The 230686-nt window shown below is 37.1% G+C and carries 220 protein-coding genes, 1 tRNA gene and 2 pseudogenes (2 of these 223 cut by a window edge); 138 read left to right on the top strand and 85 right to left on the bottom strand.

What is annotated here, in order from left to right; all coding sequences use genetic code 11:
* The 7 genes from rpsF to dnaA all read right to left on the bottom strand — a co-directional run.
* Positions 1-62 carry the start of a 30S ribosomal protein S6 gene (rpsF, locus tag ACYT32_RS01900; RefSeq protein WP_395266037.1) on the bottom strand. Its footprint begins 235 nt before the window's first position, so 62 of the gene's 297 nt are visible here — the first part of the coding sequence; its start codon is at positions 60-62; its stop codon lies beyond the left edge, outside the window.
* Between the two features lie 205 nt (positions 63-267).
* Entirely contained in the window at positions 268-2817 is a 2550-nt protein-coding gene (gene gyrA, locus ACYT32_RS01895; RefSeq protein ID WP_395266038.1) for a DNA gyrase subunit A, read from the bottom strand.
* A 16-nt stretch (positions 2818-2833) separates the two neighbouring features.
* Positions 2834-4783 (bottom strand): DNA topoisomerase (ATP-hydrolyzing) subunit B, encoded by a 1950-nt coding sequence (gene gyrB, locus ACYT32_RS01890; RefSeq protein WP_395266039.1) that lies wholly within the window; start codon positions 4781-4783, stop codon positions 2834-2836.
* Complete coding sequence (recF, locus tag ACYT32_RS01885; RefSeq protein WP_395266040.1) at positions 4783-5904, bottom strand: DNA replication/repair protein RecF; 1122 nt, start codon at positions 5902-5904, stop codon at positions 4783-4785. Before recF ends, gyrB begins: the two co-directional genes overlap by 1 nt.
* The gene (yaaA, locus tag ACYT32_RS01880) at positions 5905-6114 is read right to left on the bottom strand and encodes a S4 domain-containing protein YaaA (protein ID WP_395266041.1); all 210 of its coding nucleotides are present in this window, start codon (positions 6112-6114) and stop codon (positions 5905-5907) included. It abuts the gene before it with no gap.
* 241 nt (positions 6115-6355) lie between these two features.
* Positions 6356-7492 carry a DNA polymerase III subunit beta gene (gene dnaN / locus ACYT32_RS01875; protein WP_395266042.1) on the bottom strand — a complete coding sequence of 379 codons (1137 nt, stop codon included), beginning with the start codon at positions 7490-7492 and terminating at the stop codon, positions 6356-6358.
* A 158-nt stretch (positions 7493-7650) separates the two neighbouring features.
* On the bottom strand, positions 7651-9027 hold the full coding sequence (gene dnaA / locus ACYT32_RS01870; protein ID WP_395266043.1) for a chromosomal replication initiator protein DnaA: 1377 nt from the start codon (positions 9025-9027) through the stop codon (positions 7651-7653).
* 495 nt (positions 9028-9522) lie between these two features.
* On the opposite strand from dnaA, the gene rpmH reads away from it, so the two are divergent.
* The 8 genes from rpmH (at position 9523) to ACYT32_RS01830 (ending at position 19621) form a co-directional block, all read left to right on the top strand.
* Entirely contained in the window at positions 9523-9663 is a 141-nt protein-coding gene (rpmH, locus tag ACYT32_RS01865; protein ID WP_010625561.1) for a 50S ribosomal protein L34, read from the top strand.
* Positions 9664-9729: 66 nt separating this feature from the next.
* Positions 9730-10071: a ribonuclease P protein component gene (gene rnpA / locus ACYT32_RS01860; RefSeq protein WP_395266044.1), complete on the top strand. Its 342-nt coding sequence runs from the start codon at positions 9730-9732 to the stop codon at positions 10069-10071.
* Between the two features lie 34 nt (positions 10072-10105).
* The gene (gene yidC, locus ACYT32_RS01855) at positions 10106-10948 is read left to right on the top strand and encodes a membrane protein insertase YidC (RefSeq protein ID WP_395266045.1); all 843 of its coding nucleotides are present in this window, start codon (positions 10106-10108) and stop codon (positions 10946-10948) included.
* Positions 10949-11092: 144 nt separating this feature from the next.
* Positions 11093-12481 carry a tRNA uridine-5-carboxymethylaminomethyl(34) synthesis GTPase MnmE gene (gene mnmE, locus ACYT32_RS01850; RefSeq protein ID WP_395266046.1) on the top strand — a complete coding sequence of 463 codons (1389 nt, stop codon included), beginning with the start codon at positions 11093-11095 and terminating at the stop codon, positions 12479-12481.
* 14 nt (positions 12482-12495) lie between these two features.
* A complete protein-coding gene (gene mnmG / locus ACYT32_RS01845; protein ID WP_395266047.1) occupies positions 12496-14400 on the top strand; it encodes a tRNA uridine-5-carboxymethylaminomethyl(34) synthesis enzyme MnmG in 1905 nt (634 codons plus the stop codon).
* Positions 14401-14580: 180 nt separating this feature from the next.
* The gene (locus ACYT32_RS01840; protein WP_395266048.1) at positions 14581-17115 is read left to right on the top strand and encodes an excinuclease ABC subunit UvrA; all 2535 of its coding nucleotides are present in this window, start codon (positions 14581-14583) and stop codon (positions 17113-17115) included.
* 16 nt (positions 17116-17131) lie between these two features.
* A complete protein-coding gene (locus tag ACYT32_RS01835) occupies positions 17132-18043 on the top strand; it encodes a Gfo/Idh/MocA family protein (protein WP_395266049.1) in 912 nt (303 codons plus the stop codon).
* A 402-nt stretch (positions 18044-18445) separates the two neighbouring features.
* Positions 18446-19621, top strand: a complete 1176-nt coding sequence (locus ACYT32_RS01830; protein ID WP_461793348.1) for a chloride channel protein — start codon at positions 18446-18448, stop codon at positions 19619-19621.
* Positions 19622-19669: 48 nt separating this feature from the next.
* Here ACYT32_RS01830 and ACYT32_RS01825 read toward each other — a convergent pair whose 3' ends face one another.
* Together ACYT32_RS01825 and ACYT32_RS01820 are read right to left on the bottom strand one after the other, a co-directional pair.
* Positions 19670-21040, bottom strand: a complete 1371-nt coding sequence (locus ACYT32_RS01825) for an amino acid permease (protein ID WP_395266051.1) — start codon at positions 21038-21040, stop codon at positions 19670-19672.
* Positions 21041-21254: 214 nt separating this feature from the next.
* Complete coding sequence (locus ACYT32_RS01820; protein WP_395266052.1) at positions 21255-21959, bottom strand: glucosamine-6-phosphate deaminase; 705 nt, start codon at positions 21957-21959, stop codon at positions 21255-21257.
* Positions 21960-22140: 181 nt separating this feature from the next.
* Between ACYT32_RS01820 and ACYT32_RS01815 the strand changes: the two genes are divergently transcribed.
* The gene (locus tag ACYT32_RS01815; RefSeq protein ID WP_395266053.1) at positions 22141-22989 is read left to right on the top strand and encodes an alpha/beta fold hydrolase; all 849 of its coding nucleotides are present in this window, start codon (positions 22141-22143) and stop codon (positions 22987-22989) included.
* A 13-nt stretch (positions 22990-23002) separates the two neighbouring features.
* Here ACYT32_RS01815 and ACYT32_RS01810 read toward each other — a convergent pair whose 3' ends face one another.
* Positions 23003-23548 carry a hypothetical protein gene (locus ACYT32_RS01810; protein WP_395266054.1) on the bottom strand — a complete coding sequence of 182 codons (546 nt, stop codon included), beginning with the start codon at positions 23546-23548 and terminating at the stop codon, positions 23003-23005.
* Between the two features lie 218 nt (positions 23549-23766).
* Between ACYT32_RS01810 and ACYT32_RS01805 the strand changes: the two genes are divergently transcribed.
* A complete protein-coding gene (locus ACYT32_RS01805; RefSeq protein WP_395266055.1) occupies positions 23767-24324 on the top strand; it encodes a cysteine hydrolase family protein in 558 nt (185 codons plus the stop codon).
* A 12-nt stretch (positions 24325-24336) separates the two neighbouring features.
* On the top strand, positions 24337-24696 hold the full coding sequence (locus ACYT32_RS01800) for a DUF6483 family protein (protein WP_395266056.1): 360 nt from the start codon (positions 24337-24339) through the stop codon (positions 24694-24696).
* Positions 24697-24840: 144 nt separating this feature from the next.
* On the opposite strand, the gene ACYT32_RS01795 is transcribed toward ACYT32_RS01800, so the two are convergent.
* A complete protein-coding gene (locus ACYT32_RS01795; protein WP_395266058.1) occupies positions 24841-26868 on the bottom strand; it encodes a KUP/HAK/KT family potassium transporter in 2028 nt (675 codons plus the stop codon).
* A gap of 182 nt (positions 26869-27050) precedes the next feature.
* On the opposite strand from ACYT32_RS01795, the gene ACYT32_RS01790 reads away from it, so the two are divergent.
* Complete coding sequence (locus ACYT32_RS01790; protein ID WP_395266059.1) at positions 27051-28226, top strand: ammonium transporter; 1176 nt, start codon at positions 27051-27053, stop codon at positions 28224-28226.
* Positions 28227-28246: 20 nt separating this feature from the next.
* Here ACYT32_RS01790 and ACYT32_RS01785 read toward each other — a convergent pair whose 3' ends face one another.
* The 6 genes from ACYT32_RS01785 to ACYT32_RS01760 form a co-directional block, all read right to left on the bottom strand.
* Complete coding sequence (locus ACYT32_RS01785) at positions 28247-29020, bottom strand: DUF1003 domain-containing protein (protein WP_395266060.1); 774 nt, start codon at positions 29018-29020, stop codon at positions 28247-28249.
* Between the two features lie 254 nt (positions 29021-29274).
* Positions 29275-30462: an NAD(P)/FAD-dependent oxidoreductase gene (locus ACYT32_RS01780; protein ID WP_395266061.1), complete on the bottom strand. Its 1188-nt coding sequence runs from the start codon at positions 30460-30462 to the stop codon at positions 29275-29277.
* Positions 30463-30544: 82 nt separating this feature from the next.
* Positions 30545-31693 carry a cation:proton antiporter gene (locus tag ACYT32_RS01775; protein ID WP_395266062.1) on the bottom strand — a complete coding sequence of 383 codons (1149 nt, stop codon included), beginning with the start codon at positions 31691-31693 and terminating at the stop codon, positions 30545-30547.
* A gap of 9 nt (positions 31694-31702) precedes the next feature.
* Positions 31703-32290, bottom strand: coding sequence for a TetR/AcrR family transcriptional regulator (locus tag ACYT32_RS01770; RefSeq protein WP_395266063.1), 588 nt, complete (start codon positions 32288-32290; stop codon positions 31703-31705).
* A 129-nt stretch (positions 32291-32419) separates the two neighbouring features.
* The gene (locus ACYT32_RS01765) at positions 32420-33352 is read right to left on the bottom strand and encodes a glycosyltransferase family 2 protein (RefSeq protein WP_395266065.1); all 933 of its coding nucleotides are present in this window, start codon (positions 33350-33352) and stop codon (positions 32420-32422) included.
* A gap of 60 nt (positions 33353-33412) precedes the next feature.
* Positions 33413-35329: a coiled-coil domain-containing protein gene (locus tag ACYT32_RS01760; protein ID WP_395266066.1), complete on the bottom strand. Its 1917-nt coding sequence runs from the start codon at positions 35327-35329 to the stop codon at positions 33413-33415.
* A gap of 124 nt (positions 35330-35453) precedes the next feature.
* Between ACYT32_RS01760 and ACYT32_RS01755 the strand changes: the two genes are divergently transcribed.
* Positions 35454-36659 (top strand): acetate/propionate family kinase, encoded by a 1206-nt coding sequence (locus ACYT32_RS01755; RefSeq protein WP_395266067.1) that lies wholly within the window; start codon positions 35454-35456, stop codon positions 36657-36659.
* On the opposite strand, the gene ACYT32_RS01750 is transcribed toward ACYT32_RS01755, so the two are convergent.
* Positions 36649-37563 carry a 1,4-dihydroxy-2-naphthoate polyprenyltransferase gene (locus ACYT32_RS01750; protein WP_395266068.1) on the bottom strand — a complete coding sequence of 305 codons (915 nt, stop codon included), beginning with the start codon at positions 37561-37563 and terminating at the stop codon, positions 36649-36651. The genes ACYT32_RS01755 and ACYT32_RS01750 overlap by 11 nt on opposite strands.
* Before the next feature lie 87 nt (positions 37564-37650).
* Here ACYT32_RS01750 and ACYT32_RS01745 point away from each other — a divergent pair, with 87 nt between their 5' ends.
* Positions 37651-38622, top strand: a complete 972-nt coding sequence (locus ACYT32_RS01745; RefSeq protein ID WP_395266069.1) for a polyprenyl synthetase family protein — start codon at positions 37651-37653, stop codon at positions 38620-38622.
* 328 nt (positions 38623-38950) lie between these two features.
* Here the strand turns inward: ACYT32_RS01745 and cydC are convergent, their stop codons facing one another.
* The 6 genes from cydC to thiD form a co-directional block, all read right to left on the bottom strand.
* Positions 38951-40690 carry a thiol reductant ABC exporter subunit CydC gene (cydC, locus tag ACYT32_RS01740; RefSeq protein WP_395266070.1) on the bottom strand — a complete coding sequence of 580 codons (1740 nt, stop codon included), beginning with the start codon at positions 40688-40690 and terminating at the stop codon, positions 38951-38953.
* Complete coding sequence (cydD, locus tag ACYT32_RS01735) at positions 40687-42417, bottom strand: thiol reductant ABC exporter subunit CydD (protein WP_395266071.1); 1731 nt, start codon at positions 42415-42417, stop codon at positions 40687-40689. Before cydD ends, cydC begins: the two co-directional genes overlap by 4 nt.
* The gene (gene cydB, locus ACYT32_RS01730; protein ID WP_395266072.1) at positions 42417-43430 is read right to left on the bottom strand and encodes a cytochrome d ubiquinol oxidase subunit II; all 1014 of its coding nucleotides are present in this window, start codon (positions 43428-43430) and stop codon (positions 42417-42419) included. The genes cydD and cydB overlap by 1 nt, the downstream gene beginning before the upstream one ends.
* Positions 43427-44869: a cytochrome ubiquinol oxidase subunit I gene (locus ACYT32_RS01725; RefSeq protein WP_395266073.1), complete on the bottom strand. Its 1443-nt coding sequence runs from the start codon at positions 44867-44869 to the stop codon at positions 43427-43429. Before ACYT32_RS01725 ends, cydB begins: the two co-directional genes overlap by 4 nt.
* A 348-nt stretch (positions 44870-45217) precedes the next feature.
* Positions 45218-46183 (bottom strand): hypothetical protein, encoded by a 966-nt coding sequence (locus tag ACYT32_RS01720; RefSeq protein WP_395266074.1) that lies wholly within the window; start codon positions 46181-46183, stop codon positions 45218-45220.
* 28 nt (positions 46184-46211) lie between these two features.
* Positions 46212-47024, bottom strand: coding sequence for a bifunctional hydroxymethylpyrimidine kinase/phosphomethylpyrimidine kinase (thiD, locus tag ACYT32_RS01715; RefSeq protein WP_395266127.1), 813 nt, complete (start codon positions 47022-47024; stop codon positions 46212-46214).
* A 132-nt stretch (positions 47025-47156) separates the two neighbouring features.
* Here thiD and ACYT32_RS01710 point away from each other — a divergent pair, with 132 nt between their 5' ends.
* On the top strand, positions 47157-47915 hold the full coding sequence (locus tag ACYT32_RS01710) for a MerR family transcriptional regulator (RefSeq protein ID WP_395266075.1): 759 nt from the start codon (positions 47157-47159) through the stop codon (positions 47913-47915).
* A gap of 17 nt (positions 47916-47932) precedes the next feature.
* A complete protein-coding gene (locus tag ACYT32_RS01705) occupies positions 47933-48460 on the top strand; it encodes a GNAT family N-acetyltransferase (RefSeq protein WP_395266076.1) in 528 nt (175 codons plus the stop codon).
* 114 nt (positions 48461-48574) lie between these two features.
* On the opposite strand, the gene ACYT32_RS01700 is transcribed toward ACYT32_RS01705, so the two are convergent.
* On the bottom strand, positions 48575-49291 hold the full coding sequence (locus ACYT32_RS01700) for a DUF975 family protein (protein WP_395266077.1): 717 nt from the start codon (positions 49289-49291) through the stop codon (positions 48575-48577).
* A 129-nt stretch (positions 49292-49420) separates the two neighbouring features.
* Between ACYT32_RS01700 and proC the strand changes: the two genes are divergently transcribed.
* From proC to ACYT32_RS01670, 6 genes are all read left to right on the top strand, one after another.
* The gene (proC, locus tag ACYT32_RS01695; RefSeq protein ID WP_395266078.1) at positions 49421-50188 is read left to right on the top strand and encodes a pyrroline-5-carboxylate reductase; all 768 of its coding nucleotides are present in this window, start codon (positions 49421-49423) and stop codon (positions 50186-50188) included.
* 164 nt (positions 50189-50352) lie between these two features.
* A complete protein-coding gene (locus tag ACYT32_RS01690; RefSeq protein ID WP_395266079.1) occupies positions 50353-50955 on the top strand; it encodes an ECF transporter S component in 603 nt (200 codons plus the stop codon).
* 81 nt (positions 50956-51036) lie between these two features.
* Positions 51037-52221 (top strand): acetate/propionate family kinase, encoded by a 1185-nt coding sequence (locus ACYT32_RS01685; protein ID WP_395266080.1) that lies wholly within the window; start codon positions 51037-51039, stop codon positions 52219-52221.
* 239 nt (positions 52222-52460) lie between these two features.
* Positions 52461-53273, top strand: coding sequence for a TrmB family transcriptional regulator (locus ACYT32_RS01680; RefSeq protein WP_395266081.1), 813 nt, complete (start codon positions 52461-52463; stop codon positions 53271-53273).
* A gap of 11 nt (positions 53274-53284) precedes the next feature.
* The gene (locus ACYT32_RS01675; RefSeq protein ID WP_395266082.1) at positions 53285-54169 is read left to right on the top strand and encodes a sulfite exporter TauE/SafE family protein; all 885 of its coding nucleotides are present in this window, start codon (positions 53285-53287) and stop codon (positions 54167-54169) included.
* Positions 54166-55158: an ornithine cyclodeaminase family protein gene (locus ACYT32_RS01670; protein WP_395266083.1), complete on the top strand. Its 993-nt coding sequence runs from the start codon at positions 54166-54168 to the stop codon at positions 55156-55158. Before ACYT32_RS01675 ends, ACYT32_RS01670 begins: the two co-directional genes overlap by 4 nt.
* Before the next feature lie 186 nt (positions 55159-55344).
* Here the strand turns inward: ACYT32_RS01670 and ACYT32_RS01665 are convergent, their stop codons facing one another.
* The gene (locus ACYT32_RS01665) at positions 55345-56016 is read right to left on the bottom strand and encodes a type 1 glutamine amidotransferase (protein ID WP_395266084.1); all 672 of its coding nucleotides are present in this window, start codon (positions 56014-56016) and stop codon (positions 55345-55347) included.
* A 59-nt stretch (positions 56017-56075) separates the two neighbouring features.
* Between ACYT32_RS01665 and ACYT32_RS01660 the strand changes: the two genes are divergently transcribed.
* Complete coding sequence (locus ACYT32_RS01660; protein ID WP_461793347.1) at positions 56076-57398, top strand: C1 family peptidase; 1323 nt, start codon at positions 56076-56078, stop codon at positions 57396-57398.
* An 81-nt stretch (positions 57399-57479) separates the two neighbouring features.
* Here the strand turns inward: ACYT32_RS01660 and ACYT32_RS01655 are convergent, their stop codons facing one another.
* On the bottom strand, positions 57480-58133 hold the full coding sequence (locus ACYT32_RS01655; RefSeq protein WP_395266086.1) for an EAL domain-containing protein: 654 nt from the start codon (positions 58131-58133) through the stop codon (positions 57480-57482).
* A 168-nt stretch (positions 58134-58301) separates the two neighbouring features.
* Here ACYT32_RS01655 and ACYT32_RS01650 point away from each other — a divergent pair, with 168 nt between their 5' ends.
* Both ACYT32_RS01650 and ACYT32_RS01645 read left to right on the top strand, forming a co-directional pair.
* A complete protein-coding gene (locus ACYT32_RS01650) occupies positions 58302-59027 on the top strand; it encodes a MerR family transcriptional regulator (RefSeq protein WP_395266087.1) in 726 nt (241 codons plus the stop codon).
* A gap of 38 nt (positions 59028-59065) precedes the next feature.
* Complete coding sequence (locus tag ACYT32_RS01645; RefSeq protein ID WP_395266088.1) at positions 59066-59515, top strand: CopY/TcrY family copper transport repressor; 450 nt, start codon at positions 59066-59068, stop codon at positions 59513-59515.
* A 157-nt stretch (positions 59516-59672) separates the two neighbouring features.
* Here the strand turns inward: ACYT32_RS01645 and ACYT32_RS01640 are convergent, their stop codons facing one another.
* Entirely contained in the window at positions 59673-60104 is a 432-nt protein-coding gene (locus tag ACYT32_RS01640; RefSeq protein WP_395266089.1) for a GNAT family N-acetyltransferase, read from the bottom strand.
* 165 nt (positions 60105-60269) lie between these two features.
* On the opposite strand from ACYT32_RS01640, the gene rsmG reads away from it, so the two are divergent.
* The 8 genes from rsmG (at position 60270) to ACYT32_RS01600 (ending at position 66741) form a co-directional block, all read left to right on the top strand.
* Positions 60270-60995, top strand: a complete 726-nt coding sequence (gene rsmG / locus ACYT32_RS01635) for a 16S rRNA (guanine(527)-N(7))-methyltransferase RsmG (RefSeq protein ID WP_395266090.1) — start codon at positions 60270-60272, stop codon at positions 60993-60995.
* 129 nt (positions 60996-61124) lie between these two features.
* Positions 61125-61901 carry a ParA family protein gene (locus ACYT32_RS01630; RefSeq protein WP_395266091.1) on the top strand — a complete coding sequence of 259 codons (777 nt, stop codon included), beginning with the start codon at positions 61125-61127 and terminating at the stop codon, positions 61899-61901.
* On the top strand, positions 61882-62751 hold the full coding sequence (locus ACYT32_RS01625; RefSeq protein ID WP_395266092.1) for a ParB/RepB/Spo0J family partition protein: 870 nt from the start codon (positions 61882-61884) through the stop codon (positions 62749-62751). Before ACYT32_RS01630 ends, ACYT32_RS01625 begins: the two co-directional genes overlap by 20 nt.
* Before the next feature lie 9 nt (positions 62752-62760).
* The gene (locus ACYT32_RS01620) at positions 62761-63024 is read left to right on the top strand and encodes a DUF951 domain-containing protein (RefSeq protein WP_395266093.1); all 264 of its coding nucleotides are present in this window, start codon (positions 62761-62763) and stop codon (positions 63022-63024) included.
* A 3-nt stretch (positions 63025-63027) separates the two neighbouring features.
* On the top strand, positions 63028-64131 hold the full coding sequence (gene ychF / locus ACYT32_RS01615) for a redox-regulated ATPase YchF (RefSeq protein ID WP_395266094.1): 1104 nt from the start codon (positions 63028-63030) through the stop codon (positions 64129-64131).
* A 15-nt stretch (positions 64132-64146) separates the two neighbouring features.
* Positions 64147-64899, top strand: a complete 753-nt coding sequence (locus tag ACYT32_RS01610; RefSeq protein WP_395266096.1) for a DUF1129 family protein — start codon at positions 64147-64149, stop codon at positions 64897-64899.
* A gap of 149 nt (positions 64900-65048) precedes the next feature.
* Positions 65049-65651 (top strand): TMEM175 family protein, encoded by a 603-nt coding sequence (locus ACYT32_RS01605; protein ID WP_395266097.1) that lies wholly within the window; start codon positions 65049-65051, stop codon positions 65649-65651.
* Between the two features lie 436 nt (positions 65652-66087).
* A complete protein-coding gene (locus tag ACYT32_RS01600; protein ID WP_395266098.1) occupies positions 66088-66741 on the top strand; it encodes an NAD(P)H-binding protein in 654 nt (217 codons plus the stop codon).
* 116 nt (positions 66742-66857) lie between these two features.
* Here the strand turns inward: ACYT32_RS01600 and ACYT32_RS01595 are convergent, their stop codons facing one another.
* Complete coding sequence (locus ACYT32_RS01595; RefSeq protein WP_395266099.1) at positions 66858-67184, bottom strand: iron chaperone; 327 nt, start codon at positions 67182-67184, stop codon at positions 66858-66860.
* Positions 67185-67382 (bottom strand): hypothetical protein, encoded by a 198-nt coding sequence (locus ACYT32_RS01590; RefSeq protein WP_461793346.1) that lies wholly within the window; start codon positions 67380-67382, stop codon positions 67185-67187.
* Between the two features lie 105 nt (positions 67383-67487).
* On the opposite strand from ACYT32_RS01590, the gene ACYT32_RS01585 reads away from it, so the two are divergent.
* From ACYT32_RS01585 to ACYT32_RS01540, 10 genes are all read left to right on the top strand, one after another.
* Positions 67488-68174 (top strand): response regulator transcription factor, encoded by a 687-nt coding sequence (locus tag ACYT32_RS01585; protein WP_395266101.1) that lies wholly within the window; start codon positions 67488-67490, stop codon positions 68172-68174.
* A gap of 2 nt (positions 68175-68176) precedes the next feature.
* Positions 68177-69265 carry a sensor histidine kinase gene (locus tag ACYT32_RS01580; protein WP_395266102.1) on the top strand — a complete coding sequence of 363 codons (1089 nt, stop codon included), beginning with the start codon at positions 68177-68179 and terminating at the stop codon, positions 69263-69265.
* A 30-nt stretch (positions 69266-69295) separates the two neighbouring features.
* On the top strand, positions 69296-70531 hold the full coding sequence (locus ACYT32_RS01575) for a D-alanyl-D-alanine carboxypeptidase family protein (RefSeq protein ID WP_395266103.1): 1236 nt from the start codon (positions 69296-69298) through the stop codon (positions 70529-70531).
* 12 nt (positions 70532-70543) lie between these two features.
* Positions 70544-72073 carry a UDP-N-acetylmuramoyl-L-alanyl-D-glutamate--2,6-diaminopimelate ligase gene (locus tag ACYT32_RS01570; RefSeq protein ID WP_395266104.1) on the top strand — a complete coding sequence of 510 codons (1530 nt, stop codon included), beginning with the start codon at positions 70544-70546 and terminating at the stop codon, positions 72071-72073.
* 6 nt (positions 72074-72079) lie between these two features.
* The gene (locus ACYT32_RS01565) at positions 72080-72817 is read left to right on the top strand and encodes an aspartate/glutamate racemase family protein (protein WP_395266105.1); all 738 of its coding nucleotides are present in this window, start codon (positions 72080-72082) and stop codon (positions 72815-72817) included.
* Between the two features lie 73 nt (positions 72818-72890).
* Positions 72891-73442, top strand: a complete 552-nt coding sequence (locus tag ACYT32_RS01560; protein ID WP_395266106.1) for a hypothetical protein — start codon at positions 72891-72893, stop codon at positions 73440-73442.
* A gap of 854 nt (positions 73443-74296) precedes the next feature.
* Positions 74297-75175: a metal ABC transporter solute-binding protein, Zn/Mn family gene (locus ACYT32_RS01555; protein ID WP_395266107.1), complete on the top strand. Its 879-nt coding sequence runs from the start codon at positions 74297-74299 to the stop codon at positions 75173-75175.
* Between the two features lie 2 nt (positions 75176-75177).
* The gene (locus tag ACYT32_RS01550) at positions 75178-75843 is read left to right on the top strand and encodes a metal ABC transporter ATP-binding protein (protein WP_395266108.1); all 666 of its coding nucleotides are present in this window, start codon (positions 75178-75180) and stop codon (positions 75841-75843) included.
* Between the two features lie 21 nt (positions 75844-75864).
* Positions 75865-76644, top strand: coding sequence for a metal ABC transporter permease (locus tag ACYT32_RS01545; protein ID WP_395266128.1), 780 nt, complete (start codon positions 75865-75867; stop codon positions 76642-76644).
* Between the two features lie 12 nt (positions 76645-76656).
* The gene (locus ACYT32_RS01540) at positions 76657-77067 is read left to right on the top strand and encodes a GtrA family protein (protein ID WP_395266109.1); all 411 of its coding nucleotides are present in this window, start codon (positions 76657-76659) and stop codon (positions 77065-77067) included.
* 224 nt (positions 77068-77291) lie between these two features.
* Here ACYT32_RS01540 and ACYT32_RS01535 read toward each other — a convergent pair whose 3' ends face one another.
* The 6 genes from ACYT32_RS01535 to ACYT32_RS01510 all read right to left on the bottom strand — a co-directional run bounded on the left by ACYT32_RS01535 (position 77292) and on the right by ACYT32_RS01510 (position 81994).
* A complete protein-coding gene (locus ACYT32_RS01535) occupies positions 77292-77807 on the bottom strand; it encodes a VTT domain-containing protein (protein WP_395266110.1) in 516 nt (171 codons plus the stop codon).
* A gap of 100 nt (positions 77808-77907) precedes the next feature.
* On the bottom strand, positions 77908-78780 hold the full coding sequence (gene scrK, locus ACYT32_RS01530) for a fructokinase ScrK (protein WP_395266111.1): 873 nt from the start codon (positions 78778-78780) through the stop codon (positions 77908-77910).
* Between the two features lie 214 nt (positions 78781-78994).
* A complete protein-coding gene (locus tag ACYT32_RS01525) occupies positions 78995-79471 on the bottom strand; it encodes a nucleoside deaminase (protein WP_395266112.1) in 477 nt (158 codons plus the stop codon).
* A 101-nt stretch (positions 79472-79572) separates the two neighbouring features.
* A complete protein-coding gene (locus ACYT32_RS01520; protein WP_395266113.1) occupies positions 79573-81189 on the bottom strand; it encodes a putative polysaccharide biosynthesis protein in 1617 nt (538 codons plus the stop codon).
* A 31-nt stretch (positions 81190-81220) separates the two neighbouring features.
* Complete coding sequence (locus tag ACYT32_RS01515) at positions 81221-81592, bottom strand: DUF1304 domain-containing protein (RefSeq protein ID WP_395266129.1); 372 nt, start codon at positions 81590-81592, stop codon at positions 81221-81223.
* Positions 81593-81685: 93 nt separating this feature from the next.
* Positions 81686-81994 carry a nucleoside triphosphate pyrophosphohydrolase gene (locus ACYT32_RS01510; RefSeq protein ID WP_395266115.1) on the bottom strand — a complete coding sequence of 103 codons (309 nt, stop codon included), beginning with the start codon at positions 81992-81994 and terminating at the stop codon, positions 81686-81688.
* A 146-nt stretch (positions 81995-82140) separates the two neighbouring features.
* Between ACYT32_RS01510 and ACYT32_RS01505 the strand changes: the two genes are divergently transcribed.
* Together ACYT32_RS01505 and guaB are read left to right on the top strand one after the other, a co-directional pair.
* On the top strand, positions 82141-82494 hold the full coding sequence (locus ACYT32_RS01505) for a hypothetical protein (RefSeq protein ID WP_461793345.1): 354 nt from the start codon (positions 82141-82143) through the stop codon (positions 82492-82494).
* A 129-nt stretch (positions 82495-82623) separates the two neighbouring features.
* The gene (gene guaB / locus ACYT32_RS01500; protein WP_395266117.1) at positions 82624-84102 is read left to right on the top strand and encodes an IMP dehydrogenase; all 1479 of its coding nucleotides are present in this window, start codon (positions 82624-82626) and stop codon (positions 84100-84102) included.
* 80 nt (positions 84103-84182) lie between these two features.
* Here the strand turns inward: guaB and ACYT32_RS01495 are convergent, their stop codons facing one another.
* Complete coding sequence (locus ACYT32_RS01495) at positions 84183-85571, bottom strand: amino acid permease (RefSeq protein WP_395266118.1); 1389 nt, start codon at positions 85569-85571, stop codon at positions 84183-84185.
* Positions 85572-85693: 122 nt separating this feature from the next.
* Between ACYT32_RS01495 and ACYT32_RS01490 the strand changes: the two genes are divergently transcribed.
* Positions 85694-86866, top strand: coding sequence for a MalY/PatB family protein (locus ACYT32_RS01490; RefSeq protein WP_395266119.1), 1173 nt, complete (start codon positions 85694-85696; stop codon positions 86864-86866).
* Between the two features lie 81 nt (positions 86867-86947).
* Here the strand turns inward: ACYT32_RS01490 and ACYT32_RS01485 are convergent, their stop codons facing one another.
* Positions 86948-87886: an AEC family transporter gene (locus tag ACYT32_RS01485; protein WP_395266120.1), complete on the bottom strand. Its 939-nt coding sequence runs from the start codon at positions 87884-87886 to the stop codon at positions 86948-86950.
* A 211-nt stretch (positions 87887-88097) separates the two neighbouring features.
* On the opposite strand from ACYT32_RS01485, the gene ACYT32_RS01480 reads away from it, so the two are divergent.
* Both ACYT32_RS01480 and ACYT32_RS01475 read left to right on the top strand, forming a co-directional pair.
* Positions 88098-89513, top strand: a complete 1416-nt coding sequence (locus tag ACYT32_RS01480; RefSeq protein ID WP_395266121.1) for an NAD-dependent succinate-semialdehyde dehydrogenase — start codon at positions 88098-88100, stop codon at positions 89511-89513.
* A 72-nt stretch (positions 89514-89585) separates the two neighbouring features.
* On the top strand, positions 89586-90233 hold the full coding sequence (locus ACYT32_RS01475; protein WP_395266122.1) for a nitroreductase family protein: 648 nt from the start codon (positions 89586-89588) through the stop codon (positions 90231-90233).
* A gap of 88 nt (positions 90234-90321) precedes the next feature.
* On the opposite strand, the gene ACYT32_RS01470 is transcribed toward ACYT32_RS01475, so the two are convergent.
* Positions 90322-91722, bottom strand: coding sequence for an amino acid permease (locus tag ACYT32_RS01470; RefSeq protein WP_395266124.1), 1401 nt, complete (start codon positions 91720-91722; stop codon positions 90322-90324).
* A gap of 342 nt (positions 91723-92064) precedes the next feature.
* Here ACYT32_RS01470 and ACYT32_RS01465 point away from each other — a divergent pair, with 342 nt between their 5' ends.
* From ACYT32_RS01465 to ACYT32_RS01410, 12 genes are all read left to right on the top strand, one after another.
* Positions 92065-92961, top strand: coding sequence for a helix-turn-helix domain-containing protein (locus ACYT32_RS01465; RefSeq protein ID WP_395266125.1), 897 nt, complete (start codon positions 92065-92067; stop codon positions 92959-92961).
* Positions 92962-93099: 138 nt separating this feature from the next.
* Complete coding sequence (locus ACYT32_RS01460) at positions 93100-93957, top strand: IS982-like element ISLhe1 family transposase (protein WP_395266469.1); 858 nt, start codon at positions 93100-93102, stop codon at positions 93955-93957.
* Between the two features lie 298 nt (positions 93958-94255).
* Entirely contained in the window at positions 94256-95092 is an 837-nt protein-coding gene (locus tag ACYT32_RS01455) for a PRD domain-containing protein (RefSeq protein WP_395264162.1), read from the top strand.
* 75 nt (positions 95093-95167) lie between these two features.
* Positions 95168-95944: a carbohydrate deacetylase gene (locus ACYT32_RS01450; RefSeq protein WP_395264161.1), complete on the top strand. Its 777-nt coding sequence runs from the start codon at positions 95168-95170 to the stop codon at positions 95942-95944.
* Positions 95945-95956: 12 nt separating this feature from the next.
* The gene (locus ACYT32_RS01445) at positions 95957-97375 is read left to right on the top strand and encodes a PTS transporter subunit EIIC (RefSeq protein WP_395264160.1); all 1419 of its coding nucleotides are present in this window, start codon (positions 95957-95959) and stop codon (positions 97373-97375) included.
* A gap of 11 nt (positions 97376-97386) precedes the next feature.
* Positions 97387-97839: a PTS sugar transporter subunit IIA gene (locus ACYT32_RS01440; RefSeq protein ID WP_395264159.1), complete on the top strand. Its 453-nt coding sequence runs from the start codon at positions 97387-97389 to the stop codon at positions 97837-97839.
* Between the two features lie 25 nt (positions 97840-97864).
* On the top strand, positions 97865-99220 hold the full coding sequence (locus ACYT32_RS01435) for a family 4 glycosyl hydrolase (RefSeq protein WP_395264158.1): 1356 nt from the start codon (positions 97865-97867) through the stop codon (positions 99218-99220).
* A gap of 90 nt (positions 99221-99310) precedes the next feature.
* Positions 99311-100483 (top strand): GNAT family N-acetyltransferase, encoded by a 1173-nt coding sequence (locus ACYT32_RS01430; RefSeq protein ID WP_395264157.1) that lies wholly within the window; start codon positions 99311-99313, stop codon positions 100481-100483.
* A 169-nt stretch (positions 100484-100652) separates the two neighbouring features.
* On the top strand, positions 100653-101000 hold the full coding sequence (locus ACYT32_RS01425) for a metal-sulfur cluster assembly factor (RefSeq protein ID WP_395264156.1): 348 nt from the start codon (positions 100653-100655) through the stop codon (positions 100998-101000).
* Entirely contained in the window at positions 100984-101226 is a 243-nt protein-coding gene (locus ACYT32_RS01420) for a DUF1858 domain-containing protein (protein ID WP_395264155.1), read from the top strand. The genes ACYT32_RS01425 and ACYT32_RS01420 overlap by 17 nt, the downstream gene beginning before the upstream one ends.
* Positions 101210-102583 carry a DUF438 domain-containing protein gene (locus ACYT32_RS01415; protein WP_395264154.1) on the top strand — a complete coding sequence of 458 codons (1374 nt, stop codon included), beginning with the start codon at positions 101210-101212 and terminating at the stop codon, positions 102581-102583. The genes ACYT32_RS01420 and ACYT32_RS01415 overlap by 17 nt, the downstream gene beginning before the upstream one ends.
* A gap of 80 nt (positions 102584-102663) precedes the next feature.
* Positions 102664-103782 carry an SLAP domain-containing protein gene (locus tag ACYT32_RS01410; RefSeq protein ID WP_395264153.1) on the top strand — a complete coding sequence of 373 codons (1119 nt, stop codon included), beginning with the start codon at positions 102664-102666 and terminating at the stop codon, positions 103780-103782.
* Positions 103783-103842: 60 nt separating this feature from the next.
* Here the strand turns inward: ACYT32_RS01410 and ACYT32_RS01405 are convergent, their stop codons facing one another.
* The 4 genes from ACYT32_RS01405 to trpX form a co-directional block, all read right to left on the bottom strand.
* Complete coding sequence (locus ACYT32_RS01405; RefSeq protein ID WP_461793344.1) at positions 103843-105342, bottom strand: peptide ABC transporter substrate-binding protein; 1500 nt, start codon at positions 105340-105342, stop codon at positions 103843-103845.
* 183 nt (positions 105343-105525) lie between these two features.
* The gene (locus ACYT32_RS01400; protein WP_395264151.1) at positions 105526-106275 is read right to left on the bottom strand and encodes an ABC transporter ATP-binding protein; all 750 of its coding nucleotides are present in this window, start codon (positions 106273-106275) and stop codon (positions 105526-105528) included.
* Positions 106272-107162, bottom strand: coding sequence for an ABC transporter permease (locus ACYT32_RS01395; protein WP_395264150.1), 891 nt, complete (start codon positions 107160-107162; stop codon positions 106272-106274). Before ACYT32_RS01395 ends, ACYT32_RS01400 begins: the two co-directional genes overlap by 4 nt.
* A complete protein-coding gene (gene trpX / locus ACYT32_RS01390; protein ID WP_395264149.1) occupies positions 107159-108166 on the bottom strand; it encodes a tryptophan ABC transporter substrate-binding protein in 1008 nt (335 codons plus the stop codon). Before trpX ends, ACYT32_RS01395 begins: the two co-directional genes overlap by 4 nt.
* A 380-nt stretch (positions 108167-108546) precedes the next feature.
* Here trpX and ACYT32_RS01385 point away from each other — a divergent pair, with 380 nt between their 5' ends.
* The 9 genes and pseudogenes from ACYT32_RS01385 (at position 108547) to ACYT32_RS01345 (ending at position 118050) form a co-directional block, all read left to right on the top strand.
* Entirely contained in the window at positions 108547-109623 is a 1077-nt protein-coding gene (locus tag ACYT32_RS01385; RefSeq protein ID WP_395264148.1) for a YibE/F family protein, read from the top strand.
* Complete coding sequence (locus tag ACYT32_RS01380) at positions 109624-110382, top strand: YibE/F family protein (RefSeq protein ID WP_395264147.1); 759 nt, start codon at positions 109624-109626, stop codon at positions 110380-110382. It begins immediately after the preceding gene.
* A 91-nt stretch (positions 110383-110473) separates the two neighbouring features.
* A pseudogene (locus ACYT32_RS01375) lies at positions 110474-112147 on the top strand (glycoside hydrolase family 13 protein).
* A gap of 346 nt (positions 112148-112493) precedes the next feature.
* Complete coding sequence (locus ACYT32_RS01370; protein WP_395264146.1) at positions 112494-113447, top strand: N(4)-(beta-N-acetylglucosaminyl)-L-asparaginase; 954 nt, start codon at positions 112494-112496, stop codon at positions 113445-113447.
* A 13-nt stretch (positions 113448-113460) separates the two neighbouring features.
* Positions 113461-114183, top strand: coding sequence for a GntR family transcriptional regulator, LSA1692 subfamily (locus ACYT32_RS01365; protein ID WP_395264145.1), 723 nt, complete (start codon positions 113461-113463; stop codon positions 114181-114183).
* A gap of 16 nt (positions 114184-114199) precedes the next feature.
* On the top strand, positions 114200-114724 hold the full coding sequence (locus ACYT32_RS01360) for a GrdB-related putative oxidoreductase (protein WP_395264144.1): 525 nt from the start codon (positions 114200-114202) through the stop codon (positions 114722-114724).
* Positions 114725-114739: 15 nt separating this feature from the next.
* Entirely contained in the window at positions 114740-116056 is a 1317-nt protein-coding gene (locus ACYT32_RS01355; RefSeq protein ID WP_395264143.1) for a PTS sugar transporter subunit IIC, read from the top strand.
* Between the two features lie 14 nt (positions 116057-116070).
* On the top strand, positions 116071-117384 hold the full coding sequence (locus ACYT32_RS01350) for a Sapep family Mn(2+)-dependent dipeptidase (protein ID WP_395264142.1): 1314 nt from the start codon (positions 116071-116073) through the stop codon (positions 117382-117384).
* A gap of 228 nt (positions 117385-117612) precedes the next feature.
* Entirely contained in the window at positions 117613-118050 is a 438-nt protein-coding gene (locus ACYT32_RS01345; RefSeq protein ID WP_395264141.1) for a hypothetical protein, read from the top strand.
* Between the two features lie 56 nt (positions 118051-118106).
* Here ACYT32_RS01345 and ACYT32_RS01340 read toward each other — a convergent pair whose 3' ends face one another.
* A complete protein-coding gene (locus tag ACYT32_RS01340; protein WP_395264140.1) occupies positions 118107-118862 on the bottom strand; it encodes an IclR family transcriptional regulator in 756 nt (251 codons plus the stop codon).
* 161 nt (positions 118863-119023) lie between these two features.
* On the opposite strand from ACYT32_RS01340, the gene kduD reads away from it, so the two are divergent.
* The 5 genes from kduD to ACYT32_RS01315 all read left to right on the top strand — a co-directional run bounded on the left by kduD (position 119024) and on the right by ACYT32_RS01315 (position 123972).
* Positions 119024-119851, top strand: coding sequence for a 2-dehydro-3-deoxy-D-gluconate 5-dehydrogenase KduD (gene kduD, locus ACYT32_RS01335; RefSeq protein WP_395264139.1), 828 nt, complete (start codon positions 119024-119026; stop codon positions 119849-119851).
* A 40-nt stretch (positions 119852-119891) separates the two neighbouring features.
* On the top strand, positions 119892-121229 hold the full coding sequence (locus ACYT32_RS01330; protein WP_395264138.1) for a PTS galactitol transporter subunit IIC: 1338 nt from the start codon (positions 119892-119894) through the stop codon (positions 121227-121229).
* Between the two features lie 63 nt (positions 121230-121292).
* Complete coding sequence (locus ACYT32_RS01325) at positions 121293-122249, top strand: sugar kinase (RefSeq protein ID WP_395264172.1); 957 nt, start codon at positions 121293-121295, stop codon at positions 122247-122249.
* The gene (locus tag ACYT32_RS01320; RefSeq protein WP_395264137.1) at positions 122250-122915 is read left to right on the top strand and encodes a bifunctional 2-keto-4-hydroxyglutarate aldolase/2-keto-3-deoxy-6-phosphogluconate aldolase; all 666 of its coding nucleotides are present in this window, start codon (positions 122250-122252) and stop codon (positions 122913-122915) included.
* 37 nt (positions 122916-122952) lie between these two features.
* Positions 122953-123972: a sugar kinase gene (locus ACYT32_RS01315; protein ID WP_395264136.1), complete on the top strand. Its 1020-nt coding sequence runs from the start codon at positions 122953-122955 to the stop codon at positions 123970-123972.
* 53 nt (positions 123973-124025) lie between these two features.
* Here the strand turns inward: ACYT32_RS01315 and ACYT32_RS01310 are convergent, their stop codons facing one another.
* From ACYT32_RS01310 to ACYT32_RS01275, 8 genes are all read right to left on the bottom strand, one after another.
* A complete protein-coding gene (locus ACYT32_RS01310; protein ID WP_395264135.1) occupies positions 124026-124667 on the bottom strand; it encodes an FMN-dependent NADH-azoreductase in 642 nt (213 codons plus the stop codon).
* Between the two features lie 68 nt (positions 124668-124735).
* The gene (locus ACYT32_RS01305) at positions 124736-125596 is read right to left on the bottom strand and encodes an NFACT RNA binding domain-containing protein (protein WP_395264134.1); all 861 of its coding nucleotides are present in this window, start codon (positions 125594-125596) and stop codon (positions 124736-124738) included.
* A gap of 87 nt (positions 125597-125683) precedes the next feature.
* Positions 125684-126115 (bottom strand): Asp23/Gls24 family envelope stress response protein, encoded by a 432-nt coding sequence (locus ACYT32_RS01300; protein WP_395264133.1) that lies wholly within the window; start codon positions 126113-126115, stop codon positions 125684-125686.
* A gap of 15 nt (positions 126116-126130) precedes the next feature.
* Positions 126131-126547: an Asp23/Gls24 family envelope stress response protein gene (locus ACYT32_RS01295; protein ID WP_395264132.1), complete on the bottom strand. Its 417-nt coding sequence runs from the start codon at positions 126545-126547 to the stop codon at positions 126131-126133.
* A 3-nt stretch (positions 126548-126550) separates the two neighbouring features.
* Positions 126551-126745: a hypothetical protein gene (locus tag ACYT32_RS01290; protein WP_395264131.1), complete on the bottom strand. Its 195-nt coding sequence runs from the start codon at positions 126743-126745 to the stop codon at positions 126551-126553.
* A 10-nt stretch (positions 126746-126755) separates the two neighbouring features.
* On the bottom strand, positions 126756-127307 hold the full coding sequence (amaP, locus tag ACYT32_RS01285; protein ID WP_395264130.1) for an alkaline shock response membrane anchor protein AmaP: 552 nt from the start codon (positions 127305-127307) through the stop codon (positions 126756-126758).
* Positions 127308-127317: 10 nt separating this feature from the next.
* A complete protein-coding gene (locus ACYT32_RS01280) occupies positions 127318-127575 on the bottom strand; it encodes a GlsB/YeaQ/YmgE family stress response membrane protein (protein WP_395264129.1) in 258 nt (85 codons plus the stop codon).
* A 182-nt stretch (positions 127576-127757) separates the two neighbouring features.
* Positions 127758-128678, bottom strand: coding sequence for an aldo/keto reductase (locus ACYT32_RS01275; protein ID WP_395264128.1), 921 nt, complete (start codon positions 128676-128678; stop codon positions 127758-127760).
* A 204-nt stretch (positions 128679-128882) separates the two neighbouring features.
* Here ACYT32_RS01275 and ACYT32_RS01270 point away from each other — a divergent pair, with 204 nt between their 5' ends.
* The 11 genes from ACYT32_RS01270 to ACYT32_RS01220 all read left to right on the top strand — a co-directional run bounded on the left by ACYT32_RS01270 (position 128883) and on the right by ACYT32_RS01220 (position 140724).
* Positions 128883-129782 (top strand): alpha/beta hydrolase, encoded by a 900-nt coding sequence (locus ACYT32_RS01270; RefSeq protein ID WP_395264127.1) that lies wholly within the window; start codon positions 128883-128885, stop codon positions 129780-129782.
* Positions 129783-129800: 18 nt separating this feature from the next.
* Positions 129801-131231 carry a PTS transporter subunit EIIC gene (locus ACYT32_RS01265; protein ID WP_395264126.1) on the top strand — a complete coding sequence of 477 codons (1431 nt, stop codon included), beginning with the start codon at positions 129801-129803 and terminating at the stop codon, positions 131229-131231.
* A gap of 10 nt (positions 131232-131241) precedes the next feature.
* Entirely contained in the window at positions 131242-132303 is a 1062-nt protein-coding gene (locus ACYT32_RS01260) for a MupG family TIM beta-alpha barrel fold protein (RefSeq protein ID WP_395264125.1), read from the top strand.
* Positions 132304-132308: 5 nt separating this feature from the next.
* Positions 132309-133202, top strand: a complete 894-nt coding sequence (gene murQ / locus ACYT32_RS01255; protein WP_395264124.1) for an N-acetylmuramic acid 6-phosphate etherase — start codon at positions 132309-132311, stop codon at positions 133200-133202.
* Between the two features lie 148 nt (positions 133203-133350).
* Positions 133351-134046, top strand: a complete 696-nt coding sequence (locus ACYT32_RS01250) for a GntR family transcriptional regulator (protein ID WP_395264123.1) — start codon at positions 133351-133353, stop codon at positions 134044-134046.
* 73 nt (positions 134047-134119) lie between these two features.
* Positions 134120-135397, top strand: a complete 1278-nt coding sequence (locus tag ACYT32_RS01245) for a PTS sugar transporter subunit IIC (RefSeq protein ID WP_395264122.1) — start codon at positions 134120-134122, stop codon at positions 135395-135397.
* 280 nt (positions 135398-135677) lie between these two features.
* Positions 135678-136775 (top strand): DUF871 domain-containing protein, encoded by a 1098-nt coding sequence (locus tag ACYT32_RS01240; RefSeq protein WP_395264121.1) that lies wholly within the window; start codon positions 135678-135680, stop codon positions 136773-136775.
* Entirely contained in the window at positions 136772-137884 is a 1113-nt protein-coding gene (locus tag ACYT32_RS01235; RefSeq protein ID WP_395264120.1) for an amidohydrolase/deacetylase family metallohydrolase, read from the top strand. Before ACYT32_RS01240 ends, ACYT32_RS01235 begins: the two co-directional genes overlap by 4 nt.
* Position 137885: 1 nt before the next feature.
* Positions 137886-138989, top strand: a complete 1104-nt coding sequence (locus tag ACYT32_RS01230; protein WP_395264119.1) for a DgaE family pyridoxal phosphate-dependent ammonia lyase — start codon at positions 137886-137888, stop codon at positions 138987-138989.
* Positions 138986-139720: a 2-dehydro-3-deoxy-phosphogluconate aldolase gene (dagF, locus tag ACYT32_RS01225; protein ID WP_395264118.1), complete on the top strand. Its 735-nt coding sequence runs from the start codon at positions 138986-138988 to the stop codon at positions 139718-139720. Before ACYT32_RS01230 ends, dagF begins: the two co-directional genes overlap by 4 nt.
* Before the next feature lie 11 nt (positions 139721-139731).
* The gene (locus ACYT32_RS01220; RefSeq protein WP_395264117.1) at positions 139732-140724 is read left to right on the top strand and encodes a sugar kinase; all 993 of its coding nucleotides are present in this window, start codon (positions 139732-139734) and stop codon (positions 140722-140724) included.
* A 23-nt stretch (positions 140725-140747) separates the two neighbouring features.
* On the opposite strand, the gene ACYT32_RS01215 is transcribed toward ACYT32_RS01220, so the two are convergent.
* Positions 140748-142526: a glycerophosphoryl diester phosphodiesterase membrane domain-containing protein gene (locus tag ACYT32_RS01215; RefSeq protein WP_395264116.1), complete on the bottom strand. Its 1779-nt coding sequence runs from the start codon at positions 142524-142526 to the stop codon at positions 140748-140750.
* Positions 142527-142706: 180 nt separating this feature from the next.
* On the opposite strand from ACYT32_RS01215, the gene ACYT32_RS01210 reads away from it, so the two are divergent.
* Genes ACYT32_RS01210 through ACYT32_RS01200 form a run of 3 tightly spaced genes read left to right on the top strand, consistent with a single transcriptional unit; the run spans position 142707 to position 145200 of the window.
* A complete protein-coding gene (locus tag ACYT32_RS01210; protein WP_395264115.1) occupies positions 142707-143453 on the top strand; it encodes an ABC transporter ATP-binding protein in 747 nt (248 codons plus the stop codon).
* A complete protein-coding gene (locus ACYT32_RS01205; RefSeq protein WP_395264114.1) occupies positions 143428-144537 on the top strand; it encodes an ABC transporter permease in 1110 nt (369 codons plus the stop codon). Before ACYT32_RS01210 ends, ACYT32_RS01205 begins: the two co-directional genes overlap by 26 nt.
* Before the next feature lie 15 nt (positions 144538-144552).
* Positions 144553-145200: a TetR/AcrR family transcriptional regulator gene (locus ACYT32_RS01200; protein ID WP_395264113.1), complete on the top strand. Its 648-nt coding sequence runs from the start codon at positions 144553-144555 to the stop codon at positions 145198-145200.
* Between the two features lie 5 nt (positions 145201-145205).
* Here ACYT32_RS01200 and ACYT32_RS01195 read toward each other — a convergent pair whose 3' ends face one another.
* On the bottom strand, positions 145206-146354 hold the full coding sequence (locus ACYT32_RS01195) for an ArgE/DapE family deacylase (RefSeq protein WP_395264112.1): 1149 nt from the start codon (positions 146352-146354) through the stop codon (positions 145206-145208).
* Positions 146355-146484: 130 nt separating this feature from the next.
* Here ACYT32_RS01195 and ACYT32_RS01190 point away from each other — a divergent pair, with 130 nt between their 5' ends.
* The 3 genes from ACYT32_RS01190 (at position 146485) to ACYT32_RS01180 (ending at position 149558) form a co-directional block, all read left to right on the top strand.
* Positions 146485-147129, top strand: a complete 645-nt coding sequence (locus ACYT32_RS01190) for a pentapeptide repeat-containing protein (protein ID WP_395264111.1) — start codon at positions 146485-146487, stop codon at positions 147127-147129.
* 102 nt (positions 147130-147231) lie between these two features.
* Positions 147232-147603 carry a cupredoxin domain-containing protein gene (locus ACYT32_RS01185; protein ID WP_395264110.1) on the top strand — a complete coding sequence of 124 codons (372 nt, stop codon included), beginning with the start codon at positions 147232-147234 and terminating at the stop codon, positions 147601-147603.
* A 29-nt stretch (positions 147604-147632) separates the two neighbouring features.
* Positions 147633-149558: a copper-translocating P-type ATPase gene (locus ACYT32_RS01180; RefSeq protein ID WP_395264109.1), complete on the top strand. Its 1926-nt coding sequence runs from the start codon at positions 147633-147635 to the stop codon at positions 149556-149558.
* A 90-nt stretch (positions 149559-149648) separates the two neighbouring features.
* Here ACYT32_RS01180 and ACYT32_RS01175 read toward each other — a convergent pair whose 3' ends face one another.
* Positions 149649-150155, bottom strand: coding sequence for a GtrA family protein (locus ACYT32_RS01175; RefSeq protein ID WP_395264108.1), 507 nt, complete (start codon positions 150153-150155; stop codon positions 149649-149651).
* Positions 150156-150430: 275 nt separating this feature from the next.
* Between ACYT32_RS01175 and ACYT32_RS01170 the strand changes: the two genes are divergently transcribed.
* From ACYT32_RS01170 to dltD, 3 genes are all read left to right on the top strand, one after another.
* Entirely contained in the window at positions 150431-152014 is a 1584-nt protein-coding gene (locus tag ACYT32_RS01170; RefSeq protein WP_395264107.1) for a cation:proton antiporter, read from the top strand.
* A gap of 189 nt (positions 152015-152203) precedes the next feature.
* Positions 152204-153415, top strand: coding sequence for a D-alanyl-lipoteichoic acid biosynthesis protein DltB (dltB, locus tag ACYT32_RS01165; RefSeq protein ID WP_395264106.1), 1212 nt, complete (start codon positions 152204-152206; stop codon positions 153413-153415).
* 9 nt (positions 153416-153424) lie between these two features.
* Positions 153425-154687, top strand: coding sequence for a D-alanyl-lipoteichoic acid biosynthesis protein DltD (dltD, locus tag ACYT32_RS01160; RefSeq protein ID WP_395264105.1), 1263 nt, complete (start codon positions 153425-153427; stop codon positions 154685-154687).
* A gap of 46 nt (positions 154688-154733) precedes the next feature.
* Here dltD and ACYT32_RS01155 read toward each other — a convergent pair whose 3' ends face one another.
* Positions 154734-155015 carry a DUF1905 domain-containing protein gene (locus tag ACYT32_RS01155; RefSeq protein WP_395264104.1) on the bottom strand — a complete coding sequence of 94 codons (282 nt, stop codon included), beginning with the start codon at positions 155013-155015 and terminating at the stop codon, positions 154734-154736.
* Positions 155016-155124: 109 nt separating this feature from the next.
* Here ACYT32_RS01155 and ACYT32_RS01150 point away from each other — a divergent pair, with 109 nt between their 5' ends.
* Together ACYT32_RS01150 and ACYT32_RS01145 are read left to right on the top strand one after the other, a co-directional pair.
* Positions 155125-155664, top strand: a complete 540-nt coding sequence (locus ACYT32_RS01150) for a 5-formyltetrahydrofolate cyclo-ligase (RefSeq protein WP_461793343.1) — start codon at positions 155125-155127, stop codon at positions 155662-155664.
* Positions 155665-155771: 107 nt separating this feature from the next.
* Positions 155772-155948, top strand: a complete 177-nt coding sequence (locus ACYT32_RS01145) for a hypothetical protein (protein ID WP_461793342.1) — start codon at positions 155772-155774, stop codon at positions 155946-155948.
* A gap of 367 nt (positions 155949-156315) precedes the next feature.
* Here ACYT32_RS01145 and ACYT32_RS01140 read toward each other — a convergent pair whose 3' ends face one another.
* Positions 156316-156744 (bottom strand): transposase, encoded by a 429-nt coding sequence (locus ACYT32_RS01140; protein ID WP_395264101.1) that lies wholly within the window; start codon positions 156742-156744, stop codon positions 156316-156318.
* A 360-nt stretch (positions 156745-157104) separates the two neighbouring features.
* Positions 157105-157177 (bottom strand) — tRNA-Lys (locus ACYT32_RS01135).
* Positions 157178-157355: 178 nt separating this feature from the next.
* Between ACYT32_RS01135 and yycF the strand changes: the two genes are divergently transcribed.
* The 8 genes from yycF to ACYT32_RS01095 all read left to right on the top strand — a co-directional run bounded on the left by yycF (position 157356) and on the right by ACYT32_RS01095 (position 166765).
* The gene (gene yycF / locus ACYT32_RS01130; RefSeq protein WP_395264100.1) at positions 157356-158057 is read left to right on the top strand and encodes a response regulator YycF; all 702 of its coding nucleotides are present in this window, start codon (positions 157356-157358) and stop codon (positions 158055-158057) included.
* A gap of 137 nt (positions 158058-158194) precedes the next feature.
* Positions 158195-160093 carry a cell wall metabolism sensor histidine kinase WalK gene (walK, locus tag ACYT32_RS01125; RefSeq protein ID WP_395264099.1) on the top strand — a complete coding sequence of 633 codons (1899 nt, stop codon included), beginning with the start codon at positions 158195-158197 and terminating at the stop codon, positions 160091-160093.
* The gene (locus tag ACYT32_RS01120) at positions 160083-161408 is read left to right on the top strand and encodes a YycH family regulatory protein (protein WP_395264098.1); all 1326 of its coding nucleotides are present in this window, start codon (positions 160083-160085) and stop codon (positions 161406-161408) included. The genes walK and ACYT32_RS01120 overlap by 11 nt, the downstream gene beginning before the upstream one ends.
* Positions 161409-162221 (top strand): two-component system regulatory protein YycI, encoded by an 813-nt coding sequence (locus ACYT32_RS01115; RefSeq protein WP_395264097.1) that lies wholly within the window; start codon positions 161409-161411, stop codon positions 162219-162221.
* On the top strand, positions 162202-163017 hold the full coding sequence (locus tag ACYT32_RS01110) for an MBL fold metallo-hydrolase (RefSeq protein WP_395264171.1): 816 nt from the start codon (positions 162202-162204) through the stop codon (positions 163015-163017). The genes ACYT32_RS01115 and ACYT32_RS01110 overlap by 20 nt, the downstream gene beginning before the upstream one ends.
* A gap of 89 nt (positions 163018-163106) precedes the next feature.
* Positions 163107-164480: a S1C family serine protease gene (locus ACYT32_RS01105; RefSeq protein WP_395264096.1), complete on the top strand. Its 1374-nt coding sequence runs from the start codon at positions 163107-163109 to the stop codon at positions 164478-164480.
* A gap of 392 nt (positions 164481-164872) precedes the next feature.
* Positions 164873-165352 (top strand): 23S rRNA (pseudouridine(1915)-N(3))-methyltransferase RlmH, encoded by a 480-nt coding sequence (gene rlmH, locus ACYT32_RS01100; RefSeq protein WP_395264095.1) that lies wholly within the window; start codon positions 164873-164875, stop codon positions 165350-165352.
* A 108-nt stretch (positions 165353-165460) separates the two neighbouring features.
* Positions 165461-166765 carry an SLAP domain-containing protein gene (locus tag ACYT32_RS01095; protein WP_395264094.1) on the top strand — a complete coding sequence of 435 codons (1305 nt, stop codon included), beginning with the start codon at positions 165461-165463 and terminating at the stop codon, positions 166763-166765.
* A gap of 145 nt (positions 166766-166910) precedes the next feature.
* On the opposite strand, the gene ACYT32_RS01090 is transcribed toward ACYT32_RS01095, so the two are convergent.
* Both ACYT32_RS01090 and ACYT32_RS01085 read right to left on the bottom strand, forming a co-directional pair.
* Positions 166911-167849, bottom strand: a complete 939-nt coding sequence (locus ACYT32_RS01090; protein WP_395264093.1) for a nucleoside hydrolase — start codon at positions 167847-167849, stop codon at positions 166911-166913.
* A 12-nt stretch (positions 167850-167861) separates the two neighbouring features.
* Positions 167862-168284: a MarR family winged helix-turn-helix transcriptional regulator gene (locus ACYT32_RS01085; RefSeq protein ID WP_395264092.1), complete on the bottom strand. Its 423-nt coding sequence runs from the start codon at positions 168282-168284 to the stop codon at positions 167862-167864.
* A 268-nt stretch (positions 168285-168552) separates the two neighbouring features.
* Here ACYT32_RS01085 and ACYT32_RS01080 point away from each other — a divergent pair, with 268 nt between their 5' ends.
* The 10 genes and pseudogenes from ACYT32_RS01080 (at position 168553) to ACYT32_RS01035 (ending at position 180599) form a co-directional block, all read left to right on the top strand.
* Positions 168553-169197: an NAD(P)H-binding protein gene (locus ACYT32_RS01080; RefSeq protein ID WP_395264091.1), complete on the top strand. Its 645-nt coding sequence runs from the start codon at positions 168553-168555 to the stop codon at positions 169195-169197.
* A 329-nt stretch (positions 169198-169526) separates the two neighbouring features.
* Positions 169527-170930: a PTS sugar transporter subunit IIC gene (locus ACYT32_RS01075; protein WP_395264090.1), complete on the top strand. Its 1404-nt coding sequence runs from the start codon at positions 169527-169529 to the stop codon at positions 170928-170930.
* Between the two features lie 27 nt (positions 170931-170957).
* Complete coding sequence (locus ACYT32_RS01070; protein ID WP_395264089.1) at positions 170958-171887, top strand: DUF7916 family protein; 930 nt, start codon at positions 170958-170960, stop codon at positions 171885-171887.
* Positions 171888-172067: 180 nt separating this feature from the next.
* Positions 172068-172523: a PTS sugar transporter subunit IIA gene (locus tag ACYT32_RS01065; protein ID WP_395264088.1), complete on the top strand. Its 456-nt coding sequence runs from the start codon at positions 172068-172070 to the stop codon at positions 172521-172523.
* On the top strand, positions 172523-172837 hold the full coding sequence (locus ACYT32_RS01060; protein ID WP_395264170.1) for a PTS fructose transporter subunit IIB: 315 nt from the start codon (positions 172523-172525) through the stop codon (positions 172835-172837). Before ACYT32_RS01065 ends, ACYT32_RS01060 begins: the two co-directional genes overlap by 1 nt.
* 3 nt (positions 172838-172840) lie before the next feature.
* Positions 172841-173941 (top strand): PTS fructose transporter subunit IIC, encoded by a 1101-nt coding sequence (locus ACYT32_RS01055; protein WP_395264087.1) that lies wholly within the window; start codon positions 172841-172843, stop codon positions 173939-173941.
* A gap of 29 nt (positions 173942-173970) precedes the next feature.
* Positions 173971-176640: pseudogene (locus ACYT32_RS01050) on the top strand (glycoside hydrolase family 38 N-terminal domain-containing protein).
* 80 nt (positions 176641-176720) lie between these two features.
* Positions 176721-178676 (top strand): BglG family transcription antiterminator, encoded by a 1956-nt coding sequence (locus tag ACYT32_RS01045; RefSeq protein WP_395264086.1) that lies wholly within the window; start codon positions 176721-176723, stop codon positions 178674-178676.
* 130 nt (positions 178677-178806) lie between these two features.
* Entirely contained in the window at positions 178807-180276 is a 1470-nt protein-coding gene (locus tag ACYT32_RS01040) for an MFS transporter (protein WP_395264085.1), read from the top strand.
* Positions 180277-180464: 188 nt separating this feature from the next.
* Positions 180465-180599 (top strand): hypothetical protein, encoded by a 135-nt coding sequence (locus ACYT32_RS01035; RefSeq protein ID WP_395264084.1) that lies wholly within the window; start codon positions 180465-180467, stop codon positions 180597-180599.
* Between the two features lie 69 nt (positions 180600-180668).
* Here ACYT32_RS01035 and ACYT32_RS01030 read toward each other — a convergent pair whose 3' ends face one another.
* The 10 genes from ACYT32_RS01030 to ACYT32_RS00985 all read right to left on the bottom strand — a co-directional run bounded on the left by ACYT32_RS01030 (position 180669) and on the right by ACYT32_RS00985 (position 192645).
* Positions 180669-181793 carry a 5-methyltetrahydropteroyltriglutamate--homocysteine S-methyltransferase gene (locus ACYT32_RS01030; protein ID WP_395264083.1) on the bottom strand — a complete coding sequence of 375 codons (1125 nt, stop codon included), beginning with the start codon at positions 181791-181793 and terminating at the stop codon, positions 180669-180671.
* A gap of 425 nt (positions 181794-182218) precedes the next feature.
* A complete protein-coding gene (locus ACYT32_RS01025; RefSeq protein WP_395264082.1) occupies positions 182219-182593 on the bottom strand; it encodes a hypothetical protein in 375 nt (124 codons plus the stop codon).
* Positions 182594-182677: 84 nt separating this feature from the next.
* Positions 182678-183286 (bottom strand): YncE family protein, encoded by a 609-nt coding sequence (locus ACYT32_RS01020; protein ID WP_395264081.1) that lies wholly within the window; start codon positions 183284-183286, stop codon positions 182678-182680.
* 67 nt (positions 183287-183353) lie between these two features.
* Positions 183354-184721, bottom strand: a complete 1368-nt coding sequence (locus tag ACYT32_RS01015) for a DHA2 family efflux MFS transporter permease subunit (protein ID WP_395264080.1) — start codon at positions 184719-184721, stop codon at positions 183354-183356.
* A gap of 183 nt (positions 184722-184904) precedes the next feature.
* The gene (locus ACYT32_RS01010) at positions 184905-185288 is read right to left on the bottom strand and encodes a YxeA family protein (RefSeq protein WP_395264079.1); all 384 of its coding nucleotides are present in this window, start codon (positions 185286-185288) and stop codon (positions 184905-184907) included.
* 248 nt (positions 185289-185536) lie between these two features.
* Complete coding sequence (locus ACYT32_RS01005) at positions 185537-188083, bottom strand: hypothetical protein (RefSeq protein ID WP_395264078.1); 2547 nt, start codon at positions 188081-188083, stop codon at positions 185537-185539.
* Between the two features lie 277 nt (positions 188084-188360).
* Positions 188361-189365, bottom strand: coding sequence for a D-2-hydroxyacid dehydrogenase (locus tag ACYT32_RS01000; protein ID WP_395264077.1), 1005 nt, complete (start codon positions 189363-189365; stop codon positions 188361-188363).
* 126 nt (positions 189366-189491) lie between these two features.
* Positions 189492-190412: a DMT family transporter gene (locus tag ACYT32_RS00995; RefSeq protein WP_395264076.1), complete on the bottom strand. Its 921-nt coding sequence runs from the start codon at positions 190410-190412 to the stop codon at positions 189492-189494.
* Positions 190413-190586: 174 nt separating this feature from the next.
* Positions 190587-191054 (bottom strand): transcription elongation factor GreA, encoded by a 468-nt coding sequence (greA, locus tag ACYT32_RS00990; RefSeq protein WP_395264074.1) that lies wholly within the window; start codon positions 191052-191054, stop codon positions 190587-190589.
* Between the two features lie 154 nt (positions 191055-191208).
* Positions 191209-192645 (bottom strand): C69 family dipeptidase, encoded by a 1437-nt coding sequence (locus ACYT32_RS00985; protein WP_395264073.1) that lies wholly within the window; start codon positions 192643-192645, stop codon positions 191209-191211.
* A 126-nt stretch (positions 192646-192771) separates the two neighbouring features.
* On the opposite strand from ACYT32_RS00985, the gene ACYT32_RS00980 reads away from it, so the two are divergent.
* The 6 genes from ACYT32_RS00980 to ACYT32_RS00955 all read left to right on the top strand — a co-directional run bounded on the left by ACYT32_RS00980 (position 192772) and on the right by ACYT32_RS00955 (position 198562).
* The gene (locus ACYT32_RS00980) at positions 192772-194064 is read left to right on the top strand and encodes a nucleobase:cation symporter-2 family protein (protein ID WP_395264072.1); all 1293 of its coding nucleotides are present in this window, start codon (positions 192772-192774) and stop codon (positions 194062-194064) included.
* A gap of 122 nt (positions 194065-194186) precedes the next feature.
* Positions 194187-194966: an FAD:protein FMN transferase gene (locus ACYT32_RS00975; protein WP_395264071.1), complete on the top strand. Its 780-nt coding sequence runs from the start codon at positions 194187-194189 to the stop codon at positions 194964-194966.
* A 118-nt stretch (positions 194967-195084) separates the two neighbouring features.
* The gene (locus tag ACYT32_RS00970; protein WP_395264070.1) at positions 195085-195564 is read left to right on the top strand and encodes an FMN-binding protein; all 480 of its coding nucleotides are present in this window, start codon (positions 195085-195087) and stop codon (positions 195562-195564) included.
* A 14-nt stretch (positions 195565-195578) separates the two neighbouring features.
* Positions 195579-196379 (top strand): FAD:protein FMN transferase, encoded by an 801-nt coding sequence (locus tag ACYT32_RS00965; protein ID WP_395264069.1) that lies wholly within the window; start codon positions 195579-195581, stop codon positions 196377-196379.
* Positions 196357-197646 carry an FAD-binding oxidoreductase gene (locus ACYT32_RS00960; protein ID WP_395264068.1) on the top strand — a complete coding sequence of 430 codons (1290 nt, stop codon included), beginning with the start codon at positions 196357-196359 and terminating at the stop codon, positions 197644-197646. The genes ACYT32_RS00965 and ACYT32_RS00960 overlap by 23 nt, the downstream gene beginning before the upstream one ends.
* A 136-nt stretch (positions 197647-197782) precedes the next feature.
* A complete protein-coding gene (locus ACYT32_RS00955; RefSeq protein ID WP_395264067.1) occupies positions 197783-198562 on the top strand; it encodes a hypothetical protein in 780 nt (259 codons plus the stop codon).
* Between the two features lie 69 nt (positions 198563-198631).
* On the opposite strand, the gene ACYT32_RS00950 is transcribed toward ACYT32_RS00955, so the two are convergent.
* The gene (locus tag ACYT32_RS00950; protein ID WP_395264066.1) at positions 198632-199534 is read right to left on the bottom strand and encodes an aldo/keto reductase; all 903 of its coding nucleotides are present in this window, start codon (positions 199532-199534) and stop codon (positions 198632-198634) included.
* A 142-nt stretch (positions 199535-199676) separates the two neighbouring features.
* Here ACYT32_RS00950 and ACYT32_RS00945 point away from each other — a divergent pair, with 142 nt between their 5' ends.
* Positions 199677-201554 (top strand): fructose-bisphosphatase class III, encoded by a 1878-nt coding sequence (locus ACYT32_RS00945; protein ID WP_395264065.1) that lies wholly within the window; start codon positions 199677-199679, stop codon positions 201552-201554.
* Positions 201555-201574: 20 nt separating this feature from the next.
* Here ACYT32_RS00945 and ACYT32_RS00940 read toward each other — a convergent pair whose 3' ends face one another.
* A complete protein-coding gene (locus ACYT32_RS00940) occupies positions 201575-202909 on the bottom strand; it encodes a uracil-xanthine permease family protein (protein ID WP_395264064.1) in 1335 nt (444 codons plus the stop codon).
* 209 nt (positions 202910-203118) lie between these two features.
* On the opposite strand from ACYT32_RS00940, the gene ACYT32_RS00935 reads away from it, so the two are divergent.
* The 3 genes from ACYT32_RS00935 to ACYT32_RS00925 all read left to right on the top strand — a co-directional run bounded on the left by ACYT32_RS00935 (position 203119) and on the right by ACYT32_RS00925 (position 205634).
* On the top strand, positions 203119-203727 hold the full coding sequence (locus tag ACYT32_RS00935; RefSeq protein ID WP_395264063.1) for a histidine phosphatase family protein: 609 nt from the start codon (positions 203119-203121) through the stop codon (positions 203725-203727).
* A 9-nt stretch (positions 203728-203736) separates the two neighbouring features.
* Positions 203737-204444: a bifunctional demethylmenaquinone methyltransferase/2-methoxy-6-polyprenyl-1,4-benzoquinol methylase UbiE gene (gene ubiE / locus ACYT32_RS00930; RefSeq protein WP_395264169.1), complete on the top strand. Its 708-nt coding sequence runs from the start codon at positions 203737-203739 to the stop codon at positions 204442-204444.
* Between the two features lie 239 nt (positions 204445-204683).
* Positions 204684-205634, top strand: coding sequence for a LacI family DNA-binding transcriptional regulator (locus tag ACYT32_RS00925; RefSeq protein WP_395264062.1), 951 nt, complete (start codon positions 204684-204686; stop codon positions 205632-205634).
* Between the two features lie 585 nt (positions 205635-206219).
* Here the strand turns inward: ACYT32_RS00925 and ACYT32_RS00920 are convergent.
* On the bottom strand, positions 206220-206657 hold the full coding sequence (locus ACYT32_RS00920) for an Hsp20/alpha crystallin family protein (protein WP_395264060.1): 438 nt from the start codon (positions 206655-206657) through the stop codon (positions 206220-206222).
* Between the two features lie 165 nt (positions 206658-206822).
* On the opposite strand from ACYT32_RS00920, the gene ACYT32_RS00915 reads away from it, so the two are divergent.
* From ACYT32_RS00915 to ACYT32_RS00905, 3 genes are all read left to right on the top strand, one after another.
* Positions 206823-207182: a DUF488 domain-containing protein gene (locus ACYT32_RS00915; RefSeq protein WP_395264059.1), complete on the top strand. Its 360-nt coding sequence runs from the start codon at positions 206823-206825 to the stop codon at positions 207180-207182.
* Between the two features lie 27 nt (positions 207183-207209).
* A complete protein-coding gene (locus ACYT32_RS00910; RefSeq protein ID WP_395264058.1) occupies positions 207210-208058 on the top strand; it encodes a helix-turn-helix transcriptional regulator in 849 nt (282 codons plus the stop codon).
* 253 nt (positions 208059-208311) lie between these two features.
* On the top strand, positions 208312-209715 hold the full coding sequence (locus ACYT32_RS00905; protein ID WP_395264057.1) for an APC family permease: 1404 nt from the start codon (positions 208312-208314) through the stop codon (positions 209713-209715).
* Positions 209716-209727: 12 nt separating this feature from the next.
* Here ACYT32_RS00905 and ACYT32_RS00900 read toward each other — a convergent pair whose 3' ends face one another.
* Positions 209728-210501 carry a TerC family protein gene (locus ACYT32_RS00900; RefSeq protein ID WP_395264056.1) on the bottom strand — a complete coding sequence of 258 codons (774 nt, stop codon included), beginning with the start codon at positions 210499-210501 and terminating at the stop codon, positions 209728-209730.
* A 96-nt stretch (positions 210502-210597) separates the two neighbouring features.
* Positions 210598-211962, bottom strand: coding sequence for an aminotransferase-like domain-containing protein (locus tag ACYT32_RS00895; RefSeq protein ID WP_395264055.1), 1365 nt, complete (start codon positions 211960-211962; stop codon positions 210598-210600).
* Positions 211963-212086: 124 nt separating this feature from the next.
* On the opposite strand from ACYT32_RS00895, the gene pdxS reads away from it, so the two are divergent.
* Both pdxS and pdxT read left to right on the top strand, forming a co-directional pair.
* Positions 212087-212974 (top strand): pyridoxal 5'-phosphate synthase lyase subunit PdxS, encoded by an 888-nt coding sequence (gene pdxS, locus ACYT32_RS00890; RefSeq protein ID WP_395264054.1) that lies wholly within the window; start codon positions 212087-212089, stop codon positions 212972-212974.
* Between the two features lie 12 nt (positions 212975-212986).
* Positions 212987-213538, top strand: a complete 552-nt coding sequence (pdxT, locus tag ACYT32_RS00885) for a pyridoxal 5'-phosphate synthase glutaminase subunit PdxT (protein WP_395264053.1) — start codon at positions 212987-212989, stop codon at positions 213536-213538.
* 74 nt (positions 213539-213612) lie between these two features.
* Here pdxT and ACYT32_RS00880 read toward each other — a convergent pair whose 3' ends face one another.
* On the bottom strand, positions 213613-215004 hold the full coding sequence (locus tag ACYT32_RS00880) for an Nramp family divalent metal transporter (protein WP_395264052.1): 1392 nt from the start codon (positions 215002-215004) through the stop codon (positions 213613-213615).
* Between the two features lie 258 nt (positions 215005-215262).
* On the opposite strand from ACYT32_RS00880, the gene ACYT32_RS00875 reads away from it, so the two are divergent.
* The gene (locus ACYT32_RS00875) at positions 215263-215730 is read left to right on the top strand and encodes a hypothetical protein (protein ID WP_395264051.1); all 468 of its coding nucleotides are present in this window, start codon (positions 215263-215265) and stop codon (positions 215728-215730) included.
* A 185-nt stretch (positions 215731-215915) separates the two neighbouring features.
* On the opposite strand, the gene ACYT32_RS00870 is transcribed toward ACYT32_RS00875, so the two are convergent.
* Both ACYT32_RS00870 and ACYT32_RS00865 read right to left on the bottom strand, forming a co-directional pair.
* Positions 215916-216206, bottom strand: coding sequence for a bacteriocin immunity protein (locus ACYT32_RS00870; protein ID WP_395264050.1), 291 nt, complete (start codon positions 216204-216206; stop codon positions 215916-215918).
* Positions 216169-216453 carry a hypothetical protein gene (locus tag ACYT32_RS00865; RefSeq protein ID WP_395264049.1) on the bottom strand — a complete coding sequence of 95 codons (285 nt, stop codon included), beginning with the start codon at positions 216451-216453 and terminating at the stop codon, positions 216169-216171. Before ACYT32_RS00865 ends, ACYT32_RS00870 begins: the two co-directional genes overlap by 38 nt.
* Before the next feature lie 538 nt (positions 216454-216991).
* Here ACYT32_RS00865 and ACYT32_RS00860 point away from each other — a divergent pair.
* The 4 genes from ACYT32_RS00860 (at position 216992) to ACYT32_RS00845 (ending at position 219306) form a co-directional block, all read left to right on the top strand.
* A complete protein-coding gene (locus ACYT32_RS00860) occupies positions 216992-217444 on the top strand; it encodes a hypothetical protein (RefSeq protein ID WP_461793341.1) in 453 nt (150 codons plus the stop codon).
* Complete coding sequence (locus tag ACYT32_RS00855; RefSeq protein WP_395264047.1) at positions 217392-217829, top strand: hypothetical protein; 438 nt, start codon at positions 217392-217394, stop codon at positions 217827-217829. Before ACYT32_RS00860 ends, ACYT32_RS00855 begins: the two co-directional genes overlap by 53 nt.
* Before the next feature lie 68 nt (positions 217830-217897).
* On the top strand, positions 217898-218617 hold the full coding sequence (locus ACYT32_RS00850; protein WP_395264046.1) for a hypothetical protein: 720 nt from the start codon (positions 217898-217900) through the stop codon (positions 218615-218617).
* Between the two features lie 14 nt (positions 218618-218631).
* Positions 218632-219306: an ATP-binding cassette domain-containing protein gene (locus tag ACYT32_RS00845; protein WP_395264045.1), complete on the top strand. Its 675-nt coding sequence runs from the start codon at positions 218632-218634 to the stop codon at positions 219304-219306.
* 676 nt (positions 219307-219982) lie between these two features.
* On the opposite strand, the gene ACYT32_RS00840 is transcribed toward ACYT32_RS00845, so the two are convergent.
* Positions 219983-221425, bottom strand: a complete 1443-nt coding sequence (locus ACYT32_RS00840) for an APC family permease (protein WP_395264043.1) — start codon at positions 221423-221425, stop codon at positions 219983-219985.
* Positions 221426-221667: 242 nt separating this feature from the next.
* On the opposite strand from ACYT32_RS00840, the gene ACYT32_RS00835 reads away from it, so the two are divergent.
* Both ACYT32_RS00835 and ACYT32_RS00830 read left to right on the top strand, forming a co-directional pair.
* Positions 221668-223776 carry a putative ornithine decarboxylase gene (locus ACYT32_RS00835; RefSeq protein ID WP_395264042.1) on the top strand — a complete coding sequence of 703 codons (2109 nt, stop codon included), beginning with the start codon at positions 221668-221670 and terminating at the stop codon, positions 223774-223776.
* Complete coding sequence (locus ACYT32_RS00830) at positions 223773-225038, top strand: methionine gamma-lyase family protein (RefSeq protein ID WP_395264041.1); 1266 nt, start codon at positions 223773-223775, stop codon at positions 225036-225038. Before ACYT32_RS00835 ends, ACYT32_RS00830 begins: the two co-directional genes overlap by 4 nt.
* 52 nt (positions 225039-225090) lie before the next feature.
* On the opposite strand, the gene ACYT32_RS00825 is transcribed toward ACYT32_RS00830, so the two are convergent.
* Together ACYT32_RS00825 and ACYT32_RS00820 are read right to left on the bottom strand one after the other, a co-directional pair.
* The gene (locus ACYT32_RS00825) at positions 225091-226707 is read right to left on the bottom strand and encodes an ABC transporter permease (protein ID WP_395264040.1); all 1617 of its coding nucleotides are present in this window, start codon (positions 226705-226707) and stop codon (positions 225091-225093) included.
* Entirely contained in the window at positions 226697-227617 is a 921-nt protein-coding gene (locus tag ACYT32_RS00820; protein ID WP_395264039.1) for an ABC transporter ATP-binding protein, read from the bottom strand. Before ACYT32_RS00820 ends, ACYT32_RS00825 begins: the two co-directional genes overlap by 11 nt.
* Positions 227618-227810: 193 nt before the next feature.
* Between ACYT32_RS00820 and ACYT32_RS00815 the strand changes: the two genes are divergently transcribed.
* The gene (locus ACYT32_RS00815) at positions 227811-228416 is read left to right on the top strand and encodes a TetR/AcrR family transcriptional regulator (protein WP_395264038.1); all 606 of its coding nucleotides are present in this window, start codon (positions 227811-227813) and stop codon (positions 228414-228416) included.
* 23 nt (positions 228417-228439) lie between these two features.
* On the opposite strand, the gene ACYT32_RS00810 is transcribed toward ACYT32_RS00815, so the two are convergent.
* Complete coding sequence (locus ACYT32_RS00810; RefSeq protein ID WP_395264037.1) at positions 228440-229066, bottom strand: endonuclease III domain-containing protein; 627 nt, start codon at positions 229064-229066, stop codon at positions 228440-228442.
* A 146-nt stretch (positions 229067-229212) separates the two neighbouring features.
* Between ACYT32_RS00810 and ACYT32_RS00805 the strand changes: the two genes are divergently transcribed.
* Positions 229213-229479, top strand: a complete 267-nt coding sequence (locus ACYT32_RS00805) for a hypothetical protein (protein ID WP_395264036.1) — start codon at positions 229213-229215, stop codon at positions 229477-229479.
* Positions 229480-229537: 58 nt separating this feature from the next.
* Here ACYT32_RS00805 and pcp read toward each other — a convergent pair whose 3' ends face one another.
* The 3 genes from pcp to ACYT32_RS00790 all read right to left on the bottom strand — a co-directional run.
* Positions 229538-230137 carry a pyroglutamyl-peptidase I gene (pcp, locus tag ACYT32_RS00800; RefSeq protein WP_395264035.1) on the bottom strand — a complete coding sequence of 200 codons (600 nt, stop codon included), beginning with the start codon at positions 230135-230137 and terminating at the stop codon, positions 229538-229540.
* Positions 230138-230241: 104 nt separating this feature from the next.
* Positions 230242-230571, bottom strand: coding sequence for a ribonuclease G (locus ACYT32_RS00795; RefSeq protein ID WP_395264034.1), 330 nt, complete (start codon positions 230569-230571; stop codon positions 230242-230244).
* A 65-nt stretch (positions 230572-230636) separates the two neighbouring features.
* Positions 230637-230686 carry the 3' end of a sulfite exporter TauE/SafE family protein gene (locus ACYT32_RS00790; protein WP_395264033.1) on the bottom strand. It continues 685 nt past the right edge of the window, so the window shows 50 of its 735 coding nt (coding positions 686-735); its start codon lies beyond the right edge, outside the window — the gene reads right to left on this strand; the stop codon is at positions 230637-230639.

Here is a 230686-nt window from a genome sequence, read left to right as displayed (position 1 = left end):
TTTGCGTCTTCTTCCATATCAGGTTTAATGATATATGTGATTTCGTAATGTGCTTCAGCCATGACTGTACACCTCCTTATGGTCTAATGGTTCTTTCATTAGGAAAGAACAAGGAGCATAAATTAACTACATTTTATACTCACGAAGTATAAGTTTATCATAAGTCCCGTTCAATTACTAGAATTTTTTACAATAAAAAAATCGCTTCTGCCTGACACGCAACCCTTCTTGGGCCACATATCCAAACTACGCAGAAACGATTATTTTTTACTCGTCATCTGATGTTGAATCATCATCATTTGTATCAGTAGAATCATCTGTCGATTCATCACTGACATCATTTGTTGGAACATCACTGTCATTGTCGTCGGAAGCTGCATCGTCTGCATCATCTTCGTGAGCAATTTTAGCCATAGTTGAAACGATCGAATCATCATCGACCTTAATCAATCTAACACCTAATGTTGCTCGGCCAGTTTGTGAAACGCTTTGGACATCAAAACGAATCATTACACCTTTGTCAGTGATCAGCATGATATCTTCATCACCGTTAACAACTGTTAAACCAGCAATTGGTCCATTCTTTTCAGTGACATTGGCAGTCTTGATACCTTTACCACCACGACCTTTAACTGGATATTCAGATGTCGCAGTCCGTTTTCCATAACCGTTCTCAGAGATCGTCAAAACTTCTTGATCTGCTGCAGCGATTGAAGAGCCAACTACGTAATCATCTTCACGTAACTTGATACCACGTACACCAGAAGCGGTTCTTCCCATTGGACGAACGTCACTTTCCTTAAAGGTTACGGCATATCCCTTGTGGGTTCCGATGATAATGACCTTGCTGCCATCAGTTAAGAAGGCGTTATTCAATTCATCTTCATCCCGCAAAGTAATGGCTCTCAAGCCAGAGTGTCTAATATTGGCGAAGTCATTGACTGGAGTCCGTTTAACCGTTCCATATTTCGTCACAAAGAACAAATATGAGTTATCAGGATCAACGTCTTTGTCAACATTGATCACAGTCTCGATCTTCTCACCTTTTTCGATGTTCAAAAGATTGATAACTGGGATTCCCTTGGCTGTTCGTCCATATTCAGGGACTTCATAGCCTTTGATCCGGTAAACTTTACCCGCATTAGTAAAGAACAAGAGACGATCATGAGTCGATGTATAGATCATCTGTTCGATGAAGTCATCATCATGAATGCCCATCCCTTGAATACCACGGCCACCACGATTTTGAACTCTAAATTCGTCGGCGGAGAGACGCTTGATATAGCCATTGTGGGTCAAAACGATCAAGACATTTTCTTCTTCGATCAAGTCTTCATCTTCGATATTGGCAACTTCACTAGCACGAATTTCAGTTCTTCGAGAATCGCCGAATTTATCTTGAATTTCAAGCAATTCGTCGTAAATGATCTTATCGACACGTTCAGGTTTAGCCAAAATATCTTCATAATCAGCAATTTTTACTAACAATTCTTGATATTCTGATTCAACTTTTTCACGTTCCAAACCAGTCAAACGAACTAAACGCATATCCAAGATAGCTTGTGATTGTTTGTCGGATAATTTAAATTTATCCATCAAAGTTTGTTTAGCGATTGCCGAAGTTTGTGAACCACGGATGATACTGATAATTTCATCAATATGGTCCAAAGCAATTCTCAATCCTTCCAGGATATGAGCACGAGCTTTGGCACGTTTCAATTCAAATTCAGTTCTTCTACGGATAACAACTTCTTGATGTTTCAAGTATTCGATCAAAATACCTTTGAGTGAGAATACTCTTGGCGTCTTCCCTACGATAGCAACCATGTTGATACCATAAGAAATCTGTAGTTGTGTTAACTTGTACAAATTATTCAAGACGACGGAAGCACTCATATCACGACGAATATCGATTACGATCCGCATACCTTCACGGTCTGATTCATCGTTAAGATCAGTAATTCCTTCAAGCTTTTTATCCCGAGCTAGTTCTGCAATTCTCTCAACTAACTTGGCTTTGTTGACCATATATGGCAACTCAGTCACGATAATTTGCTCAGCCCCACTCTTCTTCGTCACGACATCAACTTTTGCCCGAAGAATAATCGTTCCTTTACCAGTTTCATAAGCCTTTCTGATTCCAGAACGACCCATGATGATACCACCAGTTGGGAAATCAGGACCGGGAATAACTTTCATCAAGTCAGCTACTGTTGCCTCTTTATTACGCATCAAGATATGCAAAGCATCGATAACTTCTTTTAAGTTATGTGAAGGAATATTAGTAGTCATACCAACCGCAATACCAGTTGCACCGTTCACTAACAAGTTAGGGAAACGAGCTGGCAATACCATTGGCTCTTTTTCTTCACCATCGTAGTTAGGAACTAGATCAACAGTATCTTTGTTGATATCACGCAACATTTCAACTGCCATTTTACTCATACGAGCTTCGGTATAACGCATAGCAGCAGGTGGATCACCATCAATTGATCCAAAGTTTCCGTGTCCATCAACTAATGGATAACGGTAACTAAAATCTTGCGCCATTCTAACCATTGATTCATAAATTGCTGAATCCCCATGGGGGTGATATTTACCCATAATATCACCAACGAAACGGGCACTCTTCTTGTATGGTTTGTCAGGTGTAACACCTAACTCATTCATACCGTAAAGGATACGACGATGAACGGGTTTTAGGCCATCACGGACATCTGGTAACGCACGTGACACGATAACACTAGCAGCGTAATCAACGAAGGAATTCTTCATGACTTCTGTCAGGTTAACATTTTCTATTCTATGATCTGCCATTAAATTGTCATCCTCCCTAATAGTCTACTTCTGCATAACGTGCATTTTCTTCAATGAATTCTCGTCTAGGTTCAACTTTATCACCCATCAACATTGAGAAAATCTTGTTAGCCTCAATTGCATCATCAAGATTAACTCGATCTAATCTTCTCTTTTCAGGGTCCATTGTTGTCTCCCACAATTGATCTGCATCCATTTCACCAAGACCCTTGTAACGTTGGATCTTTGGTTCTGGTTTTGGTGGCAATTGTTCAACGAAGTCATCCTTTTCTTTATCGGTATCAAAGTATCTCATCATCTTACCTTGACGAACTTGATACAAAGGTGGCTTAGCGATATAGACATAGCCTGCATCAACGACCGGACGCATATATCTGTAAAGTAGCGTTAACAATAAAGTTCTGATATGGGCACCATCGACATCGGCATCGGTCATGATAATAACCTTGTGATAACGGGCTTTAGAAATATCAAAGTCTTCACCAAAGCCAGTTCCCATAGCAGTGAATAAAGTTCTAATTTCTTCATTTGCCAAGATCTTGTCCATTGAAGCTTTTTCAACGTTTAGGATCTTACCACGGATAGGCAAAATAGCCTGAGTTAAACGAGAACGACCAGTCTTAGCAGAACCACCGGCAGAATCACCCTCGACGATAAATAATTCAGAAATTTCAGGATCTTTGCTGGAGTTATCAGCTAACTTACCAGGCAAATTACTGATTTCCAAACCGTTTTGTTTTCTAGTTACTTCACGAGCTCTCTTAGCAGCTAAACGAGCTTTCGTAGCTAATGAACCTTTTTCAACGATCTTTTTAGCGACGTTAGGATTTTCCATCAAGAACTTCATAAAGTGTTCACTGAAGAGTCGATCAGTAATCGTTCTAGCATCACTATTACCAAGCTTAGTCTTGGTTTGACCTTCGAATTGTGGATCTGGATGCTTGACTGAAACGACTGCTGTCATCCCTTCACGGACATCCTCACCAGACAATTTTTCATTATCTTTTAGTAGTTTATTTTTATGAGCGTAATCATTGATCACACGTGTCAAAGCTGTCTTAAAACCAACTTCGTGTGTTCCACCTTCGTATGTATGGATATTATTAGCGAAAGTCATCAAATTCGTATGGTATTCGTCGGTATATTGCAAAGCAACTTCAACGGTAATTCCATCTTGAACGCCTTCGACATAAATTGGATCTTCGAAGAGGACTTCTTTTTCTTTATCCATGAACTCAACGTAGCTCTTGATTCCACCTTCATAGTGGAAGACGAGTTTTTCAGCTGTCTCAGCTCTCTTATCAGTAAAGGTTAGTTTCAAACCTTTGTTCAAGAAAGCCAATTCACGAATTCTAGTTGTCAAAACCTTGTCATCATAAACGGTTGTTTCAGTAAAGATGTCTGGATCTGGCACAAAGTGAACACGGGTTCCATGTTCAAATTCATCCGCATCGCCTAGCACGTGCATAGCATGGTTGACTTTACCACGTTTAAAATCAATGCCGTAACGTTTGCCGGCACGAACAACTTCAACATCCAATTCGCTACTCAAAGCGTTAACTACCGAGGCACCAACACCATGCAGACCACCGGAAACTTTGTATCCGCCACCGCCGAATTTACCACCAGCGTGCAAAATTGTATAAACCGTTTCAAGCGCAGGTTTACCAGTTTTCTTTTGAATATCAACTGGAATACCACGTCCATCATCGGTAACAGTAATGGAGTTATCTGGTTCAACAGTAACTTCGATTTTTGTAGCGAAACCAGCTAAAGCTTCATCAATACCATTATCAATAATTTCCCAAACTAGATGGTGTAAACCTTGTTTACTAGTTGAGCCGATATACATACCGGGACGTTTACGAACAGCCTCTAGTCCTTCAAGAACTTGAATTTGACTCGCGTCATATTCTTCGACTTTTTCTTCTTTCTTTTCCAGTTCAGCTTTTCTGTCTTCAGCCATTAAATCTCCTCCTGTTGAACTTTGCCATTTTTAATATTGAGAATATTAGGATCTTTTACCAATTCTGGATCAACATCATCAATCGAGGTTGTAGTTATGAAAGTTTGAATGCCCTCTTTGATCGAGGATAATAAATGCGTCTGACGCTTATGATCTAATTCTGATAAAACGTCATCTAGCAATAAGATGGGGTAATCCCCCACTTGATCCTTGATCAACTCAACTTCCGCCAACTTCAAACTCAAGGCCACTGAACGTTGCTGGCCTTGTGATCCAAAATCTTGAACATTCTTACCATTGACCATGAATTTAATGTCATCACGATGAGGTCCATAAAGCGTCACGCCCCGTTGGATCTCTTTTTGATAATTTTGCTTGAAATTTTCTTTGAAAATATCATAAATATTTTCAAGGCTTTTTCCTTCAGTTTTGAAAAAAGTATTGTAAACAATTTCTAGTTTTTCATGGTCTTCTGTAATATTGGCATGAATTTTTTCAATGTGGTCTTGCAATTTTTGTAAAAATTGTAAGCGTGAAAAAACTACTTCAGCACAAAAGGCCGCAAATTGGTCCGACAAAACGTCTAAATAGACCAAATCGTTGGCCTGATGATGTTGAAGTTTTTTTAAATAGGCATTTCGCTGTTTTAAAACTGAGCGAAATTGACTCATCGTCTTCAAATACTGCGACGACATTTGGCCAAATTCCATATCGATGAACTTGCGTCGAATGCCTGGATTGCCTTTAACAATTGATAAATCTTCTGGCGAAAAAAGAACAACATTTAAATTACCAATGTAACTGGATAATTTACGTTGTTCTAAATTATTCAATTTGGCTTTTTTACCAGATTTGCTAATGACTAAATCCAATTTTAGACGACTCGAATTATCTTTGATCACGGTACCGGAGATTCTGGCGAAATCACTACCCCATTTGATTAAATCCTTGTCATTCGATGTTCGATGGCTTCTCGTTAAAGCTAAGAAATACATAGCCTCTAATAAATTGGTCTTGCCTTGAGCATTTTCACCCAAAAATACGTTTATCGCTGGTGAGAAATTGACCTCTAAAGATTCATAGTTACGGTAATTCTGAAGTTTTAATTCTTTAACAAACATTTATTCAATTTCAAAAGTTTGTTCACCGACAACTACGACATCCCCAGAACGCAACTTTTTACCACGACGATCCTCGGGACTGCCATTAAGCAGCACTGAATTTTCACGTAAGAACCACTTGGCTTGACCGCCTGTTTCAATCACTCCAGTTTCCTTTAGCAATTGACCTAAAGTAATAAATTCAGTTTCTAGCTTAAATTTTTCAGACATTGTTAACACCCTATTTATTAGATTTATCCATTAATGACATACTAATATTATAGTTGTTTTAACATTAAAAGACAACTTAGAACTAAATATCAGCCGTTTAGAGCAATTTTTTAAATAATAAGTATCCACCCACTAAAATACCGTTAAAAAAGTTTCTACGCTAAATTACGGCTTTTAAACTGATATTGGCAAAAAAAATAGATTGAACCGAAAAGTTCAACCTATTCTGGAAATTTTTTCATTAAAATGTTCTAACCGGTGTGATGAGTTGGACAAAATTGTCACGATCTTCAACTGGTCTGAGCGTAAATGGATGCAATGGTGAAGTAAAACTCATTTCGATCGTCGTATTGCTGCCGAATGATCTTAAAGCATCTTTGAGATAATCCGGGTTGAAGGAAATTTCTAAGTCATCGCCTTCAAGATTATCAAAATCTAATACTTCCTCCACAGTTCCGACTTCTGGAGAATTGCCATATAAAGTAGCTTTTTTATCCACAGCCTTGATTTCCAATTTGATGAAATTGTTGCGACTTTCATGAGAAAGCAAGGAAGCACGTTCTACTGATGCCAAAAGATTAGATGAATCAAAGGTCAATTTTGTATTCGAATCGTCAGGGATCAAACGGTCTGTTTCTGGATAACGGCCGTCAAGCAAACGAGAATAAAAACGAATGTTGTCAAAACTGAATAGTACTTGGTTTTCAGAAATCGACATTGAAATTTCTTTAACCGTATCGCTGATTGTACGAACTAATTCAGTCAAACTCTTTCCGGGAATGATCAAGTTGTAATCTTCATCACTCGTAATATTGATCTTTCTTTGTGAAAGACGGTGACTATCAGTTGCCACAGCAGTTAGCCCTTCGTTACTGATCAAGAAGTTGACACCAGTTAGTACCGGACGACTTTCTTGAGTAGAGACGGCAATAACAGTTTGATTGACCACCTCTTTGAATACATCTGTGGGAAGACTTAATTGATTATCAGTCTCAACATCTGGTAAATGTGGGTAGTTTATTGCATCTAAACCATTGATAGTAAATTCTGAAACACCTGACTTGATTAAAGTCTGGTTATTGCTGAGAACTTCAAGTTCAAAATTGTCGCCAGGAAGTTTTTTAATGATTTCGTTAAAGAACCGTGCTGGTAAAACAATTGAACCGGTACTTTCGATCTTTAGGTCATTGTCAGAATCGTTTTTATCAATAAAGGCGGTAATTGAAATATCAGAATTACTACCTGTAATTGTCAAACCTGATTCTGAAAGATCTAATTTCATTCCGGTCAAAATAGGAATAGTTGTTTTGGTCGAAATTGCTCTTTGAACATTGCTTGTTTGGTTAATAAATTTAGTTCGATCAATAGAAAATTTCATAGGTAACTCCCTTTTTTAATTAATTAATATAAAGATAGAAGTAGTAGTAGGTACTGTTAAAACTGTGGAAAACTATTCCAAGTAAAGTCAGGACTTAAAAAATGCATGTTATTAACAGCTGTGGATAACTTTGGGAAAAGTCAAAATTTATCAACATGTTAATTTCTCAAGTCATCTTTCAGTTCGTTGACGGAACGTTTCAAATCGTCATCTTTAATGAGCAATTCAGATATTTTGTCGCAAGAATGCATCACCGTCGTATGATCTTTGCCGCCGAACTCCATCCCTATTTGTGGCAAGGACTTGTCAGTTAACTCCCGTGATAAGTACATGGCGATTTGCCTTGGTACCACGATGGTTTTGACACGTTTCTTCCCTTTTAGGTCTTGGATAGTGACATGATAATACTTAGCGACTTTGTTTTGGATCTTGGCGATGGAAATACCATTTTTATCATTGGAAAGTTTATAGATTTTTAACGCATCAGCGGCTACAGACTTAGTGATATCAGTATTTTTAGTCGTCGAATAAGCTTGAACGCGGATCAAAGCCCCTTCAAGTTCTCGAACATTAGTATCGATTTGGGCCGCAATATAAGACAGAGTGTCATCAGGAATTTCAAGGTGTTCAGCCTTAGCTTTATTGCGTAAGATGGCTATTCTAGTTTCCAAATCTGGTGCAGTAATATCTGCTGAAAGTCCTTGCGTAAAGCGAGAGACTAAGCGTTGCTGCAACTTGGGAATTTCGTTTGGCAACCGATCTGAAGTCATGACGATCTGTTTACCATTCTCATAAAGTTCATTAAATGTATGGAAGAACTCTTCTTGAGTTCCCTCTTTTTCGGCAAAAAATTGAATATCATCTATTAATAGTAGATCAACGTTTCGGTATTCTTGACGGAAGTCGTCTTGAGTACGCATTTGAATAGAATTGATAAAATCATTTGCGAAGGTTTCACTAGTGACATATTTTACTTTTGCCATCGGATCGAGCTTGATCATTTGATGACCGATTGCTTGCATCAAGTGAGTCTTACCTAAACCAACGCCACCGTAGATAAAGAGCGGATTGTATACTCCACCGGGATCTTCGGCTGCTGCTAAAGCTGCGGCGTGTGCCATTTGATTGCCGCTACCAACGATAAATGAAGAAAAAGTATATTTTGGATTTAAATGTGAATTATGAAAGACGTGTTTTGGTTGCGCCGTTTCATTAGTAGTTTCAACTTGAGGGGCAACAGTTTGCTCCTCTTTTTTTGCGCTGTCTTCATCATTTTCGATGATTGGATTCAATTCAGTTCCATTTAGTTCATATGAATAGATAGCAATTTTTTCAGTATAATTTCTTTCCCAGTAATCTTTGTGCAATTTCGTGGGAACAGAAATATAGATGTTATTGCCTTCAATGTATAAGGGATTGGCACTTTCAACCCAAGTTGAATAACTGACGGAGGTTAATTGAGAACGTAACTTATTAGTAAAGTAGTCCCAAAATTCAGTAAGTTTTGGATCCGTTGAATTATTTATATTTTGCAATTATTTCCCCCCAATCTATGGTTGTGGATAATTTTTTCCCTAAAATGACAGAGTATAGTCTATCATTATATAAAATAGTTTTCCACAGAACACACGTTTAAATTTAGAAGAAATAACAACAGGTATTTTAGATATTCACATCTTTGTGGAAAATAACCACCTCTTTTAATTATCAACATAGTTATCCACAATTATCGAGAGTTAAAAGTGCCTATTTACAGGTGTTACAAAGAAAAAACAAGAAATTAACAAACTCTGTGGAAAACTAAAACACAGCAAAATAATTTGTTGGAAAACTTTGTTTATAGTCTTGTGGAAAAAAATGTTTGTTAAAACCGTCCACAAATTATCCACAATGGAAATTGCGAAAAAAGTCAATAAAAAACTTCCCTTTATAGGAAATTAGTTATTTAAAAAATTGTCGGAACATGATATTATAGTTAAGCAATTGTCTGAAGAAGTGAATATTAATATAAAGATTCAGGAGGTTTACTGATGACTACAAAGAGAACATTTCAACCAAAGAAGCGTCACCGTGAACGCGTCCATGGTTTCATGAAACGAATGAGTACAAGTAATGGTCGCAAGGTTCTAGCAAGACGTCGCAAAAAGGGTCGTAAAGTATTATCAGCTTAGTTTTGAAGGATCACTGAATAATTGGTGGTCTTTTTTTATTACAAAACGAGAGTAGACTGGTGACATATGAGAAAAAGTTATCGCATAAAAAAAGAAAATGAATTTCAAAATGTCTATTCCAATGGAAAATCCGTTGCAAATAAAAATTTTGTCCTATATACGCTTCCTAAAGAAGGACAAAAACATTTTCGAGTCGGGATTTCAGTCGGGAAGAAAGTTTCACATACAGCAGTCGGACGTAATCGTATCAAACGTTATGTTCGGCAATCGCTCTTAGAGTTGAAGCCAGAAATTCCAACAGAATTGGATTTTTTGATTATTGCCAGAAAACCGGCAGTAGATTTAGATATGTTTGAATCTAAGAAAAATATTGTACATTTATTGAAATTAGGTAAAGTATTAAGTTAGGGTACAAAATATTAATTAACTAATAGGTGTAAAAGTGAATAAAAAAAGCTTAAAGAAATACGTAGGTATCGCACTGTTACTTAGTGTTGTCTTGGTTCTAGCTGGATGTTCCAACCTTAACGAACCGATCACAAGTAACAGTACAGGATTTTGGGATCACTATATTCTATATAGTTTTTCGCAATTCATCCTTTGGTTAGCTTCATTAGTTGGCAATAGTTATGGTTGGGCTATCATCATCTTCACACTGATCATTAGAGTCATTTTGTTGCCACTAAATTGGTATCAAATTAGAAGTATGAATAAACAGATGAAGATCCAGCCGCAAATGCAAGCTCTTCAAAAGAAATATTCGGCTAAAGATGTTGATACACAACAGAAATTACGTGAAGAAACGCAAAAGCTCTATAGTGAAGCAGGAGTCAATCCAGTAGCTGGTTGTTTGCCACTGGTTGTTCAATTGCCAGTTATGTTTGCTTTGTATCAGGCAATTTATAAGACCACACAATTGCGTGATGGTACATTCTTGTGGATGCAATTAGGTAAGGCTGATCCATACTACATTATGGCGATCTTAGCTGCTGTATTTACTTTCTTAAGTACATACATTTCCAGCTATTCGCAACCAACACAAAATGCGACAACTAAGATTATGACTTGGGTAATGCCAATCTTTATCTTCGTGCCAGCATTGACTTTCCCATCAGCTATTACAATTTACTGGGTAATTACAAATGCGTTCCAAGTACTTCAGACATTGGCTTTCCAAAACCCATTCAAGTATCGTCGTGAAAGACTTGAAGCCCAAGAGGCAGAGAAAGAAAAACAACGTCGTCTTAGAAAAGCTAAGAAACGTGTATATAAGAACCGTAAATAATTGACAATTTCTAAAAATGCCGTTAAGATGTTTTAGAAATTATTCATATATTTTATATAGAAAAGTAGTCAAGGTGCTTTTCCGTCATTTGCCGACGGATTATGCACTTTTTTTATGCTCAAAAAATAAGAAAGGATGCTTATTATGCCAAGTTCAGTGACTGAATATGATACTATCGCTGCTATCTCAACTCCTCCTGGGGAAGGAGCTATTTCGATCGTTCGTCTCTCTGGAGATCAAGCGCTAACGGTTGCGATGAAAATTTTTAAGGGTCGTGATTTGACAAAAGTTGCTAGTCACACGATCAATTATGGCCACATCATAGATCCCAGCACCAAGACCTTAGTTGATGAAGTAATGGTCTCAGTAATGCGGGCTCCAAAGACTTTTACCCGCGAAGATGTTGTTGAAATAAATACCCACGGGGGTATAGTTGCAACCAATAAAGTACTGCAATTGCTGCTTGGATACGGCGCAAGAATGGCCGAACCAGGTGAGTTCACTAAGAGAGCTTTTTTAAATGGTCGAATTGACTTAACGCAAGCAGAATCAGTGATGGATCTTATCAGAGCGAAGACTGATAAAGCCATGCAAGTGGCCGTTAATCAATTGGATGGTAATTTACATCATTTGATTGCTAATTTGCGTCAAGAGATCTTAGATTCGTTAGCCCAAGTGGAAGTTAACATTGATTATCCTGAGTATGATACGGACCAAATGACGACTAATTTATTGTTAGAAAAAGCTAAGATGGTTAGTTCTAAAATCGATAGTTTATTGAAAACAGCCGAAAGTGGCGAAATTTTGCAGCATGGTCTAGCAACGGCAATTGTCGGTAAGCCTAACGTAGGAAAATCAAGTTTATTGAATCGACTGTTAGACGAAGATAAGGCTATCGTGACTGATGTTGCAGGAACAACTCGGGATGTGGTTGAACAATATGTCAACATCGATGGCGTACCTTTGAAGTTGATCGATACGGCTGGTATTCGTGAGACCGATGATAAAGTTGAGAAAATCGGGGTTGAACGTTCAAAAAAGGCGTTGAATGGTGCCGATTTAGTAATTTTAGTTTTGGATTCTAGCCGTCAACTTGAAAGTGAAGACCTTGAACTATTAGATGCTACAGCGGATAAACGTCGAATCGTGATTTTCAATAAGAATGATTTGATGCCAGTTATTACGCCTAATTCAGTTGTACAACTGAAAGCTGACGATATTATTTTGCAAACTTCTGCAATAAATAACGCTGGGATCGAAACTATCAAACAGACGATCGGTAAGATCTTTAATGCTGGAATTGAAGATAACAGCAGCAATGTCATTATTACTTCTGCTCGTCAGGCGGGATTGCTCAGAAAGGCCAAAAATAGCTTGAATGACGTTATTTCTGGAATTGAAGCAGGAATGCCTATCGACCTAGTACAAATCGATATGACGGCTTGCTGGGACACTCTGGGAGAGATTACCGGTGAAAGTTATCCGGATGAACTGATTACACAATTATTCTCGCAATTTTGTTTAGGAAAATAGATTAGGTGAAAAAAATGGAAATTAAGGAATTTGATTCAGAAACTTATGACGTTATCGTCGTAGGTGCTGGCCATGCTGGTTCAGAAGCCGCTTTGGCCGCAGCCCGTATGGGTGAAAAGACTTTGCTTGTAACGATCAACTTGGATATGGTGGCTTTCATGCCATGTAATCCATCAGTTGGTGGTCCTGCTAAAGGTATCGTTGTTCGAGAGATCGATGCTTTAGGTGGCGAAATGGGCCGTAATATTGATAAGACTTATATTCAAATGAGAATGTTGAATACTGGTAAAGGTCCAGCTGTTCGGGCTTTGAGAGCTCAAGCTGATAAAAATATGTATCACCGCATGATGAAAGACGTTTTGGAAAATGAGCCTAATTTGACGCTTCGTCAAGGGATGGCAGAAAAATTGATCGTTGAAGATGGCGTCTGCAAAGGTATCGTTACAGCGACTGGAGCTAGATATCACGCTAAGTCAGTTGTTCTAACAGCTGGTACTTCTTCACGAGGTAAGATCATTATTGGTGAGTTGATGTATTCATCTGGTCCCAACAACAGTATTCCTTCAATCAAACTGTCCGAAGACTTGGAAAAGCACGGTTTTAAATTAACTCGCTTTAAGACTGGTACACCACCACGTGTGAATAAGAATACGATCAATTTTGATGAAACAATCGAACAACCTGGTGATAAAGAACCAAATCATTTCTCATTTGAGACCCCCGATTCAAGTTATCTTCAAAAGCAAATTTCTTGTTGGATGACATATACGAATGCCGATACTCACAAGATTATTCGTGAGAACCTTGACCGTGCACCAATGTTTTCTGGTGTGATCAAGGGTGTGGGACCAAGATATTGTCCTTCAATCGAAGATAAGATCGTTCGCTTCGCAGATAAGCCAAGACATCAGATCTTCCTCGAACCAGAAGGTCGTGACACTCAAGAGTATTATGTTGGTGACTTTTCAACTTCGATGCCAGAAGAGGTACAGTTGAAGATGTTGCACTCAGTGGCTGGTTTGGAAAATGCCAAATTGATGCGTCCTGGTTATGCCATTGAGTACGATGTAATCGAACCATGGCAATTGAAATTGAATTTGGAAACTAAAGTCGTTAAGAATCTCTTCACAGCCGGTCAGATGAATGGTACATCTGGTTATGAAGAAGCTGCTGGTCAAGGAATCATGGCGGGTATCAATGCAGCGCTACGTGCTCAAGGCAAAGATCCTTTCATTTTGCGTCGTGACGAAGCATATATCGGTGTTTTGATCGATGATTTAGTAACTAAAGGAACGAATGAACCATACCGTCTCTTGACAAGTCGAGCTGAATATCGTTTGATTTTGCGTCATGATAATGCTGATTTACGCTTGACTGATTACGGTTATCAGTTAGGATTGATCAACGACAAGCGTTATAACGCCTTTGAAATTAAACGCAGCACGATTGAAAAGGAACTTGACCGTCTTTCAAGAAAGATGATTACTCCTAAGATGGCCTTGCCATTCCTCAAGGAACATGACTTGAAGCCATTGAAAGATGGTATTTTGGCAGATCATTTCTTGAGAAGACCAGAAGTTCACTATCAAGATATTATCGACATGGTTGGGGAAGCTGATTATCCAGTTGATAATCGAGTCGCTGAACAAGTGGAAATTGCTACCAAGTATGATGGTTATATCAAGAAGGAACAGATGCGGATCGACCGTCTTAAGAAGATGGAATCCAAGAAGATCCCTGATCGAATCGACTATACTAAGATTGACAGTTTAGCTACCGAAGCAGTTCAAAAGTTAAGCAAGATCAATCCGCAGACAATTGCTCAAGCAAGCCGTATCAGTGGAGTTAATCCAGCTGACATCGGTATTTTGAGCGTTTATATTGAACAAGGTAAAATCGCTAAAGTACCTGCTAAATAATATTTTTAGAACTCAAATGACCTTACATTTGAGTTCTTTTTTTGACATTTTAATTATCGAATGATAAACAAAAGAACTATCGTCATGTTTTATCGTTATAGCGTTACAGACGATAAACCTTATTTTTCTAAGAAGTTAAGGACAATGTTATAATCAGTGCAACGGATGAAGGGAGCAATTATGACAATTAGACACAAGAATTATATTCCAGATAATATTGAGATTACTGGAGCCAATGCTAATAACTTGAAAGATCTTAACGTCAAAATCCCATTAAATTCTTTTGTAGCTATTACCGGTGTTTCCGGTTCAGGAAAGTCTTCCTTAGCAATGGATACGATTTATTCTGAAGGTGCCCGTAAATATCTCAATGCATTATCGACTTATACGAGACGACGGATCACTCAAGTTGGCCGTTCCGATGTGAAGGATATCAAGAATTTACCATCAACAATTGCATTACGGCAAAGACCAGTCGTTCCCAGTGTTCGTTCAACTGTTGGTACAATGACTGAAAGTTTGAATATTTTACGATTGATGTTTTCTCGTTTAGCCTCAGTCCTTTGTCCGAATGGACATCGACTTGATCCGACGCTGAAAATTTCCCAATTAATGGATCTGCCAACTTCTGATGAGGCTATGGGACAGCTAACTTGTCCGGTTTGTGGCGTCAAATTCAGGATTTTTGGGGCGGAGGATTTTGCCTTTAACTCTGACGGTGCTTGCCCAACTTGCCAAGGAACCGGTTTTCTCAAAGAAATTGAGTTAGATAAAATCATTCCTGACCGATCTTTAACAATTGATCAAGGAGCTGTTTTATCATGGAATTTACCTGGTCGAACCTTACAAAAAGAGGTCATTAAAGAACTAGGTGTTAGAACCGATGTGCCATTTCAAGATTTAACTAAGAAAGAGCAAGATATTGTTATCAATGGACCAGAACAACGCAAAGAGATTTTGGTACCAACGAAGACCGGTCGCTCTTTTAGATTAAATGCGCTCTATGAAAATGCCATCGCGGCTGTGAAGAATAGTCTTAAAAGCACTAAAAATGAGAATACTTTGACTAGATTGGAAAGATTTTATTCCGAAAAGATTTGTCCAGATTGCCATGGTAGCCGGTTTAATCCCAAATTGTTTACGAATCAGTTAGTCGGGAAAAATATTGCCGAAGTATCGAATTTTACGATTTCTCAATTACAAGATTTTTGCAAAGAAATTATGAAATGGCTCCCTCATGATATGCAAGCTTTAGGCAAAAATTTAACCAATGAATTATTGGAATTGTTAGCACCAATCGTTGATTTAGGTTTGAATTATTTAGCTATTTCACGAGCAGGTAATTCTTTATCAACTGGAGAATTGCAACGAATTCAATTAGCTAGAACGATTCGCAATCAGATGACTGGTGTCTTGTATGTGCTTGATGAACCAAGCGTGGGTTTACATCCTGCCAATGTCACTGGTCTGATCAAAATTTTGCGAGAATTGGTCCAATTAGGTAACTCGTTGATCGTGGTCGACCATGATACTAGTATTATTGCTGCCGCCGACTATGTAATTGAAATTGGTCCTGATTCAGGAAAAGATGGCGGTAGAGTCATCAGTCAAGGAACGGTCAAGGAGATTGAAGCAAATCAGCAATCGGTAATTCAGCCATATTTGACTGGGACGGCTCAAATAATCAAACATCCTGTCCAAAAACCATTTCAAAAGGGTACTCTCCAAGTCGAAATTGGAGACCGTTATAATATTCATGGGATGACAGCTAAGTTTAGTAAAGAGTCACTCAATGTCGTTTCGGGGATGTCTGGGTCTGGGAAAACCACTTTGATATTTGAAAGTTTGGTACCAGCGCTAAACAATCAGTTGACCGGTGATAAGTTACCAAGTTATGTCAAAAGCGTCGACCCAGCTGGAATCAAAAATATCGTCAAGGTCGATTCTGTACCGATTGGCAAGAATGTTCGTTCAACAGTCGGTACTTATACCAAGACTTTGGATCAATTAAGAAAGATTTTTGCCCAGACACCAGCAGCAAAAGCTAAAAAGTACACGGCTACTTACTTCTCATACAATAATAAACAAGGTGCTTGTCCTAATTGCGGTGGCACTGGTGTTATCACTTTGGATATTCAATATTTGCCCGACATGGTTCAAACATGTCCCGTCTGTCATGGCAATCGCTATAAACAAGATATTTTGAATATTACTTGGCATGGGAAAAATATTGCTGAAATTCTTGATATGTCGGTGCGCGAAGCTAGAGACTTTTTTGAAGATGTACCTAGCATTAAAAATACCTTAGATGTCTTGATCAATATTGGCTTAAGTTATCTCAAATTAGGCGAAAGCACTCCAACTTTATCTGGTGGGGAAGCACAACGTCTGAAATTAGTTACCTACATGAAGCGCAGTCAGAAGAATCAATTGTTCATTTTTGATGAGCCCAGCGTCGGATTACATCCGAAAGATGTTGGCGTATTACTAGGTGTCTTTAACAAACTTTTGAAAAAACATGCGACCATCATTGTGATTGAGCATGACTTAGATATTATTGCCAATGCCGACTATATTACTGATTTAGGTCCTGAGGGTGGAGTTAACGGTGGTAAAATCGTCGCTACTGGTTCACCCAAAGAGGTGGCTAATAATCCTGCTAGTTTGACTGGTAAATATCTAAAAGCACATTTACAACTATTTAATGAAGATTAATTTTGAGGTGAAAAAAATGGAAAAAATTGGTGTGATCGGTTTAGGAAATATTGCTCAAAAGGCATATTTACCCGTTATGGCAACGTTGCAAGATCAATTTGAATGGCATCTGACAACTCGTAACGAGGCTAAAGGTAAAATGCTCGAACAAAAATATGGATTCAAGCATTTTCATCAAACCTTAGATCAGCTGATTGCACAAAAGCCACTGGCGGTTTTTGTACATACTCCGACCGAAACACACTATCAAATCATCAAACGATTGCTTAGTTCAGGAATAAATGTGTACGTTGATAAGCCAATTTCAGAAGATCTACATGAAGTGGAAGCTCTGTACCAGTTAGCAGCTAAAAAACAACTCCTCTTAACTTGTGGGTTCAATCGTCGTTTTGCGCCTTTTAATCAGGAATTGAAAAAAATCACTGATAAAAGAACAATCGTCTCAGAAAAAATTCGAGAACAAGCAGTCCAATCGACGAAATTTGCTATTTTTGACTTGATGATTCACTCTATCGACACGGCGGTATATTTATTGGACGAAAAGATTCAGCACGTTAGTAATTTCTTAGTGACTAAAGATGGTAATTTGGAACAGGGCTATATCACTTTGCAAACGGCTAAGAGTCAGGCTCAAATAATCACTAATATGGCGGGTGGTAGCAATCTTGAACTATCGACGGTTCAGGGAGTTAATACCCGTCAAGTAGTTACTAACCTTAATTTATTACAGACTTATCAAACAGGGATGATTACACAAACAGCACGTCCTGATTGGGAAAATACTTTAGTAACTCGGGGATTTGATCCGATTATTCGGGCCTTTTTAACTGCTGTGACCACAGGAGCTGACAATCCAGTTAGTCCAGAATCAGCAATTTTGAGTCATAAACTATGCACAGAGTTGAGTGATTCAATTCAAAATGATTAACCCAGTCCTCCTACCATATCTTGGGGCGAACAAGTGTCTTTATACAAGATGTTCCATGTGAAACATCTTTTGCTAATACTTACAGCGACAAGGGCTTTGACACTTGAACATGTGAAAACGAATACGGAAATTAAAAAATATTGACTTATAAGTACCTCCATGCGATACTACGTGACGGTGCCAAACCGAGGTAAGGGTAAATGGTTGGCGTGTATGCGTTTGGAAAATCATTGCACCTTACCACGAGGATCTGCAGATGTGCAGGTCCTTTTTTTGTTCCCAAATTAAAGCCTAAGTTGATTTATTGTTGAGAAATTTCGCAAGTAACTAGATGTCTCTTAACAATCAGTTTATAATTTTTCAATATACAACTGAGAGGTGATACAAATTAAGAGATTGGCAATGTTTGGCTATGGCCTATACTTAAGTGCTGTTATCGGTGTTATAGCAGCAGCCTTTTTGATTTTAGAGGGCTTACTTTCGGATCTAATTTGGACAGATAGCAACCACATTTTCCAGACGATATTAATAATCATTGGCAGTGGATTTTTGTACTTTTTACTCAGCCATTGGCCAAATCTTCCTAAAACGGCTCATGATTCTTTAATAGAATTGAAACAGAGACGTACGATTGATTATCAGGATGTCTTTTTAAATTTATTAGTCACCTTGGTAGTCTTAGTATTTGGTGCTGGTGTCGGTCCAGAGGCGGCTTTATTGAGTGCCATAATCTCACTGTCGATTTGGCAAGCGGATAATTTACGTTATCTTTATTTTCAATATGATGAGTTGAAGGATTTGCCAAAGACAGATGTATTTAAACGACTCTTTAATCCTTTTAAGTATCGACAAAGCTATGATGAAAAATTAGCTCCGAAACAGCCGAAGTTGATCAAGCAAAAAAAGCTACTCTACGTTGTTTTTGCCATCAATGGAGTTTTAGCTTTTGGCTTATTGCTGCGGCAAACGGATCAGCCTTCCTTTATTACTAAGCTAGGTCAATCGCACTGGCAAATTGAACAATTATGGATCGTGCCGGTTTTGATGATTGTGATTGCAATTTTTGGCAAGCTGATCAAAGTGATATATCAAATATTGGTCAAGCAATTGCAGCGGTTAGAGATTTCTCTGACAGTCAAGATTTTTATCGGGATGCTCGGTATCATTCTTGTTTCATATCTTGCTCCTGACTTATTGTTCTCGGGCCAACACAGTCTGCATCTCTTGACAGGAGCTTGGTCAAAGGAAACGCCAGAATTTTTGTTAACAATGGCTTTATTGAAACTGATTTTTTTAGCCTGGTGCTTGAACTTAAACTGGCGTGGGGGAGACATCTTTCCGATTACTTTTGCAGCAATGACGTTGGGATTTGCGGTCGCTAAAATCGTACCCCAGTTTGATATGTTGTTGGTAACAGCAGTAGTGGCAACAACGTTGATGAGTGTTCTCTTATCGCCACTAGTCAGTGGAATCTTCTTGTTATTTTTCTTTCCCATTACTCTTAGTCCCATCATTATTGGTGTGGCCTTAATAATGTACTTTTTATCAAAATTAAAAAAATATCAAATAACCCGCTAAATTCTTCAACTAGGATTTAGCGGGTTATTTGGTATTTGAGTTCACTGATCAGTTCTTTCGATAGCCATAAGCAAAGTAAACTACTACGCCAATGGCGAACCAAGCGAGGAAAGTGATCCAAGAATTGATGCTGACTTGGGTCATTAAGATCAGACATAAAATGACGGAAATGACTGGTAAAACTGGATAAAAGGGAACTTTAAATTCACTTTTCGGAACGTCTAAACGATGACGTAGTTTGATGATACCAGCGGCAACGAAAGTGAAGGAGACTAAGGTACCGATGTTAACCAAACTAGTCAGTTCTTTTAACGAAACGAAGCCACCTAGTAAAACTGCTAAAAGAGTGATCATATTCAAGGAAATGATGGGCATTTTAGCTTTTTGATCAATTTTTCCAAAAGCTTCGGGAATCATTTTGTCCCGACCTAAGGCGTAGATCAGTCTTGAGCCACCGTAGACTGTGTTGAGCATCATGGTAAACATTCCTGCCAAGGCACCAATATTGATTAGGAAGGCAATTTTGCCTAATTTAACGTAATTTAAAGCAAAGACTACGGGGTCAGCTACGTTTAAATGCTTGTAATTGACCATTCCGGTCAAAACTGCTGAAAGGATCACGTATAAAATGGCACAGATCGCCAGGGAGATCATAATACTGATAGGAATGTTCTTCTGGGGATTTTTGACTTCAGGGGCTGAAGAGGGAATGACGTCAAAACCTAGATAAGCAAAGAAAACTAAAGCAGCTCCTTTGACGACACCAAATCTACCCATAGGAAAGTAGGGATGGTAGTTTGCAGGCTTGATGTAAAAAATACCCACGACAATAAAAGTTAACACGACGGCAATTTTCACGAAAACCATCACCGTATTCATTTTGGTAGAAGCTTGAATGCCTCGACGCAATAAAAGATAAATCAACACTAAAACGATAATAGCAGGAAGATTGATAAATGAACCGTTACTGGGTTCAAATGGGCCGATAATGGCCTTAGGAAGCACCAAGCCGAAGCTTTTCATCAGACTCACAAAGTAGGCCGAGAAACCAGAAGAGACGGCAGAAACGCCCAGAACGTATTCTAGACATAATGCCCAGCCAATCAACCAGCCAGGGAACTGGCCAAAAATAATGCTGCCATAAGAATAAGTACTACCAGCTACGGGAAAGGTTGATGACAATTCGGCGAAGCACATGGCAGTTAAGATACAGACAATAGCCGCTAGAATAAAGGAAATAGTAATCCCTGGTCCAGCAGTTCCATAAGAGACGATACCAGGTAAGATAAAGATACCCGTTCCGATAATGGCGCCGATTCCCATCGAAATGAGATTTCCACGGGTCAGAACTTTTTCAAAATGAGAATCGCCGGCCATAAATTCTTTATAGTCGGACTTTTTAAACAATTTTTCTTTCATAATTAAATTAACCACCTAAATACAACCTACTTAGATTACATGTCTTTAAAAGTTGTTGTCAACCAAAAATATTAACTAAGAAAAAGGCAGTCAATTTTGAAAAAATGATTCCAAAAATACCCCTGATTCCAAACTCGAATCAGGGGTATCTAATATTTGATCATGATAATTAGGAGACGAATGAGTCATTCAATCTCCCAAGAATTAAGTGCAATTATTTTAATTTTGAAGCAGCTGCATCATCTAAGATGATAGTTACGTCAGGATGGTTTTGCAAAGCACTGGCTGGACAATCTTCAGTCACAGGTCCGTCAACTGTAGCAGCAATGGCGTCAGCTTTATTTTCACCGTAAGCTAACAAGATAATCTTCTTAGCTTTCATGATTGAACCAATACCCATTGAGTAAGCAAAACGTGGAACGTCTTTTTCGTCTTCGAAGAAACGAGTATTTGCTTCGATAGTAGATTCTGTCAAACCAACTTTTCTAGTCTTACCATCAAATGGTGAGCCAGGTTCGTTGAAACCAATGTGACCATTTCTACCGATACCAAGAATTTGCAAGTCGATAGGATTTTCCTCAATGATCTTATCGTAAGCAGCTGTAGCAGCTTGAGCATCAGGATTTGAGCCATCAGGAACATATGAATTCTTGAAAGGCTTCTTGCTGAAGAGGTGTTCATTCATGAAGTAGTGGTAACTTTGTTCGTTGTCTGGTTGTAAGCCAACGTATTCATCCAAGTTAACTGATGTCATATTGGAGAAATCGAGGTCACTAGCAGTCATTTCGTTATAAAGAGTAATAGGGCTGCTTCCAGTTGCTAATCCTAAAACTTTGGCACCATTTTCGATGTCATTTTTAACAAGCTTAAAAGCTTCTTTACCGCCCATTTGGGTATCTTTAACTTTAATTATGTTCATTATATAAATCTCCCATCTCTATATTTCTGGTCTAGTCCAATCTAATGCATTTTAAGGAAATTGTCAATATAATACTGAGATTAAATAAAAATAGTTTAAAAATTGCCAGAATCAATGCAAAATCTTCACAAGTTAGGTATATTTTTAACTAAGAGTAAAAACTTAAAGAGGCAGAATAAATTTGGAAAAAATATTATCTACATCTGAAGGAAGCGTCAATACAAATATGATCGGACCATATGACAGCGACAGTATCATTGTGCTTGTCCCTGGTATCAATGGATCGATTGATTATTTTAATGAAATCATTCCCTTTTTAAAGAAAAAATATCAAACAATCGTCGCCTTGGATCTTTTGGGACAGGGCAAATCTTCCAATGCCAAAAACGACCATTATACGATCGATACCCAAGCTTGGAACTTGTTGGAGGCAATGGCACGTGCTAAAGTAGCTAACAAGTTAGTGATCTTTGGTTACGGAGTCGGTGGTCTGATTGCCGTAAATATGGCTGAAATGCGTGGCTTTACAGTCAATAAGTTGATTTTATTGAACACGCCCGCAACAGATAAATATGCTGACATGGATGCTCATTCGGCAGTAGCTAACATTCCACTCTTTGGTAAATTGGCTAAGTCCCCCGTTAAAGCAGGACTATACTTTGCCAAAGACTTTGATCGTTCAGCCTTGAAAGATCCTAAGATCGTGGACAAAGCAGCCAATGCCGTTGATCATAAAGTAGCTAAGAAATTGCAGAAGATGGCTTTGGATTATTTAGGTGAAAAGCCATTGAACAAACGCCTTAGAAGTTTCAACATTCCAACGCTTGCTTTGTTTGGCGAAGATGATCAGATTTTGACGGAAAAGGGTATCAAAGATGCCAAAGCAACAATTGGTCGAGTGCCTGATTTACAAATGGAAGATATTAAGGGCGCCGGTCATTTGGCAATGATTGAGAAACCAGCTGAAGTGGCTGAGAAAATAATTCATTTTGACGAAACTACAGAGAAGAAAACCGAAGCAATCAATTAAAATATGACAGCCGTCAGGCTGCCATATTTTTGTCTTGAATGATTTTTACAGGTTGAATTAAAAACTTGTTTTTTTGAGAACTAGCGATAGGGATGTATTTATCGCCATCTTTGTAGACGAATTGAATCACATCGTAATTATTGTGAAGCTTTTTAGCCTGATCGGAGATGATCTTTTGAATCGAGTAGATATAGAGTTTTTGGTCATCATTGGCTTGATTATTTTGGACAGCTTCATAAGTGGTTTTGAGATACTTCTGCGTCTGAGTATCGGTTAATTTGACTATGATGACGGTGTGAGGATATTTACTAGTTTTATCGTTGATATTATGTTCTTCTTTGATGGTTACGATGGAACCATTTTGATTAAATTTTTGGTCAAGATTCTTTTTGATATTCTTGTATTCAACTTTAGGATGGCTAGTTGCTTGATTATTCTGGACTACTTTACTAGGTGTTCTAAGAGTAAAAAATGATAATAGCCCAGCAAAAATAACTACGATGATAAGTGCAATACTTAGATAGACTTTATTGATCGAATTACGCTGTTTTTTGTGCATTAGTAAGAACTCCTAACCAGCCAAATATGCCTTGATTATAACATGGTGAAATGTGATACAGCTTAGACTACAGGATAAATAGGTAGTCGATTCGTCTCTACGTATAAATTACGATATAAAAATTAAAATAAATTCAATATGCAGATTGATTGACTAAAACTGTCATTCTCGGAATACTTTCATTATAACCAAATAACTAGAAGAAAGTGGGAAATGCTATGTCTTCACATCAAGCGTTATTGATTATCGACTATACGAATGATTTTGTGGCCGACCAGGGAGCCTTAACTTGCGGGAAGCCAGGTCAAGCTATCGAAAAAAGTATTTTAGATTTAGCTGCCAAAATGTATCAAGATGGAGATCGAGTTTGGTTTCCGACTGACGTCCACAAGGCGAATGATCCATATCATCCCGAGACGAAATTATTTCCGATCCATAACGTGCGGGGAACTTGGGGAAGAGAACTGTTTGGAGGTCTGAAGGATTGGTACGACGGTCATAATGATGGTGAGCAAGTCAAACTATTCGATAAGACTAGATACAGTGCTTTTGCTGGAACTGATCTCGATTTACGCTTACGGGAACGAAAAGTTGATACTTTGCATTTAGTTGGTGTCTGTACGGATATTTGTGTACTTCATACGGCTGTCGATGCGTACAATCTAAATTATCAATTAGTTATCCATGAATCGGGCGTAGCGTCATTTAATCAGGCAGGGCATGAATGGGCATTGGATCATTTCAAAAATTGTTTAGGAGCCAAAATAGTCGACTAGGAGATGTTTTTCATGGAAGATGAAAATGATTGGATCATGAGACAGATCAATTCCTTTGCCAGAGGACTAGGGGCCACTTTATCTAAAGGCAAAGCTGAGGAAATTGAAGTTGTCTTTCCCCAAAAAGAAGCAGAAAAATTACCTCATCAGACTGAGATTGAAAAGTTGTTAGATGAAAAACAGTACGCTAAAGCGGCTCACCGAATATTGCAATTACAATATGGATTATCCGAGACAAACTTTGTAAAATTAGGTACGTGGTTCTATTCAAAATTGAGTGGAAAAGAGCTGCGGGGTAATAGTCAAATAACGGCTGAGAGTTTGACTGTTGGTTTAAAAAAGATTGAGAAATTCGATGAAAATATCTACTAAGAATAATTCTATTAACAAAAGCTTTATTGATTTTTAAAACACCACCATAAATGTTAGATTGTCTAACATTCATGGTGGTGTTTTCTTTATAAGAATCAATATAAACCCGTGAGGAATGATCCAGAAGTAGAGGAGTGTTTTACTTTAGCGGTGAATTTTTGGGCGAGTATTACAAATCTCTTTTTCCGTTAAATATTGATCGAAGTGACTTCCTAAGAACAAAGGAACTTTTTCTTCAACAACGTCGCTAAATTCCAAACCGAACCAAAGGGCAGGAGAAATAGTGAGGTTTTGTAGCAAGAGACGTCCACCAATCAAGAAACGGTCGAGTCCCCGCATGTATTCTTGGGCGCCTAAATCCTGGAACTGTTGATTTTGAATGACGAACTTGAAAGAGCCTACGTGTCGATCTTTGACCATTGAGTAAGTAGGTGTTTGGTCATCAATAATATGTTGATCTAATAAGCTAGTGATGATCTGTCTAATGTAAATATTCACATGTTGTGATTTTTTGAAACCGAGATTCAAGGTAACGTCAACGACGTTTCTTGTTCCCATCATATCAACGCTGTAGTTGCATTCGTAAGGGGCACTAGTTTGATTGACAGTGATGAACCAGTAAACTTTAGCCCGTTTCGGATCTTGATCCAAAATCGAATAAATGATCGATCTTTTCAAGGTATGATTAGGGCCCATCTTCAACATGTAGACTAAATTGGTCGAGTAAGTGGGGATATTTTCATCTTGACTGAGTTTTTCTAGTTGAGGGATGAAATCAGTCAAATGAACATTTTCACTCTCAGCCATATAAGCATCACGGCGCTTGTTTCCAAAGTACCAGACGACCATAATCAATAGAATTGCGGCTGTGATGATGATCGTTACGTAACCGCCATGAACAAATTTTATGATGCTGGAGACGAAGAAGAGGCCTTCCAAAGCAAAAAAGAGGACCAAGAAAAAGTTGGCAAACAAACGATGCTTCTTCATGATCAAGAACTGATGCAGAAGAATGGTTGTCATTAGCATTGTCATCGTGATGGCCAAACCATAGGCTGCCTCCATGTGTTCGGATGTACCAAAGCCCCAGACGATACTGACCGTGATCAGACAAAGAATCCAATTCACTGCCTCAATATAAAGTTGACTCTGTAGTTTGCCGGGGAATTTAACTTTAAGCATTGGCAAGATCTTTAGACCGATTGCTTCTTGAACTAAAGTAAACGAGCCAGTTATTAGAGCTTGTGAGGCAATAATTGCTGCTAAAGTTGCGATGATAATGGCAAAAATTTTAAACTGCTCTGGTAACATTTGATAAAACGGATTGATACCCGTAACGTTATAACGACTGTCTTGATAATTAGAAATCACCCAGGCGGCCTGACCGAGATAATTAAGCATCAGCATTAAGTAGACGAAAGGCCAGGTAGCATAAATATTATGCTTTCCAACTTGTCCCATATCTGAATATAAAGCTTCAGCACCAGTAGTGGCTAGAAAAACACTGCCAAGGATGAAGATTCCAACCTTATTAACTGGACTGAATAAGACTTGGATAGCGTAAATTGGCGATAAGGCCTTGAGAACACTGAGATCGTTAGTCATATTAAGTAACCCAGCAATCCCAATAAAACTGAACCAGATGAACATGATTGGACCAAAGGAACGTCCAATTCGCTCTGTTCCAAACTTTTGAATAATAAAGATCGTTAACAAAATTATCGTGACAATGATCAAGACGATGTGTTGACTGTTAGAAAAAGTAAGATGACCAAAACTTTGGCCTTTGATACCTTCAATAGCAGAAGTTACCGTAACAGCAGGGGTCAAAGTTCCGTCGGCTAAAATGGCAGACCCACCGATTAAAGCGGGGATGATCAACCATTTTCCTTGTGAACGGACTAGAGCATAGAGGGCAAAGATACCACCCTCTTTTTTGTTATCAGCTTTCATAGCAATCAAAACATATTTGATCGTAGTGATAAGCATTAGAGTCCAGAAAATTAAAGAAACGCTGCCGATGATATACTCAGGTTTTGCGTCGGCCATCGTTCCAGCATCGTTTAAGATGGCGTTCATAACGTATAAAGGTGATGTACCGATATCACCATAGACGATACCCAGTGTTATCAGCATACCTAGAGCCGATAATGATGAATTTCTCTTTTTCATGCTTATCTCCTTTTTACCAATTCCTGGTGCTGTTTACACAGTTCTAATTATAGTTTTTTTGTTAAAATTTAAAAATTTATATGATTGGCATCCAAAACACATATTGGTATACATGAAAATGATTTAGTTATACAATACTGAAATTAAATAAAAAGACTATAAAAGAAAAGAATGTGATTGGTATGAATGTGGTATTTATGCTTCTTTCAGCAATATTGGTCTGGTTAATGGTTCCAGGAATTGCCGTGTTTTACAGCGGTTTTGTACCCCAAAGAGATGTCACGAGAATTTTATTTGATAGTTTTTTAATGTTCGGTCTGGCCGGTCTTTTATGGATCGTGATCGGTTTTCCAGTTTCATTTGAAGGTAACAGTTTAGGATTGATCGGCAATTTTAACCATTTATTTTTGTCAGGGATAGACTTATCGTCTGTCTATGGCACGACAAAATTGCCGACTTCTGTATATTTAATATTTCAGATGATGTTTGCTATCTTGACCCCAGCTCTTTTTTTAGGGGCAGTCGCTAGTCGAGTTAAAATCAAGTTTATCTTGTTGTTTGTTACCTTGTGGTCTTTGTTCATTTATTATCCACTAGCTCATATCGTTTGGTCTGCCAATGGTTTTTTAGCTCAATTGGGTGTCTTAGACTTCGCTGGTGGAACTGTTATTCATATTAATGCTGGCATCACAGCGATGATCTTGGCGATTACTTTGCGAGAACCTTACAAGTATCACAATGAACAGGTGCAAGGTAATCCTTTATGGATTTTAATGGGAACGGCTCTTTTGTGGGTCGGTTGGTATGGTTTCAATGCTGGTAGTGCTTTGAATATTGGCTTTCCAGCAATCAATGCTTTCTTCACCACCACGGTAGCAGCTTGCACAGCTTTGATGACTTGGATGGCTTTGGAACAAATTTTTAAAGGTCATGTCACACTCAGCGGTATTTGTACAGGTAGTATTTGTGGATTAGTAGGAATCACGCCTGGTACTGGATATGTAACGGTCTTCGGTTCAATTATCATTGGAATTATTTCAGCAGCCGGTAGTTTTTATTTCATGAATTATTTGAAATATCGGCTACATCTCAACGATTATTTAGATATTTTTGGTTGTCATGGTATCAGCGGAATTATCGGTTCGCTAGCAGTAGGATTATTTGCCACCAAGTCGGTTAATAACGCCGTTACAACTAATGGTTTATTTTATGGTGGTGGTTTAAAACAATTGGGAATGCAAACTTTCGGCGTTATATTTACTATTATCTATGTCTCAGTAATTAGCGTTGTCATCGTGCAAGTTTTGAAACGACTATTTAGAGAAGATGTCGGACTGCCCAATCTTAAAATAGCTTAAAAAAAGCTCTTTAATTTAAACTAGAGATTTTTTTGTTCACGTGTTGGGTGGCGAGTATTACGTTCACGTTTCTTTTCATCGCTAGCCTTGAGTGATTGGATTTCATTTTCGATCTCGCTGAGGACTTCAATTTGCATCTTCTGAATATCTAAGATGTGAGGCCATTTGACTTCATTCAGCTGATCCAATTTTTCGTGTAAGATCCGGATCTCCATTTCTGATTTCATATTGGTCTTGTAATCATTTTCTGAATCAAAACGGTCACGCTCGGCCTGTCGGTTCTGACTCATCATAATGATAGGAGCCTGTATTGCGGCCACACAGCTCAAGAATAAGTTCAGTAGTATAAATGGATACGGATCAAAATTAACGCCTAAGAAGTGTACGACATTGATCGTCATCCAAACTATTAGGATAATTAGAAAGGCGATAATAAATCCCCAACTACCACCAAATTTGGCTACTGCATCAGCTAGTCTTTGTCCAGTTGACCTTTTACCATAGACGGTATCATTGAGATTGGTGATGACATAAGTATCTTTGGCCATTTCTTTTTTGAGTTTGTCGCTCGTTGCTTGATCAGTTTTACGTTCTTGATCGATAACTGCCTGCATTTGATCGATTCTTAACTTCTGTAAATCCTTTAAGCAAATAAACGAGGACTGTTTCGCAAAACTATTAGTTTTGAGAATTTGTTCTCGCAATTGTCCACTGAGGTCTCTTAAGAAAAGCCCCTCCATGATCGTAAAATGTTTTCCGCAAATAATACAAATTTGATTCTTTTGGATTGCCATAATGCACCCCCTTGAATAAATACAGACTCAGTATAAAGGGGGGAAAAAATTAAAGCAAAAAAACCAACTTAAAGAATTTTCGATAATAGCAAGTGAGGTATGACTTTTTTAAATCTACCTCACCAACATGACTTAGATTTAAAATTTCCATAAAAAAAGTTCCAGTAGCTCAACCATTTTACAGGTTAAAGTCACTGGAACTTTTTTATGTGAAAAATAGGCATTTTAGCCTAGATTCAAGCTTATTAAATAGATTAAATTGTACCTTTTCTAATTGCTGTCTTGATACCAGCGATTTCCATAATTCCACGATCAGCGGAAAGATGTTTCAACAATGAAGCCATAGTTCCCTTGAACTTCAAGTTCTTGTCGGTAATTTCGGCAATACCATGATTTTGTCCAAGTGAAGCGACTGTACCTAGTGAGTGATAAGAGAATGGTTTGAGATCTTTACCATTCAAGGCAGCAGCGATATTAAAGGCTGCTCCAGCACCCTCAGCAGTAGCTAATTGGCCAGTTGTTGGGTAAGGACGTTCTTGACCCTTAGGAATAATTGCTGAATCATCACCGATAAAGTATGCTTCGGGGTGTTCTTCTAAGTTGAGGAATTCAGTTGTCATAACACGGTTTCTTCTAGCCTCAATGCCAGAATCGGAGATAACATCAGAACCGCTGACACCAACTGTCCAAAGAATCGTACTACCGGCAACACTCTTTTCCGTGTCGCCATCCATATAGACAACAGCCTTTGGTTCGATCTTTTTGATCTTAGCGCCAGTTAACAAGTTGATGCCATTCTTTTCTAGATAATCTACCGCATAGCTTGCCAAGTTTTCATCGAACATTGGTAAGATACGTGTGGCCATTTCTAGACAAGTAACCTTAATTTCAGGGACATCATACTTGGCCTTGAGGATTTTAACAGTGTCAACTAGTTCACCTAAGATTTCAACACCGGTGAAACCAGCACCACAGACGATGATCGACAGGTCGGCAGGATCTTGAGAATTCTTGTAGTTAGCGATATTTTCATTTATCTTTTTATAAATATTTTGAGCTGTTTCCATATCTTGAAGGATCAAGGCATTCTCGCTGGCACCTTCAAGTCCAAAGTCTTCTGAACGGAATCCTAAAGCGACGACGATATAATCATATGAAATGTCATCGTGATCAGAGAACTCAACTGTTTTGTTATCCAAATCTAACTTAGAAACAGTTGCTTTAATAAAGTTAACATTTGAAGGAAGAACTGAACGAACGTCAAAGCTTACTGCATCGGCGCGGTTAGTTCCTGCTGCAATAGTATGTAAAGCTATTTTTTCAACATGCTTTTCGTGTTGATCGATTAAATCGATTTGTGTGCCTGCTGGGGTTTCTTTAGCTAAATCACGAGCAGCTCTTAAACCGCCATAGCCAGCGCCTAATACTAATATATGTGCCATAATTAACCTTCTCCTTCTGTCTTAAAAATAGATGTTTACGGTACCATTATATATCGTTACTGCGTTTTGGAAAAATTATATGCTATAAAGGATTTCGAGAGATCGAATGCTTCAAGAAAAAAGGTGCAATGATCGTGATTAAAATGATACTGATAATGACAGCTGAGTAATATTCTTCTGATAACAACTTGACGCCATAGCCTACTTGGGCAACGATTAGTGCCATTTCACCTCGAGAGATCATTCCTGAACCGATAACGTAAGCGTCTTTAAAATTGAAACCTGAGATTCTGGCACCAAAACCAGCCCCAATTAGTTTACCGATGATACCTGTGATCGTGAATAAGGCAATCAGCCAAAAGTCATGTAAGAAACTGTTAAATTCCAAATTCAATCCGATACTGATGAAGAAAATGGGGATAAAGACTGCATAACCGATCAATTCGATATTGCGGCTGACTTGAGGGTCGTAATCGGCCGCGTTAGAAACGGCAATTCCAGCCACAAAAGCTCCAAGCACTGAATCCAGTTGAACTTTGTCGGCAAAAAATGCCAAAGCTAAACAGATCACTAAAGCAAAGATGGTTTTGGCGTGAGTAGCATCGATATAGTCAGCTAATTTCATTAATTCGGGAATGACCCATTTGTGTAGAATAACGATAATAATTCCAAAACCGACCCACATTGCTAGTAGTAACAGGATTTTTTTGAGCGAAAAGTCACCAGTCAAAGTCCCTGACATAACGCTTAGAATGGAGATAGCTAAGATATCGTCTGCGACCGCGGCTCCTAGGATCACTGTGCCAGAGGTACTGGATAGGTAGTTCAAACTTTTTAAGACCTCGACGGAAATGGATACCGAAGTGGCCGCAAAGACGACTGACATAAAGATACTTTCTTTCAAGTTGATACCAAAAATCAGCGCCGTTCCCAAGGTCAAAGCAACGGGTAAAATAACGCCACAGATGGCTACATTGATACTAGGGAGGAGATGTTTGCGTAAAAGCTTCAGGTCGCTCTCTAGTCCAGCCAAGAACATTAATAAGATGACGCCAATGTCCGCAAATAATTCCACTTCATGCGTTGGTTTAATGATATTGAGTACACCTTTGCCCAAAATAACCCCTAGAATTAGCTGACCGACAACCGCTGGTAAATTTAGGCGATTGAAGAGGTGACTGACGATTAGAGTCAAAAAAAGCATTAATGCTAAAAGGGTTAAAAATTCCATGGCAAAGTCCTATTCTTTCTTAATGCCATTGATAAAAATATTGATAATCGTTGTGAGATTGGCAATATTACGCTTCCTTTTGGCATCATTGTATTCAATGTAAGGGAGTAACATCGTTAAAAAAGTTCCGACTTGAACGGGAATGGCAAGGTCAGATCGGAGTTCTGATTTGTGAGATTGAAAAATATTAAAAAGTACTTTGTAATATCCACCATCCCAATTTTGGCCAATATCTTTACGTTCCTCGTCAGTAAAGAAGGTGGCAATGTCGTTTCGCATAACAAAGTAATTGATCCGAAAATTTTCAATCATGAACTGTGACATATATAGTAAAAGTTCTTCAAATGGTAATTCTTTATGGCTTTTGTATTCAGCTAACAAGTTATCACTAAAACCACTCATCGCATACTCAAGCGATTTTACGTAAAGAACTTTTTTATTTTTATAGTAGTGATACATATTTGGCTGTGTAATGTTCAATTCTTGAGCAATTTTTCTCGTTGAAGTTGCTTGATATCCTTGAGATAAAAACATTTCAGCAGCAACCTTCAGAATCGCATTCTTGGTATTCTCAGCTTGTTGATCTCGTGTATTCATTTTTATATAACCCACCCTTAGTCTATTCGTATACATTATATATTAATGCAAGTGGCTTATCACATGATAATTTTCACTTGGAAATGAAAAAAGCAGAGACTCTATCAATTACGACAAAGTACTCTGCAATTATTTCTTGTCTTTAACGATATAGATTGGACGTTTTTTAACTTCCAAGAAAATTTTACCGATATATTCACCCAAGATACCAATACTCAAAAGTTGGATTCCACCGATTAGTAAGACGATTGAGACAATTGATGCCCAACCATTGACACTACTCAAAGGATAGATGAACTTGCGAATGATAATACCAATGATTGCGATTATCGAAGTGATCGAAAAGATTGTTCCCATCCAAGTTGCAAACATCAATGGTCCTTCAGAGAAATCGACGATACCGGTGATCGCATATTTGAATAACTTCCAGAAATTCCAAGAAGTTGATCCGGCTGAACGTTCACGGTTCTTATAAGGTAAGTACTTAGTCTTGAAGCCGACCCAACTAAAAATTCCCTTAGAGAAACGATTGTATTCGGTCATAGATTTGATGGCTTCAACCATTTGCCGAGTCATCAAACGATAGTCTCTGGCTCCAGGGATAATCTTGGTTTGAGACATCTTATTGATAACTTTGTAGAAACCTTCTGAGAAGAAGGAGATGATTTTATTTTCACCCTCACGATCCATTCGAGCAGTTCCTACGCAGTCATACTCGCCTTGTTCGAGAATGTCGAACATTTCGGGTAACATTTCAGGAGGATCTTGCAAGTCCACATCCATAACGGCGATATAGTCACCGGTAACTTCATTGAGACCAGCGTATAGGGCAGATTCTTTACCGAAATTACGTGAAAAGGAAATGAAGTGAACTTCGTCACTGTGGGCCTTTTGTAAATCTTTTAAAATTGTATAAGTACTATCTTTGGAGCCATCATCTACAAACCAATATTCTAAATTGAACTTATTAGTTTGTTCTTTCAACTTCGTCATAGCGTCGTAATAAATTTGAATAGTTTCTTGTTCATTGAAACACGGCACAATAATTGAGATTGTTTTCATTTAATTGTTCACTTTCGTAATAGTTAGAAAAAAACACTCACGAATGAGCGTTTTAAAAAATTAAACTTTTAATGATTCTGGAAGAGCTAGTTTACCATCACTTGTCGTATTAATAACACTAACACTTATATCACGATTTGTCTTATTTTCAATTTCATGTAGGTCATCATCAGTTTGGACAAAAATATCTTTAATATCATTATTTTTATCAATCAAATCGATAACGGCAGAAATATTTTTGACAACATCTTGGAAGAGACGGATTGTATTTTCGCTGTCAATACTATTCACATTCAAGATCAATTGGTAAAGCAGGTCAGAATTATTACCGACAAAGACGACATCTTCCGTATTTGGTGAGATACTCTTTAGCCACCAAGTAATTAATTCAGATTTTTCATTAAAGTCATGTTCCAACAAGCCATTCTTATCGAAGAGTTGATAGCTGTTAGCATGACCCTTGTCAAAAATCACGGTTAATACGATTGAACCATCGGTGCGGTAGAAGTGTTGTTCAGCGATATCTTTGTTCTTATTGAAAGTTTGAGTTGATGATAATTGTCCCTTACTGTTGTAAATATTAGTCTTAACAATCTGGTCATTCTTGTAATAGTTGATACGATCGATTATTTTATCGAAATATTCGACAGTCATAAGTAATGTCTGTTGTTGGTCATAGATAAAGGTATCTTGCGATTCAACATCAGTTCGAGTTACCCAGCTGTCATTTTCAGGGATGGCAACTTTTTTATCGGTAGGATTGTCGCTTGCTTGCAATTGGTCAAATAAGTTAATCACGTTAGGAATAGGCAAGTGGTTAGCTTTGGCTTTAGCATCAATAATTTCATGAATATGATTGTTGTAAAAAGTTGAAACCACTGTGACAGGACTTTGAAGTTTTGTCTCCAAATAGTTGATCATGCCAAAGAAGTCATTCTTAGCGGCATCGGAATCAAAATTATCGGCGGCTACGTAATAAGCTTTGTCTTTGTCTAAGTAAACATCACGAACCAAATAAGCTGAATGGAAAACATCTTTGATGTAATTACTGATGTAATCGATATTGTCGTTAACTTCTTTGAGTTCACCGTCGATCTTCTCGTGTTCTTCACCAAGACTTTGAATATGGCGTTCGAGTCCAGCGATTGTTTCGACACGATAATTGTGATCGCTTGTCATCTTGTCATTGATCTCATTAGCTTTTTGTTTCAAATCGTTAATCTTAGTATTAACTTTACTGATATCTTTATTTAATCCGTCAGCTTGGCTGTTAAGTTTCGTAATATCTTCTTGAGAGCGATTGATTTGGCTCTTCAATTCTTTTCTTTCAGCATAAAGTTTATTGATGGCAGTTTTTTGTTCTTCCATCGAAACCATCATTTTTTGTAAATCAGTTTCTTCTTTTAGTGAAGTTGATAAATCAGCTTCAGATTGCTCGTTTTTAGCCAAATCATTTTGTAATGATTCAAGATGAGCAGTCTGGGAGTTGATTTCGGAATTCAAGTCGCTTAATTCTGACTGTAAACTTGCTAGTTTTTCTTCTTGTTCTTTACGATCAGCGTTGACACTAGCTAGATGTTCTTTAGCAGCATCATCGTTTTGCGCCTTAGTATCAGCTAACTTATCGTTTGATTCTTTCTCATCACGCTTCAAAGTTGCCAAATATTTGTCTAAAGTTTCTTTTTTGGCTTCGAAGTCATCCTTTTCGGTAAAAAGGTTTGTCTTGAGATTATTTCTCAATTGAGCATACTGATGAGATAGGTCATTCATTTGCTCTTCAATCTTGATACGCTTATCATGAACTGAAACAGGTAAATTTTCTTCTTTATCTTCAGCTTGAGTAGCAACTGCTGGTTTATCAGTTGTTGAAGCGGTATCTGGTTTAGGATTTTCGTCCTTCGTAGGAGAAGTTTGAGCAGGTGCTGAAGGTTGCTCAGGTTTCTCATCGATTTTGCGTAGTATGTCTAAAAATTTCACGAATGAATTCCCCCATAAAAAGACTTATAATAGTTTAAAGAGTAGCATTTTTTTATATTAGTGTAAAGTTGATATGAAGCTATTTGAAGATAGTACCTAGACCAAAAAAAGGAGAGTTTTTTGTATGAAGATTATGGCTATAAATGCAGGTAGCTCCACCTTGAAGTGGAAACTTTTTGAAATGCCTGAAAAAACAACAATTGCTTCGGGAATGATCGACCGTTTGGGTAGTCCCAAATCAGTTTTTAAATTGAAATACAAAGGCGAAAAAATCGAGCGCGAAGAAGCAATCAAGTCAAATGATGTTGCGGTTCTAGCAGTTTTAGACGCACTCAAGGATATGAAGATCATTGATAGATTCGAAGATATCGTCGCTTTTGGTCATCGAGTCGTTGCCGGTGGAGAAGATTTCAAAAAGTCTGCAATCATTAATGATTCTAATTTACATAAAATTGAAGATTTATCTGAATATGCACCACTACATAATAAGGTTCAAGCCTATTTCATCGATGTTTTCAAAAAACTAGTTCCTAAGGCCATTCAAGTAGCTGTTTTTGATACTTCATTCTTTGTTGATATTCCTAAGGAAAATTATATTTATAGTGTTGATTTAGATGACTATAAAAAATACCATGTTCGCCGTTATGGCGCCCATGGTACGAGTCATCGTTATATTGCTCAAAGACTTGAAAAAATCGTTGATGGCGGTATTCAAGATAAGAACGTTATCGTTTTGCATTTAGGAAGTGGTGCTTCGATCAGTGCTATCAAGCATGGTAAAGCCTTTGACATTTCGATGGGCTTCACACCGCTGACCGGTATTATGATGAGTTCCAGAAGTGGAGACATTGACTTTTCACTAGTTCCATACCTAATGAAAAAATTAGGAATCAGTGATGTCAATGATATGATCGATATTTTGAATCATAAATCTGGCTTACTCGGAATTTCTGGAGTATCGCCTGATATGCGTGATATTGAAGCGGTTGAAGATAACAATACTCGGGCTAAATTAGCTTTAGAGATGTATCGTAACCGCATCATCAAATATATCGGCTCATACATGGCGGAAATGGGTGGTGTCGACATCTTAGCCTTTACCGCTGGTGTTGGTGAAAATTCAGCTGAAGTGCGTGAAGACATTCTCAGTGGCTTTGAATTCATGGGCTTGAAGATCGACCAAACGAACAACCAAGTTCGTGGCAAGGAAATTAAGATTACGACTGATGATTCAACTATTGACGCTTATACGATTCCAACCAATGAAGAATTAATGATTGCTCAAGATACATATGATTTTGCGAAATTGCTTGACGGAGTTAAAAATTAAAAATAACTCCTAAAATAAATGTCACCGTCTCTGTCAAAGTGATCAGTAAGAGATTCTTGATTATCAAAGGGAAAGTCTTCTTTTTGATAGGATTCTTGCTGAAAGCTTTGGCATTTTTATAGACTACAGGCGCGATTAAGAATGTTAAAAGCATCATTTTAGGTAAAATTCCCAGAATGACTGAGCAGACTAGAGCTAAGTAACCTAAAACATATAGTGATTTTAAAATAAAAATTGAATTATCTTTACCCAAGTAGTAGAGGATAGTCTTACGTCCTAAATCCAGATCTTCTTGTTGATCGGCGATATTATTTGCTAGCAATAAGTTGGAAATGGCAAAGACGGTCAGCAAAGATGACAATAAGGCATCGCCGTAGAAGTTGAAAGTTAATATTACGGTCGGATTGTTGACCACATTAATATAAATCGCAATTAAATAAATGACAAAACCCATGGTGAAACCTGAAAAGAATTCACCGAAGGGACCACGGTTGATAGGCCAAGGACCGCCAGCGTAACAAAAACCAACTGCAAAAGAGAATAAACCCATCACTAAAAGAGGCCAACCGGTTCGAGAAACAATGAATAGTCCAATAATTGCAGCGATAGCTGTGAATGAAAAATCCAGCCAACCGATCAAGTGAATATTTAGGTGATTTACACCAATGACATTGGTATTACGACGGAAACTTTCGACACCAGTGGCATTTTTGTAATCCCAATAGTTATCGTTAATATCTACAGCCATGTTGAATAAGAACATGGCGATAAAGAAGAGAATCAAATCTAAAGCGTTTATTGAATGCCAGTGATAATATGAGTACAGGGTTCCCATGAGAAATGGGAAGATACTGGCAGTTTTAGCTTTGATCTCAACAAGCTCGAAAAAAACAGATGGTTTCAATAGAATCAGTCCTTTGGATTTGATAATTTCTATTATAGAATTATTTGCAGAATACACAAAGGTATACAGGGGAAAGAGATACTTTTTATGGCTAATACGATATGGAAAAGTTATCCGCAACTGGCGGGTAAACTAGATCAAACAACAGATTTTATTCACCAGCAAGTGAATATTAATAACCTTGAGATAACTTCAATGATTAAAGATTTAACTTCTGGCGGCAAGATGTTGCGTCCAGCCTTTTTCTTGTTGTTTAGTGATTTTGGTCCCCAGAAAAGAACAACCCAAGAACTAATTCCTTTAGCCGCTTCGCTGGAAATCTTGCATGTGGCTACTTTGATTCATGATGATGTAATCGATGATTCACCGTTACGCCGTTCGCAACCGACGATTCATACAAAATACGGACGTCGGAATGCAATTTATGCTGGAGATTACTTATTCACCCTTTACTTTGAACTTATTTCGAGAAATTTAAGTGATAATAATGATATTTTGAGAAATGCTTTAAGTATGAAAAAGATTTTAGTCGGTGAGTTAGATCAGATGCTGATCAATTTCAACGTTAAGGCAACCACTAAGATGTATCTAAATGAAATTTCTGGAAAAACGGCAGAATTATTCAGTTTGAGTGGTGCGATGGGAGCAATAGTCAGCGGCGGTGATCAAGAATTGATCGATTGGTGCAAAGGAATTGGCTATGACATTGGCATGGCCTTTCAAATTATTGATGACATTCTCGATTTCAGCAATACTTCACAGATCGGTAAACCTTCCCACGAAGATTTAAAAAATGGCGTTTATTCTTTACCTTATATTTTGGGCTTAGAGGCTGGTAATGAAAAATTGATTAGAATCTTATCGCAAGAAGCATTACAACAAAATGATGTCATGACAGCTACTAATATTGTGGTTGACGATGGATATTTAAATCAGGCCAAGGATATTGCCCGCAGTTATACTCGTCGGGCAATCGATGAAATTGCAAAATTACCTAAAAATAATAGTCAAAAAGCCCTTCAGGCCGTGGTTAAGAGACTGATCAATCGGATTAAATAATAATAAAAGAGTCGCCATTAATTTTGGCTCTTTGTCAAATAATAGTTTTTGTATGAAAAGCATCCTCTTGTAGGGTGCTTTTTTCTTACCAATTCTTCAAGAGAAACATTGGAGCAAGGCATTATATGCTACTCTGATTTTGCCGCAGATTATAGTACTGCCAGTTCCAAATTTATACATTGCAATTGTTCAGAGTTTTAATTTTTAGCCACAGAAAAACACCCTTCGTATTGTCTATACAGAGGGTGCACTTCAAAAACTTCTATTAAGGAGTCCTTTTTTCCTTTTGAAGAAAAGCATCAAACTATCTCATATAACGTTATAACGGTTAAATTCCTTGATCCATTTGATACAGTTCTTTGAAATGTTCATTAGTCTGATAAAGCTCTTTCGGTGAACCTTGCATTTCAATTTGGTCACTATTCATAAAAATGACGTGATCTACATGTTTAATACCTTGTAAATGATGGGTTACCCAGATGATTGTCTTATCTTGTAAAACGCTGAAGAAGGTCTCCAAAAGGTCGTTTTCAGTGATAGGGTCCAAACCAACTGTCGGCTCATCTAAGAGGACGATCGGAGCATCCTGTAAGAGAATTCTTGCTAAAGCGATTCTTTCTTGTTCACCACCGGAGAAACGTGAACCGTTCTCGCCGACAATCGTATTATATTTATCTGGTAGTGACTCGACTAGATCTTTTAGACCAACTCTTTCAATAGCCTTCTTGACCTCAGCATCAGAACGGCTTTCATTACCTAGTCGAACATTATTCATCAATGTGGTATTGAAAAGAAATGGTTTTTGATTTAGGACGGAAAAGAGTTGTTCACGGCTAGCTTGAACTTGGGAGATGTCGAAATCATTTATCCGAATTTGTCCTTGTTGCGGTGATAAATCGCCTAAGATCAATTGCAGGATAGTAGTTTTACCAATCCCACTAGGACCTAAGAGCGCCAATTTTTCACCTTTTTTAATCTTCTGTGAGAAGTTTTTGATGAGGATTGGAGAATCAGCATCGTATTCAAAAGTGATATTATCCAGTGTTAAGGAAGTGAAGTCTTTGGGATTAAGAGAGACTTGTTTAGGTAAGGAATTTTTTACTGGTTTGATCGTATTCAAACGTAGGATCGAATCTTTATATGTAGGCCATTCCTCGAAACCTTGGCTGACGGGAATAATAGTATCTGATAGTGGGAAGATAGCTAGAACAACTGCCGCTACGAAGTTAGCCTGTTCTTGATTATGGGTCATAGTTAAGTTAGTGAAAATCAAGAAACAAATCGCAATGGCAGCGAAAATAAGTTGTAAGAAGAAGTCACGGTTACGTCTAAACGACTTAGACTTGTTTTTTGAAGTATCTAAGTCTTGAATATTTTGACTAGCTAAGTTCTTAAAATCATTCTTACGTCCTGAAATAACCCAATCGTCAACGCCTAAAACATTATCGGTCAATTGAACGTAGAGTTTACTTTTGACCTCTTTTTGATATGTGCGCCGGGCACTTTCAATCGAGACAGAAGCTAACGGTACTAAAAAGACTTCGATGAATAGTAATAAGAAGACAAAGAATCCAAATGAGGGATTGAAGACGCCTAAAGCGATAGAACCGAGAATCGTAAGTAAATAAGAAATGACTGAAGGAAAAATAGTTCTTAAATATAAGTTTTGAAGATGGCTGATATCTTCGGATAGGAGTCCCATGATATCGCCTGTCTTATGATGTTCAGTAAAAAATGAAGCGTCGCTTTCCAGTGTTTTGTAGAGTCTCGTGCGCAAATCAGAAGTAACTCGCAAGACCCAATTGTGACTCTTTAAACGTTCGATATATTTGAAAACAGGTCGACCGATACCAAAGGCTCTAGTTAAAAGGATCGGTACATAGATCAGCAAGATGTTGACCGGATGAGTCGCCGCTTTGTCGATCGTATAGCCAGAGGTAAACATCAAGGCGGCAGCACAAAATGAAGTCAAAAAACCCAGAGTCAAAGCAGTGATCAACAAGCCTTTATATTGCTTGATATAAGGTTTGACCCAAGTATCGTGTTTGAAGGTTTTAAAGAAATTCATAGTTGATCACCTCGCATATTTTCAATTAGTTGAGAATAGGCACCGTTATGCTGTTTAAGTTGGTCAGGGGTACCTTGTTCAGCAATTTGACCATTGTCCATAACGATGACGTAGTCCATCTCTTTGATCCAATGCAAACGATGGGTGGCAAAGATGACCAAATGATTTTCGAATAATTTTTCCATTGGCTTCTTGAGGGCGTACTCGGTTTCGATATCTAGATGAGCCGTTGGTTCATCGAAAATTAGAACGTGACGGTCGTCGGCTAGAAAGGCTCTTGCCAACATAATACGCTGTTGTTGACCACCGGATATTCCCCGTCCTCCTTCACCAATCTTTGTTTGATAACCATCAGTGAGAGTGCTAATAAACTCCTCTAAGCCAGCTTTTTGTGCTGCTAGTTTAATCTCATCAAGCGAAGCTTTAGGACGGTAGAAAGCAATATTTTCAGCGATAGAGCCAGAGAACAAGTAAGGTGACTGCGGTAAGAAAGTCAATTGTTGTTGCCAAGGTGCTTGTTTGAAATTAGGGACAGTTTGCTGTTTAATTTCAATCTGGGCCTTGTCTGGTATCAAAAAGCCTCCAATCGTGCGAATCAGAGTAGTTTTACCAGAACCAGATTTGCCGATGACACCGATGCGCTGATAACCAGAGAGTTTCAATTGGTCAATATCAAGGCTGACAGTTTGATTAGAGCCCTTATAAGTGAACTCTAAATTTTGGACTGTGATAGAACTATCTTTGTTCCAGTCGAGTTTGGAGAGTGTTTCTGTGTCTGGAGCAGTAGGACGTTCTAGAATTTCAAAAATTGAATTTAGAGCATTTTTCCCATTTAGAGTAGCGTGGTAGTCATTGGAGAAATCACGCAAAGGTAAGAAGTATTCTGGGGCCAAAATCAGTGTTACTAGAGCGGGAAACAATGGAAAGCTATTGTTGATCAGCCCTAGGCCTAAGAAGACGGCTAAAATAGCGATGCCTAGCGTTGTTAACCAGTCGAGGGCAAATGTTGAAAGGATCGCAATGCGCAAAGTATTCATCGTTCGACGACGATACTCATCGCTAACTGTGTAAATGTTTTTAGCATAGCGCTTACTTAGACCCAGCATTTTTAGAGTTGGTAATCCTCGAAGTGCGTCTAAGAAGTGATTCGATAGGATCGTGTATTGAGCATATTGTGCATCAGCTTTCGACTGCGCTGCCAAGCCTAAGATGATCATAAAGAGGATAACTAAAGGCACGATAATAGTTAGGGTTATTCCTGAGGCGATGTTTTGTGTATAGATATAAATCAGTAGGACTGGAGGAATAATCATCATGTTCATCATTTTGGTGAAGATCAATTTAAAGTAGTTCTCAACTAGATCGATTCCGTCCAAAGAAGACGTCACTAAATTACCAGTACCTTCTTCAGAGATCATTTCAGGACCAGCATCATAAACTTTTTCAAGTAGTTTTGCCCGAATCGTTTCTGAAGTTCTACCGGCATAACTTTCGACGATCTTAGTATTGATCAAGTTAAAGAGATGTCGCAGAATGAAGGCCACTGCAAAGAGGATCATCGGGTAAATGATCGTGTGTAAGGACTTTTGATTCCACGAATTTACTAATGCTTCTGCTAAATACTTACCTTGGAATAAAACAACAAATGCTTGCAAGAGAGTTAATCCTGCAAGCATTAGAAGTAGTTTTTTTGTTCCTGGTAAGCGAAATAAACGCTTATCAATCATTAATATTTCACCGTATTCTCTCTTGGATTTATTCTCTTTGTAAATAGAGAGTATGACCAAATGAAGTAAATGGCCACGATTGGGACTAATATACATGCGACAATTGTCATGATCGTCAAAGTATATTGCGAATTAGCAGCATTTTTAATCAAAATACTGTGGGCAGGGTTTGTAGCAATCATAACTCTTGGGAATAGACCATTGAATAAGAGAACAATGACCATACTGAGTGATAAACCACTACCAACGAAGCTCCAACCTTCTCTATTCTTTAGAACTCCATAGTAGCCCAATAGTGAGAATAAAACAATTAAAGCTGTGATGATTAAAGATGATGCAAATCTCTTAGTAAAGAAGTCAGTTTGCAAAAAGACTAGAACTGCAAAGACTACTTCACCTAAGAAAAGAATTGGATAAAGGATTTTATTCAATTTACGAGCACGGTCGCGCAGTGGACCTTCAACTCTGAGTCTGATGAAGTTTAAGCCGTGTACCAATGAAAGAAGTACGCCAGCAACGCCACCAACGATCGATAGTAAGTTAACAACATCGAAGAACTTAGGGAAGGCATCACCATTAGCATTCATAGGAATACCTTGAACCATACTTAAGAGGATCATGCATAGGAAGAATGGTGGGATGATGCTTCCGGCAAAGAAAGCCCACATCCAAAGATTCTTACCAGATTTTGTTTCTGCATGTTTATGAAATTCAAATGAAACACCACGTAAAATTAAACCAACTAAGACGAGCAAGAAAAGAATGTAATAAGCTGAGAACAATGATGCATACCACATTGGTAACGATGCAAACATTGCACCACCAGCTGTAACTAACCAAGTTTCATTACCGTCCCAATGAGGTCCGATAGTCGACATGATAGCATCTCTTTCTTCTTCATCTTTAGCTAGGAAGCGAGTCGACATGCCGACTCCGAAATCAAATCCTTCCAAGAAAAGGAAGATAGCAAATAGAAGTCCGATTACGATGAACCAAAGTGTACTGAGTGTCATTTTCCAAAGGCCTCCTTTGCAAATGGATCGACGTTTTGCTTGGAGTCAGCCTCTTCATAATAAGGTCCGTGATGAAGAGTTTGTCTGCTGTACCAAACCATAACGCCACCAAGTAAGGTAAAGAGCAATAAGTATACGATATTACTGAATAACAGACTTGCTACAGTTGAAGTTGGAGAAACCGCTTGGGCAATTGTGAATAGTCCGTAAACGATCCATGGGTAACGGCCAAATTCAGTAATGAACCAACCAGCAGAATTACCAATAAATGGAACCCAAATACAAATTCCTAGAACAAGTAGCATCCATCTGTGATTTTCAATCGTATCTTTCTTCTTACGTGAGAAGATCAATCCGACAATTGATACCAACAAGATTAAAGCATCAATACCAGTCATCACTCTGAAACTCCAAAATAGGGTCTTAGGTGGGACGTAGTAATTCATATCTTTGCCGAATTTCTTATCGTATTTAGCATGAAGTTCTTTGTTAATGGTATTCATACCTTTAACAGAACCACTGAGCTTGTGATATGCCAAGATACTTAAGACTCCAGGTACTTCTAGTTGGCCACTAGCTTTATGATCTTTAGCATCGATCAATTCAACTACTGTCCAAGGAGCGGGATCTTTAGTATCTTCATAGATACCTTCAGTAGCAGCAAATTTCATCGGTTGATCCTTGATGATCTGTTGTGTCTGAAAATCTCCGGCAACAGCGGAACAAATAGCAAAGATCAAACTAGCCCAAAGGCCAAAACGTAATGATTTCTTGAAAAATAGATTTTCATTTTTCTTCTTACGAAGTAAACCGTAAGCACTCATTCCCGTTATAACGACCGCAGCAGTCATAAAGGCAGCCAAGATAACGTGTGGAAAGACTCTCCACAATTGAGGATTAGCAACAACGGATCCGAAGTCAGTCAATTGAATACGACCAGTTGTATTGTTGATTTTAAAGCCAGTAGGATGTTGCATAAAACTGTTAGCAGCCAGGATCCAAATTGCTGATAACATAGTACCAATTGAAGTCATCCAAATCATAAAGGCGTGAACACCTGGTTTGAAACGATCCCAAGTGAACATCCAAATACCAATAAAGACAGATTCAATGAAGAATGCAAGTAAGGCTTCAATAGCTAGTGGAGCACCGAATACGTCACCCATAAAACGTGAATATTCGGACCAATTCATACCGAATTGGAATTCTTGAATAATACCAGTAACGATACCAACAGCAAAACTTAGTAGGAAAATTTTCCCCCAGAATTTTGCCATATCTAAGTAAACTTTGTCTTTCTTAACGGCATAGATTGTTTCCATGATAGCAACGAGAAAACCCATTCCGATTGAAAATGGAACAAAGAAGAAGTGGAAGACGGTTGTCATTGCAAATTGAAAACGTGCCAAAGAGACAATGCTTAAACCAACACCTAGCATGGTAATAACCTCCTTAAAACATTAATTTAAACCCATATATACAGATTTATCATATGATTAATTAACTTATTTCGCAACATATTATGCTTGTGAAAATTTTTTAGTAAACAGGAATGTTTTTGAGACCATTTAATCATAAAAATAAATCAGCATTTAACTTCACACTTACAATATAGTCGATTTAAAAAGTTGTGCTTATCAATATTAATAAGAATATTTTACGACAATGTAATCGTATTCAATTAGTGGAAAAATTATTTTATTACGAGGAAAAAAGGGCATACCAGAGAATGGAAATTTCTGGTATGCCCTTTTGGTTATCTAAACGATTTAAAAGTTTACTTTTCTTTAGTGACGACCACGACTTCTTGTCCGACTCAATCCATTTTGGTTTGGTTGTTGATTAGGATTTTGTGGTTGATTGAAGTTTTGATTGTTTTGGTTGAAATTAGGATTATATTGATTTTGATTATTGCCGTTGAATTGATTATTCGCTTGAGGACGAGGGAAGTTATTGTTGTTTTGTCCTCGATTTTGATTCATCGGTTGTTGCATATTTGGATATTGATTCTGATTGTTGTAGCCATTGTAATTTTGGTTATTGAAATTACGATTCATTTGACCGTTATTTGGCATTGGCTGATTGCGGTTATTATTATTGTTGAAATTACCGTTTTGGTTCATTGGTTGACGATTATTGTTGAGCGGTTGATTAAAGTTATTTGGCTGACCAAATTGATTGTACTGATTATTTTGGAATTGATTAGGATTTTGACCTTGGTTAGGATTAAATCCTTGGTTACCATTTTGGTAAGGATTTGGATTGCCATAATTTTGTTGATTAAAGTTATTTGGTTGATTGAATTGAGCTTGTTGGTTGAATCCTTGATTATTTGCCGGATTAGCAAATTGATCTTCTTGAGTTGGTGTTTGATCTTCATCACTGACAGGGTTGATAATCATGTCGATGATTACGATAACTAAGTCGATTGCCCCAATAACTATACCGACCCAAGCCCAAATAGTTAAAAATCCCGCACCAGGCAGGTTGGCATTGAAAATTCCCATCAAACCACCGAGGATGAGAATGATGAAACTAACAATATCAGGGACGATGCTGTAAGTACGATTGGTTAAAATATAAATTGCTGCAGCGATGATGTAAGTGATTGCCATCAAGATTCCCGCAGCACCACCAATAGCACCGGTACCAACTAAGGCCGCAATAAAGCCCTCAAAACCTGATTTAATCATTAAAACAATTGATAGTATAAGTAATAAAATTCCGGCAGAAATTTTTGTTATTCTTACCATAATTAACCTCCAGTTTTACTAACCAATACTATTGTATATCATCCTTTATAAAATGGTTAATAGGACCATATTTATGTCCTACCGCAATTTCATTTTTAATAGCATTGTAAGTAAATGTCTTTGCAATTTTAATAGCCTCAGCCATACTTTTACCCTTAGCCACTTCAGCAACGATACATGATGAGAGTGTGTCACCAGTTCCGTTGATGTGATCAGTCTTGATATAAGGCTTCGAGATCCAGAATGATTGGCCATCTTCTAAGAGAACGTAGTCTTCAACGTTACTAATTGAATCGTCACTATGTTCACCCTTTATCATAATATTTTTTGGACCTAAATTGCGTAATTTATTTGCAGCCTTAACAATTTCTTCTTTATTTTTTAATTCAAGTCCTGATAATTTTTGAGCTTCATAAAAATTAGGAGTAATCAAATCAGCTAATGGGAACAACTTATCAAGCAAAGTTTGGTAGGCTTCCTTCTCAAGCAACATAGCTCCATGCTTTGTAATGATAACTGGGTCGAGAATAAATTTTCCAAAAGGCTTATCTTTTATTTCTTCAGCAACGGTATTAATGATACTGGAATCAGATAACATACCAGTTTTAAAAGCCGAAACTTTAAAGTCATCTTTAATATCTTTAAACTCACTTTTGATAAAACTGATTGGCATGTTAGTACTGTCATGGATCCCGTATGAGTTACCAGCAACAGCGGCGGTCAAAATTGACATTCCATATACGCCACGAGCCATGAAAGTCTTTAGATCGGCTTGTGCACCAGCACTTCCATCCGAATCAGAACCTGCAATTGTTAATACTTGAGTAAATTCGTTCAAAATAGTCACCCACTTAATTAATTATTAATTCCTATCTTAACAGGGATTATGAAAAAAGTGGTTAATTTTTGCAAGCTTTACTTGACCTTGACGCGACGTTAACCTTTAAAATGCACTTTGTTAGGAGAGATATTTATGAATTATACAATTAAAAAATTGGCTAGTTTAGCTGGTATTAGTACACGGACATTACGATATTACGATCAGATCGGCTTGTTGAAACCACAAAAAGTGAATGAAAATAATTATCGTATTTATGATGAAAAAAATGTAAATAAATTACAGCAGATCATGTTTTATCGTGCTTTAGGAATGCCCCTAAAAACCATCAAGCAAATTATGGAAGATCCGGATTTTTCACAATTAACGGCATTGAAAAAGCAACGAGAAATGCTACAGGCTAAACAAACTGAAATCAATAATCTCCTGACAAATATTGATCAAACAATCCAAAATTATCAAGGAGGACCAAAGATGACTGATGAAGAGAAATTTCAGGCCTTTAAAACTCAACAATTGGCCGATAACGAGGCCAAGTATGGTTCAGAAATTAGAGCTAAATATGGAGAAGCAGTCGTGAAACAAAGCAATCAAAAATTTACGGAGATGACTCCAGATGATTTTCAAAAGATGCAACAAACTGAAGCCAAGTTGATCAGTGACTTAATTGAATTGAAGAAGCACCCTAATTTAGATTCAAATCTAGCGAAAGAAGTTTATCAGCTTCATAAACGTTGGCTGGAATTCTCCTGGACCAAATATACGGTCAGTGCACATCGAGGATTAGTTGATATGTATTTAGCTGATAAACGGTTCAGTGATTATTACGATGATAAAGCTCAGACCCCAGTTGCTAAATTATTAAGAGATGTGGTATACCAGTACACAAAATAATTACTGGAGTGATTTTAATGGAGCAGTGGCAAGTTTTAGAAAATGTATCGTTAAGATTAGTTGAACCAGACGATGCGAAAAGTTTGTATTCACAAATAGAAAAGACCCGTCCACAATTGGCTGAGTTTCTGCCATGGGGCGAGGCGATGAAGTCAGTTGGTGATGAAGAAAAATTTCTAATCTATTCTCAAGAGCGGATGAATGAAAAGAAATTTTGGAATGCTAGTATCTTAATTGGTGGCAAAGCTGTCGGAATGATTGACTTGCATAATATAGATTTCGATAATCAGCGAGCAGAAGTCGGCTATTGGTTGGGTAAAGACTATCAAGGTAACGGCGTTATGACGGCGTGCTTAAAGAAGTTGTTAGAGATTGGCTTTTTAGAACTGAAATTGCATAAAATTAAACTGTTGGCTGAGGTTGAAAATACAGCTAGCAATGCAGTTGCCAAGAAGGTTGGTTTTAACTTGGAAGGTTTACTGAAAGATGAAATATTTTCCAATGGCAAATTTCATGATGCAAATCTTTATGCCATCGTGCATTAAAAGTGCTTAGTTCAAAAACCGCACTTAATTCTGAAATAATTAAAAATCCCAGTGGATCAGCTACCGTTAAAGGTCGATCCACTGGGATTTTTTTATCGAAGCAACTACGGGATTTTAGTTAATATTTGAAATAGATTTCTTTTCGACTAAGTCACGATAAAAATTAGCTAACGTGATTTTGTAGTATGGTAAGATCCAAATATAACCGATTCCAAAAGTGATGGCACCAACTATAAGCCAACCTAGAAAACTTAATTGGAGGACGAAGAAGCGCCATTTGTTACCAATCATTAGTTCCTGACTCTTATTGATGTAGTCGGTTAGAGAATAATTATCTGCCAAGCCGCGATCATTGAAGTCTTTGTAAACAAAGTAAGTCTGTGAGTAAGCTAAGCCTTTAACGATTCCCGGTATAATAAGTAATAAACTCCAGAGGAAAGTAAAAATACTGATCAATATGTAGAGTAATGTTAATTTCCACCAGTCAGGATTTCTGAAATAAGTGAAATTACTTTTCAGAGGATCAAATGTAAGTTGTGGATCTTCTAGCCAATCTAACGATCTGAAATTAGCTGAAAGGTTAATTATTAAGAATACTAATGTCACGATGAAGCCGATGATACCTGGCTTTATGACCGAGTCTGTAACAGTTTCAAAGAAATAATTACTACCGTTGAAAAAGTTAGTCCGTACTTGGGAACGGGAAGAGTACATGTTTCCTAAGTAGATGATCAGTGGGATCAAATAAAGCAGGATAGCCTGTTTCCAATGGCCTTTTAGCAGATTTTTGACTTCAAATTTCAATTCAGCTCTAGTTTTATATGTTTTCATGACAACCTCCTCTTTGATATTTTACATTTAGGATACCGTAATGAATTTAAGATAGATATAGATTTTTTTAAATTATAATTGAATTATTATATAATCTGATTAATAACCTGTATTAAAGGAGAGGATCTCATGATTGGATTTATTGGTGCCGGTAGTATTGGTGGAGCCGTTATAACGGGTCTAGTAAAGAATGGCTATAACGCTGACGAAATTATTGTTAAAGGTGGTCGTTCTAATCGAACAGAACTGTTGTATGACCAATTGGGCTTTCAAATGGTCAAGAAGGTCAAACAACTAGCAGATACGGATATTATCTTTATCGCAGTCGGTGCAGACGCTTTGGATAGTGTCTTAAGAGAACTAAAGGAAATTGCTGAAAATAAATTGGTGGTGGCCTTCACAGGCAGTGCGTCAGTAACTCATTTGAAACAAGTTTTAGGCGCAGTAAAAGTTGCCCATGCAATTCCTAATACTCCTGTGAAAGTAGGGGCTGGATTTACAGGAATTACTTATTCAGACGATTTTACTGACGACGACAAGAAGAAAGTTGCTTCGGTACTTGGTTATACGGGACAATTAGTTGAAGTTCCGGAAGATCAACTTGGTATTTTGGGCACAGTTGCTGGTTGTTCACCTGCATTTTTAGATGTCTTCATTGAAGCTTTGAGTGATGCGGGTGTAAAGCATGGCTTGAATCGAAAATTAGCCTATGAAGCTGCAATCGGTATGGCTATCGGTGCTAGTAAGTTAGCTAAACAATCCGATCTCAATGTCTCAGCTTTGAAGGATGAAGTTACTTCTCCAGGTGGTTCAACTATTCGTGGTGTCGCAGCACTCGAAGAATACGGCTTTAGAAACGCTGTAATCAAAGCAGTTGATGCGGCCGAAAATGAATAAAATGCTACAACCTTACATTGCATGATCAAAAAATAAATCAGCTCTGTCCCAAATTCCTTTTTCCGTTATAACTGCTATAAAAAATAGTCATAGTTAATTTGTGGTTATTTTTGTCCACGATTAGAAAATCGGTTAAAATTAAGGAAAATTCAAAAACGTGGGGTATGTGTATTTTGCAAAAGCGAAACGCTTATAAGACGGCAATTTTGGGCATTTTGATTGCCATAATTTTTGTCCAGTCAATGGTGCCATTTTTAGGTTTTATCCCAACCGGTTTCATCAACATAACTATCATTCATATTACAGTTATTGTAGCGGCAATCGTTTTAGGACCAAGGGATGGCGCAATCGTAGGATTGGTCTGGGGTATTGGAACGATGGTTCGTGCGTTCACCAGTCCCACTTCGATTATCGATACAACTGTTTTCACTAATCCAATCGTCGCGGTTTTACCCCGAATTATGGTGGGACTATTAGCGGGATTAATTTACTTGTGGTTTAAGAAGCATACGACCAAAAAGGTTTTGGGAATGGCAGTCGCCTCTGCCGTAGGTTCCTTGACGAATACCATCCTTGTTTTGGGACTGATGCGAGTAATGTATGCCAGTGCGATGGCCCAAGCTTATGCCACTCAAACAGATCTTTTGAATAAAGTTCTGCTCGTAATCGTTGGTACTAATGGAATACCAGAAATGGTCGTTGCTATTATTTTAGCTCCGGCAATTTCAACTGCTATTTTGAAATCTAACAAATTTTTAGACAATTAAGTAGATTTATAGCAAATAAAGTAAAAGTAACAGCATATTTTCAGAAAATTCGGTATTCTATTATGTAGGAGTGTGATTTCAATGCAAAAAACATTAGTCATCAATGCCGGAAGTTCTTCGTTAAAATGGCAGTTGTTTGAAATGCCTGCGGAGACTGTTTTGGCAAGCGGTTTAGTAGAACGGATCAGTATGCCAGGTTCAATTTTTACAATAAAGTATGGCGATCATCAAAAGTATCAAACGACGGTCGATAATTTAGGCCAAGAACAAGCGGCTCAGATGGTATTTGACGAGCTACAACGTTTAGAAATAATCCAAGATTTAGATGAGATCACAGCGGTGGCACATCGTGTGGTAGCTGGTGGACAAGTCTTCAAATCGGCGGTAGAAGTAACGCCAGAAGTTTTGAAACAAATAAAGGCTCTAAGTAATTTCGCTCCCTTGCACAATCCAATGGAGGCTAAGGGAATTGAGACGATGGCCAAGACTTTGCCAAACGTAAAGCAGTATGCCGTTTTTGACAGTCAGTTTTTCACTGATTTACCTGAAAAGAATGCTATCTACAGTTTGCCTTATGAAATTACGCAGAAATATCAGATTCGGCGCTATGGTGAGCATGGAATTTCTCATGGCTATCTCACAGGTAGAGCTTCTGAACTGTTGAAAAAAGATAAGAATCAATTGGATTTAGTAACTATGCATTTAGGTAGTGGAGCCTCACTCGCAGCGGTTAAGAATGGCAAGGCTTTTGATACTTCAATGGGCTTTACACCATTGACTGGCGTGACGATGGGAACACGGGCTGGAGATCTTGATCCAGCTTTAGTTCCATATTTAATGCAGGAATTAAAAGTAACTGATCCTAATGAAATTATGATGTTATTGAATCAAAAGTCAGGATTGTTAGGCGTTTCAGGGATTTCACCTGATATGCGTGAGATAAAAGCTCAAGAAAAAACGAATCCACAGGCCAGACTTGCAATCGAAATCTTTATCAACCGTATCGTTAAGTATGCTGGAAGCTATTTAACCGAATTGCATGGTGCTGATGCGTTAGTCTTTGCCGGTGGTATCGGTGAGCACAATTTAGAATTGCGTCAACAAATTATTGATGAATTATCAATCTTCAATATCAAGCTAGACCCTGAGCTAAATGAAGCTGGTAATGAAGGCTTGATTAGCGGTCCTGACTCAGCAATCAAAGTATTATTGATTCCGACTGATGAAGAATTAGCAATGGTTCGCCAAGTGGCAGCCTTACAATAATTAGATTAAAAGTTTATTTTTAAAAAATTTAATTTTAAATTTGGGTTTAAACACTACTGGATAATTTTGGTGGTGTTTTTTTTATAGATATTTTATGGGCCAAAACATAAATAGGAGTAAGCACATTTAAAATATTGTGAGAAATATATAGAGAAAAAAATCACAAAATAATAGACAAAATTAATATGAGGTTATATAGTAGTCACAGATGGTAGCTACTATCCTTGAGAGGTACAAAAATGGATCGAGAAATTAACTTACTAAATAATTTTGGAATAACAAATAACGAAGCCAAGGTCTATATAACACTGTTACAGATGGACGCATCGACAGGTTATAAGATTAGTAAATTATCAGGGATTCCACGTTCTAAAATTTATAACTTGTTATCTTCATTAGAGGATAAAGGTTTAGTTTTGAAATCTGCTGATGAAACACCACTCTATAAGTCTTTACCTGTGAAAGAATTAATTAGTAAATTGAAGAATGATAGTAAAGAACATATAGATGATATCGAGGTCTCATTAAAAGATTTAGGAACTGTCACAAAACCAGAGTCAATTTGGTTAATTGATTCATATGCGCAGGTGTTTGAAAAAGTTCTTTACCAAATAAACAATGCTGAGAAATCATTATTTGTCCAAATTTATTCAGAGGACTTATCTCCTGAGATTATCAGTGCATTGTCAAATGCGGAAAAGCGGTTACATAAATTTGTGGTTATATTGTTTAGTAATCACAATAGTTATTCATTACCATTTAATCGATTTTATAAGCATCTTTTTGAATCGGATAAAACTTTGGATTATGGCGGCAGGTGGATCAATATTGTAAGTGATGGAAATGAAGTTACTTACGGGAAACTACCTAATAAGGCAACTAATACAGGTGTAGTAACGACAAAAAATAGCTCAATGGTTTTTTTAGCTCAGGAATATGTATTACATGATGCTTATAATTTAAGAACGTTGTCACTTTTGGATGCAGAAGCTAAAAAAGTGTTTGGTAAAGATTTAGAAGGAGTTCGCAATATCTATTTTGATGAAAAATGAGGTAAAACAAGATGCTCTATTTTCTATTAGGTGCGATTATTGTAGTGAATTTTACATATATTTTTATGCTTGGTAAAGATTTATGGAAACATAAAAGTGAAGTTTTAGCCGAACCGGCCAATAATATTTGGACACCAATTTCACAGATATTTATTTATTTTCTTTCAACATTTGGAATTTCAGATTTTGCAATTTCCACTGCTCTATATCCTAAAGCAAAATGGGTTACAATGAAAAAATTGCCAGGAACCTTGAATACACAGTGTGTTATTCCAGTATTTGTTATGTCTTTAGCGTATATTACTAACATATCTGTTGGTATTAAGACATTACTAGTTTGTATTATCTGCCAAGTGATTGGTGCTTATATTGGACCTCGATTTGTTGTTAAGCTTTCTGAAAGAATTATTCGAAATTTTGTTATAGTGGGTCTACTGGTAGCCACTGCTTTAATTCTTGGTGGTAAGTTTGGTTTAATTCCTTCAAATGGAACTGCAACAGAGTTATATGGTTGGAAACTCATTGTGACAGGTGTTCTGATGTTTATTTTCGGAGCATTAAATAATATCGGTATTGGATCATATGCATTAACTATGGCAACTGTATATGCCATGGGGATGAATCCAGTTGCTGCCTTCCCAATAATGATGGGTGGTTGTACTTTCTCAGTATCTATTGGTAGTATGCAATTTATTAAATTAAATGACTATTCAAGAAAAATTACAATGTTTTCTGTTTTTGGTATTATTGGTGTTCTAATTGCCGTCTTTCTAGTTAAGAGTTTAAATACGGCTATTATTCAGTGGGTTGTTGTAGCCGTTTTATTATACTCAGCAATTTCACTTTATTTAGGGAACAAAAATGAGAAGGAAAATGTTGAGGAGGTAAAAGAATGATTTATTTATCAGCAGCAGATATTAAGAAAGTATTCACAATGAGAGACGCAATTGATGCAGATAAAGAAGCATTGAGTTTATATTCATTGGGAAAAGCAAATATTCCTTTGCGAACCAACATTGACATTGCTGAACATAGTGGTCAAAGTTTGTACATGCCTGGTTATGTTAGTGGTGATAAACCAGCTTTAGGTCAAAAAATTGTTTCTGTATATCCCGAAAATATTAGCAAGAAGTTACCAAGTGTTCCAGCAACTATGATTGTATTAGATGCAACAACTGGAATTGTAAATGCTGTTTTGGATGGAACATATTTAACTCAATTAAGAACAGGAGCGGTGCAAGGTCTTGCAACAGAGCTTCTTTCGAATGAGGATTCTAAAACTGCCTTGCTGATAGGTACAGGCGGTCAAGGAATGTCACAACTAGAGGCAATGTTAACTGTAAGAAATCTTACAAGGGTTTATGTTTTTGATATTGATAAGAAGCGATCGGAGTCTTTCTGTGATGAAGCAACAGAAAAGTTTTCAGGGAAATTTACAACAACATTTGAAAGCATTGTCGAAATAAACAGTGTTCTAAAAGAAGTCGATATTATTACTACTGTCACAACTTCTCGTAAGGCAACATTTAACGGTGATATGATCAAAGATGGAGCTCATATTAATGGAGTAGGTGCTTATACCAAAGAAATGCATGAAATTCCAGAAGCTGCCTTAATAAGAGCTAAAGAAATCTTTGTGGATACAAATGATGGTGTATTGGCTGAAGCTGGTGATATTATTACGCCATTAAAAACTGGTGTAATTTCAAAAAATGATATTACTGGGGAACTTGGTCAACTTATAAATGGTGAGGTAACCGGACGTCAAAATAAGAAGGATATTACAATTTTTAAGACCGTTGGAACAGCAGCTCTGGACGTGGTTGTGGCAGATAGGATAGTTCGCTTAGCCTTACAAAAACAAATTGGAATACAGTTAAATTAGCGATTCATTTTTATTAAAATTGTGTTGTGTTATTAGATGTTATAAAATTTCACTTTTTAATTAATAAATGGAATATGGAAGTGTTTGATTTATTAGTTATTAAATTATAAAAGCCTCACTGTTCTGGTATATTCACCAGACTAGTGAGGCTTTTTCATAAAGTAAAAATCTTTTTCAACCGTTATATTAATTTGTAACGCCAACGCGTTCCTTATGAGCAACGATAATTTTGTCGGCAATTGCTCGAGCAACGTTTTCATTTTTAAGAATAGGACCATGCGAATAGCTTCCTATAACGTTTCTGTAACGCATACCTTCTTGCTTTTCATCAGGGTTATTACCATAACCTTCGATCATTTGACCGAATGGCTTGAGCATCTTCTTATCGTCAAAATAAGTCCGACCGCTGTGGTTTTCAAAAGCACGTACAGTTCCCCATTCAGTCTTATATTCGGTATCACCGATCATGCGGCTATCAGCTTTGAAGACCGTATGTAACGGTAATATGTTTAAGCATTGGATAGTTTGACCGCTGCTAGTTTCGTAATATTTGCCAAGAAATTGATAACCGCCGCAGATGCAAAGCATAGGTTTATCTGCTTCGATGTAGTCCTTAATGGTTTGGCGATGTCTTTGAATATCAGTGGCGACTACTGATTGTTCAAAATCTTGACCACCACCGAAGAAGAGAAAGTCATAATCGAAAGCATTAAATTCCATATTCAAGCTAATATTGTCAACTTGGGTTTCGTAACCTTGTTCTTTGAGAAGGAAGCTTAAGATTTTAACATCGCCGCTATCTCCATAGGTATTCATTAAATCTTCATACAAATAAGCAATTTTAATAACTTCAGACATAATTTTTCTCCAATATAATTAGAAATGTTGTAATATAGTTTAACAACGAGGTGATTGAATTGACAAAAGAAATCAATAAAGAGATTTTAGCAGATTTTCGACAGAACTTAAATCAAGATGTAACGAATAATGCTTTGAAAAATTCTGTTGCCCAGGTAGGTATCTACGCTGCGACAGAGAATCCTGAAGCAAAGACGATTTTGAATCCGTCTTTTAATATCACGGTTGACACTGGAAAGGTCTCGAATCAGAAGCATTCGGGACGCTGCTGGTTATTCGCAGCTTTGAATACTTTGCGGACAGAATTTGCCACTAAAAATAATTTAAAAGACTTTGAATTGTCTCAAAACTATCTTTCATTTTGGGATCGATTGGAAAAGAGCAATTATTTTTATCAAGAGATTATTGAGACGGCAAACTTGCCAATTGAAGACCGTAAGGTAAATTCATTATTGACTAGTCCTAATGGTGATGGTGGATTATGGCAAAATGCTGCTAATTTAATTCAAAAGTATGGCGTCGTTCCTAATTATGTGATGCCGGAAACGACAGTTTCTAATAATACGACTGAATTTGATGATACAATAGGCAGATTGTTGCGTAAAAATGCGATTGAATTGCGAAAATTAGTCCAAGATAAAGTCACCGAGTCCAAACTCGATCAGAGGGTTCAGGAAATGTTAGCCGAAGTATACAAGTTATGCGTCTATTCTTTTGGCGTTCCCCCAACTGACTTTGAATTGTCCTTACAAACAGATGATGGCAAGTTGATTGCTGAAGATAAGATTACGCCACTCGAATTTCTCAAACGTTATTTCACTATGAACTTAAATGATTACGCGGACGTAGTTAATTCTCCACAATCCAACAAAAAATACCATCAAGTTTATTCGATCGATACCGAGGACAACATGGTTGGAGGTTTTCAACAGCGCTTTTTGAATTTGCCAATGGAACGTTTGCAAGAGCTTGCAATAGAACAATTAAAGGGCAATAATCCAATTTGGTTCGGCAATGATGTGCTGGCTGATTCTGACCGCAAGAAAGGTTATCTGTTAGGCGATTTGTATCAATATGACCAAGTCTTTGGAATTGACTCTGCAATGACTAAGGCCCAAAGACTAGATTATTTTGAAGGCGAAGTCTCACATGCAATGACGATCACCGGCGTCAATCTCATCAAGGGACAGCCTAACCGCTGGAAGGTTGAAAATTCTTGGGGCGAAGAAAATGGTGTTAAAGGATACTTTGTGATGGATCAAAAATGGTTTGACGAATATGTCTATGACCTTGTGATCAATAAAAAGTATCTGACTAAAGAAGAAGTGGCTGAATATGAACAAGAACCTGTTGTTTTGCCAGCTTGGGATGCTTTAGCTTAGAAAAACAATAAAAATGATATTTATGTATGAAATACCCTCTGATTCAAAAATCAGAGGGTATTTTTAGAAGTTACTTTGAAATTACACTGGCATAGCTGGTTTTCCGTAGAGATATCCTTGTTGGATATTGATGTGGTATCTCTGAGCCAACAGTTGATCTTTGACATCTTCAACGCCTTCCAAGACGGTATCCAGGCAATATTTCTTGGCTTGGGCGGCCCAAAAGGCTAGATAATCTGGAATTTGATCGGCTTGGTTTAAACTGCGCAAGTTTTGCATTGCCAATTTGATTTTATCGACATAGGGCAAGGCAGCTTGAATATTCTCAAAGGTGTTAGAACCAGTTCCTACGTCGTCAATAACTAAAGGTATGTGATTTTGATGCAATTGACGACTGATCTCTTGAAGATGTTCTAAGGAGATAGCTTCGGTCAGTTCAATGTTCAAACCGATTGGAGCAATCTTTTTCTTCAGATGGATTAGTTCTTTGATTGTAGCAGGATCGTCTGCTTGTTGTTGATTTAAATTAAAAGATAGGGTTTTATGATCAGTGAACTTTCTTTTGAGAATTTCAGCAGTCTGTTCAACTAATTTTACTTGCTGTGCAATTGATAACTCCGTAAAATTTTGAGGGAGAGTCCAATTACCATTAGTTTCTTTACGTAGAAGGACTTCATAGCCAAAAATAGAGTTATTTTGATTAATCTGTGGTTGTACAAAAAAGCTATATTTCATAATTTTCCCCTAGTTTAATTAATTATCATGTGTCATTTTAAGACAATTGAAGCCGTATCGCAAAGATACTGCTCTCAAAAATTTTAAAATATAACGGCGTTATGTGAAAGAAAAACTTGCTTGTGACCTAAGGTAATATTGTATAAGAAAATCAAGGAGGTGAATTCTATGTCAGAATATACGACCGGTCAATTGGCAAAAGTAGCTCAAATCTCTGTCAGGACGATTCAATATTATGATAAAAAAGGCCTGTTGAAGCCTAGTCAGCTGAATGACAATGGCAATAGGATTTATAACGATACCGACTTGAATAAATTGAAATTGATTCTGCTTTTAAAAAGTTTAGGGCTACCATTGAAAGCTATTGGCGAAATTTTGAGTGGCGAACATTCGATGACAGTATTGAATCTTTTACTAGAGCAACAATTGAAGTACTTACATGCTCAGACGAAGACCACCAAAAAACAGATCAGAATGATAGAAAAGATTCGGCGTAATTTACCACGAGTCGATCAAATCAAAATTAATGACCTTAATGACGTAGAAAAAGCTATGAATAATAAGAAATCCTTGCGTAGAGTACATATCAACATGGTGGCAATTGGATTATTGATGGATGTAATAGAAATCAGTACTTTGATCTGGGCTATTTTGAAGGGAAATTGGCTACCTTTTATCATTGCGATAGTTATTGCAATTGGCTTGGCTGTTTGGATCACTAGGTATTATTTCCAAAAGGTGAATTATGTCTGTCCTAACTGTAATACCGAATTTAAACCCAAATTTTGGGCAGCCTTTTGGGGAAGACATAATATACGAGCTCGTTATCTGGTCTGTCCCGCTTGTGGTCAAAAGAACTACTGTGTCGAAGTTTATGACGACAATAGTAAATAATGTTATATAATGTTGTCATAGATGAAAGGGAGAGTTGAATGGATACAGTAAAAAGTGAACCAAAAAAGGTTGAGATATCTGCTGCGGAATGGCAAATCATGCGTATAGTTTGGACGTTAGGTAACGTGACCTCCTCGGAAATAATTGCCTTAATGCAAAAGAAACAAACCTGGTCCGATTCAACTATCAAGACTCTGATTACACGTTTGACCAAGAAAAAGTTTCTTAATCGTCAAAAAGAACAGGGCCGTTATATTTATCACGCAACTGTGGAAGAACAAGCAACTATGGATGAATATGCTAATGGATTGTTTGAAAGCTTCTGCGCTCATAAGACCGGCTTTGTTTTGAACGAATTGATTCAAAATTTACAGCTCAGTCGTGACGATATAGAATCGTTACAACAAACTTTGAAGCAAAAACAAACTTCGGCTCCAGAGCATGTAAAATGCGATTGTTTGCCAGATGGTTGTAACGAAATGTGTTAAAATATAGTTCCTTGGCAGGGGCGACATGGCGTTTGATTAATTAATGATCAAACGCTTTTTTTGTTCGGTCTAAGAGTAATTAAAGCAGCCAACTCACTAGTGATTTAAAAAAATATCCTCTGATTCTGTGCAGAGAATCAGAGGATACGCAGTCTTATCAGAAGGTCATCAACATATCAAGATGAGGGATTTCGTCTTCTAAATAAACTTTAGAGATCGGTTTGAAGCCAAAGCTTTCGTAGAAGTTTTGTAAATAAGCTTGAGCTTGAATTTGGATAGGTTGATTTGGGAAACGTTGCTTTATTTCATCGATCGTAGCTTGAACTATCTTTTTACCAAGGCCAGCTTGACGATATTTTTTGACCACTAGAACACGGCCAAAAGTAATGTGGTCAGCTTTAACAATTATTCGAGTGTAAGCTTTCAGTTCATTATTCTCAATTAGACAAACATGCAGATCGTTGTAATCGTCGGCGTCAACTTCTTGATAAGGACAATTTTGTTCGACCACGAAGACGGCCACACGGGCTTTAAGGATGTCGATTAATTCCTTAGGACTAAGTTCATTAGTTTCTTTAACAGTTATCATAGCTGACCTCCAAATTAAGAATTGCTTTTGTTTATCATAGAACTTAGTTGTTGCAAATACAACAATAAATAACGAATACTTCACTAACCAAGCATTGAATTAAGACGCACAATAATATAGGATAAAAGAGTGTGAAACAAGTGTTTCACGAGTGGAGGTATGTCAATGAAACCGGAAGAATTTTATGCAGCCCTAGCCAAACAGGGTATTGAATTAAGTACAACTCAAAAAGAACAGTTTGCTACTTATTTTAATGAATTGGTTGAGACAAATAAGGTGATGAATTTGACTTCGATCACCGATGAAGATCAGGTCTATTTAAAACATTTTTATGATTCGATTGTATTAGGATTCGTTGACGAAAAAATTTTAACCGAGGAGTTAACTCTGTGTGATGTTGGCTCAGGCGCTGGATTTCCTTCGTTGCCTTTGAAGATCATCAATCCGAAGTTGAAAGTTACAATCGTTGATTCTTTGAATAAGCGAATCAAGTTTTTAGATGGTTTAGTGGCTAAACTACACATGGATCAGGTGACCTTGGTTCATGGTCGTGCCGAAGAAGTCGGTAAGAATGCACAATATCGAGAAACTTTCGACGTTGTAACGGCTCGGGCAGTCGCAGCTATGAATGTCTTAACCGAATTTTGTTTACCACTAGTTAAAGTTGGTGGACAATTTGTCGCCATGAAATCGGAAAAAGCTCCGGAAGAATTGCTCACGGCCAAGTTTGCCATCAAGACTTTGGGCGGACAGATCCGACAACAAGAATCGATTGAGTTACCAAATGATGCTGGTTTACGTAATTTTATCTTTGTAGATAAAGTTGAAAAGACACCAAAGAAGTATCCACGCAAACCAGGAACACCTGCTAAAAAACCACTCGTGAATTAATCACTAAGTATAAATTAGTAGTATAAAAATGATAAGATTATAGAGTTATGGCAAAAGCGCCAAGAAGTGATTACCATAGATAAATATTTTGTGAAGTTGTTTTGCAATTTCTAGAGATAGGGGAATAAAATGGCACGAAAAATATCTGTCGCAAATCAAAAAGGTGGTGTCGGAAAAACCACAACCACCATCAATTTGGGAGCATGTTTAACGGACCTGGGTCAAAAAGTCTTGATCATTGATACTGATCCCCAAGGGAATGCAACCAGTGGCCTTGGTATTAAAAAAGCCAATGTTGAAAAAGATGTCTATGATGTTTTGGTCAACGAGTATCCACTCAAAAAGACGATCATTCATACTGGGCATAAAAATCTTGATATTGTTCCAGCAACAATTCAATTGGCCGGAGCAGAGATGGAACTAACTTCAATGATGGCTCGAGAAACTAGATTACGTGCAGGAATTGAAGAAGTTGATGATGAATATGATATTATTCTGATCGACTGCCCACCTTCACTCGGCCAGCTTTCAACCAATGCCTTTACCGCTAGTGACTCCATTATCATCCCTGTTCAAAGTGAGTATTATGCTTTGGAAGGATTAAGCCAATTGCTCAATACGATCCGTTTAGTTCAAAAACATTTCAATACCAACTTGGCTATCGAAGGTGTTTTAATTACCATGCTTGATGTGAGAACTAATTTAGGAGCTCAAGTTGTTGATGAAGTAAAATCGTATTTTGGCGATTCAGTTTACAAAACGATTGTTCCTAGAAATACCCGTTTAGCCGAAGCACCAAGTTATGGTCAACCAATTGTCGATTATGACGGTAAGTCCAAAGGAGCTCAGGCATACCAAGATTTAGCTAAGGAGGTGTTAAAGCGCAATGGCATCAAACAAAAATAAAAAAGGCCTCGGTCGCGGAATTGACGCGATTTTCTCAGAATTTGAGGCAATTGATGAAAATAGTGAAACTGTCGTTGATCTTTCAATCGACGATATTCGTCCCAATCCATATCAACCTAGAAAAACTTTTGATGAACATGCCTTAAACGAACTGGCTCATTCAATCGAACAAAATGGAGTCTTTCAGCCAATTATCGTTCGTGAAAGTGTCAATGGGTTTGAGATCATTGCCGGAGAAAGACGTTTTAGAGCTAGCAAGATTGCTAAGAAAACGACTATTCCAGCCATTGTTCGTCCGTTAAGCGAATCAGGAATGATGGAAATCGCGGTTTTGGAAAACTTGCAACGTGAAGATTTAACACCTTTGGAAGAAGCAGATGCTTACCAAACTTTAATTACTAAGTTGAATCTAACTCAAGAACAAGTTTCACAACGATTAGGTAAGAGTCGTCCTTATATTGCTAATTACTTGCGACTATTGAATCTTCCCGATGCGACAAAGAAATTAGTTCAAAATGGTGAACTTTCAATGGGACAAGCGAGAACTTTACTCAGCTTGAAAGATAAAGATCAGATCGATAAACTTGCTAAACGTGCTGTCAGTGAAGATTTAACAGTTCGTCAACTAGAACAATTAGCCACTGAATCAAAACATGATAGTAAGAAGAAAAAAAAGACCGCCCAAAAATCACCATATATCCGAGCAACTGAGGAAAAGTTGATTGAACGTTTCGATACTACAGTTGCGGTAAAAGAAACTCGCAGTGGTCACGGAAGATTGGAAATTGATTTCACGAATACGGATGATTTAAACCGTATTTTAGACATATTAGGAATCCATTTAGATTAGAGGAATCGTATGTTTAAACTTGGAGATATTATCACCATGAAGAAACCTCACGCTTGTGGGGAAAATCGGTGGGAAGTTATTCGCCTTGGAGCGGATATTAAAGTTAAATGCTTGGGCTGTGGACATATCGTGATGATTCCACGCGCTGAATTCAATAAGAAATTCAAAAAAGTTTTAACACAAGCAGATCAGGTCAAACCTGAAAATGAAGAACATTATTTGAAAAAATCTCAATTAATGCCATCAAATTTTATGAAGAGAAATGAGGAATAACAAATGGCTTTAACTGCCGGAATTGTCGGACTACCTAATGTTGGTAAGTCAACTTTATTTAATGCTATTACAAAGGCCGGTGCCGAAATGGCCAACTATCCATTCGCCACGATCGACCCTAACGTGGGGATGGTTGAAGTACCAGATGCACGTCTAGCTAGAATTGATTCTTTAATCCCAGCCAAAAAATTGATCCATACAACTTTTGAATTTACTGATATCGCCGGAATCGTTAAGGGTGCCAGTAAAGGTGAAGGACTTGGTAACAAGTTCTTGGAAAATATTCGCCAAGTGGATGCTATTGTTCACGTAGTTCGTGCTTTTGACGATGATGATATTACTAGTGTCACAGGTAAAGTTGATCCTTTGGATGATATTGAAACCATCAATTTAGAGTTAGGTTTAGCCGATTTGGATAGCGTTAATAAGCGTTATACTCGTGTTGAAAAAGCAGCTAAGAGTGCCAAGGATAAGGAAGCTCAAGCAGAATTTGCTGTACTTGAGAAAATCAAGCCCGTCCTTGAAAATGGCGGTGCCGTTAGAAGTATCGACTTCAGTGAAGATGAACAAAAGATCGTTAAAGGTTTGTTCTTATTAACATCTAAGCCTGTCTTATATGTAGCTAATATTGCTGAAGATGATATGGCCGATCCTGAAGGTTCTAAGTATTACAAAGTTATTGAAGATTACGCTAAGAAGGAAAATGCTCAAGTAATCGGTGTTTCAGCTAAAACTGAAGAAGAGATTGCTGAACTGGATGACGATGAAAGAAAAGAATTCCTTGAAGCTGAAGGTGTTACAGAGTCAGGTCTTGATAAGCTGATCAAAGCTAGTTACAAGTTGTTAGGCCTTAGAACTTTCTTTACTGCCGGTGGTAAAGAAACTCGTGCTTGGACATTCCACGAAGGGATGAAAGCACCACAAGTTGCCGGAATTATTCACTCTGATTTTGAACGTGGATTCATTCGTGCTGAAGTTATGGCATTTAGTGATCTAGATGAATTAGGTAGTGAAAAAGCCGTTAAAGAAGCTGGTAAATTACGTGTTGAAGGTAAGGATTACGAAGTTCAAGACGGCGATATTATCGAATTCCGCTTTAACGTCTAAAACAGGGGGAGCAAAATGGCTGAGGATTTAAGAGAGAAGAATAAGAAAGCAGCTGAAAAGCAAAAAGTTGTTTCAGCTAAGAATGAAAAAAAAGAAGCAGTAAAAAATGAAATTTATAACGCTGACGCGGATGATTTGCGTAAAAAGTTAAGTAATAAAAATGCCGAATATGTTTTTAAACTCAATAAACATTTACTCGATGATGGCTTTAAGGAAGATGAAGCTAAGGCAGAGATCGACAAGTTATTGCCTGAAATGATCGAAAATCAAATCAAAGGTATTCCCGCTAATCAGCTTTATGGTCCAGTAACTAAGCGAGCTCAAGAGATCGCGCATCCAGTAAAGAAACCTAAGAAGACACCATTCTGGGCTTCATGGATCGATACATCACTCTTGTTCTTTTCATTATTTGTATTATTGTACGGTATCGTTGCATTGACGAATAGCAGTGCCAAAAATGATCCTAACAGCCAGACAGGTATCATTACTTTGATCGTCTTGTCAGCTATGTGGGGTGCTTTGTTGTCATGGTTCAATAACCAAATGAAGAAGCCTAAGTCACAACGTCCAGGCTGGGGTATTACAATTGGATATTTAGTAGTTGGATTAGTTTTCATGTTCGTCTTCTTAGCAGCTATGACGGCTGTGCCAACATCAATTAACCCACCTCTAAATGCTATTGGTTACTTTATTGCCGCTGCCGTTGCATTTGGTGGTCGTTTCTTGTTCCGTAGTACAACTGGATATAAGGAACGTTCATTCTTCTAAGATGGATAGTAAACAAAGTTTAATTTTGAATTAACTAAAAATGAGGCCATGAGATAGGCTTCTAAAAAGGCGCTGTATCAGAACTTTTCGGTTCTGATACAGCGCCTTTTTGATATAATTATTGCATTAATTCAAAGGGGATTTTTTTAATGAATAAAGCTAGGGTTGAAGCATTTACAGATGCAATTTTGGCAATAATATTAACAATTATGATTTTAGAGTTTAAAGTCCCAGACTCTACAAAATTATCGGCTATTATTCCGCAACTGCCATATGTTGTTTCGTATATGGTAGGATATTTCTTCATTGGAACAGCCTGGTACAATCATCACTATATGTTTTCTAAAACCAAAGTCGTTACGCAGAGGATATTTTGGGCTAATATGTCATGGATGTTTGCGACTTCCTTCTTACCAGTAGCAACGGCCTGGATCGGTGAACATTTAAATGCCCGAGGTCCACAAATTTTTTACGCTATTATTTACTCACTTTGGTCATTGGCTTATGCCTTACTATCGTATTATTTGGTCAAAGACAATCAAAAAGCCGGCCATTCAGAAGTTGCCAAAAGTATTGAAAGTATGAAAATTTATCAAATTTTGACGTCATGGAAATGGTCGCTCGGTTTTTATGTAGCCTTAGTTCTAACACTTATTTTTATGCCAGCACTTCAACTCTTGTTAGTTACTTTGCAGATAATTTTTATTGGTTCACGGTTTAACTCCGATAGTGACAAGTTGTTCAATGAGTAAAGAGTGTAGGTGTGATTTTTGGAGCTATTCATCAAATTGCACACTCAAGAGTGGTAGGATTCAGGATCGAAGCTAGTTGAGCTAGTATTTAATGATGCAATTTCGGCTCTTTCTGCGCTGGTCAGTTCAAAAGCAAAAATATTTCAATTATCTTTCATACGCTCTGGATTTACGGAACGGGGAATTGCCAGATAATTCTTAAGTTTATCTTTTGAAAAAATGTCCATGTCGTACGTCTTCTTCTAGGATATTTTCGATAATTGCTTGTATTTTAATCCTTGGAAAAGAAGACAGTACTGTAGTTGCTTAAAAAAGTTCAGATAAATTTATACTAAATTCGATGATTGAAGTCGAATTGTTCAATCAAGTTAATTGACCGGTATGAAAAAAACAATTATATTTCAACCGTAATTTGCTTGCATTGGAGGTAAAATTTATGAAATTATTGATAATTGGAGCAAATGGAAAAGTTGCCAGACTGATCGAAGATAAAATCGTTACTGACGACCAATATAAAGATATTGATTTGACTTTGTTGTTACGAAATAAGAGTCGTCTAAGCAAATATGAAAAAGAAAAACAAGTTACCCTCATTGAAGGCGACACGTCGGATACAGAACTGCTGACGACTTTGATGAACGATGCCGATATGGTTTACGTGGCGTTTGCGGATGATTTTGATGATGCGACGAATAATATTATTGATGCGGCTAAAGATGCTCGTTTGACCTGCATTATCTCTTCAAGTTCGATCGGTTTGTTGAATGAAGAGCCTAATCCAGACTTTGCCAAATGGAATCAATCTATGTTGGGAAAAATTTTGCCAGGATTACGTGCTGCCAGAGATCGTTATGAAAAATCGGGATTAAACTATGTGATTATGCGATTTGCCTGGTTAAATGACCTCGATGAAGTTAAATATGAAATAACAGACCAAACTGAAAAATTTGCTGGAACTGGTGTTTCTAGAAAGAGTGTTGCCGACGCTATCTTAAAAGTTATCAAAGACCCCGGAGCATACAAGAATGAAATCATTGGTATCAGCGACCCAAGTACAAAGAATGTGAAGTCCTACGACGTTCATTTCTAATAAATCAAAAACGCAATTGATAGATTCCATTATTTGGAATTTTCAATTGCGTTTTTTTGTCGTCAACAGGTTGCTTTAAATTAAACTAATTTAGTTTTTTGAGAATCAAGATTAAATCAATTTTTCAAATTCCAGATAGCAATTTTTTGAATTAATTCCACGGGGATAGCCGCAATATCTTTCTCAAAATGGAGAGTCGTTTTCCCACTCAGATAAGGTGCAATCTCCTTTTCAAAATGCTTGATAGGTTTATTGGTTGGATAGAAACCGATCTGTTTATGATTAATGCCGAAGAAGCAGATTTGTTTTGGCTGGAAATATCCTACTAGGCCATATGATAGTTTCACTTGTGCCTCGGGTAGGGCTTCTGAAATAATTTGGTGCATGGCTTGAGCTAGCTGTTGATCTTTTGGGTTGGTTAGGGTCTTTAAATATTCATCCATTTACTTAACCCGGAAGAATTGCACTAATCCGTATAATCCATAACCACCAGCAGCGGCCTGAAGAATAGTCATGATTGTGCCAACTTTTTTGATCGAAAGATTGCTATCAAAGTGTAACTCGAATTGCACGAACGCAATAACTGCTATGGAAAATACCATAATTAGGATAAATTTCATTCTTTTTTTTATATATTCCATTTATTCTCGCTTTCTCAGTCCCATTAGTAATCTACTAACATCTTATTGTATAATACTAACTAGTTGTAGACTTGTAAATATATGTTCTCTTGAGAGGTTTATTAAATGAAAATCTTAGTAGTTGATGATGATAAGGAAATCGTAGAATTACTTAGTATTTATATCAAAAATGAGGGATATGAAGCAATTGCGGCTAATTCCGGTCAAGAAGCTTTATACCAGTTGGCAGCCCACAGTGATATTGCTTTGATGGTCTTAGATATTATGATGCCTGGAATCGATGGTATTGAAGTCGTCAAGCGTGTCAGAAAAGACTCCCAAATTCCTATTATTATCGTTTCAGCCAAGACCACTGATATGGATAAGATCCAAGGCTTGATCACAGGAGCTGATGATTATGTAACTAAGCCCTTCAATCCATTGGAGATTATGGCTAGAATCCGTTCTCTTTTGCGTCGTAGTTCTCAACAGACGGCCAAAAATGTTCCTGATAAGTTGGAAGTAGGGCCTATCACGATCTATAAAGATTCCCATGAAGTCGTGACTGACTCTGGTCATAAAGTTCAATTGACGGCTTTGGAATTTGGCGTGATTTATTTACTCGCTAGTCATCCCAACCGAGTCTTTTCAGCTGACGAAATCTTTGAACGGGTCTGGAAACAAGAGAGTGTTGTTTCAGCGAAGACGGTCATGGTCCACGTCAGTCACTTGAGAGACAAATTAGAAGAAGCTACCAACGGTGAGAAAGTTATTGAAACTGTTTGGGGTGTAGGCTATAAAGTGGAGGTTTGATTTTGAGTAAACGGATCAAACTGAATTTAGGAGAAAAAGGTGTCCTCCTTGTCGAAGGAATAGGCACCTTTCTTTTATTTCAGATAATAAACGTAATTTTAATCGGTAGTGTTGGAACCAAAAGTTTTATTAATAATTTAGAGACTAATTGGCAGAGTTTGGCCAGTGGAAAATTATGGGCGGTTATTGTAGTGCTCGTCATTGAAGTCTTAGTTACGGGTTTAATTGTGACAAATTCGTATCAAAAGATGGAATTCAAGCATATTCAAACGATTTTAACGAAGACTGCACAGGATAATTTGACTAAAGAAATTGACTTAAAAGTGAACCCTAGTTTGCAAAAAACGGTCGATAGTTTTAATCTAATAATCTCTAATATGAATCGCCGGGCCGAGGAACAACGTCAGTCAGAAGCAAGTAAAGATGAGCTGATTACCAACGTTAGTCACGATATTAGAACACCTTTGACTTCGGTGATCGGTTATTTAGGTTTGATTGAAAGCAAAACTTACAATGATTTGGGTCAAATTTTGAAGTACACCCATATTGCTTATAAAAAGTCTCAAGAGATGCAAAATTTAGTTAATTCGCTTTTCGAGTATGCCAATGTTCAACATGCTACCAGTCAATTGAATATGACAACTTTTGATATGGCCCAAATGCTCGACCAATTGTCAGCTGATTTTGAATTGGAAGCTAATAAACGTGGTATGGAAATCATGGTCAACGCCACTCCTGATAAGATCATCATGAAAGGTGATACTGAAAAGTTGGGTCGGGTCTTCAATAATTTGATCATGAATGCCTTGAAGTATGGTAAAGGTGCAACGCATATTTGGCTAACTGCCGAACAAAAAGACAAAGAAGTTATCGTCACAGTAGCTAATAATGGCCAGAAGATTCCAGAGGACTCCTTGAAGCATGTGTTTGATCGTTTCTATCGAGTGGAAGATTCGCGTTCAAAGAAAACTGGCGGGACTGGCTTAGGCTTAGCAATTGCACAGAGTATGGTGCAGTTGCATGGTGGAAAGATCATCGTAACTTCGGATGATAAGAAGACATCGTTTATCAGTCATTTTCCGACGATGTAATTTTAAAGATTGATTTGTGAGGTTTAATAAATGAGGAATTTCGTTAAGAAATTAATGTTGGTGATGTCTCTAGTAATTCTGACTTTACCGACTTTTGCATCAACCGTTCAAGCTGATGAAACAACGCAGACGTTTGATTTGGCTGCAACAGCAGGGATGGCTTTTGATGAGCATTCTGGACAAATCGTCTATAAGAAAAATGCTGATGAACCATTGGCGATAGGTTCAATTACCAAGATAATTACTTTATACTTAGTCACTAAAGCAATTAAAGAGGGTAAATTCACTGAACAAGATCAGCTACAACCGACTGCTGCTCAAGCTGAGATGACACAAAAGGATGAATTGACTAATGTGCGCTTAGATGCTGATAAAAAGTACAGTGTCAAAGATCTGTATGATGCTGCCTGGATCGTTTCGTCTAATTCGGCAGCCATGATGTTAGCTGATAAAGTAGCTGGCAGTCAGGCAAAATTTGTCAAACTGATGCGACAAACTGTCAAAGATTGGGGCATTAAAGACGCCAAACTCTACAATGTTTCCGGCTTGAATAATTCGGATCTAGAGCCTGGGATGTATCTAGGAACGAAGTCAGATGAGAACAAGCTGACAGCTAACGATATTGGGGTGATTGTTAAGCATGTTTTAGACCAATATCCCGAGATTCTAAAAACGACCTCGCAGGCAAAGTTGTCTTTCCCAGTTGATAATGAAACTAAGACTTATGAATCTTTGAATTTATTATTGAAAGGTAACCGTGATTATCAGGAAGGTTATGAATTCGATGGCTTGAAAACGGGAACGACCGAGGCTGCTGGAGAATCGTTCGTCGGTACATTGCCAATCAAGAATACGCGAATCGTGACTATTGTTTTGAATGCTCAAGGTGAAAAAGATGATCGTGATAAACGTTTTCGTAGTACGCAAAAATTAGTTCAATATTTGAATGATAACTTCGATGTTCCAGAGGTTATTCAAAAGAATCAAAGCGTCACAGTTAATAATAAAAAGTATAAAACCTATGAAGCAGTTTATATGTGGCTGCCAAAAAATTATAATGTTTCAGATTTACGTTATAATGTAAGCAGTGACGATTTAGGTTTTACTGCAATCCATAATAAAAAGACGGTAAAATTGGTTGCCGCTAACACTGATAGTGGTTATCTTCCGTTCAAAAAGGCAGATGTTAAAAAAGTAATTCAAAAGAAGACGAGCCAAAAGAATTGGTGGGATCAAATCATAGAATTTTTTAAACATCTATTTTAGGAGCGTGTAAAAATGAGTTTAAAAATCAAGAATGCTTTAGATATCTTGAAGAAACACGATTTATTGGTTTCTAGTTCAGTTAATGATGAGAATTTAGAAGTGACGAAGATTAGTTACAATTCTAAACAAGATCAGACCAATGGCATTTTCTTCTGCAAAGGAAATAAATTTAAAGCTGAATACTTAGACCAGGCAATCGATAACGGTGCCAAGATTTATGTTTCAGAGAAAGAATATAGTAAAGATATTGACCGGATCATCGTCAAGAGTGCTTCTAAAGCTTTGTCACTATTGAGTGCAGAGTTTTACGGCAATCCTCAAAATGATTTGTTCATCGTAGCTTTTACTGGTACCAAGGGCAAGACAACCACGTCTTACTTCCTATATGACATTTTGAAGAACGCTTTTCCAAAGCAAGTTGGGCTCTTCTCAACAGTTGACCGGATCGTGGGACCAAAGCCAGAAGATGAATTTAAGTCAGACTTAACGACACCCGAGTCTTTGGAATTGTTCCATGACATGAGAACTTGTGTCGACAATGGTTTGAAGTATTTGGTAATGGAAGTATCTTCACAAGCTTATAAGAAGAATCGAGTTTACGGATTGCAATTCGATATCGGTGGATTCTTGAATATCACACCTGATCATATCGGACCTAACGAACATCCTACGTACGCTGATTACTTGAATTGTAAGAAACAATTGATGATCAACTCTAAAGTTAATATTATCAATCGTCAAACGAATGATTATGATACAGTTTATGCCGCTGCTAAACAGACGAGTGACGACAAGGATATTTATCGTTTTGCTAAAAATGAGGTCGGTGATACTGACTTCTCGATTCGGAATAAAGAATCGAATTTAAATGATTCAGTCTTTACTTTCACAGCCGAAAGCGACAAGGCGGAAGATTTACAAGATCACAGTGAATATACATATCAATTGGGTCTCGTCGGTGATTTTAACGAATTGAATGCCGGTGCTGCCATTATTGCTGCTAAGAAAATGGGCGTCAAAAATGAGATAATTGCTGATAGTTTAAAGACAGCTTTTGTTCCAGGCAGAATGGAGCATATCAATACTAAGTCGCACGGTACGATTTTTGTCGACTACGCTCACAATTACGCCAGTATGAATGCTTTGTTGAGTTTTCTCAAGCGTGAATATCCAAATTCAAAGATTAAAGTAGTGGTTGGAAGTCCTGGTGATAAAGGAGTTTCCAGACGTGAAGGCTTTGCTAAAGTCTTGAGTGAATTAGCTGATTCAGCTATCTTAACAACTGATGATCCTGGATTTGAAGATCCAGCTGCCATCTGCAAACAAATCGACGAAAAAATCGATCACACTAGAGTGGAAGTGAAAACTATCCTTGACCGTGAAACAGCGATTAAAGAAATGATCAGCTCTAGTTCTGATGGAGACATCGTTGTCCTAGCTGCTAAAGGTAATGACGCTTACCAAAAGACTAAAGGTGAAGACGTACCATATCCTAGTGACCCAGTTGTCGCTAAGAAAATTTTAAAAGATATTGAGGGATAAAGAGTTATGAAAAAATTCTTTACAGTATTGGGTGGCATGGGAAGCTTAGCCACAGAAAGTTATGTGCATTTGTTAAATGAACGGACACCAACTAACAAAGATCAAGATTATTTAGATTACATCTTGGTCAATCATTCAACAGTTCCTGATCGAACAGCCCATATCTTAGATCACAATCAACCAAGCTTTTTACCTCCACTAGTGGAAGATATCAAACAACAAAGCTTGTTACATCCAGAATTTATGGTTTTGATCTGCAATACTGCTCATTATTACTATAAAGAATTGCAAGCTGCCACCGATATACCTTTGATTCATATGCCTCATATGGCTGTCAGCGTGATGAAACAGAAATATCCAACGGCTAAAAAAATCGGTTTGATTGCTACTAAAGGAACGATTGCTGACCATATCTACGAAAATGAGATCAAAGACGCTGGCTTTAACTACAGCTTAGGTGATCAAGCTGTACAAGACGAAGTTGAGAGTTTGATCTACGATGACATAAAAGTTAAAGGTCAAGTCAACGCTGAGAAATATCATGATATTTTGCGGATTATGCATGATAAATTTGGTTGTGATGTGATTGTTTTAGGGTGTACGGAATTATCTTTAGCGCAAGAAAAAGCCGCTGACCATCCATACAATGTGATCGACGGCCAAAGTATCATCGTCGATAAGTCGATTGAATTTGCTGAAAAAATTCGGCGTGGTGAGAAAATCGATTTTACTAAGATTTATTAATGTTTCATGAGAAACATTGCGGGGGCAACCTCAGATCCGATATAATTTGAAGTGTATAAGGAGGTACTTCCACATGTTTAAGAGATTATCTATCTTCACGATTATCTTATCAGGGGTTTTGTTAGCTGGATGTTCCCAACAGTCAGCAAGTACGCAATCGGCAACAAGTTCCGATACAACGTCAACAAAAAGTAGTGCCAAGAAAACTCCTGCTAAATCTGCTCAAACAAAATCAGCAGACAACGAGAGCGGTTCTAATTCCAATTCAAACAACAATGATTCTGACACAGTAACAAATAAATCAACCAATAGTCAGGATACTAACGCTGATAATCAAACTAACGGAAATAGTACTAATAATAATTCCAACAGTGATTCAACTAGTCAAACTAACCAAAGTCAACAGACGCAAGTTAATATTACGACGCCAGATCAAGCGGTTGAGTATTTGGCTGATAAGTTGAGTGCTACTTACGATAAGGCCAGCACACAGTACGTTTCTAATGGTAAAGTTACTTGGGACAATGTGTCTGGATATCAAATCAATATTTACAGTAAGAATTCTGATACACCAGTGGGCAGCTATTTAGTTCCTGCCAATGGTCAGTATTTCCAGATTTGGTAATGGTGGATAACTTGCCTTTACTCGAATAATTAGTTATATTTTTAGGAGGTCGGTTCAAAACTTCAATGTTTTGTTCGACCTCTATTTTTGTTTTTAAAATATTGTTTGGTTGGAATGATGAAGGATTGTGGTGGTTCACTGCCGGCTTCCGTTCGGCTCTGAGGGGTCTGGAACGCCATGGGCATCGCTTTGAACCAATTGAAGTGCACAATTGTTTTAAAGTCGAGCCTTGTTCTAAGTGTGCTTCGCCCACTAAGAACAATTTCATGGCTGAGACCCCTCAGAGCTCTCACTACAGCCTAGAGGGTTAAAACATGCTTGGATATCCCTCAAGTGAACAGATTCAAGAGCTAAAATAAGTTCAAGGGCAAAAGATAAAAGTCAAAAACTTAGGTTCTTAAGGAAACAAATGCTTTTAAGAATTTATGATTGTATAGAATTAATGTGCTCATTATATGTATGTAAACATTAGTGTGTTTATAGAAGTGTGCAATTTGAGTGTGTAAATAGTAGTTTAATATCTTTTGTCTTTAAGTACCAAGGTTTTCAGCTTCCACTCCAACCAAGCAAAATAAGGAATGTAGGATTCCTATATATATCACAAAAAAATAAAATGCACAGAATCCCTAGTCAGGAGCGGAAGTTCTGGGGGATATCAGTGGTGAAATTTTACTTAATTGGCGTCCTTTGCCAATTTAGTAAAAGGTCGAGCTTGAAGACAAGCGGTTTTCTTGGCTCCAAGTCGGCCCACCACGTTCCATATCCCCCAGAACTGGAGCGGATGACGGCAGTGAACTAATACAACTGCAACGACAAAACAGCAAAAAATTGTTAATAATAATAGAGGATTATAAATGTATAAAAAAAGAGTTTGGGTATTGGCCTTGGTTATGTTGCTGATACTGTTAGGGGGATGTAGTAGTAAAAAGCCTTCTTCTCAAAAGTTGATTACTACCACTGTTAATACTTATATCGAACCAATCAAAAGTGTGGTCGGGGATAAATATCAAGTGGAGTCGATTATCAAATCGGTCAATGTTGACCCACACAGCTTTTCACCATCTAGCAATGATGCTAAGGCCATCGCTGATTCCAGATTGATCGTTGCCAGTGGCTTAGGATATGACGATTGGGTCAGTAAAATTGTTACGGCTAATAGTCAGGATAAAAATCTAATTAATTTTTCTAAAGATGTCTTGAAGAAAAAAGATGGCGAAAATGAACATGTTTGGTTTGGGGTTCAAAATGTTCAAAAGCTCAGTCACTCGATTTATCTGCACATGGCAAAGGTAGATCCCAAAAACAAAGCTTACTATCAAGCTAACTTTAAGAAATATGACTTAAAATTAGCTAAGTTAGTAAATAGAGAGCAAGCTTTGAAGAAATATACTAACGGTAAAAAGGCTTATGTTACGGAACCTTTACCTTACTATCTGCTCAAGGATCTAGGTGTGAAAGTCGCCAATCCTCACTTTGCCAAAGCTATTGAAGATGATACTGATCCGTCGATCGAAGATGTTCAAGCTATGGAAAATGGTTTAAAAAATCATCAGGTCAGTTTTTTGGTCGTCAATAAACAAGTCACTAGCGGTATCATTACTAAGATGACCGGTTTGGCTAAGAAATATCATGTCCCCATTATTTATTTTACGGAAACATTGCCAAGTGATTTAGGGTATTATGATTGGATGGACGGAAATATTACGCAAATTGAAAGGATAGTGAAGAAATAATCGTGATTGAAGCAAAGAATTTAAGCAAGAGCTTTGGTAAGCAATTAGTTTTCAAAGATCTGAATTTTACTATCAATGATGGTGATTTCATCAGTTTAATCGGACCAAATGGTTCAGGTAAAACAACTTTGGTGAAAATCATGATGGGTCTGGAACAAAAAACTAGTGGTGAGTTAAAGATCGATAAGCAAACGATTGGTTATGTGCCGCAATTTCGCAATATCGACCTCGACTATCCTTTGAATATCGAACAATTTGTCCGTTTGAATTTAAAATTTACAATGAGTCCTAAAAAGCGTCGTCAGGATAACAAAATGATCAATCGCATCTTAGAAAAGACTAAGCTGACTGATTTGAAAGATCGACCATTAGGATTGGCTTCTGGTGGTGAAAAGCAAAAAGCCTATTTGGCTCAAGCTTTATTGAATGATCCGAAAATCTTGATTTTGGATGAGTCAACGGCCAGTTTGGATGTTGAAGTAAAAATGCAACTGATGGATCTAGTTGAGGAACTCAATCACAAATATAATCTAACTGTAATCTTCATTACTCACGATTATGAATTGACGAAGAAGTATACTAGTCGGGCACTGTTCTTTAAGAATAAGACGATTCAAGAAGTCAATGTGAATGATGTATCTGAAGAAATGTTTGAGATGGGAGGTTAGGTCGTGTTTGGATATGAGTTTATGCGTGAAGCCTTTATTGCTAGTACTTTTATCGCTATAACGGCAGGATTAGTAGGAGTTTTCGTAGTTTCAAGAAACATGTCGTTTCTGTCTCATACTTTGTCAGAGATTGGTTTTGCGGGAGCTTCATTTGGTATTTTAATTGGAATTTCACCCTTAGCAGGAATGATTTTATTTACGTTGGTGAGTTCGATTGCTGTTGGTAGTTTGAGCACTGAATCATCACGAAGAGAAGCGTCGATTAGCGCTATATCATCGTTATTTATCGGTTTAGGTATCTTATTTTTATCGTTGTCTTCGGAATCGAGCAGTTATGCCACTAATATCTTATTCGGTAGCATCGTCGGGATAAGTTTCAAGGAAGTTAATCAATTGATGATTTTGGCGTTATTCGTTATTTTGGTCTTTATTATTTTCTATAAGCCACTTTCATTTGATTCATTTGACCATATCGGAGCCCGTGCGGCCGGTTTAAAGACTAGATTACTCTCGATAGCCTTTCTAGTTACTTTGGCTCTTAGCGTCAGTATTGGAGCTCAAATTGTAGGTTCATTGTTGGTTTTCGTGTTATTGACTTTACCAGGTGCCACTGCTAAATACGTTGTCCACACTGTTCCTAAGCTGATCATGGTTTCAGTCGGTTTATCGCTAGCTGGTGTCTGGCTAGGACTTTATTTAGCTTTTGTAACCAATTGGCCAGTTACTTTCTTTATTTCAGCTTTTGAAGTTATCGCCTATTTCTTAGGACTAAGCTATAAAAATTGGAAATTAAACCATTAAGGAAATTATTTTATGATAAAAGAATTGTGGAACAAATATAGAGATACGATTCCTTATTTATTCTTTGGAGTCTTAACAACTTTAGTAAATATCGTCAGCTTTGACGTTTTATGGCATTTCTTAGGTTGGAACTATCAATTTGCCAATGCTTTGGCATACTTAATTTCAGTTATTTTTGCTTATGTGACGAACAAACTGTGGGTCTTTAATTCACATACCAATACTTGGAAAGCTTTCTGGAAAGAAATGGGGTCCTTTTTCCTATTCCGAGCAGCTTCGTGGGTTATTGATCAAGGAACGATGACAATTGGTGTCTCGCTCTTACATGGTAACGGCCTGGTGGTTAAAATTATCGCCAATGTTGTCGTGATCGTCTTAAACTACATTTTCAGTAAGTTCATTATTTTTAGAAAAAGAGATTAAAAACAACAATTACCCTCTGACTCCAAGTAAGGAATCAGAGGGTAATTTATTTTGTTGAAAAGTTTGATTTAATGTTGTTCAGCTTTGATAATCCGCTGATCGCGCCGAATAACTTCGAAGAGTCCAAAGAGTAGCAGCAGCAATATCACCGCTATGATTACCGCTTTAGTATTGCCGAAGATCAATTCATCTCCACCAAAGGCATAGAGAAAGGAAACTGGTAGCTAACCAATCAGAATGCAGATCGCCCGATTTTTCCAAGACATGTGCATTTCGATGGCAGCGTAGTTGACCAAAAGAGTTGGTAACATCGGGATAGCGTAACCGATACTGATACCGATTCGTGGATGTCGCATATTTTTAAGGCGGGTAGATAGTCTGTCTGAAGAGATCTTGTGAGGGAAACGCTCGAGGATAAAGAGTGCTAAGAGATTGCCTAGAAAGATTCCAGAAACGTTGATGAAAAATCCTAACCAGCGTCCAAAACAGACGCCAGAAAGAACCGCTACAGCAGCAATGGGAACCCCAGGAATTGCCGAGCCGATTGCCAAAACAGCCATGAATAAAACGGCGTTATGGCGACCTTGATCACGCAACAGGTCAATCACGTCTTCACGGTCAATCGTGTAAGAGAAGAAAGTCTCAATTACAGAACGATAATTATTCCAGAGAATCCAGACTAAGCCAATTAAGCTGATTATGCCTAAGCCGATCAGCAGCACTTTATGCCATAATTTCATTACCTTTCCCCCTCAGTAAGTATATGGCTTCAACTTAGCATACTTACTAATAAAAGTAACCAAAAAATTCTCAAAGCAAACGGCTGCTTTGAGAATTTTTTTACTCTTGTAGTTCACGAATTGCTAAAGCAAAATCACCTAAAGTGGCAGATCCATTATTTTTAATACTTGGCATCGTGATATATTTTTCTAATTCAGGAACTTCGACATAGTCATTCAATAAATCTTTGAATTGAGCTCTAACTTTGACTAAGAAAGGTTCACTGACAACACCGCCACCAAAGACAATCTTGTCTGGACGAAGGATCAAGGTTGCTTGAATAGCTGCTTGAGCAACGTAATAAGCCATAATATCCCAGACATGATCAGTCAAAGGCACGTCTTTACCAGGTTTTCCTAGTCGAGCATCAAAAGTTGGTCCAGCAACTAGACCTTCAAGACAATCTCCGTGGAATGGGCAAATACCTTTGAAATTAAGATCGTCAGGGTGACGCTTCAAGAAAGTGTGACCCATTTCAGGATGTCCCATATTACCGATAAATTTACCATCAGCAATGGCACCGGCACCAACGCCAGTTCCGATAGTATAGTAAACTAACGAATCGATTTTTTCATTGGATAACGTTGACATAACGTACTCGCCATAAGCGGAGCCATTAACGTCAGTCGTCCAAAACATAGGAATGTCAAAGTTTTCTTTCATCTTGCCGATGAAGTCAGTATCTTTCCAGCCTGGTTTTGGTGTTGAAGTAATATAGCCATATTTGGGCGAATTTTTTCTGAGTTCAATTGGTCCAAATGAAGCAATTCCTAAAGCTTCAATATCAAATTTTTTAAAATAGTCGACTGTCTTTTGTAAAGTTTCTTCTGGCGTCGTAGTAGGGAAATGAATGCTATCCTTGATCCGATAATCTTCATCACCTACAGCACAAACAAATTTAGTTCCACCTGCTTCAATACTTCCTACTAGCATAATTAAATTTCTCCTCAAAAATAAAGTAATCGTTTTCACCGACTTACATTACTATTAAATTTTTTTCTCGTCAAATTAACTTTTAAAAAAACACATTAAAATAACTTTGAGATGTAATGTTGCAAAATTAAAGGTGTGACAAAAAATCCAGTTATACGAGTCATGTATAACTGGGATTTTTGCTTATTTGAGAATTGATAGTACGCGATCTTTTTTAGTAGATTGTATGTTTAGCGTCATTTTTAAAATCATTGAATGGTTTAATGGTGATCTCACGGTCATGTTGTTCAAGATTCAAAAATTTATCATCTTGTAGATCATCTTTGATGAATTGATAGATATTGTCGTCACGAAAACCAATTTTTGTAGCGTCCTCAGGCGTGTTGCCATAATAACAAGTCTTGATATTGCTCCAAATAATGGCTCCTAAACACATTGGACAAGGGTAAGCGTTGGTATAGAGTTCACAGCCAGATAAGTCGTGCGTACCTAATTTTTTACAAGCTTTACGAATTGTATAAATTTCCCCATGTGCTGTAGGGTCATCATCTAATAACACGTGATTACGTCCCTTGGCAATGATCTCGCCATTTTTAACGATCACGGTACCAAATGGTCCACCATCATGGGAAGTAACATTCTTTTGAGCCTCATTGGCAGCTAATTCCATAAATTTTTTTGCATATGCCATTATTTAAACATCTCCTAATACATTATTGTAGTTCAAACTTTCTTGTGACAAAAATGCCAAAAAAAACCTAAGAGAGCTAAGTTGCTTCCCTTAGGTTGTAATTAATAAATTTTAGTATCACGAATTTCCTTGAGAATCTTTAAGGAACCATCTTTGTAACTTAAGAATCCATAAACGGCGACACCGATAAGTCCACAAATGATGATGACAACTGAAGCACTGACTTTTGTCGCTTGAGGGATGACTTTGACAACCAAGAAATCAGCTAGAGCTACGACAACTAGCATGATCAAACTATCGAAGAAAATCTTCAATAGTTTCTTGCCGAGGACTTTGTCAACAATCTGGAACTCTTTGTTGATCAATCTGAAAGCAAAGTGACTCATGACCATAAAGGCAATGGTTGAAGCGGCTAATGGTCCGTAAACTCCTAACATTAAAGTTAATGGTAATTGCAAAATAATTTTTAGAAGGTAAGCAAGAACGAGATAGACCATCGATTTTTTGACGTGATGAGAAACTTGCAAGATATTTTCCAAAATCATGAATAGACAATAGAAGAAAGCTTCAAAACACGAAACAATCAAAACTTTCGAACCGAGAATACTTTGGTTATAAAAAACAAAGACTGTCCAGAGTTGGCGGCTAATAGCCATCATACCAAAAGTTGCTGGTAGGATAATGAACAACGTAAATTGAACGATATTGCGCATTAATTTTTGAATTTGTTCTTCGCCAACTTTTCGACTGATCATAGCGGATAAAGCTGGGATAACGGAAGCAGAAACGGAAACAGCTAGAGATACTAGAACCATGATCAGCTTGTTAGCTTGGAAACCAAACATTGCGTAGAGATCATCAATGGTTCTTTGACTGGCATGAAGGATTAATTCATAGATCCAAGTGAAAGTTGTTTGATCGAAGAGCTGCAAAACAGTCATGATCGTATCAACTAATAAGAAAGGAATGGCTGAACGTAACATGGAACTGAAGTTGATTTCAGGTGCAATTTCATCTGAAGTTACATTAGCAGTATCTTTGATATCTGTAACGGTGACAGAACGGCGAACTTTTATTCTGATCCAAAGTAAGAATAGGTAAGCCAGCGTTGCACCGATGAACGAAGCTAGTGTCGATTGATTAACGGCTGACATATAATTGCCTTTTTGCAAAACCATGATTGTATAAGTGGCATAAAGCATATAGGCAACTCGTGCAATTTGTTCGATGACTTGAGAAAAGGCCGAATAGGAGATGAAAGCATAACCTTGAATATATCCACGTAGGATTCCCAAAGCGGGGATGATCAACATGGCGATACTCAAGTACTTAATTGGCGTTACCACTCTCATATCGCCAGCAGCCAAGACAATGGCTACGTACTTAGCACCAAAGAACATGATCAAGGCCAGGACAATACCTACGAGTGACATGTAAATTGTGTATTTTTTAAAGAGTTTTTCACTCTGATCATAACGTCCTAAAGCATTATGTGCAGCGACTTCTTTGGAAATAGCAGAAGGGATACCAGCGGTGGCGATAATCAAGAAAAGATTGTAGATATTGTAAACTTTTCCGTATAAAGCATTAGCTGCCCCTACAGCTACTGGTCCAATCCAAATATTCCAAGGAATGATGTAGACAACTGAAAGTACTCGTGAGAGGATTCCACTAATTGAGATCCAGAGTGAACTTTTAAGTAATGAATCTTTTTTCATTTTGTTTTCCATTCTAATTTAAATTACGAATTTAGTGATAGAAGATGACCGTGCAAACTAGTGCGATCAAGGCAGGCAGTCCTTGTAGATAAAGAATCTTCTTAGTGGCCGTGAAAGCACCATAGACTGCGACGACGATGATGTAACTCATCATTAAGATCAAAATTATTTTTAACGTCGTACCGGTGAAGAATAAGATCATCAAAAGGATTACGACGCCAAGCATACCGTTATAAATTCCCTGATTGGCTAAAGCAGTCTGAGCTTCTTTAGTTTTCACAAAACCAAGTGGCATCTCAAAGGCGTTGGCTTGCATGTCAGGTTTACCAAACATCTCTAGAGCAGCAATACCAACATGTTCAACCGCCACTAGAGCGACTAAAAATAAAGTTAAAATTTGCATCATAGACTTCTTTCCATTAAAAGTATAAGTACCATATTAAACTGTTTTGAATTGTTGTACAAATTGTAATTAAAATAAAAAAGAAGAATCTTATTACGATTCTTCAGGTTTTATCATAACAAATTTTTCAGCAAATTTGCCCTTTTGATTGATTTTAGCTTGGCGCAGACTGTCCATTTCTTCATAAGTAATGGAGGCATCATCCAAAATAGCACGAATGACTTCTTCTAAGTCCCCTAATTCTTCGACTAAATTGGCTCGTGTATCAGCCCTTTGAACTTCTTGAGCTTCTTCGGCGATCTTTGTTCTCAAGGCCTTTCGGTAGTCCTCATTTGAGAGGGTGTCAAATTTGGTCTCGTCAGAAATGATCTCAGGTATTTTGTCCCGAACTAACTTTTTCATAAAAACTCCCCTTTAACACTTAGTAGTGAAATCTTACCATGAAGCGACCAATGTGCCAAATGATGACTGAAAGCAGGTTAATTGCTAACTTTATAATTATCATGATATGATTTGTTTGAATAAATTTATAAAAAGTGTTGATAACTATGAAACTATCGAGTGTGGTTGCTACAGAAATATATGGCGGGCTTCTATTATTGGTAATGACGGGTATAATTATTGCATTGATTTTGAATAATTTTATTCGTAGAAGAATGGTTCTAGCCTGCAAAAAGACTTTGCAAAATAAAGAAAAAGTTTTAAAAGTTTCAGTCAATGATGAAACTGCAGCTTATTTGAATCGTCATCGTAATGAGGATTTGTATCGGATCGATGAATTGATCACCAAAAGGCATGACATTATTAAATATAAGTTGTGCTTGAAGAAACGTAGTTTCGATTTTTATTTGAAAAAACAAAAATTATTAAATTATAAAGTTATAGCAATAAAGATATATTAATGACTTGTCAAAACGACGACAGGTCATTTTTATTTCACAAACTTTAATTGACTAACCAAAAAAAATCGGCTACCATGTTTATAAATTTTACCCATTAATAGGTGAAAACAAAATCTTAGGAGGAATATCATGTCGGCATGGGATACAAAATTTGATAAAAAGGGATTCACTTTTGATGATGTTTTATTAATACCAGCAGAGAGTCACGTTTTACCAAATGAAGTAGATTTATCAGTTCAATTAGCTAAAAATATTAAACTAAACACACCAATTTTAAGTGCAAGTATGGATACCGTGACAGAAGCTCCAATGGCTATTGCGATGGCACGTCAAGGTGGCTTGGGTGTTATTCATAAGAATATGAGTATTGAACAACAAGCTGACGAGGTTTCAAAAGTTAAGCGTTCAGAAAACGGCGTTATAATTGACCCAATTTATTTGACAGCAGATGATCCTGTTATTGAAGCAGAAAAATTGATGAGTACTTATCGCATCAGTGGTGTTCCAATCGTTACTAGTAAAGAAGAACTGAAACTAGTTGGTATCATTACTAACCGTGATCTTCGTTTTATCAATGATTATTCAGTCAAAATTGGTACCGTTATGACGAGTGAAGAATTGATCACCGCACCAGTTGGTACATCACTTAAAGAAGCTGAACAAATTCTCCAAGAACATCGAATTGAAAAATTGCCTTTGATTGACGAAGCTGGCCGTTTAGGTGGTTTGGTAACAATTAAAGATATTGAAAAAGTTAAAGAATTTCCTAATGCAGCTAAGGATAAATATGGTCGTTTACTAGTTGCTGCGGCTGTAGGTGTTACAAGTGATACCTTTGAACGGGCTGAAGCCTTGCTAGCTGCTGGAGCAGATGCTATCATCATTGATACTGCTCATGGTCATTCCGCTGGCGTGCTTAGAAAGATTGCTCAAATTAGAGATAAGTTCCCTGATGCAACTTTGATTGCCGGAAACGTTGCTACAGGAGAAGGTACTAGAGCTTTATATGATGCTGGTGTCGATGTTGTAAAAGTTGGTATCGGACCTGGTTCAATTTGTACAACTAGAATCGTTGCCGGTGTTGGTGTTCCTCAATTGACAGCTGTTTATGATGCCGCTAGTGTCGCTCATGAATATGGAAAGACGATCATCGCTGATGGTGGTATCAAATATTCAGGTGATATTGTGAAGGCTTTAGCTGGTGGTGGTAACGCCGTTATGCTTGGTTCAATGTTAGCTGGTACCGATGAGGCACCTGGTGAATTTGAAATTTATCAAGGTCGCCGTTTTAAGACTTACCGTGGTATGGGTAGTTTGGCAGCAATGTCACATGGCTCATCAGACCGTTACTTCCAAAGTGGTGTCAATGAAGCTAACAAGTTGGTTCCTGAAGGAATTGAAGGTCGCGTGGCTGCTAAAGGTGCTGTCGGCGATGTAATTTATCAACTACTGGGCGGATTGCGTTCAGGTATGGGGTATGTTGGCGCTCATAATTTGACTGAATTGCAAGATGCTCAATTCATTCAAATTTCAAATGCAGGTTTGAGAGAATCACACCCACATGACGTTACAATTACCAAAGAAGCTCCTAATTATTCAGTTAAATAATAGCAAAAAATAATCCCAGTGGATCAACCATCATGAATAGTTGATCCACTGGGATTTTTGTTTGAAAGGAAGTATTTTCTTTACTTTTCATTGCTATGTCGATAGCCGTAGAAAAAGTAGATTATTAAGCCGATGACAGTCCAGCCAAGGTACATTTTACAAGTAAAGGCCTGCAATTGTGTCATTAAGTAGAGGCAAGCCACAAATGATACTAGTGGAAAAATTGGATAGAAAGGAACCCGAAAAGCTGGCTTTAATTCACGGGTATTTTTACTATGACGTAAGAAGATAACGCCAATGGAAGTGACAGCAAATGCCAGTAATGTTCCGATATTAACTAGTTCAGTGATTTTATCAATCGGTACTACCGCCGCAACTGTAGCCGCAATCAAACCAACTAAGAAAGTACTGCGAGTGGGGACACCCGCTTTACTAAGATTCTTGAACTGTTTAGGTAATAAGCCATCGCGACTGAGTGAGAAAATCAAACGGGTTCCGCCATAAACAACGACTAGTAAAACAGTTGTCATTCCCATGATAGCGCCTAGAGAAACAATACCTGAGACCCAATTTAGATTGAGCAGATTTAAGGCATGGGAAACCGGGTCAGCCACATTTAGTTCTTTATAATTCACTGCGCCCACTAATACTAATGAAACTAGACTGTACAACACTGCGACGATCAAAAGCGAGGCAATGATACCAATAGGCATATTCTTCTTAGGATCTTTAACTTCTTCACTAGCTGACGAGACGACATCAAAGCCTAAGAAAGCGTAGAAAGCTACAGCCGCTCCTCGTCCGATCCCGCCAACACCAAAAGGTAAGAAAGGATTGTAGTTCTTAGGTTTGACGTAGAAAATTGTGACAGCAACGAATAGCAAGATGACGAATATTTTTACGTAAACCATGATCGTATTGATTTTCATCGATTCATTCAAGCCTTGTAGTAATAGAATAGTTGCTATCAAAACGATGATAAAGGCAATGATGTCAAAACGACCACCTGAGTTTCCAGCAGTTCCAGGCGCTGATTGCAGAGCTTTAGGCAGATTTATTCCAAATCCGCTTAAGAGATTTCGAAAATAGGCCGACCAACTGACAGCTGTGGAGGAGGCCGCAAATAAATATTCCGAGATCAGTGACCAGCCAACGATCCAAGCAATTAGTTCGCCATAGACTGAGTAGGAATATGTATAAGCACTACCAGCTAGGGGAATCGTGGATGAGAATTCAGAGTAGCAAAAAGCCGCGCCAATACAAACCAAAGCTGCTAGCAAGTAAGTTAAAATTACCCCCGGGCCGGCGTAGTTAGCAGCAATGATACCAGGGGTGATGAAGATACCTGATCCGACGATCACCCCGACACCCATGATGATTAGGTCTTTGGCAGTTAAAGTTCTTTGGAGACTAGTTTGTTCATGAAGTAAATCATTCACAATATCTTTCTTTCGAAATAAAGATGGCATAGGCGGACACTCCTTTTTGTCTAATTTAATTAAAACAAATTTAATAGGATAGATTCAAGTACTCGCATTTATAAATATAGTGATAGTATCATATTAACTATAAGAATTAAGGAGTGATCAGAATGGAATTTAACTTTGACAAGATAAATGACCGTCGGAATGTTAATTCAGTGAAGTGGCTTGTTCCTGAAGATGTCTTACCAATGTGGGTAGCAGATATGGATATTCAAACGGCCCCAGATATTATTGAGGCAATGCATAGAGATGTCGATCGAGGAATCTTTGGTTATCAATATGTTCCGAAGGAATATTACCAAGCGGTTGCCAGTTGGTATCAGACAGAACACAATTTTACTCCTGATTTAGATTGGTTGGTTTTTTGTAACGGCGTTATGCCAACGCTTGGTTCATTAATCAGACATTTAACTGATGTCGGCGATAATATCTTGATTCAAGAACCAAATTATAATTCTTTTTTTAAAACAATCGAAAATAACGGTCGCCATATTTTGAACAGTGAGCTAGATTATCGCTCCGGAAAATACAATATCGATTGGAAAGATCTTCAAGAAAAAATGCTCGATCCAAAAACTAGTTTAATGATCGTCTGCAATCCTCATAATCCTAGTGGTAAGATCTGGGAACGTTCAACTTTGACCAAAATTGGGAAGATGGCTAAGAAGTACCATGTACTGATTATTTCTGATGAAATTCATGGCGATATAACGGCACCTGGACATCACTATGTACCTTTTGCTTCTCTAGATAGTGAAGTGACTGACAATAGCATCTCGTTAGTTTCCCCAAGTAAGACTTTCAATTTAGCGGTCTTGCACGCAGCTACGATGATCATTCCCGATGAAAACTTGCGTCAACGAGCTACAGTAGCTGTTAGTAGCGATGGTCTCAATGAGCCTGGAGTTCTAGCAATCGATGGTTCAATTGCGGCCTATACTAAAGGACATGAGTGGCTGCATGAATTATTGAAGTATCTTCAAAATAATCGTGAATATGTTGAAGAATTCGTCAAAGAAAAACTTACCGAAATACGACTAATACACTCAGATGCCACGTACTTAGCCTGGTTAGATTGCAGTAAGATTACCGATGATTCGGAAGAATTAAATCAATTCCTATTAGACCATGTCGGGCTTTTGTTGGCTGAAGGTACTAAGTATCGCGGTAATGGTCGATATTTCTTACGAATGAATTTAGCTACACCAAAATGTAATATTGTGGACGGACTAGAGCGTTTAGAGAAGGGGGTCGCACTATATCAAGCTGAGAAGAAGTAATGATTATTGCAACACCACAAACGTTTTAACAATTTAAACGTAAATATCCCCTGATTCGATAGGTAGAATCAGGGGATATTTTTACTTAATTAAGACCATAATGATAGGAACGACAATCAAACTTAATAGAGTCGTCTCCGTGACCATGATTGCAGCATAGTCAGAATCGGCATGGTAAAGCTTGGCTACTACCGGTGCGTTAGTCATGACCGGCATTGCTGCTTGAACAATAAAGACTTGTTTCATCAAAGGATTAGCAGGGATAAATAGGAACAATGCGGCCATTAACAAAGGTGCACATAAGAAGCGGCCAAAGAGGATAGCCAAATTGTCTTTGTGAAAGGAAATATTTTTCAAACCAGCATTGTAAATTGAAATACCGATGAAAATCATTGAAAGTGGAATCGTCAAGCCACCTAAATATTGAAAGTCAGACATCAGAAAACTTGGTAGCTGAATATGCATTATGACTAGGATCAAACCGACGATAAAGCCCATTAGTGGTGGTGAGAAAACTTTTTTCAGCGTAGTTTTCAATTTGAAGTGGCCTTTGATCTCACCATCCATTTGAATCAAATAGGTACCAAGTGTCCAAAAGAAGGTCGTATTAGCCATGTAATAGACTAAGACATAAGGAAGACTTTTCTCACCGAAGAGAGCCATGTTGACGGGCAAACCAACGAAGACGGTATTGGAATTAAAGAACATCGAAGCGAAAAGACCTTTATGCTTCGGATCGATTTTTAAAACTTTGATTAGTAGAATCGAGATAAAAATCAGGATGGTCATTGATAAAACGGGAACGCCTAAGTCGGGCAATAACTTTATTAATTTTTCTGCAGTGAAATCTTTCGTGATTGTTGAAATCATATAAGCAGGTAGGGCAACTTGAGTGACAAGTTTTGCAATCAAACGAGTTGAGTTTTCAGAAAACCATCCTAAAGCGCTCAAACCATAACCGACGGCAATTAAACCAATGATAATTAAGATTCCTTGAATACTGGAGAAGAATACACTCATAAAAAAACATCCTTTGTGATTTAGTCTACTTATTATCAATGTTACTCTTTTTTGAAAAAATTGAAAAACCTCTGATTGTGAAGTGCTTTTAAGATTGGACAGTACCACTTTAAATTGTGTATGGGTTCAAATACTTGAAAAATGAAAGCGCTGACTTAGAATAGATGTGTAATCAAAAATTCAGTTTTCAAAATAATTAGGAGAAATTATTATGGCTTATAAAACAATCAATCCTTACAATAATGAATTAATTAAAACTTATCCAGATGCCACAGAAGCAGACATTTCGAAGGCACTCGCTGTTGGAGATAAACTTTATAAAACTTGGCGTGATCAACCAGTAGCAACTCGAGCACCGATCCTACATAAAGTCGCTAACCTCTTGAGAAAAAATGAAGATCAGTTGGCTAAAATTGCTACGACCGATATGGGTAAACTTTACACCGAATCAAAAGGTGAAGTCGAGCTCTGTGCAATTATTGCGGACTACTATGCAGACAATGGCGCTGATATGTTGAAACCAACTCCATTAACTAGTCGCAATACCGGTGATGCGGAGATTTTGCACCAGTCGAGCGGCGTCTTGATGATGGTTGAACCTTGGAACTTCCCATACTATCAAATCATGCGCGTTTTCGCTCCTAACTTTATGGTCGGTAATCCAATGATCTTAAAACATGCTTCTAACACCCCAGGATCTGCCGAAGCTTTTGCCAAAATCGTTTCAGAAGCGGGAGCACCAGAAGGTAGTTTGACTAATTTATTTGCCAGCTATGATCAAGTCGCTGAAATCATTGCTGATCCACGGATTCAAGGTGTGGCTTTGACGGGTTCCAACCGTGGTGGTCAATCAGTTGCCGAAACAGCTGGTAAAAACTTGAAGAAAAATTCGATGGAATTGGGTGGTTCAGATGCCTTTGTCGTCTTATCTGATGCTGATGTGGACCAGGCAGTAGATTTAGCTTGGCGGGTAAGAATCTATAATGCGGGCCAAGTATGTACTTCCGCAAAGCGTTTCATCGTAGCTGACAATTTGTATGATGAATTTTTAGAAAAATTAAAAGCTAACTTTGCTAAATTAGTTCCTGGCGACCCCATGGATTCTAAGACTACAATTGCACCAATGAATTCCAAGCGAGCTAAAGAAAAGCTTCAAGGTCAAATTGATAAAGCTGTTGCCGGTGGAGCTAAAGTAGCGTTTGGCAATCAGCCAATTGATTTGCCCGGACAATTTATCCAACCAACAATTTTGACTGACATAACACCTGACAATCCAGAATTTTACGAAGAGATGTTTGGACCTGTAGCCCAAGTCTTCAAGGTAAGTTCAGATCAAGCTGCAATTGACTTAGCGAATGATTCCAAATTTGGTCTAGGTGGGATCGTGGTTTCAAATGATCCCCAGCGTGGAAAAGCAGTTGCCGAAAAGATTGAGACAGGGATGGTCTTCGTTAACTCATTCTTAGTTTCTATGCCAGAATTACCATTTGGTGGAGTTAAAGGTTCAGGTTACGGCCGTGAATTGAGTCAGTTGGGGTTGACAGCCTTCACTAATGAAAAATTAGTTGTGACAGCTCAACAGCCTGACTGGAACAATCCTGCTGGTGGTCTAGCAGTTTTCAAATAAATTGAAAAGAAGTTCGTCTGAAAGCGGCTTCGAGTTATAATTAAAGTAATAAATGTAATGGGAGATGTGCTTATGGACGAAACAAAAAAGTTTATTAAAGATGATTTTCAAGAAGTTTTACTAGATCGTCATTCATATCGAAAGTTTCAAAAAGATGTCGTTATTCCCCGCTCAGAAATTACCGAAATGTTAAAAGAAACCATTACGGCACCATCAGCCTGCAATTTGCAATCATGGCATTTTGTAGTTTGTGACACTGCAGAGGCTAAAGCTAAGGCCAGAGCAATCATGATGCCATTCAACTATCCACAACTAGATACCGCTTCCGCCGTAATTTTTGTATTGGGTGATACACAATCACATTACAAGTATCGTGATGTTTGGAATAAAGCTTGTGAGAATGGTCAGATTACACCTGAAGAACGTGACAAAGTCTTCAAGAGCTTTTTACCACTATATGAGAATGCTGACCGCAGTTTCTTGGAAAAGGATGCAACGATCGATGGCAGCATGGCCGCAATGCAACTACTATTAATTGCTAGAGCTCACGGTTATGAAGCTAACCCAATGTCAGGATATTATTTTGATAAAGTTGCTACAGCCTTTAATTTGGACAGCGAGCGTTATATTCCGATCACTGCCGTAGCGATCGGTAAACCAGATGGAGAATATACTAAATCAGTCCGTTATGACGTTAATGATGTAACTGACTTTCTTTAAAAATAGAAATTTTTTTAAATTCATAAGAATAGCCTCTGATCCCAAGATGTGGAATCAGAGGCTATTCGATTTTCTTTAAAATATTATTTTAATCATTCTCTTCTTTAATTCCCCTGACGACAGGTTGTTTGTCTCTTTCTTTTACAAAGAAAATGACCGTCATAACGACCAAGAAAACTACACCAACTAGTAAGGAAACAGTTGTTTCAGGATTTAAGAACATGAAAATCAAAATAATGAAAAGAGAAATAATTGCAAGGTAATTGCTGATAGGGTAAAGCGGCATTTTGAAAGGATGATCTTTCATCTTATCTTGATTCAATTTGCGAAAACGTAATTCGCTGAAAAGAATCACAAACCAAGGAACCATACCAGGTAGAACACTGGAACTATATACAATAACAAAAACATCGCTTGATGTATGCAAGAAAACTGGTAAAGCATAGTTCAAAATTAATCCGAGCAATATTCCAGTTGAAATGGCTAGAACAGGGATGTAAGGCACGTTGTGTTTTGATAATTTCAAAAATGATTTTGGTAAATGTTTTTCAAGCCCAAGTGTATAGAGCATTCGACTTGAACTAAAGATACCAGAGTTACAGCCGGACATGGCAGCTGTCAACATAACGAAATTGATGATTTCTGCTGCAAAAGTAATACCAACTTTTGCAAAAGTTTCAACGAAAGGAGAACCGATCGTACCCAATTTATTCCAAGGATAAATTGAAACAATTACAAAGATTGCGCCAATATAGAAAATTAGAATTCTGCCAACGATTGAACGGATAGCCCGAACAATATTTTCTTGTGGGTTTTCAGCTTCCCCAGCAGTGATACCGATAACTTCGATTCCTTGATAGGAAGCAACTACAATTGAAAGCGCGAAAATAAACCCTTTGATGCCACCAGTAAAGAAACCGCCATTTTTCCAGAGATTACTAATTCCCACTGGATGTCCGCCATTGCCGACACCAAAGAAAATTACGAATAAACCTAGAATAATCATCATAATAATCGTCAACACTTTAATTAAGGCAAACCAAAATTCTAGTTCGCCATATGCTTTAACAGAAGTTAAATTGGCTAAACAGAGTGTAACAACGACAACAACACCAGCAATCCATTTTGGCATTGTAGGGAACCAGAAAGCTAAATATGTTCCTACTGCGATAACTTCAGAGATACCAACTACTAAATATTGGAAAACATTGCTCCAAGCAGTCAAGTAACCAACGACTGGATGGATGTATTCGGTGGCGTATTTGGCAAAAGAACCAGTTGAGGGATCAACATAAAGCATTTCCCCTAAGGCCCGCATTACCATATACAGAATTAAGCCTGCGAGTGCGTAGGCTAAAAGGACCGAAGGACCGGTCCACTTAATGGTCGAGGCTGATCCCATAAATAGGCCGACGCCAATGGTTCCACCTAAAGCGATCATTTGCATTTGTCTTGAAGATAAGCTACGACTCAGTTTTTCTTTAGCCATAATAAATTCCACCTTTGTGTTTACGAATCATGAACAAGTGTATCTTGAACATGGACTATATGATACCTCACAATCATGAAAATGTCATATATTTTTTTCTTTTTACTGAAAAAATTTTCAGACAATTTATCGGATTATTATTTAAATTAAAATAGCTTGTATTGTGATTCAATATAAATATGTTTATATATATTTACAAAGTCCCTTTTTAAATAGATAATAAGTGTTGGATGTAAAAGGGACTTTTTATCTGAATTAATATTGCAGAAAAATTGCAGGTATTTTGCCTATTACTACGACAACATTTACTTAATTCGATCGAAAGTTATTGAGGATAAAATTATGGACATTAATATTTTTATTGAACGTAGAAAGTTGCTTAAAATGTCACAAGTCAAGCTGTGTAAGGGTATTTGTACTCAGTCTACTTTGAGTAAGTTTGAAAATAACGGTAGAGTACCTTCTTTGAACATTCTTAATAAGTTGTGCGAACGTTTAGGACTATCAGTTGACGATTTGTATAGAAATTCGAATAACTCGACGACTCATATGCGTACCGTTTTGGATAAAGTCGAAAAAGAATTTATGATGGAGAATTATTCCGATGTTTCAGCAATGTTGCAAGAAATAGATTCCGAAGTCATTAATAATGATATGTTAAAAATGCAATATTACTATCAAAAAGGTTTTTTTAATGTTTTAACTAAAGGCAAGTTTGAAGATGCTTTTTATAACTTTTCGCGAATATTGGATGAATTGGATGAAATCCATAAAACGATTTATACTTTTTTAGCCTATACAGGATTGGGAGTTTTATACTCTCGAGAGAATAAAATGCAAGAAGCGGAATTTTTCTTCCAGAAGGTTTTTGAGTTTATTAAAATTCACGAAAATGAAAAATATCAAAAAGCAAATGTAAATATGTATTTACGTGTCTTAACGATTGTCTTTTTCACCGCAGATTTTTACATTCAAAAAGGAATGTTTGACGAAGGTGAAAGATTAGTTGATCGAGGCATCCGTCTTTGTTCTGAGCAACATATCACATACTATCTTGCCCGCTTGAAATATTTATCGGCTAAGATTGCTATCGGTAAGAATAAATCGAATGAAGTTGTTGACGGATTGCTGATTGAAGCCTTGGCTTTTGCAAAAATCAATCACAATGAACCTGTAGAATTACGGATCAATGCTTTGAGAAAACAGTATGAAGATAGTTTAAACAAAGAAGAAGAGTGACGTTGTCTCTGATTTGGATTATTAGAAAAACAGTATTTTATACGCGTGGTGCTAGTTAAATCGTTTTAGTTAAATAAAAAGTCCAATCTTGTTAGACTCGACTTGTAAATAGTAATAATAGAAAAGAGTCTGACTAGATTGAACTGTCTTAAGCTTAAGCATTTTTCTCATCATTTACAAGTTAGTTTTACTCGTTTAAACAATATTTGTCGTTCTTGGTATAAGCTGTATGCTCCGAACTCCCTTAAGCATCGCAGAAATACAGATCAGATCAAGCTATCTGATAGTTCCATCTTAGCTATGCTTATCTGGCAAGCGGAATTAGGGATTGAATCACAAAGAAGATTTTGCAGGTTCTTTGTAGGATTATCCCATTCCCGATTTAATCGCCGAGCTCGTCAACTTTTGCCTTTAATCTATCTGATTCGTCATACTTTGAACCAAGAAGTGGATCTTTCAGGTAAAATTCTGATTATTGATAGTTTCCCAGTTCCGGTCTGCCAACCTGTTCGTAATTATCGCGTCAAAATCTTTCATGATATTGCCGATATTGGTTATAAGGCGACTAAAAAAGTCTACTATTATGGGTTCAAGGTTCACGCAATAGTGAGCGATGATGGCTATCTGCTTGATTACGCAGTCACTAAAGCATCGGTGCATGATGCTAAAGAAACAGTAGAATTGATGAATAATACCCATCCTACTAATCATTATCTTTTAGGCGATGAAGGTTATTTAGGCAAGGATTTAGCCGCTAAACTAAAACACATGGGCTATGTGCTTTGGACACCGTATCGTAAAAATATGCAAGGTGCTAAAAAACATAACAATCATCAACTAATGGCGGTCAGACGGAGAATTGAGAGTGACTTTGCTTTGCTTAGTTATTACAATGCCGAAAATAATCGCGCTAGAAGTCTAGCGGGTTTTCAAGAACGCCTAGAGGTTGCAGTGTTAGCTTATAATATGGCATATTGTCTAGAACGATTTAACTAGCACCACGCGTTATTTTATATATTGTAGTAATTATAATCAGAGAATTAATTGTTTAAAAATAATGTATATTCATGTGCTTTAAAATAAAAATCGCTATTTTGAGTAAAATGAGTTGACAGCGCTTACAAAACCATGATAGATTATGGGCGAAGTCAAAGGGTGTTACTATTCGATTAGGCACGACCTGGGAAGAGTTAGAAAAACTATTCTTAGGTCGTTTTTTATTTGTTTCAAGAAAGGATGATGTCAATATAAGTTGATTTATTCGAAATATTTTACAGAAAAGAGTATTAGGTAAATGAGAGTAATCAAGAAAATTAACCATAATGCTGTTTTGGTAAATGATAATGAAACTGAGAAGATTGTTTTAGGTAAAGGAATAGGCTTTTCTGCTAAGCCAGGAGATAGTCTTGAACGAGAAATGGCAGAAAAAGTGTTTGTACTTGATTCCAAAGAGAAAACCAAGATGTTTAGTGAAATGGTTAATCAAATTCCCCTGGAGTATATCGAATTTTCAGAAGAAATCGTTAATTACATTAAGCAGCATATTTCCAAGCCTTTAGATTCAAATATTTTTATTGCGTTAACAGACCACATTTATTTTGCAATTCAACGACAGACTGATGATGCAAGTATTGCTGCCATCATGTTACCAGAGATGAAGATGTTGTACCCCGATGAGTTCAAAACTGCTCAAGGAGTTGTTGATTTAATCAATCAAGCTTATCAAACGCAACTCTCTATCAATGAGACTGGTTTTATTACAATGCATATTGTTAATGCAGAACTGGGTGAGCAGAATAGTTTCAATAGTCTGAGAATTATGGAAATTACCAAATTTATTTTAGATTATCTTGATGCGCATGGTTTTCAAGCTTTGAACAAAGATTCATTTTTATACAATCGTTTGATGATCCACATTCGCTTCTTAGTTCAAAGATTGATCTATGATGAATCAACCCAAGATACTGATCAATCATTATTTAAAGATTCGTTTAAAGATGGCCAGGAATACCGATTGGCTAATAAGATTGCTGAATTGGTCGAACAAAAGTATGACTTACAAGTTAACGAGAGCGAACGGTTATACTTAGCAATTCATTTAATGAGAATAAACAATAATATCAGGGCGTAACCGATTATTCGGGCGTGACCTCATGACATACATTTTTTGTGTATGCTATGAGGTCTTTTTTTATAGGAGGAAAGTATGGGAAAAGTAATTTTCAATTCAGATGATTTTGGATATAGCCGTGGCGTTAATTATGGAATCGTTGATGCGTATCAACACGGCATTTTAACTTCAACAACTTTGATGGCTAATATGCCAGGCTTTGAACAAGCGGTTAATTTCAAAAATGATTTACCTAATTTAGGAGTGGGAGTGCATTTAACACTGACTTGCGGTGATCCGCTCTTAAAAAATGTTGATACTCTAACTGATCAGGAGGGACATTTTAAAAAGTTAAGTTTTTATCATGACCCCGATTTTCAGATTGATTGGGACCAATTATATCAAGAGTGGAATGCTCAAATTCAAAAAGTCTATCGTGCCGGCATAATACCAACTCACTTGGACAGTCATCATCACACACATTCCTTTGGCAAAAATCAAGAAGTAGTTATTGCGTTGGCTAAGAAATATGATCTACCGGTGCGCAGTAATTTTGAACGGCATAACGAAGTTAAACATACTGATTATTTCGAGCCTTACTTCGATGATGTGGGTGAAGAAGATCAAAACAAGTGGCAAACAAATCGTACTAGGGAACAACAAATTGAAGAGTTACTGATTCAGTTACGTAGCGATGAGACGAGTGAAGTCATGTGCCACACTGCCTATATTGATCAAACTTTGAAAAATGGTTCGAGCTTTACGATCCCTAGGGTCAATCAAGTGGAATATTTGATAGATTCAGATTTTGCTCAAGAAGTTAGGGATGATGCAGAAATTGAATTAGTAAATTATGGAGATATTTTTAATTAGGAGGATGGAAAAATGGGTGGATTTAAAAAAGGTTTACAGAACTTAGGCCGTGCTATGTTGCTACCAGTAGCAGCCTTGCCTTTAGCCGGATTAATTTTAAGATTAGCTGCCCCAGATATGTTGAACGTACCGATTTTGATGGCAGCTGGTAATGCCGTATTTGGAAATTTAGATATTTTATTTGCAATAGGTGTCGCTATTGGTTTTGCCAAAGCGAAGGACAAAGGGATTCCTGCTCTAACAGGATTTCTAGCCATTATTACTTTGAAACAAGGTTTGGAAATCATCAACAAATCGATCGATATGGGGATTTTTGGTGGAATCATATCTGGTTTGATTGCTGCCTGGACATACAACCGTTTTAAAAATCAAAAATTACCAATGGTCTTTTCTTATTTTGGTGGTGAGAAATTCCCACTGACAATGGTATTGGTTTTCCAAACGATTTCAGCAGTTGTATTCGGTTATATTTGGCCAATCATTCAAGCCGGGATCGATCAATTTGCCAAGCTATTAATGGGTATGGGAGCGTTTGGTGTCGGAATTTTTATGTTTCTCAATCGACTCTTGATTCCATTTGGACTGCACCACGTTATGAATACTTATGTTTATTATGATATGGGTAAATATGTCGCACCGAGTGGCAAAATTTTTCATGGAGAAATTACTCGTTTTATCAATGGAGACCCTAACGCCGGACTGTTCTTATCAGGATTCTTTGTAATTATGATGTTCGGTGTTCCCGCAATCTGTTTAGCAATTTATAACGCCGCTTATAAAGATAGAAAAGATGAAGTCAAAGGTATCATGGGTGGTGGCGCTACAACATCTTTTGTAGCCGGAATCACTGAACCAGTTGAATTTACATTTATGTTTATCTCACCAATGCTTTATGTAATACATGCTATCTATGCCGGACTAGCTGGTTTTGTCTGTGCCTTGTTGAATATTAAAATAGGGTTTACTTTCGGATCTAGTATTATCGATTACTTGATCAACTTCAAAATTGCGACGAATCCGATTTTAATTTTACCGGTGGGACTTGCCTTCTTCGCCCTTTACTACTTCACTTTCTATTACGTGATCAAATTGAATAGCATCCCAACTATTGGGCGTGAAGAGCAGCATGATTATGGGACTGAGGCAACTGATGAAGAAGAAAACCTCTCAATGGGTAGTAAGAACTACGGTTATACCGCTAAGAAGATGCTCCAAGCTTTTGGTGGAAAAGATAATATTGAAGATGCTTATAGTTGTAACACAAGATTAAGAGTTGAAGTAAAAGATCCATCGGTTGTTGATGAACAAAGAATCAAGCAGATGGGTGTCAGTGGCATTATCAAGCCGACAGAGAATAATTTCCAAGTAGTTATTGGTTTGGAAGTGACTTATATCATGTCCGAATTTGGTAAATTACTTGAAGCTGACTAAAGGAGAAAAATATGTTTTTTCAAAAAAAGAAAGTATTAAAAGCAGTCGCTAATGGACAAATCATTCCTTTATCAGAAGTAAACGATGAGGTCTTCTCGGCTAAGATGATGGGAGCAGGTTTTGCTATCAAAGATCATGACGGGAGAATTCATGCTCCAATCAGTGGAAAAATCGAGAGCGTTTTTCCAACGCTACATGCTATTACCATCAAAGCTAATAACGGCGTTATGGTATTAGTTCACATGGGCCTAGATACAGTTGATCTAAAAGGAGAACCATTTGATCTCTTGGTTCATCAAGGTGACTTAGTTAGCGAAGGTCAAGAGATTGCCCGGATGAATCTAAAACTGTTAACAGAGAAAAATAAGGATAGTACCGTGATAGTCGTTTTACCTGACGTTCAAAACGGGACAGTCACTGAAAGTACAACTAGTTCTATTTCCGATATTGCATTTAAATTTTAATCAAAATCGAGGGCAGGTATATAAAATGAAAACTGAAAATCTACATATAACAATTGCAGGCGGTGGAAGTACTTATACACCCGGAATCATCATGGCAGTATTAAATAATATTGACCGTTTTCCAATCTCAGCGATCACTCTTTACGATATTGATGAAGAACGCAACGACGATATGTTCTTGATCATTCGATACATGTTACAAAATAACAATCTACCAGATGTATCGCTTGTGCAAACTAGTGATCCAGAAGAAGCCTTTAGAGACGTCGACTTTGTCTTCTCACAAATTCGTGTTGGTGGAATGGAAATGCGAGAAAAAGACGAGAAGATACCATTAAAATATGGCTTAGTTGGTCAAGAAACGTGTGGGTTAGGAGGATTTGCTTACGGATTACGTTCAATCGGTGGGTTGTTGGAAATCGTAGGCTTTGTACAAAAATATTCACCTCAAGCTTGGATACTCAACTATACTAATCCGGAAACTTTAATTTCCGAAGCAGTTCGTCGAGTATATCCGCACGTGAAAATGCTCAATGCATGTGATATGACGATTTCTTTAGAAGAAACCATTGCCAGAAATTATGGTTACGATCGTGAGAATTGGATTCCTCAATATTATGGATTAAATCACTTCGGTTGGTACACTTCGATTTATAATAAGAAGTTAGAACGAGATGTAATGCCAGAATTGATTCAAAAGTTACAAGAACAGCCCATGAAAGTTGCTTCCTTCAACTCTGGTGACAATTCATGGCAAGATGCTTGGGACATGCTAAGCAAGATTTCGACCAACTTTCCAGATCAAATTGCCAATAATTATCTGGAGTACTATCTTTATTCTGATGAGGTGGTTGAACACGCTGACCCTAACTACACTCGGGCTAATCAAGTCATGGATGGCCGTCTAAAGCATACTAAAGAAGTTGCAGAACTGATTCGTCGGGGAGAAACTGGAGATGTCATCGATTTTGATTTTGGAGAACACGGTCAATATATTGTAGATATGGCTACCTCGATTCTGAATGATGAACATCGTCGCTTTATGTTGATCGTTCCTAATTTTGGGGCAATTCCTAATTTACGTGAGGATGCCGTGGTTGAAGTTCCAGCCTATGTGGGACGTCTAGGTGCGGAGCCAATTGCTATGCGTCATCATATTAATGATTTCCATAAAGGCTTGATGGAAGCTCAAAACGCAGCTGAAAAATTACTAGTTGATGCTTTCTTTGAACATTCATATTCTAAGGCTCTTCAAGCCTTCACCCTGAACCAGACTGTCAATTCAGCCCAGAAAGCTAAAAAAGTTCTCGATGAAATGATTATTGCTAACAAAGATTACTGGCCAGAATTGAAAAAAACTGAAATAGCTGTTAAAGAATAACCGATATTATGAGCATCCTTAAAAGGGGTGCTTTTTTCGTTAACCATGTATAATACGAGTAAGTAATAGTTTGAGAAAGTGGTGATGACCTTGTCAAAATCAAAGTATCTTCTTGACGACTCTGATTTTCATCAATATCGTGATTTATTTTTATATTCGTTTAATCTGCCTGAGGACAATCCCTATCGTGCAATTCTGAAACGAGTCTTTACCAATTCACGTGTTTACGGGATCAAAACGGCTGATGAGTTACAGGCCTCAGTGACTAGTATCCCTTTTGAAGTGAATTTCTTTGATAAGAATATACCTATGGCGGGTATAGCTAATGTCATGAGCGCTCCAGAATATGTTCAGAATAACAGTATCGACAAGTTAATGAAGCAGGCTTTTACCGACATGCACCAAAAGAATATCCCGATTTCATATTTGGGACCGTTCTCGTATGACTATTATCGGCGATTTGGTTATGAGCAGGTGTTTGAAGGTTTACAGATAACGATGCTGTTTACCAATTTGATTAGGTATAAGCAGTCTTTTATGGGCCATTTAAAACGTTTTAAATATTCAGAGGCTCAGGATTTGATTGGTGAACTGTTTGCTGAGCATAACGATTCCGCAACGATCATTCGTGATAATTGGTGGTGGGAAAATCTTGCAATAATGTTTCCCAAGGATCGATTAGCCGTTTACTATAATGAATTCAACGAGGTTAATGGTTATGTTCGATATGCTTTGGAAGCGGAGAACTTCGTGGTGAGAGATATGTATTATCAATCGCCGGATGCATTTATTGGCCTAATTCATTTTATAAATAAACACCGATCAGTTTATAAAAATATTATTATCAATTCGACCGATATCAATTTGAAAGTCAATAATTTTACAACTGATCCATCCCAAGCTCAGGTCATGATCAAACCTTCAATGATGGCAAGAATTGTTGATTTTAAACGATTCCTTCAACAATATCCTTTACAAGTCGATAATATGGAAACAATTGAGTTGGAAGTTAATGATTTCTTGTCATGGAACAATCACATTTGGAAGCTGGTCGTAAAAGATGGACAAATAGGAATTGATAAATCAGATATTGAAATTCCCGAAGTAATCGTTGACGTTCAAACCTTAACTAAGGCGATGTTTGGTTATCAGTCATTAAAAGAGTCGTTTTTGGTGGGCAATGTTCAAGGTAATCAAGATAAAATCGAAGCTCTGGACAAACTGTTCATTCATCAAAAATCACAGTTAAAAGATAGTTTTTGATACGACATAGTTTTATCGCCAAGATTCACATCAAAGCCCTAAAGATAAAAATATCCTCTGACTCTTGAAGTCAGAGGATATTTTACGTTAATACGTTAAAATGCTTAGGATACGTTTCAGGTGGATTTTGTTATAATAGCCATGAAAACGATTATTAAGGAATATAATTATGGCTAATAATGATCTTCTTGCAGCACAAGTACGCTCCGCTTTAAAACAAGTTATCGATCCAGAACTAGGAATCAACATTGTTGATCTGGGTTTGATCTATGAAGTTGAAATAGAGCAACAGCATCATGCCGTTATAACGATGACTTTGACGACTATGGGTTGTCCATTGAGCGATATGTTACACGATGGCATTAAGGAAACGGTCGAATCTGTCCCAGGTGTTGAAAGCTGTGAAATACAGTTGGTTTGGTACCCACTATGGGATCTGTCCCAAATGAGCCCAGAAGCGAGAAAAACTTTGAGGATTCCTGAAGGGATGGAGTGGTTAAATGGAAAAAATAATTGATTTTGAGGTTCCTATCAAAGAACTGGCCGATCAATATCCTGATTTTGTCTCAATCATGTACGATTTAGGCTTTACCAAAATTAAAGTTCCCGGAATGTTAGGCAGTGTAGGTAAATTTATTAATTTAAAAAAGGGTTCTCGGGCAATAGGAATACCATTGGATCAGATTGCCGCAAAATTCGTGGAGAAAGGTTATTCGTTAAAAAATTATGAGCCAAACAAATAGTATTCAGCGTCAAAAGAAGATAGTTGAAATTTTGAACTTTCTGCACCAGGGTGGCGACTTTGATGAAGCCAAAAAGATGTTTGATGAATCCTTTTCCAGTGTCGATGTCTCAGAGATAACTGCGGCAGAACGGGAATTGATTGCCAATGGCCTTAATCCGATGGAGATTCAGAATCTTTGCAACGTTCATGCAGCGGTCTTCAAAGGTTCGATCACCGATAACAAATCCACCCCCGCCTTTGAAAAACCAGGTCATCCAGTCTCGACGATGAAATTAGAGAACTTGGTGATAACTTCCTTGATCAACGACGAATTGTTACCATGTTTGAAGAAATGGCAACAAGATGGGAAAAATGAGCGTTACTTAAAACGTATGCGTAACGCATTAAAAGATTTAATGAAAATCGATAAACATTATACCCGTAAAGAAAATCTGATTTTTCCTTTGATGGATAAGTACGGTATTACGGCACCACCGAAAGTCATGTGGGGCGTTGATGATGAAATCAGATCTTGGATCAAAGAAGCTAACCAAATGGTCAATGCTGATCCTTTGCCTGATAAATACGCAATTGAAAAATCAATCGAAAAAGCCTCAAAAGAAGTCTTAGAGATGATTTTTAAAGAAGAAGAAATCATGATTCCCATGTTGGATGAGGTCGCCAGTCCCAATGATTGGTATGAAATTGAAAAAGAGGAACCAGAATTGGGGTATACTTTGATTTCCCAACCATTACCGTGGAAACCAACTGCTCAAGAAATTGAGGAAAGTAAAGGTAAGAAAACCTCTGATATCGCACAGGAATTGAATCAGATGGCAAAAAACTTAGCTGAATCACAGAATTTGACAGAACCTACTCAACCAAAACATTCGAAAAAGAAAATGCCAGTCCATGAAAAGATTCGTCAGCGTTCACAAACGATGCCTACCACGCTGGAGTTTCCTTCCTTGGAGGGCATTAATGTGAAGTTCGACAGTGGGTCAATGAATTTGCAGGAATTGACGGCGTTGTTCAAAATCCTGCCAGTTGATTTGACTTTTGTGGATGCAACAGATCATGTTAAATGGTTTTCAAATTCTGCTGATCGAGTTTTTCCACGAACTAAGGCAGTTATTGGTCGAGCGGTAGTTAATTGTCATCCGCCTAAGAGTGTGGATAAGGTTGAGAAAATTTTGCAAGATTTTCATGAAGGTAAGTCAGATAAAAACGAATTCTGGTTGAATCTGCATGGAAAAATTTTTGTATATATCCGTTATTATGCTTTGCGTGATGAAACTGGCACCTATTTAGGTTGTTTAGAAGTTACACAAGATGTCACGCATATTCGCAGTTTAACAGGTGAAAAGAAATTATAAGAATCTTTCGATAATAACTTGAAACGTATGTTCGTCTAAACTACTATTAGATTGATTAAGGAAATTACGGAGGGATTATTTTGAAAAAGAGTGCTTCATTATTATTAAGTGGAATTTTAGTTTCTGGAATGGCATTTGGAACCATCATCACGCCCGCAACAGTTCAAGCTGCAACTGAGAGTACCCAAGCAACTACTGATGTAACTAATACCGTAACCTATTATGATAGATCTGGTGCAGAGGTAGCTACTAAATCAGTTACTGGCAAACAAGGTGCTAAGATCGGAGTTGTACCTGATGGCTATGCTTTAGTTGACGGTTCTAACGTTGTATTTGGTGCAGAGGGAGCAAAAGTTGGAGTACCTGTAACACCAATGATTTCTTCCAAAGTTAACTTTGTTGACCAAAATGATAAATTAGTTCAAACAATTACCGTTAATGGCGGTGATGGCAATGCTTACACCTTATCCGATTTACCAGAAGGTTGTTCATGGCCAAAGGATGCTACTAAGACTATTACCTTAGAATCAGGTAAGGAATATAACGTTACTGTCAACAAACAAGTTGCTAATACGATTATTTTTAAGACAGCTGATGAAACTGAAGTTGGCAGAACTCAAATTTTTGGCGACAAAGTTGGTGATAAGGTTACTTTGACAAGTGATCAAGTACCTGCTGGATATTCAGTAAGCAATAATGATTTAAATCTTCAAAGCGATGGCAATACACAATTCGTTACCGTAACTAAGAATGCTGAGGGAATCACACCATTTAAAGGAACAGTTAGAGTTGGCGATAAGACAGCCTTTTTGTACACGGTCGATGGAAAATTGATTTCAAATCGTGCATTGGGTTCAGGTTCTGATTGGAAAGTAGTTAATAAGTTAGTTCTAAATGGTAAAGCTTATTATCAAGTAGCTACCACAGAATGGGTTCAAGCAGACGATGTTTCAGTTATTTCTCAAGAGAATGATAACAATACTGACGAGAACTCTAATGTACAGACTGCTGATAGAAGTGTTGTAACAACTAAGAATGTTGACTACACAGTTCTTTATGATATCAATGGAAAAGAAATTCAAAATCGTGGCTTAGGCAAGAATTCACCATGGGCAACTGATAAGATGCAAACTCTTAAAGGAGTTAAGTATTATCGTGTTGCTACGAACGAATGGGTCAAAGCATCAGATATTTTATAATCAAACTAAAAGACAATCCTCGAAAGGATTGTCTTTTTTTTCTCAAAATGAAGTCAGTAATTAATTTTTATAAACCGTAACTAAATTGTAACTAAAGTTTGGCGTGAGTCGGTAATTTTTAACGTTAGACCTAGTTAAGTTGGCTTGATAGACCTGATAAAGCGGAATAGCTCCTTCATCATCAGTTAAAATCTTGTCAGCCTGTAATAGATCATTCCATCGAGCTTGTTCGTTGTTGGCATCAGTTGTCTTTGATTGGGCAATTAAAGCGTCGAACTTCTTATTAGAATATCTACCATTATTTTGAGCACTTTTCGTTGTAAACATATCTAAGAATGTTTCAGGATCAGGATAATTAGCGAACCAGCCCGTCACATCAATGTCAAATTGACCGGTTGAAGCTTTATCCAAATGTGCTTTAAAAGGTACATTGGACAAGGTGAGTTTCAATCCTGGCAAGTTCTTCTCCAATTCACCTTGAATATATTCAGTTTCTTTTTTTGATCCGTCGGTATCATCCCCCAGAAGAGTAAAGTTTAAATTCTTCTGACCAGTTTCTTTGATACCTTCTTTCCAAAGTTTTTTAGCTTCGGTTGGATCGTAGTCTGTGTATTTATTTGATGCTTGGAGAACTTTTTCTTTGGTAAAGTCTACTTTAGTTTTGGAATTATAGGACATGCCAACGGGTACCACCGTGTGTTCAATTCCACCAGTTTTACCAATGACATTATTGGTTAATAAACTTCGATTGATGGCCATAGATATTGCTTGTCTGATTTTAATATTTCGGAAGAATTTATACTTCTTTTGATTGAGTTCAATAAACGAATTACCAGCTTGTTTATCCACAGAAAAGTCTTTATAGTTTGATACCTCACGAGCAGTGTCGCCGTTAAGACTTTCGAGACGGTTGATTCTATTAGTGTCATAAAGGTTAAGTCCGGTATTAGCGTCTTTGACGACATAATACTTAACTTTTTTTAGTTTAACGGCTTTAGCATTCCAGTAAGAATTATTTTTTACTTCAGTCCAGCTATTATTAGAAACAGTCCAGTTGACCAGCTTAAAAGGCCCATTAAAGACCATACCGGCACTCTTTAAGCCATACTGTTTGCCAGCTTTTTCTACAGCTGGTTTATATTGAGGATAAAAAGTGGAAGTGGCCATTAAAGTATTGAAATAAGGAATGGCAGTATCCAAATCTACTTCCAAAGTGTATTTGTCCAAAGCTTTGATACCCAAAGAATCAATAGGCTTCTTTCCACTACTTACTTGGTCGGCATTCCTTACACCGTCAAACATGTATTCATATTGAGATCCAGTCTTAGGATCAACCGTTCTGCGCCATGCGTAGACAAAATCATTGGCAGTAACTGGTTCGCCATTAGACCAATTTGTATGTCTCAAATGAAAGATATAAGTTTTGCCATTATTAGTCGGTTTGACAATTTTAGTAGCGATGGCGGGCTGTAAATCTTTACCGTTATAACGATAAAGCCCCTCCATAGTATTAGTTATGTTTTGTGCACCGATCACATCGGTATTTAGGGATGAATCCATAGTGGCAATCATATCACTGGAACTAATTGATAATGTGTCTTTATTATCTTTTTATGCAGAGGATCCACAACCACTGAGAATTAATTTAAATAGTAAAATTGGTAGCAATGTTAACAAAGATCGTTTCTTAATTTTCATAAGTGGCTTTATCCCCCTTAAATTAATTATTTCCCGTAAAAATTGCTAGAAATATTGTAGTAGATCGGCTTCGGTCAACTTATTTTTTTCAGTCTGATTCAAATCAAGAATGATTTCGCCTTTCTTTAGGACAATCAAACGGTTGCCGTACTTCATTGCATCTGACAAATCATGGGTGATCATCATACAAGTTAATTCTTTTTCTAAAATTATCCGATTGGTTAATTCCATCAAATCTTTGCTAGTTTGTGGATCTAAGGCTGCTGTATGCTCATCTAACAACAATAATTCGGGCCGTTGAATAATCGCCATCAAGAAACTCAAGGTCTGTCTTTGACCACCAGAGAGCTTTTCGGTGAAAGTGTTCAAGCGATTGTCTAGGGTTGGTAGATTGGAAATTAATTCTTGAAATTCAGGCATATGACTTTTTAAGTTGCGTAATTTTAATCGACGAGCCAGGCCACGTCTTTTAGCTAACAAGAGATTTTCTGCCACTGTCATTCGAGGTGCGGTACCAGATTTAGGATCTTGATAAACTCGACTGATGTGACGGCTTCTTTTGGCAAGATTCTCGCTGGTAATATCTTGACCATTTAATAGAATTTGGCCAGAAGTTAATTTGTTTGTACCAGTTATGGCGTCTAGTAAAGTTGATTTACCTGCACCGTTAGTTCCTAAAACAACTAAGAAATCCTTGGGATTGATGGTTAGATTGATATTATTCAAAATATTTAAATTTTCGTCGTCGTTATAGATTGTCTTGACGGCATCTTTTATTTCCAATAATGGTTTCATTTTGTTTTAACCCCATTTCTCAGTGTTTTTAAAAATTGAGCTCGAATAGTTGGCAAAGCCAAGCAAAGAGCTAGGATAATTGCTGAAATTAGTTTCAAATCGTTTGTATTGAAGCCTAATTGTAAGACGACCATCAAGATCAAGCGGTAAACGACACTACCAATGACAACACTGATCAGTCGCACGCTAAGTGGAACGTCTGGGTAAATTACTTCACCGATAATAATGGCGGACAACCCGATAACGATGACGCCGATACCCATGTTTACGTCGGCAAAGCCATTTTGTTGAGCAATCAAGCCCCCGGTTAGAGCTACGATACCGTTAGAGACCATTAAACCGATAAACTTCATCACAGTGGTGTTGATACCAAGTGAAGCTGCCATCGTCTCGTTGTCACCTGTGGCGATGACCGCTTGACCTTTTTCAGTATTTAAGAAGATTATCAGCAAGAAAATAATCAATGCGATGATAATTAAACCTAAAATGATGCCGTTGAAGTTGGTTGGCAATTTGTCGAGACCAAATTGATTGAAGATGTTAGTTGACTTGGTCAAAGACATATTAGCTTTTCCCAAAATACGTAGGTTGATCGAGTATAGCGCCGTCATGGTCAAGATTCCTGCCAATAGAATCGGTACATTTAACTTTGCGTATAAAAAGGCAGTTGCAAAACCAGCGAGACTACCGAAGATAAAGGCAATCAATAATGCATAGAGTGTTGAGTGGCCACTTTGAATGAGACTGACTGCAGTCACAGCTCCTAGAGGAAAGCTACCTTCAACGGTCATATCTGGAAAGTCCAAAATTCTAAAAGTAATAAAGAGCCCGATAGCCATGATGGACCAGATAAATCCCTGACTTATAGTAGATACGATTAAATTCATTTGATGATCTGTCCTTTCTTTTCAGCTTCTTTGGTGAGTGAGTCTGGAAATTGAATGTTGAGTTGTTTAGCCATTTTTTCATTCAAAATCAAATGACCTTTTTTCATGAAAGTAACTGGTGTAGTAGCAGGATTTTCTTGATGCTTTAAGATTCTGACAACGTGCATGCCAGTCTCTTCGCCTAATTCATATTGGCTCAAACCAACTGTTGCCAGACCGCCATCTGAAACCATAGTAGTTGCAGCAGGAAAAACAGCAATATTTTGTTTGGCGGCGATTGATGATAGCAACTTCATACCAGAAGCTACAGTATTATCTGTTGGTACGTAGATAGTTTGAACACCTTCGGCCAAAGCGGTACCGACTTGTTGAATATCATTAACTGAATTGATGCTAGAAACTTTGACGGTTAAGCCTTGTTTCTTAGCTAAAGTTTTCATTTTTTTCATCTGACTAGTGGCTGAAGCATCACTTGATGTGTAAATGATCCCAATTGTCTTTAGGTTAGGGATGACTTGTTTCATCAATTTGAGTTGAGCCTCTAATGGTGCTTGATCAGAAACACCAGTGATGTTACCACCAGGCTTTTGGTTGTTACTGATGATACCAGCACCTTCAGGATCGGTAACAGCTCCCATGACGATAGGAATCTTAGATGTGGCATTCTTTAATGATTGAACTGATGGAGTAGCAATTCCGACTGCTACATCGACGTTATCTTGGACAAATTGCTTACTGATCGTTCGAAGATTACTTTGATCCCCTTGAGCATTTTGAAATTCAATTTTGATGTTCTTGCCATCGATATAACCGTTCTTCTTTAAAGTATCATCGATCCCCTTGTTGATCTGGTCTAAAGCAGGGTGTGACATTAACTGTAAGACCCCAACTTTTGGAATAGCGTTTTGAGCTTGCCGATCAGAACGGCCGGTGTAAAAGTATGCAAAAATTAAAAACATTGCCAAAGCAATTAGTGTTGCGTAAAGTCTTCTCGTATGTTTCATCGTTATATTTCCCCCAAATTAAAAAGGCAATCCCAGAGTATGTGGGATTGCCTTATAGAATAAAATACCCACATGGTTAAATTTGAAAAATTTTTCCATGCGGGCTTTGAAATTATCATAGTTTAATAAGCCGACACGGATTCAATCCTCTTCAGACTGAATCCATCTCGGACCAATCTGAGTTATCGGCTTTGCCAACGAATATTCACGATGTTTAGAGAGTTTAATGATTTCATAATCCATTTCTCCTAACAAATTGATGTCTCAAATATATTTCAACCTTCAGGAAATGTCAACTACAAATTTATAATGCGAAAATTATTAAATATTTTCTGAAAAAACATATAATGTAGTTAACTGTAAAAGTATGAGGAAATAACATGCAAAAAAAATTGAAAGTCCTGTTGCTAGTTGGATTTATCGTCGCCTGCATTACTGGATTAACTTACTTTGATAGTTTTTTATATCACGATCCCGTCATGAAAGTCGAAAATGTTAAAAAGTTAGGAAAGTCTACCTCGACGGATGAATATAAAAATACGGACACGCAAATTACTCAAAAAGTTAGCGGACGGCTTTTGAATACAAAAAGTAAAGGTAAAACTATCTCGTTTAAAAATACCTATTACAATTCTCAGTTGACCGATACAAAATTTACCACGGGCCAACAAGTAATTTTATCTAAGAGTGGTCGTACTTATACACCCAAGAACCTTAAACGAGATACCAGTTTAGTTTTTACTTTAGGTTTAGTCATATTTTTACTCTATTGTATGAAATTTGATCGACGAAAATTATTCGCCAGTATCTTGATCAATGTAGTTATTTTTTACGGATTTTTACAAGCAATCATCAAGACTCACAATAGTGTTTTAATGCCTCTAACCGTTATAACGGCGTTATCGATTTCTGCAACGGCACTTTTGATTATCTTAGGACCAACTTATCAGGCGGCTATGGCATATAGCAGTACCGTAATAGCAACCACCGCTGCATTATTGTTAAGCCTCTTCATTTTGAATCTATCTGGCTACAGTGGAGTGCATGTTGAATTGACCGATTTCGAACTGCAACCATATAAAGGAGTTTTCTTTGCCCAGGTTATCTTCAGTGTCTTGGGAGTTATCTTGGATGAAACCATGGATATTTCTTCATCATTGATTGAAATGAAAAAGGAATTGTCTGATGTAAGTGAGAGTACTTTATTTAAATCCGGCATAAATATTGGCCGTGAATTGATCGGACCGCTGATCAATATTTTGTTATTCATCGTGATTGCTGAGAATTTGAATATTGTTCTATTGTACTTGAGCAATGGTAATTCAATTGGCTATACCTTTGATATGACTTTGGGTCTAGGATTGACGCAATTGTTGATCAGTGCGATTGGCATCATTTTGACCGTACCGGTGACCAGCTTGATAGTCAGTAAAGTAATAACAAGGAGGGTGAAATAAATGTTATATCTATTTTTAACTTTCGTTGTGTTACTGCTGATGGTGACCGGAACTCGTGGACTGACATTGCTGTTTGGTTTAGGAATTAATGTCTTCTCAATCATTGCTCTATTAATTTTGATTGCCGACGGTTTCAATGCCGTAATTACGACCATCGTTATAGCGGTAATTATTTTGGTGGTTGCAATTTATATGAACGTTGACAACCCCAATACCGCAAGTATTGCTTTTAAAACCTCATTATTAATTATGATCGTGATCCTTTTAATTACGATTCCTTTAGAATTTTGGGCTAATGCTCAAGGAATGGCGGCGGAAAATCAAGATGAACTCGAAGGCTTTTCTTTGGCCGCTGGAATTTCTTATCCACAATTGGCAATTTCAATCATTGTGATCAATAGTTTAGGAGTGATATCTGAAACCAGCGTGGCTATTACCAGTGGGCTAAATGAAATTGTTGAGAATAAGCCTACTTTAACACCAGCAGAGATATTTAATGACGGCTTTTCAGTCGGAAATAAGATATTGAATACCCAGACGAATACCTTGCTATTTAATTTCTTTGCTTCAACTTTTCCACTATTCTTTGTAATTCATTCATTAGGATATAAATTTACCGAAATTTTAAATGATAAGTTAGTTGTGGCTCAAGTTTTAACGACTCTAATTTGTACCATTGGCGTCATTTTGACTGTGCCGATAACGGCTTATCTAGTGTATCGAAGAGCAAATAACAAATCTAAAAAAACCACTAAATAATTTTGTGAACGATAACAGAATTGGTGTAACCGTTGCCAAAAATAATTAGTCCACCTAAAATGGATGTAATGATTAAAAGGGAGATCTAATAATGGCATACAGTGATTGGTGGAAAAAATCAGTAGTTTATCAAGTTTATCCAAGAAGTTATCAAGATAGCAATGGTGATGGGATTGGTGATTTGCCAGGATTGACCAGTCGTTTAGCTTATATCAAAGACCTAGGAGCTGACGTTATTTGGTTAAATCCAATTTACAAGTCACCAGATAAAGACAACGGCTATGATATTAGTGATTATCGCAGTATTCAGCCGGCTTATGGAACAATGGCTGACTTTGAGACAATGTTACAAAGAGCTCATACATTAGGTCTCAAGATTATGATGGATTTGGTGGTAAATCATACTTCCGACCAAAATAAATGGTTCCAAGAGAGTAGAAAATCTAAAGATAATCCATATCGTGACTATTATGTTTGGCGTGACCCAGTTGACGGGCATGAACCAAATAATTGGGGTTCATATTTCAATGGACCAGCTTGGAAATTTGATGAGACAACTGGTCAGTATTACTTGCATCTCTTTGCTGATGGTCAACCAGATTTAAACTGGGAAAACCCTAAAGTTCGTGATGAAGTGTGGAATATTATGCGCTTTTGGCTTGATAAAGGTGTTGATGGTTTTAGAATGGATGTTATCAATCTGATTTCTAAACCTGCTGGCTTGCCTGATGGGCACAAAGAACCAAATGAGCGCTATGCCAACGTTGGCAAAATTGTCGCAGATGGTCCGCGTTTGAATGAATTTTTACAAGAAATGAACCAAAAAGTCTTATCTAAATATGACGTTATGACTGTTGGAGAAATGCCTGATTCAACGCCCGAAGATGCTATAAAATATACAGGACTTGATTCAAATGAATTGAATATGGTCTTTCAATTTGATCATGTGGGACTTTCAGGTAATCCAGATCAACGATTAGGAAAATGGTATGATGCACCAGTTAAACTAGTTGAGCTAAAGAAATCATTGAGTAAATGGGAAACCGAACTCAACAAAAAAGGCTGGAACAGTCTGTATTGGAATAATCATGATCAGCCACGTGCGGTTTCTCGTTTTGCGACGGATGACCCTAAGTACCGAGTTAAAGCAGCTGAAATGCTAGGTACAACTTTGCACATGATGCAAGGAACACCTTATGTTTATGAAGGTGAAGAGTTGGGAATGACTAATGTTCACTACACAAAGCTTTCTCAATATGAAGATTTGGAATCTATCAATGCTTATCACGAATTTGTGGATGAAGAGAAAATCATTGATAAAGATTCGATGTTGAAATATTTATCCGCCCGGTCGCGTGACAATGCTAGAACACCTATGCAATGGGATGAAAATAAGAATTCAGGATTCTCAAGTACTAAACCATGGTTTGAATTGAATCCTAATTATCCGGAGATAAATGCAAGGGATCAAATTGAAGATGGCGAGTCCGTCTTCAGTTACTATAAGAAATTGATTGATCTACGTCATAATAGCGATTTGATTGTCTATGGAGATTATTAATTGTTAGATCCCGAGGATGAACAAGTATTTGCTTACAAGCGCCGTTATAACGGAGAAACATTGTTGGTAATTAGTAATTTCACTAAAGAAATGCTTACAAGGGACTATGGTCAGGCTAAAGGTAAATTATTGCTTGGAAACTATAATGATGATTTAAATATGGAGCTGCGTCCATATGAAAGTAAGATCTATTTATTCAAATAGCTATAATATACAAGTTATGAAATCAAGGGCTCAGCTTTTGATTATTGAACACAATGAAATAAGTTCGATGATATGTGCATGTACACATACGATAAGAAAAAATAGAAGAATCCACAATGGACTCTTCTATTTTTTTGACCGAATTAAAATTTTTCACCATCTAATTTAGCCCAGTCAAAGTTTGCAGATTACCTCAAATTTTATGAGGTGCAGTTCGTCGCTTATCGAGGGTATTTAGTTGATTTACTTAACCTTATTATCGGCCATTGGCAATAAAAAGGTATTGATTATATATACAATCCTGACTATACTACTTTTTGAAAACGTATACAAAAGGAGGAGAGAAATGACTTATGCAATGATTGGTACTTGGAGAATGGCATATGAAGGTTTGTGTAAAGGATTGAATTTACTTAAAAATGATAGTAATGCTGGCGATGCCGTTGAAACTGCCATTCAAGAAGTAGAGAATTATCCTTTTTTTAAATCAGTAGGATATGGTGGTTTACCAAACGCTAATGGTTTTGTAGAAATGGATTCCGCTTTTATGAATGGTGACACATTTGAGGTGGGGGCAGTCATGGGTATCAGTGATGTTAAAAACCCCATTTCGGTTGCTAGAAGTCTCAGTCATGAACATTTTAACAGCGTAATGGTAGGCGATGGTGCCACTCAGTACGCTACTCAAAATGGCTTTGAAAGAAAGAATATGCTAACAGATAGGGCCAAAAAGATATGGGAAAAGCGAAAAAAAGAAATCGCTGAAAAGAATCTTTCTCCCTATGACGGACATGATACGGTTGGCATGGTTAGCCTAGATAAAAAAGGATCAATAAATGTGGGAACTTCAACTTCAGGACTTTTCATGAAGAAGCCCGGAAGAACTGGAGATTCTGCACTAGTTGGTGATGGATTTTATGCAGATAGCGAGATTGGAGGTGCTGCAGCAACTGGACTAGGTGAAGATATCATGAAAGGGTGCCTATGTTATGAGATTGTGCGGTTAATGGGGGCAGGGATTAGTCCTCAAGAGGCTTGTGATAAAGCAGTCTATCCTTTTGTTGAAAAATTAAAGAAGCGTTATGGCAAAGCAGGAGAATTCTCACTGGTAGCTTTGAACAAAGCAGGAGAGTGGGGAGTAGCGACAAATGTTGAGTTTACCTTTGCCGTTGGTACACAAGATGATGACGCAAAAATTTATATAGCTCACCCAGTGGATAACCAAAAAACTAAAATTGAACCAATAACGCAGGATTGGTTGGATGCATATGAAAAGAGAATTAAGGCACCAATAGATTAGAGGAGTTTTATTCATGGAGTATTTATACAGTCAAATTGCTAAAGATTTAGAAAAAAAGATTGATAATGGCGAATATGGAGTCCATCAAAAATTACCATCAGAGAATGAATTGGCATTTCAATTTAGTACTACACGTTTGACCATTCGTAAGGCTATAGAGACGTTGGAAAAAAGACATGTAGTGGTAAAGGATCGTAACCGTGGGACTTTTGTTTTATCACCTGCGCTAAAGATCTCAAGTGGATCACAAGGTCTGGTGAGTTTTACCGAAGCTGCTGAAAGTAGGCAGTTAAAAGCTGAAACTATTCTCGTCAAACTTGCTAGCGTTTCAGATATCTCTAATATTTCTGAGCAAGTAGTCAAACAATTAATGCTTGATCAGACGTCGGAACTTTGGGAAGTAGAACGCGTACGTCTTATTGATAAGGAACCAATGACTCATGAAATGATTTATATTCAAAAGAAATTTTTACCCGAATTAAATGAAAAAAATGCACTTGGTTCTTTATTTAAGATGATTGAAAAAAATATCACCATATCGTACGGATCACAAGAGTTAGAGGCAGTACTATTAGACGAAAATATTAGTAAGATGTTACACGTTCCTGTAAATAGCCAGGCATTTTTTGCTCAAACAACTTCATATTCGGTTGAAGGTTATCCCATTCTTTATGATGAATCTTATTATCGAGCTGATAAGTATACTTTCCATAATATCCTGTATAGAAAACATTGATTTGGAGGTTAATAGTATGAAAGTAATAGTCTTCTTAGATCAAATTCAATCTGGTTTAGGTGGCAAAGAGAAGGCGGATACTGAACTTGGTGGGAAAAAATTGCCAATGGGAGCCGCAGACACGATTGATAAGAATTTAAAGAAAAAAGATTCTGAGGTCATGGCAACATTCTTTTGCGGAACTGAATACTACGAGAAGAATCGAGATGAAGTGAACGGAAAGATCACTAGAATGTGTAAAAAAATGCAACCAGATGTGTTACTTGTCGGTCCGGCATATGATTATACGGATTTTTCTAAAATGGCTTGCAGTGTTGGTTTAGCAGTCCAAAATGATTCAGATATCCCTGTTGTCGCCATGATTGCAGAAGAGAAAAATGCGGATACGATTGCCGAGTTTAAAGATAAGTTAAATATTATTCACATGCCTAAGAAAGGAGGAACTGGATTAGCGGATTCAATTGATCGGGGCATTGAATTGTGTGAAATGAAAGTTAAGAAAGAGGATATAACGGATTTTGTAAATGATTATTGTTTTTAGAAGGGAATGATTTCTGTGCAAAAAAAATTTGAGCAAGTATTAATGCCAGTGGCGACCAAGCTCGCCAATAATGTGGTTCTACGCTCACTTCGGGATGGATTTTTAATTATTACGCCATTAATTATCGTTACATCAATTTTCCTGCTAATTGGTAATTTTCCAATTCCTGGCTGGGCTGATTTTTGGAGTGGCGTCTTAGGGCCAAAATGGTCGGAATGGTTTAGTGCCGTATCTGATTCAGTTTTTAGTTTTACAGGTTTATTGGCTTGTTTTGGTATCTCTTATGCATATGGTAAAAATCGTGGACTGAAAGCAGTTCATGCCAGTGCAGTTGCAATTGTTTCGTTCTTGATAATGACACCAACTACAGTTGAAGTTGGTAAGAAAACATTAGGTGCAGTTCAAACAATTTATTTAGGACCTAATGGTATTTTCTTGGGATTGTTCACGGCTTTAGTCAGTGTTGAACTTTATCGTTTTGCAATCAAACGTAATTGGACTATTAAAATGCCTGATGGAGTTCCTCCTGCTGTTAGTGAATCTTTTGATGCATTATTACCAAGTGGTTTTGTAATCTTATTCTTCTTTTTAATCAGAATTTTATTTAGTTTAACTGACTTTGGAACAGCTTATAATTTCATTTATACCATGTTACAAGCACCATTGAAGAATGTAGGTAATTCATTACCATCAGTACTTCTATATAATTTCTTGGCATCATTGTTATGGTGCTTTGGTATTAATGGGCCAACTATTACAAATAGTGTTTGGTCACCAATTTTCTTTGTCTTAACACAAGATAATTTAAAAGCCTTTCAAAGTGGTGCCAAGTTGCCTCACATTTATACACAACAATTTATTGATATTTTCACAACATATGGTGGCGGTGGTAGTACGCTTTCGCTATTGATTGTAATGTTATTCGTATGTAAGTCGAAACGGATTAAAGAATTAGGTAAATTGGCCATTGTTCCGGGAATTTTTGGAATTAATGAACCTATTATCTTTGGATTGCCAGTCGTTTTGAATCCAATTATTGCTATACCATTTATTATTGTGCCTGTTTTAAATACTCTTATTTCTGGTATTGTGTTCAGTCTTCACTGGATACCATATACAAATGGGGTCATGTTGCCATGGACAACTCCACCATTGATATCTGGATGGCTCTCGACAGGTAGTTGGCTAGCATCAGTTTTACAGTTATTTGAGTTAGTTCTAGGCGTTATAATTTACTATCCATTTGTAAGGATGCTAGATAAACAATATCTGGATGAAGAAGCTGCAGCTGAAGAAATGAATGATGTCGATATTGATTTTAGCAATATTTAGAAGGGATGAGAGGATTGAAAAAAATAAGGCCTGATTTTCAAGAAATGTTTGATCAGTCAGAACAAGAATTTTTGGATGATTTACGTCAGTTAATAAGAATCCCCAGTGTTAATGGAGAAAAAACCTATCAAGCTCCCTTTGGAATTGGACCTAAACGAGCTTTAGAATATCTTTTGGAACTGTCAGAAAAATTAGGATTTCGAACAGGGCAGGTAGCCGACTGTGTTGGATGGGCTGAATACGGGCCTGAAGCGACTGTCGCAAATGATTATTTTGGAGTTTTAGGACATGCTGATGTTGTCGATGTAGTTGATGACTGGAATTATCCGCCATTTGATTTATCCATTAAAGATGGTTATATGTATGGGCGTGGCGTTTTAGATAATAAAGGTCCATTAATGGCTGCTTTGTTAGCTTTATATTTAATCAAAAAGCAAAATATACCTTTGAAAAAAAGAGTTCGTATCATGTTTGGAACGGATGAGGAAATGGGTAGTCGCGATATTTCTAAATTCTTGAAAGTTGAGAAACCTCCTTATGGTGGATTCACACCAGACTGTAAATTTCCTATCGTTTATGGTGAACGTGGAATTTTAGATTTAACGATCAGTCAAAGTATTAAAGATGGTTCGCTAAAACAAATTGATGACCTAAGTGGTGTATTTGATCGAAGCTTTTTGCCCGACTATGCTAGTGTCACAATTTTAGGAAATAAATTAGAATTCCACGGTAAAAAGGCACCAAGCAATGCGCCTGATTTGGCAGATAATGTCTTACCTAAATTAGTTGAAAGCTGCACTAGTTTAGACGGACAAATTGGACAAGTGTTTGATTGGATCAATCAAAGTTTCGGTCACCAAACAAATGGTCAGGGGTTAGGAATAGACTATCATGATGACGATTCGGGTGATTTACAATTGTCTTTATATGAAATTAATATAGTTGATGATTCTTTAGAAATAAGTTTTTCATTGCGATATCCGGTTACTTTTACGGAAACGACAGTGTTGAATCAAATACGTAGTCGTCTAATGCCGGACATGAATTTAATGATTAATCGCAGTTTTCCATCTGTCGTTAAGGATAAGGATTTACCCTTTATGCAAAAGTTTTCAAAGATATACGAAGCAGATACTGGATTAGATGGAACTCCAGTTACAACCACGGGAGCAACATACGCTAGAAAGATGCCAAATATAGTGGCTTTTGGTCCGTCATTTCCTGGGCAGAAAGGCATAGCCCATAAAGGGGATGAATGGATGAAATATAGTGATTGGCAAATGATTATGCAAATTTATTACGATTGTTTATTGTCGGAGTTGACTTAAAAAAGTAAAGTTTACTGTATTTTGACTAGCTGATCTTAGTCCTTAAGTTTGAATTTTTAATTATGCTGCTTTTAGAACGGAAAATTCTCGGTATTTTGCCGGTGACTTTCCGTTTAGCTTTGTCTTGATAAGTTAAAAATTAATAGTTTGTTTCTGAAAATCAAATATTTGTTTTCCTGAAATTTCATAAGTATAATTATTTGTGTTTGATTCAAAGGGAGAATAAAGATGAAACTATTCAGGAAAGGCATCTTGTATGCTTTAATCTTTTTATTTGGTATTAGTTTAGCTAATGCTTTAATTTTCAGCAATAATTATGATAATGTCCAAGCGGCCACCTTGCGTAATAAGAAAAGGTTAAGTTCGAGAGATTTTTATTATCGTATTTCTAAGAATCACTTGGTGAAAGCTAGTGACGTTAAGGTAATAACAAAAATTGGTAGACCTGATTCAAATATGGTTAGTACCAATATTCCAAATGATTTTAAACTAAAAATAACTAATCCAAGAACAGTTGTATATAAGCTCAACGGGGAGAAAACGTCTAAAAGATTACCTAAGGGAAAGGTGATTGAAATTGGCAATAAATCTAAATGGTTCAATGACTCCTATTATAAAAGTTCAAAGAATAAAATGATTCATGTGACCGATAGTACATGGATTTAAATAGATCTATTAAAAAAGTGATGCTGCATATTTATAAATATGCAGCATCACTTTTTTTAGAATTGTTCAACAATTTTTTCTTTTGTATCTAAACCATATTGGATCCACTTATTTTTCTTTTCATCAGTGAGCCGGAATACCGGAGCACTAATACTAAATCCACCAAAAATCTGATTATTTTTCACTAATGGAAAACCGATGCAATAGACACCTTCCTGGTTTTCAATATCATCAATGGCGTAACCGTTAGTTTTTGCCTGGGCAATATTATCTAACAAGCCCTGACGAGTGACGATAGTATTATCTGTTTTCTTTACCAGAGCAGTTTTATCCAAATATTCTTCAATTTTTTTATCAGAATAATAAGGCAAAACGGCCTTACCCATAGCAGATGAATACATATCCATTGCTCCCCCAAGCTCTAAATCAAAATGGATACTGTTAGTACTTTTGGCTCTATCTAACAAAACGATTTTATCGTTTTCAATTATTCCTAGATTGACTGCCTCAGTAGTTTGGTCTCGTAGCTTATTAAGAAACGGCATTGCTATTTTATCCAAATCGAAACTCTGTGAAGCTTGATCGCCATATTTAAGAAATACAGTTCCTAAATAATATTGTTTTGTAGCACCATAGGATTTTACAAATCCGCAATATTCCAGTGTTTGTAGGATTTTAAGGACAGTTGATTTAGAAGTATCAATATGGGCACTTATTTCTTTTAAACCTGGGGCTGCTTTAGAGTCTGAAATAAAATCTAATATTTCCTTAGCCTTCAGTAAAACGGCGCCGTATAAATGTTGATCAGACATTGGAACACCTCTTTTTCTTTTAATTATACCCGTAATTCAAGCATATAGGAATTATATATTTTTGTGAAAGGGCTTGCAAAAAATAAAAACAAGGTATAAACTCTTCTTGTAAATAAGAAATGTCATTTCCTAATAGGAAATATAAACAGGAGGGTTTTTCAATGTCAGAAATTCATGAAAGTGCAGAAGAAATTCGTCAACATGAGGAAGAATTAAAAAACAACTTTGGGATGGATAAGTTTAGTCTTAAAGGCAAAGTTGCTATTATCACCGGTGGTAATACTGGTTTAGGACAAGGTTATGCGATTGCCATGGCTCGTGCTGGTGCGGATATTTTTATTCCAACTTTCGGCAAGAAGGAATGGGACAATACTAGAGAATTGATCGAAAGTATGGGTCAAAAAGTTGAATTTATGGATTTGGATCTAACAGCTCCCGGTGCTGCCAAGAAAGTCATTGAGACTGCAATTGATAAGTTTGGACACATTGATATCTTGGTAAATAATGCCGGAATGATTAAACGTAATCCAATCCTAGAATCTAAAGATGAAGACTGGGATCGTGTAATTAATATTAATTTGAATGCTGTTTATTACTTATCATTAGAAGTTTCTAAAGTATATGCAGAACAAAAATCCGGAAGAATTATTAATATTGGTTCAATGCTCTCATTCCAAGGCGGTAAATTCATTCCTTCATACACAGCTTCAAAACACGGTGTTGCTGGATTAACTAAAGCCTTTGCTTCAGAAATGGGTGCTTATAATGTGACAGTTAATGCTATTGCTCCCGGATATATTAAGACTGAGAACACTGCACCAATTCGTGCTGATAAGTCACGTAATGATGAAATCCTTGGCAGAATTCCTGCAGGTCACTGGGCAGAACCTTATGAATTGATGGGACCAGCCGTATTCTTAGCAAGTGACGCTGCTTCATATATCAATGGAGCTATTGTTCCTGTTGATGGTGGATATTTAGTTCGTTAATTTTGGTATTTAAACAAAAATAATCTCTGGGGGGTTACTCATGGCTGTCATAAATTACATTATGTCGTTGGGTGCTAGTGTAATGATGCCTATCATATTCCTGATTCTTGGTTTACTTATCGGAATGGGCTGGGGTAAATCATTAGTATCTGGACTTAAAGTTGGTGTTGGTTTCGTCGGACTGAGCGTTGTTACTCAGTTGTTGTCAGATAATATCGGTCCCGCTGTTAATGCCATGGTCAAAACTTATCATTTACATTTATATACACTTGATATTGGTTGGCCAGCCGCTTCACAAGTAGCATTTGGTACGTCAGTTGGTGCGATTATTATTCCATTGGGACTATTAGTTAATGTTTTAATGTTAGTCATTGGAACGACTAAAACATTAAATATTGACCTTTGGAATTACTGGCATTTTGCCTTTATTGGTTCAATTGTTTACTTTGCTACAAAGAACTTTTGGTGGGGACTATTCGCAGCAATCATTACCATTATCATCACATTGATTGGTGCGGACAGATCTCAAAAGAAAGTCGAGAGTTTTTATGGTAAGGATCTAACCGGGATCTCAATTCCACAAGCATTCTGTGTAGGTTTTATTCCTTTCGCAATAGTAACAAATTGGATTGTTGATCGTATTCCTGGCCTCAACAAGGTTGATATCGATGCCGATAAAATGAAAGAAAAGTTCGGTGTTTTAGGTGATCCAATTGTCTTGGGTGTAATCATTGGTATGTTGATTGGTGCACTTGCTCATTATCCAGTTGCTAAGATTCTTCAATTAGGTGTTATTCTTGCCGCTGTCATGGTTTTGATTCCCAGAATTACAGGATTATTTATTGAAGGACTTTCACCAATTTCCAAACGTACACAAGAAATCATTAAAAATAAATTTAAAGGTAGAGAGTTCAATATTGGTATGACTCCTGCTCTAGTAATTGGTCATCCTGTTACTTTGGTAGCAAGTCTACTATTGATTCCAATTATTTTATTCTTGTCAGTTGTTATTCCTGGAAATGAATTCTTACCATTAGCTAGTTTGTCTGGTTTGATTTATATATTCCCATTAGTACTTCCATATACTAAAGGAAATGTTCTTAAGACATTATTAACAGGTATTTTTAGTTTGATCTTTGGTGTTCTTTCAGCAACAGCGATTGCAAAAATCTTCACTTTCGCTGTAAAAGCAGTTCAACCAAGTTTGATTCCTGCAGGTACTTCATCAGTTGCAAGTATTGACTTTGCAGCCAGTCCATTAGCCTGGATTGTATATGAAGCCACTGCAAATCTACCTATTATTGGTGCCATTGTACTAGCAGTTATCGTTGCTGGTTTAATGTTCTGGAACAGAAAAGAAATCAAAAAAGGTATGTAATTAATGGAGTCTCCTTGGGGTCAAAATCTTCAGGGAGATTTTTCATTTGGAAGAGGTGATATGATGAGTGAACTACTTACCATTGGTGAACCTCTAGTGGTTCTGTGTTCAACTGATCCTGACAGTACAATTCAAGATTCGGTGAACTTTAATAAGGTTATCGGTGGAGCAGAGTTGAATGTAGCTGTGGGCACTCGTCGCCTAAACCATTCAGTTGATTATATTGGTCAAGTTGGTGATGATCCCCAGGGAGACTTTATCAGAAATGAATTGAATAAACGTAAAATTAATACTGACTACTTGATGACTAGCAAGGAATTCTATACAGGTTATCAAATGAAACAATTAGTAAGTCAGGGCGATCCATTTGTCTTTAATTTTAGAAAAGGATCGGCAGCTTCACATATTGATCAAAATATTATTGAAAAAATTGACTATAGCGATACTAAAATAATTCATTTGACCGGCATCTTTCCCGCTAGTTCTTCTGATGCTTTAGGTACAAGCATTTTACTAGCACAAAAGGCCAATAAAAGTAATATTACCTTAACTTTTGATCCTAATTTACGTCCAGCCTTGTGGACTGATAAGGAAACGATGGTAAAAACGATCAATAAAATAGCTAGTTACGCTGATATCGTACTTCCGGGTCAAAATGAGGGAAAGATTTTAACCGGATACGATGATCCAGAAAAGATTGCTGACTTTTATTTACAAGGTCGAGCTAAGGCAGTTTTCGTAAAAACAGGTGCAAAAGGATCTTATGTTAAGACCAAAGATGGACATAGCGCAATGATATCAGGATTTAAGGTTAAAGAGGTTGTTGACACTGTCGGTGCTGGTGATGGTTATGCACTCGGCGTTATAACGGCTTTACTTGAGAATAAATCCTATGATCAGGCGGCTAAGCGAGGCAATGCAATTGGTTCGTTACAAGTCAGGACGCATGGAGATAACGATGGCTATCCTATGCGAAATGAATTAGACAATTATTACTTAGAAAATGGGGTTGAGGAATAAATGACATTATTAAAATTCGATTCATTGAAAAAAATTCAAGAAAATGGGGTCGTTGCTGTAGTTAGAGGTTACAACGAAGAAAACTCATATAAAATTTCAAAAGCCTGCATAGATGGTGGAGTTACAGCAATTGAATTGGCCTTTACTTCTCCAAATGCAGACGTAACTATTAAACGTTTGAGTGATGAATATATTGCTAATGAAGCCGTGGTCGTTGGTGCAGGAACCGTTTTAGATGCGCCAACTGCAAGAATTGCAATTATTGCAGGGGCAAGGTTCATCGTCAGTCCTTCATTTAATGCTGAAACTGCCAAAGTATGTAATTTATATAATGTTCCTTATGTACCTGGGTGCTTTACACCGACTGAGATTCAACAAGCATTAACTTATGGGGCAGATTTGATCAAAGTATTTCCAGGTTCAATTGCCGGAAAAGGAATTATCAAAGAAGTACAAGGACCATTCCCTAATATCAATATCATGCCTAGTGGTGGGGTTTCATTAGACAACATGAAGGAATGGTTTGCTAGTGGATCATTTGTAGTTGGCGTTGGTGGTAGCCTTGTTGGACCAGGAAAAGACGACAATTACGAACAAGTTAAAAATAATGCAGAGGCATTCCACAATGAATTTGAAAAAATAAATGATAAGGAACTTTTAGTCTAAAAGCAGACTTGATCGTTATTGTGGATTGGAGAATATTATGGAAAAGGTTTTAACTTTCGGAGAAATGATGCTTCGTTTGAAACCAGCTGGGTGCAAACGAATCGTTCAGTCCGATGAATTCGAAGCTGCTTATGGTGGTTCAGAAGCTAATGTCGCTGTATCATTGCTTTTACAAGGTGACCAAGCCAGTTATGTGACTAAACTTCCTCAAAATTTACTAGGTACTTCAGCGGTCGATACCCTGAATAAGTATGGAGTGAACACGAGCAAGATTTTATATGGAGGTAATCGTTTAGGAATTTATTTCTTTGAAAAAGGCGCTAGTGTAAGAAGTACTAATGTTGTTTATGACCGAAAAGCGAGTTCGTTTGCTGATTCCAAAGCTGATGAATATGATTGGGATAGTCTTTTATCCGGAATGAGCTACTTTTACTTTTCTGGCATTACAGCTGCCATTTCTGATCAAATGAGAGAAACGTTACTTATTGCATGTCAATATTGTCATCAAAATGGAATTAAGGTTATTTTTGATACTAATTATCGAGGTAAAATGTGGAGCTCTGGTGAAGCACAACAATTTTCTAGTCAAATAATGCCATATGTTGATGTATGTTTAGCCAACGATGAAGATTTTGAAAATAGCTTGGGTATCAAGGCTTTTGATGGTGATATGGAACATGGTATCGATCAGAGCAATAGTTTTAAAGATGGTATGCAAGAAGTTGTTAGAAAGTATCCCAATTGTAGTATCGTAGCCAGTATTTTGAGAAATATTAATTCAGTTGAAGATAGTAAGTGGACAGCATTGTTATTGAAAGATGGTCAAATGTACGAAAGTCCAATCTATAATATGCACGTGTATGAAGGAGTTGCCAGTGGCGATGCATTTGGAGCAGGTCTAGTACATGGTCTAATTCATGAATTCGATAACCAAAAATTGATCGATTATGCTATTTCAGCTAGCGTATTAAAACTAACGATTTCAGGCGATTTGAATCTAGTGAATGAGAGAGAAATCTTGAATAATATGACTAAGATTTCCGCAATGAGTCGTTAATAAAAAAGTCTCTTAACTAACCCTAATTAGATTAGTTAAGAGACTTTTTTGAATTAAAACTTTTCACCAGCTAATTTAGCTTGATCAAAGGCGGCAGCAAGAATCTCATTCGCATGCATTGGATCCTTGTCCATACCCTCGGCGAAAACAGCTGAATAGTCAGTAACGCCGATCATATTTAAAATCATCTTGAGATATTTGTCAGCCAGATCGTCGATGGGACTATCTTTAGGGGTTAACTCGTTATGGTAGTTGCCACCATTAGCTTGAAGATGGATGGCTTTTTTGTTGTGCAGATCACCAGTGGTTGAACCATCAGCGTTGTAGTGGAAAGTTTGACCAGCTTGCATAATAACATCAATGTAACTCTTCATTTCAGCCGGCATAAAAAGATTGTACATTGGATTTACAAAAACATATTTATCAGCATTTATGAATTCATTGACCCATTCTTGACGAGCGTCGTTGAACTCTTTTTCATCATTGGTTAAGGCTTCTTTGGTAAAGTGCTTATTGAAGATGGAAAGAGATAGCTTATTCAAAGGAAATGGCATAAATTCAGAAACATTATGAACAATAATTTCATCTTCTGGGTTCTTGGCAGTATAGGCGGTCAGAAAATGTTGATACAATTGATAGCTTGATGATTGTTTGGCAGACTCTGGGTGTGCATAAATAACTAGTACTTTTGACATATTAAAGACCTCTTTTTTGTTTAACTACAATTATAGTCAATTATCAAAGCTTTCAAAAGATATATATATTACTTTTCAGCGAGTCTTTGTGCCATATCGCCATCTGGGTAGACAGTCAAAGTTCTGGCTTTACCAGTAAATAAAACCAGTCCTGGTTTGGCACCTTTAGGTTTATGCAATTGGCGAACTTTTAAGACGTCTACGGCGACTTGCTTCAATCCCCGGCCTTTGCTGTAGTAAGCGGCTAAACTAGCAGCTTCCAGTAAGGTTTGTTCGCTGGGATTAGTGCTGTGAATAACGACATGCGAACCAGCTAATTCAGAAACGTGCATCCAATAGTAATCTTTTTTAGCTGTCAGGGTGAGGTGGTCGTTTTGGAGACTGTTTTTGCCGACTTCAACTAAGACGTGATCACTAGTAAAAAAGTGTCTTGGGTGTGCTGGTGTTTGGGGTTTAGACGAATGAAGCACATGAGTTTTTATGGCGTCTTCGGCAATCAATTGTTGTTTGATGATAGCAGCTTGTTTTTCATCAGTAGGATCAAAATTTTTCTGTCGTTGCAGTTGTTTCTCCAGATTTGATTTTGCCTGTTGGAGGTTGCCGTAAATGGTCTCAAGCCCCCGTTTGTCACGATGATATTGATGGAAATATTCTTCGGCATTAGCCATGATCGATTTTTTAGGATCAAAATAAATTGTGACTTCTTGTCCCTCTTGGCGATAGTCTGGCAAGATGACGAACCCTTTGGTTAGGTCAATTTGTTTAGAGTAGGTTTGTAGTAAAGTTCCCTTCACTAAGAGGATTTCAGTATCACCCAAACGCTTGCTAGCTTTTTCTAGGGATGAAATTTGTTTTTGAGTATGGTCGATTTGCCATTTCATTGCTGTAATGACTTCATCGGTAACTTTTATTGCTGGTTCAGTTGACATTTTGTAGCCTCAATTCATAACGTTATAACAGTATTATAGCATCAAAAAAAGGTCTTAGTTTTTGACTAAGACCCTTGGTGTAGGTGATTATTTATCGTTGTTTTTATCTTTCTTAGACTTGTTTTGATCTTTCCATTCGCTCATTGTCATAACGTCATTAACTTCTAATGAAACCTTATCGACGTCTTTTCCAGTCATTTCCTTAACTGAATGATTGATGGTATTGACGATCCGATCAAAGATCTGAGGAGCTGACTTGCCATATTCCAAGACAGCTTTTAATTCAAAGGAAACCTTGTCATCATCGGTATCCACGTTCACACCTTTAGTTGGATTGTCGATAAATCTGTCAGTGAAGTCACTGATAGCACCACCAGATAATGATAAAACTCCGTCGATAGTTTTAGCGGTATGGTTAGCGATTTTTTCTAAAACTTTATCAGAGAAGTTTAACTCTTTTTCGATTTTGGGTTGATTATTATTTTGGTTGTTACTAGGATTATTATTTTGATTTGGCATTTTGTTAACCTCGCTTTAATTTACTCTTTCATTACTTTTATCTTGCTTATTTTGCTTTTGCCATTCTTTTTTAGTCATAACATCTTTGACATAGACATTTGTCTCAACAACTTTTAAGCCAGTCATACCTGTAACGGCTGAGTCGACGGCATTGAGAATGTTTCTAAAGACATCATGAGCATTTTTACCATATTCAAGGATTATTTCGACATTAATTGCGGCTTGTTTTTCACCGACATCGACGTTGATTCCTTTAGTAATGTCTTCTTTACTGCGAAGGCGATCGGCAATACTGTCAAAAAGATTTCCGTTAAGCGATAGGATTCCCTCAATGTCACGTATGGCCATACCAGCAATTTTTGCAATAACGTCTTCGTCAAAAGTTAACTTACTGTTTTTAACTAAATCATTGTTTAACTGTTGGTCTGTCATAATTTACTCCTTTAGCTGTAGAAATTTGATCAATTTCATTCTTAAGTCAGTTTTTTCTTCGGCTTTTCCAGTTAAAGCAGCGACTAAATATCCCACTAGACCTGCCAAAATAATCAGGATTAGGTTAAAGAAACCTAAGGTGATCCAGAGAAGAACAATTGAGCTGCCAATCAGAAAGCCGATAATTCTTCTTTTCATAAGCTGCACCTCAGACTACGCGAGGAGCGTTGCCGTCACCTTGAACGTGTGGGTCCAAATTAACAATTACTTTTTTAACGGGGATTCCCAAGTCATTGTGCAACTGATTCATTACCAGTTGTTTAATTTGAGCTCCTTGTTCAGTCAGGTTCATGCGTTGATCGCTCGTCGCTGAGATTGTAGTTTTGGCGGCACGTCTTCTGCCAAGCAATTTTACTTTTACATCGACATTATGCAAGGATAAATTTTCCTTCAGATGGTTTTTCAAAAGTTTTTCGATTGAACTGCGAGAAATATTTAATTTTCCCTTGTTAGATTGAAAACTTAAGTCACTATGTGAAGAACTAGCGAACAAACCATACACTAGAATTGCTAGGAAAGTTATTCCAGAGATAATTGCCAAGAAAAGTGCTAGGTAATGAAACGGCCAATTAAGTACTGGTAGTTGTTTAATAATTCTAGTGACTGGTGGAAGCGGGTAGGTGATGGTTATGAACCAAAGTGTTTGGATGATTCCTAATAATGCGGCGATTATTAAGAATATTCGAACAGGTTTTCTCATAGGCTACACCTTAAGAAGCACGTTTGAAGCTATTTAGAGCCCATGAAATTAGTAGAACTACGATTAGAGAGCCAACTATTGCTGGGAAAATTGCCATCCCGGCAACATCTGGTCCCCAAGTTCCTAAGAGGCTTTCACCAAGCCAAGCACCTAGTAAACCACCAATGATATTGCCTACCCACCCCATAGGCATATTACGATTGACGATCATACTTGCGACTGCGCCGATAACTCCTCCGATGATAAGTACCCATATTGCGTGTAACATAATTAACATCCCTTTCTTTAAAGATTAATTATTTTATACAATTAATCTCTTTATTTATGATTCCAATATATCTAGTTCCGAAATCTTGTGCAAGAAATAACTAATTAAGTTCATATGAAGAATGTTATGCAAAATAAAAAGAACCCAGTAACCACAAGGGGGTTGCTAGGTTCAAAATTTTTTTAAGGTAAATCATTGCCGGCAGCAAAGTAAACGTCATACCACTCTTGTTTTGTTAGCTCGATGTCGCCACCCTTGGCACTATCAGCGATATGTTCAGGATTCATTGTACCGATGATAACTTGGATGTTGGCAGGATGTCTCAAAATCCAAGCCGCTGCAATCGCATTTTTACTTGCATTATATTTATCAGCTAGTTTTTGCAGTTCCGTATTCAGTTGAGGGAACTTGTCGTTGTTGATGAAAGTACCGGCAAACATACCATATTGGAATGGAGACCAAGCTTGAATCGTAACGCCCATTCTTCTGGAGAACTCGATAATTCCACCATCATGATTAATTGAACGAGTATCTGTCATATTGGTGTGCATACCGAAATCGATCATACCTGTGTGCATGATACCAAATTGTAATTGATTAAACATCAATCTTTGATCAACTGCTTCTTGAACTAATAAGTATTGTTGAGGATTGAAGTTAGAAACACCGAAATGACGAACCTTACCAGATCTTTGCAATTCGTCAAAGGCTTCCGCGACTTCTTCGGGCTCCATCAAAGGATCAGGACGGTGGAGCAAGAATGAATCTAAGTAATCAAGTCCCATTCTCTTTAGAGAACCATCGACCGCATCAATAATGTGTTGTTTAGAAAAATCGTAACTTTTACCAGGGATAATTCCACCCTTTGATTGAATGTAAAAGTCATCACGAGTCAAACTACTCTGTTTAAGAGCCTCACCGAAGATCTTTTCAGAGTCTCCGCCACCGTAAATGTCAGCCGAATCGATATAGTTAATGCCACTGTCAGAAGCGACCTCCAAGTCTTTAGCCGCTTGTTCTGGAGTTAAGCTGTTCATGCGCATGATGCCAAGAGCAATAGCTGAAGCTTGCCAACTAGTATCACCGATATAAAGTTGTTTCATAAAAATGCCTCCAATAATTTAAATGTCAATTCAATTATTGAGTGTGAGTTGGGATAAGTCAACCGCAAAGATTACGCTTACAATCTGTATGTTCATGAAACTATATTTTGGAATTCCAATGTTTTCTTTAAAATTATTGAAATTTAATTTGAAAGGATTATCATCTAATTGTAAGCGATAACAAAAAGAGGGGAGCTAAATAGTATGAAATCTTATTTAAAGAAAGCTTTAGTAATTGTCGCTAGTTTTGTGGGGATGTTAGGGATGGCAGCTTTTTCAACCAATGACGTTCAAGCAGCAGCTGCCAAAGTTTCACCGATCAGTACAGTGACAACGACAACGCTTTATTCGAAACAAATGCATTTAGATTGGAACTATGATGTTTATTTACCAGCTGGCTATAATCCAAAGGCTAATAAGCGTTATCCAGTTCTTTACATGATGCATGGATTATACGGAAATCATCGTAATTTATTAGAGAGATTCAATTCGCAACAAATGCTAGATGGTGCTATGAAGCGTAATAACACTAAGGCAATTGTTGTTTTCGTAGATGGATTCAACAGCTTTTACGTGAATCAAAAAGGTGGCCTACCTGTTGAAAGTGCCATCATGAAAGATTTGATTCCAAAGATCAATTCAACATACAAAGTATCGAAATCGAGAAGTGAACATGCAGTTGGTGGGGTGTCTATGGGTGGATACGCAGCAGCTAGATTATCTTTGAAATATTCAAATTACTTTTCAAAAGCTATCATGGTTTCACCATCAGTCTGGTACAAACTACCTAAGAGTAATCTGATCAGACAAAATATGCATGCATTCACTGATGGAAAGACTAACTGGTCAGACAAGGTTTATAACGGACTATTTCCAACTAAATATATCAATAAGCAGACCAAACCAGTTAAATTTTATATTGAGACAACGTCAGATGACACGACTGTGCCAATTAAAGACGTTAATCATTTTGTGAAAGATGTAAAAAAAGATACGAATAAAGTCTCAATCAAGTATGTAAAAGATAGTGGCGATAACCATAACTGGAATTATTGGACTAAAGCAACTCCAAAAGCATATAACTGGCTGATGGGTGAATTTTAGACGAGGGGAGAGACAGAGATGAACAATAAAGAAATTGCCAATGAAATACTGAAAAAAGTCGGCGGGAAAGACAATGTTACGGCCAATGTTGCCTGTATGACGAGACTTAGATTAGGCATTAAGGACGAATCAAAAGTTGACCTAGAAGGTTTGAAGAGAATTGATGGTGTCCTAGCAGTTGTGAAAGCTGAAACGCTACAAGTCGTTTTAGGTCCAGGTAAAGTTAATAAAATAGCTGAACCATTTGCCGAACTAACTGGAGTTCCTCTAGGTAGTGATACCGATGATGAAACTGGTGAAGAAAACATTAAAGATATCGCTAAAGAGAATAAACAAGCGAATAAGGCTAAACATGATAAACCATTACAACGTGGCCTTCAACACATTGCTAACGTCTTTATTCCACTATTGCCTGGTATTATTGCAGCTGGGTTGATCAACGGATTAACTAACGTTATTGATTATCAAACAGGATCAGCTTTTTCAACTGATTGGTGGTACATGACTATTAAGACTTTAGGCTGGGGACTATTCACCTTCTTGCCAATCTTTGTTGGAATGAATGCTGCACGAGAATTTAAAGGTAGTGCCATTCTAGGTGGTATCGGTGGAACACTTTGTTTGGGAATTAAAATTACTGATTCACCACTGAGTTCTCAAGGTATCTCGATGCCATTCACTCATGCACCATTTACAGTTGGTGTCGGTGGTTTGATTACTGCTTTGTTGATGGGTATCTTCTTTGCCATTTTGGAAAGAAATATCAGAAAAATCATGCCTAGTGTTTTGGATACATTCTTTACGCCATTGTTGACAGTTATTATTGGCTCCTTACTGGCAGTCGTCTTTTTGCAACCAGCTGGTGCTTGGTTAACGACAGCAATTTACACTGTTATGGACTTCGTTTATACCAAATTGAGTATTTTTGGTGGATTTGTTCTATCGTCAACCTTCTTGGCCTTAGTTTCAGTCGGTTTGCATCAAGCTTTAACACCAATTCATGTTCTTTTGAATGATCCAACAGGTCCAACTCACGGTATCAACTACTTGTTGCCAATCTTAATGATGGCCGGTGGTGGCCAAGTTGGCGCTGGTTTTGCTTTATATTTCAAGTCGAAGAATAAACGTTTCAAAAAGATGGTTATGAGTTCCATTCCGGTTGCAATTCTAGGAGTTGGTGAACCTTTGATGTATGCTGTGACATTACCATTAGGTAGAGCCTTTGTGACCGCAAGTATTGGTGCTGGTTTTGGTGGAATCTTTGCTTCACTTTTCCATCTAGGTGCAGTTTCACAAGGTGTTTCCGGACTATTCGGACTATTGATCATGCAACCAGGTCAACAATTGACCTATCTCTTAGCCTTATTAATTGCCTATCTAGGCGGCTTTATCGTAACTTGGTTCTTTGGGGTTGATGAGAATAGAATCAATGAAATTTATCCAGAATAGAGGGAAGTTTATGCTAGGATTCTCAGCTTATTTACATCAAAAAATGGATCAGTCCGACTTGATAGAATTCAATAAATTTGTTCTGGCGGGATTTACTGGTGTTTTTACGTCAATTAATTTACCTGAAGATGATCCTCAAATATTGTTAGCTAATTTAAAAGATCTTGGAGAGCTATGCCAGACAAATAATCTAGAATTGACACTAGATATTTCGGCTAGTTCTTTAAAGCGACTCAATTTGAAATTGCCAGAGGATTTGAAAGTTTTCGAGCAAATGCATGTCACAATGTTACGAATTGACGATGGAATTAATAATGCCGGAGTGGCACAACTTTCTCAAAAAATAAAAATTGCTTTGAATGCTAGTACAATCAGTCAGTCGGATATTGAGCAATTGCAAGCTAATCAAGCTGATTTTACTAATTTGGAAGCTTGGCATAACTATTATCCACGTGAAAATACAGGACTTGATAGAGACTGGTTCGAGGCTAAAAATAAGTGGCTCCAGGCAAATGGCTTTTGTGTCATGTCTTTTGTGGCTGGTGATAAGAATTTAAGAGCTCCAGTTTATAAAGGGTTACCGACCTTAGAAGAACAACGTTATCAGAATCCTTTTGTATCTGCCTTGCAAATGCAAAAGTTAAGAGTCGATCGAATTTATATCGGCGATCCAGCTTTGAAAGAGACTACTTTAGAACAATTCACAAGTTATTTTAGAAAGAAAATCTTAAAGATCCACGTTGACTTATTTAAGGCACCTGATTATATTGACCATATTTTTCATCAACGAGCTGACGTAGCACGTGATGTTGTCAGATTACGAGAAGGCCGAAGCCTTAATCATCAAAGAATAGCTCCCGATAATGCCGTTATACGTAAATGTGGCGCTATAACGATTGATAATGAATTAGCTGAACGTTATCAGGGAGAATTACAGCTGATGAGAAGAGAGTTGCCAGCAGATAAGACTGTCAATGTAATCGGACAAATAGTAAAAGATGATATCAAATTAACTGAATATTGTCAGGCTAATCAGGCAATTAAATTGATAGAAACGAAAGTTAGGAAATAAATGCTATGAATATAAAAAAACTATCTACTGAGAGTCGTAATCCGCAAACGACCAATTTAGACCAAATGAGTGCCCAAGAAATAGTAGCGGTAATGAATCAAGAAGATCGAAAGGTACCACTTGCTATCGAATCAGAGATACCAAAGATCGCCGAAGCAGTTGATAAAATAGCTGCAGCGTTTAAAAAAGGTGGGCGCCTATTTTACATGGGTGCTGGTACTAGTGGTCGTCTGGGTGTATTGGATGCGGCCGAATGTGTTCCCACCTTTGGAACCGATCCTGAAATGGTTCAAGGATTGATTGCTGGCGGTGGTCAAGCAATGACTTTAGCTGTTGAAGGTGCTGAAGATAATGTTGAACTTGGGGCCAGTGATTTAAAAAAGCGACAATTAACTAAAGAAGATGTGGTAGTCGGTATTGCTGCTAGCGGTAGAACGCCTTATGTTGTCGGGGGCTTAGACTACGCACGAGAAATTGGTGCTGAAACTATAGCTTTATCCTGTAATCATGATTCAATAATTAGTCAACACGCCAAGACCAAAATTGAAGTAGTCGCTGGACCTGAAGTGTTATCTGGTTCGACGCGTTTGAAATCAGGAACCGCTCAAAAAATGGTTCTCAATATGTTATCAACTGGTGCCATGGTTCGCATTGGTAAAACCTATGGAAATTTGATGGTTGATGTTAAACCTACTAATGAAAAATTGGTTCAGCGTGCAATCAATATTGTCGTTGAGGTCACTGGAGTGGAAGAGAAAGTTGCGCAGCAGGTTTTGGAAGAAGCAGACTATTCTGTGAAGGATGCAATCGTTATGATTGCCGATCGTCTGGATAAGGCTGCAGCAGAAAAGAAATTGAATGAATCAGATGGGTTTGTTCGTAAAGCGATAGAGAAATAAATTTAATAGATAAAGGTATTATTTACTACTTAGAGTGGTGAATGATATCCTTTTTTTGTATAGTAAACACTTTCATAAAAATGTGTTTCTGCTAGAATAAGAATTACTATAAGAAATATAAATGTTTTAGATGTTGGAGAAAGATAAAATGGTTACACAAATACTCTATCAAAAAGTTGCTGATGATATTAAACGACATATTCTTTCTGGTTCATATGAAGTCGGAACGCTTATTCCTACAGAAAACGAACTTGAAAAGAAGTATCAGGTTAGCAAAATCACAGTACGTAAGGCTGTGGAACAGCTGGTTTCCGAAGGATATTTGAATAAAAAGAGTGGAATTGGAACTAGAGTCATCAGCAATAACTTGTTTAATAAACTTTCGAAGGCTAAATCCTATTCGTCAATCATTAACGAGACTGAATTGTTAACTAGAAAAATTTTGGAATTCAAAAATATTTCCATCAAGGATACTCCTATCGAAGGTAAGGACGATTCTCAAGAGGTTCTCTTCGTTAAAAAAATGTATTTGTTGAATGATGAACCTTTTATCATTGTTAAACACTATTTGCCCAACATAAAATTGTCAGATAAGGATAAACGTATTGAACAAATGTCGCTCTATACGTTTCTCAAAGACAATGGCCAAATAGTTGATAATTTTAAAGATGAATTTCAGGCAGTAAATATTAACGCAAAAGATCGTAAGTTGCTAAAAAAGGACGATTCATTGGCTTTAAAACGAATTAGACGTGGGTTTGATAATCAAGGTAAATTAATTGAGTATACTATTTCCATATACGATAGTAATAAAAAGCCATACGAAATTGAATATGAGATTTAAAAATCTTTATTTAAGCGTTTACATCATAACATTATAATGTTATGATGAACCCGAAAAAAAGGAGGGACTTCTCATGGACAATTTTATCAATTTTCTCAACATTAAAATCTTACCAATTGCCAATAAAATGGGTAATCAGCGTCATATGACTGCCATTAGAAAAGGTATCATTTCTACGTTGCCACTAACCATTGTTGGTTCGTTCTTTACACTGATCAATAATATTCCAATTGAATCAGTGGCTAATGCGCTTTTACCTTATAAAGAGATTTTGGATATTCCATTTCGATATACGGTTGGAATCTTGGCTTTATATGCGACCTTTGGAATTGCACCATCGTTAGCTGAAAGTTATGGACTAGATAAATTAACTAACGGTATTTTGGCAGTATTGGCTTTTCTAGTTTCAACTGCTACACCAATACATGTTGTCAAAAATGTTAAAGGCGTGATCGATGCGGGTAGATATATTAATATTGCCAATTTGAGCGCCTCGTCACTATTTGCTTCAATTGTTACAGGACTTTTGACTGTTGAAATATATCGGTTTTTCAAGAATCGAAACATCACTATAAAAATGCCTGACGGAGTTCCACCTGAAGTATCCAATTCATTTGTGGCCCTGATTCCAGCAGCATTTATCTTAATTGTTTTTTGGGCTATTCGTAGTGTTTTAGGTTTCAATATAGCCACTTTCTTAAGCATGATTCTAATGCCACTAAAAGGTATTTTGGTTGGAAATAGTCTAATTGGTGGATTATTGACGATTTTCTTGATTACTGGTTTTTGGACTTTAGGTATTCATGGTGCAGCAATTATGGACCCAATCATTAGACCATTCTGGGAAATGTCCATTGCTCAAAATATGAGTGAATTTGCTTCTGGAACGAGTGCTAACCATCTTTCAACTATTTTCACCGAACAATTTTTACAATGGTTTATCTGGATCGGTGGTGCTGGTGGTACTTTAGCTCTGGTGACACTATTCTTATTCTCTAAATCTGCTTACTTAAAGGATTTAGGAAAATTGGCGTTTTTACCTGGTTTATTTAATATTAACGAGCCAGTAGTTTTCGGTGCTCCAATTGTTATGAATCCAATCTTAGGTATTCCGTTCATCGTGGGTCCTTTGATTACTGGTACTCTAGCTTATGTTTTGACGATTACTGGGGTTGTACCAATGATGATGTTGAGGTTGCCTTTTACTGTACCAGGACCATTGGGTGCTTTGATGAGTACTAATTGGAGTATCCCAGCGTTTATTCTGACATGTGTTAATTTCTTAATCGACTTAGCGATATACTATCCGTTCTTCAAAGTGTTTGAAAAACAACAATTAGAAAAGGAATAACGTTTGAAGGTGATGAAATGATGATTTTTCTGGCGCTCTTAATGTTTTTTATAGTAAGTGAGATTACCGTACAAAAAGGAATGATGCCAAATATTTTGAAAAAATTATCAGCTGGAAGGTTAATAATGCTATCTCTAGCCATCATCCTGGGATTGGCTATATTTAGTTTCTTTCTTAGACAAGCAGTTGTTCTAGTACTTCTTAGTACGATCTACTTATCGATTGTAATTTCAAACTATTATATGAAAGCTTTCAGCAAGATGGAAAGAGGTAAAAAGATATGACCAAACGCAGTTTAGGGATATCTCTATATCCAGATCATAGCTCTTTGAGTCAAGACAAAGAGTATTTACAACTTGCTAGTAAGTACGGATTTACCAGAGTCTTTATGAGTATGTTAGAAGTGTCTGAAGGTAAGGAAAAAGTAGCAACTAAGTTTAAAGATTTGATTGGGTTTGCTAAAAATTTGGGCTTTTCGACTACATTAGATATTGCTCCAAATATTTTCCATCAATTGGAAATCTCTTACGATGATTTATCATTCTTTCACCAACTAGGTGCTGATTCAATCAGGTTAGATCAAGGCTTTGATGGGCAAAAAGAGGCCTTGCTATCCTATAATCCCCAAGGATTGAATATTGAATTGAATATGAGTAATGACGTTGCCTATTTAAATAATATTTTGAGTTATTCAGCTAATAAGCCCTTCATTCTTGGTTGTCATAATTTCTATCCTCAGCGAGGAACTGGTTTACCATTATCATTTTTTAATCGAGCATCACAACGATTTAAGGATAACGGTATTGATACAGCAGCATTTGTGACTTCTCAAGTCGGAAAAATTGGACCCTGGGATGTAAATGATGGATTGCCTACTTTAGAGATGCATCGAGACTTACCAGTTAAGATTCAAGCTATGCATTTGTTTGCTACAAATTTGATCGACTGTGTCATTATCGGAAATGCTTATGCTTCTGAAAGTGAATTGAAGTCATTAGGTGCTCTCAATCGATATGAGTTGGTATTTGATGTTGATCTGGTATCTGATATTAATGAAGTGGAACAAACGGTCTTATTTAAAAATCAACATTTTAGACGTGGAGACATTACTGATTTAGTTATTCGATCCACTGAAGTTCGTAAAAAATATCAAACCAAAGATAATCCGATAAGTGTGGCTTCTCATGATTTTAAACGTGGTGATATTGTAATCGGTAATGACGATTTTGGAAAATATAAAAATGAATTGCAAATTGTTTTGCAAGAGCACAGTGATATTCGCAAAAACAAAGTGGCAGAAATATCAAAGAATGAGTTGTTCTTATTAGATTACGTCGGTCCCTGGGAAAAGTTTATGTTTCAGGAGGCGATGTCATGACCAGCTTATATATAAAAAAAGGACAGTCGGTTCTCAATCAGCCTCTAGAGTTATTGATAGAAGAAGGCCACATTACCCAGATAGGTGCCAAATTGAATGTGCAAGCTGATTCGACAATTGATTTACAAGACGATTCCTATATTTCCGCTGGTTGGATCGATGATCATACTCATTGTTATGAAAAGCTTTCACTATATTACGATGATCCTGATAAAGATGGTTATACTACAGGAGTTACAACCGTAATTGATGCGGGCTCAACAGGTGCTGATAATATAAGTGATTTTTACGAAATCACTCGCAATAAAAGAACAAATGTTTATGCCATGATCAATATTTCCAGAACCGGGATTTTAGCCCAAGATGAACTAGCTGACTTGAATAAGATTCAATTTGAGCCACTGAAGCAAAAAGTTAAAGAGTATCCAGATTTTATTGTCGGCTTAAAGGCACGGATCAGTAAATCCGTTGTGGGTGAAAATGGGCTGGAACCACTGTTATTGGCAAAAAGATTTCAGAAACAGTTAGACAATAATCTACCCTTGATGGTTCATGTGGGTACAAATCCGCCAGAGTTGTCAGAAATAATGGATAAATTAGGCCGTAACGATATCATAACGCATTGCTTCAATGGTAAATCAAACGGTATTTTGGATTCAGATGGGCGTATCAAAGACTTTGTTTATCAAGGATTGGAAAAAGGAATTATTTTTGATATTGGACATGGTACTGATAGTTTTAATTTTGAGACAGCCAAAGTAGCCACTGAGCAAAATATTTTTTCCAAAAGTCTCAGTACTGATATATATCATGCCAATAGAGAACGAGGCCCCGTTTATAATATGGCTACTTGTATTGAAAAAATGCTCTTTTTAGGCTATGAATTGCGTGACGTTATTCCAATGATCACGACTGTACCGGCACGTAATTTTCATTTGAAGAACAAAGGTGATCTACGTATTGGAAAAGACGCAGATATAACGATCTTTGATATTAAAGATGGACAAAAAGAATTGATTGACTCAGATGGGAATAAACGAATTACTCATCAAATGGTGAAGCCTCGTTACAGTATTATTGGAGGTCAAGTATATTCGATTGGAGAGTAAAATGGATATCTATCAAAAATATAACCTTAAACATGTTATTAATGCAGACGGGAAAATGACCATACTCGGTGTTTCAAAAGTTTCAAATGAAGTCGTTGAAGCGACTAAGCTTGGAGCACAAAACTTTTTTGAAATGAATGAGTTACTGATTCAAACTGGAAAATACTTAGCTAATTTGGTTGGTAGTGAGGATGCTTTAATAGTTAATTCTGCTTCTGCAGGTATTGCTGAATCAATAGCAGGTCTTATTGGTCAAGGAAGTATGTACCATCTACATCATCCCTACACTAATAGAATTACTAAACGAGAAGTTATTTTACCAATGGGACACGATGTTGATTACGGTACGCCAGTCGAGGTAATGATTCAATTGGCAGGAGGAAAGATGGTCCCAGCTGGCTATGCTAATATGTGTACTCCAGAACATATTGAAATGCAGATTACAGAGCAAACAGCAGCAATTTTATACATTAAAAGTCATCATACTGTTCAAAAAAGCATGTTATCTATTTCAGAAGCAATCAGGATTGCCCACAATCATAACTTACCTTTAATTTTAGACGCGGCAGCAGAAGAGGATTTGTATAAGTACCTTAAATTAGGAGCAGATGTAGTAATTTATAGTGGTGCTAAAGCGATTGAAGGGCCTGCATCAGGCGTGATTTTTGGTAAGAAAGATTATATTAGTTGGGCTCGATTACAAGGTGCAGGTATTGGTAGAGCTATGAAGATAGGTAAGGAAAATATTATCGGTCTGACTGGTGCCATTGAAAAATACTTAAGAGATGGAACTGAGACAGGCCAACAGATGATAGACCGATTGAAGCCTTTTGTTCAAAGCTTGTCTGAATTACCAGATCTTGAAGTTAATATTATTCAAGACGCTGCTGGACGTGAAATCTATCGTGCTGAAGTTAAGCCAACTGGTAAAATATCGGCCTTAGAAATATGTGATCAACTTAGAAATGGTAAAACAGCAATTTATGCTAGGGAATATCGAGTTAATCAAGGTATTATTGAATTCGATATCCGTTCAGTTAATGCTGAAGAAATGGGTCAAATTGTTGCACGATTAAAAGAAATCATTGGAGGATCGAGAAAATGAGTTTAATACCAAACTATTTAGATAATGGAATTTGCTTAAATGTTTTGGCCAATTCAGTTCAAAATGCTAAAGACTGTTATCAAGCAGCTGAAGGTCATGTTGTTTTGGGTGTATTAACTAAGAATTATCCAGATGATGACAGTGCTATCGAGGATATGAAAAAATATCAATTGGAAATTAACAATGCTGTTTCCGTAGGTCTTGGTGCTGGAGACCCTAAACAAAGCTCCATGGTGACACGAGTAGCGAAAGTTATTCAACCTCAACATGTTAATCAAGTCTTTACCGGAGTGGGAGCTTCAAGAGAGGCGCTTGGTCAAAGTGAAACGATTGTTAATGGCTTGGTTTCGCCAACCGGTAAGGTTGGGTTAGTCAACATTGCAACTGGTCCCTTGAGCAGTCAAGCCACTACAACAGAAGTTCCTATTGAAACCGCTATTGCTTTATTAAAAGATATGGGTGGTTCCTCAATTAAATTCTTTCCAATGAAAGGATTAGCTCACAAAGAAGAATTTAAGAGTGTGGCGCAAGCATGTGCTGACAATGACTTTGACCTTGAACCCACGGGTGGAATTGATCTTGATAACTTTGAAGAAATTGTACAAATTGCAGTTGATGCTGGCGTAAAACGAATTATTCCTCATATTTATAGTTCCATTATTGATAAAGAAACTGGTGATACTAGACCTGAGGACGTTGCCAAACTTTATGAAATAATTAAAAAATTTTGAGAGGTCAAGCAATGAATATTCTGGCTTTTGGCGAGGTAATGCTCCGTTTTACGGTTGCAGATAAAATGATGCTAGAACAGACTGATAATTTGCAAATTTCGACAGTGGGGACGGGTGTAAATTTACTAAGCAGTCTGGCGCATTTAGGATACAACACCGCAATACTGACCACCTTGCCCGATAATCCTGTTGGCAAAAAAGCCGCCGCTGATATTCGGAAATTGGGCATTAATGACAAAAGAATAATTTTTAAAGGTCAAAATATGGGTAGCTTTTTCGTTGAATTAGGTGAAGGGCCTCGTCCAGAAAGAGTAACGTATCAAGATCGCCTTTCCAGTTCTTTCTGTTGTATGAACCCGTCGCAATACGATTTTGAAAAGGCACTATCAGGTATTAATATTGTGCACATTTGTGGAATCTCACTAAGCTTGTCCAAGAAAACTCGTGAGGCAGCTTTTAAATTGGCTAAAGAGGCAAAATCTTTAGATAAAATAGTTTGTTTTGATTTTAATTATCGACAGAACTTAAACGATGATAATTCCCATGAAGCCATGAAACAACGCTATCAGGCAATCCTCCCATACACTGATATTGTTTTTGGTAGTGAGCGTGATTTAACTGATTTATTGGATTATTCGCAAAAAGAGGAGCAAGAACTCTATCAAACATTTTGTTCACAGTATAAGATCAGAGTTTTTGCTGGCAGTAAACGAAGTTTTTCCGATGGTAAAAAATATTTTGAAGGATTTTTGTATCATCAAGATCATTTATACAAGTCCGAACCCAAAATATTACAAGTTTTGGATCGAATTGGCAGTGGAGATGCTTTCGCAAGTGGAATAATCACTGGTTTAATTGAGAAATGGGACTATTCGGATGTGCTAGACTTTGCCGTTGCTAACTCATTATTAGCACAAGCTTCAATGAATGATACACCAATCTTAGAAAAATCTGATGTTTTTAATTACATTGATAATCAAGGAAAAAATGATTTATTAAGATAGCAGAAATCATTTTTCACCAGCAATTACTCAAAAGGATCCTGCATCTGAGCAATATAAGCATTGATAAGCTTAGTATAACTAGCATTTTTAAAAAGACTATTTTTCTCCACTTGAAGTTCATGTAAATTATCCGTTATAACGCCGTCGGCACCCATAAATATCATTCGGTCCATTGATTCTTGATCATTTGGTGTCCAAGCAAAGAATTCTTTCTTCTGAAGATGAGCATTGTCAATGAAGGACTGATTCAAGGTAGTATATTCCATCGTAAAAGCATTGGCGTTGGTAAAAGGTATTCCAAATAAATTGAATGGCATGACATAACTGGTGCTGACTTTTGGCATCAGTTTTTTTGTGTCTTCAATATAGCTGTAGTTCAATGAATGAACCATATCTTTATTTTTAATGAGGCGTTTTTGGTATTTTTTAGCAAAGAGTTTGACGAAATCTTTTTTATTACCAGGGACGGACTTTAATTCAACTAGCAATTTTTGGTGTAGGCGTGTTGCGGTTGCTAGATAGTCGTCAAAACTAGCAATATAAGTGGTTTTGCCATTTTCGTGAATTGGGGTATGGGTCAGTTCATTCAGGGTCATTTGACTAGGACGTTTATTGATACCGGCTAAAGCTTTTAAGGTATTATCATGGAAAACGACAAATTGATGATCCGCTGTCTCTTGAATGTCCATTTCAATATAGTCGGGTTTCTCTTTGGAAGTTGCTTCTAAAGATTCAATGGTATTTTGCACGCCATTGCCATCGTCAACGCCACGATGAGAGATAGTTACGGGTGGCGTTAATAACCAATTATTGAAGTATAAAGTATCGTAGCCAACAAAAGAAAAGACAACCACAGTTCCTAAAATTCCCCAGAACCACTTGTGACTTCTTGGTTCTTGTCGCTGATAGAAGTAATTAGTTCGAGTTTGACTAAGTAAGATCAGAACGGTGATACTAGCCGCATAGATGCTGACGACATAATTTAAAAGCTGAATAATCGTCATGTTGATCACGGCCATTGGAAAGTCAGCGACGTGCAAAAAACTGACATTATCAAAAATGGCTTGGATTCCTAAGAAGAATCCGTTTGCTATTAAGACGAAAATAGTTACACCAACGAGCAAGATGGCAAAAATCCCAATATAATAAAGTGTTTTATTTTTGGTCATTTGCCAGCTGCGACTAATGGCAGCTTTGATAGTTTTATTCTCGAAGATCATGAGTGGTAAGACAAAGAGCCAACGTAAACCGATATAAAAAATTACGAAATAAATAAATACGAGCGCGATTCCCAAAGGAAGATGTTCTTGAAAGAGCCAATCGATAATGAATTGAGGGATTTTCACCTTATCTAGCAAACTGGAGGACATTCCCAAACTGCCAAATGGTGTGATGATCAAAAAGTACAGTAAAAAGAAGCCGAAAGCTTTGAAGGGTAGACCAAATAAATTCTTGCTGACGCTCTTGAGATAGTCCCACCAGCCTAAACTAGCATTAGACTTGATAGCTTGAAAACTAACCAGCATCAATGTGAATTGGGCAAAAACTAATAGCAGGATTATCAGCAAAATGATGATCAATCCCACTACTACTAATGGTTTATGTAAAATCAGATTGATCACATTACTATAGGAAACATAGTTAACATCGCCAAGATAACTAATACCGTTGGCGAGAAAGTTTAAAATTGGTACCAAAATGAAGTTGATCAATAACTGGATTAGAATAATGATCTGACTGTATTTCCAGAAATATTTCCAAAAGTTTTGATTTTGATTTCGTAGTTCGTTGAATGCTCTCATAATATCCCCCTGTGACATCTTCTTAATAATACCCAATTATTAATAGAATGGTATAAAAAGTTTGTAAATCAATTTTATGATTTATGGTTGACTCTGTTAAAAGAAGCGACTATACTTCATTTTTGAAAGGTGAGTAATCACTCACTCACTTAAATGGAACAGAAATAGAGGCGATTGGTAATGAGGAATACACCAGTTATTTCAATGAAAAATGTTGTTAAAAAATTTGATAAGCAAACGGTTTTAAACCATATTTTCTTTGATATTGATCCAGGAGTCATTGTCGGTCTGATTGGGCCATCAGGAGCTGGTAAGTCGACAATCATCAAGGTTGTTTTAGGGATGGAGAAAGTTGACCAAGGGTCTACGACTGTATTCAATCAAACGATGCCTAATCGTAAGTTATTGGGTCAAATTGGGTATATGGCACAGACGGATGCTTTGTATGACGAACTGACCGGACGCGAGAATTTACAATTTTTCGCAGACATGAAAGGAATTGGCCATCTAAAGGCTCAGGAAGAAATTGATCATGTCAGTCAAGTAGTTGATTTAACGGAAGATTTGGATAAACGGGTCAGTGGTTATTCTGGTGGTATGAAACGTCGGTTATCGCTGGCAATTGCGTTGTTAGGTGATGCAAGATTACTTATTTTAGATGAACCAACGGTCGGAATTGATCCCGCTTTGAGAAGAACAATTTGGAGCGAGTTACATCGACTAAGAGATGCGGGCAGAACGATCTTAGTTACGACCCATGTGATGGATGAGGCGGAACTGGTTGACGGAGTAGCGTTACTTTTGGGTGGTCATTTGATGGCTTATAACACACCTAAAGCATTGAAACAACAATATCAAGAAGATACGATTGAAAATGTCTTCTTAAAGGTGGAGAGTGAATATGAAGAGAACGATTGCAATCGCTAAACGAGTTACTTTACAATTATTAAGAGATAAAAGAACCTTAGCTTTAATGTTTTTAGCTCCGATTCTTATATTAACTTTGATGAAACTAGTCTTTACGGCAAACTCCACGACCAATCTCAATCTGGCAACGGTTAATGTCCAAAGCAGCTTGGTCAAACAGATCGATAAAATGGATCATATCAAAACAACTAAGTACACGACGGAAAAACGGGCTCAAAAGGGTCTCAAGGATGAAAAGGTCGATGGGATAATTCGTTATCATAATAATAACTATTACGTCACTTACGCTAATACCGATGCCAGTAAAACTGCTGCTACCAAGGCGGCTTTGAAAACTTCAATTATGGTGACAAATATGCAAGAATTGAAAGGTACTTTAACTAAAATAACAGCACAATTGCCTCAACAGATGCAAGCCACGCTTCCTCAAAAATCTTCAGCAGCGACGATTCACAATCGATATGTTTACGGCAATAGTAAGACTGATTTTTTTGATAAGATGATTCCAATTTTGATGGGCTTTTTCGTCTTCTTCTTTGTTTTCTTGATCTCAGGGATGGCTTTGTTGAGCGAAAGAACTTCCGGAACTTTAGGGCGTCTGTTAGCTACACCAGTTAAACGTTCAGAGATCGTGTTTGGATATATGTTGAGCTATGGCTTTGTGGCCATTTTTCAAACCTTATTGATTGTTTTGTTCACAGTCTATGTTTTAAATGTCGAAGTAGTCGGTAATATTTTGAACGTGTTCGTAGTTAATATTGTTTTAGCGATGGTGGCCTTGGCTTTTGGCATATTGATGTCGACTTTCGCTAAATCAGAATTTCAGATGATGCAGTTCATCCCACTGATCGTCATTCCCCAGATCTTCTTTTCTGGATTAATTCCACTTGATTCAATGGCTCATTGGGTACAAATAGTCGCTTATATCTTGCCATTGAAATATTCTGGTGAAGCTACGACAAGTATTATCATGAACGGGCGGAATCTTCTTCAGGTACTTAATCCCATTTTAGTTTTAGTTTTGTTCGTAATCGTTTTAACGGTACTGAATATTCAAGGGTTGAAACGTTATCGCAAGGTGTAAAAAGGAGTTGATATTTTGGCAGCAGAGGTAATTAAGGAAGACTTTAAAACTTGGGTCGATCAAGCAGATATGCCCAAAGGGAAAAAGCAGGTTGCTTTAGCCGCTATTAAACTGTTCTCAGAAGATGGTTTCGATGGCACTTCGACTAAAGCAATCGCTCAAGAGGCTGGTGTCAGCCAGGCAACGATTTTTAAATATTTTAAAACTAAAGATGACTTGCTCGACTGGATAATTTCACCAATTATGAAAAATATTATTCCAGTCTATGTGAGTGAATTCAAAGATCAATTGTCGAGTGAGCAGCTGGATTTGCAGGCGGTGATCCATTTTATCGTTCGTAATCGTTACCAGTTTTTAATTGATAATAAAGAAATAGCCATCATCGTAATAACTACAATGATGACTAATGAAGATGTAAAGAATCATTTCGTTGAGATGATCAAACAACAGGGCAGCCCAGTTTTTACAGCATTCAGTAAACTTCTGAGTGGGACTGGTGAGGTTAGGTCAGGAATTGATTTTTTGGCCGTGATGCGGATGATCATTTCACAAATTCTGATTTATTTTATTCAAGTTAATAAAATTCTCCCGCAAGTCGATAGCAATCAAGATAAAGACTTGTCGCAAATTGAGGAGTTCATTTACCGATCTATTAAAAAATAAGTTGGTTAATTGTTGTTCAAAAAGTCGATGAACAACTTTTGATAGACTTTGATAAAGTTGAAGTACATAGCCTTATCCAGATTTTCATTAACTTGGTGAGGAGTCATGTTACCGGGACCTGAGATGATGAAGGGGAAGTCTGCTGGTTTATCTTTAACTAAATTTGAAGCATCAGTTACGGCAGTAATTGGTGAAATATGAATCTCATCAGTGGCGTAAGGCTTCAAAAGCTTAGTCATCAATTTAACTAGCTGGTTGTCTGCTTGCATGGATACGGGAACTTCATTCATGTAAACATCCATAGAAACTTTGGCACCATTTTGGTTGAGTTTTTCGATCATAGTGTTAAGTTTGGCAATTACTTTTTGGTTACTGTATTCGGGGATGGTTCTGACATTAACCTCAGCGGTGGCAGATTCTGGAATCGAGTTAACTTGAGTACCACCAGAAATCAACGTTGTATTGAAAGTGAGGGGGCCCATAGCTTGACCTTCAATTTTGTCATCACGGAAGATTTGATTAGCTTCAAGTAGAAGTTCCATCAAAGGATCGATCGCATTGTAGCCATTTTCAGGCATAGAACTGTGACTAGCTTTACCAATCGAGGTAAATTTAATATCCATAGACCCTTTTTCAGCATGACCGATATTGTAACCAGATGGTTCGGCAATTACTAAGCCATCAACATCTTTCATATCACCGTCTTGATAGAAGTAACTAGAACCTTCTTCACCTACTTCTTCGCCCATAGTAGCCATTAAGCGAATCGTACCTTTTTTAGGAAGACCTTGATCGTGTAATTCAATCAAAGTTATCACTAATGCGGCCAAGCCAGACTTCATATCAGTAATACCGCGGCCAAAGAGGGTACCGTCCTTTTCGACCATTTCGAAAGGATCAGTTTGCCAATCGGCTAAATTACCAGGATCAACGACGTCCATATGTCCTGAAACGCCAAGGACTGGTGTTCCAGAACCGATTTCTGCGATAAGATTTGCTCGATTACCGCGAATTGTTTTGATTTCAGACTTGATACCATGTTGGTTTAATAGATCCTGTAGATAAAGTGCAACTTGTTTCTCATGATCATTAACTGATTTAATAGAAATAAGTTGTTTCAAAACCTCAAGTGCTTGTGTTTCGTTGAATACCATAAGCAAGTTCCTCCAATTTGTCTTTATTATTTATGGTAACACGTTCCTTTAAATGCTTGGTGGATAAGATATGCTAAGTATTTTACTAAAGAAGTAACTAATTTTTTTTAGAAACGAGTTGAATGTGAAAATGTCTCAGAATGACCAACCGAAAGTAGCAACAGAGTTTCTGACAACTGCCTCTTTTTTTGATATTTACGATCAAGAGGATTATTTCCTCAATAATAAGCTGCTCAAAGGTGAATTTATTGAAGGAGAAAAAATTCGCCATCCCATTTTTGAACAGGTAGTCTTTGATCATGAAACTTTTAGTAATTGTGATTTTGATAAAATTGAGTTGAGCGATGTGGTTTTCAAAAACTGTGATCTCTCAAACTGCTTATTGACTGAGGCTAGTTTGTTTCGAGTGAAGTTTCAGAATTGCAAAATGATGGGTACTAGTTTAGACCAATCTTATTTTCACAATGTGGAATTTAGTAATTGCTTGATGGATTTGGCTAACTTGAATCAGGCTAATTTCAAGTCAGTTAAGTTCGATGCAACTAGTTTAAAAGATGTCAGTTTTAACGAGAATAAATTACAACGAGTTGTTTTCAATAATTGTGATTTAAACAAAATGCTGATATTACGAACTAAATTAAACGGTATTGATTTTAATAATAGTCATTTTGAGACGATTGAAGTTGATGAAGCGGCAATTAAGGGGCTGAAAGTAAACCCTGAGCAAGCAAACTTTTTGGCCGAGTATTTTTTGGGAGTCAAGGTTAATTATTAACTTTGATTCTTTTTTTGTTTCCTTTAAGTTGACAACTGTAAACTATAAAGCTAAGATAGGCTTTGAAGTTTACAAGTGTAAACGGGAAATGAGGTAAGATTTATGACACGAATAATAGTTTTAATAATTGGTTTAGCATTAATTGGATTCATCTTCTGGTGGTTCTTCGGCAAGCATGAAGTTGCCAGTGCCACAGCTCAAGTTTCCGACAATAGTCAAATGGTCGACGTTGAAGTCAATGGAGGGTACTCTCCCGAAGTAGTGACGCTCAAGAAGGGTGTACCGGCTACACTCAATTTTACGAGAAAAGATGCTTCCAGCTGTTTAGATCGAGTAGTTTTTTCTGATTTTGGAATCAATCAAGAATTGCCACAGAATCAAGCACAAGCTGTCAAAATCGATACGACTAAGCCTGGCGAATATCAATGGGCCTGCGGAATGGATATGTTCCACGGGAAGTTGATTATCAAATAGGTACAGTTAGTTAAAAAGGAGAAGATATTATGACTATCACAAAGCGTTTTTGGATCGCCTTGATCTTTTCTATCCCCATGTTGATAGGAATGATCTTGATGCCCTTTGGGATTATGGTCCCTGGCAGCGAATGGATTCAATTTGTTTTAACGACTATCGTTATGGCAGTGGCGGCTCGCCCCTTTATTCAAAGTGCTTGGGCTTCCTTTAAAAAGCATCATTCAAATATGGATACTTTGGTAGCGATTGGAACAGCCACCGCATATATTTACAGCATTTATGCCATGTTCACTCATCAGGCGGTTTTCTTTGAAAGTGCTGCGTTCGTCATTACTTTTGTTTTGTTAGGACAAGTTTTTGAAGAAAGAATGCGTAACAATGCTTCTAATGCGATTGAGAAATTGGTCGATCTGCAGGCCAAGGACGCTGAAGTTGTTCGTAACGGTGAAATAGTCAAAGTATCCTTAGACCAGATCGTGGTTGGCGATGTGATTCGTGTTAAACCGGGTCAAAAGATTGCGGTTGATGGTGTGATCACTGAGGGTAATTCAACTATTGACGAATCTATGGTCACGGGTGAAAGTATGCCAGTAGCTAAAAAGGCCGGCGATAAGGTCATTGGTTCAACAATGAATAGTGATGGAACTTTTATGTTTAGAGCAGAAAAAGTTGGCTCTGAAACTATGTTGTCACAAATTGTTGAATTGGTTAAAAAAGCTCAAAATAGTCATGCACCAATCCAAAATTTAACTGATAAAGTATCAGAAATCTTCGTACCAGTTGTTTTAATTTTATCGATTTTAACTTTCCTAGTTTGGTATACAATTTTAGGAGTTAGTTTGGCAACCGCCTTGATCTATGCAGTTTCAGTAGTAGTAATCGCCTGTCCTTGTGCATTGGGTCTAGCAACGCCAACAGCTTTGATGGTTGGAACTGGCCGTGGAGCTAAGATGGGTATTTTGATCAAAAATGGTGAAGTCTTAGAAGAAGTTAATGACGTTAAAACAGTTGTTTTCGATAAGACAGGTACAATTACTAAAGGTAAGCCAGAAGTGACTGACATTGTTGGCGCTGAAAAACAAGTATTGGCAATTGCATCCGCCCTAGAAGAATCTTCAGAACATCCCTTGGCTAAAGCAATTCTCAATCGAGCTAAGGATCTTGATCTTTCAGCACAAACGGTCACTGACTTTAAGGCACTGGAAGGTAAAGGTGTTGCTGCCTTGGTTGACGGACAGTCTGCCTTTGTTGGTAATGAGAAATTATTAGCTTACAATCGGATCGACTCAAAGTTACAAAATGAAATGGTTCGTTTGCAAAATGAAGCCAAAACGGTAGTTTTCGTTGGTTTAAATCAAAAAGTTATCGGCTTAATCGCTATTCAAGATGCACCTAAGGAAACTTCCACAGAAGCAATTGCAATGTTAAAGGCACGTGGTTTGAGAACGGTAATGTTAACCGGGGATAATCAAAGAGTTGCTCAAGCAATCGCCCAAGAAGTTGGTATCGACGAAGTGATTGCCGATGTTTTACCTGCTGATAAGGCTGACCATGTTCAAGCATTGCAGAAAAAAGGTAAGGTAGCCTTTGTGGGCGATGGTATCAATGATGCCCCCGCATTGACTGTAGCTGATGTTGGGATTGCCATGGGTTCAGGAACCGATATTGCAATCGAATCTGGCGGAATCGTTTTGATGAGAAATGATTTGCGTGACGTATCCAGAGCCTTGGAATTGAGCCGAAAGACCTTTAATCGGATCAAGCTTAATTTATTCTGGGCTTTTATCTACAACGTGTTAGGTATTCCGGTTGCGGCAGGACTATTCTTTACTCTGGGATTAACCTTGAGCCCCGAACTGGCAGGATTAGCAATGGCCTTTAGTTCATTGTCAGTCGTAACTAGTTCAGTCTTGTTGAATAAAACTAAAATTTCTAATACCGCTCAATTAGCGTAGAAATTCATCTATCAAAGCAAAAGGACCTTGATTCAAGTAGAATCAAGGTCCTTTTACACCATCGTGATGAAAATTCAATTCAAGCGAATTTTAATTTCTGTTTTTGAAAATAAAGAATTTAGATAGGACATAATTACCAACGATAGCTAAGATTTGACCGACGATTTTTGATCCAGTACCATTGGCGCTCAATAAGGAAATACCGATCCATAAAGTAGCCGACTCGATCAAGAAAGTCAGGATTCTGGTACCATAAAAAGCAATCATTTCCATGAGGGCAGCTTTTGACTTGTGACGGAAGACAATAATCCGGTCAACCCAAAAACCAACCTGAACCCCTAAGAACCAAGCTACGACATTGGCGAATTGATAGTTAAGATGTAGTGCGTGATAAAGTAGGAAAAAAGTTCCGAAGTTGACAACAACTGAAAGCAATCCCCAAAGTAGGTAACGAACAGCCTCTTTACCAGTACTATCTTCAATTACAGGTTCTTCCTCCGAATTGAAGACCGTTCCAGCATCGTTGATACCTTCTGAAACTTCATCGATTGCTTTGTCTAACGGAGTTTCTTCATTTAATTCAGTTTTCTTATTCATAATATCTACTTCTCCCAAAATTAAAACCTATGACTAATATTAAACCTTTTTCTGCAACAGGGAACAAATCTGCTGATTATAATTTATGGAAAAATATTCACTACTACATATAGTATGAGAATTATTGCTCTAACACAATATGTTCCATGTGAAACAAATTAGGATTTTTACAGTAAGTCTATTGCCAATAATTGGAAAAAACGTTTGATAATATTAAACTTTAGTTAATATGGTATATTTAAAACGTTTATTAGAATAATAGGGGGTCAATGCTTATGGGGCTCATGTTATCAACTTTAATTCTAACGTTGGCAGCAGCACTTAGTATCTCTTTGTCACAAGTATTTCCTAAAATATCGGTCAGCTATATCAGTTTGATTATTGGGGCAGTTGTATGCTTGATTCCAGCTATTAGCAGTCATGTTGAGAACTTCAATTCGGATATTTTTATCAGCATGATCGTTGCACCGCTGCTTTTCTTTGAAGGACAATCGACCCAACTCAACTTAGTGGGGAAAGAATTTAAACACATTGTCCAAATGACAGTCTTTCAGGTTCTTCTATGTTTGATTTTTGCGGGATTTGGCATCTGGATTTTTGCGGGGATCAGTTTGCCCCTAGCATTTATTTTGGCGGCTATCAGTACCCCAACTGATGCTACGGCTTTGGAGTCAGTCACTAATGGCTTGAAGATGCCCAAGAGTGAAGGCACTTATTTAAAAATGGAATCTTTATTCAATGACGCTTCGGGTATTATTTTATTGAATATGGCGACCTTGTGGTATATCAACGGTTATATCAACTACAGCGAAACGATTCTGAATTTCTTGATTTCTGCCGGTGGAGGAGTCGTACTGGGGTTTGTCTTAGGTTGGTTGATGGTATTATTCCGTCAAACCTTGATCCGGACATCTTTTAATTCAAAAAATGCTCAAGTGATTGTCTATGTGCTTGAACCATTCATCATTTATTATTTGGCTGAGGCGGTGCAGGTTTCGGGAATCATTGCCGTTGTCTGTGCTGGCTTGATTCACAATGCTGAAACTCAACGTAGCAAGTTGACTAATGCTCCTCAAGTACATTTTGGAGTAGATATCCAAGATATGATCACAGAGGTTTTTAACAGTGTGGTCTTTATCATTCTAGGTTTCATGTTTACGAAGATCATTGTTGATGAAAAAATAACGGTTCATTCGTTATCGTGGTTATTGATTGGAACGGTATTATATCTAGTCAATGTCTTAATGAGATATTTGTATAGTCGCCTGCGCCTGCAATTTAAAAAACGGTCAGCGGGGATTTTTGCTTTAGGTGGCGTGCATGGTGCAGTTACTTTAGCCTTGGCTTATACGCTTGCCGAAGAACATGTGAAAAATTCTGATTTTAGTCTAGTTTTGATGTCGGAAAGCTTCTTGATTATTTTGAGTTTGATTGTACCAACGATTGTTTTTCAATTTGTTTTGAAAAATGATGTGCCTGATGCTGAAGTCAAAAAAGAAGTCGATCAGTTGCGAGTCAATATGGTTCGTCATGCTATCACGGCGGTCAATAAGATGTATTTACCAGACAACGTTAAGCAATCGGTAGTCTTTGACTTGATGGCTCAAAAGCAGCGAACTCGAACGAGAGATTTTGTTAAAGCTTGGTTGGATGTAGTCAAACATCCCGAATTTACTGGTGCTGAAAAAGAACTAGAAATGCGGGCTTTCATGAATGCTCTGAGTGAGGAGAGACAATATTTGGATATGGTTTCTCAAAGTGAAGTCAAATACCAAGATTATGTTTTTGATTTATATAACGAGGTTTTGATGGCTGAATCGATGGTCATTGGACCAACTGTTTCGGAAGATAATGAGTAAAAATTAAAAAAATTCGCTGATTCTAATTTAGAATTAGCGAATTTTTTTTAAGTATTTTTTTGGAAGCGTGTCAATCTTACAAAACTGTCACATGGCGCTAACGGTTTGGTAATGGTGTCGAAGATTGATTTACTTTTATTTTTGCTTCCTTAATAATGGAAATGTTAATTAATCTTAGAGGTGAAATCGATGCAAAATATTACACCGTACAATAGTCCTCATTATTTCATTTATTTACTATTGCTATTGTTACCGATCATGCTGGGCTTGTGGTTCGGCAGACGTTTTAAAATCTATGATGCGTTTGCGACTATCGTAATCCTGATCGTAACTTTTTTTGGCGGCAATATGTCACAAGGCCTTTCGCTGATAGCTTACGTGCTATTTGAAATAATATTGACGTTTAGCTACTTAGCTTATCGAAAGAAACACAATAATTTTTGGGTCTTTACGTTGAGCGTCGTACTGGCCATCGTACCATTAGTTTTCGTTAAACTGGATCCTTTGATTCAGAATAAAACCATTTCCTTATTTGCTTTTTTGGGAATCAGTTACTTAACTTTCAAGTCTGTGGAAATCATTATGGAGATTCGTGATGGTGTCATCAAAGATATTAAGCCATTTGAATTTGTCAGATTCTTGCTCTTTTTCCCCACGATTTCATCAGGACCAATCGACCGTTTTCGTCGTTTTCAAAAAGATGTTTTAAATGTCCCCAGTCGCGAAGAATATTTGAAGTTATTGCAAAGTGGAACTAATAAATTGATGCAAGGCTTGCTTTATAAATTCATTATTGGCTATTTCTTTGGCTCGTTAATGGTACCGAAATTGCAAGTATTGGTTTTGTCATATAGAGGACAAACGCCACTGGGTTTATCTTGGGCATTAGTAGCGTATATGTATGCCTGGAGTATGTATTTATTCTTTGACTTTGCTGGCTATTCACTATTTGCGGTGGCTATTAGTAACTTCATGGGTGTTAAAACGCCGATGAACTTCAAAGCTCCCTTTAAATCGAAAAATATTAAAGACTTTTGGAATCGGTGGCATATTACCTTGTCATTTTGGTTCAGAGATTATATTTATATGCGTTTGATGTTCACAGTTATCAAGCATAAGTGGATCAAGAATAAAGTTACCATCGCCAATTTAGGTTATATTACGCTATTTTTGATTATGGGATTTTGGCATGGAGAGACTTGGTATTACATTGTTTACGGTATCTTTCATGCTTGTGCAATGATCACCAATGACGCTTGGTTGCGTTTCAAAAAACATCATCGTCAAAGTATCCCCAGCAATAAATTCACCCAAGCATTTGCTATCTTTTTGACCTTCAATATCGTGTGTTTCAGTTTTCTGATTTTTTCAGGAATTTTAGATAAATTATGGTTTAGTTAGGATTAAGTTATGAAGAAGAAATTATGGATGATTTTTGGCCCCGTTATTGTGGCTCTGGTAGCCTTGATGATTTTATTGTGGGCACCGATCAAATTTAAAACTGTTACTCCTCAAAAGGTGAGACAAGCTGCGACCTCACTTGATGTTCGGGTTCTTAAAGGTGAGGATGTGAAGAATGCGGCGGTAAAAGGGCACTATATCCCAATTATGGGTTCCTCTGAATTATCACGAATGGACCCGTTTCATCCTTCGTCAATTGCTCGTAAATATCACTGGAAAAACCAGCCGTTTCTTTTAGGAGATCCTGGTACAGCCTCGTTGACACATGCATTCAGTGTGGGAGGGATGACTAGTTTGAAAGGAAATAAAGCTGTTTATGTCATTTCACCACAGTGGTTTAGCAAGTCAGGCGTTCCTGCTACTGCCTTTCAATATTTTTTGTCACCTTTACAATTGTCGGGCTTTATTTTGAAGTCTAATCATGGCGATAAAGCGATGAATAAATATATTGCGCAACGAGCGATTGATTTGGGCGTTAGTGAAGGAACGACTGAAGATGAAGCTTTGGAAAGAATTGCAGCGGGAAAAAATATTACTAGCTATCAACGGTTTTATATTAAGCATATTTCCCGAGCTAATTTACAGAGTCAAGACAACCTCTTTGGGTCGCTTTCAATGAATGACCATGAAAAGAAGATCCAAAAAGCCAACTCCAAATTGCCTGCAACTTATAATTATAAAAAATTGAATCAGTTGGCAATCAAAATGGCAAAAAAAGATTCATCTGATAACGATTATCAAATAAATAATAAATTTTATAATCACCAATTGCGCAAACAAATGATGAAATATCGAAATGCTCATGCCCACGTCACTTATACCCGTTCGCCAGAGTATAATGATTTTCAAGCACTCTTATATATGTTTGCTCAAAATAAGACCGAAGTTATGTTTGTCATTCAACCGATCAATCCTTATTGGGTCAAATATACCGGCTTACCTATGAGTTCAATTACTAACTTTGATAAGAAGATCAAGTATCAATTGCGTTCACAAGGCTTCAATCAAATCGTTGACCTTTCCAACGTGAAAAACACTAATTACATCGCTGAAGATACGATTCACATGGGCTGGCGTGGCTGGTTGATGATGGACCGTCATTTGAAAAATTATTACAAGGACAAAAAAGCTGATCCAAAACAGACCCAATATAAAATGAATAGTTATTTCCTAACTAAGCAATGGGCTAACGATAATCAATTCAGTAAGTAGTAAAATAGCGTCATCAAAAATCATTAGATTCTTGATGACGCTATTTTTACCGTTCTACAACCGTTACAGCGACCGTATCACCAACACCCTTATTCAATTGTTGACGAATGGCCTTTAAAATTCCCAAAATATAACAAATACTACCGTCTTCGTGTTTAACACCCATATTGACGATTGAGCCATCATAAGCTATTCCATCAAAAGTGGCATGAACCTTTACGCGGCCTTTGCCAAATTCCTTACGGATATCATAAGGAAATTCGACGTAAGCGCCGCCTTTACCAACTTTTGAAGCTTGGATCGTGGCCTTAAATTCGTAAGTTTTCATCTTGAGCTCCTTATTTTTGAACTAATTAGTTTTAATTATGGATAGCTTACGCTTATACTGTCTTTAGTACAATATGAATTTGGAGGAAGAGCCCATCAAAAAGAAAACTTTGCGCCAACAACAAATTAAACAATTGCAAGCTGATCAGCTGAAAACTAGAGCCGAAGGGGTGCAATTATTGCAACAACTGCAAGAGACTTCTGAATGGAAGTTGGCTCAATCAATTGCGACAACTGTTAGTGCTCCATTTGAGGTTCCCACAACGCCAATTATTAAAGCTGCTCAAGCCGAGGGTAAAAAAGTTTATTTACCAAAGACAATGCCTCACCGTCAGATGGCTTTTCTTCCTTTCACTAGTAGCGAAGATTTAGTCAGAAGTAGCTTTGGTATTTTAGAACCAGTTTATAACGAAGAATTGGTCAACCAAACACCTGATTTAGTCATTGTTCCTGGTTTAGCTTTTGCAAAAAATTCAAATTATCGAGTCGGTTTCGGTGGCGGATACTACGACCGTTTCTTAGCAGAATATACTGGCAAAACTGTTGCCTTGGTACCTTCGGCAATGAATTTTGAGGCAGCGGACTGGGAGATTCAAGACTACGATATTAAGATACAACGATTGATCGTCATTGATGATAATGAGGGTTAAATAGGTGAGAAAACTACTGGAATATCCTTAGATAGCTCGTTTATTTAAATCCTGTAATTGATGTGGATACTGGTAAGCAGTTCTATTATTATGAGAATGTCATTAGATTGCGTAGCAATGATGAAATTGATGCCTCTAATATAAAATCTATTAGGATTGATAAAGGGGATGCTATCGTTGAGATGTATGATAAACAAAAGGCGCTGGCAACACTATTAAAGTATTCAAATATGTATAGTGATACAGAGCAAGAAAGTATTAACGTTGTTATAATTGAGCTATAGCTCAAAGGTATATCATTTTGGTATGGTTTTAGGCAAACAAAAAAGAGGGATGCTCGAACATCCCTTAGATAGCCCGTTTAAGACGGTGGCTACTTAAGTTTTAATAATAGTTCAAATAACCGTTAACTCAGCCAAAAGTTAGGACGGTTATTTTCTACCATTAGTCAAGAGGGAACCTGATATTATTGGGTTCTCTTTTTGAATATTCTGATTATAGGCAAGAGTCAGAGGATCCTAGTCAATGAATTTTCAAAATTAAAGTAAGCTAAATACCACCTCATACATCATATTTTTTTATGAGGTGGTAAAATCATAAATGAGAGATGATTAATGTTCGGCGAGGAACATTTTTGTATCATACATCTCATTATTTAACACTAGATGATACATCGTCCGTATAAGGTGATGCATAGCTGAAATGGCAATCTTCTTGGTTCCTTTGGAACCGGAAGATTGTTTTTTCGTTATAGGACAAACTAATGTTAGTGGGAGTGTGTGTTGAGGCGGAGATTATATTCAATACAGCTTTATAAAGTATCTTTCGTGCATAAGAATTACCGCGCTTTCGGATATGGTCTCCAGCAGTATAATTACCTGATTCACAATAGATCAAATCAATGCCAACATAAGCGTTGATTGCATTAGAACTATAGAATCTTCTGATGTCTCTCCATTCAGCAGTCAGACAGACCGCTGTCTTAAGGCCAATACCTGGAATGCTTGTGAGTACTTCTATTTCAGGCAGATTTTTGGAAAGTTCTGCCATTTCATCGATCAATTGTATTTTTTCTGTCAAAAGTGACAGAATTATCCCTACAAGTGGGTGCAGTCTAAAGCACCAAAATTGGCGCTTGTTGTCTCAAAAAAATTTGGCATCCAAACAGAAAGAATTGTTCAATCAGATACGCTTTAATTCAAAATACTGTAACAAGTGATCTAATGATGTTAGTATAATCACTTACAAAAAAAGAAAAAAGCCACCACAATAAATGTAGTAGCTTACTCGCCTGCCAGTAATATTCATTTTTAAATTGACTACAAAATTGACTACCAAAACGATAATTTAATCTGGTACTTAAAATTAATTAAAAGTAATAAAAAACCAGTTACATCAATGCTTTTAAGCATTAAACATAACTGGTTAAGTGTTGTAAAATGGGTGGTCGGGGGATCGAACCCCGGACCCACGGATTAAGAGTCCGTTGCTCTGCCAGCTGAGCTAACCACCCATGTGTCTTGCGTTGATTGCGTATCTCTCTCAACCAACGAGATATATCATACCATAAGCTCCAAATTTGTGACAAGTCTTTTTTTTAAAAAATTTCAAAAAAATTAAGGTGCTTTTATGGTCTTTTTGTTTTAATAACTAATAACTTGTATAATATTCACGTCAAGGAGATAAATTATATGGCTAAAAAAATTCTAGTAGTAGATGATGAAAAACCGATTTCCGACATTGTTAAATATAACTTGGAAAATGAAGGCTACGAAGTCATAACTGCTTTTGATGGACAAGAAGCTTTAGATAAGGTAGAAGAAGATGATCCTGATCTAATTCTACTTGATTTAATGCTTCCAGTTATTGACGGTCTTGAAGTGGCTCGAACTATCAGAAAAACTAAAGATACCCCAATTATTATGTTGACAGCTAAAGATACTGAAATTGATAAAGTAATTGGCTTGGAACTTGGAGCAGATGACTATGTAACCAAACCATTCTCCAATCGAGAACTGGTTGCTCGTGTGAAAGCACGTTTGAGAACACAAACCCATGCTCACAGCGAAGAGGCCAAGAGTAGTGAAATTAAGATTGGTGATTTAACCATTCTCCCAGATGCTTATACTGTCACTAAAAATGGTAAGGAAATTGAATTAACTCATCGTGAGTTTGAACTATTGCATTATTTGGCTCAACATATTGGGCAAGTAATGAAGCGGGAACATTTGTTACAAACTGTTTGGGGATACGATTATTTTGGAGACGTTAGAACTGTCGATGTGACGGTCAGACGTTTGCGTGAAAAAATCGAAAATAATCCTAGTCAACCAGAATGGTTAATGACACGGCGTGGCGTTGGCTATTATTTGCGTGACCCTGATGGCGAGTAATTTTTGAATGTTTGAGCTGAAAAACAAAATATGAAATCTCAAAAAACTGACCTTAGAATTGAAAAGAAGTCAGTTTTTTTGTTATCTTCATAGCTGTATAATGTAACTAAGTCTGTACTATATTAGGTGGAAATATTTTGAAAAATAGATTTGTCTTTATACATTCGATCAATTTCAAAATCGGTTTGTCGTTTATTTTGATCTTGATCGTTACTATTGAAATCATTGGTGCCTATTTTGTTCGTCAATTGGAAGACCAAAATGTTGCCAATTTTGAAAATTCAGTTGTCGTACCTTCGTATACGCTGAATCAGATTTCTGAAAATTTAACTGATAATGATCAGCACACTAGGGAAAATATCAGCAATGCGATTCAAGATTATTCACGAGTCAGCACCGACATTACCGATGTCCAAGTCGTTGACCGCAGTGGCATCATTGTTGGAGCCAAAGATTCTGAGGGGAACAATATTGTAGGTACGCAGACTCTGAAGGATAATATCAAGCAAAGTATCCGTAATGATAAGAAGATCACTCAGATCTATTATGAAAAAAATAGTGGTAGTTCTTACGAATCGATCGTACCGGTTACTTCGCCTGATAACAGTACGGTTGTTGGGGTTATATATGTTCGGGCAAGTATGGAATCAGTTTATACCGGGATCAATAATATTATTTTGATCTTTTTGACGGCTTCCTTAGTTGCTGGACTCTTGGGAGCAATCATTGCGATTTTCATTTCTAGAGCGATCACCCGACCAATCGATGAAATGAAACAGCAGGCGGTTCGAATGGCTGAAGGTGACTATTCCGGACAAGTTAGGGTTTATTCACCGGATGAATTAGGACAGCTAGCTATGGCGGTCAATGACCTGTCAGTCAAAGTTGAAGAGGCGACGGAAAATTCCGAATCTGAGCGGCGAAGACTAGATAGCGTTTTGACACAAATGTCTGATGGTGTTATTGCGACGAACCGTTTGGGCAATATTACCGTTATCAATGAAATGGCTCAAGAATTCTTGGAAAAGGATGAAGATGAAGCAATTGGGCAACCGTTAGTGGACGTTTTAGGAATCGCTGATCGAATCAGCTTTGATGATTTATTGGAAAGTCCTGATCCAATGGTAATTGAAACCAATGATGATACCGCTGAGGACTATGATGAAACTTCTGATAACTCGTTGATTTTAAACGCTGATTTCTCGCTGATTCAAAGAAACAGTGGCTTTATCAGTGGTATGGTTTGTGTTCTGCACGATGTGACTGAACAGCAAAAGATTGATAGCGAACGTCGTCAATTCGTTTCCAATGTTTCGCATGAATTGAGAACACCGTTGACCAGTATCAGTAGCTATATCGATGCATTGAATAACGGTGCTTGGAAAGATCAAAAGTTAGCGCCACAATTTTTAGGCGTTACAGCGGAAGAAACGGATCGGATGATTCGAATGATTCAAGACCTTTTGAGCTTATCTCGAATGGATCAAGGCCGTTCAAAGTTAGATAAAGAATTAGTTAATTTCAATGAGTTCTTCTCTTATATTTTGGATCGTTTTGATATGATGCTTAAAAAGGAAAAAGCTGATGCTAAAGAAGATGATACGAAAGTGGTTAAAAACTATCGTATCAAGCGGATTTTCACCAGCAAGGACCTTTGGGTCGAAATTGATACTGATAAAATGACCCAAGTGATCGATAATATTATGAACAATGCGATCAAGTATTCTCCCGATGGTGGGGTGATTACTTGTCGTCTTTTGGAAACTAATAAACATATCATTATTAGTATTTCTGATGAAGGTTTAGGTATTCCTCGTAAAGATATCAAGAAAGTCTTTGACCGTTTCTATCGAGTTGATAAAGCTCGTTCCAGAAAACAAGGTGGTACCGGTTTAGGACTATCTATTTCTAAGGAAATCGTGGAACAGCACAAAGGTAGAATTTGGGTCAATAGTGCCGAAGGTAAGGGATCAACATTCTACATTTCCTTGCCATTCGATCCTAACGAAACAGGAGGAGAATGGGATGAAGATTAATCGTCTGATTGTCGAATTATTATTAGTTATCGCAGTAATAACGAGTATTGTCTTATCCTTCTTTATTTGGACTAATACAGCCCGTTATCAAAGAGGACGAAACATTGATGTGACCACTGCAGAATCAAGTAAAAATGAAATTCCTATGAATCAAGTTATCAGTCCCACTTCTGTAATTTGGCATGATGAAACTGATCAAAACTTGATATACAACAGTAACGAAAATATTTCCTTAAGTATTCAAAAAATCATGGGTGACTGGAAGATCGGCACCCCCAAGCTAGTTTCTAAAAAAGATGGGGCATACTACCAAAAGATTATTCAAGGCAAGAACATGTTGCAGCTAGCTTATCCAACGTCCATTACAGTCAATAGCTTTGGTTACTTGTTGAATAATAATAGTTTGAAAGATAGTAAAACTAATTATCTCAATCACAATTTCAATCGCATCTTGTTTAACTTAAAAGATAAAAAAGATACCAATATTTATTTAGCTAATGATAGTAACTATGCGGTTTACAAAGCTAAAGTAAGAAATGCCTCGGCAATTCCAATCGCTAATTTGGTCAAAAAAGCGAATATTCATTTGAAAATCAAACTAGACATCATGAAACATGGAGTTTTTGTCTCGTACGTCGATCCAATCAAATTGAAGTCTTATTCTTATGTCATCAGTGGTAAAGAAGATGGTGAATATACGACTACTTTATTTGACTCCAACACCAATGGTTTAGTAACATCTGAAAATAATGGAGTTTATACTTATAACTATGGTGAATCCAAACGTTTAGTATCGGATCATAATACTGATGAATTGATATTTGATGATTACACTGATACAGCAGTTCCCAAGACTCAATTAGGCTTTTTACAACGGGGTTATCAAAAGGTTGTTAATCTTCAAAATTCAATTTCTAATTTACGTCTCTATGACGCTAATTGGGACGATAAGAGCTTAGTTTTCAGAGAGTATGTCGAAGGGTTCCCAATCTTTAAAAAGAGTCAGTTTGGCTCCATACAGGTTAAATTCAGTCGAAAAGGCAGTACGGAACATTTCTTGAATAAAGTCTTAGAAGTTCCAGTACCTTCAAATCAAGCTGCCACGAAATTGAAGTCAACTAATTCAATTTTTAAAGGTTTACAACGGGCTGGTTATTCACCAAATGATGTCCAAGATATCGAAGTAGGTTATGAATGGGAGTCGGAGACAGACAATGAAAAAGTTGTTGATCTCAAACCTACTTATTACATTAAGATCGGTGGTCACTGGAAGTCATATAACGAGTGGACAAATGAAAGTGCGGAGGAAGATTAGATGGATTTTAGAAGAATCGAAGTAATTTTTTTAATAGTATTTTTCTCGCTCGATATCTTTTTATTCTTGTCATTTCTCACCAGTCAGCAATTAGTCAACAGTTCCAGTACTAATACCTCGACCGTCACCGAAATGCGTAAGCGTAATATCAGTTTTAGCAATCTGGATACCAAGCATGGTTATGCTTATTATTTAGGTTCCCAGCCGGATGAATCTTTGGCAGAAAATGTTCAGAAATTACGTAATCAAAAAGTCGAATATTCGGATGTCAATCATGAAATTTCAAGTAGTTTAAATGAGCCTTTTACAGTTACAAAAAATAATCGTAAGAAAATTTTGGATAAGTTTATAAAAAAAGAGAGCAATGTTTTGTTTGGCAAAGAGTATAAATATTCGCCGCAACTCTCAACGTCCTCTTCAATAATCTATGTAGGAACTGGATCATTGGGGGATGTCTATGACAAAACAGACCAGCTTATTTTTAACGTTTCAGGTGGAGAAGTGGTAGGTTATAGTCAGACGTATGTTAAGTCAATGATCATTCTTCACGAAAGACAGACGATCAAGAGTGAAAAGGATGTCGTGACGAATCTTTATGCTAATTCCGAGATACCTAATAATTCGAAGATTGCATATGCAAACTTAGCCTATACGAAGTTGCTTGAAGCTAAAGATAGTACGATCTATATTCCAGTTTGGTTCGTTACGATCAGGAATAGAGATAGCAAGGTTTCTACAACTAAGAAAGTTAATGCCTTTACCGGCAATATTATAAAGAGTTCAACAAACGGAGATAATTATAGTGCCCAATGATGATAGTTTAAAAATTAGTGTTTTAGCCAGCAGCAGTTCTGGCAATGCGACTTACATTGAAACCCCTAAGCATCGTGTATTAGTAGATGCAGGCCTTTCAGGGATCAAGATCAAACGGGCGATGGAGAGTATCGGTAAAGATATTACGACCGTTGATTCATTATTTGTTACCCATGAACATACTGATCATATTAAAGGTGTCGGGGTATTGGCACGGCGTTATGGCCTCAGTATTTATGCTAATCAAAAGACTTGGGAAGCGATGCTGCCTAAGATTGGTAAAATCTCAGAGGACCAGATAAATGTCTTTAACCACAATAAAGTTATGTCGTTGGATGATTTAGATGTAGAGAGTTTTGCGGTCTCACACGATGCTGTTGATCCACAGTTTTATAAGTTTTATCATAATGGCAAAGAATTCGTGATTTTGACTGATACAGGCTATGTTTCTGAGCGGGTCCAAAAGACGATTGAGAATGCTGATGGTTATTTGATGGAATGCAATCATGATGTCGAGATGTTGCGGGAAGGCTTTTATCCTTGGCCTTTGAAACAGCGTATTCTCAGTGAAAAAGGCCACCTATCTAATGAAGACGGTGCCCATACGCTGATGGATGTGATTGGCAATCATACTAAACAGATCTTTTTAGGTCATCTGAGTCAGGAAAATAATACCAAGGCTGCAGCACGTGACGAGGTTACTCAGGTTTTAGAGGATCATGATTTTGGCGTCGGCCAAGACTTTAAAGTCCACGATACAGATCCAGCTGTGGCAGACCCTCTGATTGCGTTATAAAAGAAACAATTTAATCATAAGTCGTTCATAATTTTTTCATAAATCAACTGTATTATTATAATTAGTAAAATGTGGGGAAGTGAAAATGTATGAATAATGATAATAACGACAAAAACGAGTCAAGAGTTGAAGAAAAGAAACGTGGTTCGAATAGAAATTCGGGTAATAATTCTTTGCTTAAGACTGGTATCGTAGCCTTTATTTCCGCCGCTTTAGGTGTGGTAATCGCTTTTGTTGGTTTTACATATTTCGGCAATAATGCTTCTGATACAGCTAGTGTGGGCAATACTGCAGGTAGTGCTCAAGTTAGCAACACGAAGGTAAATACCACTAGTACAATGTCAGGAGCCTACAAGAAGGTTAATGGAGCTGTTGTTTCGGTAATTAATTTACAAAAACAAAAGGAACAGAGTTCTAGTGACGAAAGTCTCTCATCGATCTTTGGTGATTTGTTTGGTGACAGTGGTTCATCAAGCGATTCCGGTTCAGAAACTCAAGGACAAGCTGATGAAAATGGAGATAGCAGCAGTTCTTCTAATTCCAACTCCAGTTCTTCTAACAGCAATTTGCAAGAGTACAGTGAAGGGTCTGGAGTGATTTATGCCAAACAAAATGGTAAAGGTTATATCGTAACTAATAATCACGTGGTTGCGGGCTCTGATTCACTTGAAATCATCTTGGAAGATGGTACGAAAGTTTCGGCAAAATTAATCGGAACTGATTCAACCACTGACTTGGCTGTGCTTGAAATTCCTGGCAGCAAAGTACCAGCCACAGCCTCATTTGGTAACTCAGACAACGTTTCACCTGGTGACCCTGTAATTGCTATCGGTTCGCCTCTAGGTAGCGAATACGCTACGACAGTTACCCAAGGTATTATCTCTGCTACGAATAGAACCGTAACTACCCAAGACCAGACAACAGGGCAAGCTACTGGTGAAGCAACAGTTCTGCAAACTGATGCGGCAATTAATCCTGGTAACTCTGGTGGACCTTTAGTTAATGCTGCTGGTCAAATCGTAGGTATTAATTCAATGAAATTAGCTTCAAGCACTGACGGTTCATCTGTTGAAGGCATGGGCTTTGCTATTCCAAGTAACGAAGTAGTCAAGATCATCAATCAACTAGTTGCCAATGGTAAAGTTGAGCGTCCATCGCTTGGTATTAAAGTCTTAGACCTTGATCAAATTACTGATGATTCTCAATCGAGCTTGAAACTACCAAGTAGTGTTACTAAGGGTGTAGTAGTTTACAGCACAACTTCAGGATCAGTTGCTAAGGCAGCCGGAATGAAGAAGTACGATGTAATCGTTAAGTTAGGAAACAAGACGGTAACTTCAGTTGCAGACTTACACACAGCCTTGTACTCACATTCAGTTGGTGATACTGTTTCGATCGAGTATTACAGAAACGGCAAGCTAAAGACTGCGAAAGTACACTTAACTAAGAAAACAACCGATTAAGTAAATAATTAGCGTGAAACCAATAAATCTTGGTTTCACGCTTTTTTTTGAACATTTTTCTTATATTGGAATATTTATTTCGACTTTTCAGAAAACTAATCAACAGGAGTTATCCACAATTGTTAATAACTTGTGCATAAGTAGCAAAAATCAGGAAAAACTCTTGTAGAAAAGTTATCCACAGTTTTACCCACAGCTGTGGATAGAAAATTATCGTCATACGGGCACTGCTATAAAATGTAGTTATACCAAGGATAATTGATGTTTCACAAAAACGGACAAACTTTTATTTTATTGTGTAAAAAGCATTTGTCATGATAATTCGGTTTTAAATTAAATTTGGCATTCTTAAAAGACTTTCGTATGATATAAATCGAGGAGAATTTTAGATTATGAATATTAAAGTTGTTACTGTAGGTAAATTGAAAGAAAAATATTTTAAGGCGGGGATTGCCGAATATGCCAAGCGGTTAGGCGCTTTTTGCAAGTTTCAAATCGTCGAGTGTCCCGACGAAAAGGCACCGGAGAGCTTAAGTGAAGCTCAAGACCAAAGGGTGAAACAAATTGAAGGGGAACGAATATTAAGTAAAATCAAGGATAAGGAATATGTGATTTTACTAGATTTACGTGGAAAAGAACTTACATCAGAAGAATTAGCCAAAAAAATTGACGACTTATCCACATATGGCACTTCCGATATCACTTTTGTCATCGGAGGGTCACTGGGAGTCAGCCCGGAAGTTACCAAACGAGCTGATTATAGTATTTGTTTCGGTAAGTTTACGTTGCCACATCAATTGATGCGCTTAGTTCTAACTGAACAAATTTATCGCTCTTTCATGATTATCAATCATCGCACGTATCACAAATGAAATGTAAAACTTTGATAAATTTTTGACCGTTAGCTATTATTTGAATTCCATATCAATTAAACTGAGTATGTTAATTAGTGTGATCAAATTTATGTGGAGATGTAAATAATGACTAAAAAAAATAATATTCTTGTTGCCTCAGCTGTTGCCATCATGTTGGCACCAGCCGCTTTAAGTGCTCTACCTAGTCAAACGGTTAGTGCAAGTGCTGTCGGAACGGTAACTAATGCTACACCTGTCTATAATGCCAATGGGAAAGTTACTGGCGTTACCTTACCAAGTGGAAGTAAATGGCAATTAGGCCAACAAATCACTTTAAATGGAGTAGCCCACTATCAAATTGGTGGAAATGAATATATTCCTGCTTCATCAGTAAGTAATGTTATCGGGTCAGCTAATCCCGAAGATACTACTCACACAAATGATCACTACGTGACTGACAATTCTGATGCCGGAAAAACTGTTACAGCTAAGCAAACTTTGGATATTGTTGATGCTTATGGCAATACCACAGGTAGAACATTACCTGCTGGCAGTCGTTGGGTAATAGGAAATGTTTTGCACGCCAACAAACAGGTCTACTATCAAGTTGGGACAAACGAATATATCAGTACGCTTGACGTCACCCTAGATGGTGAGAATACTACTGATACAAGTACTTCAGTATCAACTGATAGTAACTCCGGTAAAATTGCTACGATCAATCAAACTGCCAATGTTTATAACGATAATGGTGCTGCTACAGGCTATGTTCTTCGTCAAGGTAGCCAATGGAAAATCGGCCAAGTAATGAAAAAGAACGGTTTAACGTTATATCAAGTTGGTAATAACGAATGGATCTCTCTAAACGATATTACTATTACTGCTACGACTGATGTTTCCGGTAATGGCAGTTACATTACGACTGGCTCAACTGTTGCTGGAAAAGTTGGTACGATGAATACAGCCGCAAATATTGTTAATGGTCACGGCGATCAGATTGGTACACAATTGCCAGCTGGCAGCAAATGGACACTTGGTACTGAAGAATTACATTATGATAAACAAGTTTTCTATCAAGTTGCCACAGATGAATTCGTCTCAGACGCTTATATAACAGTTGATGACACTGCAAGTAATAATACTAATACCAACACTAATAGTGGCATTCCACTTCCTGGTAATGGATTAATTGGAACTACTACCGTTGCTCAAAAAACTTACAATACTGAAACCAACGCTTATGATTTATCATTACCAGCTAATTCAGCATGGAAGATCGATAAACTAGTTGTTAATAAATATGGTTCATATTGGGGCGAGATTGGAACCAACCAATGGGTCTGGATCTCAAGTGTCAGATTGAATAGTGGTTTGAATTTGAAAAACAATTCCTATTACGAACCTGACTTTGCAACCAACATTAATAAATAAATCCAATAAAAAATACTTCATAATTGTTAAGTTTCTCGCCTAACAATTATGAAGTATTTTATTTTGTCTTAGATCTAAAAATAATAAAAGGTGTGTCTAAGTCGTCAGAAATTTTGACTGACAATTAGAACACACCTTTTTAAATTTATTTGTCGAAACTTTGAATCGAATCGAAGATGAATTTTACAAAGGCTTCACGGTTAACATCTTCAAGAACTTTGATGTTGTTCTTTTGTGGAGCATCTGTTCGACGATCTGGGTAAGTCATACCACGGTATTGGTCGTTAGTGAGACAAACGTCCATTGAGTAGTTAGTGCTCTTTGTGAATAGTTCAGGAGCAATCAAACTAATTACCGCACAGGCATCGTGAACAGGGATCTTTGTCATACCTTTTGCCACTTCAGCAGAAGCATAGAAATCTAGAATTGAGCTGGCCATAACGCCAACACGTCCAAGATCCTTGATTTTACTAATTTCATCCATTGTTAGGTAAGCTTTATTTTCAGTTAGGTTTAAACCGGATAAAGTAATTGGCAATCCGGAGTTAAAGACGATATCCATAGCTTCAGGATCAACGTAAGCGTTGAATTCAGAAGCTAGAGTGATGTTACCTTGAAGGGTTGAACCACCCATAATATAGATGTGTTCGATCTTTTCCTTAATATCAGGGAAAGTCTTCAATAGAAGTGCAACATTAGTAATTGGAGCTGTTGCTACGATATTAACTTTTTCGTCACTCTTAGAAATACGGTCGTACATGAATGTAACGGCGTTATGACTTGCCAATGGGTAGTCAAGACTGTTCTCAGGGAAGTCATAACCGTCCATACCGGTTTTACCGTGAATTTCGCCAGCAGTTTCAATTTCTTTTACTAGTGGGGATGCTTGACCAGATGCTAGTTCAGCATTTGAACCGAGAAATGTTAATAGCTTTTGAGCATTTTTAGTAACATATTCAAGTTGGACATTACCACCAACAGTAGTAACACCAAGTAAATCAGCCTTTTCGGGATGTGCAAGTAAAACTGTTAAAGCAATTGCGTCATCGATACCAGGATCGCAATCCATTATTACTTTAGTCATTAAATCCTTACCTCACTTTTTCAATTTTTGGGGGATCTTACTTAATGCCCGCACAAAACTGTGTCGTTCTAAAGCTCCTAAAGTAGAAAGAATCTTTTGATTATTTTCGTTCATAAATTGATCGATCGGCGTCACCAATTCTTTAGCTTTAGAAGATAAAACGATTCGTTTCAAACGGGAATCAGCCTTGGCATGGTAGCGGTTGATCAAATCGGCCTTTTCCATTGTCTGCAAAATTTTAGTTGCAGTTGGACGTCGGATATTAAATTCTTGTTCAATATCTTTTTGATAAATATTTTCGACAGGAGACTGAGATAAGTAATGAATGATCTGCAGTTGGGTTCCAGTCAGGCCATATTTAGCAGCGAAAGTATTGATTTGACGAGAAATTTCGTTCGACGCAACTTTGATTAAATGAGCCACATCGCGTGCCATAGATGTCCCCCTTAGTACATTGTATTACTCAATAATTATACCATCTTGGCTTTGTTCTAGCTGTGTTCGATTGTAATAATATTCACAATTTTGGACATTCTGTCAGTTGACATCTTAAATTTTATTTTTTATCAAAAATCATAACATTTATAATAATTGGTTGTTTGTTAATTTTTGGCTGTCATGAGATTAGCGAGAAACATTCTTTGTAAAAAATCAAAAACTCACTTATATTTGACGTAGAAACTTAATGCAGGGGGAAAAATAAATGACTAAAGTTTTAGTTTTAGGAGCTAACGGGAAAATTGCTCGTCTAGCTGAACATATTTTTGTAGATACGACTGATACACAATTACGTTTATATCTTCGTAATGCTGGCCGTTTGAAGGATTTTGCAGATTCTCATACCTTGGTTGAAGCGGTTGAAGGGGATGCGACTGATACTGATACCTTGATTGAAGCAATGAAAGATGTCGATTTGGTCTATGCTAACCTTGCTGGTGGCAATATTGAGGATGAAGCTAAGGCCGTGGTAGAAGCCATGCATGCCGAAAAGAAGACTCGCTTGGTCTGGATCTCAACATTGGGTATTTATGACGAAGTTCCTGGTAAATTTGGCGAATGGAATAATAAGACTCTTGGCAGCTATATTACTAATTACGCAGCAGCGGCAAAGGTTATTGAAGATTCTGACCTTGATTATACAATTATCCGTCCTGCTTGGTTAACTGATAAGCCAGAGGTCGATTACGAGGTCACTCAAAAGGGTGAAGACTTCAAGGGAACTGAAGTTTCAAGAAGATCGATTGCTCAAATCGTAGTTGATATTTCACAAGATCCTGACAAGTTCAAACGTGAATCAATCGGTGTCAACAAACCTAATACCGATGGTGATAAACCTGCTTGGTATTAAAACAGCGTGATTAAAGGACCCTTGAGGGTCTTTTTTTGTAAAAACAGTCTTCGTGTTTTTTTTATTACGTCTGTTACAGGCGTTATGACAAAAAGTGTTAAATAGAGTACGGAATGTAGTTACAAAGGCTTTTTATCGTTATAAAGGCTTTTTTTAATGATTCTATTTTATCAATAAATTGAAATTTTTAATGGATAAATTGAATATAAAAAACAATGGGAAAATAATATATTTTTTTCTAAAAAAACAGGATTCTCTTGAATGGACTATACCAACATGATACTTTTTAACTTGTAACCGGTTACAATAAACTGAGGGAGTTAAGTATTATGGATGATAAAAAGAGTGGAGGATTCACAGCCTCCGTCGAAAAACACTTAATGCCGATTGCAGTTAAGATGGGACAAATGAAACCATTGATTGCAATTCGTGATGGTATTGCGATTGCTATGCCATTGATCATTATTGGTTCGTTTTTTATGATTGCCAATAGTTTTCCAATTCCAGCTTGGACAAGTTGGTTAGCAGCAACTTCTATTAAGGGAGTTACTATTTCACAAGTATTCGTTAAAATCGTTAATGGTTCATTTGGTTTAATTGGTCTGGTCAGTGCATTTGGTATTGCAGCTAGTTATGCAGAACAATATAAAACTGATGGTAAATCGGCCGGAATCATTGCCGTTGCTTCATTCTTTGTCGTTACACCAAGTATCATGAGTGGAGACAAGGTTCCATTAGAGGGAATGCCATACGGTTTCTTAGGTAGTCAAGGTCTATTCGTTGCTATTTTGTTAGGACTATTGACGGGTTATATTTTCCAATGGTTCATTAACCATGATATTCAAATTAAATTACCTGATACAGTTCCACCTGCAGTGTCGAAAAGTTTCAGCGCTTTAATTCCTGGAGCTTTGATCATTACTATCTTTGGTGCAATTTATGCCTTTTTAACATGGACTGGATTAGGAAATATTCATGAAATTCTTTTACATATCCTTTCGAAGCCACTAGGATTATTAGGTGATACATTAGGTGGTACTTTAGTTGCCATCATGTTAAACAGTTTATTCTGGTTCGTAGGTATTCACGGTGGAAATGTTATTAATCCGATTATTTCACCTATTTGGTTGATGAATACTGATGCCAACCGTGTATTATCTCAAGCAGGTCATCTGGATCTTGCTCACCATGGTCATATCATTGCTCAACCATTTATCGATAACTTTGTTTATATGGGTGGTGGTGGTGCCACTATTGGTTTAGTATTCAGTATTGGTATTTTGATCATGTTGCATAAAGCCAGCAAGCAATCTGAAATTATGGGACCATTGACAATTACTCCTGGTATTTTTAATATTAATGAACCAACAATGTTTGGTTTGCCAGTTGTTTTGAATACAACGTTGATTATTCCATTTATTATTGCCCCAATGGTCAATGCCATAACGACTTATTTTGCTATGGCAATAGGTTTTGTTCCGTTATGTAACGGTGCGGTTGTACCTTGGACCATGCCACCAATTATCTCTGGTTTTCTAGCTACAAATAGTTGGACTGGCTCTTTGATTCAAGCAATTAATATCGTACTTGACGTGTTGATTTACTTACCATTTATGATTACCTTGAATAAGCAACAACGAATTGAAGAAGATGCCGATGATGCTTTGAAAGAAAAGATTGATACAGATTCTAAAGCAGATAAAGGTGAAAGTTTGTCAGACGCTACAGTATAAATTTTTAGAAAAGAGGATGATTTCAAGATGGTCAAACGATTAATTAGTGCAGATTCTAGCGATATGTTAGCAATGAATGGTGCGGAATTGAAGCAAAGCATTAAAGCTAGTGAAGGACGAGTAGTTTTGAGCGAAAATGTCGTCATGGAAGAACCCAGCGACGGGATAACTACTTCAGAAGTAGCAGCTGCTTTTGGTGCCGACATGATTTTGTTAAACGGGCTCGATGTGCTTAATCCAATTATTTTAGGACTCTATCCTGGCGAAGAAACTAGTCGAACTGCTAAACCTCATCATGATGGCCAAAGTATCCATCGTCTACAAAAATTAGTCGGCAGACCTATTGGAGTTAACCTTGAGCCAGTTGATCCTGATGCCAAGATGGCAGAAGATCGACTAGTTATTCCAGAAGGACGGATGGCTAGTGAAAAGACTTTAAAAGAAGCTGAAAGATTAGGATTCAACTTTGTAGTATTGACTGGAAATCCCGGAACTGGCGTAACTAATGCCCAAATCGCTAAAAATATTCAAGTAGCGAAAGATAATTTCTCTGGCTTAGTAATAGCCGGTAAAATGCATGGTGCTGGAGTTGATGAACCAGTTGTCAGTGAAAGTTCCGTGACCGCCTTTTTGGAAGCTGGAGCTGACGTGATCTTGGTACCAGCAGTGGGGACAGTGCCAGGATTCGATGATGATGAGTTAAAAGCTGTAGTTAAATTGGCTCATAGTAAGGGCGCCCTTGTTATGAGTACAATTGGAACTAGCCAAGAAGGTTCAGGACACAGTTTTATTGAAAGTATTGCAGTCAGAAATAAAATCGATGGAGTAGATATTCAACATGTCGGTGATGCAGCTTGGCGGATTCAATCACCATTTGAAAATATCTATGCCTTGAGTAAAGCTATTCGTGGGGAACGTCACGCTATTACTCGGATGGCTCGATCGATTAATCGTTAGAATAGAATAAGTTTAATAATTTTAAAGAATACATACCTTTTTGTTGAAGGAATGTATTCTTTTTTTATTTTATCAGTAGCAATTTCCAAAAGACTTGGAAATTACTTAGGGTTACAAAAATAGTAAAGTATCTAAAATAGTAAATGTAAGGGGTTACAAAAAAAGAAAGGAGGTATAGCAATGGATATACCAAAACAAAATATTTTGTTAGATGTGGACATTCCCGACAAAGATTCAGCTTTGAATTATATTTCCAAAAAAGCTTGTGATTTAGGCTATACAGATTCATCAGATGGTTTGTATAAGGCTTTTCTAGATCGGGAAGCAGACTATTCAACCGGATTACAAGAAGGATTTGCAATTCCACATGCTAAAACAAATTTTGTTAAGTCACCCGGAATTATTTATGTAAGAACCAGAAATGCTATTGAATGGAAAACTTATGATGATAGACCTGTGACTGATATTTTTGCACTTATTGTACCCGAGAGTGGAGCTGGTACTACACATTTAAAAATGTTGTCCAACTTAGCTACGGCACTCTTGGAAGATGATTTTAAAAAGGAAATCCGAGATCTCGAAGATCCACAAAAGATTTCAGAATATATAACTACTAAGATTGGGGTAAATGTATGATGAATATTGTTGGAATTTCAGCTTGTCCAGCAGGTTTGGCACATACGCCAATGGCTGCAAAAGCTTTAGAAAAAGCAGGAAAAGAATTAGGATATAACGTTAAGATGGAGCAACAAGGTTCTATGGGCCCAGTTAATGCAATTACACAGCAAGAAGCAGATGATGCCGATTTTGTTTTAATTGCGTCTGATCAAAAGATTACTGGTATGGATCGCTTCAAAGGTAAAAAGGTATTAAGAGTTGACATTAATGTTTGTATCCGTGCACCTAAGGCAGTTTTGAAAAAATGTGTTTCTACAGTACAGGAGGCATAGATCATGAAAAAACTATTAGCCGATTGGAAAGGTTACTTGATGAGTGGTATCTCATACATGATTCCTACAGTAATTGGTGGTGCCATGATTGTTGGTATTCCCCAATTAATCGGAATGATGTTTGGTGTCAATGATCTTTCTAAATATAAAAATGCTACAAATTTCTTCCATATGCTTTATCAAATCAATCAAGTTGGTTGGATTGGTATTGGATTAGTTAACTTAGTTATTGCAGGATATGTTGCTTATGCCATTGGTGATAAACCCGCACTAGGTGCAGGTTTTATTGGTGGACAATTAGCTACAACTATTAACGCCGGATTTTTAGGAGCTTTGGTTGCTGGATTTGTTGCCGGATATGTTGCACGTTACTGCAGAAAAATTAAAGTCGGTGAAGCTTGGAAATCAGCTCTTCCATTGTTGATTGTGCCACTTCTTACCACAGGTGCGGTTGCAATTGTTGTTGGCGTTATTTTATCTGGACCATTGTCATGGTTAAATGTCACCCTAGTAAATTGGGTTAAGGCTATGATTAATAATCACACAAACGGTGCAATCGTTGCACTAGTTCTAGGTGCCATGATTGGTACTGACTTAGGTGGACCAATTAATAAGGCTGCCTGGATGGTTGGTAATATTCTATTTATCGAAGGTATTTATGGACCAGCTTTGATGACAAATATTGCAATTTGTTGTATTCCATTGGGTTATTCTTTAGCAACATTTATCTATCCACGTAAACGCTTCTCAGATGAAATGTTTATGGCAGGCCGTAATGATTTAATTATGGGATCATTTGGTATTACTGAAGGTGCTATCCCATTCTTCCTTGTTAGTCCTTTGAAATTATTACCAGTTAATATGATCGGAGGAGCTTTAGGTGCTGTAACTGGTGAACTTTTAGGTATGAAATCGCATATTCCTCCATTGGGTGGACTTCCTGGGATTATTACAGCTGATAATAAATTAGCCTATATTGCTGGTATTTTAGTCGGTGCATTATTTATTGGTATTGTTGCTCCACTTGTCGCAAACTTCAATGTTTCATCCGAAGAAAAAGAGGAAGATGAAGACTTAGACGATATTAAAATCAGTATAGAATAGAATTATTTAGAAGGAAGTTATAAGAAAAAATGGTTAAAACAGTTCACGTTATTCCACATACCCATTGGGATCGCGAGTGATATTTTACTACCTCACGCTCAAAGGTATATTTACTCAAGGATTTAAGAAATGTAATAAATAACTTAGAAAATAATGTTGGATATGATCGTTTTATCTTGGATGGGCAATCTTCACTTATTACTGATTATCTAAAGTGGAGACCACAAGACGAAAATACAATTAAACAACTAGTATCGGATAAGAAGCTGATATTAGGACCATGGTACACTCAAACAGATCAATTTGTTATCTCTGGAGAGAGCATTGTCAGAAACCTTCAATGTGGCATGGATATAGCTAGTAAATTAGGTGGCTATATGAATGTTGGCTATGTTCCTGATTCATTTGGGCAGGAATCAAGTATGCCTCAAATTTACAAAGAGTTTGGTATTTCAGATACGATGTTTTGGAGAGGCGTGTCTGATGAAGACGTTAAACACAATGAGTATCTTTGGAAAGGTGAAGATGGTACAGAAGTAAATGTCTATCAAATACCTTGCGGATACTATATTGTCGGTGTTGTTGATGAGACTCAGCTTGATAAATTAATGCACCAAGAACCATTTTCATCACTGGTTAAAAGAGCTACTACCAATCATATACCACTTCCAAATGGCTTTGATCAAGCACCAGCCAGAAAGGATCTACCTCAATTAATTAGTAAATTGAATAAGATTGATAAAGATTTTCATTTTGAGGTTAGTTCCATTCAGGAATACATTGATGCTGTAAAGGATGAGAATCCTAAGCTAGAACAAATTAGTGGCGAATTGACTAATGGAAAGAATATGAGGATTCATAAATCTATTTATTCATCACGTTCAGACTTGAAAAAATTGAATACTCAAATTCAATATTATTTAGTTAATATCTTGGAACCAGTTTTGACTATGGGAGAGCACTACGGAATCGATTATCCTCGGGAGGCAGTTAATGATATTTGGGAATTAATGTTTGAAAATGCAGCCCATGATTCTATAGGATCTTGTGTATCTGATACGACTAATGAAGACGTTTATATGCGTTACAAGCAAGCTCGAGATATTAGTACAAACTTAGTTGAAGTCACATTACGTGAAATTGCGACTAGAATTAAAATGAATCAGAAGTATTCAATTAGTTTAACTGCGTTTAATACATTGCCAGTGGATAGGACTGAAATTACTCAAATTTCCTTCTACGCTCCATCCAAGGACTTTGAAATTATTGATGAAAATGATAATTCCATTGATTTTACAATTGAATCCGTTAAAGACGTTACTGATTATGTTTTGGAACAAACAATTCAACTAAATCCGGGTGAAAAGATTTATCGTCCTGAAAAAGTGTATAAAGTTGTTGCTTCTGTTTTTGTAAAAGATGTTCCAGCAATGGGATACAAACAGTTATATTTGAATGAATCAAGAGCACAGAATAAAGTTCTCAAGGAAAGTTCCAATAATAAGTTTGAAAATGATTACTTTGAAATTGAAATTCAAGATGATGGATCGCTTAATATCAAAGATAAGGAATCTGGAGTTGTTTATAAAAATCAGGCTATTCTTGAAGAGAATGGGGACGATGGTGATTCATTTAATTATTCTCCAGCAAAAAAAGATATGGTTATCTACTCAACAAATCAAAAAAGTAGTTTCACCATTGAAAAATCTGAATTAGCTTCGATTGCCAAGATACATTTTGACTTTAAAGTACCTCGTACTTTAGAAGACAGAGCTCATAAAGATTGTAATGTTGCAATGCCCGTTGATCTAGAGATTAGACTTAATAAAGCATCTTCTACAATCGGATTTAAAGTTTCAATTGATAATAATAAGCCTTTAGATCATCGTTTGTGCGTCGATTTTGCAACGGGAATTGCTTCTAAAGTTTCGTATGCGGATCAGCAATTTGGAGTAATTAAGCGTCCAGTATATCGTGAACAGGCAATGCAATTGTGGCAACAAAATAAGGATGAGTGGAATGAAAAACCAATTTCTATTGAAACTTGTCAGTCATTTGTTGCATTAGCAAATAATACGAATACTGTTGCTGTATTTCCCAAGGGGGTCAGAGAATACGAGATTATTGGAGACAACTATTCAACAATCAGATTAACTTTGTTTAGAACGTACGGCATGATGGGTAAAGTTGATTTATTATATCGTCCAGGTAGAGCTTCGGGGGAAAGAACTATTGCCACTCCAGCTGCAGAGTTAAATAAAAAACTTACTTTTGAATTTGGATTATTTATTGGAAATAGAAGTTTTGACTTGAGCAATGTCGCTAATAAGGCTAAAGTTTTTGATACCCCTGAACAATTTTACGAATATTCAGAGTTCTTAAATGGTCGCTTAATTTTTAATATGGATTCAGTTGATCGTATTTTAAACGAAGAAGATAGCATACTAGAGACTCAAGGTAACTTAGTCTTAAGTACTTTAAAGAAAGCCAACCATCGTAGTGGATATATTGCAAGATTTTATAATGGTGTTAGTGGAGTAACTCAAAATGATCAAATTATCTTTAAAAAGCATCCAACTAGAGTCGAGCAAGTTGATTTGAAAGAAGATAAGATTAGTGATCTTAAGGTAAGTAATAACACTGTTAAATTGGACAACATTGAACATGCTAAAATTGTAAGTATCTATTTCGAGTACTAATAATATAACCAATCTTCAAATAAAAATATTGAAGGTTGGTTTTTTATTAGATTAGTGACTGAATAAGGAGGAATGGAAAATTGCTCAAACTCTCTTATCCACGTTTAAAACAAATCTTGATAATAATTCTTTTAGCAAAAGTTGAAGTCCAAGGGAATGAATTGTCAAAGAGGTTAAAAGTTAGCACTAGAACGATTAGAACGGATATAAAAAGGCTTAATGCAGATATAGAAAGTTATCATGTATCAATTGAGAATCATCGTGGGAAAGGATATTTTATTCAACTAAATGAAAATTCAAAAATAGATCAAATAAAATCTGATTTGAAGGTTTTAGATAAACATGCTTCTTTAGAAACATCAAATGACAGAATCAAATATCTTTTAGCAAGTTTATTAGAGTCTGACAAGCCCCTGTCCATCGATAGTTTATTAGACAAATTATATATTAGTATTAATACTCTAAATAACTACATATCAGAATTAAAGAAAATACTAGATCAATATAATATAGAATTACATCATAAAGATGGTGGGTTAATTCTGGTCGGTGATGAGGAAGACAAACGTTATTGTTTTATTGAACAATTGGAAAACAAAAATTATCACGAATATATCTTAGGCTTTACTGAGAGTGAAAAACGTTTATTTAATAATATAAATCTACAGACTATTGATAAGTTTGTTAATGACTTTATTAGTTCAGTGATGGAAGATATTTCTGATTATAATAGAAAAAATATTGTCGTTCACGTGGCCTTGGCTATTTCTAGAATTAAGTCAGGACATGAATTGACAAATTTTAATAGTGATCTGATAGTTACAAAAGATTTTCAAAGCTCATTTGATCAATTGTTTTTTCAGTTGGAGAAGAGTTTGAAAATTATTATTCCACCATCTGAAAGAGAATATGTTAAATACCATGTGGCTTTGAATAATCCAGAAATAGTAAATGGATCTAGTTCAGCACAATCTGAAATGATAAGAAAATCTATACTACTTTTTTTGGATAAGATTAGAGATAACTATACATTCAATTTGTTAAATGATAATTTATTGATTAAAAATTTAACAGAGCATATCAAATCTGTGGTTAAGATAAAGGAATTAGTCCAAGGCAGAAAGAACCCCTTACTCGATGTAATTCAATCAACTTTCCCATTAGCATACGAAATGACAGCCACTTCGATAGGTATTTTAGAAAAACAATTAAATCTTGATTTATCGGAAGATGAGTTATCATTCATTACTTTGCACATAGGAGCTTCAATGGAACGAAATTATAGTAACCATTGGGAAAAGAGAAATGTTGCAATTATTTGTGGGTCTGGGACAGCTACAGCCATTTTATTAAGAATTAAATTAGAAAGTAGGTTTAGCGATTATTTAAATATCAATGGTGTATATTCATATGCCGATTATAAAAAATCAAATTATCCTCAAAATGTTGATTTTTTGATTTCAACTGTGCCAATTCTCAATAGCAAAATACCAGTGGTTCAAGTGGATTTAGCTAACTTCGCAAATGATAGTAAGGAACTTTATGATTTCATAACCTCAACGTCCAATGGACAACAGATTTTATATAATCTTTTCAATCCTAAATTAACATTTGTTAATAGTAAATTGAAAAGCAGAGAATCAGTTCTAAATTTTCTCTGTGACAAGTTGGAAACTCAAAATATTGTAAATTCAGATTTTAGAGAAAAAATGTTTCGGCGAGAGCATATGTACTCTACGGCTATTGGTGGTGGTATTGCCATTCCACATCCAATTAAATTTGCATCAAAAAAGTCTAAAGTTGCTTTTATGCAATTGAAACAGCCAATTAAGTGGGATAAAAATGGCAATGAAATCAATCTTATTTTTTTGTTGGCAATCAATGAGCAAGAATATCCCAAAGTTCAAACTTTGTTTAGTTTTTTGGTTGATTTACAAAATGACGTTCGTTTTGAGAATGCAATGAGTAAATGTATTAACTCGGAACAGGCTATTAAAGTGATTAATTCATTTATTCAGGATAGTGTCAATAAATAGTTATAATCATGATTTACATATCTCCAAGTTGCAAAAGAATTGAAAAAAATAAAAAAATTTCAGAAAAAACTTACGAAGAAAATTTTTTTCTGTTATATTAATCAATTGTTGCAACAAATGGAGGTAACTTATGAGTCAAACTCAAAAAATTAATACAAAACCTCTTCATCCATTATTATCATTAATGGGTGTTCTGATTGGTGGATTCGTCGGCATGTTCAGTGAAACTTCATTGAATATTGCTCTTCAATCTATTATGAAAGCTTTTAATATTGAAACAGGTACTGCTCAATGGTTAGTTACAGGCTATATGCTTGTAATTGCTATCGTTTTGCCTTTGTCCAGTCTCTTGACCAAACATTTCTCAACTAGAGGCTTGGTCAGATTTGGATTAATTGATTTTATTGTTGGTTCAATTATCGCCGCTGTAGCGTTTAATTTTCCAATGTTATTAGTTGGTCGAATGATTCAAGGTATTGCGACCGGAATTATTTTGCCACTAATGTTTTCTATTGCCATGAGAATATTCCCACCTAATAAATTGGGCGCTGCTTTAGGGATGGCAGCCTTAGTAATTATGTTTGCTCCTGCTATCGGGCCTACTATTTCCGGAATTATTTTGGGAGTTTCATCTTGGAGATTTATCTTCTGGTCATTCATTGTTTTCCTTTTGATCGGTTTAGTTATCATGGAAAAGAATTTAACGAATGTCTTTGAAGTCACAAAGCCAAAAGTTGATTGGGCAGCAATTGCTCTTTCTACGATCAGTTTCGGTTTAATTGTCTTTGGAATTAGTTTCCTAAGTAAAAATATGGCAATCGCTTTGGCTGCATTAGTTGTCGGTCTGATTTTCTTGGTTGTTTATATCAGACAACAATTACATGCTCAAACTCCAACTTTGGACTTTGCTGTTTTAAAGAATCCTAAATTCGTCACTGGTTCAGTTTTGGTCATGTTGAATTTTGGGATTACTTTGTCAGCGATGTACTTATTGCCAATGTACTTACAAAATGGTCTTGGCGTTGCGGTCGCTTTAACTGGGGTAGTGATGTTACCTGGTGGTGTGATCAATGCAGTTGTTTCTTTCGGAGCTGGTAAAGCTTACGATAAAATCGGTGCTAAGGTTATGTCTCGTTTAGGATTTTTGATCTCTATCATTGGTGCTGCAATGTTTATTTTCAGTAACTCACATAGTTCACTAGGCTATATCATTGCTGCACATATCGTCTTGATGATCGGGGTTCCACTAGCTATGTCACCATCACAGACTTATGGTTTGAACTCGCTTGATGCATATCAATCAGCTGATGGGTCAGCCATTATCAATACGTTCCAACAAGTTATTGGTGCGGTTGCGACCGGAATTGCTACCATTTTGTTGAGTACTGGTCAGTCCAATTACTTTGCAAATGGCGGAAGTTCATCGAAGTTAGCGTTTACTAATGGCGCTCACTACGGTTTTGTGTTTACATTAGTATTAGCTGTTTTTGGATTCATATTAGCATTCCGTGTGCATAATAAGAGCGAAGAAACAGTCAGTGCTAAGGAGTCAGAATCGGCAGTGGAAAAAACTGATGATTCTGCAGCCGAAGTAAACTAGTTGCGCAGTTTCTCGGTTAAAAACAATTGATACTAAGAAAACTGATCAAGATGATAATTGATTAGTTTTTTTTATGCCAAAGTAATTTATTCAACTAAAATTTACGGTTGAAATCTGAAATGAATTCTCTTATAATAATAGGGTTAATAAAATAAGTTAAATGTATAACAGGAAGGAGGGTTTTTTAGATGTCACAAAATACACATAAAGGTATGACTGGCCACCGCCGTCCTGTAAACCAAAAAAATGGTGCAGAAAAACGCGCTAAAACACAAGCTGTTCTTGACTTTTTAAAGAGTCGCGACACAAAAGAATCTAAATAATTATAAAAGCCTCTGGTCTTGATGATCAGGGGCTTTTTTTTACGGTTGAATGGTTTTGAGAAGTTTTAATTACCCCCAGATTTCGTCTTGGATTGATTTAACGAGTTTTAATTTGTCCCATTCTTGTTGTTCGGTCAAAATATTACCTTCTTCAGTGGAAGCAAATCCACATTGAGTTGATAACCATAGTCGATCCAAAGGCAAATACTGGCTGGCTTCTTTGATACGATCAATGACATCTTGGCGGTCTTCCAATTGGCCGGATTTAGTAGTTATTAGTCCTAAAACAACACGCTTGTTTCCAGAAACCTTGAGCAAAGGTTCAAAACCACCTGCACGTGTGGAATCATATTCTAAGAAGTAAGTGTCGACATTTTCTTTGGCAAATAAAGTATCTGCGACTGGTCCATAGCCGCCTGAAAAGGCAAAGTCAGAATGATAGTTGCCACGGCAAACGTGAGTATTGATCGTTAGATCCGCTGGTAAGTCTTTGATAGCGTTGTTATTCAAATCCAAGAGGATGTCTTGAATACCAGATTCAGCGTAAGCTTTGCCATCAGGTGTGGCTAAGAAACTATCATCTAAAAATAGTCCCCATGAACAATCGTCTAGTTGAATAACTCTAGCTCCTTCATCATAAAGGGCCACGATAGTGTCATGATAAGCTTTTTCAATATCGAGGTATAAGTCATTGATGTTGGGATAGAATTGCTTGATTTTGTCGTTATTAGTACCGCGGATCAATTCAATATACAACTGAGAAGGTGCAGGAATGGTCTGTTTAGGTTCGATATCCAAATTATCGGTTAATGACTTAAGATAGGCGAAATGCTTTAGGAAGGGATGATTAGGGTTGAACCTGATTTTTCCAGACAAAACGGCGGTATCGTCACGAGTTTCTTCATGGGCAAAATGATACCCCTCACCGTAATGAATATGATCGATTCCATCTAAACCCCAGAAGAAATCCAGATGCCAGTATGAGCGGCGGAATTCACCATCAGTAGCATAGTCTAAACCCACAGCGACTTCTTTATTAACGAGTTCCTTAATACTTTGATCTTCAACTGCTGTCAATTGTTCTTGAGTAATTTTTTTAGCAGCAAAGTCTTTTCGAGCCTGTTTCAGTTCGGCTGGTCGTAGAAAACTTCCTACATGTTGAAAACCAATTTTGTTTAATGTTTTTGTTGTCATAAGTGAATCCTCCTGAGTTTTAGTTTATTCAATTTAAAGGTAAAGAAGAGGTTAGAGTCATTTCAGTGCAGTGAATTGGGAACAAAAAAATCGTCCCTACATTAACAGAGCTTCTCTGCAATGTAGGGACGATCACCCGTGGTACCACCCTAATTTATATTTTGCTGACACAAAATACCTCAACGACACTAACATGTCCGGGATGATATCGCATCCTTGCGTACCTTCGGCTTTCACCTAGGTAAGACTCCAAGCTCATCTTCAATCAACGTTTGTTCCATCTTTTCACTCACCGATGGTCACTCTGCAAACTACTAGTTGATCTACTCTTCTCTTCAACGTCTAATTAAATTAAATAAGTTTTAATTATTTATTGGTGAATAATCTACACCTGGTTTTGATATTTGTCAAACTAAGATTTGAAATTACTGGATCAATTTGTCAGCATTCAATTCAAGAATTCGATTGAGGCGGACGATTTTAGTATTTTTACGATACTTGGCTGTCCCTGATTCAAAAATGGAGAAGATAGTTTCATCATTAGAAGCTAATTGTTCCAGATAAGGTGGTGCAGGGATATCTTTGAGAGGTTTTGTATCCAAATTAAAGTCAAAACCATTAGTTGGTGCATTGAAAACTAAAATGTGTGAGCTTTTGGGACCGTAGGATTTGGATAATAAGATCTTGTCTTTATAAAAGGCAATTCCTTGCATTTTACTGTCCAAGGAATAAGTTTGTTCGGGTTGAGCTAGCTTTCGTTGTTTCAAAACCTTCAAGGTTTTGTTTTTGTCGATATCCAAAGTACCGTTTTCGTTGACACTGTATCTAGCTAAGAGACCATCTTTTTTCTTATCAAAGAAGCCGATAAATAATGAATTCTTATGTTATGAAACAAATGAAGCTTCTGGAATTGTTCCTAAATTGATACTTTGCTTGTAAGTGATAGGTTTTTTGGTATTTTTGACATTATAATTTTCAATTTTGTCGAGGCCAATACTGGAGATTTGAGCGTGTTTTTTGCCATTGACAGTTGTGATCCACAAATTTTTATTTTCGGCATCATAAGCCAAACCACCAGCATGTGGATGCCCTTTAAGTACAATCGTCTTACTGAATTTTCTAGTGTCCTTGTCTAAAACATAAATTACGGAATTATTTTGATGATGGCGATCATAAGCTGAAATCAGCAAATAATTGTCAGCCAAAACTAAGCCCTGGGGGTCCATATTTTTGGCCGATACGACTGCCCCTTGTTTATTCAAAGTAGTTGTATGATTTAAATTGGGAATGATAAAATTCTGACCAGCTTCATCCAAACGAGTGTATTGGTAAAAGTCTGGATATTTCTTTTTCAAGATTTTCTTTAATTCACTTTGAGTGTAAACTGTAGTGCCTTGTTGTGCTCTTTGATTATGAATATAAAAAAAGGAAATCCCAGCTACAATAATTACTATTAGCGCAACGAAAATCCCTCTCATTTTTTTGGATTTCATAATTTCCCCCTCTAATTAATATTCAAAAACTATATTTAGTTTATAGCCAGAGAGAATAATCAGTCAATTAATATGAAACCCTTTTCAATTTAAAAGTTAAAGCTAAGGCCACGATTAGAAAACCTAGACAGGCAAGAAATCCCGCTTGAATACCGACTGCTTGATTGGTGGTACTGTTAGTAATTATTTTGTCAGCTAAGGTAATCACAGCAATGATTATTGCTGTCCCAAAGGATGCAGCAATCTGCCTCAAGGTATTGAACGTTGCTACACCGTCAGACAGAAACTCTTTGGGAACAGCGCTCAAGGCATGCGTTTGAATTGGAATCAGGATTAAGACTAAGCCTAATTGGCGAATTAATTGACCTAAAGTCAACATCAAAACGGAAGCATTGACATCGATGACAGCTTGCATGAAAGTTCCAAAGCAGTCGATCAAAACTCCGGTGAGAACGATTCTTCGGATGGGGTATTTATCAAACAGCCTACCGCTGACGGGTGACATGAAACCAGTTAGGATAGCTCCAGGTAAAAGCGCTAGTCCTGAAACTAACGGGCTCTTGTGTAAGATCATCTGTATCATTAACGGTAAAAGAATCGTATTACCATACATGGTTAAAACAATCAGCATATTGATCGTAGTAGCAAGGGTAAATTGAGCGTGTTTGAATATTTCGAAGTTGATGATTGGTTTAGTGGATTTGTTTTCTAAAATGGAGAAGATAGCTATGAGGGCTATTCCAATCAAGGTAAAGCCAATTACGGGAAAGGTTAGGAAGTTTGTTTGTCCGATATTTGAGAAACCACTGAGGAGGAACAGTAAACCTAAACTGATTGTGATCAAACTAGGGACGTCAAATTGTGGATTTTGGTTGGTTTCAATTTGTGGTAATTGCCAGATCGACAAAATTACTACTAAGATAATGAAAGGCAGAATTAAGATAAATAAATATTGCCAAGGAAAGTACTCTAAAATCACTCCTGACAACGTAGGACCGATGATGGGGGAGAAATTAAAAGCCAGACCGATAATCCCCATAACAGCTCCTTGTTTACTTCTGGTAGTATATTTCATTGCTAAGACGTTGACTAACGGCATCATCATACCAGTCCCGATTGCTTGGATCATTCGACCGATGATCACCATAATGAAAGTGTTGCCCAGTGCTCCCAGAATCGTTCCGATTAAGAAAACTGAACTGAAGGTAATAAATAGGTGTCGGAAGGAAAATTTCTTTATGAAAAAGGCACTAGTAGGTATCATGATGGCATTGACTAAAGTATAGCCATTAGTTAACCACTGTACGGTAGAAGAATTGACGTTAAAGACTCGCATAAAGGTTGGTAATGCTGTGTTCATCAGAGTAGAGCACAAAACACCAAAGAAGGTCCCAAAGACCATGATAAAAAGTGATTTCTTGATTTGTTTCGACATGTTTAATGCTCCTAAATAAAAAGTAGTAACTTATTTAGTTTAGTTATTCCAAGCTAGATGGTCAACACGACAAAAAGAGCAGCAACCCGATTTTGAGTTGCTGCTCTTTTTAGCCAAAGCACAAGAAACTGTGCTTTTATTCCGCATTTTTACTGTAATAGTATGTATCGGTATTTTTATTGATTATAAGTTTAATTTTGTATAAACGTCGCTAGGAATATCTTTTTGGAAAACTTCTTTGTATGAATAAACGTAACTCCCCTTGGTATCTAGTTCTAGATAATGTCCTTGCTTCAACTTGCCCATACCAAGGAATTGAATGGGATGTTCTTGTCCATCTTTGTCATAACTCTTTAAATCATAAGTGTAGTTACCGTAACCATCAGTATCCTTAGCAGATTTATTATCGATCTTGACGTATTTAGGCTCACGCTTGACCAAAATATTATAGGCATTGAATGCTTGAGCTACCTGACTAGTATTGTCTTTACTGTAGAAACAAGCTCCGAAATATCCCACCATCATTACTACTAAACCTAATAAAAAAACTCTTAATAAACTTCTCATTTGAATTACCTCCTGAAAAGTATATTAAGGGTTTTGATATTTTTTCTACATTTGATTCACTAACATTACTCTTACAGATTTGTAAGCTAATTGTTACCACCAATCAAAGTTAAGCGTATAGTCTACAATTCTGTTGAACAACTTTGCTATAAGTCTCATAATATAGCGCCTCCAACATCATAAACTTTAATTCTTAAGTTCATTATAGTTCTCTTTGAAAGCGCTATCAAATATTTTCTTTGCTAATTTTACGAATTACTGCCAAGGGAACTAGTTAAGGTCCAAGTAAGAGTTCCTGTATATGTACCACTAGTATTGGAACCTGTTTGTTTCAAAAGTAATCCCGAATTATCGGTCCAGTTCTTAGAAATGTCAGTTTCAATTAGATTATTACTGATTGTAGAGTCTGATTCAATCAAAGTTGGAGAGCTAGTTAAATCCTGAGAGTTAGAAGCTTCTGAATGCTTATAAACGACATTACCATTGAAAGCTTGGCCACCTTGAGCCAAACCATTAGAAGAAACGCTCAATTTCCAAGGATCTTGTCTACTTGAGATTGATAGATCGAAATTAGTTTTACGTTTTAGTATTCGAGAAGTACTGAAGGTATTAGTACTCTGGAATGTCAGATTTTTTGTTACCGTCATGCTTAGTAAGTGATCTTCATGAATATTTACATTGTAGGTAACGCTGTTCGAAACCAAACCGGTCTCACGGTCATAGGCGGTTACAGTGACCTTTTGAGTGGTGTTGGCTGGGAAGAGATCCCAGAAATCATTGACAGTAGAATCAGCAGCAATTAAGGATTTCAGAGGGACTGAGCCATTGTAAGTTTTTAGATCACTAGATAAATTGGCACCTGTTTCAACTGTGTGATAAGTATGGCCATTAACGGTGACGGTATAATTCATCGAGCTATTTTGGTCAAAAGTATTACCATTACTATATTTCAATTGTGTAGGTAACGTTAAATCTGTATTAGCTTTCTTGTAATATAGATCGATATCACCACTAGGGTTTGCTAATTGTAACGTATAATCCTTTTTGCCTTTGATAATAAACTTAGGTGAACTAGTTGAGACGATGGCTTCATTACCGGTGAAGACCGATGGTGCCGGTCCAACTTTTAGATCCGAAGTAGTAGGATTATTTGCTTGTCCATTGATACTAATCTTAACTTTGTCAAAGTCAGCACCACTTTGAGCACCTAAAGCTTTACTCAATGTGAAGTTTAATTGTTGTGCAGTTAATTGGGAACCGCTGATATAGTCAGTTGATGTTTTGTTAGTTAACGTGTTTGTATAAGTTATTGTAGCAATATTACCGTTGGTATCAGCTTTATAGTTGATATTTGTTGGCAAATTCATTTTAGCAATTACATTAGTCCAGTTCTTACGGCTAGCTTCACGATCAACATCTAAATTGTAATCAAGCGTCAGGTCATCGCCATTGTTTACGGTCTCGACATCTGAAGTGGAATCATCATAGATTACCTTATTTAAATTATGATCAGTAATAGTTGTTGATGGAGTTACTGTAACCAAAGCTGGAATTGATTCAAAGACAACTAGTTTATTGTAAGTAGTAGGATTTTTAGGATTGCCAGAAAGGCTCGCTGTAGCTGTATTTGAACCGGTGAATCCCCAATACACCTTGCCATCTGAACCAGCATTTAAAACTTTGGGATCGACTGTGAAAGTTTTATCTAAATATTCATAGTCACTATTATTAGCATTAGCATTTAGAGTACCATCTAGATATTTATCATTTATTTGGTATTCAAGTTGATTGGTTTTACCACCGTCAGTTGATTTATGCCAAGTAATAGTAACATGATGCCAATACAAAGGATTATGCTGGAGATCAGTACCATCTACTAAGTCAGATACCTTAGTACCTGAATGGAAAACAGAATATGCTTGATCAAAGCCCTTAAAATTGTTAATGAGTAAAGAGAGAAGGTCATTACTTAAATTTTGGGAACCAACGCGTCCCAAGGCGTAAGATTCTTTTTTACCAGGATAAGTTAAGGCAATATGACCAAATGGACCTGCGGCACCGAGTTTTGTATCTTTTGGATACCCATCGGGAGCGGTGATTTTGCCTGTTGTGTCGGCTGTGTCATATCCGTTTAATGTGTAATCATATGTACCCAAGCCACTACCTTTTTGAAGTGGTAGTGGTGAATTTTCACTTGTTACATCATTTGTTAAGGAATCAAATTCCAAAGCCATACTGTTTTGCACAGCAGTTGAAGCGATGTAGTCAGTTGATGGTAAACGGGAATAGAAAAATGGTAAATAGGTAGACTTATCGTATCCATAGACGCCTAACCCTTGATCACCTGCACCAATAGCATTAGTTTTTCTAGGATCATTCTGCAAGACAAAAGCCATACCTTGACCGTTTAAAGAGGCATTATCACCAGCAGCCCCGAAATATAACCAGGCAGAGATGGTTTCTGTTTGATTGATATTAAAATAGTTGTCATTAGACTGATTGGACCAAGATACGCCATAGGTACCATTACCGTTGGTTAAACCAAGAATCGTATTATTTCGATAAGTAGTTGCGGAATTAGTATTGTATGGATTATTATCCCCATAGACCGTGGGATTGGTTGGCAAAACAAAGTATTTGGATATATCAAGACCAGGTGGAGCTGAATTAATCGCATTCTGATTATCATCGGTATCGGCCAAAATTTGGGTCGTTTTTATTGGGAATAAAAGTGAAAATAAGAGCACGATAAATGAACCAACAACCAACCTCAGGCCGTTTTTCAAGAACCTCATAAATATTCCTCCCCTTTTTAAATATAAAAAAAATTATATATATTCCTCTTTGTAATTATAGCGGGGATGGATAATAAAAATATTTCATTTTTGTATAGAAAAATTATTGAGATATGATTTATTAATATAGATTGTTATTTATAAAAATGTGTGTTATAAAATATATAAATGTTATTTTTTAAAACAAAACAGAACTAAAAAAAGCCTTAACTTGTCTAGAGAATTATTTTCTGACAGGTTAAGGCCATTTTTTACCGCTAATATTTGATAATCACTATTATTTTTGAGTGTCGACAACTGTAGCTGGAGTGGAACCTTCAATCAGCTGCTTGTTGGAATCAAATGCGGTCGTGATCATATTGTGAATTGCCGTTTCCGTGTAAAAAGCGCTATGAGGAGTAATAATAACGTTGATGCGATTAGCTAAATTTTTGATTTTGGCGTCGGGAATATTCTCGGGACTGCTCCAAACCTTGCCAAAGACTGCATTCTCGTTATCTAAAACGTCCAAGCCGGCACCAGCAACTTTGCCACTATCTAAACCTTTAATCAAAGCATCAGTATCGATCAATTCGCCACGGGCACAGTTAATAATATAAACTCCGTCTTTCATTTGGGCGATAGCTTGGTCGTCGATCATATGTTTATTGCTATCGAACAAAGGTACATGAAGTGTGACGATATCTGATTGCTTGTAAAGCTCTTCTAAGCTATCAACGTAGAGACCAAGTTTTTCGATATCTTCATTATGATAGACATCATAAGCGACTACTTTAGCACCGAAGCCTTGTAAAATTTGAATAACCACGCGGCCAATGTGACCTGTGCCAATGACACCTACAGTTTGTTCACGATATTCTTTACCAATTGTTGGAGCCCAGGTGAAGTCACCGTTATCAAATTTTTGGTCGAATTCAGGTACACGACGAAGCAAACGTCCCATTAACAGAACTGTATGTTCAGCAATGGCATTAGGTGAATAGACGGGCACATTTGTTAAAGTGAAATCTAAATCGTTAAGATCGGTGAAATTAAAATTATCGACACCTACATTACGGATTGAAATAAATTTAATTCCCAGTTTTTGTAAAACTTCCAAAGCTTCACGAGTGTAAGCAGCGGTTTGTAAGGTAACGACACCATCTGCACCCTCAGCTAAGCGAGCTGAATCGGCCGTCAAAATATTTTCCGTGAAAGCTACCTCAACTTCAGGATTATTTTCCTGCCACTTTTTGAGTGAAGGTTGTTCATCCTCACGAATACCATAAGCAAAAATTTTCATCTGTGTTCCTCCTTGAATAGCATGTATAAGTATATTAAAACAGAATTTTCGTAGTGCTTCAAAAAAATGCCCTCTGAATTCACATTAGAATCAGAGAGCATTTTGTTTAATTACTTGTTGAAGAAATCATCCGACATCGTCATAACGGTTCAAGACATAAATCGCAAGAACTACGATGATGGCACCGATAATTTCTGGTAAGTTCACAACATATTTCAAGAAAATAATACTTAAAATTAGGGTAGTAAATGGTTGTACAGCATCAGTAATACTTACGATTGCTGCAGTTGTGTATTTCGTACTTAGAACCATCAGTAAGAAGGCAGAAACTGTACCAATTAAGATAACTGTACCTACACCTAGAATACTAGCAGTATTCATTTTAGGGGGGTTGACCCAAATGGGATTAAAGCAGTTAGCGATGATTCCCGCTAATAACATACCCCAACCGGTGATTAAAATACCGTGGTATTTAGCAATCAGTTTTTGAGGAATTGTAATGTACAAGGCAGCAGTGATACCACTACCGATTCCCCAGATGACTGATACCAAAGGAATAGATAGATGACTAAGGTTTCCACGAGTGATCATCAAGACGACCCCGACCAAAGCCAGTGCAAAAGAGATTACATCGATTCGAGAGGTCTTTTTCTTTGTGAAAATAATTGCCCCAATCATGATAAAGAGTGGCGATAAGTATTGCAAGATGGTTGCAGTTGATGAATTACCAGTTTGAATTGACAAGAAGAATGTATACATATTAGCCAATAGTCCAAAGACTGAGAAGCTCAATAATGTTAACAGATCTTTCCAATTCTTGAAAACAGCAAAGAATTGATTTTTTGGCAAAACAATTAAGCCGACGATCAATAGAATGATTCCAGCTACAGTTGTTCTAGTGCCAATGAACCACATTGCCGGGATGTTAAGATTCTTAGCAACAACTTGTAAAACAGTACCTGAAATTCCCCAGAGAGCAGAAGCACAAAACGCTAACCAGAAACCACGGTTAAGTGTTTTCTTAGCTAAGTTTTTACTTTCTTCCATTAAAAATATCCTCCTAAAAACTAATAGAACTATTATACCTGTGCTTATTTGATTTTGACTATCATTTTTTTCAATTTGTGAAAATCAGGTGGGATGAATCTGCCCCAAAGCTATGATACTTAAGGATTTCTGTGCTTAAATATTGATAAAATAATTTAGAATCTTCCAGAAAAATCAAAGATGAATTTCAATAATTTTAATTTGGTATGAATTGTCTGGGGCGACAACAGTCACGGTATCGTTCACTTTGTGGTGGTTCAAAGCCTTGCCAATTGGGGATGTAAAGGAGATTTTGTTTTTTTCCAAGTTGGCCTCTTGTTTACCAACTAGCTGGTAGGTGATCTGCTCATGGTCGTCTAAGAACTCAATTGTTACGAATTTACCGATATCTAATTGGTCATTATCTTCTGGTTGAACGACATCGGCATACTGTAATTGTTTTGATAGATAGTGCAGACGCCCGTTTAATCTGCCCAATTCTTGTTTAGCAGTTGTATACTCGGCATTTTCAGAGCGGTCACCAAGTGCAGCTGCAGCAGCTAGGTTTTTAATCTTTTGGGGGCGTTGTTTTTTCAATTCCTTGATTTCTAATTCAATGGCTTTGTAGCCAGCTGGAGTCATTTTATTGAATGTTGGTTCCATGTCTAAAACCTCGTATTTAATGAATTTCTATCATCAATTTAGCGTAATTTAGTATAGAAATCAAAAAACATCTGCTGACTATTATAAAATCAGCAGATGTCTTAATTGCATCTATGATAACTAACGATATTTCGTTAAGCTTCAAGATAATTGATTAAAGGTTTTCGTCCATGTTAAATGTAAGTTTTGAAAGGTTGATACCTTTTGTATAGAGTTCACCAAATAGTTTGTGAGCCTTATCTTGCATTTCTTTAACAACAGCTTGGTTTCTGTCAGTTAAGAATTCTGTTAATTCATCGCCAGAATAGTTAGCCGCCAGTTTATCTGTTTCAGCAACGGCCATACGAAGATCTTGACGAACTTCTGTTAAGTAGTCGATGTCGTCTTGAATGAATTCAGAATAGTTTGATTCAACAAGAACTGACAAAGCGTTATACATCCAGTATGCATCCTTGAAATTGAACTTGAGTGAAGCGTCGTTATATGATGGGTCAGTTTCGTTCATATTAGTGTAGAAAGGAATGTAAGGTGTGAATGTAGGGAAGCCGATACATAACCACATGATAGCTGCAAATTCTTCTGGGACATCGTTTCTGATTTGAAGAACATGTGAGTTTTGAGTTCTGTTCAAACCAATTGGACGGTAACGGTGCTTATCTTCATCAGAAGCATATGGGCTATATGGATCGTAAGGTGTTTCGTTGTAGTGAGAACCAAGAACATATTCAATATCGTCAACTGAAATCTTGTGATCTGTCTTCATGATGAATGGTAATTCGCCATCTTCAGGGTCTTGTTCGATTTCTGGATTGAAGAACTTTTGGCCGAACCAAACACGTGGTGTGTTATAGTGACGGTCTTTCAAGTTATCTGTACCAAAGATATGTCTGAAGTTCCAACCAGTTTTATCAGTATTTAAGTGGTTCTTTTCGACGAATTCTTGGATACCTTCGGACCACATGAATTCATCAGGTTTGTTAAAGTCGACTTGTTGAATTGAAACACGGTTAGCACATACGGCATAACTGTCATCAGGAATTCTTTGAGCTACCCAGTGATGACCAGTAACGATTTCCATATACCAAACGTCATTTTTATCACTGAATAGAACTGAGTTACCAGCTGGTGAACCAAACTTCTTGATCAATTCGCCGGTACGTTCAACAGCTCCTCTAGCTGAATCAACGTAAGGAAGAACCATACGTACGATGACATCTTCATCCATACCGTCTTTAACTAATGGGTCAAAAGCTAAAGCACGTTCGTTACCATAAGTACTTTCAGTAGCTGACATGGCAACGTTCTTTCCATTGATACCACTTTCGTCATAGTAACCGAATTTCTTGTAATCAACGTTAGGAACGGCTGGCCATTTGTAACCATTTTCTGGAACTTCTGATTCAAAGCCATTCAACCATGACTTAACCTTACGTCCTTTTTCGCCCTTAACAGCAGGGTTTAAAACAAAACTGTGTGGTGCTACAGCAAAGAATGTATCGTCATTTCTGGCAATCATTGTTGAACCGTCTAAACTGGCGTCTTTACCAACTAAAATAGTTGTACAAGCGTCATCTAAATGATTTTTCTTCATTATAAGAATTCCTCCTCTTCATACTCATCTCATTTTAGCATAACTAAACTTAAGAGTTATCCAAACTTGTTCTTTATTATGTTTTGAAAATAATGCTATACTTTTCTAAATAATAGGAGGGCAATAATGGATCTAGATACAAAAAAACAGGGCGATTCTTTTCTGAAAAATCTGCTCTTAGGGTTTCAACATTTATTGGCCATGTACTCCGGGGATATTCTGATTCCAATTCTGATTGGAACTTCACTAGGGTTCAACGCCAAGGAAATGACTTATCTAATTTCAGTTGATATTTTTATGTGCGGGGTGGCTACACTCTTACAAATTAAACGCACACCTTTGACTGGTATAGGATTGCCAGTGGTTTTAGGATCAGCTGTTGAATATGTAACGCCGTTACAAAACATTGGACATCACTTTGGGATTGCCTATATGTATGGTGCCATCATTGTTGCAGGTGTCTTTATCATGTTGATTTCGAAATTATTCGCTAGTTTAAAGCGCTTCTTCCCTCCAGTCGTAACTGGATCTTTGATCACCTTGATTGGATTTACTTTAATACCGGTAGCCTTTCAAAATATCGGTGGCGGTAATGTAGCGGACAAAAGTTTAGGTAATCCTACTAATTTGATTTTAGGCTTTAGTACAGCTCTAATTATCGTTGTTATTAGTATTTGGGGTCGCGGATTTATCAAACAAATTGCCGTATTGATTGGAATCGTGATCGGATACTTAATGGGTATTGGTATGGGTGAGATTGGCTTTAAGACAGTTAGTTCGGCCCACTGGTTCCAAATACCTCAACCATTTTATTTTGCAACGCCAAAGTTTGAATGGTCGTCAATCTTGGTTATGTTACTGGCTGCTTTGACTTGTATGATCGAGTCGACTGGAGTTTATTATGCTTTAGCCGAGTTAACTGAAAAAGATTTAGATGAAAATGATTTACAAAGAGGATATGCTTCTGAAGGTTTTGCAGCTATCCTAGGTGGTATCTTCAACACCTTCCCATATTCAACTTTCTCCCAAAATGTTGCGGTTGTACAACTTTCAGGGATTAAGAAGAACAAGCCAGTTTATTTTTCAGCTTTCTTGTTGATCATCTTAGGATTGATTCCTAAGGTTGGAGCGGTGGCAGAATTGATTCCTAATGCTGTGTTAGGTGGAGCCATGTTGATTATGTTCGGTACCGTTGGTATTGAAGGAATCAAGATGCTTTCAAAGGTCGAAATGAATAATAATAATATTATGATTATGGCCGTCTCAATCAGTTTAGGCTTAGGTGTGACCGTACAGCCTACCTTATTGCACTTCTTGCCATCAGCAGTCCAAACAATTTTGAATAACGGATTAGTTGTTGGTAGTTTTTCAGCTATCTTGTTGAATTTGTTGTTAAACCCTCAAAAGAAGACAAATTAGATAGTTCAAGCTTTTTCAAGACAATTACAAAGTTTAGTCATATTTTCATCACATTTGCTACGTATACTTATCGAGAAAGTTAAGATAAGTGTACGTTTTTTTAATATAAAGGAGTGAAAAATATGACAGAATATAAATATATCAGCATTGTCGTTAACAAGTTTGATCTGCCGATGGAAATTAAATTAGCTACTCCCAATTCAAGTTTGATCGATACTAAAGTAATTGATGCGACTATCGAAAAAATTTCAGAAAAAATCAAAGAATATGATAACGTCTTTTCATTAGAGAATAGCAATTCCGTTTTAGCAAGATTTCAAGATGGTGAAGAGACTGGTTTGATGACTTCAAAAGTCTTTCGTGAGGTATACGAGCAGACAATCACGGCTGAACAGATGACTCAGCATTATTTCAGTTCATACTTCAATGGTAAATACGATCCCATTGGTTTGTTGAATGGTTGGATGATCGATCAGATTTTTAATCGCTATTTACTCTCATTACTCAGCGCAGACGGAATCGATGGCGTGTCCTTGAGATGTGGCGAGGATGTTCGCTTGGCCAGTCGTCCCAATATTGATTTTCGGTGGCGGATTGCAATTAAGGACCCTAAGAAATTAGATATCCTTTTGGCAACTTATTTCTTGCAAAATGGCGCTGTCTCGACTTCCAATGAATTGCGTAGTTTACGTAAAGAGAAGAGTAATATTGAACAAGTTACAATCGTCAGCAGTAACGCGCTGGATGCCAATATTTGGTCTTCAGCTGGAATTGCTGCTGGAACGGACAAATTTCCAGAATTTATTTCCAAATATCACTTAACTGGTATGTTGGTTGATAAGAATTTGGGAATGGAAAACTTCCGTGATGGATTTTCAAATAAAATAGCTGTTTCCAAGTGAGACATATAACGTCGTTATATGTCTCTTTTTTCACAAATTTTTTCCTAATTACTTCATAAATAATTCAAATATGCTGAATATAATCAGCCTTAAAAATAAAAGATAGAAGGACAGACCAATGATAAAAAAAGTGACTGGAGTGGCACTATCGGTTGGCGTCGCTATTGCTATGGCAATTGATGGTTATATCGTTTTCTTTAAAAACCAACAAACAAGTTCCACTTCTAATGCAGATACACAAACTACGAATAAAACAGAAAGTTCGAAAACCTCATCCTCGTCTTCATCTTCATCGACGAGTGATTCATCAACAGGAAAATATAAGGATGGAACCTATACTGGAACGGCAACTAGTACTCAATGGGGCGATGTCCAAGTTCAAATTACTATATCTGGAGGGAAACTAACCAAAATCAATGTTTTGTCTTCGCCAGATACTGAACAAAAGTCAGTCGAGATCAATGAACAAGCTTTACCAACATATAAGTCAGAAGCAATTAAAGCTCAGAGTGCTAGCATCCAACAAATTTCTGGTGCAACGGAAACGTACAAAGGATTTACCGGATCATTGCAGGATGCTTTAAATCAAGCGGAATGATGAGGTAATAATAAATGAAAAATATACAGTATCATTTTCCCAATCGAGTGATTAATCAGATGAACATTCCTTTTACAGTAAAATTAGCGACATTTGATCCGGATGAAATAGTAATGGAACAACTAGATTGGGTTACTGAAAAAATAAAAAAACGACTACATCAAATCGATATGGACTTTTCGCCTTTTCGAACGGATTCCTTAGTATCAAGGTTTCAAAGTGGCGATCGTGATCCTATTTTGGAGTCAAAAGATTTTCAATCGGTCTATGCTCAATCCGTATTGGCTGAACAAATGACCGACAGTCTGTTTACACCTTATTTTTCGGGACATTATGATCCAACTGGGTTAGTAAAAGGTTGGGCGATCGAGCAGTCATTTAACGACTATTTAAAACCACTTTTACAAGATCCGAAGATTTACGGTGTCTCATTAAATGGTGGTGGCGATATGAAATTAGCTACTCGCTCTGACAATGATTTTTGTTGGGGAATTGGCATTGAGAATCCGGAAAATTTACAGGAGATCGTGGCTGTCTATTATTTGAAAAATGGCAGCGTAGCTACTTCGGGTAATAATAAACGTGGTGAACACATAGTACGTCTTGATGACAACGATGTTAAACAAGCAACTATTATTAGTGATAGTTTGGTTAATGCTGATATATGGGCAACGACTGGTATTGCTGCTGGTCATGCAAAATTTCTTGAAATGATTGCTCAAAATGATCTTTCAGGACTGTTAGTAAATAAAGATTACACCTTGACAGGTTTCAGTAAAGGAGTGCTGGCTAATGCTCAAAAGACACCGTTATAGTTTTGGATTATTTTGGTTGATTGCAGTCTTTTTGTTGCCCCTGCCATTTATTCAAACCTTGTCAGCTGGGTTGCCGACTATTTATCAAAGCGAATACCGAGCTATTTATTATGGAACGATTGCTTACGTGTGGATGCTATTTGCAGTTTATCTGAGTACTAAACCTAAGTGGTTAGATAGGCTGATTGGGTTACCAGAGATGTACATGGTTCACGGCATGTTGAGTATCGCGGCGATAGTTTTGGCATATTTACATAAAGAAGGTGCCCCCTCAACTGGTTGGATCAAAACAACTGGAGATTGGGCATTTGATCTCTTCTTAGGATTGATGATTTATTCATTAATTTTTATGGCCGGGTGGTTGACTAACCGAGTTTCACTTCTTAAAAAGATCAAGCAGTTCTTAGAAAAATTATTTAGACACGAATTGTCCGTTTGGATTCATCGATTGAATATTGTAGCGTTGATTTTGGTATTTATTCATGTTCAATTGATCAGTTATATTACCGCAATAAAACCTTTTATTTATCTTTTTGATATAGTCAGTTTGTTAGTTCTAGTCAGTTATATTTTTAGCAAGCTAGTTCAACCATTGACGTATGAGCAAGGAATACTATCATCTAATCAAACGATCGCCAACAATATTCAGGAACTAAAAATCAGATTACCGCGTAGTTCCCATATCCAACTGTTGGCCGGTGATTATATCTTCTTGTCGTTCCCAGATTACCCTGGTTTACAAGAGATGCATCCTTTCTCAATCGCTAACGCCCCTAATAAAGAGCGAGAGATCACCTTAGCTATTCGTGGTGATGGGGATTTTACTAAATCGTTGACCCAAGTTGAAGAAAAAGCCCGCGTCAAAATTGACGGAGGCTATGGCCGATATCAAGAATTTTTAGAAGAGCAGCCAGCTAATGCCAACATTGTGATCTTAGCTGGTGGAATTGGTGTAACGCCGCTATTATCAACGATTGATGCCAACGTTGGTCGTAACATGCGTATCTTTTATACGGCTCATAAACAAGATGATCTCTTGTATTTAAATCGCTTTGAAGAGTGGCAGAAACAAAATATTGTTGACTGTCACTTGCAAGTCGGCCGATTTAAAAATGAGCAAGTTTTGAGTAATTTACCGAATGGTTGGCAGCAAAATACGATTTTTCTGATCGGCGGACCAAGTTCGATGATGCATCATTGGATTAGAGTTTTGAAAAAGCACGGAGCGGGCAATGGTCAAATTTATTTTGAAGAATTCAGTTGGTAAACTATTGTTACGATCTTATAAAGATAGTTCATCAAAGGATAGTTCTTTTTTCAAAAGTTCATCATAAAGTCTTCAAACTTCATCTTTATACTTTTAGTTGTATCAAGAAATGATATTGATAACGAGGTATAAATTAATGAAAGCAAAAAAACAATTATTATTTAAAAAAGAAATTAATCAGATGAATATGGATTTAGTAATCAAATTGGTCACTTTAAGTTCAAACGTAACGGTGATGGAACGCATAAAAGTGGCGGTAGAAGAGATGGAGGAACATCTAAAGGATATTGATACGCTATTTTCACCATTTCGGTATGATTCACTAGTCTCTAAATTTCAGCGTGGTGATCACAGTCCGTTGACTACTTCAAATGAATTCAAGTCGATTTATAATTCAGCAATTTTATCTGAACAAATGACAAATGGTATCTATCGAGCATACTTTGCCGGGCGCTTCGATCCATCAGAGGTTGTTAAGAATTGGGCAATCGAACAAGTATTTAATGATGAATTAAAGCCGCTGTTAGAAAATCCAGAAATAATTGCCATTTATTTAAGCGGTGATGGTAACAGCAGATTTGCTACAAACCAAAATGTAGACTTCAGTTGGGACATTAAGATAGCTGATACTAGTGAGGACGAGGTATTAACTACTTATTATTTAAAGAACGGTGCCATAGCTACTAAATATGATGAACGAAGCCATCAACAGGCAACGATTATTCGCAGTAGTTTAGTAGAAGCTGGAATTTGGTCTTTAGTTGGAGCCAGTGTCAGTTTTGAGGAATTCTGGCCCTTTGTTGAACATTATAATTTGACCGGAATTACGACAGATCAAGCAAATGAAGTTCAAAATTTCAACCTTGGTTCACTGATTTCTCCCGAAAAGGCATTTAACGTAACCGTAAAAAAATAAAATACAAAAAGACCCCGAAAATTCGAGGTCTTTTTGTATTTTATTTTCATATCTAATGAAACTAGATAATTATTTAGTAAATTGAGCTTGGTCATCCCAAACGTCAACCTCATCTTTGTAGCCATCAGGATTGCCACTCCAGTAGAAACCGCCATACCAAAGGCTGCGTTTGTCTTCATCAAAGCCGTTGATTTCTTTCATATCATCGGCGCTGATTTCGAAGTCATAAACATCCGCATTTTGAACGATTCTTTGTTCATGGACTGACTTAGGTATCGTTATGACACCGTTTTGCAAGTCCCAACGCAAGATCAATTGAGCAACCGATTTGTTGTATTTGTCAGCAATGGCCTTGAGTCTAGTGTCTCCTAAGACAGTACCGCCACCAAGTGGTGACCAAGCTTCAAGGTAAATATTGTTTTTGTCACAGAAGTTTTTAATATCAACTTCTTGGCAAAGTGGGTGATATTCCATTTGATTGACTGCTGGTTTAACGGAGCAGTTTTGAAGAATATCGTTCAATCTTTCGATATTGAAGTTAGATACACCAATAGCACGTGCTTTGCCCTCTTGATAGATCTTCTCTAATGCACGCCAAGTTTCTAAATAAGTGCCATCGACTGGCCAATGGATCAAGAGTAGATCAACATAGTCAGTTTGCAATCTCTTTAATTGACCTTCGAAGTTATCGAGAACTGATTGATAGCCTTGATCGCCGTTAAAGATCTTAGTAGTTAGAAAAATATCCTCACGCTTGAGACCATTTTCAGCCAAACCTTTTTGTAATCCATCACCGACACCGGCTTCGTTACCATATTGCTTGGCAGTATCAATGGCCTTATAACCATGCTTTAATGCCCATTGAACAGCTTGAGAAGCACCGGAGTTATTAACTTTCCAAACTCCCATACCTAATTGAGGCATCTTAACACCATTATTCAAAGTTACTGTTGAATCTAATTTCAAATTCATAATAATAAAACCTCCTATAAATATAATTCTAACTCAAATATAATTGTGAGACTTGGAATTAGTGTTTCCGTTTGGTATAGTTCAATTGTATACGCTATCAATCAAGATAGTTCAAGCACTTTTTAGGGGAAGGCTGATAATCATGGATGAAGATTTCATAGATGTGGACAAAGTGAAGACAAAAATTGTAAATTTAGCGGCTAATTTGCATCTTCCAAAGGGAACTGAAGCCTTTATTAGTGACATTCATGGTAATAGCGATAATTATCTCAATATTGTTCGTAGCGGGGCCGGCAATGTCAGCCGCAAAGTTGAAGAAGTTTTCAACGGTCGCTTGACGGATCTGAATCAGCAGAAGCTGGTCTGTTTGATATATTATCCAGAAGAAATATTACCACAGATTCGTCAAAATTTTGTTGATGAAGATAGTTCAAGACAGTGGTCGATGGATACGATCAATCGTTTGATTGAAGTGATGCGTTATGTAGCGGATAAATATCCACGAAACATCGTCGAAGATGCCATGGACAGTAATCTACGTGATATAGCGCGGGAATTATTCTTAGGTAATTTAGATGCTGCAGATAAGCAGTCGTACTATCGGGAAATGATCAAATCATTAGTCAATCTAAAAATGAGTGATGAGTTTATTATTGCTACCTGCCATGCTATTCAAAAACTGGCAATCGAGCGTATTCATATTTTGGGCGACCTCTATGATCGAGGCAGTCATCCGGATGGGATCATTAATCAGTTGAACGAGAGCTGGCAAAATTTTGATTTTGAATGGGGCAATCATGATGTCTTGTGGATGGGAAGTCTAGCTGGTTCCAAGTTGTGTATGTTGAATGTCGTACGCATCTGTGCTCGCTATCATAACTTGGGATTGTTGAAAAATGTCTACGGAATCGACTTAACTTCGATAGTTAAATTTGCCATGAACTCCTATCGTCCATTGCCAAATTTTGAACCTCTAGGCGATTTAACTGGAGTCAGCGATGACGAGCGCAATATCGACAATTGTGTGCAACAAGCCGCAGCCATAATGCAATTTAAGCTCGAAGGGCAGGCTATTAAGCGTAATCCAGAATTTGGAATGGAGAACCGTCTGTTATTAGATAAAATCAGTCCGGATAAAAAGAGTTTAATGTTAGACGGTAAATCGTATCCACTCAAAAATGGCTGTTTTCAGAACGTCAATCCGGCTAAGCCCTATCAGATTATCCGTGGTGAACAAAATGTCATCATCGACTTGATCAATCAATTTATTCGTTCGTCACAATTGAATGAACATATGTGGTTCATGTTTGATAATGGTTCAATGTACCATCGTCATAACGGTAATTTATTATTTCATGGCTGTGTTCCCACAGCTAAGGACGGTAGTTTTATACCAGTTAAAATTGACGGAGAGGAGTACTCTGGTAAGGCACTTTTTGACAAGGCCAGTGAGATCATTAGAGATTCGTTGAGACATCCGACAACTGGAGATTGCTTCAATTCGGATTTCATGTGGTATTTGTGGGAAGGAAAAAATTCGCCTCTGTTTGGTAAAAATAAAATGGCAACCTTTGAACGTTATTTTGTGGAAGATCAAACTTTACAAAATGAAACACCTAATCCATTTTATAAACTGAGTCAACAGGAGTCATTTGCTGACAAAATCATGGAAGAATTTTCAATCAATAGTCGTGGACATATCATTATTGGGCATACGCCAACAGGTGAAATCGAACCGATAAAAGCCAATAAGAAGATCATTGTGGTCAATGGTCTGTCGGAACTTGATTACGGTCAGCATGATATTGGTGGTTTTGCTTTACTGTTTGATTCATTTGGAATGCGCCTGGAGACTTTGAAAAAATTTGATTCTTCGAATAAGACCGTGGCAGAAATGTCAGATGTGGTGCTGGATAAGCAGATTATCGAACACTATTCTGAGCGTAGAACGGTAGCTGATACTGATTATGGAACCAAAATAAAAGAGCAGATAGAAGATCTATCTACTCAACTTGATTAATTATTTTTTGGAGAAGCCGTTTAGGCTTCTTTTTGTTTATCTTTTTTCCACTCGTCTTTATCATCATCCCAACGTTCTGATAGGGCATGCTTTGGTAAGATCAAGTTTAAAATAATACCGACTACTGTTGCAACACCGACACCAGTAAATTGGAATGAACCCATTTGTAGATAAGCATTACCAATTCCGATTACTAAGACAACAGAGGCAATCATTAGGTTGCGTTTTTCGTTAAAGTCGACTTTATTATCAACTAGGATTCTTAAACCACTGGAAGAAATGACACCGAAGAGGACAAAACTGATACCACCGATGACTGGACCAGGGATTGTTTGGATCAAAGCACTCAATTTACCAATGAAACCGAATAAGGCAGCTAAGACAGCGGCCCCGATAACAACGTAGACACTGAAGATCTTGTTAACAGCCATAACACCAATGTTTTCACCGTAAGAGGTCACAGGAGGACCACCAAGGAAGGCGGCCATGATCGAAGCAGTACCATCACCGGCTAGAGTTTTGTGAAGACCTGGGTCTCTAAAGAAGTCACGGTTGGTCAACTCGTCAAGAACCATGATATGGCCTAAATGTTCAGCCATGGTAACAAAGGCAATCGGAGCAAAACTCAGGATAGCGCCCCAATATATTTGTTTTGGCATATAATTAGCAAACATAATATCGAAGGCAGGCAGTTTGAACCAAGGGGTGGAGATAACTTTTGAAAAGTCAACGATTCCACAAAATACAGCTAGAATGTATCCACCGACAATTCCCAAAAGAATGGCGATATTACTCCAAAAACCACGAAGGTACATATTCAATAGAACTGTTAAGAATAACGTGAACATGGCGATTCCAAAGTATTTCAAGTCGTAATGTGAACCATTCATCATGGCATTGTTAGCAGCACTTCCGGCAACTGACATACCAATGACGATAATGATTGGGCCAACGACGATTGGTGGCAAAGCTTTATCGATCCAATCAGAACCGACGAAGCCGACGATCAAGGAAACAATTAGGTAGACACAACCTACGGCAATTGTACCTTGAGCAACTCCGGGATAACCAACTGTTTTCATCAGCGAAACCATAGGCACAATGAATGAGAAACTAGAACTCATGTAAGCTGGAATCTTTCGATGGGTAATTAAGATATGAATGATCGTACCGACACCGGAACTGAACAAAGCGATACTTGGATCAAGTCCGACTAGTAATGGTACTAAAACCGTTGCCCCAAACATTGAGAATAAGTGCTGTAACGATAAGAACAACCAGCTGCTCAGTGGTGGCTTTTCATAGACATCTAAAACAGCATCTGGATTTCGATAGTCTTTACTATTTGGATCCATAAGAAACATCTCCCCTGTAATTTTGCAAAAAAATAGCCCTTCATCCCGTGTATGCGAAATAAAAGACTGAACGTGTTTCCTTATTAGCCTCACGGGACCAATTTTTAAAGGACTCTATTTAATTGATTTCACTATAATTGAGTTGCAATGTATTGTCAATAATGAAATACTAATTGATATAAATAAAAGCGCTAACAGAGGAGAGTTTTATGGTTGAATTATATATTGTCAGACATGGCGAAACAGATACCAACTACGAAGGACGCATCAATGGAATGTCAACTGACAAGCCTTTGAACGCCAATGGTATCAAACAAGTTGAGGAATTGAAAAAACATATCGATATTACTAAATTCGATGAAATTTATTCAAGTCCAATGAAAAGAGCAGTTCAAACTGCTGAGATCCTAACTGATGGTGCTTTGGAAATAAAGCAAGACAAACGTTTATATGAAGCTGATTATGGTTCATGGGATGGTCTAAAGGAATCAGATTTGCATGATAAATATCCTGATGCTTTCGATGAGAATAATTATTTATTACCAGCTTACACAAAGTATGCCAAAGATGGCGAAGAATATGATCATGTCTATCAACGGGTCAATGATTTCTTGAATGATATGGCTACTAAAGGTAATGAAAAAGTCATGGTCGTATGTCATGGATTTGTCAGCCGAGCCTTTTTAAAAGTTGTGACTGAAGCCAAAGATGTTTCTAAGATTATCCAGCCAGATAACGCAGGAGTATCGAAGTTTGTTATTTCAAAGAGTGGCACAAGCTATGTTCACTATTATGGACGAGTAAACTATATCGACTAGAGGCAAATGATGGGACTAACGAACAAAGTACCAGAAAAAGATGTACAAAAAACATTTAATGCAATTGCTGGTAATTATGATCGACTCAATACGATCATGAGTCTAGGTACACATCAACAATGGCGTAAAAAAGCTACTGCTAGAATTACCGTGGGTCCGGATAAGATTTTAGATCTTTGTTGTGGGACGGCCGACTGGACGATTATGTTAGCTAAACAATTTCCCCATGCTCAAGTTATCGGAATGGATTTTAGTCAAGAAATGTTGAAACAAGCTCAAAGTAAAGTCGCTCGATCTAACGTTACTAATGTGACTTTAGAAACTGGGGATGCGATGAATTTGATCAACTATGCAGACAGCAGTTTTGATGCAGTGACGATTGGCTTTGGACTTCGTAACGTTCCCGATGCGGCAAAAGTTTTATCGGAGATTTATCGAGTCTTAAAACCAGGAGGGCAGTTCGTCTGTCTGGAAGCCTTTAAAGTTGAGACACCAGTCATAAAAAAAGGCTGGCAATTGTATTTCAATCACGTGGTACCTTTGATGGGAAAAGTCTTTGCAAAAAAGGGTAGCGAATATCAATATCTTGATGATTCCGTTAATAAATTCGTCAGTATCAAACGCTTGGCTGAGATGATGCAGATCATTGGCTTTAAGGAGATAACAGTTGACGATTTGATGTTGAAAGCTGCCGCAATTCATTCAGCTTATAAATAAGACAAAAAAAGAACACCCGGGGAAGGTGTTCTTTTAATTTTTTAGGGGATTAAATATATATGTTATAGGGGGGATGAGATGAGATTTACTTATCTCTCATCTACAAGTAATACTATACTTGATAAGTGTGAACCAAATATTTTGAAAATGTGAAGAAATTATGAATTTTGATTTCTTTCATAAAAAAGTAAATAATTTACTTTGTAGCAAGCTAACAATTTTAATTTGAGGTGAAAACCATGGCAAATATCCGTGATGTAGCAAAACTTTCTGGACATTCAGTCTCTACTGTCTCACGAGTGATCAATCATCAGAGTTATGTAGCTGACAATACGCGCAAGGATATTTTATCGGCAATGAAACAACTAGATTATCATCCCAATGACGTGGCAAGAGCCTTGAGTATTGGGAAGACTTATCAGGTTGGAGTAGTCTTGCCTTACATTGATATTCCGTACTTCCAACGCTTAGTTTCGGCCATCACCAAAGTGGCTTTTAAAGAAAATTATCAAGTGACTCTATTGCCATCGGATTATAACGAAAAAAATGAAATAAAGTATCTAGAAATGTTGAAGCACCGCTCCTTTGATGGCTTGATTTTTACTTCTAGAACCATTTCCTTTGAAAAAATTCTTGAGTATAGTCAATATGGCACAATTACTTGTTGTGAAGATACGTTCAACTATCCCATTTCCTGTGCATATACTGACCGTAGAGAATCATATATGAAAGTTTTTGACTTATTGAAGAGATTAAAATTTCAACATATCGGCGTTACACTGAGTCGTAGTGCTAAATATAGCCAATCGACTAAGCAGACTAGTTCAGCTTTTAAAGAAATATTTGGACACGAAATCCCTAAAGAGGACTTATATATGGGTGCTTCTAATTATAGCGATGGTATTAAGGCCGCTAAGTCATTATTGCAAAGCGATTCAAAAATTCAAGTGATTTTTGCCAATAGTGATCAAGTTGCCGCCGGCATTTTACAACAATTAAAATTAATGAAGGTTGATATTCCGGTTATCGGACAAGAAGATTTTGATTACAGTCGCTTATTGAACTTTTCCACTATCGATCACAAACTAACCGAAATTGGCGAATATGCCTTTTGGTCACTTTTTGCAGATGGTATCGTCAAAAAGTCAATCCCGTCAGAGTTCATTTTGAGAGGGACTTTAATAAAATAAAAAAGAATCGATCATGAATTATTAATTCACGTCGATTCTTTTTAGTCACGAGACTGTTTTAACGCAGCCTCTTTTTTAGGGGATTGAATCTGTTTTGTAGGGGAGAAAGAATAGAAGAAACAAGTTCTATCCTGGTTTTATAACGAGCGGCTTATCATAAAAAGTTGTTAGTTTAATTTAAAAATGTAAGTGTATCTTAGATACCAATAGATAAGTCTTTTTTATTATATAAATTCTTTAGTCCTTTGTAGCTAAACGCTACATCCCATGAGAGTGGAAAAATTCCACTCTGCATTTAATAGTATAGCTTATTTTTAGTCCAACTACTACTGATAGAAGTCTAAAAACATAAAAAAACACCTCGGGGAAAGGTGTTTTAATTTAGGGGATTAAATATATATGTTATAGGGGGTGAGAAAAGGGATTAGGGATATCTCTTATCTACAAGTAATATAATACTCAATATATATTAATTAATTATTTGTAAAATGTGAAGATTTTGTGAAATCCTCTGTCAAAAGTAACTAAAAACCCGGTGATTCCAATCATAGAACCATCGGGCTTTTAGAAAAAATCAACGTTCAGTTAGTCAATATCTACGTGATGACCAGATTCGACTTTGTTTTCAAGCTTTGGCAAATTGATCTTCAAAACACCTTTGTCATATGTAGCTTTAATGTTGTTTGAATCAACTGCTGGCAAGTGATATTGTCTCGTGAAACGACCACTAGAACGTTCGCTCATGATCATATCGCCGTTTTTATCGTTATGGTCATTGAAGCTATCACGGTGTCCACTGACCGTCAAAACATTATTTTCATAGTTAATATCAATATCTTTCTTATCGAAAGCTGGCATATCTACATGGACTTGATAATCTTTATCAGTTTCCTTAATATCTGTTTTTAGAGTTGAATCTTCAGGGAAATTGTTGTCAAATATTGATGGAAAACTATTCATCCAAGAATCATTGTTAAACCAATTTCTCATCAAATTGTTACGATCCATAATTTCATTTGTCATACTACGTTACTTCCTTTCCCTTCATTACAAGTATATTATAGGTCGTGAGGGAACAAGAGTTCAAGAATTTAGCACTCTTAATTGATTAGTGCTAATTATTGGAATTTGGAAATGAATAGTTTAATTCGTGTGATACAATAAATTTTATAAAAGAAGGCTAGTGAAATGACTCAATTAATTATGAAGCGGATATATGATAAGGAATTACCGACAGGCTATCGTGTTTTGGTGGATCGCTTATGGCCTCGAGGAATGTCTAAAGTTCGAGCAGATTTGGACCTTTGGGCTAAAGAAATCGCTCCCTCAGCAGATTTACGCAAGTGGTTTGGTCATGATCCCGATAAATATGAGGAGTTCAAGAGTAAATATTTAGCAGAAATTAATACGAATTCATATACACCAGAGTTTTTAACAAGCATCAAAACGGCTTTAAAGGATCAGGATGTTCTTATACTGTATAGTGCCAAAGATCAAGAACATAATGATGCCGTAGTTTTAATGGAATATCTAAAATCTAAAGTATAAAAGTTGTAGATTGGGTTGGCTAAAAATATGGAAGAATTTGACTTACAATCTTTATTATCGAGCAACGAAAAAATGTTGATTAGATTACTGCAATCTTATGCACAGACCAGCAACATTGCGGTTTTTATCTTGGGGAATGATGATCACTTGCGTGCTGGAATTTTTGGCGAATTGGCAGAAGGCAATAATTTAGTAAAGATGAACCAATTGGCTGATTTATCTAAGTTGAGTGTCAATAAATATAAATATAATATTGAATACGCTGATGCACCGTTGCGGATAGCATCCATCAATCAACGAGTTGGTAAAGTTTGTGTTGCCAAAGATATCAAAAAAGGTACGGGAGCAGAACACGTAGCAGTTATGCAACAGCTGCAAAGTCATGCCACTTTTTTGAAAATGTTAACAGAAGACTTTTCTAAAATGATCATCCAAAATCGAGGGATCGATAATTTTATTATTAAGTATTCCCTGGATGTTAATAACGCTATTGATGAATTACAAGACAATGAAGGGCATGCTTTGCAACAGATCAAAGTAATGTCGACATCTAATACTTCGATCATTTCAGCGATTGAATACATCGATAATAACTTGAATAAACGGTTAACGCTTGATCAAGTTTCGAGTAAGGTCTATTTATCAGATTACTATTTCAGTAAACTCTTTAAACGGGAAACAGGGCTGAGTTTTTCAGTTTATTTGAATGCCCGGAAGATCCAAAAAGCAATGCTCTTACTTCGAGAGTCAGAAAAAAGTATCAATGAAATTTCGGATGCTTTAGGTTTTACACGTCTAAGTTACTTTAGTCAGACTTTTAAAAAATATACCGGCATTGCGCCCACGAAGTACAGAACTGAAAATGATAAAAAGTAGTTCTAAATGAAGATTGTGGAGTGAACCCACTTAGTTTGGAGATAAACCAAACTAAGTGGTTTTTTTGTGACGAATTTACATTTGAAGGGCAACATAGAAGAGAATACAAAACATAGCGAGTAGGGCAACCTTGTGAACATAAGATGAACAATTGTTTATAAATAATATACAAAATGACTTTTTTCATGAAAACAATTGTAGTAGACTTGAGACTTAATGTAATCGTACTACGTAGTTTTAAGGAGAGAGTTTCATGAAAAATGTCTTTAAGAAGGAATCCGTCGATACATATTTGAAGGCCGACTCCAGATTGACAAAGAGTCTCGGTGCTAGAGATTTGTTGGCCCTAGGAATTGGCGCGGTAATTGGGACTGGTATTTTTATTTTGCCGGGACACGAAGCAGCTTTGCACGCTGGACCTGCAGTGACGATTGCTTTTTTGATTGCTGCCATCGTTTCTGGATTAGTAGGAATGGCGTATGCTGAATTTTCTTCAGCGATGCCAGTAGCGGGATCGGCCTATTCTTTTGGCGCAGTTATTTATGGAGAAATTGTCGGCTGGGTACTGGGCTGGGCTTTGATTCTTGAATACTTTTTGACAGTTTCAGCGGAAGCAGTTGGATTCGCATCGTATTTCAATAATAATATCCTGGGAGCTTTTGGAGTCCATATGCCCAAGTTCCTTGCAGCTGGTCCTTTGGAAGGTGGCGGTATCAACTTATCGGCAACTTTGATTGTTTTATTGATTGCTGCCATTATTTTGAAAGGCGCTAGTCTCTCTAAAAAAGTTGAAAATGTGGCTGTTTTGATCAAGGTTGCAATTATTATTCTATTTATTGTCGTTGGGGCCTTTTATATCAAAACTAGTAATTACGTTCCTTTCTATCCCAAGCAGTTTCATACTGAACCTTTTGGAATGGGTGGAATCTCAACTGCAACGGCCACAGTTTTCTTTGCTTTTGTCGGTTTTGATGCTTTAGCTGCCAATTCAGCGGAAACAATCAATCCGAAAAAAGATGTCGTACGTGGAGTTTTGGGCACAGTCGTTGTCGCAGTTATTTTATATGTCGGTTTCTCATTTGTCCTGACTGGAATCGTTAATTATAAAGATTTAAATGTTGACGATCCGGCGGCCTATGCTTTGAAGGTGGTTCATTTGGACACTTGGAATAAATTGATCACCATTGGAGCTTTAGTGGGGATTTTTACCTCACTGTTAACGATGTTCTTCGGTGGTTCGCGTTTAGTTTATGCATTAGGCCGTGATGGTTTATTGCCTGAGAAGATGGGAGAAGTTGATGAAAAGTTTTCCGTACCTCGAAACGCCATTATCGTGGCGACAGTTGTCCAAGCATTCTTTGCTGGATTAGTGCCTTTGACTGAATTGACATCTTTGATTAACGCTGGAACGTTATTAGCCTTTGTCTTCATTTCCTTTGGAATAATTCCCTTGAGAAAACGTAAGGATATACCTAATGATGGTTTCAAAATGCCTTGGTTCCCAGTCTTACCAATTTTTGCTGGGCTGGCTAGTTTGTATTTCCTATTGATGTTACCAACTATTTCCAAAATCAGTGTTGGCTTGTGGATCACGATTGGAATCATTGTCTACTTTATCTATGGTTTGAGACATTCAAAATTACAAAATAAAAAATAGCCTCTGCGGAGACTATTTTTTTTTGCTCTTAGGAGCACGATTATTATTAATTTGGTGAATTATCAAAGTTATGACTATAGCGGCAATTAAAACACCAACGAAAACTAAGTTAGGTATTTCGATATCAATTGCTGGAATAGATAAGAATAATTTGATTGAGATGAAAAGAATCAAGAAGTACGCCATACCGTTTAATTCAGGAATACGACGCATCAAGCCCATAATCATTTCGGCGATTCCTCTCATGGCTAGGATACCGATCATGCCACCAATCAGCACGATTACGGGGTTACTAGATACAGCCAATGAAGCTAGAACTGAATCAATTGAAAAGACGATATCCATCAATTCAATCGAGATAACGACTTGCCAAAAGCGGGAGATATGTAGATGACGCTCTAAAGCATTGTCCTTATGTTCTTTTTTTGTAGCGCCATTAGTCTGACGTTTTTTGGAGAAGAAGAAGTGACTCAAGAACAGATAGAAAAGATAACCTGCTCCGAGAACTTTGATCCACCAAAAATTAATTAGATAAACTCCGATTCCGATAACTAAGAACCGAAAAATATAGGCTCCTAAAAGTCCATAAAAAAGTGATTTTTCCTGTTCGACTTTCGTTGGCAACGACTGCGTTTGTGCAGCCAAGACGACAGCGTTGTCCACTGATAGCATGCATTCCATGACTACCAAAGACAGAATAACTAGCCAATCTTCCCCCGACTCGATAACGGTTGCCCAATTATGGAGATCAAAGAATGGCCCATACATATTTACAATTGCATTCAATCAATATTCCTTGCTTTCTATTTGTTTTCCTAAACTGATAATAACAGATTGCTTTTAAGATTTACACAAAAAATATGAAAAGCAAATATCCCCATATTACATGTGAAAACTCCAAAAAGTAGGATTGATGTTGGAATCGTAATCAGAAATTGTTTGTCCAATCGTTTTGATTCCGGTCTCTATCTGGCTTTGATCGACTTGAGAAATGCTTAAACGTAATAGAGAAATATTCTTTTGTAACGGTAAAAACATCCGTGAAACGTCATCAACGAGGATATTCTTTTGAGCAAGCTGTTGCGTCAAGATAGTAGAGTTGATGCCGCGAGGTAACTTGATCGAAGTGTAAAATCCGGTTTGGGGATGATTGATCGTTGCGCCATTTGGTAAGTATCGATCGGCAACGTCCAGTAAAGTGGACATTTTTTTTGCGTAGAGTTGCTTGATATTTTTTAGGTGGACTGTAAACATCCCATTTTCCATAAAAGTGGCCAAGGTGGCTTGAGAAAGAGTGGAGGTGTAAGAATCTAAATATGATTTGTACTCCAAAAAAGCTGGAATCAGCACTTCTGGAACCACGATAGCGGCGATACGTAAACTGGGCAAGAATATTTTAGAGAAACTCTTCAAGTAGATAACCCGACCATTTGGAGAATCTGAGAAGAGTGGGTCACGTTTAGAGATTTGATCAATATCACCCAAATAATCGTCCTCAACCAAGTAGACATCGTATTTTTCAGCTAAATTTAACAGTTTTTGTTTTTCCTTTTTTGAATAGGAGTGTCCTAATGGATTTTGGAACCGACTCATAAGGTAGAAAAATTTTATTTCGTCATTTTTAAAGATTGATTCCAGACGTTTGAAATCAATTTCGTCGTTACTGATATCGATTCCGAGGATCTTACGGTTCGTTAGTTTAGCCGCGTGCAATATCCCGGAATAAGTCGGTTGTTCAACTAAGATATTTTCACGACCATTAGGAAAGGGCATATTCAGCAAAATATTGACAGCTTGTTGCGCACCCGAAGTTATGATCAGACGATCTAAAGATGTGAAGACTTGTTGAGTTTGCAAATAACGTTGAACTTGTTGCCGTAGCGATAATAAGCCTGTGGGTTCACCATAAGAAAGAATCTCCTTGGGATGATTAGCAATAATTTGATTGTAGCAGTGAGCGAGATTGGCAAAACTAAAGAATGATAAGTCAGGGCCAGCAGTTAGAAAGTCGATTTTTTGAGTTGGTTTCGCTGGTTCAAAGGAATTTTCAGTTACAAAGAAGCCCTTTTGAGGGATCGAGTAAATTAAATGTTCGCTTTCTAAAGCCGCTAAGGCTTTGATCACAGTGGTCTTACTGACAGAAAATTGTTGAGCTAAACGCCTAATTGATGGGACTTGATCGCCAGCTAATAGTTCTTGGTTGATAATTCGTCTTTTAATAGATTCTTGGATAGTTTGGTATTTCATCACAATTCCTCTCAAGTGTACTGGTACAGTTGTCGATTTCCCGTGTTTACAATTGTAGCATGTCTTCATAATATGAGAACTACCAAGAGGTTTTTGACCAGAAATTGAAGGGAGATTTTTTAAGATGAAAGTTACAGGAACAGAAGTTGTTAAACGGGGAATGGCGCAGATGCAAAAAGGTGGCGTAATTATGGACGTTGCCAATGTTGAACAAGCTAAAGTTGCCGAAGCTGCAGGAGCAGTAGCAGTAATGGCTTTGGAAAAGGTACCTTCTGATATTAGAGCTGAAGGTGGTGTGGCTAGAATGTCTGATCCAGCCATGGTCGAGGAAATTATGGGAGCTGTTTCGATTCCTGTAATGGCTAAATGCCGAATTGGCCACTTTGCGGAAGCTCGTATTTTGGAAAGCTTAGGTGTGGATTATATTGATGAAAGTGAAGTTTTGACGCCAGCTGATGATAATTATCATATTGACAAACAAGATTTCACGGTACCATTTGTCTGTGGTTGCCGAGATTTAGGTGAAGCTTTACGTCGAATCGGTGAGGGAGCTTCAATGCTTAGAACTAAAGGCGAACCTGGTACTGGCGATATCATTGAAGCCGTCCGTCACATGCAAAAGGTTAATCAACAAATTCGTCAGATTGCCAGTGAGAGACCGGAAAATCTGATGGCGATTGCCCGTGATCTGCGTGCTCCTTATGAATTAGTTCAAGAGGTTCATGAGCAAGGTAAATTGCCAGTAGTCAACTTCGCAGCCGGTGGGGTTTCAACTCCAGCTGATGCGGCATTAATGATGAATTTAGGTGCTGATGGAATCTTCGTTGGGTCCGGAATCTTTAAATCAGAAAATCCTGAAAAGTTTGCTAGAGCAATAGTTTCAGCCACGGCACATCCAACCGACTATCATTTGATTGCCGAAGTTTCAAAGAATCTAGGTAATCCGATGAAAGGAATCGACGTTTCAACCTTAGCTGATGTAGAGAAAATGGCTCCTAGAGGCATGGAATAGGAAGTGAATCAGATGATTATTGGTATCTTAGATTTGCAAGGGGCGGTAGCTGAACACCAACAGATGTTAAAGCAATGCCAAGTCGCAAGTAGATTAGTAAAAACTCCCGCTGATTTAAAAGATTTAGCAGGTTTGATTATTCCTGGCGGCGAAAGTACTGCCATCAAAAAATTATTGATTCGAGAAAATATGTTGGAGCCACTAAAAGCAATGGTAGCGGCTGGCTTTCCTGTTTTTGGTACATGTGCTGGCCTAGTTTTATTGACGCAAACTGAAAGCTTAGCTGGTTTTGATGGCGAGGTCGTTCGAAATGGTTTCGGTCGGCAAAAGGATAGCTTTGAAGAAGATTTGACTGTTTTAGGTTTTGATTCTCCCTTTGTAGGTATTTTTATCCGTGCGCCATACTTAAAGAGCGTCGGTTCCAAGAGTCAAGTTCTGGCCAAGACCGATGATGGACGGATCGTTGCGGCTATTCAAGACAATCTCTTAGTCACAGCCTTTCATCCGGAATTGACTGCCGATACTAGATTCCATCAGTTATTCATTCAAGCATGCGTTAAATAGATTAATAATATCAAAATAAAAAAGATTCGAATCTGACTTGAAAATCAGATGTCGAATCTTTTTTTGATTAATATCTAGGCAGTAGGTACGAATGTTGTATAAATCAACCAAATATTTAGAATAGTCAAGATAACTGCAACGGCGTAACCGATATATTTGACCCAGTTATTATTGGTAAATTCACCCATTAGTTCTTTATTACTTGTGAACTTGATCAATGGGAAAATTGAGAATGGTAAAGCGACACTCAAGAATACTTGTGAGAAAGTCAATAGAGATTCAATCTTAGCTTCGTTACCATGATAGATAATAGCGAAGGTAATAACTGGAATAATTGACATCAAACGAGTGATTACTCGACGTGCCCAGAGTTTCATCTTCATGTGGACGAAACCTTCCATAACGATCTGACCAGATAATGTACCAGTAATAGTTGAATTTTGACCAGAAGCTAGTAAGGCAATGGCGAACAAAATACTCAAGACAGGACTGGCAACAGCGCCGGCAACTTTTGGATCTTGCAAAGCATTGAACAAGTCAACGAAACGACCTAATTCACTATTTGTTCCATAGAATAAAGCAGCACCAAGAAGTAGTAACAAGACATTGACTACAAAGGCTAATGTCAATTGAATGTTAGAATCCCAAGTTGAGAAACGAACGGCTTGATGAACACTCTTAGGATCTTCACGGTCGTATTTTCTCGCTTGTGAGATGGAAGAATGCAAGTACAAGTTATGTGGCATAACCGTAGCACCAACAATACCTAATGATAGGTACAACATACTTTGATTTTGTAAAATCTTAGGGTCTGGTACAAAGCCGACAACCATTTGACCCATATCAGGTTTAGCTAAAATAACTTCGTATAAGAAGACGAACAAAATAACCATGATCAAGGTAGCAACGATTGCTTCGATTTTTCTAAAGCCAAGTTTCATCAAGACTAATAGTAAAAGCACATCGAAGGCCGTGATGATAACACCCCAGAGTACTGGAATGCCGAAAAGCAATTTTAGAGCAATCGCGGAACCGATAATTTCAGCAATATCAGTTGCCATAATCGCTAACTCGGTGATGATCCAGAGAATGAATCCACCAAATTTTGTAGTTCTATCTCTAGTTAACTGTGCTAAATCTCTTCCGGTCACAATTCCTAGTTTAGCTGACATGTATTGTAGTAACATCGCAATTAAACTAGAAATTAAGACTACGGATAGAAGTTTATATTTAAATTGGGCACCACCAGCAATGGAAGTTACCCAGTTACCTGGATCCATATAACCTACGGCGACTAAGGCACCTGGACCACTATATGCTAACAGAGTTTTAAAGAAACCGGCGTCTTTTGGTACTTCGACAGAATCGTTAATTTCCTCCAGGGAAGGGCCGTTAGCATAATGAATTAAACTCTCGTGTTTTTTATTTTTATCACTCAAATTTTTATCCCCCTTTTTCCATGACATATAATAACACTTTAAAAATCGTTTTAATACACTTTAAATAAAATAATTAAGCTCACCTAAAAATGTAAACGTTATTTTTTAACTCCAACATGTATTCAGCTAAAAGAAATGATTTAGCACGGTTAAAAGTGATTTATCTGTCTAGAAAAAGCTTGCTTTCATGAATTTACTATCTAAGTACGATACAATATAGGTAGTAGATGGGTTTGAAATCGATCGTGACATGATTATAATGACTAGAAAAGGGATAAAGTTAAAATGAGTGTAATATTGTTAATAGTTGATGTGATCTTTTTCCTAGGGGCAGCCTTTAATGTTTATTGGCAGTCACAAATCGAGATAAGATCAATATATAAAGTTTCATCATTAATCTTTGCAACCTTTATTGGTGCATGGCTGTTAGTATCGCCAACCAGTCAATTATCGTATATCGTGATGGTAGCATTGTTTATGCTCTTAACTATCATGAATGGTGTCGGTGGCGTCGGCGAAAAGAGGATCGTCTTGAACGGTTTCTATTCTGGTGTTTTGGATTATGCTCAAGTGGTTCATGTAACTTTGATTCCAATTGAAGTAGAAGGACGCAAACCAAAAGTAGCAGTAATCTTTAATACCAAGCGACCACAACAAGTGGAAATGAATTTTAATATTTCCTATAAAGATATGGAGAAGTATTTGCAAAAGAAATTATCCAATGATGCTTCAGTTGAAGTGGGACAAATATAAATTAAAATAACATCATTTTGAAAAAAGGTAGTATTAACTGATTATTTACAGTTAGTACTACCTCTTTTATTTGATTTTACAAACAATATTAAGCAATTAACATAAGTAAGAACCAGATGCTAGATAGCTGTCTTTTTTTTCGTACTAATATCCATATGAAATATACGATAGTTTAATTAGTTCGCCTAATTATCGGCTTGACTCTTGGATAAAATGATATGGTTTTTTGTCACCACGTTAGAAAGAGCAATATTCATTCTACTTAGAATATAGGGTACTGAAGATTCTTGTTTTTCTAATTCATCTTTATGAGCAATTAGAACTTTGCGAAGGGCATTATCTTCTGGTGTATCATTCAATACATTATTGATGATTGATATTGCCGCCTGGGCACGATCTGAACCGCCAGAGAACCACTTGATTGTTATTATTTCCTCCTTATAAGTTAGCACCCCAGAGATTGTTACCAAGATCATTATATGAGAAGGCTTTTCTCCAAGATACCTTTTCTTGATCATTTAACTTAATATTTTCAGATAGTTTAATCACTGGAGCTTTATTGAAGAAATACTGTAAACAACCAGTGAAGGCTACACCTTCACTTTTTTTGAGTTCGATAAGAGTTTCATTGACGAAATTGGCCGTTTCAGTACCACGATATCTTTTTTCTAGTTCAAGACTTAAATCGGTGAATGAATTGATAATACTAGTTTTGTCTACCATTGTTATTTCCTCCTATTTGTAATTAATATTACATGTTGAGATGGTTTCTAAGTAGAAAATATCTTCAATATGGGGTATATGTATCCTCAATGGGGTGAATATAAGCCTTTCAAGACTTAATACTATTAATTAAATTACTATAGTCGCCAGGTGTAAAAGGCAAGATATGTTTTATGAGGAAACTTGTCGTTCTAATACTTTTATTAAGAAAGAATATTTTCTACTAGAGTATCAACAATTTACTGAACCGTAATACTGATAACCCCCCTTGAATGATTGGTATTTAGTAATGAATTGCTTTGCAGTAAATGATTAAGAGTACTGTAAAGCAATTGAAGAACTAATTTTAAATATAAACCTAAGAATTTATGATAAAGAATTTTTAAATAAATAATTATAGTTGGAATTTTTTCGAAATAAAACAATTTTTTGACTTTGAAATCAAAGGGATATATATTAAAGATAATTTCAGGAGGATGTTTAAACATGTGGTATCTGATCATATAAGCCAATGAAAAGAAACGAAGTAACGATAACTATGATGAGAGCATTCTTTCCCGGTTTGCTAGGTGTAGGTTCAAATGAGAACACGGGAGATGCTGCAAAAGAATCAATGGGTGAACAATTAGAACGATTTGCTTTGTACAAAAGTACTGCTAGAACTTTAGATCATCTGACCGCATTTGAATTTCTAAAGATGAAAAATGAGACTGTGCTATATAAGTATGTGAGAATGGCTAATAATGACAGACAATTTTTAGATTCAACTGGAGCTGGATCGGGAAGTTTTTCCACGTATGCAATTGAACATGGATTTCTTGAATTTGTAGAGCGTCAAAGTTTTGTTTACACTTTTTTAACAAAGAATTCTGGACAGTGTATTGATGAAAAAATTGTAAAACGAACCGATGTTGATTATCAAAGTCTTTTAAGGGACTATGACTCAGTTAGTTTTAGGGGCGGACAGAAATTTATTAGTAGCCATCAATAAATCTTATGGTGAAGCTCTTGAAGGATATAGTAGTCCGAATGATTTGAAAAAACTAGAAACAGATAACGCCAGTGGTCAACAATATAGTCAAAGATTTTATTCAAGCATGAATGCTCCAGCCTTATATAACACTTATGAGTTTTTAATAAATAGTAATAATCATTTGGAAGATTATCACTATTTAAATCATGTACAACAATATTCTATCGGACAAGAAATACATAACTTTGCAAGTTTTTTTGATTGTAAAGTGTTCCTGATAATGCTGAAGAATAATAGAATTGAAAATACGATAAAAACAATAAAAATGTTCTCTCCTGAAATGTATCCGCATATAAATAATGAGTTAATAAAACCTGAAGATTTTAAAATATCTTTTTTTTAAAGATTCTAATCAAAAATTTCCCAATGCAGGTAAATATTTGCCATTTCCCTAGATAAGGAGACTAATCTATGATAAAAAAAATTAAGAGCCTAGTGTATTTCGAGCTAAATATTACGTTAGATAATAAAATCGTTCTTGTTTATACATTAGTTTTCCCGATTATATTTTTGCTTTTTAACCGAAATGCCAATATTACTAATGATTCATATTTATATGGATATTGGTCTTATATAATTGTAACCGGAATCTTAAGTGGTATTGTTGCAGGAACGATAAGTATGAGAGAATCAAATTTTTTAAAAATGTTTAGTTACTTAGCCAAATCAAAAGGATATGTATTTGTCTCTAATTTGATCTCTCAAATTATAGTATTAGAACTAGAATTATTAATATTCAATATATTTTCTATGTTAATTGCAAGAAATTTTAACATAAAAATTATCATCTATTGCTTCCTATCATCACTAATTATGATTCCGTTGTGCGGAATGTTTGTTTCATTCTTTTTAGTCATGAAGATGAGACAGAATACATTCAATGTTTTATTAAATGGTTATTTATTAATTATGCTAGCAAGCTTCTATGTTAAGTTCAATACCACAATAACATGGATTTTGATGGCAATTAATCCATTTGTTTATTTCTCTAACATGTATAAGTTGTTTACATTTCAGCAAGTTGATTTTATTAATTTGGTTGTACTTGTTTTCCTAGGAATAGCATATTCATTGATTGGAGTAATATCCATAAGAAGAATGCCTATTATTGGAGTTACGAATAGATATTAATAGAGGAGTTAAATATGCAAATAAAAAATTTTACATTTAAATTTAAAAAAGAACCAGATTGGTTATTTCATAATTTAAATATTAATTTTTCTTCGGAAAAAATCAATGTCATTATTGGACCAAATGGAATTGGCAAGTCTACATTATTGGACTTCATTGCCGATGCAGATGACAATCGAAATAATAAAATTTTTGAAGATTTTCCACGAAGAGAACGAATTGCATATCAATTACAAGGAGTTCCCTTTATTGGACAGACTACAGTGAAAAAAACTATTGATATGCTCCTACAAATTGATGGTAATGACAATGTTCAAAGAGAAAATCCAGATTACATTGCTAGAATTTATCCTAAAAAGATGAGTGAATTATCAGGTGGTCAAAGAAGACTCGTTGTAATTTATGGAATAAGTCTATTAGATAGAGATTTATATCTGTTTGATGAACCTGAAAGCGGATTAGATCCTGAAATGTCAAAAAAAGTGATATCTCTCATTGGTGATATTCAGAAAAGCGGAAAAAAAGTAATAATGACAACTCATCAATTTTCCAATATGAGTGATGAGCAACAATTATATTTTCTTAGTGGTCAAAGATGTGCATTTGTCGGTTCTAAAACTGAATTGTTAAATCTTACGAATACAGATGATATTTCTAAATCATACGAATATTTAAATAACAAATACTAGGATAAGAGCATATTGACATAAATGATTTAAAGCATGCATCATTGCTGATATCTATTTTTAAACCGTGTGAATTTGAGGTAAATCCTGATTTATTATATTGTAAAACACTTATTGATATCATTGATTTATACGAAATTAAAAATAAGATATTGACCAATTTTATTTATTCAAGAGATAAAATTTCGTCAGAACATAAAATAAGTAAAATAGATGTGATGAATCATAATTTGGATGATTTAACGGCATATATTTTATTTGATACTAAAAATTACTCTCTTTCAAAAGATTACTTTAATCTCTTGAAAGAGTACGAATATCCAACTCTTTTTTCGAAAGAAAGTAAGTTATTAGGTGTTAGGAGGGCAGGACAATGAAATTAAGATCAATCATTCGAAATGATTCCCAATACATGGGCAATTGAATTTGCAAGTCGAGACAAAGCACACTCAGTGTATGAAAAAGTAAAAAAAGCATATGAGTCAGATCTGGGTAGCATTACTGTTACTAAGACCGAGATTGGTAAATTTTGGATGCCATAAAATTATTGATACCGAGGAATACTGATGAATTTTGAAGAGCAAAAGAATCATCAGGGTAAAACTTTTTCCTCAATCAATACGATTCTAAATATTTTCCAAAAATAAAAACTCCTCAGATAATTTCTGAGGAGTTTTTATTAGTTCAATTCACGTTGTTGCTCACGTTTACGAAGCCATGGCATAACAAAGCCAAGTCCGAATAAGACGATAACAGTAACGAAGTTCAATAGTAATTGATGATTGAAAGCAACAGTACCGATCTTAGCTTCTTGAGGGATGAATCCTAAAGTAGCACAGATGAAGGTAAAGGCTAAACACCAGCCGCCGACTAGCAAGGCACCAGTACGGTTTTTGATGAAAGTATAATCTGAGTGAAACTTGTCTTGATTCCAACGCATGGCAACGAAAGCGAAGAAGACCCAACAAGTCTTATATGGTGAGATGATACCGTTAATGTTTAACAACCAGTTATAAATCGTATTGATATTTGGTAAAGTACCTGTCAATAGCAATAGGAATAAACTCAAACCAGTAGTCATTGTGTAACTGTGGATTGGACGACCATTTTTGTTAGTCTTAGTGATCCATTTAGGCATGAATTTGTCAGCAACATCACCGGCAAAGACCCGACTAGAGGCATCTAGTAAGACAGCTAATTGAGCCATCATGAAGATTGCTTGGACAACGGCGAAGATGTACATCAATAACTTACCTACGCCCAAACTATTGCCAAGAAGTTGGAAAGCATAGTAAGGGCCGTTCATCTTGAAGTCATGTGGAATGTGGTTGGCATTGAAGAACATTGCCAAAGCTAAGGTACCAAAGATAGTTAAGAAACCAGTCATGATAGCTAGTAACCACATAGCTTTGGGAAATTCATGTTTTGGATCACGCATTTGCACAACATATGGAGCAGCCAATTCAGCACCAGACATGGCGAAGATCAACAGCCCGGTCGTTGAGAAGTATTTCAGACTAAATGACGGTTTGAAGGCTCCCCAGTTGAATGGTTGCGTAGCGATGTGATGACCGTGCATAACGGCATATCCAGCCAATAAAACGAATAACATCGACATGATGAACATGGCACCACCACCTATAAGTGACAGAATTTCGAGTGAATTTTTAATAACATTTTCTAAAAGAATGAAGATCAAAATGATGATAAAAGTTAAGATACCGAACCAGAAAGTCGACATCTTTTTGTCTAAAGTGTTGTTACCTAAGAACATCCAACTGAATGAAACGATAACCGAGTTTGAAACGTCAACGATGTAAGGCACACTTTGAACCCAATACATCCATGAAGTCCAGTAGCCAAGTGTATCGTTACTACTATGACGAACCCATGAGGACAGACCTCCAGCTTGATTATCAAAGGTTAAACTCATTTGACTTGAAATCAATGCATAAGGAATAACGTACGAGAACAATAGGAAAATCCATGAGATAACTACAGATAGTCCTTGGTTTTGAAATGGATAAAAGATATTTTCAAAACTGATGATGGTAACGAAGTCGATCAAAGCAATGACCGGCCAGCTCAAATAATGTTTTTTAGTTGGTTCTAATGTTTCCAATTTTATTTTCCCCCGAATTGTATGTGAAGTCTTGATATATCAGGATTTTTAACTTTGGGGGTTTCAGCGTCAGCAAAGAACTGAGGAATTTCACTTGTTTACTACCTCGATCTGTATATATAATCAATGCCGTGATATTTTTTTATAAAACTTAGCTGTAAAAAAACATACCCAAAAAAGTATAATGATTTATATAATATTTTCAATAGTTTTATGAAAAATTTGAAAAATAGGGGGAAATTATGAATTTTCTGAAAATTGCCATTGGTAATGATGTGAAAGTAAGCCATTCTAGTGAGTGGGAGACAATTCCATTCAACGAAAATATCAATGTAGCTGAATTGGCAGCAATTGTTTTGAATCAAAATGATACTGCTGCCTTGAAGGTTGCAAAAAATCTACAAGTAGCGTCAGGACTCGGCATCCCTATTATTAAAATAAGCCAAAAAGAAATTACAGAATCAGAGATCTACTCACAAGCACTAGATTATCAACAAAAAATGGTGCCAGGTTTCTTAAGCGATTTAGTTAATTTTGCCAAGGACCGACCAATTAGTTTTACGACTCCAGGCCATCATAATGGTCAGTACTATGAAAAACATCCAGCTGGGGTAGTTTTTAATCGGTTCTTTGGAAAGAACTTAATGTTTGCAGATACGAGCGATACAGTCGCTGAATTAGGAGATACGATGACACATGGCGGGACTCCTTTGACAGCTGAACAAAAAGCGGCCCAAACTTATCACGCAGACAAAGTTTATTTTTGTACGAATGGGACGACTAGTGCTAACTCAATTTGTGCCAGCGCCTTATTAACGGACGATGATTTGGTTTTATTTGACCGTAACAATCACAAGTCACTTTATAATAGTGCCTTGGTAATGGGCGGAGCTAAGCCAGTTTATATCCCAACTGATCGTAACCCGCTGGGATTGATTGGTGAAATGAATCCGAAAGCTTTGGATGAAGATAATATTCGTGCAGAAATTGCCAAAGTAGATCCTAAAAAAGCTCAAGCTAAGCGGCCTTTTAGATTAGCCATTGTTCAATTGGAAACTTATGATGGCGTCTTTTATGATGCTGACTGGATGATCAAGAAAATCGGCAAACTCTGTGATTACATTCTTTTTGACTGTGCCTGGGGTGGATTTGAACAATTTGTCCCAATTATGAAGCATCTCTCACCACTGTCCTTAGAATATGGACCTGATGATCCTGGCATTCTAGTTACCCAATCGCTGCATAAGCAACAAGGCGGTTTAGCTCAAACGTCACAGATTTTGAAAAAGGATGCTCATTTGAAAGGTCAGAGTCGTTATGTTGACCACAAACACTTCAATAATGCCTATCTCAAATTTGTTACTTCCAGTTATTCATATCCTATCTATGCTTCTTTGACAGTGAATTCATACTTGACCTCTGGGCAGGGAAACGTCAATTGGTGGGATGAGACACTTCGCTTAGGAATTGATTGGCGCAAACAATTGTTAAAGAAGTCGAAATTGTTCCGACCCTTGGTACCAGATAATTTTTTAGAGATCAGTACCGATAAATTAGCTACCCAAAGTAAATATTGGTCACTCAACGCAAGCGATAATTGGCATGGATTCAAAGAAGTAGCATCAGGGCAAGCAATTCTTGACCCTTTGAAGATCACCGTTATAACGCCTGGTATTGATGTCAAACAGGCAAAATATCAAGATCAAGGTATTCCTGGACCAGTAGTAGCTGAATTCTTAATGGAGCAACGTATCATTCGGGCTAAAGATGATCTGAACTCATTATTGTTTCTCTTAACGCCAGGAGATTCTAAGGCAGAATTGGATTCATTATTGGCAGCCTTTTTAAAATTTGAAGAATTTTATTTAGCGGATGCGCCGTTAGAAAAAGTCTTGCCAAAATTAGTACAACAGTATCCCAACCGTTATGACGGCTATACCTTACAACAATTGTGCCAAGAGATGCATCAGTATTATCGAAAAAATAAAACTTTTATTTTGCAAAAAGACTTGTTCGCTAAGCCTAATATGCAAAACTATACTATGACACCTAAATTAGCCGATCAATTATTTATGAAGAATCAAAGTGAATTGGTGGATTTACAAAATATTCAAGGCCGGATTGCTGTTGAAGGTGCTTTGCCATACCCACCAGGAGTCTTTATTGTTGCTCCCGGAGAGAAGTGGGGACAGATCGATCAACGATACTTTGAGGTTTTAGTCGGAGCAATAGAGCGTTTTCCAGGCTTTGTGCCCGAAATTCAAGGTGTATATTGGGATAAAAATGCTGATGGCAGTATTTCAGTTCAAGCAGAAGTATTGAAGAATAATTTAGAGGAGAATTATAAATGACATTATCGTGGAAGACAGGTTTACCTGAAGAATTGAGTCAAAAGATTGAAAAGGTTGAAAAGATGATTCAACCAAGACTTGCAGAGATTGATCAACAAGTTCTCTATAATCAACAACGAGTTTTGAACTTGTTTAGAGAAAATCAAGTTGGTGAAGAGGATTTAGTACCATCGACTGGCTATGGTTATGATGATATCGGCCGTGATAAAATTGAAAAAATTTATGCCGGTTACTTCAAAACTGATGATGCTTTAGTTCGTCCCCAATTTGCCTCTGGTACTCATGCGATTTCAACAGCTCTTTTCAGCATGCTGCGTCCTGGGAATACTCTTTATTATTTAACAGGAACCCCATATGATACGATCCAAGAGGTTATTGGCTTGGCTGGTAATAAACGTGGCAACATGATGGAATATGGTATCAAATTTGCTACAACTGAATTACTAGATGATGGGTCAGTCGATTATGCTAACGCTGAAAAAGCTTTGAAAGCTGACAATTCGATCAAAGTCGTTGCCATCCAACGTTCACGTGGTTATGCCGTTCGTGATAGTTTTACGGTGGCAAAGATTGCTAAGATGATCAAATTTGTTAAGTCAATCCGTCCGGATGTAAACGTCTTTATTGACAACTGTTATGGCGAATTTTCCGAAATGGAAGAACCAACTTTCTACGGTGCTGATATTATGGCTGGTTCACTTTACAAAAATGCCGGTGCCGGAATTGTAAAGAGTGGTGCATACTTAGTCGGTCGCGAAGATTTGATTGATGGCGCTGGTTCGCGTTTAACCGTTCCTGGTGCTGGTAAAGGTGAGGGTGCTACTTGGGGTTACTTGCGTGACTTCTATCAAGGATTCTTCATGGGCGCCCATACGACTGGTGAAGCTTTGAAAGGGATGATTTTTACTGCCGCTCTCTGTGAAGAAATGGGTATGACGGTTTCTCCTAAGTGGGATGCGCCTAGAACTGATATCGTTCAAACAGTCAACTTTGGTAAGCCAGATCCAATGGTTGCTTTCTGTGCCGCCATTCAACATTATTCACCAATGAATTCTTTTGTCGATCCAATTCCTAGTCACCAAGATGGTTATGAAGATGACGTCGTGATGGCTTCTGGAAGTTTCGTTGAAGGTTCAACGATTGAACTTTCATCCGATGGTCCGCTCAGACCTCCATATGCTTTATATATCCAAGGTGGTTTGTCATACGCTCATGTACAAATTGCAATTACACAAGCTGTTAAAGAAACATTTTATAAATAATTCAAAAAAGTTCGCCGATTAATTTCGACGAACTTTTTTGGTTGTAACGGTTTTAGTTGATGATTAGGTCCCGGCGACGATAGCCTAGATAGCCAATAATCATTAAAATAACGGCAAATCCTATCTGCCACCAGAAGGTGCTGACTTCAAAGTTTTTAATCGGTACTTGGTCGATGAATCCAAAAGGCGTCAATTTTTTTGTCCAATCAGGTAATTTGAGCAGCTTGCCAAAGTACTGTACAAAAAAGGCCAAAACTAAATAGCCATAGTTCAAATTAGCTAACTTTGGTAGCCAGCCAATTAAACAAGCAGAAATTCCTAACATAATTAAGATTGGTGACAGATAGCCATAGAAACTGCTCATGAAGATATCAAAGTTCAATGGTTGTTTCATAACGGCGTTACCACCTAGGTATAAGCCACAAACACCAGCAAAGAGTACCGCGATGCTTGAGAGGGTTCCTAAGATTAAGACTGAACAAAACAATTTCAAGCGGCTGGTTGGTGTGGCGTGAATTATCTCAAGGTAACCTTTACTTTCACCGGTTTTAAGATAGTTGATAATCGAGATACCAGGTACGAGGGCTAGTGCCGCAAAAACGATCATTAAAACTGCCAGAAATTGTTTGATGATCAAAAGGTTGGCAGCATTAACGGCCTTAGTATCTAATAATTGTTTCAATAAAGGATTGGTCTTGAGAATATCGCCAATAGTATTAAAGATTGAGCCATAAGTAGCACCCAAAATCATAATACCGATAAACCAGATGATAATGCTGACCCGGTTTAAACGCCAAAAGAGTGATAATGGTCCACGCAAAAAAATTGTGGCATTGGCTTTTCCTGGTCTAGTGGCAATCAATCCTGAACCGATATCACGATGACTGTTTAAGTAAAAAGCCAAGCTTATTAATAAAACTGACAAAAATAACATCAATAAAACTGGCAGCCAATTATTATCTTTGTAAGTTGAAAACTTTTCTACCCAGCCCATAGGCACATACCAAGTATATTTAGGATGGGTGACATCAGTGATCATCCGTGCAATATACATAATGCCAAAGACCAAATAAGAGAGGATTGTCGCCATCCGAGCGTTGTCGGTCAATTGAGCCATCACTGCAGCGATAGTCGCAAACATAAAACCGACTGCTCCTAAGCCCAAACCTAGTAAGAAATTACCGTTAGTATCTGTACCAGTCAAGTTGGCAAACTGTAACCCTAGTCCGTAAATCAAACCGATTCCTAAATTCAAAAAGAAGAGCTCCAATAGGGTGGCAGATAAATTAGATAGTCGACCGACTGAGTGAGATTGAATCATTTCAAAAATTCCAGATTCTTCTTCGCCACGGGTACTCTTGATCATGAAGTTGAAGTTCATAATGGCAGCCACAATCGCCATAAAGACGGTCATTTCTGAAGCAAAGACATCGGCAGTAGAATAAGGTCCAGCAGGCATTTTTCCGAATAACGATACCATAGCAGGTGTCTTGAGGGTTTTAATAATTTGATCGATTGAATTTTGATTGCCGTAAAGTGTCGTAAATTTGCTTGCAACACCGACGAAAAGAGCCATCAAAACGACTGCCCAGATAATTAGTTTGAAGCGGTCACGTTTGAAACTAAAGCGAGTGAGAAAGAATGTTTTTTGAAACTTTTCATTTATCATTATGACTCACCTCATCAGTTGAATAATAGCGCATAAAGAGGTCTTCCAAAGTTGGCGGAGTGGCTTGTAAGGTAACAATTTGTTTCTGAACTAAGTAGTTCATTACCGAGTCAAGCTTGTCAGAATCAACCGAAAGAGTCAGAGTTTGGTCAGATTCTGTAACGACGTTATGGACACCTGGTAAAGTTTTTAATTCGGGAGTGGGCGCTTTAGTTTTGACCTTGACTACAGTTCTAGTCAGGTGGCGCATTTCATCAAGAGTACCAGTTTCAACGATTTCTCCATTACGAATAATACCGATATGGTCACACATCTTTTCAACTTCAGATAAAATATGACTCGATAGTAGAACTGATTTACCCGCTGCTTTCAACTTGAGAACTTCTTTTTGAAAAATTTCTTCATTCAATGGATCAAGGCCAGAAGTTGGCTCATCAAAGATATAAAAATCCGCTTCTGTTGAAAAAGCAGCAATCAGAGCAACCTTTTGACGGTTACCTTTGGAATAAGTTCGAGCTTTTTTGGTGGGGTCGAGCTGAAATTGTTTGATGAGTTGATCGGTGCGGGTGGAATGCTGACTGTGGCTAAGTTTCAGAAACAAATCGATGATTTCTCCACCAGTAAGATTAGGCCAAAGATAAACATCGCCAGGCACATAAGCAATGTGTTTGTGGATCTCGACAGCGTCTTTGTAAACATCTTTGCCGAAAATCGTCGCCTGACCTCCTGTGGCACGCAAAATACCTAGTAAAGTTCTGATGGTAGTTGATTTGCCGGCACCATTAGGTCCAATGAAGCCAAAGACTTCACCGGGATAAATATCGAAAGTAATATTTTTTAAAGCTTGAAATTTGCCAAAACTCTTTTGAAGATGATCGATATGAAGTGTAGGCGTTTGTTCGTTTAGCATGATATTTAACCTCTAAAATGAAATATTTTTCTTGAATAGTTCACTATTTACCGAGTATATTAGAGCCAAGCAATACCAAAGTCAACAACTAGGCAGGCGGGGATTGAACTATTAAATAGCTGATCTTCAAATACCTTGTTGGATTAAATAAAAAAATGAACTATTCGCATAAAAAATATTTGAGGTAATTATCATGGTTAATAATTTCAAGCGTAAAAATGATAAAAAAGAGAGTATTTTAACAGCGGCGGAGAAGATCTTCATTGAACAAGGTTATAAAAAAACCTCCATTGCTCAAATAGCAAAAGAGGCAAAGTCGTCACAAGTGACACTCTATAAATATTTTCCCAGTAAAGTTGAATTAGCCCGGACAGTCGTAATTAAATTAATTATTGACGGTTATCGCCAATCGGAAGAGGCACTAGATAACTCACAAGATAGCTTTATTAAAAAAATGGAGAATATCATGTCTTATGGTTTAAATATGTCCAACGCTATTAATGATGATTTTGTAGTATTCATGTATAACGAATTCAGTGGTCAAAATGGTGATCGCCGCGTTCGAGACACTTACAATAAATACAAACACGGTTTCTGGAAAAAGCTGTTAGATCAAGGCAGAGCAGAAGGGGCGGTTGATTCTGAGATAACTGACGATGGGGCAATCATCTATTTAGATATGTTCATTAACTACGCTATGAGTACTGATCCTGTTAATCCTCACAGTGCGATTGAAATCAAGAATCACGAAAAAGATTTAATGCATCTTTTCTTTTATGGCATTATCGGCCGAGCATAATAAAGCCTGGTGATTTTTAAGAGCTATAAGGCTGGTAGTTGTAATTGGTAGTCTTTGAAGTAATCACTCTTTAGTTTGCCAAATTCATCGATCAAAGCGTGTAATTCTTCAGCTTGTTTGGATGTGAAATCAAAGTCAGCTTCCACGGCATTTTTTAATTGCATGTAGGTAGGTTTCTTGGTAAACGCATGTAGCTGAGAAAAGAGTTTCATCGCATAATTATCGGCCACAAAAGTTGCTCGATGAAAATAATAAAGTAAGACCACGTCCGCCGTTTCATTACCGATCCCTTTTAACGACAACAACTTTTTGCGTAATTGAGGAGTCGATAATCGTTCCCATTCCGTGAAATTGTCTTGGTAGGCCGTCAGCAAAGAACGCAGGTAGATGGCTTTATTGTGGAAAAAGCCACTTGGTTGGATCAGTTGTTCCATTTCTGAATTTGTTAAATCCAACATGCGTTGAACTTCAAAATTTGTTGCTTGTTTCAAGTTATCTAAAGATTTTTTGATGTTACGTGAATTCGTATTTTGGATCAGAATCATTCCTGATAGCATCTCCGCCACATTTTCAGCCGGCCACCAGTTTTGCTCACCTAATTGTTGTGACAGCATATTGAGTAAGTCATAAATAGTAATTTGTTTGTACAATATCAAAATCCTCCCAAAAGTAATTATCCATCAAACAAAAATACGTCGCAAATGAGCTTGGAGACGTTTTCAAAGACTTTTCGCTTATTTCTGAAAATAATTAGTGCTAACATGTTATACGCTGAATTAATTATGGGGGTGTAATTATGTTAGGGATTATTTTTGTTGTGGTCTCAATTGCCTCTTTGATCCTGGAAAAGTATGTTTTAGCAAATAACTCACACAATTGGTTGGGGGCGATTGTTCCGTTTCTTTCAATTGCCTTTATCGTTTGGATGATGTTAACAAGTCGAATGCAATTTGATTTGACTAATGTAATTCTGGCCATTGTTTACGTTTCATTAAGTTTTCTTTTTTGGGGACAAGGTAATGACCGTTATCACCAAAGAGTCGTCAGTAAAATTTATGAGTAGAATTTAAAAAATAACGTCTGGTTTTCAGAAAACTAGGCGTTATTTTTTTGAATCCAGTTTAAACGATTGCTTTAATGGCTGCGGTCAGACCAATGACGTCATCTTGGAGTGAAAGACAAGGAGTTTTGCGACGGTCGATTACTTGGTTGGGTAGGTAAGGGATGTGAATAAATCCTGCTTTTAGATTAGGGAACTTTTTATCAATTAAATACTGAACCTGATACATGATATGGTTGCAAACAAAAGTTCCAGAGGTTGTTGAGATATAGCTTGGTAAACCCACATTGTGAATTGCTTGCACCATTTTTTTAATCGGCAATTGAGTGAAATAAGCGTTTTGGCCGTCTGAATGAATAGTTTGATCGATAGGTTGAAAGCCTGCGTTGTCCGCAATTCTGGCGTCATCGTAATTGATCGCGACTAATTCAGGGGTTAAGCCGTATCTATTTGAAGACTGGCCAACATTCAGCACGAAATCAGGCTGATTCTTTTCAATAGCTTGTTGAACCACTGCACCAACTTGGTCAAAAATAGTCGGAATTTGTAATTTGATAACTTGAGTATCATCGATTTGATCAGGCAGAAGTTTGACAGCCTCGATCGAAGAATTAATCTGATCAGTACCAAAGGGATCAAAACCGGTTACTAGTATTTTCATAAGAACAACCTCCCATTGTAAGTTAATATCATCTTAAGCTTTTTTAAAAATAGTTCAAAAAAAGCATCCTTTGCTAGTCAAAGAATGCTAATAGAAAGATTATCTTAATAGTTAAATAAACTGATTATTGCAGTAAAGAACAAGACATACAAGACTACGATCACAGCGGCAATAATGAATTGTACTAAGCCAGCACGGTTCCAAGTTGCTTGCACGGCTTTAAAAGTTTCAACGTCTTTGTAATTACCATTTTGCCAAGCCCAAGTATTGCCTTTGAATCCAACAACAAAGACCCAAACAATATTAAAGAATGGAATTAAGCAAAGTAAAGGTAGGTAAGTCCGATTACCGATCCCCCAAAAAATGTTGTACATAAAGGCGCCCCAGTTCCAGCCCTTAACTTCTTCTGGAATAGATGTAGAATTTTCATACATGATAATAATCTCCCTGTGTTTTTTGAAATACATATTTTTTCAATATGTAAGGCAGAAATATTATATCATGAATGTTTAATTAAAAGCATCAAGCCAAAGATTATTAGGATGACAT

The sequence above is a fragment of the Companilactobacillus sp. FL22-3 genome (assembly GCF_054881455.1).
The sequence above is the reverse complement of the archived record's forward strand: the minus strand, read 5'-3'. Positions and strand labels throughout refer to the sequence as shown.

Bases quoted from the DNA above. Each gene is read 5' to 3' on its own strand.
- ACYT32_RS01325 (WP_395264172.1), top strand. From the start codon at position 121,293: ATGAGTGAACTACTTACCATTGGTGAACCTCTAGTGGTTCTGTGTTCA.
- cydC (WP_395266070.1), bottom strand. From the start codon at position 40,690: ATGAATTTCTTTAAAACCTTCAAACACGATACTTGGGTCAAACCTTAT.
- ACYT32_RS01640 (WP_395266089.1), bottom strand. From the start codon at position 60,104: ATGATAACTGTTAAAGAAACTAATGAACTTAGTCCTAAGGAATTAATC.
- yaaA (WP_395266041.1), bottom strand. From the start codon at position 6,114: ATGTCTGAAAAATTTAAGCTAGAAACTGAATTTATTACTTTAGGTCAA.
- ACYT32_RS01570 (WP_395266104.1), top strand. From the start codon at position 70,544: ATGAGTTTAAAAATCAAGAATGCTTTAGATATCTTGAAGAAACACGAT.
- ACYT32_RS01250 (WP_395264123.1), top strand. From the start codon at position 133,351: ATGGTTACACAAATACTCTATCAAAAAGTTGCTGATGATATTAAACGA.
- ACYT32_RS01085 (WP_395264092.1), bottom strand. From the start codon at position 168,284: ATGGCACGCGATGTGGCTCATTTAATCAAAGTTGCGTCGAACGAAATT.
- ACYT32_RS00835 (WP_395264042.1), top strand. From the start codon at position 221,668: ATGAATTTTCTGAAAATTGCCATTGGTAATGATGTGAAAGTAAGCCAT.
- amaP (WP_395264130.1), bottom strand. From the start codon at position 127,307: ATGAGAAAACCTGTTCGAATATTCTTAATAATCGCCGCATTATTAGGA.
- ACYT32_RS01445 (WP_395264160.1), top strand. From the start codon at position 95,957: ATGGGTGGATTTAAAAAAGGTTTACAGAACTTAGGCCGTGCTATGTTG.
- ACYT32_RS01185 (WP_395264110.1), top strand. From the start codon at position 147,232: ATGACACGAATAATAGTTTTAATAATTGGTTTAGCATTAATTGGATTC.
- ACYT32_RS01455 (WP_395264162.1), top strand. From the start codon at position 94,256: ATGAGAGTAATCAAGAAAATTAACCATAATGCTGTTTTGGTAAATGAT.
- ACYT32_RS01270 (WP_395264127.1), top strand. From the start codon at position 128,883: ATGAAATCTTATTTAAAGAAAGCTTTAGTAATTGTCGCTAGTTTTGTG.
- ubiE (WP_395264169.1), top strand. From the start codon at position 203,737: ATGGGACTAACGAACAAAGTACCAGAAAAAGATGTACAAAAAACATTT.
- ACYT32_RS01415 (WP_395264154.1), top strand. From the start codon at position 101,210: ATGAGCCAAACAAATAGTATTCAGCGTCAAAAGAAGATAGTTGAAATT.
- ACYT32_RS01495 (WP_395266118.1), bottom strand. From the start codon at position 85,571: ATGCCATCTTTATTTCGAAAGAAAGATATTGTGAATGATTTACTTCAT.
- ACYT32_RS01040 (WP_395264085.1), top strand. From the start codon at position 178,807: ATGAGTCAAACTCAAAAAATTAATACAAAACCTCTTCATCCATTATTA.
- ACYT32_RS01175 (WP_395264108.1), bottom strand. From the start codon at position 150,155: ATGAATAAGAAAACTGAATTAAATGAAGAAACTCCGTTAGACAAAGCA.
- ACYT32_RS01505 (WP_461793345.1), top strand. From the start codon at position 82,141: ATGAAACTATCGAGTGTGGTTGCTACAGAAATATATGGCGGGCTTCTA.
- pcp (WP_395264035.1), bottom strand. From the start codon at position 230,137: ATGAAAATACTAGTAACCGGTTTTGATCCCTTTGGTACTGATCAGATT.
- ACYT32_RS01120 (WP_395264098.1), top strand. From the start codon at position 160,083: ATGAAGATTAATCGTCTGATTGTCGAATTATTATTAGTTATCGCAGTA.
- ACYT32_RS01000 (WP_395264077.1), bottom strand. From the start codon at position 189,365: ATGAAAATTTTTGCTTATGGTATTCGTGAGGATGAACAACCTTCACTC.
- recF (WP_395266040.1), bottom strand. From the start codon at position 5,904: ATGTTTGTTAAAGAATTAAAACTTCAGAATTACCGTAACTATGAATCT.
- ACYT32_RS00920 (WP_395264060.1), bottom strand. From the start codon at position 206,657: ATGACAAATGAAATTATGGATCGTAACAATTTGATGAGAAATTGGTTT.
- ACYT32_RS01590 (WP_461793346.1), bottom strand. From the start codon at position 67,382: ATGGAATATATAAAAAAAAGAATGAAATTTATCCTAATTATGGTATTT.
- ACYT32_RS01240 (WP_395264121.1), top strand. From the start codon at position 135,678: ATGACCAAACGCAGTTTAGGGATATCTCTATATCCAGATCATAGCTCT.
- ACYT32_RS00865 (WP_395264049.1), bottom strand. From the start codon at position 216,453: ATGGTAGACAAAACTAGTATTATCAATTCATTCACCGATTTAAGTCTT.
- ACYT32_RS00815 (WP_395264038.1), top strand. From the start codon at position 227,811: ATGGTTAATAATTTCAAGCGTAAAAATGATAAAAAAGAGAGTATTTTA.
- ACYT32_RS01630 (WP_395266091.1), top strand. From the start codon at position 61,125: ATGGCACGAAAAATATCTGTCGCAAATCAAAAAGGTGGTGTCGGAAAA.
- dnaN (WP_395266042.1), bottom strand. From the start codon at position 7,492: ATGAAATTTTCTATTGATCGAACTAAATTTATTAACCAAACAAGCAAT.
- ACYT32_RS01395 (WP_395264150.1), bottom strand. From the start codon at position 107,162: ATGAATTTAATCGTATCTACTATAAGTCAGGGATTTATCTGGTCCATC.
- ACYT32_RS01575 (WP_395266103.1), top strand. From the start codon at position 69,296: ATGAGGAATTTCGTTAAGAAATTAATGTTGGTGATGTCTCTAGTAATT.
- ACYT32_RS01320 (WP_395264137.1), top strand. From the start codon at position 122,250: ATGACATTATTAAAATTCGATTCATTGAAAAAAATTCAAGAAAATGGG.
- ACYT32_RS01655 (WP_395266086.1), bottom strand. From the start codon at position 58,133: ATGAAATATAGCTTTTTTGTACAACCACAGATTAATCAAAATAACTCT.
- dltD (WP_395264105.1), top strand. From the start codon at position 153,425: ATGAAGAAGAAATTATGGATGATTTTTGGCCCCGTTATTGTGGCTCTG.
- proC (WP_395266078.1), top strand. From the start codon at position 49,421: ATGATTGGATTTATTGGTGCCGGTAGTATTGGTGGAGCCGTTATAACG.
- ACYT32_RS01435 (WP_395264158.1), top strand. From the start codon at position 97,865: ATGAAAACTGAAAATCTACATATAACAATTGCAGGCGGTGGAAGTACT.
- ACYT32_RS00965 (WP_395264069.1), top strand. From the start codon at position 195,579: ATGAAAAATATACAGTATCATTTTCCCAATCGAGTGATTAATCAGATG.
- ACYT32_RS01485 (WP_395266120.1), bottom strand. From the start codon at position 87,886: ATGAGTGTATTCTTCTCCAGTATTCAAGGAATCTTAATTATCATTGGT.
- ACYT32_RS00845 (WP_395264045.1), top strand. From the start codon at position 218,632: ATGCAAATAAAAAATTTTACATTTAAATTTAAAAAAGAACCAGATTGG.
- kduD (WP_395264139.1), top strand. From the start codon at position 119,024: ATGTCAGAAATTCATGAAAGTGCAGAAGAAATTCGTCAACATGAGGAA.
- ACYT32_RS01725 (WP_395266073.1), bottom strand. From the start codon at position 44,869: ATGCTAGGTGTTGGTTTAAGCATTGTCTCTTTGGCACGTTTTCAATTT.
- ACYT32_RS01775 (WP_395266062.1), bottom strand. From the start codon at position 31,693: ATGGAATTTTTAACCCTTTTAGCATTAATGCTTTTTTTGACTCTAATC.
- ACYT32_RS00960 (WP_395264068.1), top strand. From the start codon at position 196,357: ATGCTCAAAAGACACCGTTATAGTTTTGGATTATTTTGGTTGATTGCA.
- ACYT32_RS01620 (WP_395266093.1), top strand. From the start codon at position 62,761: ATGTTTAAACTTGGAGATATTATCACCATGAAGAAACCTCACGCTTGT.
- ACYT32_RS01180 (WP_395264109.1), top strand. From the start codon at position 147,633: ATGACTATCACAAAGCGTTTTTGGATCGCCTTGATCTTTTCTATCCCC.
- ACYT32_RS01020 (WP_395264081.1), bottom strand. From the start codon at position 183,286: ATGAAATCCAAAAAAATGAGAGGGATTTTCGTTGCGCTAATAGTAATT.
- ACYT32_RS01720 (WP_395266074.1), bottom strand. From the start codon at position 46,183: ATGGTAAGAATAACAAAAATTTCTGCCGGAATTTTATTACTTATACTA.
- ACYT32_RS01690 (WP_395266079.1), top strand. From the start codon at position 50,353: ATGTGTATTTTGCAAAAGCGAAACGCTTATAAGACGGCAATTTTGGGC.
- ACYT32_RS01005 (WP_395264078.1), bottom strand. From the start codon at position 188,083: ATGAGGTTCTTGAAAAACGGCCTGAGGTTGGTTGTTGGTTCATTTATC.
- rpmH (WP_010625561.1), top strand. From the start codon at position 9,523: ATGACTACAAAGAGAACATTTCAACCAAAGAAGCGTCACCGTGAACGC.
- ACYT32_RS01790 (WP_395266059.1), top strand. From the start codon at position 27,051: ATGAATGTGGTATTTATGCTTCTTTCAGCAATATTGGTCTGGTTAATG.
- ACYT32_RS01805 (WP_395266055.1), top strand. From the start codon at position 23,767: ATGTCTTCACATCAAGCGTTATTGATTATCGACTATACGAATGATTTT.
- ACYT32_RS01705 (WP_395266076.1), top strand. From the start codon at position 47,933: ATGGAGCAGTGGCAAGTTTTAGAAAATGTATCGTTAAGATTAGTTGAA.
- ACYT32_RS01565 (WP_395266105.1), top strand. From the start codon at position 72,080: ATGAAAAAATTCTTTACAGTATTGGGTGGCATGGGAAGCTTAGCCACA.
- rsmG (WP_395266090.1), top strand. From the start codon at position 60,270: ATGAAACCGGAAGAATTTTATGCAGCCCTAGCCAAACAGGGTATTGAA.
- mnmG (WP_395266047.1), top strand. From the start codon at position 12,496: ATGGAAATTAAGGAATTTGATTCAGAAACTTATGACGTTATCGTCGTA.
- ACYT32_RS01825 (WP_395266051.1), bottom strand. From the start codon at position 21,040: ATGAAAGAAAAATTGTTTAAAAAGTCCGACTATAAAGAATTTATGGCC.
- ACYT32_RS01055 (WP_395264087.1), top strand. From the start codon at position 172,841: ATGAAAAAACTATTAGCCGATTGGAAAGGTTACTTGATGAGTGGTATC.
- ACYT32_RS01010 (WP_395264079.1), bottom strand. From the start codon at position 185,288: ATGAGAAGTTTATTAAGAGTTTTTTTATTAGGTTTAGTAGTAATGATG.
- ACYT32_RS01070 (WP_395264089.1), top strand. From the start codon at position 170,958: ATGGTCAAACGATTAATTAGTGCAGATTCTAGCGATATGTTAGCAATG.
- mnmE (WP_395266046.1), top strand. From the start codon at position 11,093: ATGCCAAGTTCAGTGACTGAATATGATACTATCGCTGCTATCTCAACT.
- ACYT32_RS01625 (WP_395266092.1), top strand. From the start codon at position 61,882: ATGGCATCAAACAAAAATAAAAAAGGCCTCGGTCGCGGAATTGACGCG.
- ACYT32_RS00985 (WP_395264073.1), bottom strand. From the start codon at position 192,645: ATGAAGAAAAATCATTTAGATGACGCTTGTACAACTATTTTAGTTGGT.
- ACYT32_RS01305 (WP_395264134.1), bottom strand. From the start codon at position 125,596: ATGTCAACTGAACCAGCAATAAAAGTTACCGATGAAGTCATTACAGCA.
- ychF (WP_395266094.1), top strand. From the start codon at position 63,028: ATGGCTTTAACTGCCGGAATTGTCGGACTACCTAATGTTGGTAAGTCA.
- ACYT32_RS01015 (WP_395264080.1), bottom strand. From the start codon at position 184,721: ATGTCGAAACAAATCAAGAAATCACTTTTTATCATGGTCTTTGGGACC.
- cydD (WP_395266071.1), bottom strand. From the start codon at position 42,417: ATGATTGATAAGCGTTTATTTCGCTTACCAGGAACAAAAAAACTACTT.
- ACYT32_RS01765 (WP_395266065.1), bottom strand. From the start codon at position 33,352: ATGAAAACAATCTCAATTATTGTGCCGTGTTTCAATGAACAAGAAACT.
- ACYT32_RS01510 (WP_395266115.1), bottom strand. From the start codon at position 81,994: ATGAAAAAGTTAGTTCGGGACAAAATACCTGAGATCATTTCTGACGAG.
- ACYT32_RS00825 (WP_395264040.1), bottom strand. From the start codon at position 226,707: ATGATAAATGAAAAGTTTCAAAAAACATTCTTTCTCACTCGCTTTAGT.
- ACYT32_RS01265 (WP_395264126.1), top strand. From the start codon at position 129,801: ATGAACAATAAAGAAATTGCCAATGAAATACTGAAAAAAGTCGGCGGG.
- ACYT32_RS01560 (WP_395266106.1), top strand. From the start codon at position 72,891: ATGTTTAAGAGATTATCTATCTTCACGATTATCTTATCAGGGGTTTTG.
- ACYT32_RS01425 (WP_395264156.1), top strand. From the start codon at position 100,653: ATGGCTAATAATGATCTTCTTGCAGCACAAGTACGCTCCGCTTTAAAA.
- ACYT32_RS01535 (WP_395266110.1), bottom strand. From the start codon at position 77,807: ATGAAATTATGGCATAAAGTGCTGCTGATCGGCTTAGGCATAATCAGC.
- ACYT32_RS01215 (WP_395264116.1), bottom strand. From the start codon at position 142,526: ATGAGAGCATTCAACGAACTACGAAATCAAAATCAAAACTTTTGGAAA.
- ACYT32_RS01465 (WP_395266125.1), top strand. From the start codon at position 92,065: ATGGACATTAATATTTTTATTGAACGTAGAAAGTTGCTTAAAATGTCA.
- murQ (WP_395264124.1), top strand. From the start codon at position 132,309: ATGAATATAAAAAAACTATCTACTGAGAGTCGTAATCCGCAAACGACC.
- ACYT32_RS01280 (WP_395264129.1), bottom strand. From the start codon at position 127,575: ATGTTACACGCAATATGGGTACTTATCATCGGAGGAGTTATCGGCGCA.
- ACYT32_RS01685 (WP_395266080.1), top strand. From the start codon at position 51,037: ATGCAAAAAACATTAGTCATCAATGCCGGAAGTTCTTCGTTAAAATGG.
- rnpA (WP_395266044.1), top strand. From the start codon at position 9,730: ATGAGAAAAAGTTATCGCATAAAAAAAGAAAATGAATTTCAAAATGTC.
- ACYT32_RS01770 (WP_395266063.1), bottom strand. From the start codon at position 32,290: ATGAATACACGAGATCAACAAGCTGAGAATACCAAGAATGCGATTCTG.
- ACYT32_RS01585 (WP_395266101.1), top strand. From the start codon at position 67,488: ATGAAAATCTTAGTAGTTGATGATGATAAGGAAATCGTAGAATTACTT.
- ACYT32_RS01835 (WP_395266049.1), top strand. From the start codon at position 17,132: ATGGAAAAAATTGGTGTGATCGGTTTAGGAAATATTGCTCAAAAGGCA.
- ACYT32_RS01520 (WP_395266113.1), bottom strand. From the start codon at position 81,189: ATGAAAAAAGATTCATTACTTAAAAGTTCACTCTGGATCTCAATTAGT.
- ACYT32_RS01780 (WP_395266061.1), bottom strand. From the start codon at position 30,462: ATGGCACATATATTAGTATTAGGCGCTGGCTATGGCGGTTTAAGAGCT.
- ACYT32_RS01170 (WP_395264107.1), top strand. From the start codon at position 150,431: ATGGGGCTCATGTTATCAACTTTAATTCTAACGTTGGCAGCAGCACTT.
- ACYT32_RS01800 (WP_395266056.1), top strand. From the start codon at position 24,337: ATGGAAGATGAAAATGATTGGATCATGAGACAGATCAATTCCTTTGCC.
- scrK (WP_395266111.1), bottom strand. From the start codon at position 78,780: ATGCTAGTAGGAAGTATTGAAGCAGGTGGAACTAAATTTGTTTGTGCT.
- ACYT32_RS00940 (WP_395264064.1), bottom strand. From the start codon at position 202,909: ATGGATCCAAATAGTAAAGACTATCGAAATCCAGATGCTGTTTTAGAT.
- ACYT32_RS01595 (WP_395266099.1), bottom strand. From the start codon at position 67,184: ATGGATGAATATTTAAAGACCCTAACCAACCCAAAAGATCAACAGCTA.
- pdxT (WP_395264053.1), top strand. From the start codon at position 212,987: ATGATTATTGGTATCTTAGATTTGCAAGGGGCGGTAGCTGAACACCAA.
- ACYT32_RS01540 (WP_395266109.1), top strand. From the start codon at position 76,657: ATGATAAAAGAATTGTGGAACAAATATAGAGATACGATTCCTTATTTA.
- ACYT32_RS00950 (WP_395264066.1), bottom strand. From the start codon at position 199,534: ATGAATTTGAAATTAGATTCAACAGTAACTTTGAATAATGGTGTTAAG.
- ACYT32_RS01115 (WP_395264097.1), top strand. From the start codon at position 161,409: ATGGATTTTAGAAGAATCGAAGTAATTTTTTTAATAGTATTTTTCTCG.
- ACYT32_RS00980 (WP_395264072.1), top strand. From the start codon at position 192,772: ATGGATCTAGATACAAAAAAACAGGGCGATTCTTTTCTGAAAAATCTG.
- ACYT32_RS01370 (WP_395264146.1), top strand. From the start codon at position 112,494: ATGACTTATGCAATGATTGGTACTTGGAGAATGGCATATGAAGGTTTG.
- ACYT32_RS01210 (WP_395264115.1), top strand. From the start codon at position 142,707: ATGAGGAATACACCAGTTATTTCAATGAAAAATGTTGTTAAAAAATTT.
- ACYT32_RS01545 (WP_395266128.1), top strand. From the start codon at position 75,865: ATGCGTGAAGCCTTTATTGCTAGTACTTTTATCGCTATAACGGCAGGA.
- ACYT32_RS01605 (WP_395266097.1), top strand. From the start codon at position 65,049: ATGAATAAAGCTAGGGTTGAAGCATTTACAGATGCAATTTTGGCAATA.
- ACYT32_RS01475 (WP_395266122.1), top strand. From the start codon at position 89,586: ATGGACGAAACAAAAAAGTTTATTAAAGATGATTTTCAAGAAGTTTTA.
- ACYT32_RS01360 (WP_395264144.1), top strand. From the start codon at position 114,200: ATGAAAGTAATAGTCTTCTTAGATCAAATTCAATCTGGTTTAGGTGGC.
- ACYT32_RS00945 (WP_395264065.1), top strand. From the start codon at position 199,677: ATGGATGAAGATTTCATAGATGTGGACAAAGTGAAGACAAAAATTGTA.
- ACYT32_RS01245 (WP_395264122.1), top strand. From the start codon at position 134,120: ATGGACAATTTTATCAATTTTCTCAACATTAAAATCTTACCAATTGCC.
- ACYT32_RS01795 (WP_395266058.1), bottom strand. From the start codon at position 26,868: ATGAAAAAGAGAAATTCATCATTATCGGCTCTAGGTATGCTGATAACA.
- ACYT32_RS00935 (WP_395264063.1), top strand. From the start codon at position 203,119: ATGGTTGAATTATATATTGTCAGACATGGCGAAACAGATACCAACTAC.
- ACYT32_RS00975 (WP_395264071.1), top strand. From the start codon at position 194,187: ATGACAGAATATAAATATATCAGCATTGTCGTTAACAAGTTTGATCTG.
- ACYT32_RS01365 (WP_395264145.1), top strand. From the start codon at position 113,461: ATGGAGTATTTATACAGTCAAATTGCTAAAGATTTAGAAAAAAAGATT.
- trpX (WP_395264149.1), bottom strand. From the start codon at position 108,166: ATGAAACATACGAGAAGACTTTACGCAACACTAATTGCTTTGGCAATG.
- ACYT32_RS00925 (WP_395264062.1), top strand. From the start codon at position 204,684: ATGGCAAATATCCGTGATGTAGCAAAACTTTCTGGACATTCAGTCTCT.
- ACYT32_RS01075 (WP_395264090.1), top strand. From the start codon at position 169,527: ATGGATGATAAAAAGAGTGGAGGATTCACAGCCTCCGTCGAAAAACAC.
- ACYT32_RS01610 (WP_395266096.1), top strand. From the start codon at position 64,147: ATGGCTGAGGATTTAAGAGAGAAGAATAAGAAAGCAGCTGAAAAGCAA.
- ACYT32_RS01310 (WP_395264135.1), bottom strand. From the start codon at position 124,667: ATGTCAAAAGTACTAGTTATTTATGCACACCCAGAGTCTGCCAAACAA.
- ACYT32_RS01745 (WP_395266069.1), top strand. From the start codon at position 37,651: ATGGCTAATACGATATGGAAAAGTTATCCGCAACTGGCGGGTAAACTA.
- ACYT32_RS01480 (WP_395266121.1), top strand. From the start codon at position 88,098: ATGGCTTATAAAACAATCAATCCTTACAATAATGAATTAATTAAAACT.
- ACYT32_RS01190 (WP_395264111.1), top strand. From the start codon at position 146,485: ATGTCTCAGAATGACCAACCGAAAGTAGCAACAGAGTTTCTGACAACT.
- ACYT32_RS01060 (WP_395264170.1), top strand. From the start codon at position 172,523: ATGAATATTGTTGGAATTTCAGCTTGTCCAGCAGGTTTGGCACATACG.
- ACYT32_RS00830 (WP_395264041.1), top strand. From the start codon at position 223,773: ATGACATTATCGTGGAAGACAGGTTTACCTGAAGAATTGAGTCAAAAG.
- ACYT32_RS01205 (WP_395264114.1), top strand. From the start codon at position 143,428: ATGAAGAGAACGATTGCAATCGCTAAACGAGTTACTTTACAATTATTA.
- ACYT32_RS01405 (WP_461793344.1), bottom strand. From the start codon at position 105,342: ATGGATTCATCCCTAAATACCGATGTGATCGGTGCACAAAACATAACT.
- ACYT32_RS01275 (WP_395264128.1), bottom strand. From the start codon at position 128,678: ATGAAACAACTTTATATCGGTGATACTAGTTGGCAAGCTTCAGCTATT.
- ACYT32_RS01295 (WP_395264132.1), bottom strand. From the start codon at position 126,547: ATGACAGACCAACAGTTAAACAATGATTTAGTTAAAAACAGTAAGTTA.
- ACYT32_RS00915 (WP_395264059.1), top strand. From the start codon at position 206,823: ATGACTCAATTAATTATGAAGCGGATATATGATAAGGAATTACCGACA.
- rlmH (WP_395264095.1), top strand. From the start codon at position 164,873: ATGAATATTAAAGTTGTTACTGTAGGTAAATTGAAAGAAAAATATTTT.
- ACYT32_RS00870 (WP_395264050.1), bottom strand. From the start codon at position 216,206: ATGATCTTGGTAACAATCTCTGGGGTGCTAACTTATAAGGAGGAAATA.
- ACYT32_RS00850 (WP_395264046.1), top strand. From the start codon at position 217,898: ATGATAAAAAAAATTAAGAGCCTAGTGTATTTCGAGCTAAATATTACG.
- ACYT32_RS01035 (WP_395264084.1), top strand. From the start codon at position 180,465: ATGTCACAAAATACACATAAAGGTATGACTGGCCACCGCCGTCCTGTA.
- ACYT32_RS01155 (WP_395264104.1), bottom strand. From the start codon at position 155,015: ATGAAAACTTACGAATTTAAGGCCACGATCCAAGCTTCAAAAGTTGGT.
- ACYT32_RS01095 (WP_395264094.1), top strand. From the start codon at position 165,461: ATGACTAAAAAAAATAATATTCTTGTTGCCTCAGCTGTTGCCATCATG.
- ACYT32_RS01820 (WP_395266052.1), bottom strand. From the start codon at position 21,959: ATGAACATAATTAAAGTTAAAGATACCCAAATGGGCGGTAAAGAAGCT.
- pdxS (WP_395264054.1), top strand. From the start codon at position 212,087: ATGAAAGTTACAGGAACAGAAGTTGTTAAACGGGGAATGGCGCAGATG.
- ACYT32_RS01700 (WP_395266077.1), bottom strand. From the start codon at position 49,291: ATGAAAACATATAAAACTAGAGCTGAATTGAAATTTGAAGTCAAAAAT.
- dagF (WP_395264118.1), top strand. From the start codon at position 138,986: ATGAGTTTAATACCAAACTATTTAGATAATGGAATTTGCTTAAATGTT.
- ACYT32_RS00995 (WP_395264076.1), bottom strand. From the start codon at position 190,412: ATGGAAGAAAGTAAAAACTTAGCTAAGAAAACACTTAACCGTGGTTTC.
- ACYT32_RS01330 (WP_395264138.1), top strand. From the start codon at position 119,892: ATGGCTGTCATAAATTACATTATGTCGTTGGGTGCTAGTGTAATGATG.
- ACYT32_RS01755 (WP_395266067.1), top strand. From the start codon at position 35,454: ATGAAGATTATGGCTATAAATGCAGGTAGCTCCACCTTGAAGTGGAAA.
- ACYT32_RS01385 (WP_395264148.1), top strand. From the start codon at position 108,547: ATGCAAAAAAAATTGAAAGTCCTGTTGCTAGTTGGATTTATCGTCGCC.
- ACYT32_RS00955 (WP_395264067.1), top strand. From the start codon at position 197,783: ATGAAAGCAAAAAAACAATTATTATTTAAAAAAGAAATTAATCAGATG.
- ACYT32_RS01600 (WP_395266098.1), top strand. From the start codon at position 66,088: ATGAAATTATTGATAATTGGAGCAAATGGAAAAGTTGCCAGACTGATC.
- dltB (WP_395264106.1), top strand. From the start codon at position 152,204: ATGCAAAATATTACACCGTACAATAGTCCTCATTATTTCATTTATTTA.
- ACYT32_RS01105 (WP_395264096.1), top strand. From the start codon at position 163,107: ATGAATAATGATAATAACGACAAAAACGAGTCAAGAGTTGAAGAAAAG.
- ACYT32_RS01440 (WP_395264159.1), top strand. From the start codon at position 97,387: ATGTTTTTTCAAAAAAAGAAAGTATTAAAAGCAGTCGCTAATGGACAA.
- ACYT32_RS01065 (WP_395264088.1), top strand. From the start codon at position 172,068: ATGGATATACCAAAACAAAATATTTTGTTAGATGTGGACATTCCCGAC.
- ACYT32_RS01830 (WP_461793348.1), top strand. From the start codon at position 18,446: ATGTTTGGCTATGGCCTATACTTAAGTGCTGTTATCGGTGTTATAGCA.
- ACYT32_RS01345 (WP_395264141.1), top strand. From the start codon at position 117,613: ATGAAACTATTCAGGAAAGGCATCTTGTATGCTTTAATCTTTTTATTT.
- ACYT32_RS00820 (WP_395264039.1), bottom strand. From the start codon at position 227,617: ATGCTAAACGAACAAACGCCTACACTTCATATCGATCATCTTCAAAAG.
- ACYT32_RS01645 (WP_395266088.1), top strand. From the start codon at position 59,066: ATGGATACAGTAAAAAGTGAACCAAAAAAGGTTGAGATATCTGCTGCG.
- guaB (WP_395266117.1), top strand. From the start codon at position 82,624: ATGTCGGCATGGGATACAAAATTTGATAAAAAGGGATTCACTTTTGAT.
- ACYT32_RS01525 (WP_395266112.1), bottom strand. From the start codon at position 79,471: ATGGCATATGCAAAAAAATTTATGGAATTAGCTGCCAATGAGGCTCAA.
- ACYT32_RS00795 (WP_395264034.1), bottom strand. From the start codon at position 230,571: ATGTATGAAAATTCTACATCTATTCCAGAAGAAGTTAAGGGCTGGAAC.
- ACYT32_RS01670 (WP_395266083.1), top strand. From the start codon at position 54,166: ATGATTTATTTATCAGCAGCAGATATTAAGAAAGTATTCACAATGAGA.
- ACYT32_RS01300 (WP_395264133.1), bottom strand. From the start codon at position 126,115: ATGCCAAATCAAAATAATAATCCTAGTAACAACCAAAATAATAATCAA.
- ACYT32_RS01470 (WP_395266124.1), bottom strand. From the start codon at position 91,722: ATGGCTAAAGAAAAACTGAGTCGTAGCTTATCTTCAAGACAAATGCAA.
- ACYT32_RS00880 (WP_395264052.1), bottom strand. From the start codon at position 215,004: ATGTCATGGAAAAAGGGGGATAAAAATTTGAGTGATAAAAATAAAAAA.
- ACYT32_RS00860 (WP_461793341.1), top strand. From the start codon at position 216,992: ATGATGAGAGCATTCTTTCCCGGTTTGCTAGGTGTAGGTTCAAATGAG.
- ACYT32_RS01260 (WP_395264125.1), top strand. From the start codon at position 131,242: ATGCTAGGATTCTCAGCTTATTTACATCAAAAAATGGATCAGTCCGAC.
- ACYT32_RS01450 (WP_395264161.1), top strand. From the start codon at position 95,168: ATGGGAAAAGTAATTTTCAATTCAGATGATTTTGGATATAGCCGTGGC.
- ACYT32_RS01840 (WP_395266048.1), top strand. From the start codon at position 14,581: ATGACAATTAGACACAAGAATTATATTCCAGATAATATTGAGATTACT.
- ACYT32_RS00855 (WP_395264047.1), top strand. From the start codon at position 217,392: ATGACTCAGTTAGTTTTAGGGGCGGACAGAAATTTATTAGTAGCCATC.
- ACYT32_RS00910 (WP_395264058.1), top strand. From the start codon at position 207,210: ATGGAAGAATTTGACTTACAATCTTTATTATCGAGCAACGAAAAAATG.
- ACYT32_RS01380 (WP_395264147.1), top strand. From the start codon at position 109,624: ATGTTATATCTATTTTTAACTTTCGTTGTGTTACTGCTGATGGTGACC.
- ACYT32_RS01315 (WP_395264136.1), top strand. From the start codon at position 122,953: ATGGAAAAGGTTTTAACTTTCGGAGAAATGATGCTTCGTTTGAAACCA.
- ACYT32_RS00875 (WP_395264051.1), top strand. From the start codon at position 215,263: ATGAGTGTAATATTGTTAATAGTTGATGTGATCTTTTTCCTAGGGGCA.
- ACYT32_RS01555 (WP_395266107.1), top strand. From the start codon at position 74,297: ATGTATAAAAAAAGAGTTTGGGTATTGGCCTTGGTTATGTTGCTGATA.
- ACYT32_RS01030 (WP_395264083.1), bottom strand. From the start codon at position 181,793: ATGACAACAAAAACATTAAACAAAATTGGTTTTCAACATGTAGGAAGT.
- gyrB (WP_395266039.1), bottom strand. From the start codon at position 4,783: ATGGCTGAAGACAGAAAAGCTGAACTGGAAAAGAAAGAAGAAAAAGTC.
- ACYT32_RS00970 (WP_395264070.1), top strand. From the start codon at position 195,085: ATGATAAAAAAAGTGACTGGAGTGGCACTATCGGTTGGCGTCGCTATT.
- ACYT32_RS01810 (WP_395266054.1), bottom strand. From the start codon at position 23,548: ATGCACAAAAAACAGCGTAATTCGATCAATAAAGTCTATCTAAGTATT.
- ACYT32_RS01090 (WP_395264093.1), bottom strand. From the start codon at position 167,849: ATGACTAAAGTAATAATGGATTGCGATCCTGGTATCGATGACGCAATT.
- greA (WP_395264074.1), bottom strand. From the start codon at position 191,054: ATGGAACCAACATTCAATAAAATGACTCCAGCTGGCTACAAAGCCATT.
- ACYT32_RS01290 (WP_395264131.1), bottom strand. From the start codon at position 126,745: ATGAAAAGAAGAATTATCGGCTTTCTGATTGGCAGCTCAATTGTTCTT.
- ACYT32_RS00895 (WP_395264055.1), bottom strand. From the start codon at position 211,962: ATGAAATACCAAACTATCCAAGAATCTATTAAAAGACGAATTATCAAC.
- ACYT32_RS01650 (WP_395266087.1), top strand. From the start codon at position 58,302: ATGTCAGAATATACGACCGGTCAATTGGCAAAAGTAGCTCAAATCTCT.
- gyrA (WP_395266038.1), bottom strand. From the start codon at position 2,817: ATGGCAGATCATAGAATAGAAAATGTTAACCTGACAGAAGTCATGAAG.
- ACYT32_RS01420 (WP_395264155.1), top strand. From the start codon at position 100,984: ATGGAAAAAATAATTGATTTTGAGGTTCCTATCAAAGAACTGGCCGAT.
- cydB (WP_395266072.1), bottom strand. From the start codon at position 43,430: ATGACACTCAGTACACTTTGGTTCATCGTAATCGGACTTCTATTTGCT.
- ACYT32_RS01080 (WP_395264091.1), top strand. From the start codon at position 168,553: ATGACTAAAGTTTTAGTTTTAGGAGCTAACGGGAAAATTGCTCGTCTA.
- ACYT32_RS01665 (WP_395266084.1), bottom strand. From the start codon at position 56,016: ATGTCTGAAGTTATTAAAATTGCTTATTTGTATGAAGATTTAATGAAT.
- ACYT32_RS00805 (WP_395264036.1), top strand. From the start codon at position 229,213: ATGTTAGGGATTATTTTTGTTGTGGTCTCAATTGCCTCTTTGATCCTG.
- ACYT32_RS01515 (WP_395266129.1), bottom strand. From the start codon at position 81,592: ATGCAAATTTTAACTTTATTTTTAGTCGCTCTAGTGGCGGTTGAACAT.
- ACYT32_RS01195 (WP_395264112.1), bottom strand. From the start codon at position 146,354: ATGGTATTCAACGAAACACAAGCACTTGAGGTTTTGAAACAACTTATT.
- ACYT32_RS00905 (WP_395264057.1), top strand. From the start codon at position 208,312: ATGAAAAATGTCTTTAAGAAGGAATCCGTCGATACATATTTGAAGGCC.
- ACYT32_RS01710 (WP_395266075.1), top strand. From the start codon at position 47,157: ATGAATTATACAATTAAAAAATTGGCTAGTTTAGCTGGTATTAGTACA.
- ACYT32_RS01235 (WP_395264120.1), top strand. From the start codon at position 136,772: ATGACCAGCTTATATATAAAAAAAGGACAGTCGGTTCTCAATCAGCCT.
- ACYT32_RS01785 (WP_395266060.1), bottom strand. From the start codon at position 29,020: ATGGCAATCCAAAAGAATCAAATTTGTATTATTTGCGGAAAACATTTT.
- yycF (WP_395264100.1), top strand. From the start codon at position 157,356: ATGGCTAAAAAAATTCTAGTAGTAGATGATGAAAAACCGATTTCCGAC.
- ACYT32_RS01675 (WP_395266082.1), top strand. From the start codon at position 53,285: ATGCTCTATTTTCTATTAGGTGCGATTATTGTAGTGAATTTTACATAT.
- ACYT32_RS01230 (WP_395264119.1), top strand. From the start codon at position 137,886: ATGGATATCTATCAAAAATATAACCTTAAACATGTTATTAATGCAGAC.
- ACYT32_RS01220 (WP_395264117.1), top strand. From the start codon at position 139,732: ATGAATATTCTGGCTTTTGGCGAGGTAATGCTCCGTTTTACGGTTGCA.
- ACYT32_RS01490 (WP_395266119.1), top strand. From the start codon at position 85,694: ATGGAATTTAACTTTGACAAGATAAATGACCGTCGGAATGTTAATTCA.
- ACYT32_RS01680 (WP_395266081.1), top strand. From the start codon at position 52,461: ATGGATCGAGAAATTAACTTACTAAATAATTTTGGAATAACAAATAAC.
- ACYT32_RS01340 (WP_395264140.1), bottom strand. From the start codon at position 118,862: ATGTCTGATCAACATTTATACGGCGCCGTTTTACTGAAGGCTAAGGAA.
- ACYT32_RS01400 (WP_395264151.1), bottom strand. From the start codon at position 106,275: ATGAAACCATTATTGGAAATAAAAGATGCCGTCAAGACAATCTATAAC.